The sequence below is a fragment of the Legionella cardiaca genome (assembly GCF_029026145.1).
Taxonomy (GTDB): Bacteria; Pseudomonadota; Gammaproteobacteria; order Legionellales; family Legionellaceae; genus Tatlockia; species Tatlockia cardiaca.
In genome coordinates this window covers 959,902-1,190,587 of record NZ_CP119078.1, presented here as the reverse complement: position 1 = coordinate 1,190,587, position 230,686 = coordinate 959,902, and the positions used below count along the sequence as shown (strand labels likewise).

The following is a 230,686-nucleotide window of genomic DNA, read 5'->3' as shown; positions in this document are numbered from 1 at the left end:
GTATCTCATAAACCAGTTTCACAAACATAGGTGCAGTTAGCTGTTGTCGATGATCCTCTTGAAGATAGAGGTTATCAGCCTCACATTTTTGATTATCATAAAGAGGATCACCATGCTCTAAATAATTTCTAAATCGCCGAAGATCACTATAATTTTCAAGAATCCGATAACATCTACCAGCGCCGTGGTAATCTCGAATTGTATCTAGATGTTGCAAAAATTGAGCTGCATTATATTCAATCGCATCATTTAACTCAGGATTAGAACCAAGCAGCTTAGCCAGAGACAACCCTAAATGATCACTATGGTATTTATCCCATTCCTCAACCGTCTGAAAGTTTAAATCTGATAACAAATACTTTTCTTCTGAAAGGAATTCTTTAATATTAACCAGGGCATTATAAGCTGCCATGACCCGTTTTCCAGGATTTAATAGATGGTCTCGGTCTGCTGATTTATGTAATGTTTCAGCAAACTCACGAATATGCTCCAAACCTTTTAGTTGTTTTTTGCGCTCCATTTCACGTTTTTGACGAGCTGCTTGCATTTGCTCACGTTTTTCTTTTCGTTCGCTGACAGTATTGGAAGATTTTTTAATAGCATTCTTCATAATACCCGTGAGGGTTTTATTACGGGCTCTATCTTCCTGACGCGAGGGTAGAAAAGAAAATATTTCTCCTAATTCCCTCTTATCGGGTATTTTACGTACACCGCTTAAAATACCCTGGGAAGCCTCAATTATGCTTTGAGGGGCATTTTTCGAAAGCAAAGCCTGAGTAAATTCTCTTTCATTCTCAAGTGTAGTGCGTCTCTCAACCGTCGCAAGGGCATCTTGTGCTTGTTCACTATCCTCATCTGGTTTCATTTCTGCATCAAGCTTTAGAATGCGAAGCCAAAATTGTTCTGGGTCGCCATCATAAGCCCCTAGTTTTTCTTGACGCAATACTAATAAGTTAATCAATCGAGCGCAAAATTCCTCTAAATCTTCACCTACTATTTTTTCGAATAAAGGGAGATTTGCCATTAATTGTTTAATTTGATGCATGTTATTACCTGCATCTTGATGTACTATCCCATCTCGGATAGCAATAAATGCGCGCCAATCAATACTATTATCTAATTTGCATAAAAACTGGGAAAAATTTTTTCCAGTGATTAATTCACCAATCATCTCTAAATAGTGTAGGGCAGCGTGTTGTCCCCTCTTCGTAGACAAATTAAAACGAAGTTTGTATTGTTCCGCTCGACTTGTGTAGAGTGGGTTGATAATAATATCCCCATGAGGGCGATCTTTTATCGGCTCAAATTTGCCGGTGTAATTCACTAAATTTAGCAATTTAATTAAATTATCAAGATCAGTGATATAGCTTGTTATAGCTTTAATACTCAATAGAGAGATAGGCTTGATGGCATTTGTTGTTGGATGTTGTATTTCATTGGCAACACTTTGAAAAAAATTTGCTAATGTATCCAAATCTCTATTAAGGAAATCTTTTAAAGCTTCTTCAATAATATCTTGTCTATCCGCCAATTCGCGCATGATAAATCGAATGCTTTTTATGGCAGGAAAATAGTGGGGAGAGTGGATTGTTGAAACTGAGATATCGCCCAGAGGAATTATTTTAGGCTCCTCATTTAAAGGAGGTTCTATAACCAAGCCACCTAATTGATCAAACGTCATCCATGTAAATGGAGCAGGTCCAAAATTTAAAGAATATTTACCCCGTAACTCATACGATAAATTTTGTATAGTTATACATATTTTTTCAAATAATAAACGACATTCTTCCATCTGATCAATATGAATCATAGCAAGTTCAGATGGTTTTGAATTAGAAGGTAATGCCTTAACCCTATTTTCAGCTCTTTGATATGTCTTTAGAAAATTCAGTGCCTTTATTATAAAGTTCACCCGGTCTAAATCATAATTCGTATTTAGAGTTTCTGTGGCGACTTCTTTTCTTTTAGGGAGCTTGTTTTTATCGCTAAAGAGTCTGTTTAACTCCTCATAGTCCCTGACACATTCCTTCTTATATATAAGAGCAAGTTTATTTTTGATTTTCCATAAATTTTCAGTCATGACAAAGATAGCAGTTTTCCTGCCCAAGCTTGTGGTTCTTTTGGCTCCTGCATGTTCTAGCGCCATAAATAACTCTACGTTGGCATTTTGAGCTGCGTATCCTATTGCAGTCATGTTTCCTTCACTGTGGTTAACATTAAAAGAAAGCTTATCTTGATACAGGCATATGAGCTTAACTAGTCTCAACATCGCTTTATCGCCTGCTTTACAGTGACTACAAGCAATTAATAAGGCTTTTCCGTATTGTTTTTTTTCGATTTTATTTAAAATTAAATCAACTTTTTTAAGTTGCGTTTTTTGGGCTAATAACTTAATTTCTTGAATTAATTGTTTTCTAGCACCCTCAGACATAGCTCATCCAGCGCGACAGGGAATAATTCGGACTATTTTATGCCACCATGGCTTAAAATTCAACAAATCCTTGAGCAAAAAAAATAACCTTTAATGGTATAGTCTTAAATTATGGCAAAGATTTTAAAGTGGGCTCCACCCAAATCCCAAAGCTGCAAAGAGACAGCTAAAGCAGACAAAGCACTAGTCACAGTTTATTTATACGGGTAATCGATAAAGTGGTTGAGGACAAAAATCGAATCATCTGAATAATTAATGCTATATTCCATCATGTACGCGTGCCCCACGGCCCTTTATTCGTTTCAATCCTTTTCGCGAAGACTTAGCAATATTCTAATTCAATAACTTTTAACCGGCTCTAAACAAACGTTTTTAAAGGCCAGGCTACAATTAATATAGATAGGGAATTTAGAGGTATTAAATGTCACTAGGATTTATTTCACACCCGGATTGTTTACTTCATAACATGGGAATGTTTCACCCAGAACAACCTGCCAGACTGCAAGCGATTGAAAATGCAGTCACACATTCTAATTTGGAGAGTCATTTAAAATATTATCAAGCACCTTTAGCAACGCGACAACAATTACTTCGTGTACATGACAGTGATTATGTGGATTTTATTTTCAATAGCTCTCCTGCGGAAGGTTTGATTCCTTTAGATCCAGATGTTTCGATGAATCCAGATTCGCTCACAGCGTCTTTGCGAGCAGCAGGCGCGGTAGTTTATGGGGTTGAATTAATCTTGAATAAGGAAGTAACAGCTGCATTTTGTAACGTTCGCCCTCCCGGACATCACGCAGAAAGAGATAAAGCTATGGGTTTTTGTATTTTTAATAATGTGGCCGTGGGCGTTTCCCATGCATTAGAGCAGTTTCAACTTAAACGCATTGCCATTGTTGACTTTGATGTTCATCATGGCAATGGCACTGAGAATATTTTTTGCAAAAATCAACGTGTCTTATATTGTTCAACCTTCCAACATCCATTTTATCCATTTAGCGGTGCAAATACCAAAAGCGAACATATCATTAATATCCCTCTTCCTGCAGGAACTACCGGAGACGTATTTCGCAAGCAGGTCGAAGACCGATGGTTCGAACAAATCAAGCAATTTGCTCCGGAAATGATATTTTTCTCAGCAGGTTTTGATGCTTACTATCAAGATGAATTAGCTAACTTAGAGCTAACAGCAGATGACTATTTATGGATTACCCAATGTATAAAGAAGATAGCTGATGATCAATGTCATGGGCGTATGTTGTCCGTGCTTGAGGGAGGTTATCATCTAAAAGGTTTAGGTGATTGTGTAGTCGCACATCTACACGGATTATTAGACTAAGTTAACAAGGTAGTTCCTAATTCTCAAGCATGATAACAGCTGCCCCTGTAAACCGGCTATGGCGCAAATCATCAAGAGCCTGATTGACTTGAGCTAATGAGTAAGTGTGTACTTCTGTTTTGATCGGTATTTGGGGGGCCAGGGCAAGAAATTCCTCACCATCCTTGCGAGTTAGATTGGCTACTGAGCATAAAGTTCTCTCTTCCCAAAGAATTTCATAGGGGAAACCAGGAATATCGCTCATATGAATTCCTGCACAAACAACAATACCGCCCTTTGCTGTGGCTCGTAATGCGGTAGGTACTAAATCACCAACCGGCGCAAAAATAATAGCAGCATCCAGTAAATGTGGAGCAATTTCATCTGATCCACCCGCCCAGCAGGCACCTAGTTGATAAGCAAAACGTTGGGCTTCATGATCATTGGGGCTGGTAAATGCATAAACTTTTCGCTGTTGATAACCTGCAACTTGAATCAAGATATGTGCAGCAGCACCAAAACCATAAAGACCCAGGTGCTTAGCATCCCCTGTTTTCAATAACGCTCGATAGCCAATTAAACCTGCACAAAATAAAGGGGCCGCTTGATAATCCGGGTATCCTTCTGGAATAGCGAAACAAAACTGCGCATCTGCAACACAATACTCAGCAAAACCGCCATCAATTTGATAACCAGTGAATTGTGCCTCATCACATAAATTTTCACGTCCAGTAATACAAAATTGGCAAACTCCACAACTTTTTCCAAGCCATGGAACACCTATTCGTTGTCCTATTTTAAACATTGTGACGTTGTCACCCAATTTTTCTACGCAACCAACAATTTGATGACCAGGAATGAGGGGTAGTTTGGGATGCTTTAATTCACCATCAAGGATATGAAGATCCGTTCGACAAATTCCGCATGCCTTAACTTTAATAAGTACTTCATTTTCTTTCGGTTCAGGGATGGCAACCGTTGCCGGTTTTAATAAGTGGAAAGGCTTTTCAAGGAGCATGACATCCATGATTGTTCTCCTGTAACAACATTCAATATCATACCATCATTCTAATAACTTTATTCAAGTTACTGAAATCTGATGTCATATAAATGAGTATAGTGTGTAAAAAAGACACTCTTATAAGCGAAATGTATTCTTTATTTTTGCTGCGAACCCACCCTGCTCGTTATCTTTTTCAGTGACATAATCATCAATAATTTTTTCAACAGTATTAAAGTGTGCAGGAGAAAAAAAACTATTTTTTGCTAACTCATGTGCCTTATAAGCACCAATAGCCGGACCACTTACAGCCCCTATGCAAGCACCGATGAAAGCACCAACAAAAAAGCCCATTAATTCAGCAGTTTTTAAGCCTTCAAAAGCACCATACGCTGCGCCGATAAAGACACCAGCAACAGTTCCCAAAATGGCTCCTATTGCATCAATAAAAACCATGGCAATTTTTTGTGGCAGGGTTAAAATAGAATTGTTCAATGCCGCGGCACTTGAGCGAACCGCTTGTACATGATTATTAAAATTATTCACATCTTCAGCGGATGTATACGCTTTCTTAGAGGTAACGAAATTATGAAATTCCTCAAAGGTCTCATTTAATTTAATATATTGATCATAACATTTAGATAAATGTTCAAGCTGTTTTAATGTAGATTCAGGATTGGATTTTGATTTCTTTGCTAAATTTGTCAAATAAGAATTTAGTTGATTTTTAACATTCTCTTTAGCTTCTACTAAATTGTTTTTTCCTATAAGAAGTGGCGGCGTGGGAATTGGATTTGCAATTTTTTCTCTTAGTTCAGAGAGCAACGTATTGATTCGATTTTCTGTTACACCCATAACTATAGTTCCAACAATTAACTTTCATATATTTTATTACATCGAAATTAACGTTTTATTAAACAAAATTTTTTAATGTTAATCTTTTAAATACCGATAGCACCTTAAAAAGGATACTCTTTGATGGTTGGTCAATAGCCTATATAATCCTTGTTACAGAGTTAAATTAATGGTTGAGTAAAGGATCAGCCATTGTCAGGCTAAGGATAACAATGCTTCGATCAGCTTTAATAATTATATTAATGACTTTTAACATTATTACTCAAGCAGCCCTACCTGTGGATCCAATTCAGCGCTGCCTGGATATCAGAAGGTTCGCCGACTTTACCACAAGACAGAAAATGGCCGCCAAAGAGCCTGGCGTGTTGCGTTTTAAATTTCATAAAATTCCGTCATCGGAGCTGCCTTTAGATAACCCTGTAGGCAATATGGATGAAGTTATCAAAGCATTAACTATTCAGATTGAAAACTGCAATAAAGGGCATGCAGAATTTCAGGCAGTAACCATTGCCGGTCGTCAATTCAAGCGCCAGGACTGGTGTCTTAATACCAACAAAAAAATGCTCGCTTTGGCAAAAGCTGCCCATGGTAATTTTCAAAAATATTTAGCAAGCATCAAAACCGAATTTGACTGGTATAAAAGCGATGGCTGGCCTGAAAATCATGCAGGATTTAAAAAAGGTGAGTTTCAATTTACTGCTTATTACGCGCCAGCCGCTGTTGAAGCTCGCAGCAAGCGTGGTGGGGCATTTTTATATCCTATCTATAGTAATCCTGGTGTTGTCAATGTAGCGTTGGAAACCAAAAGATTTAATTTGAAAGCACCCCTTTGCGGTGTTGATCCACTTACAAAAATGGTGCGCAGCTTTTGTATGAAAAATACCCATGGCAAATACTCTGTAGCACCAGACCGAGAAGAAATTAATCGCGGTGCTTTACATCCAAAATATGTCATTGGTTACGTTAAAGACCCAAATGATCCCGATTTTTTAATGGTTGAAGGCTCTGGCTCATTAATCCTTGATGGCCAATTATTTCGCATCAATTACGATGGTGCCAACGGCAGGCCACGCACTATGCTTGGGCGCATAGTTCAATGCGCCCAGGATCCCACTTGTGGCGGCAACCTCGATACAATTGAACGTTGTGCTAAAGATCCTAAATGTCATGATGAAGCAAAGTTACGCTGTAATGTTTCTAAAGAAATCAGACAAAGTGCAGCATCAGAAAAACTCATTCGTCAATATCTGGATCATCCTCTTAATCGCGCTAAAGCGGCCGATTTACGAAATCGTGATCAGAGCTATGTATTTTTTACAAAGGAACACGGCGGACCGTATGGTTCAGACAACATTCCTCTAACGCCCCATGTTTCCTGCGCAACAGATCACAAGGTAATTCCCATAGGCATGAATTTTATCTATAACCACAAAAATGTTACTTCATGGTGTGTAGCTCAAGACGCAGGCGGCGCCATTATGGGCGCTCATGTAGACGTCTATAAAGGTGAAGGTGATCAGGCTGGCATAGAAGCAAACGAGCTAAATCATGCAGGTTCCTTATATGTGGCACTGCCAAAACGTTAATAAGTTTGGTAACCTCATCCCAATCGTGTACGATTTCACTTTTCAGATTTAGTAATGTAGCCTGGGTTGAACAAAGTGGAACCCAGGTTACATTCTTGCAGACTGCAGAGATAGCTATTTAAGGTTGCTGATTGAGTTCTTGGGTTTCAGCATTGTTCGTTACTGAATGGGAAGGCAAAATAATTTTCCCGTTTTTAGAAAATATGATCATGTTGATTTTTTTATTCTCAAAACTCCTCACAAGTTCGAGTTTAGAATCGCTAACACTATATCTAGTGATTCCTGTATCGATTGAGAAATCCACTCCTTTACAATAGACCTCTCCATCATTTGTTAGAATAAACATTCGCGAGCGGTAACTCACGATATCAACAATATTTAGATCAATTTTTTCCATAAATGGGAACTATTGTTTTCTAGAGAAAGATTTAAATTTTGAGCCATGTCACTTTTAACACCGGTGAATTGCTCAGCATTTTTACCCCAAGTAAGCCATCCCTTTAGCGGGGAAAAATAAAAATTTACCTCATCTCCCACTATGAGTTTTGATGGTGGCGATGGTAATTTCTTGTAAAATGCCTGTAAATTTCTTGGCAGAAGAGCTCATAAATTTGTTTATTTGCTCGAGTCTATGCCCTTGAGAAGTTGATGGATTTTCCATAAGAAAATAGGCAGGAATTAGTACTATAAAAAAATTATACGCGGAGTGAAAATCTAGATTCTCTAAAGCTAATTGACAAATGATGTCGATGGGAAAAGAAAGAATATTGAGTGGAATTGCATTTTCAAAATCCTAAATTATTACTTTTTGAATATAACAATTAGGATATTTATACACTATTCCATATGAAATGGCTTAAACGTATATTTATCAACAAATTATGATTAAGTTGCTAATCTTGAATCCAGTTTAGAATTGTTGCTCGCAGAGAAAGAAGAAAATATTACTTTGCCAAGGTCTTTTTTAAAATTGCTATCTTGTTGATTCATCATGTTCTCATCAAAATTGACGTAGATATCTCCTGTTTCAGTGAGATAAAGGGCATAATGGTCTCCAGCCGCGATGGTCATGAAAATTGCATTGTCGTGAAAACTAATAGGTTCAGGTGTAAACAAAAAATTTTTTCCTTTTTTCATTTGATCTTTTTGCAAACCTATCTCGGTTCTCATCTTCCAACCGAAAGAATACACCACGCCGTTCGCATCTAAACATAATGAATAACCATTACCGTTCGCGATCATTTTTTATATCATTTAATGATTCAATTTTAGTCGGAATCGAGACTCTCTTAATTTCGCCAAGACCTAATTCCCCCACTTCACTCGTCCCACAGCTAAAAACCTCTCCTTCTGCACTAAGAAATAAGGTAGTCATACTCTTGCAGGCAATGGAAATAATCTTTTTATCTTGTAAAAAAGTAATCAGTGTTGGCTCAGAAGTTTTTATGGGATGCTGCATCCCTAATTGACCAAATCTATTCATACCAAATGCATAAATTTTTCCATCTTCAGAAATGCAAAAAGAAGAATAAATACCTGCAAAAATATTAGTGATTTTTATCTTGTCAAAAGCTGTAATTAGTTGAGGGATTTCTTGGTTTTCATAGTGTCCTAATCCTAACAGGCCCTCTTTATTCCATCCCCAACTATAGACTTGGCCATTGTCTGTTAATGCCAATATATGACGACCGCCTAAAGCAAGTTTAATAATTTTTTTACTCTCTAATCCTTTCACAAGTTGCAGTGGAGAAAGCAATTTCCTATTACTGGCATTATTCTCATTGCTTTTTGGATCTTTAGGGAAATTCATCCCCATATGATAAACCTTCCCATCTTTCGTCAAAATAAAGGTTCGCGAGCGATAACTCACGATATCAACAATGTTTAATTCGAATTTCTGCCATAATTGCGAAGTCTTATTTTCCAGAGACAGAGTTAATTTTTGCACAAAATCGCTTTTAAAACCTGTAAATTGATCAGCATTTTCACCCCAGAAAAACCACCCCTTTAGCGCAGAAAAATAAAAATTTACGCCGTCTCCTGCAATAAGTTTTTGTGGTAGTAATGTCTTATAAACCTCTGTGAATCTCTTGCAAGAAGAACTCAAAAATTGCCTTATTTGCTCTTCTCTATATCCTTTAGTTGTTAATGGATTCTCCATAGCAAAAAAGGCAGGAATAAGTGCTATAAAAAAATTAAACGCAGAGTGGGAATCGAGATTCTCTGCAGCTAAGTAGCAAACGATATCAATTGGCAGAGAAAGAATAGTACCTTTTTGAAAACTAGATTGCATTTTTTAAATTCCTAAAAACATTATTTTGCACAATTGAGCAATCCTCCGGTTTCATTAGATCAATGAATCATGGGTAAAATTACCCATATCTTTAACTTATCCGCGTAAGCTTATCTTAATATAACCAATTTATAATCAAATAATACACTCCGGGAACATACAAGAGAAAATAATGACTATCATAGCCACCAATAAAGAAATGCAAGAATCATCTTCAATTCATAAAAAACTCCAACGCATAATGGCCAGTGTTCTCTGCCCCACACTAAAGCGAGACTGGTATGCATACAAAGGTTACAAAACCTTTGACCAATATGCTCATAGTATGTTCTCGAAAGAAGCGATTAAAGGCGATTTATTAAAAAAAGGATGGGACAATATTAAAGCTGAGCGAAATTTTGTTGAGTGTATGGACGTTAGAGGTAACTCCTGTCAACTAGACAGCATTAGCCTATCTCCTATAAAAGGAGATAAATCACTTCCGGGTGCGGGTAAGCATATTTTAAATTTTCTTGGGAGCATGCAATTTTATGAAGGATTTGTTTCAAGCATGGCAAAACAACAAGTTCTATCCGGAGCAACTGTACACGCTTTCAATTATCCTGGAATGTACAGTAGTACTGGGGAAGTTTTAGAGTTTAATGATCTAGTGAACTCAGGCATTGCCATGGTAAATAAATTATTAGAAAAAGGAGTTCATCCAGACGATATTATACTCCAGGGAAATTGCCTGGGAGCTGCCGTTGCAGAAGCAGTTGCTGCACAATTTAGAGCCCAAAATATCCAATTACGTGTAATTAATAGCAATAGTTTTAAATCAATAAAATCAGTCATCGTTGAAAAATTTCATCTATCGTTAATTAAAAACCTTGTAGAGAAATTATTGAGTTACACCGGCTGGCTTATAACACCTAGTAAACTGCGCGGAGAAGAACATCATAGCCCCTACCATTTAGTATTAAGTCGTTCTGGTGATAAAACCATACCTGCCCGAAGCCAAATGGCTAGTTCAACAAAAAAACATACTACAGAGGAATCCTTTGACACTTATAATGATGATTTTCAACAAAAACTAGCGCCCCATTTGGAAATGAAATATGAAAATGATCTTCTTCCGAAAGAACAAAGAGATGCCTATGATCAACTTCAGAAAGTCCTTGGGGGTCAAATAATCAAAGATCCACATCTTGCTCCCCAGCATACCATGTATTCCGCAACAGATAATAACGTATCTTTTTATACGGTGGTTAATACCTATCTCCAAGTTTCGGAGAAATACATAGCGGCTCATAGACAAATAATTTCAGAGGGCGATATTCCCAGGGCACCTTTCATCTTAACCGCGCAAGATCAGCCAACACACTATATTGAAGAGCAAAAATTATTAAGTATTGCTAATATTCTTGAGGCGCTAAATGAGGAGTATTATGAAGAAGAACCAGAAAAAAAATTAGAGCGATTGGAAGATACGATGGGATCGTTTATTAAAAATTCTTTTAAATTATATCAGCAAATTACGGACAAACCTCTTATGGGGACTGATTCTAAAGAGTACAGCAACCTTGATCTTAAGATTGCTCGATTACAGCAATCAGCAGGAGAAAATATCATTCTCACATTATCGGCGATTCTAGAAGAAGCAGATAGCAGCCAAATAAAGCCTAACTCTTATGCTCAATTTGTAGTCGATCTTTTAATTAATCATCTAAAACCACAAGGATTGGAGGAAAAAACACATGCGAATCAAGAGGATTTCACGTTTGTAGTAGAAAAATTGAAAGAAATGGGCAATCTACTGAAAGATGATTCTGACGAAAAGAAAGAAGGTGAAGGTGATAAAGCCCTTCCTTAGTCATATTAAACAGCATGTAGTTTTGCTCAATTATGCGGAGCTAGACAACCTGGAAGGCATATAGTTAAATGTGCCCCTTGCAATCAAAACCCAAGAAATCGTTGATTAGCCGATTCTAATTCCGATGTAATGAGTATAAATTAATGAGCTACCAAGGGAATGAGATTAATGTGTATACAAAGGATTTGAGACTTACTAAAAACGAGCGATGTTGGTGTTATATTTGTGGTGCATTCCTTATTTTTTCCAGCCATTTATTTGAAAAATATGGATTTTATGATCTAACATTTTTTTTATATGACTCTAAGATATTAAAGAATGTTATTAAAAGTTGTATTTTGATACCTTTCGTAGTGAGTTTTGTTTTAATTTTTGCTGATAAATTTTTCTTTCAAAAGCGCTCTCGACCGCAGTATGTGGGAAAAATAGTTATATACTTCTCTTATCTGATAGTGGGATTAGGATATACTCGTGCTGCCCTTTCAGGAAATATTTTCTTAATTGGGTTTTTATTGTGGCCAAAAATTTCTTTACGACCAAAGCTTCTTGCATTATGGCCAGAGATTTTCGCGTTATGGCCAAAGATTTTCTTCTACTTTTTTATTTGTCTTCTATTCAATTTCTCTCTCTGGAGTAAAATTTTATTTGGTGAAATAAATGTTGATGAATTAATTTCTACAATAGCTTTTGGAACGGATGGCGTTTTAAGCGTTAGTCCAGGCTTAATCAGTTCGTTTGTTGAATATGTGTTGTTTTATTCGCTTATTATCAGCCTATTTTTTGCCTTAAGCAGTGAAGCAATTTTAATTTTCATAACCGATTATTATCAACAGCATTCTTCTTTAATACGAGCTATTAAACTATTACTTCCAAGTTTTCTTCTCGTTACTGCATTGTATTGCATCAATCAACAATGTCATTTCTATGACATTATTTCTTATCTTTCAAAACAAGATTTGGCCAAATCGGACGATCGATTTGGGAACCTTTATGTAGATCCCAAGAATATAACATTTAAATTAAATCAGAACCCCAAGAGTTTAGTTATGATTTATGTTGAAAGTCTGGAGTCAACTTATAAAAATAGAGAGTTATTCAAAAAAAATTTATTACAATCTTTAACTCACTTAAAGCACCCACACATTTCATTCTCAGAGTTTATACAGACACATGGTGCTGAATGGACAATTGCTGGTCTTGTTTCTTCTCAGTGTGGTGTTCCACTAAAAATGTTAACTGTTTTTAATGGAAATCAATTTGGTGAAAATATCAAACAATTTTTACCTGAAGCACTATGTTTAGGCGATATTTTAGCAAAGTTTGGTTACCTCAACGTTTTTTATCAGGGGGCTGCTTTAAATTTTGCTGGCAAAGGTGTTTTTTTTCAAACCCACCACTATCATGAACTTTATGGGAAAAAGGAATGGATAAATGCCGGTTATACCGGTGCTGATATGTTAGGTTGGGGTTTACCTGATGATTTATTATTTAAAGAAGCTAAACAAAAATTATCATTATTAATAGAAAAAGAGCAATTATTTAATTTAACGATTCTGACAGTAGACACGCATGGCCCCAGGGGACAAATCAATAAAACCTGTATTCAAAAAAAAGGGAATTCATTTGAAGATATAGTAAGTTGCACAGCGGATGAAATAGCTGATTTCATTAACTATATTGATAATAAGGGTTGGATGGATAAGGTAATTATTGTTGTGACAGGCGATCACATAGCAATGAAAAATCCCTTATCTGATAAATTAGAATCAGCCACGTCTCGTTATATTTTTAATATGATTTTTAGCTCTCAACCCTTAGAAAAAAACAGGGAACAACTCGTTCATGTTGATCTTTTCCCCACTATCCTAAATGCAATAGGATTTGAATGGTCAGATGAACGACTGGCCTTGGGCTATTCAGGTATAAAACCCTTAGTTACAAAAAATTTTTCATTTAATGCTCACCTGAATGATATAGATCATATCGTTTATGCAAGAAGTGATAAATATAATCAGTTGTGGCATCGTATTAATTAATCGTGAGAAACTCAACCTGGCGATAAACCAGGATGAGTATTCCCAAGAATTGCATCGAGTCTTATACGGCTTCAAAGATTGCAGCCGCACCCATACCAGTTCCTATACACATAGTCACCATACCGTATTTTCCTTTTATACGGCGTAAACCATGTAGTAATGTGGCTGTGCGAATTGCCCCTGTAGCTCCTAAAGGATGTCCTAAGGCAATAGCACCTCCTAAAGGATTAACTTTATCGCGTGGTAACTCCAATGTTTTTATAACAGCCAGCGCTTGCGCAGCAAAAGCTTCATTAAGCTCAATCCAATCCATTTGATCAAGCGTTAATCCTGCTCGTTTTAGAGCTAGAGGAACGGCATTAATTGGGCCAATTCCCATTACCTCAGGGGCAACCCCGGCAACGGCAAAGCTTCGTAAACGTCCAATGGGTTGTAAATCATATTTCTTTAGCGCTTCTTCACTTGCTAAAAGAGCAATCCCCGCACCATCACTCGTTTGTGAACTATTACCTGCTGTCACTGTTCCTCTTGCCGCAAACACCGGTTTTAGATGAGAAATCACTTCGTAAGATGTATCCGCACGTGGCCCTTCATCTTCACTGATTGTTCTTTTCTTACTGATGACTTCAGATGTGGCCAAATCAGCATGACGAACTGTAATTTCCATGGGTGTAATTTCAGCTTTAAAATCACCACGTTGTTGGGCAGCCACTGCTCGGCGGTGACTTTCTGCAGCAAACTCATCCTGCTGCTCGCGAGTAACATCCCAACGCTTGGCAACATTTTCTGCAGTAATTCCCATACCATAGGCAATAGCGACATGCTCATTGTTAAATATCGCAGGATTAGCAGTATATTTATTGCCTCCCAAAGGAACCATGGACATACTTTCTACCCCACCAGCCAATGCCAGAGACATATCACCATGAGCAATAGAGGTGGCGGCGGTGGCAATACTTTGTACGCCTGAGGAGCAAAAACGATTAATTGTCATTGCTGGCACACTTTGAGGCATGTCAGCAAGTAATGACGCAATGCGAGCTACGTTCATTCCTTGCTCAGCTTCAGGCATGGCACAACCAATCACCACATCACCGATTGCTTGCCAATCAACGGATTGATTGCGCATTTTTATTGTTCGTATCGTATGCGCCAATAAATCATCCGGCAATGTATGTCTAAAAACCCCCCTGGGTGCTTTGCCAACAGGGGTACGCAATACATCAACCACGTATACATTTGTCATCGCTAAGTCTCCTTAATTGCGCAATGGCTTGCCGGTTTCTAGTAAATGAGCAATACGAGCTTGTGACAGTGGCGTTGCTGCCAAAGTCATAAACGCTTGTTTTTCTAAGTGCAGTATCCAAGCCTCATCAACCATTTCACCTTGATTAACATCCCCGCCACACAAGACTTTTGCCAATTCATTCGCTAGAAAATAATCATGTTGGGAAATAAATCCACCTTCAAGCCAATTTACCAATCCAGCCTGTAACCGAGCATGCCCTTCACGACCTGCCACTTTAAAACGAGTTTTAAGTGGCGGTTGATAGTTCATTGCTTGCATCTCTTTTACTTTTGCAAGCGCTGCATAAAGAACCTCATTGGGATGCATAACCCAACGATCTGTTTGCCGTAAATAACCTTTTTGGCGCGCTTCAGGTGCACTACTAGCGACGAAAGCTGTAGCTATCTGTTGGAAATACGGTTGCAAGAAGGTTAATAAATCAGCATCTTGTGCCTTGCAAGCTGCACGCATTGCCATAACCTTACATCCGCCGCCAGCGGGAATTAACCCAACCCCTGCTTCAACAAGGCCGGGATAAGATTCGAAGGCAGCAACAACAGCATCACAATGCATCATGAGTTCGCAACCACCACCTAATGCTCTGCCACGTAACGCCGCAATTACCGGAACAGGTGAATATTTTAGACGCATGGCGATATGCTGAAAATGGCTGATCATCTTATCCAAAGCATCCATCTTATTTGCCTGAATCAGTGCTCCAACACCTCTTAAATCAGCGCCCGAACTAAAATTCGTGGCGTCAGCCTGATAAATAATGAGTCCCTGGCATTCTTTTTCTGCTGTATTTAGTGCTTGCTCTAAACCGTCAAGCACAGATTGACCAATGGTATTTGCTTTGCTTTTGAAATTGAGGACAGCAACATCATCCTTGAGAAGCCATAAATGAACGCCATCGTTCTCAAACAATGTTGGCGCATATAAGCTTTTTTCTTTTAAAACTCGGTCTGGGAAGAATTGACGTTGATAAACAGGCAATTGACTGCGAGAAACATATTTCCCTTGTTGTGGGGAATAAGCACCTTCATCATTATAAAAATCAGTAATTTTTTTAAGCCACTCAGGTAATTTAGCCTGACATAATGTTTCTTTCGTGTCGTTACCTTTTTCAATAATTTCCTGCATGGCAGCCAAACCTGCAGTTTGCCATGTTTCGAAAGGTCCCTGCTGCCAACCGAATCCCCAGCGAATCGCCAAATCAACATCACGGGTATTCTCAGCAATTTCCTGGAGATGGTAAGCACAATAATGGAATAAATCACGGTAACAAGCAGTTAAGAATTGAGCCTGCTTATCTGTTGATGAAACTAAATGTTGCATGCGTTGCGAGGGATCAGGCGTTTTCATAATTGCCTTTAATTCATCACTTACCTCACCCTTTGCAGGACGATAAGTACGTGAATTAACATCGTATACTTCAATTATTTTACCGTTTTTACGATAAATGCCTTGTCCTGTTTTTTGCCCTAGATGTCCTTCTTTTATTAAGCCTAATAACCATGCTGGCAGTTTAAAATTAGAATGCCAAGGATCATTAGTTAACTGCTTTTCCATGGTATTAACCACATGCTCCATTGTATCCAAACCTACAACATCCATGGTGCGAAACGTTGCTGACTTAGGTCGCCCAAGTAAGGGACCTGTTAATGCATCAACCTCGTCTAATCCTAAATTCATTGCCTCGGCATGATGGAGAGTTGCCAATAACGAAAAAACACCGATACGGTTAGCAATAAAATTGGGGGTATCTTTGGCGCGAACAACACCTTTACCAAGTCGACTTGTTAACCAGGTTTCCAGTTGATCGAGTAGTTGGGAGGTTGTAGTCTCTGCAGGAATTAATTCAGCCAAATGCATATAGCGAGGTGGATTAAAGAAATGAACACCGCAGAAGCGTTTACGAAGAGCAGTTGGCAATACGCTGCATAGCGTATTAATACTCAACCCGGAAGTGTTACTTACTAAAATTGCATGTTCGTTAACATGTGGAGCTATCTTGCGATACAGCTCTTCTTTCCAATCCAAACGTTCAGCAATCGCTTCGATAATCAAATCGCAATCATGTAAATCTTGTAAATTTTCTTGATAATTTCGTGCTTGTAGTAACGAGCCGGTTTGTGCTGTGGCAAAGGGAGCTGGTTTTAATTTTCCCATATTAGCAATCGCTTTTTCGACCAGGCCATTGCTATTTCCCTCTTTTGCGGCTAAATCAAACAATAATGTTTCAATCCCTGCATTCACACAGTGCGCTGCAATTTGCGCGCCCATAACGCCGGCACCGAGAACCGCAACTTTCTTAATGAAAAATGGTTCCTGCATGATTCCTGTCCTTCTGTTGATGTGGAGCACCATTACAGTGCACTAAAATTTTGATGAATTGTCTCACCAAGGATCACTACTGCAAAAATCTTAGCTATGAAGTCACTTTCAAGCTCCAAGCTATGAAATAAATTATTTCTTCGGTCTTAATAAAGCAATACCCTTGAAAGTTCCCTCTTCAAAGAGGGAACTTTACCGCTTAAGACCCTATAGAGATATTAAATTGTATCCCTTGTGCAAGTGGTAATGCATCGCCCCAGTTAATTGTATTGGTTTGACGACGCATATAAGCTTTCCAGGCATCTGAACCGGACTCACGACCACCACCCGTTTCTTTTTCACCACCAAAAGCACCACCAATTTCAGCACCAGAAGTGCCAATATTGATATTCGCTATCCCACAATCACTACCTACTGTACTCAAATAAAGCTCAGCATGCTTTAGATTTTGCGTGAACATGGCAGAAGACAAACCCTGTGGTACACCATTTTGCAGTGCAATTGCTTCTTCAATGGTGTTATAGGGCATTACATAAAGAATTGGAGCAAACGTTTCTTCTTGAACAATATCCCAATGATTTTCAATATCCGTCACAAGAGTAGGCTGCACAAAATAGCCCCGCTCATTAAGTGCTTCACCACCAAAGACAATCTGCCCCCCTGCAGCAGTAATACGAGATATTGCTTGTTTAAATTGTTTCACGGCATGTTCATCAATAAGAGGTCCCATTAGGTTTTTGCTATCTAAGGGATCACCTATGGTAATTTGCTCGTAAGCATGTTGTAAGTGCTTAACCACTTCTTTAAACATGGATTTATGAACGAACAACCGCCTGGTTGACGTACATCGTTGACCAGCTGTACCTACTGCACCAAAAACAATTGCGGGAATGGCCAAATTGAGATTGGCAGATTCATCAAGAATAATCGCGTTATTTCCGCCCAATTCTAAAATGGTTTTACCAAGACGTTTGGCAACATTTGCTGCTACTTGTTTGCCTACGGCGGTAGAACCGGTAAAAGAAATGAGAGGGATTCTAACATCATTGACCATTGCTTCAGCCACATCATGGGATTCAGGAATAACCAGGCCAAAAATTTCAGGACAATTATTTTTTTGTAATACTTTATTGCAAATATGATGAACAGCAATAGCACAAAGAGGTGTTTTGGCAGAAGGTTTCCACAATGTAATATTTCCGCAGATAGCCGCTATAAACGCATTCCAGGACCAAACAGCCACCGGAAAATTAAAGGCCGATATGACGCCCACAATCCCATAAGGATGCCACTGCTCATACATGCGATGTCTGGGGCGTTCTGAATGCATAGTATTGCCATAAAGCATCCTTGATTGACCTACCGCAAAATCAGCGATATCAATCATTTCTTGAACCTCACCATCCCCCTCTTGTTTTGACTTACCCATTTCCAGGGAAACCAAACTTCCTAACAAGTCTTTATGCTCACGCAATGCCTGCCCAATTTGACGGATAATTTCACCACGTTGCGGTGCTGGAACTTCACGCCATGCCAAAGCTGCCTTCTGAGCTCTTGCCATGACTTGCTCATAATCCTTCATTGAACAGGTCGCCACTTCTGCCAATTTACTGCCAGTTGCAGGATTAAAAGAAGACAGCCGGCTTGAACCTATTCCACTTTGCCATCCCTGGCCGCTAAAAGCACCAGGGTTAACCTCATTAATATTGAGATGTTTTAATAAATCCATTCGTTTCTCCTAAGCGTAATGTTTGCCAAAACGGTTAGCTAACACTGCCGCTAAATGGAAATTTTCTTGTAAAACCAGGCCATGATACTCATTGGATTGGCCTAAGACCAAATCCACCACAGCACAAACACCAGATGCAGTACTAACTTGAATAGCAGACCACTCTAAACCGCGAATTTCTTGGGGGTAAACTTTCTTGACATAACTCTTTTCAGTTAACTCACCTTGCTTTATACCTTCCACAGTCACATAAACGATAACGATATCTTGATATGTTTTGGGAATAGCTCGTTCCAGGATACGCTTCAAAGTATCACGGTCTTCATTTAATTTTAGGTCATTCATCAGCAAACGCATTTTTTCGCAATGACCAGGATAACGCATTGTCTTATAATTTAAGCTTTGAATTTTTCCTTCATAAAGTTCAGCCAAGCTTCCCAAGCCCCCGGAAGTATTGAATGCTTCGTATTCACAGCCATCAATTTGAATAGATTCAAGACCTTCTAATGGTTTTAATACAATAGGTCTGCTAGCTTCAATTCCATAGCAAGGATTACCGTATTCATTGATTACCCCATCAGTTGACCAGGTTAAAGAATAATGTAAGGCATTACTTGCTCGTTGTGGTAGTGCACCAACACGTAATTTAGCATGATGGCATTGATCAAACTCTTTCATTAAGCTATTTGCTGCGATACTAATAAATCCCGGTGCCAAACCGCATTGAGGAACAAATGCTGTTTCTGCATTTTGAGCAATGGCTTTGACAGCTTCAGTGACTGAAGTATCTTCTGTAAGATCGAAATAATGAGCCTTTGCAGCTTTAGCTGCTTCAGCGACATAAGTATTAAGGAAATAAGGAAGACTTGAAATAACAGCAACAATATTATTTTTGATAAAATAATTTTGGGTTGCTTCTTTATCTTTGACATCTAAAGCTACTGTTTTTATTTCAGGCATCGCCTGCAACAAACGAGTAACATCAGTGCCAGAAAACTCCAAATCGGCCAAATGAACTTGATAATCACCGCTCTCAGCCAACAAGCAGGCAATTAAACTCCCAATTTTTCCAGCTCCTGTGATAACAACGTTGTACATACATCCTTCTCCTTTGTAAAACGAGTCGTCATCGTACATAAAAAAACGAAGCTTGGATATAGCCCGAAATGAATTAGTGTGTGGGGAAACTTTAACAATTCTTCCTACCCACTTCCTACGTGCCGCGATATTGTCTCCATCAATCCGGAAAAAGCCTATGACGATTTCAGAAGGACGGGGGTGATGAATTATTTGTAAAAATCTTGACCTTTAACAATTAGTATTCTATCGTCGCTTTCATTTAACTAAATAATGTAGTTATATTTTTAAACAAGAAGCCTATTGAAAATCAAGAGTAATTTTAATATCTATAACTACTAACCAAATAATGGCATGAATCAATCAATATTCGCTCAGAAACAAGCGTTAATAACAGTAAAAGCAATAAGCTACAGCCACCTTTTACGTGCTTTTTTATTTGGCTTAATTTTACCTCTAAGCTTTGCTCCTTTTCATATACCTGGTGCAGCCATTCTGAGTATCGCCTTTTTTTATGCTCAGCTTATTGAGGAAAAAAATCCTCATCCTGTGCTAAACGGTCTCTTTTATGGTTTAGGCTATTTTGGTTTAGGTATTTCCTGGATTTATGTCAGTATTCATGAATATGGACATCTTAATAGCATTGTATCCGCATTAATTACCCTGCTTTTTTTACTTTATCTATCCCTATTCCCAGCACTCATGGCGGGAATCTGCAAACGATTAATTAATTCTCGTTATCCAGTATACTCTTGTTTGCTATTTAGCGCCGTTTGGATTTTATGCGAATATAGCCGTTCTACGCTATTTAGTGGGTTTCCTTGGCTGCTACTTGGTTTCGGCCAATTCGATGCACCAAGCAAATATCTTTTGCCCATTATTGGGGTTTTTGGCGTAGGATTTATAACCTGCTTCGCTGCTGCATTGTTAACCACAAGTATTCAATTTAAGGGAGTTGCTCGTTATTTGGCATTAACTGCATTCGTTTTTTTATTACTTTTTCCTTCGTTACTGAGACAGGTTGCCTGGGCGGAACCAAAAGCGGAGCCAGTTTCTGTTGGTATTATTCAGGCTAATTTATCCATGCGTGATAAATGGGATGAAAATTTATTTTGGCAATTGCTACAACGGTATCAGGATGAAACAGAGAAGTTACTAGGTACACAACTTATTGTGATGCCAGAATCAGCGATTCCTCTACCCCCAAGTTATGTTGAAGAGTTTCTTGGGCAAATGCATAAAAAAGCAAAAAAGGCAGGTAGTGCGATTCTCTTAGGCATTCCTAAACCTACAATGATTGATGAAAATTCTTATTTCAATGCTTTGATTAGTTTGGGAGCTGCCAAAGGCTCTTATTTAAAACAACATCTCGTTCCTTTTGGTGAGTATATTCCCAAAGCAGTACAAACGATTAGTGAATGGTTAGCCATCCCTGATGCTAATCTATTGCCAGGCAAAAAAAATCAAGCCTTGGTAAAAGTTCAACGTCATTCAATTGCTACTTTAATCTGTTATGAATTGGCTTATGGCGATTTGCTACGCCAACAACTTCCCAAAGGAGAATGGATAGTTTCTATTAGCGACGACGGTTGGTTTGGACATTCTTTAGCCATGTATCAACAATTACAAATGGCTCAGGTACGCTCACTTGCCACAGGCAGATATCAAGTTGTTGCAAATAATGATGGTTTATCTTCGGTTATCAATGCTCAAGGCGAGCTCGTTGCCTCTTTACCGGCATTCAACTCAGGAATTCTCAAAACAACACTGATTCCGGCAACAGGTACCACGCCTTGGGTAAGGGTTGGTGATACGCCAATACTCATTTTTTGCGCATTAATTATACTATTGTATGCCCTTTATTGTATGTTTACATCTAAACTTAAGCATTAAACCTATTGCTGCAGAGCACAAGAGGCGCTATTCTTACCAGCCTTACTGAAATATAACTAATGAACTATGGATAACAGCTATAAACCGCGAGAAGTTGAAGAACAAGCCCAGCAATATTGGCAAAAGAAACAATCCTTTAATGTTTCTGAAGACTTAAATAAGGAAAAATTTTACTGCTTATCCATGTTTCCTTATCCAAGTGGCACCTTGCATATGGGGCATGTACGAAACTACACGCTTGGAGACGTCATAGCTCGCTATCAACGTGCTTTAGGTAAAAATGTCTTACAACCAATTGGTTGGGATGCTTTTGGCTTGCCTGCTGAAAATGCAGCCATTAAACATGGGATTCATCCAGCTGAATGGACCAAAAAAAATATCGCCTCAATGAAAGAGCAATTCCTGCGCTTAGGCAATGCTTATGATTGGAAACGGGAAATTGCTACCTGCGATCCCGATTACTATCGGTGGGAACAATGGTTTTTTATACAGTTATACAACAAAGGCCTCGTTTATAAAAAAAATGCCGTTGTCAATTGGGATCCGGTAGATCAAACTGTACTTGCCAATGAACAGGTCGTTGATGGCCGTGGTTGGCGTTCAGGAGCATTAGTTGAGCGTCGAGAAATCTCACAATGGTTTATCAAAATTACCGCTTATGCTGACGAATTATTAAATGATCTCGATACACTTGATGAATGGCCCGCACAAGTTAAACAAATGCAACGAAATTGGATAGGACGTTCTGAAGGCTGTGAAATTAGCTTCAAAGTACTTAACTTTCCTAAACGCTTAAAAATATACACGACCCGTCCTGACACCTTATTGGGTGTAACATACCTAGCTGTGGCCCCTGATCATCCTATTGCGAAAGAAGTAGCACAACATAAACCGGACGTGCAGGCATTTATTGATAGTTGCCAAGGTGTTCGCATGGCTGAAGCTGACATCGCTACCATGGAAAAACGTGGTATTGCAACTGGTATGACAGCCGTTCATCCAATTACCGGAGATGAAATACCTGTCTGGATTGCAAATTTTGTATTAATGCAATATGGTTCTGGCGCTGTCATGGCTGTACCAGCCCATGATCAAAGAGATTGGGAATTTGCTCAAAAATATCAATTGCCTCTGAAGGAGGTCATCCGCCCTGCAAACGGTAATACACATGATTATGCAAAATCTGCTTTTACAGATGAGGGAGTATTAATTAATTCAGGTCAGTTTGAGGGTCTATCTTCCGCTGAGGCAACAAAAGAAATTGCCAACTATCTAGAACATCATGATGCCGGCAAAATGACAATCAATTATCGTTTGCGCGACTGGGGAGTCTCTCGTCAACGTTACTGGGGAACACCAATTCCTATGATTCTCTGTGAAGAGTGTGGAATTGTTCCAGTACCCGAGGAAGATCTTCCTGTAACTCTTCCATACGATGTTCAGTTAACTGGAAGCGGTTCACCGCTGGCTCAATGCAGTGAATTCGTGCAAACACCATGTCCAAAATGCGGACAAGATGCCAGCCGGGAAACAGATACTTTTGATACTTTCGTTGAATCTTCCTGGTATTACGCTCGCTTTGCCTGTAAAGGTCAAGATAATGCCATGCTAGATGATCGTGCAAAATATTGGACGCCTGTTGATCAATACATTGGTGGTATCGAACATGCCGTCATGCATTTATTATATGCCCGTTTTTTCCACAAACTTATGCGTGATGAGGGCTTAGTTAATTCGGATGAACCATTTAAAGCATTACTCACTCAAGGTATGGTTCTCAAAGATGGCCACAAAATGTCTAAATCTTTAGGAAACGTCGTTGATCCTAATCATTTAATTGATACTTATGGTGCTGATACTGCCAGATTATTTGTAATGTTTGCCGCCCCACCTGAACAATCATTAGAGTGGTCTGATGCCGCAGTAGAAGGCGCCCATCGATTTCTTAAAAGAGTATGGGCTTTTGCCTATCAATATAAGCAACAGTTTATTGAAATAAACGATGCCATTTTATGCGGTAATGGCAATATTGATTGGCAGCATACCTCGCCTCGCTTGAAAAAATCTCGCCTGTCAGTTCACCAAATTTTGGCACAAGCAAGTAATGATTATGAGCGCCATCAATTCAATACAGTGGTTTCAGGCTGCATGAAACTTTTTAATGAATTGTCCTCATATGAAATTGAATCTGAAGATGACAAGTATTTCTTGCATTCTGGGATAAGTATTCTTCTTCGTTTACTAGCTCCTATTACTCCACATATTTGTCACCATCTGTGGCAACAGCTGGGTTTTGAGAAAGCCATTATTGACGCGTCATGGCCTAAAATAGACAAAAGTGCACTTAAGACTGACGAATTGGATTTTGTTGTACAAGTAAATGGCAAATTAAGGGCTCAATTTACTGCGAATAGCGATACCAGTGAAGAACAGTTAATTGAATTAGCCAAACAGCATGCCAATAGCTTTCTTGAAGGAAAATCAATCAAGAAAGCCGTGGTTGTTTCTCATCGCCAGTTAATTAACTTGGTTGTGAGTTAATGAAGCGGTTTTTTCTTTGTCTCGTCATTACCTTATTAGCCAGCTGCGGCTTCCACCTGCGTGGAATAGCCGACTTGCCTGGCTGGCTTAATAATATTGCCATAGTTATTCAAGATGCTCACCACGACTTACAAAATTTGCTTAAAGACCAACTGGAAGCGTATAAGATCTCTATAACAAATCCAGCCCAGGCAAATTATTTATTAATTGTTGAAAAAGATGGCTTCCATCAAGAAATTACCAATATTAGTGCCAGTACAGCACCACGACAGTACCTTCTGATTTATGATGTGCAATTCTCTTTGACACAAGCCAAAGGTAGACCACTTATTTCTTCAAGTCATGTCTTTGTAACTCGACAAATTACTATCAATAATGACAGAATCTTAGGTTCCGATGCTGAAGAAGCCTTATTAAAAAGTGAAATGCGTGCTGATGCGGCCATGCAGATAGTTAATCGCTTAAGCCAGGCTAAAGACAGCTATGCCCCTAAAAATTTAGATAATCATGCTCATTAAATACCAGGTATTGAGCTCTTACTTAACCAGACATCCCCTGCCAGCTATTTATATTTTAACTGGCCAGGATCATTTTCTTTTGACAGAAGCCGCCAAAGCAATTAAGCACACCTGGCAAAGTAAGAACATTGATACAGAAGAAACAATTATTCATGTTAGTAACCCGTCAGATTGGGCCCTTGTCGATGAGAGGGCTAATAGTTATTCATTATTTGCTTCCAATTCATTGATTGATGTTCGTTTTGAAAAACAAACCCTGGACGCTACGGGAAAAAATTTTTTTAGTTCTTATTTGCAAAATGCAAATTCCTCTTGCTTAATTCTACTTCGTGCACCCAATTTGCCTGTTAAGCAACTACAAGCCTTCACTAACCATAATCATGCTCATGTAGTCCAGATTTTTCCTCCTGATGAGATGGCTATGCAAAGTTGGATTAAAGAACAACTGCAAAAAAATGCACGCCAATTTTCGGCAGATATTCCTGCACTTATTTATCAATATACTCAAGGTAATATGCTCGCCTGTTCTCAGGCAGTGGAGAAAATTCTATTAGTAGCTGATGACGCATCATTAACAACTGAGATGGTGAAAGAGCAACTCATTGAGCAATGTAACTTTCAATTATTTGAGCTGAGTGACGCCTGTTTGTTACAAAACGCTACTAAGGTTATCCAGCACCTTCGTCATGCTCACCATAGCGGTACTGAGCCAACCTTGATTTTATGGCTATTAGCTCAAGACATTCGCCAATTAATACAACTCATTGAACTCACCGCACAGGCAATCCCATTTTCTACGGCTTGCAGTCAATTAAAAATTTGGTCACAACGTACTAAACTCTATCAATCGGCTTTAAAACGTACGCATAAAGAGCTTTTATTGACGTTACTGCAATTTTGTAAATTGACAGATGAACGTATAAAATCAACTCAAAATAGTCAGATTTGGCCAGCATTGGAAAGCATTGCTTTATCCCTTTGCTTAGGTAAACAGGTAGGTACCTTTGCGTAATTTAATTATTTATGGCGGTACATTTGACCCCATTCATAATGGTCACATTAATACCGCAATAAATGTACAAAAAAAGTTCAACTTTGACCAATTTATTTTTTTGCCATGCAAGTTGCCTGTACTTAAAGCCCAAGCGGCAGCTTCTGCGAGCCAGCGAGTTATAATGCTCGAGCTTGCTTTAAAAGAGCTAGATAAAAAATTTGTAATAAATTTATCAGAAGTTAATCGAAACTCTCCTTCTTACATGGTTGAAACGCTAAAACAATTTCGCAATGAATTGGGGCAAGCTATATCCATCACCCTTCTAATAGGGGTAGATGCTTTTATGCAACTTCCAAAATGGTACGCTTGGGAGCAATTGTTAACGCTTACTAATCTTTTAGTCATTAATAGAGCAGGCATTGACACTACAAATTTCCCTGAAGCAGTCATCAAACTTCTTAGCAGTCATCAAACCCATGAGGCTAATGCCATTCTCAACCATAGTCACGGGCTTATCTACTGTTTTAATGCAGGTAACTTTGATATCTCATCAACAGCTATTCGGAAAAAGATTGCTACAGGTGAAGCAGTCAGCGCAGATATTCCAGAAAGTGTTCTCAAATTTATTAAATCTAATAATTTATACACCACAGACTAGCTTAAATTCTATGCTTGGAATAAGGTAAGCTGGCCTGCACTAGGTATTAAGCTTAACAGTTTGAGATATCGTCCCCCCTTCGAAACAATTTATCCCATTTTTTTTGGGGTATATTGTTTATATCTTTTTTACGTCGATGGGAACCCATCAGATTAATTCTTTACTTCCTCTGAGATAGATTCCCTAAATTCACATACGAAGTGCCCGCCTGCTCGGGAAAGACAAGTCATCCTGGTTCTCCTTACCCAGTCATTCTAATTCTCCCATACTCATGTCATTCTATTCTTCATCCCAAGCGTAGCAAGTGATCTCCTGCAAGGTGAACTGTCTAATTTGTTCATTACCATTGAACGAAAAGATTGTCTTGGAAAATGAAAGAAGATTAAATCGCTACCTTAAAATTGTACTACTGCAGGGAGATCCCTCGCTACGCTCGGGATGACGTGTAAGAATCAGAGAACATAAGAGAAAGCTCCCGATGACGCGTGAGAAAGATCGTGATGATATGAAAGAAACTCAGGTAACGTGGAAGAAAGCTCGGAATGACGTGGGAGAAAACATAGCCCTGACTGTGTTGCGACAACCGGGGCACTAACCATTAGGCATCAGATAATTCAAAATCATCAGGACTCGCCAGGAAACTTTCTTTATCTGATTGTAGCTCTGTTTGTTTCTGGGGAGGATTCTGCTCGTCATTCTGCGTTTTATCCGAATGCTGAGTTTGTGAGTTACCAGGTAATTGTAATTTCTGTTTATCCAAAAATTTAACCTGGGTGATAAACTCTGGCATTTGAGCGTAAAGCCAATTAACTACAGGATCAAATTTACTATATAGCGTAGATTTTTGGGCATACTCCTCATAAGGCAAGGAAGTCATTTTAACTACAACCATGATTAAGGCAATAATAAAAACGCCACGAACAAAACCGAATCCCATACCAAGAATTCGATCCGTTCCACTTAACCCTGAACGCTTTAAAATAAAACTGAGTAGTGCATTAACGATACCGCCAGCAATTAAAATAGCGACTAAAATCAAAATAAATGCGGTAACCGTTCTTGCCGTTTTATCTTGAATATATTTCTGCAGCCAGGGATCTAAAGTTTGTGAATAGCTAAAAGCCAGCCAAATAGCTAAAATCCAAACAGCAAGTGCAATTAGCTCTTTCACAAATCCACGTATAAGACCAGTTATTACCGATAAGGCAATAACGGCAATAATTAGCAAATCAACCCAATGCCATTGCATACTTAACTAACCCCTGTAGTGACAAGGAAGCCCTTAATTTGCATCACACTGGCAAGTTGCTGTTGGAGTAATTTAGCTTGCTCTTTCGGATGACCTTGTCCCACAATTACTTTATATACTGTGCCTTGCGCAGTATTCACCCGGTTATAGCTGGCTTTATATCCTTTAGCGCGCAATTTAGATACCAATGAATCTGCATTTTGTTGTTTAGAAAAAGTAGCTAATTGAACGGCATATCGTCCCTTTGCCATAACTTTTACTACGGGCTTTTGAGCTACCTTCACGGGAACAGGCTTGCTGACTTTAGCCACAATCTTAGGTTTTGCAGGAGTAGCAGGTTTTCTATTAGCTAATTTGGTGGTTGTCACTACTTTTGTAGCAGCAGCCACTATAGTTGGTTTTTGTTTTACTGCTTTTGCCGGCTCAATTTTTGCCTTTGCAACCATAGGCTCTATAGCCGTCTTTATATCGTTTAATTGGCTGAGGGATTCTGCTTTTGCAAGCGTTGGTTTATTTGTCTCCTCAGGGACATCTGGTATTTCAACATGAGCAACTTTTACCGTTTCAAACATCTCACTCTTTTCTGGCATTGCCACCTTAGGCAGAGTTGGTTTTGGTGGTAACTTTACAGAAACACTCACATTATCATCAATGCGTTGATTAGATTTTTTGATTATTGCAGGAGCAAAAATAGCAGCTATAGATAAAATAACAGCGAGACCTATAAGCCGATGCTTTACACGCTCATCCATCACCAATTTCATCATGTCTCCTCAGTCTTGGTGGTAATCAGATACGGAAGGCAATACTTGTCCTACCGTAACAAATGAACCATAAACTATGATTAAATCACCTGTACTAGCTACATTGCAAGCAGCGCTATAAGCAAGTAAAGGATCAGAATAACAAAATGGTACTATATCATAAATATGAAAGGCTGCGTTAAATTGTTCACTTGAAGCAGCACGCTTACCAGTTAAAAGTGCGGGATACCAATGATCAACCACCTCGATTAGCGGCGCCACTAAAGCAGGAATATCCTTATCTTTCAAAGCAGAAAATATAGCATGAATTGACCCTTGCCAATGAAGATTTTTAACAAAATTGCCCAGGTAATTTGCTGCTTGCGGATTATGAGAGACATCAAATAAAGTCGTTACTTTACCTCTAACAATTTGCAATCTTCCTGACAATTCCATGTTTTTTAAAGCATTTTTTATTATTGCAGGATTTATTGGTAGCCGTGAACCTAGACAAAGTGAAGCCATAATCGCTGCTGCAATTGAATTTGAATGCAGTACAGAGTAAGGAAATTCAATCGCAATATTTTGGAAAATAAATTTTAATACTTTGTTGCTTGAATGGTAATGATAATTCACATCGTTAACATATATTGGACATTCTAAAAATTTCGCCCTGGATATAATACTTTTTGGTGGGTTTTTATCAGCATAAATGACCGGTTTGCCAGCACGTAAAATGCCTGCTTTTTCATAACCAATTGCCTCTATATTATCCCCCAAAAACTCCTGATGATCTAAATCTATAGTCGTAATAATTGCCAAATCAGGATCAATAATATTCGTAGCATCCAGGCGACCACCAAGACCAACTTCAAGAATTAAAATATCAATAGAGTGCTGTTTGAAATACCACAAAGCCGCTAGCGTGGCCATCTCAAAATAAGTTAAATCAATTGTTTTACGCGCCTCTTCTATAACACAAAAAGCCCGTGCAAGTGCTTCATCTGTAATCTGCTGTTGATTGATTTTTATTCGTTCATTAAATGAAATCAAATGAGGAGAAGTGTAACTTGCCACCCGATAACCAGCGGCGCCATAAATTGCTTCTAGAGCTGCCACAGTGGAGCCCTTCCCATTAGTACCCGCCACTGATATTACCGTTGCATTGGGACGTAACAGGTCTAGAGATTCAGCCACTTGTTTTATACGGGTCAGGCCAAGCTGAATCTCTTGCACATGACGATTTTCAAGTAAATGCAACCACTCAGTGACGGTAAACTGTTTATATTGCTTCATCAAAAATATTTGTTAAATCACGACGGGAAAGTTTTGCAACAAGTTCTGCAAGTGTATTTCGCAAATTTTTACGTTCAATAATCATGTCAATATGGCCATGTTCCAGTAAAAACTCACTACGTTGGAACCCTTCAGGTAATGTTTGTCTTACAGTTTGCTCAATGACTCGAGGACCAGCAAAGCCAATAAGAGCATTAGGCTCCGCAATAATAATATCACCAAGACTGGCAAAACTTGCCGAAACCCCGCCCATGGTAGGATCGGTTAAAACAACAATAAAAGGTAAGCCGGTCTGTTCAAAGCGCGCCAGAGCAGCCGAAGTCTTAGCCATTTGCATTAAAGAAAACAATCCTTCTTGCATACGTGCGCCCCCACTGGCTGTAAAGCAAATATAGGCGCGTTTTTCAGCAGCTGCAGCATTCACAGCGCGCACAAATTTTTCACCGACCGTGGCACCCATCGAACCACCCATAAAATTAAACTCAAATGCACTTACTACAACAGGTTGTCGTTTTAAAGTTCCTTTGACTACGAGTAATGCTTCCTTTTCTCCCGTTGATTTTTGAGCTTGACTAATTCTGTCTTTATATTTTTTTGAATCTTTGAACTTTAAACGGTCAATAGGCTCTAAATTGCCAGCAATTTCTTCTTGACCTGCTTCATCAAGAAATTGAGCCACTCGTTCTCGGGCTGTTAAACGGTGATGATGATTGCAGTTAGGGCAAACAGAGAGATTTTTAACAAGTTCGCTACGATAAAGTACTGAACTACATCCTAAGCACTTAACCCATAATCCCTCGGGTACACCCTTTTTTTGTGAGGTTTCAGTTCTAACTTTTGAAGGTAATAATTTTTTCAGCCAACTCATAACAAGAATCCACCTAGTTTTTTAAGCACGTTAGTATAACCTGAATTTAATTTAAGCGCTTGTTTTTATCGTTCTTAATCAAAAAAGTACTGAAATTGAGACGAAATGACTTAATAATTAACAACATGATAAATATGGATTTTTATTGTTGCTTTCTCTTAAAAAACCACTGCAAATACTAAAGTTTTTCTTTCTTCTTCCGATAACAGCGATGGGTTCGGTAAATTTAATAAAAAACAGAATTTATCGAAGTTAAGGTAAATCCCATATCCAGGGATTCAAGGTCGAGGAGATTTTGATCATGGCTCAAGTGATAAATACAAACGTGATGTCGCTTAATGCTCAACGTAACTTAAACGGCTCACAAAAAACAATGCAGTTAGCTATCCAGCGCCTTTCATCTGGATTGCGTATTAACAGTGCGAAGGACGACGCAGCAGGTCTTTCTATTTCTGAACGTATGACAGCCCAAGTACGTGGTATGAACCAGGCAATACGTAACGCAAATGATGGTATTTCTTTGTCTCAAACCGCAGAAGGTGCAATGCAGGAAACAACCAATATTCTACAACGTATGCGCGAACTATCATTGCAATCAGCAAACTCAACAAATAATGCAGGTGACCGCCAAGCTATCCAGGAAGAGGTCAACCAATTAAAAAGCGAGCTTGATAGAATCGCATTGAATACTGAATTTAACGGTCAACGCGTTCTGGATGGTTCTTTCTCAAGTGCCAGCTTCCAGGTAGGAGCCAATGCCAACCAAACAATTAGCTTTGCGATTAGCAGTATTAAATCCTCTTCAATAGGAGGTATTGCTCAAGAAACAGGAACTGAAGTATCAGCAGCAGCTGCAACTGATATTACTATCGCCGTTGGCGGTGGACCTGCAACTACCATTAATTCAAGTGCTGGTTTCACAGGAAACGCTGCTCAGGATGCGACTTCCGCTTATGCTAAAGCAGCTGCCATCAACAGTGCCGGTATTGCCGGGGTTTCAGTAACAGCTACCACATCAGGAACTCAAACAGTAGGTGCTATTGGTGGTACTGCAGCTGACACTTATAACTTGTCAATTAACGGCGTAGCTGTGTTTACTAACGAAGACGTAGCTACTGCGCTAACGAATACTCAACTTCGTGATGCAATTAATGGGGTTAGTAACCAAACAGGCGTTATTGCCAGCTTAAATGGTGGGGATCTAACTCTGACAGCTAGCGATGGTCGTAATATCACTGTAACTGAGAGTGGTACCGGTTTCACCGCAGGTACCGATGGTTTAACAGTAACTGGTGGAGCATTTGACGGTGCTTTACGTGGTACTCTTTCAATCAGTGCTACAGATACACTTACAATTGGTGGTACAGTCGCTACAATTGGTTTGTCTGCTTCAATTGCCAGAGACTCTAATGGTATCGATACTATCGATGTAAGTACTGCAAGTGGAGCACAATCAGCGATTTTGCGCCTGGACTCAGCCCTAAGCTCAGTAAGCTCTAACCGAGCTGCAATGGGTGCTCTGCAAAACCGTTTTGAATCTACTATTGCTAACTTACAAAACGTATCTGAAAACCTGTCTGCTGCACGAAGCCGTATTCAAGATGCTGACTTCGCCGCTGAAACAGCCAATTTGACTAAAGGACAAATTTTACAACAAGCAGGTACTGCAATGCTTGCTCAAGCTAATAGTTTGCCTCAGTCAGTATTGTCACTGCTCGGAAGATAGGGAAATAGTTAACACCATGCAGGCTAACCTGCATGGTGTGTTATTTATTTTATGCCCAATAAGATATCGGGCGTAAAGGAGGTTGTTGTCATGAACATTGAGTTGCCCAATAAGTCCAATACAGTTTCATTTGACTCGACAAATAAAGTAAGTAATGAACCAATTGAATTTAGTAAAGAGACTACTGCCCCCAATCCTGTCATAACGGCTGATACAAAATATAATGTCGACGAGGCGACTGGAATTCTGCAGGCAATTGTCACCGATAAGCTTTCAGATGAAATAATTCGCAAAATACCAGCAGACGAATATTTACAGTTACTATCCTTGATTGATGAAATGATTAGTGGTTCTATAGATGAACGGGTGTGAAGCTCGCTATTAACATCTCGATTTAATGAATAGAACCTGAATCTTAGGGGGGGTGTACTCTAAATTTTTAAAGGATTAACGATACACCATAGGCTGTTTTAACAGGAATAAGGAAATTATCGTGGCCGTAACGTCAGTAGGATCTGGACTAGATATTAAAGCCATTGTTGAAGCACTAGTAACAGCAGATATCGCGCCCGCAAAAAAAAGGCTTGATACTCAAGAGAGCAAATTTTCGACGCAGCTTTCTGCTCTTGGTCTTATAAAAAGCAGCTTGGCAAAGTTACAAACTTCCATGACAAAACTTGCTGATATTTCGCAACTTTATTCACTTAAAAGCAGCGTTAGCGATGAAACCATACTTTCAGCCAGTGTTAATGCAAATGCCACGACTGGCTCCTATCAAATTGAAGTGCAACAGCTCGCAGCCAAACAAAACCTTGCTTCTGCAGCTTTTACAAATGCCAATACAACTGTAGGTAGCGGTAGCATTACGATTGATTTTGGAACTTATAACGCTGATAACAGTGCCTTTACTGCAAACCCAGATAAAGCATCTGTCACGATTAATATTGCCCCAGGCACAGACAGCCTCGCAGCCATTCGCGATGCAATAAACAACAGTGGTTCTGGCGTTCAAGCAAGTATTATTCAGGATAGCCAAGGAGCACGACTAACATTATTAAGTCCAGAGACAGGGAAAGCAATGGCAATGAAAATTTCTGTCGTTGATAATGATAGTAATAACAATGATGCAACAGGTTTATCTGCCCTGGCCTATGATCCAACGATTGGTAATAATTCGTTGACCCAAACAGTTGCCGCTAAGGATAGTGAAATAAAAATTAATGGTCTTTTATTAACTCAAAGTACTAACCAACTAAAAGATGCTATTCCAGGAATCACTCTTGATTTAAAAAAAGCACAATCTGGTACGCTCGTAAATTTGAAAATTGAACATAATCAAGCCAGTCTAACAACAATGGTGAATGACTTTATCAAACAATATAACGACGCAATAACCACTATCAATTCATTAACGTCCTATAATGCAACCACCAAAAAAGGTGGTGTTATGCAAAGTGATGCAGGCGTTCGTGCTTTAAAACTTAATTTAAATAAACTGATTAGTGAACCAATTGGAGATAGCAGCAATACTATCCGTACCCTTGCTGATATTGGCATAAAAACCAATGAAAAAGGGCTACTGGAAATGAATACCGAGAAATTTAATGCTGCTCTTAGTGATCACTATGATGAAATTGGTGCCCTTTTTGCAAAAACAGCAACAGCGACGGATAGCAGTGTTCGTATTAAATCAGTCGGATCAAGTGTTAAAGCTGGAAGTTATGATTTAGCATTAAGTACTTTTACGCCCGGTGTTACGCTGTCTGGCACAATTGGCGGCATTAACGCCACCTCCAGTGATGGTCTTACATTGTCAGGTACCGGTGATGTTAGGGGACTTTCTTTAGAAATTTTAGCTGGAGGAACAGGTTCTAGAGGAAAAATTACGGTAACCGATGGCTTGGCCGTAAAATTTAATGATTTATTATCAAATTACCTTGACGATAAAAAGGGTGAACTTTCAACAAGAACTGATCAACTCAATAAGCGATTAGAAAAACTTGATACAGAGCGTGAGCAACTTGAAGTTAGAGCAACGATGATTTCTAAACGCTATACAAAACAATTCACAGCGCTAGATACCTTATTGGTTAAAATGCAGGGAGCAAGCGACTTTTTAAGCCAGCAGCTTGCTAATTTGCCACAATTAAACAGGAACTAACACCATGAAACCCCCGTATCAGCAAGCACTGGAACAGTATAAATCAATCGAACTGCAAACTCGCATTGAGACAGCAAGTCCACATGAGTTAATTCACTTATTATTGCAAGGTGCTCGTTCTCATATTGCTACGGCTCAGGGAAATATTCAACGCAATCAAATTAGCGAAAAAGGCGAACACATAGGCAAAACCATCAGTATTATTGAAGGTCTCAGAATCAGTCTTGACCATGAAAATGGTGGTGAAATTGCAGCAAACCTGGATAGACTTTATGAATACATCCAAAGAATTTTATTAAAAGCGAATCTTGATAACGATATTGACCTTCTTACCCAGGCAAACACCTTGTTAGCTGAAATTCATCAGGCCTGGCAAGATATTAAAGAAACGGTGACACAAGGTAATTCCTAAAATTTGCAATTTATCCTTTATTTTAATTTTATTATTTATAACTTATTGATAATAAACCATCTAATGTGTAAGTAATCAGATTTTTCCTGGAAAATTTCTTTCAAATTCAATTATCTGATTTGGCAACAGGTATTATCACGTCTAAAATTAAAGAAGAAATGGTTAATTTTTTAACATTTTCAAATGATCGGCATCTGCTAGAGATGGGAGGTTAAAGGACTCTAAAGTGCTGATGAACAAATAAGCAAAATCAGAAAAATTTTGATCGTATAAGGATATCGTAAGGAGGCAGCCATGTTGGGATGGGCATTAACTTTCTTAATTATTGCATTGATTGCCGCTGCTTTTGGATTTGGAGGAATTGCATCAGCTGCAGCAGGTATAGCAAAAATATTATTTTTCATATTTCTGGTAATATTTGTTGTCTTGCTAATTATGGGATTAGTGGGCCGAGGTCCTCCACCCCCCGTTTAAGCTTAAGACATTTCTAGTGCAAGGCTTCTGTATTATTACGAAGCCTTGCTTCAATTTTTTAAAATCTACCCTCAACAACAAAATGTAAAGTTTTTTTACTTCATGCCGTTAAAAGGATTACCAATGAAATAAATGGGATCATCATGAAGAAAAGTATAATGATAATAATAATGATGGTTGTCCTATCCCCAGCAGCTTGGTCCTATACTCGCTACGGTGAAATGCTGTGTACTAATCCAGACTTTTTTTGCATTAAAATCAAAGCAGGACAATCCTGGAGTAATTTATTTCCTAATAATGAATCCAGGGATATTGTAAGGCGTATTAATCGTATGAATATTCGCCTTCGCCCAGGAATGGTCATCGCTGTCCCCAAAAACCTTGATCGAATAACTATATATGATGTAGCCCCCTTCCCCCGTTACATTGAATCAGACGGAGAAAAAACCATTTATGTTGATCAGGAGAAACTGGCTTGGGGAGCTTACGATGAAGACGGTGAACTGCTATGGTGGGGACCTATTTCATCCGGTGCTGATAAATGTGGGGTAACCGGAGGCTGTGCCACCCCCACAGGCTCTTATCGGATCATTCGTAAACAGGATATCGATTGCATTTCCACTGCGTTCCCTAGACGAGCTGACGGTAATAATGGTGGAGCAGAAATGCCATTTTGCATGCATTTTTTCCGTGGCTACGCCCTTCATGGCAGTCAAGAAGTACCAGGTTATCGTGCCAGTCATGGCTGCATACGCCTTTTTACCGAAGATGCACGTTGGTTAAATGAAGAATTTGTTGATATTCCCGGAGGCGGAATAGCAGGAACGAGAGTGATTATTGGCGGACTTAATGATAGTCAACAAACAAGTGCTGACAACTCCCAAGATTAACCAAAGGCTAGGCTATCACTTCTTTGTCAGTGTTGTTTCAAATGGCGTGGGCTTTTTGTAGGTATTATCTATTATGGGGCTAAGCGTAGATGGTGGAGCATTATTATTTTCTATTCTAGAAGGTTCCTTCGCTACCTCGTCGCTTGTAACTAACTTTGAGCGTCCTCCCAAATTATTAAGAATGGTGGATGGAGAAAAAACCTGACGTTTTGCAGCAATTCGGTCATATAAATCATATAAGTTAAACAGCCGCCCATCTTTTAAAGCAGGATAATCACGTAAATTTACCTTTGGTCCTCCATTTAACTCATCAAGCAAGGCTTGCGCGGCTTCTTTTTTTTCATCTTTTGAAAAACCAACATTAAGTTTATTGTGATAATCTTTCTCTGTGTCTCTCGTATTTATATAAGTTTCAAGTGCCTTGCTAAGAAACGCAAATTGAACATCGGGTTTACATTTATCTATTTCCTGTAGTAGAGGAGAATTAGCACTAATATCAGCTATTGATAGTTCAGTTCGCGGTAACAACAGGGGAATTAAAAGAGTATGCCCTGCCCTACAGGCGGTGATTAATGGGGTTTCTCCACCAGTGGTTCTAAAGTTACAATCAATATCAGGCTTCTTAAGTAATTTCTCCACTATTTCGCGATTACCCTGCAAACAAGCTATATGCAAGGGATTTGTGGCGTTATTAAGTGGAGCACAGTTTGCTCCTTTCTCTAAAAGCATATTCACTAAATTGGCATTCCCGCTCTGAATAGCGGCCATTAAGGGAGGAGGCGTTCCTTCGTTTATATCAGCACCATTTTCAAGAAATAATGCAGCCATTTTTTCATTGCCGGCTCTGCATACATGATAGAGGGCTGTGCAACCAAGGCTATCAGAAGCATTAATATTTTCGCCTAGCTCAACTAGCTTATGAAAGTAACTAACAGCCGCATCACTTTGGTTAAAAGCAAATATAGTAAAAAGAGAGTTACCTGATGCTCGAGCATCAGAACCAAAACGGGGATGCTGCGATAACTTATCAATAATATCAAAATGCCCATTTGCTGCTGCCATCACTAATGAATGACTCCCTCGCACATCTAATTTGGCAGAAGCCTTGGGATCATTTAGAAAAAAATCAACCGTATCACCTGCACCATGAAAGCAGGCTAAGTCAAAAGGACCACTACCTTTTGCATCCTTCTGATTAACATCAAGACTATCAAAATCCAATCGCCTCAAATTTGTCACATCATTATAAACGGCAGCATGATGCATGACTGTTCTACCATCAGCATCCGGGGTTAATTTATTAATAGGCGCTGTTTTCTTAAGACCCTCAAGGTTTATCGGATTGTTTCCATTAGTAAAAATAGAGGTTTTTAATACCAGTGGCTTTTTGCCAGTTAAAAAACTATGCCAGGGTGCCTCATTCCAATAACTGCTATTATTTAATTTTTTAGCCAGTTCTGTGCTATTAAAAATCCTCCCATATTCATCCATGTGGTTTGTATCCATTAATTTGAATTGATTCTTACCAACTATCTGCACACTCACAGCATGGCTATTAGCAGCAAGCATAACACTTGTATTAGATGGATTTGGTGATTGACTTAATTGCTGACTGATTTCATCTAAATGCGCCGCTAAACTTTGCACGCTATACTGATCAGAGGTATGGAATGCCTGCACCAAACCCCCACTCTCCTCCAGTCTTTGCGATTGGAAATGCGCAGATACCTCTTCTACTTTGGGTTGCTGCAACTTTTTACCGAAGAGCTGTGGGAAACGATCAGGATATTGATAAGCAGAAACTCCTTCAAAAAATGCAGGAATCTCTAGAAGTATCCTTTGCTCTGAAGTTAAATTTTTAGAATTATATTGATTCCTTTGTCCTTGGACATAAGCTCTAACTTCATCAACCTTTTCCTTAAGCTTTTCAGGGGCATTTGCAAACTTTTCAAGAAACGCCAACCTTTCGAGAAAGCTATCTAATTCACTGTGTTTCTCATCCTGGTACGACTGACTGCAAGCAGCCTGAGCCCACATGGATGAAAAACCATGACACATCCCTTTTTCGGAAATGTCTTTATAGCCCAAAGTGTGGGCGATACGCATTAATTGATAATGGTGCATCTTCTTGCTAAATCACATCTTTCTTAAAGATATAGACCAAGCAGGTATTTGTCGCCACCAAAAGCACAGATTATTCTTTATTTAACCAATTTTGCGGTAACAACCCGTAGGTTAGAAACCATTTATGTTCAAATCTTATGAATTAGCTTTTGTCACTTCTTCACATCATTACAAAGTGTAGTATCGTTATTTATATATCATCCCGGCGTTATTCATAGTGTCATTCCCGCGTAGGCGGGAATCTAATCTGTCAGCGCGGTGATCACTCTCTTTCACTGGAATAAGTCACTGGTTCGTTAAAGAAGCAAGAAATGTTTCAACTTCCTTAGGCGATAACTCCATAAAATTACCACGGGCCAAAAACCGCGGCATACTTAAATTCCCATATCGGATACGAATTAGTCGACTGACTTCAACACCTTGAGATTGCCACAGTCTCCTCACTTCACGATTACGTCCTTCAGTAAGCGTTACATGGTACCAGGAATTAGTACCTTCCCCCCCTCTAGATTCAATGTGCTTAAACTGAGCCATACCATCCTCCAACTCTACGCCCTTTAACATGGCCTTTATTGACTCCTGAGAGACTTGTCCATGAACTCGTACAGCATATTCTCGTTCCAAACCAAATTTGGGGTGCATCAACCGGTTGGCCAACTCACCATTATTAGTAAAAATTAATAAACCTGAAGTATTAATATCCAGACGTCCCACTTGAACCCAGCGTCCCTGTTTGAGATAAGGCAAGCGATCAAAGACAGTTTTGTTGTGTTTAGGATCTTGTCGGCTTGAAATTTCGCCAACTGGCTTGTGATACATCAAAATTCTTGTTTTCTCTTGCGATTTTAAGGGATTTGCAATCAAACGTCCCTTGACACTTATTTTATCATGGACGCCGGCCACATCGCCTAATTTAGCAACAGATCCGTTTAGCTGAATTAATCCTTGCTCAATCCAACGTTCCATTTCTCGCCTCGAACCAAATCCTGCCTGGCTTAACAATTTTTGTAATCGTTCTTTCATTCTTCTATACACTCTTCTTCTAATACTTGATCTAAAACTTCTATGTTAGAAGCTACTAAAGAATCACTAATTTCAAGCAGCGCTGGTAACTCATTGAGACTTTGTAGATTAAAATAGTCTAGAAAGGTTTTAGTAGTTACATAAACAGCAGGTTTTCCTGGTACATCTCGATGACCTGCAACACGGATCCATTCTCTTTCAAGTAAAGTTTTTAAAATAGGGCTACTAACAGCAACGCCCCGAATATCCTCAATATCAGCACGAGTAACTGGTTGTCTGTAAGCAATAATCGCCAAAGTTTCAAGCAATGCTCGAGAATATTTAGCTGGTTTTTCAACATACAAACGACTTACCCAGTTACTGTATTTTGCTTTTGTTTGTAAACAATAGCCACTTGCCAGCAATTTTAACTCTATTGCAGTCTCAGCATAGTCTCTTGCCAGCTCTGCCAAAGCTTCTCGAAGCTGCTCATAACTTGGTTTTTCCCATTCTTCAAAAACTGCTTGCAACTTCTCAAGTGTTAACGGTTCACTTGTGTGCATTAGTAGCGCTTCGACAATTCTTTTAAGGTCAGTTTCATTCATGATGTGCCGCCTGTAAGTGAATGAATGTGAAAGCACTAGCTTGTGTGATGATTAATAGTGACTGCCTGGCTAACTCCAAAATAGCCAATAGTGTAACAGCCAACCCCATCCGCCCTTCTTCACGTTTAAATAATTGTTCGAATGATAGGTTTTTTTCTTGATGCAAGCGCTCAAGCACAAAAGCCATGCGCTCACGAACTGATAAGGGTTCACGAGTAATTTGATGACGGCTTAAATGACTTTGACGTTTCATTAAATCACGCATAACTTCTGTTAACACGTTTAACTCCACATCTGGATGAAGGACTGGACTTTCAATTTTTTCTGATACAATTGAGAACCAAAAAACATCACGTTCACACCGCGGTAAATTATCAAGCGATACTGCTGCATTTTTCATCTGCTCGTATTCTTGTAACTTCCTTACCAAGGCAGCTCTCGGATCTTCTTCAATTTCATCTTCAGACTGCGGTGCAGGGGGCAATAAGAGTCTTGATTTTATTTCAGCAAGCATCGCTGCCATCACTAAATATTCCGCCGCCAACTCAAGGCGATGCTCTTCCATGAGGTGAATATACTGCATATATTGTTGCGTAATAAGAGCAATCGGAATGTCCAGAATATCAATATTCTGCTTTCGAATAAGGTAAAGTAATAAATCCAAGGGTCCTGAGAATGAATCGAGTAAAACCTCAAGAGCATCTGGCGGAATGAATAAATCACCAGGAACCTCAGTAAATGGCTGCCCAGCAACAATTGCTAATACAGCAGCAGGTTCTGTCGATTCTGGTAAGAGAACATTCATTAATAGTCCAAACCCATCACTTCGCGAACATCACCTAATGTTTTGTTCGCTTCTTCTCTTGCAGCCTCACTTCCTTCCGCCACAATACGTTTGACTGACCCCAAATCAGCTTCGTAATCTTTGATAGCAGCCTGAATAGGTTTTAACTCTTGTTGAATGGCATCAACAATAGGGCGTTTACAATCAATGCATCCAATGCCAGCAGTACGACAACCTGTTTGTACCCAATCTTTTACTGACTCAGAAGAATAAATCTTATGAAGTTGCCATACAGGACATTTTTCTGGCTCACCTGGATCGGTTCTTTTAACCCGAGCTGGATCTGTAGGCATCGTTAGAATTTTCTTTTCAACCTGTACTGGCTCTTCTCGCAAGCTAATGGTGTTATTGTAAGATTTCGACATCTTCTGCCCATCGACCCCAGGCATTTTCGATGTTTCGGTAAGCATAGGCTGTGGTTCAGGCAGAATTATTTTTCCAGAACCATCGAGATAACCTAATAATCGCTCTTTATCGCCAATAGAAAGATTGTGTTGGTTAGCAAGTAAAGCCTTAGCGGTATTCAACGACTCATGGCAGCCATCCTGTTGAAATTGCCGACGTAACTCACTATATAATTTTCCATTTTTCTTGCCCATTTTCTTGATAGCTTCAAGAGCTAAGGATTCAAAATTGGGCTCACGGCCATAAATAAAATTGAAACGACGAGCGATTTCTCGCGTTAACTCAATGTGAGGAACCTGGTCTTCACCAACGGGCACATAATCTGCTTTATAGAGTAAAACATCAGCACTTTGCAGGAGAGGATAGCCCAGGAATCCATAGGTTGATAAATCCTTATCATGCAATTTATCTTGCTGATCTTTATAAGTTGGCACGCGTTCCAACCATCCTAAAGGGGTAATCATAGAAAGTAAGAGATGCAACTCGGCATGCTCAGGAACCCAGGATTGAATGAAAACTTTTGATAAGCTTGGGTTAATGCCACAAGCAAGCCAATCTATCACCATATCCCATAAAATTGTCTCGATAAAACCTGGCTCGTCGTAGCGTGTTGTAAGCCCGTGCCAATCAGCAACAAAAAAATAACAATCGTATTGATGCTGCAATTTGAGCCAATTTTTAAGCACACCATGAAAATGACCTAAATGTAAACGACCACTTGCTCGCATACCTGACACTACACGCTTACTCGCACTAAATATGGCTGACATCAAAATCCTTACTTATTAAAAATTACAAATTCTCAGGCCATTATAATGGGCAACCGAGATAAACAAAATTATTACTTAAACGGTTCAGGGTCACCCTTACCTTCACGAAGAATAACTGGATACTCTCCAGTTAAATCAACGACGGTTGTCGGTTCATGACCACAATTACCCCCATCTATGATTAAATCAATTTGATTTCCCAATAAATCTCTAATGGCTTCAGGCTCACTTAAAGGTGCCGCAGCCCCAGGTAAAATTAGAGTAGTACTCATTAGTGGTGCCTCGAGGCACTCTAATAATGCCAAGGTAATATTATTTTCTGGCACCCTCAAACCTAATGTTTTTCGCTTAGGATGCAACATTAACCTTGGAACCTCATGTGTGGCCGTTAATATAAACGTGTAGGATCCAGGGGTAAATGCTTTAAGCAGACGGAAAATTGCATTAGAAACTCTGGCATAGGTTCCTAATTGAGATAAATCTCGGCAAACCAATGTCATGTTATGGTTTTTGTCCAATTGGCGCAAACGTCTAATTCGTTCCAAGGCTGATTTATTACCTAGTTTACATCCCAATGCATAGCCTGAATCGGTTGGATAGACTATTAATCCACCATCTTGAATAATAGCTGCAGCCTGGCGTAAAAGGCGTGCCTGAGGGTTGTCGGGATGAATTGCAAAAAACTGACTCATAAAAGTCCCCTGTTAAATGTTCCATTGATGCCATATTGGCATACAGTTTACCGGGAGTTGTTGCTGTCTTCCAAGAGGAATGCGAGACAATGTATCGCCATGATAATCTGAACCGGTGGATCCCAAAAGCTGAAAACGATGACAAAGACCCGTCATCTCTTGAATTTGGAGTGAATTTACTTCTCCTGAAACAACTTCAAGTCCACTACCACCTGCTTCTTTGAATGCAACAATTAATTCCTGTAACCGCGTTCTCGTCAAAGAATACTTCAAAGGATGAGCTAAAACAGCCTGGCCCTCGGCTTGAATAATCCCTAAAACCGCTTCACTAAGAGTAAGCCATGGTGTACGTACGTAAGCAGGTCGTCCTCTTCCTAAAAAACGTTTAAATGCTGCTTGAAAATCACCTGTTATTCCTTCATTAACAAATACCTTCGCAAAATGAGGTCGCCCCACTCGTTCATGACCAGCAATTTCACATGCTTTAGTATAAGCATTCTGAACTCCACAAGACTTCATTAGCTCGCCAATTTGTCTCGCTCGGACAATGCGACTTTGGTTTTGCTGCTCTATTAATGCCTGAATTTCTTCATTATCAGGATCAATATTTAATCCAAGAATGTGAATGTCATATTTTTTCCAGCTTGCACTGAACTCTATGCCATTAATAATACGAATAGAGGACTGACCTGCAGCGTGATGAAGCGGTTTAAGCCCAGCGGTAGTATCGTGATCTGTTAGGGCGAGCACTTTAATACCAGACTTAATTGCTTTATCCAATAGCTCAGCAGGAGTTAACACCCCATCGGAAAAATTACTATGGCAATGTAAATCAATCATAGGCAGGAAATAATAATGATAGTCAAATGAATTATAAAATAAACGTATTGGTTATAGTATACTCGATTAATGAGGATAATTGCATTGAATATTTCCTAATCAGATGGGACAAATTGCTATTTTTATTGATTTTTTATTTTTTTGCGCTTATCTTTGCGCCCTTTTACCTATAAGAATTCTATGAAAATTGTATTAGTTGATGATAACCCTCTTCTGCGAAAAACCATGCGAAACCTGTTAGTTAAATTGCCTTGCGAGGTAAAGGAGTTTAGCTCCGGAGAAGAAGCAATTACGTATCTAATCGATTCTAACTTTAGTTATGATTTGGTTATTTTAGATGGTAATCTAGCCTCCCCTTATTTATCTGAAAAAACCAAACCCTGTAATGGTCCTGACGTAGCTGAGGCCATATTAAAATATAACAAAGACATACCCATTGTAGTCTGGACAGATGATCCAATGATGATTACAGCATTTCAAGAGAAATTTGACGCCCACAACAAGGGTCCCATCCTTAAACTAAAGAAGCCTATTGAACCAGCAAATTTAAAAGAAGTATTAATGCCGTTCATTGAAGCTGTCGCGCAGGAAACAGAAGACCGCCCTTCTGTAAGACCACGCTCTTTCACTTCACCCGGCTTCTAGGGAAGGCATCTTGCGAAATAACAGATTTATGGACTATTCTTAAGGTATCACTAATTAATGGTTTTTATATAAGCATTGAGCAGTAAATTACGGAATGAAAAGCTGAATTATCCTCACCTCAATTCACAGCAATTGGCTAATCTATGCGGTGTTTTCCACGAGAATATCAAATTAATTGAGCTATTTTTTAATATCACAATTAAAATTGGTCAAGAGGGGATGAGCTTATATGGCGAATCGCAATCAGGCTTAATTAAAGCCAAGCAAGTTATGCAACAGCTTTACAAGCTAGCAAATAACCCTATCCAAGCAGAAACAGTTCATTCTTTTTTAGAAAATAAGGATCCACAAATTGTTATGTCGCAATCTATTAAACTAAGCCGCAAAACTATTCTTCCTCGTAATAGCAAACAAACTGATTACCTCAATAGTATTGGCAAACATGATATTACTTTTGCTGTAGGCCCAGCAGGGACAGGAAAAACCTACCTTGCCGTCTCTAAAGCGATCGAAGCATTTGAGCGCGGTGATGTCCAACGACTAGTATTTGTTAGACCAGCCGTGGAAGCCGGTGAAAAGCTAGGGTTTCTTCCTGGGGATTTAGTTGAAAAGGTACTGCCCTACCTTCGGCCAATCTATGATGCTTTATACGAAATGATCGGTTTTAAAGAAACTCAAAAACTCATCCAGAGTGATGTTATCGAGGTTTTGCCACTTGCATTTATGCGAGGTCGAACATTAAATGAAGCTTTCATTATTCTTGATGAGGCGCAAAATACCACTGTATCGCAAATGAAAATGTTTTTGACTCGGATGGGCTTTGGTTCAAAAACAGTCATTACTGGGGATATTACTCAGGTTGACCTGCCGAAAGGAATTGAATCCGGTTTATCTCATGCGGTTAAATTGTTAGGTAATATCCCTGAGATCAGTATTCATTATTTTACCAGTCGCGAAGTGGTTAGACATCCCTTAGTCTCACGCATTATTGACTCTTACGATAGTTTAAAAAAGGATCATAGAGAATGAGTTATCATATTGATTTACAATTGGCCTGTAAGGATACAATACCTGTTGATGAAAATTCACTCCTTTCCTGGGCTCAATTACCTCTTCTTGAACATATAGATTCAGCTGAGTTAACATTGCGCTTAGTTGACCAGGATGAGATTAAGCAATTAAATCATACATACAGAAAGCAAGATAAAGCGACTAATGTGCTTGCGTTCCCCAGCACTATTCCTGACGGTGTTGAACTTGAGTATCCCTTACTGGGTGATGTGATAATTTGTCCTGCAGTTTTGCATGCAGAAAGTATTGATCTTAACAAGTCACTCGAAGAACACTGGGCACATATTGTAATTCATGGGGTTTTACATTTGTTAGGCTATGATCATATTGAGGATAATGATACAAAAGTCATGCAAGCACTTGAAATAAAATTACTTGCAAAGTTAGGTTTTGCTAATCCATATCAAACAGAGGATACCCACCTTGAGTAGAGAGGATGATAACGGATCTTTATTTATGCGGTTAAGACAGTTCTTACAGGTCGAACCGCAAAACAAAGAAGAATTGATTGGTTTACTACGGGATGCTCACATTCGCTCGCTTATTGATTCAGAAACACTGAACATGATGGAAGGTGTTATTCAATTTGCTCAGATGAGGGTCAGAGACATCATGCTTCCCAAGAAGCAAATGACCTATATTCCTCAAGATTTCGAATTAAAAGACATTATCGATATTGTTACCAGCTCTGGTCATTCCCGTTTCCCAGTCACAGGCGATCATAAAGATGAAATAATTGGCATTCTACATGCAAAGGATTTATTACGTTTTCAAATAGAAAAAGCCACGGAGTTTGATTTGCATGACATAATTCGCCAGGCTACGTTTGTGCCAGAGAGTAAGCGTCTTGATTTGTTACTTAGCGAATTTCGCAATAATCGTAATCATATGGCTATTGTTGTTGATGAATATGGGGCCGTTAGTGGTTTCGTAACGATAGAAGATATTATTGAGCAAATTATTGGCGATATTGAAGATGAATTTGATATTGATGAAGAGGCTTACATCAAGGCTCACGGTGATTCTTATTATATCGTTAAGGCACATACACCCATAGAAGAATTTAATGAGCAATTAAATGCCAATTTTAGTGATGAATCTTATGACACGATTGGTGGAATAGTCATGGCAAACTTTGGACATTTACCCCAACGAGGCGAAACGATTATTATTGATCAATTCGAATTTAAAGTGATTAATGCGGATGCTCGACGAATTAAGTTACTAGGTTGTTTTGATAAGCGTCCAAGCATTTTATAATAAACAATATATTGGTAGTCAAAATTGGTAGATATGGGTGCATTTACTGCAAAACGAAACAATTCAATATCGAGGGCAATTAAGAAATGAACAATAGCATCTTGATTGTAGATGATGACACTGAGCTTACCGATCTTTTAGAGCAATACTTGGAGCCTGAAGGTTTTCAGGTTGTCTGCGTGCACGACGGTGAAAATGCTGTTAAAAAAGCTCTTAACCAGGTTTTTGACGCCATTATTTTAGACGTTATGCTACCTAAATTAAACGGCTTCGAGGTACTAAAAGCAATTCGCGAGCATCTAGAAACGCCTGTGTTAATGTTAACTGCCCGCGGTGACGACATCGATCGTATCGTGGGACTTGAAATTGGTGCAGACGACTATTTACCCAAACCTTGTAACCCTCGAGAGTTAGTGGCTCGATTGCGCGCAATTTTAAGACGAACCCAAAAAATTCCGACACAACGTCCTATCATTGAACACCAGGATATTGTTGTGGACTGCTCGAAACGCATTGCTACCCATCACGGTGAACTCATGGAGTTGACTAATGCTGAGTTTAACATTTTAGAAATGCTAATTAAGTCCCCGGGGCAAGCGTTCTCAAAAGAAGAGTTAACTGAATATGCTTTAGGAAGAAAATATACCGCGTATGATCGGAGTATTGATGTTCATATTAGCAATTTACGCAATAAATTAGGTGATAACCAGGAAGGAGAACCTTTAGTAAAAACGGTTCGCGGTTTCGGGTATATGTTTAATGCGTAGTTTGTATTGGAAAATCTTCTTATCTTTTTGGCTGGCTACCATTCTTATTATTATTACAACAGCTTGGGTCACAAGCGAAATCGCCCAAAAATCGTCTATTCCAGCTCGTGAACGCGTATTTATGGATAGTTATGCAAATGCGGCAGTGGCAACTTTTGAATCAGGCCAACATTTAGCTTTAAAAAAATGGCTAAATCAAATCGGCACCTCTAGAAAAATGACCCTCTATCTACTAAGCAGTACAGGGGAAATTATAGGCAATCAAATTCCTCCAGAAGTAGTCAAACAAATTTCCAATAACCTGGTTAATGAAGAATTGGATGATGGTCTTTTAAAATTCGGTGACATCATTGTAAGTCATGAAATACTCTCAACCTCAGGTCATGCTTATCGACTTGTTGCAGTTAGTGAAAAGCCCCTGGCTCATTTTGTAGAAATTCCCTGGGCAGGCCTTACCATTCGTTTGGCAATAGCTATTATTATTAGTGGGCTTATTTGTTATTTACTATCGGTCTACTTAACCCAACCCTTACGTTCATTAAGAATGGCCGCGAAATCAATTGCTACAGGACAATTAAGCACTCGAGTCGGTCGTGTTAAAGGTCATTATCGAGATGAAATTGCTGAGTTGAGCGGTGAATTTGATCGTATGGCTGAACAATTAGAGGCAATTATAAATTCAAAAGAGCGTTTATTGCAGGATATCTCTCATGAATTACGATCGCCGCTTGCTCGCCTCCAAATAGCCATTGAATTAGGTAGAAAAAAAGCTGGGGAATTAGCAGAAACAGAATTTGCTCGCATGGAAGTTGAATGTTTACGCTTAAATACATTAATTGGCGAAATTTTAGAGTTTGCAAGGCTGGATAAATCGTTTACTCAGCTTCATAGAACTACTGTTAATTTACCTGACTTACTTACCCAAATCATAAATGATGCGAATTTTGAGCTGAGGTCTAATCAACCCGGGGTATTTCTCCAGGAAAAACAGAATTGCGATTTGTTTTTAGACGAACGATTAATACATCGCGCCATTGAAAATATAATTCGCAATGCCTTACGCTATTCAGCCCCCAATCCTAAAGTTCACATTTCCTTGCATTTTGATGATAAACATTCGCAAATCTATATAGACATTGCAGATAACGGGCCGGGCGTTCCAGAAGAACAATTGGAAAAGATTTTTAATCCCTTTTACCGTGTTGACACATCCAGAGAAAAAAAGACGGGGGGATATGGCCTTGGCTTATCAATAGCTCAACAAGCGGTTAAATTGCACCATGGCTTTATTCATGCCATGAATCGTCAGGAAGGCGGACTACTGGTTAGAATTAGCCTTCCCTTGTCATTAAATCAACCACCACTGCCTTAAAATTTTTCAAAGCTTCTTGTTTTTTTTTCTACAAATTCATTAAGATACCAAGAATTTGAGCAGGATAACTTAGTGACTACTGCAGAAAGACTTGATCATGCTAGCAGTTTTTTCTTCTTTTTAGGCTTTGTAGTCTCACAACTACAGCATTCACCTTTTGCATTATTAGCTGCCTTAGCCAATATAGGTGCCCTTTTCTGCTATTCAATTGGCTATGGATTATGGCTATGTGCCTGTCAAATGTATCCTAACTACCCCTGTCAAACAGATCGTTGGTACGGGTTCACAGAAATTAAAAATCAACACCGCGTAGCTGCAGCGACAGGAGCAATAGCGATGCTCTGTTGTGTAGCAGGAATTTTTATTCCTCCCTTTCTTGTCGCGGCAAGTTGGCTATTTTTTATAAGTAATTTCATCTGGTCTATTGCTGAATATCACAAACAACGCGTCTCAAAAATGGATTCAAATCATTCGCCAATTCAAGAATCCTATATACAATACACAATCCTTTCTACACTGATGACCTTAGCCCCAGCTGTATCCGCTACCATTTCCTTATTTTTTCCTCCTGCAACACTATTAGCATTTGTAATTTCTTCAACTTTAGTGCTGAGTTTAGGCTCAATAGCCCTCTATTGCTGGCTTGATCATACCTTAGTCGCCAATGAGAATGACTCTAAAGAAAGTTACAAAGTTTTAGAGCAACATTTTAGTCTGACACCCACCCCTTCTGTGTCGAATACGCTTTGCGACGAAATAGCTGAGTCACCTTTGTGGAGAGCACCTACCTCATCTCCAGTTCCTGAGGAACTAAATAATGAGATAAATGCACAAACTTATTACAAGCGATAAGTGATTACTTAATATAATAAAATTGGTCCAAGCTACACACCAGGGGTTAGATATCCCAGGAAATAGGCATTTAGTAAATAATCAATAATTAAATGCCTATGTTTGCGTATACGCTTAAATCAAGCTCTATAAAAGCCTGACTCGCCCTGGAAGAACAAAAATTAAACTATATTTATAATATGAGATCATTTGGAGAAGGTGATGAAGCGGACTCTTTTTTCTGTAGCTGTGTTACTCAGTTCATTGCCCATTGTAAACTTTGCCCAACCCAATAGTGTGAGCCCCCAAAACCCAAGTATTCTTTATTATCCACATTTGCAAAAAGGCTATGAATTAAACCCATTTAATCGTCCTCCGCAAAACAACATTCTAACTGGCAATGACAAATCGACGACTCGTTTTGATCAAAGTGGCTATATGGATACCACACCCGTTGATGATACTGGTACAGAAAAAGATATTTATCACAAATTGCAACCTAATTGGATTGTACATCCTGATTATCAACAAACAAAGCCAGCTAAATATCTTCCAAATCCATAGACTTTGCTAAGTGCTCTCATGTGGATTTTTAGAGTGATTATTTAAAGCTTCATTAATCATGATGTTCTGATTTATCAATCTAGATAATAATAGCTATGACTTGTAAGCATTATGGATAATGCGTATAGTCTCCAACCAGATTAGGAGTCTCTCATGGCCGACTTAGAAAAATCGATGATAAATTATGCAAAGCAGGCATTGATTCATGCCTATGCCCCCTATTCCAACTTTCGAGTGGCATCCTGTTTGTGCAGTGAAGATGGCAGCTTGTATACTGGAGTCAATGTAGAAAACGCTTCTTATGGCTTATCAATTTGTGCGGAAACTTCCGCAATTTGCCAGATGATTGCAGCTGGAAAAAGAAAAATTAAAAGTATTGTTGTGCTCAATGGAGAAAATACCCTTTGCTCACCTTGCGGTGCTTGTCGCCAACGCATCATAGAATTTTCTACCGTTGATACACAAATTCATCTATGTAACGAACAAGGGGTAATTAAAACAATGCAAATTAATGAATTATTACCCGAAGCATTTAGACTTAAGCCTTCTCAGGATTAATAGATATGACAAAAACAAATCTTACTTCGGCACACCAAGCTGCTGAACTAATAAAACAACGCGTTCCAAACTTTAAACCAACATTAGGCATCGTCCTCGGTTCAGGATTAGGAAGTTTTGCTGAAGAATTGGAAGATGCGATATCTATCAGTTATGAGCAACTGCCAGGCTTTCCCAAGCTGACTGTGCACGGACATGGCGGCAATTTAGTCCTCGGGTACTTATCAGGAGTAGGCGTTATTTGTTTGCAAGGGCGAGCTCATACTTACGAGGGAGCTAATTACGAGGTAGTTAAAACCTATGTCCGCACGTTAAAGCTACTGGGTTGTGAGTATTTTTTTGCAACAAATGCTTCTGGATCCTTGCGAGAAGATGTAGGACCGGGCGAATTAATGCTCATTACGGATCACATCAACATGCAACCAGGAAATCCCCTGGTAGGACCTAATGATGACGAATTTGGTCCTCGTTTTATTCCATTGGATAACGCCTATGATCAAGGAATGCGGGATAAGTTATTGCAAATTGCCCACAAAGAAAATATTTCACTTAATCAGGGTGTTTATCTTTCTGTGCTAGGACCCAATTATGAAACAGCAGCCGAAATTAGAGCTTTTCGCATTATGGGGGCTGATGCTGTAGGGATGTCTACAGTTCCAGAAGTACTCGTTGCCAATCATTGCGGTATGAAAGTTGCCGTTATCGCCACAATAACAAATTATGCAACTGGACTTGCACCAACAAGTCACAGCCATGAAGCCGTTGTTTTAATGGCTTCCAAAGCAGCAGAAAAATTAAATCGTTTAGTAAAACAATTTATTGCGAGCCTTGCGTGAATCTTGAAGCAGAGTTTTTAGTTGCGCTTGGGAAGTTAAATGAAGCCGCTTGGGACACTAACCAGTTAAAATCTCAAGCCATTTCATTAATTGACTTGACTCTGCTTGATGAGACAGCTTCTCCTTTAGCGCTGCAGTCTCTTAGTCAAAGTGCGAATGAACATCATGTTGCAGCCATTTGTGTTTTACCGCAGCATATTAAGACTATTTCCTCGGCAATCTCAGCGAAACACCCTGCCCAGATCGCAACACTTAAGCCTGAAGATTCAGTGCGCATAGCCACAGTCGTGAATTTTTCTACAGGTGAACAGACCATCGATGAAGTTTTGTCAGCAATTGACTTAATTCATTCGCAGGTAGATGAAATCGACTATGTATTTCCCTATCAAAGTTATCTAAACGGAGAACAACACTATTCTCTCGCGCATTGCTTACAAGCCTATACCCGTTGTAGAGAGTACGGGATTACTTTTAAGGTTATTTTAGAGACAGGGTGTTTTCCCACCCTGGCTAGTATTTATACTTTAAGTAATGAACTTATTAGTAACGGTTGTGATTTTTTAAAAACCTCTACCGGCAAAACAAATCAGGGAGCAACACCAGCAGCGGCTTTTGCAATATTGAAGGCGATTCAACATAGTCATTCAAACTGCGGTTTAAAAGTCTCTGGAGGGATAAAACAACCCGCTCAAGCATTTACTTATATGTGTCTTGCCCAACAAACTTTAAATCGCAATTTAGATAAATCCTGGTTTCGAATTGGCGCCAGTAGTTTACTCAACGAATTGCTTATGTAAACGGCGAAGTAATTTTGCATGCCAGTCTTACTCAAAGCTGATTACCACTTAGAAGCTCAAAAAATGTTCTGATTTTAGAATAATCGTGTTATACACTTAAATAGCGCTTATTTTCGCAGCACATTAACTAAGAACCAGGTATGAAAATCGTTATTAAAGTAGGTACACAAAGTATTTTATCGAATGATGGCACGCCTTTTGAGCCAGTTATGCTGGATTTAGTTGAGCAAATTGTGACACTACAAAATGCAGGTCATCAAGTTATATTGGTTAGTTCTGGTGCGGTTGCCTCTGGTCGTAAAGTGGCAACTCACTTCCTTGGCCGCCAATATGGCAGCTCGATAGGCGAAAAACAGGTTTTAGCTTCTTTAGGTCAATATGAATTGATGCACCTCTATGCTTGCATGTTGAAAAAACATCACATTTTGGTCTCTCAATTATTGCTTACAAAGCAAGATTTTCATACACGACAACATTATTTAAATATTTCGCGGTTGCTCCGTGAAATATTAGATCACAAAAATATTGTGCCCATCATCAATGAAAATGACAGTGTTGCCATTGAAGAACTGATGTTTACTGATAACGATGAACTCGCAGGTCTTATTGCTGCTCAAATGAATGCTGAAAAACTCATTATTTTAAGCAATGTGGAAGGTGTTTATACAGGACATCCCGATGACCCAGGCTCAGAACTCATTAAGACAATTAATCCTGAGAGTGGCTGGCCGAAAGTATCTGCCACAAAAAGCCTTCATGGGAGAGGCGGCATGATTAGCAAGCTCGGCACAGCGAGAAAAATGTCAAATTTAGGAATTACTACACACATAGCAAGTATCAATTATTCTTCAGTAGTTACTCGTATTGTGAATAATGAATCACTCGGTACCACAATTTTGCCTGCCAAGAAAAAGTCAAATATAAAACGATGGATTGCTTATAGTGGTGAAAAAAAGACAGGCTCAATTACTATAAATGCTCGCCTCGTTGAAATTATAAAAGAAAATAAACGTGTTATAAGTATCCTACCGGTAGGAATTGAAAAATGTACAGGTAATTTTAAACGAGGTGATCTCATAGAAATTCTTACTATAGAGAATGAGAAAATAGGTGTTGGACTTGCCAGGTATGATGCGACTAAACTAAATGAATACTTAGGGCAATCAGCAAAGCCAGAGTTTATCCATTATGATCATTTACATATTTTTTAAGAGATTTCATGGCTGATACAATAATTAACCAGCTTAAAGCAACTAAAGACGCCAGTTATAGCTTAATGCAGCTTGAAGAAGAAAAACGTAATCAAGTATTGTTGACATTAGCCCAGCAATTACGCGCATCGATGCCTGAGTTAATTAATGAAAATAGCAAAGATTTAGCATTGATGAAAAAAGACGATCCCAAATATGATCGTCTTCTCTTATCGGAAGAGCGCATTTTTTCTATTGCTGCGGATATTGAAACTGTCGTTTCTTTGTCACATCCACGAACAACTGTTCTAGATGAAAAACAACTCTCTAATGGTTTGAAAATCAAAAAAGTTTCTGTCCCATTAGGCGTAGTAGCTATTATTTATGAATCAAGACCAAATGTCACCGTTGATGCCTTTAGCTTATGCTTTAAAACCGGCAATGCCTGTGTATTGAAAGGTGGTAAGGAAGCCTATCATAGTAACCAATTTCTAGTCTCTCTTATTCAGCAGGTTTTGCACGCCCATGGAATCAATGAAAATGTTGTTTATTTATTGCCTCCAGAACGAGCAGCAATGCATAGCCTATTAAAAGCCAATAAGTTTGTCGATGTTTGTATTCCCAGAGGTAGTCAATCATTAATAAATTTTGTACGCGAAAATGCAAGAATACCTTTTATTGAAACGGGAGCGGGTATTGTTCATGTCTATTTTGATCAAAGTGGCGATATAGAGAAAGGTCGTTTAATTATTAATAATGCTAAAACAAGACGAGTTAGTGTCTGTAATGCCTTAGATACATTAATTATTCATGAAAATCGAATAGCTGACTTACCATTACTAGTCAAATTATTAGCGGACAAAGATGTTGAAATTTTCGCCGACAAAGCAAGTTATAAGGCCCTCGAATCTACCTATCCTGAAAATCTTCTACTTAAGGCAAGCGCCAAGGATTTTGGCGAAGAGTTCCTGTCATATAAAATGTCAATAAAAACCGTTTCCTCAATAGAGGAAGCAATCAACCATATTATGAAATATAGCTCAGGTCACAGCGAGGCAATTATCGCTGAGGAGCAAACAGCAATTAATTATTTTCTAGACAATGTTGATGCGGCAGTCGTTTATGTGAATGCATCCACAGCATTTACTGATGGTGGTCAATTTGGAATGGGCGCTGAGATTGGCATTAGTACCCAAAAACTGCATGCTCGGGGGCCCATGGCTTTAGATGCTTTAACAAGTTATAAGTGGGTTATTTTTGGCGAAGGACATGTTCGCCCTTAGCTTATCTAACTCAAAAGTTAAGCGTCGAGCCTATTATTGCTAACCACATGAGTAAGCCATACCAATTGTTAGAAGTGAATGCTTTGAAACAATCGGCCGGGTTACGTTTATTGATAAGCTTTTGCTGATACAGAAAATTCACACCAGCCACGCTCCAACCCACCCAAAAAAGCGAAGACTTAAGGTTGATTGCTAAAGGAAGCCATAAGAAATGCAATAATAATTGCAGACAAGCAATAGCCAATTTGTCATATTCTGCAAAAAGAATGGCCGTTGATTTAACGCCAATACGCAAATCATCTTCACGATCAACTATTGCATATTCTGTATCATAAGCAACGACCCACATAAAATTAATACCTAGTAAAAGAAACATTGTTTTGTCTGGAAGTTGATTTGAAGCAACAAACGCCATGGGAATCCCCATAGAGAAAGCAAGGCCCAGTATAAGCTGAGGACTTTGAATAAATCGTTTGCAAAAAGGATAAAGTACTGTAATAAAAACGGCAATTAGGGCGTAATAAAAGCATGCCTTTGGAAGCTGAAGCAACACAAAAAGGGATAGTAATAATAAACCGCATAAAAGCAGTAATGCCTCAACCAGGCTCACTTCTCCTGTTGTCAATGGTCTTGTTTTTGTGCGTTGAACATGTAAATCGATATGTCGGTCTGCAATGTCATTCACAACACAGCCAGCAGCACGCATAAAAATTGTTCCTAATAAAAACAGACTTACGACTGTTAATGACGGTTTTCCTTGATTGGCCACCCAAAGAGCCCAGGCAGTTGGCCACCATAAAAGCAAAATACCAATTGGTTTATGAAATCGCATTAACCTGAAATATTTACTCCAGTTCAATTTATTGTCCTTAAGAAGTCAGGCAAAAAGATTTCGACAAGATAAAAAAATACATTTTCCTGTAATGAAAAAATAGAAAGCCTGCTCCATAAGTCTTTACTTTCTGTAAGCATCGGTAAATGAGGAAGCCAGTAATACTCTAAAGAAGAAGCATTAATTGCATATTGCAACATCAAATTTCGTTTCACCTGCGGGGTATTGAAAATAATTACCCCCAGGGATTCTTGATTTAAGCGATTAAAAAACAAAAAATTTTTTTGATAACAAGAATCTGGAATTATAGTTCTTGCATACCAACAAGGGGTACCGTGGGCTGACATAATAATTTCGCGATGCATCACCGAACTGGTTGATATGCCAAGAGCAAATTTATCCCACCAGCTTGGATTTTTCCATTGCTGATTAAGAATGGTAAGCGATGCATCCCCTACTTCATTTTTTAATTTATCAGTTAAAGAGAATTCGTGTTTAAGCCAAGGCAACAATACCTTTGGAGGAGACGAAGAGGCAGCGCCTAGCTTTATTGTTTGATTGAGCATGGTAAATAAATCGCATCACAACTCGGGAAATTATACCACCTACTGCGTAAAAGCACTAATTGACTTGAAGGACGAATTGATAAAACACATCAATGTGCAGGGAGATCCCTCGCTACGCTCGGGATGAGGTAAGAGTTATATGAAGCAGGAATATTTTTTCTAACAATGTCCACGTCATCCCGAGCGTAGCGAGGGATCTCCCAATAGTGGCACAATCTTCAAATGTAGCGATAAGTAATCAACTTTTTCCATTCCAAGACAATTCTTTAATCTATTTTTCTTATTCAAGGGGAGCCCAGATGGGTCTTATAATAATCATACACAACTTTTGTCTCTACTAGGCTGATTTATTAATGCGACCAAAACGATTAACAATTAATTTCACATGCTTTGATTCAGCGGTAAGTAAATTAAAATGGCCGCTGGTTGCTGCATGTTTTAGATTATTTGAAAATAAAAGATAGGAATTCGATTGAAAACCATTCCAACTTACTTGCAGTCCAGGCTGATGCCATTGCCATTGATGAAGCACTTGTGAGCCTGGTTGGTATTTGTGTTTTTTATTATCAACAAAAAGAATCATTCCCCGAGACCAATCACCCGCCTCAGCCAATGGTGTCAGTGCCAATCGCACATCGTACAGTAATGCCATTTTTCTTGCATAGCGAATTGCTGTGCATATTTCGTCTTCCATGATTTCTAATTGATTTTGATGCAACATGGTGAGACTTATCGGTAACGAGATAAAGAAGAGCAGGCTGAGCAATAATAAACAGCAAAGCAACTCTATCAGGGTAAAACCATCAAACATTTTCACTGAGATTTTTCCAATAAAAATTGCTTGACTGTGAGTAGATCAGCATAAGCCTTTTTTTTATCTAACGGATTACGTAGCAAATAGGCCGGATGATAACTCACTATAAAAGGCGTATTGTTATAGTGATGAACTTTTTGTCGAAGCTGATTTAAAGGCGATACTTTATTTATCAAAAACTGTCCAGCAAAACGACCAAGGGCAAGAATTAAATAAGGTTTAATTAGTTCAATTTGTCTGGTGAGATATGAGCTGCACTGAATAATTTCCTCAGGTCGCGGATCGCGGTTTTCAGGTGGTCTACATTTCAAAACATTGGCAATATAGACACCCTGCTCTGTTAATCCAACACTTAGTAGCATCTGATTCAGGAGCATTCCTGCCTTACCGACAAATGGTAGGCCCTGTTTATCCTCATAAAAGCCTGGCGCTTCTCCTATTATCATTAATTTAGCAAGCGGGTTACCACGAGCAAATACGGTTTGCGTGCGTGTTTTACATAATATACAACGTGCACAGGAAGCAACTTCTTGTGTTAATTGCAATAATTGTTTCTCGCAGGAGTAAACTTGCTCGCGCTTAAGCCAAACATCGATACCCATCGTTTGTAAATAGTAATTGTTCAACACAGATGATGACATGGAAAAACAAGAAAATTGAATAAGAATGAATTATTGCAAATTAAGTGCAGCTTGCGAAGCCCAATTAATGAATAAGATAATTGGACAACGCAAACCAGCTGAGCATCGATTAGTTATGTCGATGTTGAGAGTACAGCTCTTCCTCTGCAGCAATCTTCTGTTCTTCAGAAACTGTATCAGATAAGCTGATCAGGCAATCAAGATTATTGGCAAGATACTTCAAAGGCTTAGGAATACTATTTTGATGTTTTTTAAGTACATCACTTAAATCTTTCAAAGTAGTAGAACCTGGAGCCCATCGATTATCGGGACTATCCTTGACGTCTTGTCCTATGAGCTGATACATCATATCTTTCAACTTACCATCGGGAAGTCTATCGGCAAGTAAATCAATATGGAAACTTAATTGCTCCTGGAGAAGACCATTGACAGCCACCTTGCTCTCTAGAGAAGCTTCATTATCCGTCAACCAATCGTTTGCCACAGTAATGAACATTTGCACCGTAATATCATACAATCGGCTATAACCTTTTGAATTTCGCGTTGTATCAACATCACTAGCCAGTAACTGTTTTTGCGAATTCCAAATTGCTTTAAGAGCCTCATGATAATATGTTTCTTTAGCATCGGCAGAATGGAGTTGCACGCGTGCTAAATTGTTAAACAACGTGTTTGCCTGTCCACGACGGTCTTTGTTTACCCACCAAAAACTAGCATAACGTTTTTGTTGTTCAGCAAAATAAGTATTATGTTTCTGAACAATATCGACAGCGGATTGATCCAAGTTTGCCTTCGCATTCGGGGCTCCAAATGGATGTTTGGCAACAGCAACCAATTCGCGAGCAAAACCAATCAGTTGTTGGAAATGATGACGTAAATCCACACGCGCCTTTTTATCATCAGCCAATTTTTTAGGAACAGGCAGATCAGACAATTTTTTAGCCAGTTGCTCATATTTAGAGAAACAAAGCTCTTTAAACTTAGGATCCTTGTCTAAATCTAATAAGTCATGATGCAAATATTGCATGAGCCTTTGTCGCTTCTCTTGATTTCTAGCGAATGATGAGAAATAAGAACTATATTTTTGGCTCTTTTGCAACTCAGTTGCTTCATTAACGAGATCAAATGCTTCTTTAACTTTATCAGTTTTAATTGTACCGGCAAAGTAAGCATTAGAGATAGGATACATTGCATTTCCTAAACCAGCGTATTTAGCTTTATTGTTTGCTAGATCAAGAAATGCTTTATATTTCTCATTAACTGTAGCGTCCATGTTGCTTGACAAGTATCTGGTAAGTAAATGAGCCTCTGTGTAGACTATTTCAAAACGCCTGATTTGCTCAATTACCGCCAAGCGTTGTTGTGTAAGCTCTTTGTTATCCCATTCACTATATAATTGTTCCATCGTTTGAGAATCAAGCTCACCTGTTGCTGCAATGAGATCGACGAAATCAGTCATCTGTTCAACGCTTACCAGTGTGATCTTAGACAAGGCTTCATCAAATTTCTCTTCCGCAAATTCCTTTTTATCCTTAGATAATCGAGAAATTTTATCTGCTAAATCAAAGGTCTTTTTAAGGTCCGTTTGACTCTTCAAGACTGAGGCATCTTCTGCATAAGTTCTGGCTAAAGATTGTACGGTATCTAATGGTACATTGCCGTATTTTGCAGCCGTTTTAAAGAACTCTTTGTTACGTGCAGGTGACATTTCAGTAAACTGCTCTACTAACTGTTTATAATCACGCGGTTTCTCAGGAGTTCCATAGGTTGTCTCAGATTTGACAATACCTCTATTTTGCATAAAGTCATTCAGGACTTTGGCTGCCGCGCCAACTTCTTCTAACCTGGAGTGGCATTCTTCAAGCTGATAACGACCCGGGTTAAACTTCAACTGTTCAGTGATATAAGACAATGGAATGTACGGTGGCAACTTAAGCAAAGGTTTTATAACTTTCTTTTCAAGATCCTCGTGCTCCTTGTTATCTAATAACATTTTAAAGAAAGTATCACAGTGTTCTCCCTTGAGCGGCATTCTTTGAGAGAGGAAATACCAGACACTGCTTTCAGTCTTTCTAGGAAGCTCATCCAAGACATCAACTTCAGGCAAATAATTATTAGCTGGATTCTGGCTACTATCGAGAAGTGTTAAAGTAAATAACGGCCTAATCAACGAAGGTTTAGCTTTTAACTTGTCTGCATTTTTTGCAAGATAGTCTAGAAGTTTTGTTAAACGCTCCTCACCAAATGTAGCTGTTTCATTCTTAATGATTAAATCAATGAAATAACCTATATCTGCTTTATTAGTATGCAGCGTTAATAGCTCTGTAATCTTGGGATTTGAAGCAAACACTTTTGCCAAATCCTCAGAGTCCATAAAACTCTCGCGGAAATGCTCATTAACAGACTCAGAAAATCTCTTAACAAATGCCAAGGTCGCATCTTTCTCAGCACTATAGTGTGTTGTTACTATCTTCATAACCAACGACAACAGCGCACCGTTTTGTTCTATTTCCGCGCTACTAAGTGTGTGAGGTTCTTTTTTCTTCAACCAATTTTGATCGAAAAATTGTGCCAAGGCTTTACAGTAATTTCTGTCTTGTTCGGGATTGCTTTCTGTGGGTTTCCCTTGTCCCATAAGAAGCTTGACTACATCAGCCACAGCTTTACAGGAAACACAATAACCTGACGAATGCTTCATAACATCGGTTAATGTTCCGAATACCAGTTCACGTCGTTCTACTTGGTTTTCTGGTGACAATGTACTTACATCGCTTTGAGAACTTGATTCACGTAACTGATTATAAAATTCATCCATAAAGCTATAACCACGACCATAAATAGCGGTTATTAATTGCGGATTTTTGCCAAGATCCTTGCTGAAATAATATTCATCTGCACCCGCTAACCATTGTTGATAAAACTCAACAACTTGTTTCATATCTCTTTTCTGAGTACTTGAGTCCAGTTTTTTCCCGCTAAATGGAATCACAGCTCCCTTATGAGGCGCTTCAGAAAATAGTGACACCCCTTCCAGGTGGTCTTCAGCAAAATCAGTCTTCCCAGATAATTTTTGCGTACAAGCCTCAATTAAGTCTTTTAATGTACTAAGCTTTTTGCTAATTAGCTCAGCCTTTTCTTGCTCAGCTTTTTCTTTGCCAGAAACTTTATCTGGATGATATTTTATAAAATAAGATTTAACTTGCTTTTTCAATGCCTCAAGTCTTGATAAATCAGCTTTGACAAGTTTGCCTTCATCCAATCTTGGTTTCCAATAGGCCATTTCTTTGTCGAGAACTTTTTCAAGTGATTCTTCACCATTGGACAATGCTGTTAGAGATTCAGCTAAATCCAACAGGCAGAGACGATCCAGTCTGGGAGATAATCCACAAAGAGTTTGCCAAGCTTGATCGGCTTTCTTAAAGAAGTTTTGATAAACTTCTTCCGTGTCAGTACGCGTATCACCAGATAAACGGGCATTCCAGGCGGCTTCAATGTGTTTACGACAATCTAGCCATCCTGTTCGCAATACAGCAGGAATAGTTTGGTTACCATCCTCAATGGCTTGGTGCAAAACATCCATTACATTACCGGATAAGGTAGCAATCAGGTATTCCTTACGGCGTAAGAACTTATCATGCTCAAGCTTTATTTCATGCTGCATTTGCATAACTGAACGCGTCAATAGATAAGCTTCTTTCTTTTCGCCATCCACAGACAAGTCAAGATCATCCCACTTCGTGGAACCTCTTTCCTTATGTTTTTGCAGCTTATCTTCCAGATGCTTTCTTTGCTCTTGCTGAATTCTGACAAATCGTTCTTTGTATCTTTCTGACTTGCTGAAGCTTTCAGCTTGTTTCTGCATTTCTTTAAAATTAATGATATCCCGCACAGTTCCCAGAGCACCATTACGACCTTGGCGACCTCGTTCTTGTTTTGCCACATTTGGTGCAGCCGGGTAAGTTCGCAATACCGTTAAACCTTCTTTTGATTCAGGTTTAATATCTGTTCCTCTTCCCATACGTGAGCTAATGGTTACAGCGCCGTTTCGTCCTGCAAGAGGTACGATCTCAGCTTCTGCTTTACCACTATCATTGGTATCAACGATAAATTTAGAAAAATCGTAAGACTTTTCCTTTAATTTAGCCTGAATCTTTGCAGCAAGCTCTTTTACTGCGATATCATCTTTACAAGTGACAAGAATTGGGCGATCAGCATGTTGCAGAATTTGCTCAACGATTACATCGACCTGGTCCTGTTGGTTCTTACTAAAGGTACTAGGCAAGAATTTTGTGCCAATTTCTTCATGAGTCGGCAATTTAACAACATGTTCAATGCCGTATACATCCTTATACAGTTTAAGATCTTCTTCATTCCCTGCCGTACCCGTACAGCCTTCTAACTTGCTGTAATATTTTTTCAGTAAATAACTTGCATTTTGTGACAAAGCAATTTGTGTGTAAGGATCCACGAAGAAATCCGGCGTTTTACCTCCATTTGCTGCTTCTTTATTCAGACGTACGTGCAAAAATTGCTGAACTAAGTCACTGTATGTAGAACCATGACGAATTTGGTTAGAAATTACCACTTTCGCAAAGCGTGTGTTAATCGCAGCTCCACCACTTACGGTCTTCATGTCAGGTCGAATGCAAAAGGCTTCACCTTCTCGCAAACCGTGTGCAATGTGAGCGGCAGTCAACAATTGTTTTAACTGCTGATCACGCTTTTTAATTGCCTCTTCTCCACCCTCCAACGCTGGAATCATATATTTTTGGAAGAACGTTGAATCCTTCGGAGCGAATGCAGCCTTCTCTTGTAAATATTCACACAGCGGTTTTAAATGTTTGTTACGCCCAACAGAGACAATCCCTGTTTCCTTATCAACGAACAGCTGTCCTTCATTTCTTTGCTGCAGATAAAAATCATAAGTTGCACGATAAACCCATTCATCAAGGTTATAAACAGGGTCACTATCAGCACTATCAGAATAGTTAAACTGAGTCTGTTCATCTTTAAGGATATGATCACACTCGTCAAGCCAGGCAACACGGTTTGCAGGGTCAAGAGGAATCGCAGTCTCACCCTTCCAAATGTGAGTAGACTGGAACAAACTGAAATTACCAATTGTAGCGTAGTTTACCGCTCCGATACCCGGTCTAGCTGAAGCCGTTTGATAACGATCTGCCGGAGCATTCTCGGTAATATAAGCATGTCCTATTCCCATGCCATCGAGTACGGGTGCAAACTCCTCATGGTCACGTTTAGACAAGCTATCCTTCGCACTAAATACATCGACCACATAGCCATTTAAGGCAAGATAAGCTGAGCGCATGACCGTAATAATACTCTTACCTTGTCCTGTACGTACTTGGTGTATGAGACTCTCATCGTTGTATAGCGCGGCGTAGAGAAGATCCAGCATTTGGGTATGGTTTGCCCATTTGCCTGATTTTCGTAATAACACCTCGCGCATACAGGCCAATAAACGTGCAGAAGCAAGATGTCTCTCATGAGGTTCTGTAGCAGTTTTTATTTCGTCTAATGCTTGATATAGACGACCTTGCAAAGCGCCGGCAGGTAACGTATGTAATTGAGCAACCTGATGATAATTATTTGTATAATACAACAAATTAATAAGTTCTTTTTGCTCATTATCGCTAAGTAAACCAGCCCCTTTGCGTTTAAATCCTGACAATACCCGCATTAAGCTGGCTTTATCACTCGGATTAATACTGTAGTGACGTTTCTGAGATTTATCAGCATTTAATCCTTGTTCAACAGTCTCAAAATGATGAATCAACGCACTAGCAACTTTAAACTCATCTTTTTCCAAAAGCTTACTTAGTAAGGTGGCAGATGGAATGGGTTCTGCACCGTAATAGCTGGCCAGCTCTTTCAATTGAGTTTCATCTAACGCCTGAAGTTGTGACCACAATTTTGGTAGTTTGTTTTTTTCCTCTTCATTTTTCCAATTCACAGCCTGAGAAAGAATCATCTTAATATGGGCGCTTTTAGTGGAGTTAGAATTTAAATACGTTTCTAATTCCGAATTACTAATAGCTCCTTCAGAAAATAGATCAATCAACTTGATTTGAGTTTCTTGCCAAAGTTCTTTTTGGGTCTCATCAACACTAGCTCCAAATACTATCTCAGCTGGCTTGGTTAGCTCTTCTAGAGTTGAAAGACGAGTAAACGAAGGTAAGTCAGCAACACTACCAATTAAGTTTGTGGCAGCATTCATCCAACTGACATTAACCTTTGCATCATGCATGGCAAGCAGCTTTTGTTGCGCATCCAGCACAAAATGAAGTTTAGAAGCATCTTTTAACGCAAGTTTCACCAAAATAGGTTTGTATTGATTTGGTAATCTACTTTGGGCAACTTTCTTGATAGTTAATTCTTGGACGGGAAAAGCGCTTCTTTCTTTCAAACTATTTAAATCACGATTTAATAACGAAGAATTTGTTTCTAACGCGTTATCCAATAATTCATTCAATAAATTAACTGGATAATGTTGATTGGAATAATTATCTTCATCAAGAAAATACTCTAACCACTTGGCAAGTTGGGGTGCCGAATAGCGACTACCATCTTTCTTTGCAGCCTTGGATATTAATAAACCAAGCACTTTACCTAATTCATCATAGTGGGCTTTATTATCCAAACGAGCTAATTGATTTAGCAACTGTGTTATTTGTTGTGATTGGTCCAGACTTGCCTTAACAGCCACATAATCCCTGATAAATCGCTCGCAAAGTGCCAAGTTTTGCTCTTTAAATCGGGGTTTAAGCTGACTTTGCATATACTTGCCAGCTTCAACTGATTCTTGTTGTTCAAGTTTCCTGAACTCTGCATCTTGATAATTGATGTCACAACCATCTAAACACCATTTTGAGATAATATCTCGTCTGGTTTTTGCTGGATCTACGGAATCACTAAGAATTGCGGCAAAAGCAGATTCTAGTTCCGACTCCTTTGGCAAATTGGTCGATTTAGAAAAATCGATAGATTGTAACTGCTTACGAAAAATCTCATACTGATGATATTGTTCACTCCAATAGTGAACTTTATGAGCAGACAAAGCCTTCTGCGCGGGAGAAATCCAAGTATCGAAATCCTTACAATCATCAATTAACCAAGGGTAATCTGTTATTAGTGAACGTAAACTCAAACTCCCTTTGTGTTTAGAAAATTTCAGTAATCTAACAAATTGCTCCTCTGAGTTACTTCCTTTTCCTTCAAGAGATTGATAACACTGTAACGCACGGCCAAATGCATTAATTGCCTCTAATCCGTTGGGGACTTTTAAGGATTCAAACATCCTTGTCATACCTTGCTGTTCAATCAACCTGGCAAATGGGACGATATCCGCTACCCTCATCTTCAGTGTGCCAGCTAGCAACTCATCTTCATCAAGAATTAATTGCTCATTGAACCATTCGATAAAATCAGGGTCTAATGACTGTAATGTTTTAAAATGGTGTACTATTTCTTCCGAATTAGACTTGTCTAATTTATCAACCCCAATACCCAAACAAGCGACAAGTATTCGCAGATGTGGAGCATCTTTCTTCTGCGGATTACATGATTTAATAATTGACTGGAATTCATCAAATTGCAGCACACTAAGTTTTATGCGTTTACTTGCAAAACGTAACGCATGAAGCGCTGGCGAAATAATATCCTGCGTAGGGTCATCCCAGTTAACTCGATAGCCAGTGCTACCGTATTTCGTAGTTGTAGTGAATCTCGTTTGTTCTAAAGCTTCATCCCAGTAAGGATAACCTTCATATCGGCTTGCGTAATAGAAACCATTATGACGCCAGTCGATTTTGTCAATGTGGTCCAAAATGCGTTGTTGAACGATTTCGGCGTTTAATTGATTAGAAGCATTTTTTAATACGCGATTAAGGCGATCGAAAAATACCTTGGCATTAAAATCATTGGTTTTATCCAGGTATCTAAATAAAGCATCTTTGTTCAGGTTGAGATTTTTATCCTCAACAAAGCGTATGATTTGTTGGTATGCATACCATACATCTTTATAACGCATATGGCCTGTTGCTTCGCCATGTTTGTCCACTAATTTCCACCAGATAGCCTGATAATCTGGCTTATCCTTTAAAGTAACAATACTCAAGGAAAGGGCATCAACATCTTCTTTTTCAAGATATTCAGACCAGTTTTGTGAAGCATCTAAAAATCGTTTCTTCCAAATAGCAAAATGCTCAGGTCCAAAATTAGTAAGCACTTGATCTGCAATAAATAACCAATGGTTAGAACCGTTGCCATGTTTAGTTTGAATATCATAATGGTTAAATAATTGACCAAAAGCTTTAAGATTACTTGGGGTCAACTTTGTTGCTGAATCCTCAAACAATGCGTGCGCTAGTTCAGGTGATGCTTTCTGCGCTATAGCCCATTTTTTGACGTAATGCATGCAAGCATCGAAGTCATCAGGTGAATTAAGCGTATTATCTACATCCCAACGCTGCATAATAACTGAAGCAGTTTCTTCTGTACTGTCATGAGATTTTTGATCTAAAAATGCTTTTGCATTTACACGTCGTTGTTTGTCCTTATCCTCAATACTTAGATATTGCCACAATGTTTGCTGCTCACCTGTTTGGGAACTAATGGCCGCAAATTGACGGTAATCTCCGTGAAATTCCTTTGCTTCTCGAGGTTGATGTAATTCGACCGTAAATGGATTACGCTTAGAGGCTGGTAGTAAGTTACGCTCACGTAGAGCCTTCTTTTCTCTTGCCTCATCATAACACAAAATCAAGCCTTTATTATTTCTTGAATAAGCCAGATAAAATCCGGGAGGCATATTATCTTTAGCGATAGCCATTCTAAACTGGGAAGCTTTTTCCATCAGTTTCTGGATAGCAGCGGGTTGAATTTTTTCAATGACCTGAGGAGCATCTTTTTCACTACCAACCCACAATGAAAAGAGCTGACTTAAATCGGACTTTGTCCAACCTGAAAGTTCCTTTACCTCTGTTTGTAAGGATTCCCAATTTGCTCTACATTTTTCATCGATATTTCCACGAGTAATCAAATCTTTTTCATCTTCACGATATTGATTAATCTCTTGTTCTTGCTCCTGTTCTTGTTCTTGTTGCTGTTCTTCTTCTTGCTCAGCCTGAAATTCCTGTGCAAGTGCTTGCTGTAATTGTTGCTGAATACCAGGAGCTTGAGAACTCAATGGATAGATTTCATCAGGCCCTTCCCAAGGTTGAGCCAATTGTTCTAATTTTTCATCAATAAATACTTCAGGGTCTAAAGTACCTTCAGCGCAGTCATAAATACTTTTCGTATTGTCTGGTAATTTCGCATGATTTACTTTGCGCTGATTGTCAAGAACTTTATTTTGAACCATACGGTATAAAGATTTAAGTTCTTGGTTAGGACGGTCTTTATAAGCAGTTCTATTCCACTCAGGAATATTGACAACCACTTGTAAATTTTCAGCCGTAGCCATTTTATGCAATTCTTTAATAAAGTCGGCGTTGTCCGCAGAATTTTTAATATTATGCAAAACAACCTCGCCAATATCTTTAGGAAAAGCTTTTCGGCGAGCATCAACAGCACGAATTAGATTCAATAAAGCCTTTTTTGATTCAACAGTTAATGGTTCAGGAACAATTAGTGACAATGACTTGAATAAAGGAACACATCCTTTTTTTCTAAAATCAAAGTTGTTAATCTTGGTTGTTAAATGCTTAATATAATCATGAGGTTCATCCGTTAAACCACCGTGCAAATCAAAGGTACAATCAAGATTAGGAGCTGGTTCTTTGCTATCCATATCCCGCAGTGTATAGCCTTCAAGCACCTTAAACATCTCATCCAAACCTTTTGGTCCCATTTGTGCAATTTGAGCAAAAGCCCACTCAGTTTCAGTGGTACTTCCTCTTTTTTCATGATCACAAAAAGTTTTACGCCATTCCGTATTAAATTTATTCACGGAATTGGCAAAATCTAAATCAAAAGATTTTCCATGAAGTTTGAAAAATTCAACTATTTCTGGACCAGTAGAATCCCATAATATCCTACGTTCTCTAATCCCATTTTTAGCATTATTAAGAACATCTGGTTTAGCTGCTTCTAAGAATCGGTTTCGCGCAACACATTGCATCGGATTGGCAAATACTCTCTTCTCAAAGTGATGACTAGAGGGTTTCGCCGTTTTAAGATTAACATCGTACTCAAATAATTTATCAATCTGAGGATTACTATAAGCACGAAAAGATATACGTGAAATTGATGGATTATGATAAGAAACAGTCAAGGCATTAAATAAATACTGATCATAGTCTTCATGGACACTCAAATCTTTAAGATCAGCAGAAATTTGTATTTGCCTTTTATCAAATGCTGTCAAAATGTCACTAGCATTGACGTTACCTAAAGCAGAAAAACTCTCTAACAAACATTCGCGGTCAATGGTCGGAAAGTTTGCTTTTAATTCATACATGCTTTTCTTGGTAAAAGGCTGACGGTAACGAAATGCTTGAGTTACTGCCTTTAATTCAGAACTACTATAGTAATAACTATAGGCACCGACATTGGAAAGACACTGCTCTATCGTTTGTTGATGTAATAACGACAAAGGAACATTATTTCGATAGGCCGCCAATGGAGTTGCTTGTTGATGGGTACACCAAGGAATAACTCGCCCAAATAATACTGCATGCCACTCTGTGACATTATTAAGTTTGTCAATATTGTTTAAAGCTCGATTACTATCGTAATTAACTAACTGCGTTTTGATTTTACCTGGTACTGCAGATAATCTTTTCTCTAAATCACCTATCGCTACATCACCGCTGTCAGGAATGTAAGCAGTCCATCCCCCAGTTTGTTCTTTATTTAGAGCAATCCAACAAGGGGATTTTTCTGTCCCCATATTGATAACTAAAGTTTCAAAAAAATCCCACTCAGTAGGACTTAATAGCTTGAGCTCTTCATAGTGAAAAGGAGCGTGAGTTGTACATGCAATACCATTGACTATGCTAGCCTTCATGGCTGATGAATCATTGTTATGCAACAAACGGAGCACATCAATGCGGGTAAGAGGAGCATTAAATTTTTGAATTTCTGGCCCGGCATTTCCTGAATAATTATAAGAAGCATGCTCTCTGTATTGACTCGGATATTCTTCCCGAACGCTCTTTATGTAAAAAGACTCTACTGCAGAAAGAGGATAACCTTCGATATGCTTTTCAAGCCTGTCTTCATCAACGGGTTTCCATTCTAACTTCTTGCTTTCCATTGCTGATAAACTTAAATCATTCCATGAAGAAATTTTGCTTTTCAGCAATGTCAGCAACTGTTCCTGAATAAAATCTTCCATAAATTTATAAATTATGGATGTGCTATAAATAGTAAGTGCAGTAGAAAGATTCTTTAACCAGGGATGTCTCTGTAATAATTGATTTAAAACTGCTTCTGGTTTTAGCGCCTCAATTTCAGCAGAAATAAGCGCTTCTAATCCACCATGACCTTCCCATATTGTTTTGGTGAAGCGTTCTTCATATTCGGTCGTATATCTTTGTCTGATAGGATAATCTGGTACTCTGAAACGGTCTTCATGACGAGACTCAATAAATACACCAGGACGAATTTCCGTGGTTGGAATCTGGTAGTAATAATGGCCAGTACCATTATAGGGAGTATAAGGAGGTTTGTTCTTATCAACAACAAGGTGTCTATTCTGATTAAAAAGTTCCTCTTCGCGCTTTTTGACCTCTGTTCTGGTCTTACTGTTAATCTCATCGTACTTATGAGCCAGATACGTACTTTTAAGTGTACTTTCAATACTTCGGAGATGATCTTTTTTAATTCTATCAATCATTTCACGGGACATAGTTTAATCTCCAAAAAGTAGATATAACTGAGCAATGCCTTTAATTTATACAGTCAGTTATTTGGGTGAGCAATAATTGGAGTATAGTACGAAAAGATTAAGGTTTTATTAGCTGGAAAAAATTCTGTAAAAACTTATAAAGACACTAAAAAACAACTAACAATCAATCTTATATATAACCCTCTGATTAGATCATTTATTGATTTTTTTGCGATGAAGGAATGCGGTAATTCTTTGGTTTAATCGTCCCGGGGAGACTGCAACAGCGTAAGACAAAATCTTGTTAATAACACCTGGAATGATGAACAACTTATTCTTTTTAAGATCACGATAGGCTATTTTTGCTACCTTCTCAGCTGACATGACGCCTATAATGCCATTGGCAATGAAGCTATTGTCCATATGCGCTGCATGAAAAAAATTCGTTTGTGTAGGTCCTGGGCAAAGGATAGAAAGCCTAACACCGGTGTCTTTTAATTCATAGGCTAAAGCTTGAGAAAAAGAAACCACATAGGCTTTAGATGCGTAATAAGCAGCCATATAAGGGCCTGGCTGAAATGCTGCAGTTGAGGCAACTTGAAGAATCTTTCCTTTCCCTACTTCGACAAATTTTTTCGCAAAGTAACGAGTTAATTCCGTAAGCGTCACTATATTTAATTGTAATAATTTGTTTAAGTCCAGGGAGTCCATCGATACCAAGTCTCCCAAATAGCCTATGCCAGCATTGTTTACCAGGCAATCAATTTGATAGTCTTTAATGGATTCAATTAACTTCGATGCACTATCACTATGGCTTAAATCCATAGAGATGATATCAATATGAATAGAACAAGTGGCACGAATAGCCAGAGATAACTCCTTTAACAGCTCTTCATCTCGAGCACAGAGTATTAAATCATGGCCTTGTTTGGCGAACTCAAACGCCAAAGCATGTCCTATTCCCTTCGAAGCTCCTGTTATCAGCGTTGCCATCTTCTGTTCCTTCTAATGACGGGTTTTCTATCATTATAGTTTCTAATGGCTCCTCACCTTGTTTTAATGCAATGCATAATTCTCGCGCTTTTAGCCAATTGTTAGTGCTTAATAATTTCAAAATACGGTTGTTTTGTCTGGGTAATAAATGCCATTTGTCATAAAATTCAGGCTTTTTTAATTCCTCAAAATTTTGAGGATTTTGCAATACTACTTCAAGCACTTTCAGTTTATTCACTACCTCTTCAATTTTCTCCAAATAGGAAGTATTTAAAATTTGAATAAACATCGCTAAAAGAACATGTTGCTCGCCCTTTATCTCCCTTAAATACTTCAAACCAGCTAAAGGACGGTTCAAACTAAGAGAGTGTCTGGCTAGCTTAAATAAGTTAATGTCACCAGGTGTAGTCAGAAATGCACATGATAGTTTATGAAATATTGGATAAATCGCTTCAAACAACTGCATATTTCTAATTACCCATTGTTTCTCTAATATACTTCCTGTTTTGATAAAACTGGTATTCTCCGAAGCTTTTTTTTCTTTCTCATTGCTCTTTTCTTTCTCACAAGTTGCAAAGTGCTGATTGCGTAACTGCTTAATTTTTTGCTCTTCCACCCCTTCTTTCCTAGCTTCCAATGCTACTCGCTCAAACCAGGTGCCGTGGCCACGATAACAACAAAAACACAACAGTTCCTCAATGGAGGCAAATGTAGAATACATATGCTCTTCATTTTTTGCCGAGCCTTCATCCACGTTATATCGCACATTAATATAATTCTTTGCCGCTTTATAGCCATTATCCACCAGGGTATTTTGCGTATCTTGATCTAAATCAAACTGCGTAGAGGAAACATTACCGACAGGAATTAGCACGACTTGATTACTGTGCTGCAAAAGTTTAAGACGATCACGCTCCCAACCACTAACCGGATCTCTCACACCAGTCAATAAACCATAAATCCAATTCCAAAAAAAATTTTCTCGATAAACTCTATCGACAAATTTATCCAATAAACCTCTTTCATAACCATTATCAAATTGGAAAGCGACCATACTTAAACAATTACCATGCTCGGATTCGAGAAATGTCGACAAATCACCTCTGAATGCCTCTGTGGGAAGATTATTTAAAATGCCGCCGTCCTTGTGTTTCGCTCCTTCAACAATGGTCGGTTTAAACACGAGGGGAAAACTTGCCGATGTTTTTACAGCTTCACTAACCTCCATCCAGGGTGTTGTTGCATAGGAAAAATATCTTGTTTTTCTTCTTTCTACATTCGTTGCTGTAACAATTAACTTATCTCCCAAACTACACTCAGGGATGCGTTGCTTAAGAGAATGTAATGATTCAAATGTAATTTTTCCATGCTTAAAAACTTTGTCTGCTAAAAATCGTCGTCCTTCAGGTGTCTTATCTACCTCATAGGTTTTAATAATTTCATTAACTTTTTTAGTAATCATGTAATCCAGAGCTGCTTTCATTGCTCTTGCATCAGAAAGGCCTGAACTATCAATATCGTAATGGATTAAATTATCTTGTTTAAACCATTGAAAAAAAGTAAGAATATCGTTCGAGGAATAGCCAAGATAACATAAAACCGCCATAATGGCTCCTGCTGAACTACCTGCATGCTGACTTGGTTTAATACCAACTTCCTCAAATGCTTTTATTGCCCCTACATGGGCAAAAATTTTTGCGCCTCCTCCACAAAAAACCCTACTACTTAATTCTGGACGTTTCTCTATAACCAGAATATGACCATCCTTATCTCTTTTGAAAACCTGTACATCTCCCTCGCTAAAGAGCAAATGATATTTTTTACTGCCACTATGAATTTCTTCAAGCTCTATTTCTTGTGGCATCTCCTCAAACAAGGCCTTCATCCAATCCCATAGTCTCTCGTACCATGGTTTTGCACTAAATAATCGTTGTGTTTGGCGATATTCACGCATTGCCTGCATTCTTTGGGAATTAGAAAGCACTCCAATTGAAAAGGGATGGGGTTGACTAACCATGCTGTGGAAATCACAAGAAGAAAGATCTGTTGCTAGTAATTTATCAACCATATCATCAGTAATTAACACCCGTTTCGTGTTACGAAGAGGTTCTATCTGATTGTCATTTGTTTCATGATATTTTTCTCCTTTATCTTCAATAGCAAATTGCTTTAATCCAATTAATAAACCATGTGCATCCTGACAAACTTCTAAACCAGTTATTTGATGATTTAGCGAGGAATCATAAGAAGCTAAATGCCAATGATAAGATTTTCTACGATAAAATAAGAGATTGATTACCTTTCCCCACCAACTTAAGCCTACTTCTGCAGTATATCCCCGGTAATTATTGGTAGTTACACCGCTTAGTAATTCCTGATGAGCATCTCTGCCATGAGGGACAAGAAACCATTTTAAAAATTTATCGCGAGATTGCTCGCTTAGCCGAGTGAAATCAATGATGAGTCGCTCCTCATCTAATAAATAATCAGCTAATGAATATTTCTCATCAGGCGACAAACCATTGATGCGAAACCACCCATGATGCACTGTTAGCAAAAATTTTTTTAGCAAAAGAATATTGGGATAAAGTACTATATCTTTGCGCAACAACCCATCAAATGTGTTCTCTTGTGGCATAATAGTAGTCCTTTAGTTGCGAGTCATTCATCAAAACACGTGCATTCCTATGCGCGTGTACGAAATAATTTTTGCTAAATTATTTAACTAATTTATTACTAACATAAATCAATGGGTAAATAAATATCATTAGACATCTAGGTATTTCTGAAGTTTCTAATTGAACGTTTGTTAATATTCGATTAGCCCATTTGCGACAACTGTGTTTTTTCTGAAAATTGGGGGGGGGGGGAATGAGATAAATTTGCCAGCAAATGTCTTAGGGGAGCCTTCAAATAATTACGTGCATATCCGCGGTAGGTAGCAAAGTTTAACTGGCACTTAGCGAAGTGCTTGCACGACTGTAGTCCAAGTTCCAGTTTGCTATGGTTACGAGTGTATAGGGACCTGCTATTTATCTTATTGAGGAAATAATTTTTTCAACGACATTTACAGGACTTTGAGAACGTGTGATCGGACGCCCGACAACTAAATAGTCACTGCCAAGTTCAACTGCTTCTTGCGGTGTCATAATACGAGATTGATCATTTTTATCACTTTCTGGCAATCTAATTCCTGGTGTAACAGCAAGAAAAGGTGCGTTGCAAGCAGCCTTAATAATAGGAACTTCAAAAGCGGAACAGACAACTCCGTCAAGCTCGGCAAGCTTTGCGAGTTTCGCTAATCTTTGTACTTGCTTTTCAACAGAAGGCTCTACCCCAATTGCTGGTAAATCGTTAGCATCCATGCTTGTTAAAACTGTTACGGCAACTACTAAAGGACGGTTAATGCCATAAGCATTTACGGCTTCTCTTGCGGCTCGCATCATTGCTAAACCACCAGAGGCATGAACCGTAATCATCCAAACACCAAGTTCCGCACAGGCCCGACTAGCTTGAGCGACTGTATTTGGTATGTCATGAAATTTTAAATCGAGGAAAACTTTGAAGCCTTTCTGAATTAATCCACAAACAAAATCAATACCAAATAAAGTAAACATCTCACTGCCAATTTTTAAAGCACATTGGCTGGGATTCAGCTTCTCCACTAGTGCTAGCGCATCTTCTTGCCTACAAAAATCAAGAGCAACAATAAGCTTTAAATTCACTTATGCACCTACCAGCTCACTGGAAAGACAAGTTTCCACAGCACGAGCAACTTTCTGTTGATCCTCTAAACTCATGTAAGGATGCATTGGTAAACTAACGACATGTTTACTCGCTTTTTCTGCATAAGGGAAATCACCTAATCGATAATCCAAATAAGCCAATGCTTCTTGTTGATGCATCGCAACAGGATAATGAACTGCAGTGGGTATTCCCAGGGCTTGCATTTGTTTTTGAAATTGCTCGCGATTGGGAACTTCAATTGTATATTGTGCAAATACACTTGTATTACCAGACATTATATGAGGGGTTTTAACAATATGTGCAAGCAACTCTTCATAACGTTGTGCTACCCGTTGGCGTAATGCAATTTCATCGGGGAATAATTTCATCTTTTCAATCAGGATAGCCGCTTGAATGGTATCCATACGCCCATTAATACCAATTCTACGATGACAATATCTCGCGTTTTGCCCATGAATACGAATTTCCAGCATTCTCTCTGCCAAAATATCATCATCAGTAAAGCAGGCCCCAGAATCCCCATAACCCCCTAATGGTTTAGAGGGGAAGAAACTTGTGCAACCTATTGTTGACAATGCACAGGAGTAAGCACCGTAATAGGTTGCACCAAAACTTTGTGCAGCATCTTCGATAACTGGCAAACCATGCTTTTTTGCAATAGCATTGATGGCGTTCATGTCAGCACATTGTCCATATAAACTAACTGGCATGATCGCCTTAGTTTTAGCAGTTATTTTAGCTTCAATTTGATTTGCATCAATATTGTAAGTTAATGGATCAATGTCAACGAATACCGGTTTAGCCTGGCAAAGCGCAATTACTTCTGCCGTTGCAAAAAAACTAAATGGGCTTGTGATAACTTCGTCGCCAGGTTCCAGCTCTAATGCCAAAAGAGCCATTAACAAGGCATCTGTACCACTGGAATTCACAATAGCATGTTTGACACCTAAAAATTTTGCCAACTGTTCTTCCAATTTGGCTATTTCAGGTCCCATAATGTATTGACCATGTTCTAAAACGGCTTGAATACTACGAAGGACATCATTTTCAATTAATTTGTATTGTTTTTTAAGATCAATAAATTGCATAACTTTCTCAAATTTAGCTGAAGGATATAATTAGACTATTCGCTTAACTGCTAAAGGACTAATCCCCTTCTAAACCATGGACTGGCTTCATTCTACCCCACTGTTTACAACTTGGGCAATGCCAATGCAAATGTTTCCCTCCAAATCCACACTGACCACAGCGATAAATTGGCTTATTATCTAAAAATTTACTAGTAATATCATAGAGCATTTGTAATTTATCCCTGACTTTTCCATAAGCCGTTTCAAGGTGCCAAAAAATAAGGCGATTTAGCCCACGAATAGAAGGATGTGTACTTAACTTGTCAGAAACAAAATCAATGGCAGTGTCCATATTCTTTTGGTCACGCAAAACCTCAGCAATAACGAAAATAGTTGAAGCACGAGGATGCTCTGTCAAGGTATTTTGCAAATACTCGACGCATTCATGCATCGCATCTAATTCACGATAACAAGTTACTAGCGGTTCTATAATTTCACTTAAAAATTCGGGATCTTGCTGGGGTACACGTCTTAAAGAACGAATAGCCTGTTTATAACGGTGATTTTGTATATCAAGAGATGCTTGCATTAAACTCGCGCGAACACACATTTTGTCCACTGCTAAGGCTTGTTTAATAGCATTTTGGGCTTTTTCCATTAAATTTGCTTTTAATGCTTGATTGGCAATTTCACAATAGTAATGAGCAGCCTGGATATGCATACTCTGTCCTAAAGAGAGCTCTATTTTTTTAATAATATCCAAGGCCTTTTCCCAAGCCTTTTCTTGCTGATAGATAGCGAGCAAGCCTTGTAAACTACATGTTTCGCTGCTTCCTCCCATTTCCACTACTTCTAAAAAAATACGCTCTGCCCTATCAAATAAACCTGCGCTCATATAGTCCTGCCCAAGCGCTAACAGGGCTTCTTTACGTTCTCTAAGGCTCAATTGTGGGCGCGCAATTAAATTCTGGTGAATTCTTATTGCTCTATCAACCTCTCCTCTGCGCCTGAATAAACTTCCTAGAGCTAAATGCGTTTCAACGGTCTCGCTATCGACCTCTAAAAGCTTAATAAATACATCCACTGCTTTATCAGGTTGCTCGTTTAATAAATAATTTAAACCGACAACGTATTCGCGAGATAAACGATTATTAAAATCTGTTTCTTTGCCAGAATAATTACGGCTAGCGACCCACCAACCAGACCAAGCTGCGGCAGGCAACAATAATGGCCATAAATTAATCATTAAAGATCTCCATTATTTCGTTTGTCCAAAGCGGATAGTAATAAATCTGCTAAATTCTGAATTATCTCACTCTCATCGTCAATTCACTTTGAAACATAATTAATTTTCATTCCCTGGCAGATAAAAATTGGTTTTTATGTCAAATCCTTATCTGGCCAGCAGGAAATAGATTCCGTCTACGCGGGAATGACATAAGTAAAACGTTAACAATACGCGTCACACTCTGCACAGGAGAATCCATTCTTACAGTCATTCCTAACCTGTATAAATTACACCTAGGAGAGTGACAAAGGTAGGTTCTCTCGATCTCAAAATCAGTATTTTCCCTCAGTGATAGGATAAAAAAACCTCCATAACCATTGTCTCCCAACAAATTTCCTAAAATTAATGCTGATCTTGCAATGGAATCGATCTTAAATTCTTAATTTCCTTTTCCGTTAACTTAAATTGATTTTTAAGTTTTAAAAATTCTACCTTAAGACGCCAATAACGAGATAAAAATAAAAGAAACCCTAAAAGTAAGCCTATACCAAGCATAATTGTCATTAAAACGGAAATAGGCATCGTGATTTTTGTAATGTAAAAATTAACTTGCACTGAAGATGCGTTTAGTGCGGCAAAAGTTACCCCTAATAAAATTAGCAATAAATAAAATATCGTTATAAACAAGCGCATTGCATTATCCCTATAATGGATTCCACGATGGTGGAATAGATACGATTTGCCAGAATGCTTAATCTAAAAATGCGGTTACATTAATTAGACTGTGGAAACTCTACCCGATCTTTTTAGCGTAATACTCTATCATTCCAGTGAAATTTAAAAAAGATAAAAAAAAAGCGTAGTCACCTACGCTTTTTTAATTGAAGGAGAGTTATTGTTACTCGCCTTCTTTGCTTGCCATTTTCTCTTTAAGAAGGTCACCTAATGTCGTTGAAGCGACATCGCCACTACGTGAATACTTCTTGATTGCCTCTGCTTGATCTTGAGCATCTTTAGCTTTGACAGAAAGAGCAATAGTTCGATTTTTCTTATCAACATTGATAATTTTTGCTTCGACCTCATCACCTTCTTTGAAGAGTTGAGTAGCATCGTCGACTCTTTCTTCAGACAATTCATTAGCGCGAATAGTACCAACTACTTCTGGAGCCAAATCAATTGTTACTGTCTTGGCATCCACTGCAGAAACTGTACCTTTGACGATAGCGCCTTTGGCATGTTCTTCTACATAAGTAGTAAACGCATCACCTTCTAATTGCTTCAAGCCTAAAGAAATTCGCTCGCGTTCAGCATCAATAGCCAAAATAACAGCTTCCAGTTCTTGGCCTTTCTTGAATTGCTTAACAGCTTCTTCACCTGGTGTATTCCAAGATATGTCAGATAAGTGAACCAAACCATCAATATCACCATCTAAGCCAATGAAAATTCCAAAATCAGTGATTGAACGGATTTTTCCTTTAACTTTTTGGCCTTTGCTGTGAGTTTGTGAGAATTGATGCCAAGGATTGCCAACACATTGCTTCATACCTAAAGAAATGCGGCGACGCTCTTCATCAATTTCTAATACCATTACATCAACGACGTCACCCATTGAAACAACTTTGCTTGGGTGTACGTTTTTGTTAGTCCAATCCATTTCAGACATATGAACTAAACCTTCGACACCTTCTTCAATTTCAACGAAGCAGCCGTAATCAGTAATATTAGTAACTTTACCTTGTAATTTTTTACCGACAGGATAACGCTCAACCAGGTCAACCCAAGGATCATTACCTAATTGTTTCATACCTAATGAAACACGGTTACGCTCACTATCAAAGCTCAATACTTTCACACGAACATCTTGGCCTACAGAAAGTACTTCACTTGGATGCTTAACTCGTTTCCAGGAAATATCGGTAATATGCAACAAGCCATCAATGCCGCCTAAATCAATAAATGCACCGTAATCAGTGAGATTTTTGACGATACCATTGAGTACTTGGCCTTCATGCAATGATTCAAGAAGCGCTTGTCTGTCGGCACTGCTTTCTTCTTCAACAACAGCACGACGTGAAACAACGATATTGTTGCGCTTCAGATCCATTTTAATCACTTTAAATTCTAATTCTTTACCTTCAAGGTAGGATGGATCGCGAACAGGTCTGACATCGACCAAAGAACCAGGCAAAAATGCGCGAATTGAGCCGATTTCAACAGTGAAACCACCTTTAACTTTACCAGAAATCAAACCAGTAACTGTATCGTTGTTCTCATGGCATTTTGATAATTTACGCCATGCTTCTTGGCGTTTTGCTTTTTCTCTTGATAAGAGCGTCTCGCCGTAGCCATCTTCTACTGAATCCAAGGCTACTTCAACGGTGTCACCCAAGTGAATTTCTAATTCACCATTTTTATCCTGAAATTCTTCAACAGCAACGATACCCTCTGATTTTAAACCAGCATTCAGGGTTACATAATCATCATCAATACCGATAACTTTTGCTGTGATAATCGCACCAGGATAAAACTGTGCACCAACGATACTTTGCTCAAATAATTCTTTGAAACTTTCAGACATATTAATAAACTCTTTAGTAAAAAAATGAAAGAACGAGATCCTCTCGCCTTTCCCCCAATTCGCTACTGAAAAAACAAGTGCTCATCGACCAATTTTAATACATTATCGAACACTTGTACAATCGTTAAGCCTGTCGTATCAATAAAAGCAGCATCCTCTGCTGGCTTGAGTGGCGCATGAAGCCGAGAGGTGTCTCTTGCATCACGTTTAGCCAACTCATCTACAACTTCGGCGAGGCTAGCATCAATTCCTTTTTCTTTCAACTGTAAATAACGTCTAAATGCTCTTTCTTCTGAGGTAGCATACAAATAAATCTTTAAAACAGCATCTGGAAACACCACTGTGCCCATATCTCGACCATCCGTAACTAAACCAGGTAACATTGCAAAAGCTCGCTGACGAGCAAGCAAAGCTTCTCTGACTTCGGGCAAAACGGCAATTTTTGAGGCATCTTGTCCACATTGTTCGCTTCTTATTTCCTCAATAACGTTTTTACCTTCTAAGAGAACTTGAGGTTTTTGCTCTGGATCTGTTTCAAATCGCAAATCCAGAGAATTAGCCAACGCTGCCAGGGCACCTTCATTCTGAAAATCTATTCTTTTTTTTCTGGCAGCTAACGCAAGCACTCTATAAATAGAGCCACTATCTAATACATGCCAATGCAAATGATTCGCAAGCATATGACAAATTGTGCCTTTGCCAGTACCACTTGGACCATCTAACGTAATGACTGGTACATTCTTATCTGACTTCATTGTTAATTTCCTTGATAGCCAAATTAATTTTGTTGGCTGTTTTTACAAAAGTTGGAAACGACGTTGCAACATTTGCACAATCTTTAATGGTTATCGGGCCCTTTGCTATAGCCCCGGCTACTGCAAAAGCCATGGCAATGCGATGATCATGATAACTTTTTACTTCACCACCTTGTAATTCACCACCATTAATAAATAAGCCATCTTCAAAAGCTTGTGCTTCAATACCTAAATTTTGTAATCCCTCAACCATAACACCAATTCTATCACTCTCTTTACAACGTAATTCTCTCGCGCCATGAAGTAGCGTCTGTCCCTTTGCACAAGCCGCAGCAATAAAAATAACTGGAAATTCATCAATTGCGATGGGAACTAAATCTGAGGGGATATCAATTCCTTCAAGTGGTGCATATTTTACACAAAGATCAGCAACTAATTCCTCGCCACATAAGCGTTTATTATTCAAGCTGATGTTTGCACCCATACGAGTAAGAATTTGAATAATACCTGTTCTTGTAGGATTAATACCCACATTTCTAATCACTATTTCCGATCCAGGTATTATTGTTGCCGCTACAATAAAAAAAGCTGCCGAAGAAATGTCCCCAGGAACAATAATATCTGTACCTATACACTCACTTTCTGAGTTAATAATTATTGTGTTTTCAGCTTTTTGAATAGGATAAGAGAATGTAGTCAACATTCTTTCAGTATGGTCACGGGTAAAACCAGGCTCTATCACCCTTGTTTCTCCTTGAGCATAGAGACCTGCCAGCAATAAACATGATTTCACTTGTGCACTCGCTTCAGGCATCTCATAAGTAATACCTTGTAAGGAATGACCACCGCGAATAAATAGAGGAGGTTTACCCTCTGTCGTTCTTATTTCGGCACCCATTTGCACCAATGGACGACTGACCCTTTCCATTGGTCTTTTCTGCAGGCTTTGATCACCGTTGAGCTCGCTATCGAAGGATTGTGCAGCTAGTAATCCTGCAAGTAGTCGCATTGTCGTGCCTGAGTTTCCACAGTCAATGACCCCTTTAGGTTTTTGTAAGCCATATTTACCTACGCCATGAATAACCACGCGTTGGGCAACAGGCCCCTCTATAGCCACACCCATCGCTTGAAACGCTTTTAAGGTTGCTAAACAATCCTCCCCTTCCAGAAAGCCACTTACAGTGGTTATACCTTTCGCAATAGCGCCTAAAATAATCGCACGATGTGAGATAGATTTATCACCGGGAACTGTTATATCACCCGACAATGATTGTACAGGGCTACTCACAAAATCTAGCGGTTTCATCGATCATATTCCTTAGCAAAATCACACATAAATTCGATAAGAGCGTTTACGCCTTCTAAGGGCATCGCATTATAAATACTTGCACGTAATCCACCCACAGCACGATGACCTTTTAAAGCCAACAAATTTCGCTTGTGTGCTTGTGCTATAAATAACTCTTCAAGCGTTGCATCTTTGAGATTGAAGCAGACATTTACCAGCGATCGAGCTTCCCTGGCAACTTTACAATAATAAAAAGAAGAAGAATCAATATAACTATAAAGTTTAGCTGCTTTTTTACAGTTAACTGCGTACAGAGCATCAATGCCTCCTTGCACTTTTATCCATTGAAACATCTTTGCAGCTAAATAGCAGTTAAATGTTGGCGGTGTTGCGTAGATAGATTTTTCTGCAACGTGAATACGGTAGTCCAGCATGGTCGGTAAGGTTTTCTTGCCGATTGTGTCTAGGAATTCGTCTTTTACAATCACCACAGTCAATCCGGCATTAGCAATATTTTTTTGAGCACCAGCAAAAATTAAATCATAGTTTTGCACTTGAACAGGCTCACTTAACAAGCTGGAAGTCATGTCAGCAATTAAAGGAATACCCGGAATTTTTGGCTCTTGTGGAAAACGTATACCATTAATTGTTTCGTTGGACGTAAAATACAAATAGCTGGTATTTTCAGCAATCTGCCACTCACTTGTAGCGGGAATATTAGTAAAACCATGCTGTTCATCAGTAGCTACACAATAGGCTTTTTTTAATTTACAAGCTTCCTGATAGGCAATGGATGACCAGAGCCCCGTAATCAAATAGCCTGCCTGTTGGTGTTCACTTAAAAAATTTAGCGGGATCATGCCAAACTGCATGCGGGCGGCACTACCTAAAAACAAAATATGATAATTTGTCGGTATTTTTAAAATATCACGCAAGTCATGCTCAGCTTCCGCCATTAAATGCGTGAACTCTGGAGTTCGATGTCCAATTTCCATGATGGACATTCCTGAGTTTTGCCAATTCAAAAGCTCTTGTTGAGCTTCTCTTAGAATTGGCTCAGGCAACATAGAGGGACCTGCACCGAAGTTGTATCCCCTATTCATTATCGCCTTCATTTTCCTCATTGGAAGGAAGCGTATTATCCATACTCATTTCCTCGTTGATTTCAGACTCATCGGCATTTTCTTCACCAAGATCCTCAATACGCTGCATGCCCACTACGTGTTCACCAGCACTTACATTAATAAGTCGAACACCCTGGGTATTACGTCCAATAATGGACAACTCAGAGACTCTAAAACGAACGAGAGTACCTTTATTGGTGATAAGCATTGCTTCGTCGTTGTCTTCCACCTGGAGAGCACGAACAACTTTTCCATTTCGTTCATTGACCTGAATAGAGATAACGCCCTGACCACCTCTTCCTGAAACACGATATTCTTCGATATGCGTGCGTTTACCATAACCATTTTCAGTTGCAGTCAATATGGTGCCATGAGGTTTGGCAACAACAAGGGAAATAACAGATTGATTTTCGTGTAAACGAATACCTCGAACTCCACGAGCGGTTCTACCCATGGGGCGTACAAGATTCTCATCAAAACGAACAACTTTACCTGCATCAGTAAAGAGCATAATGTCCTTACTGCCATCAGTAATATCAACACCGACCAATCGGTCGTCCTCATCTAAATCGACTGCAATTATTCCTGAAGAACGTGGACGGCTAAATGCTTCAAGAGGAACTTTTTTTACCGTACCATGTTTGGTTGCCATGAACACAAAATATCCTTCTGTGTATTCTCGAACAGGTAACATGGCATTGATTGATTCATCAGCTGCCAGAGGCAGGATATTAACGATAGGTTTACCACGGGAAATCCGACTTGCAAGCGGTAATTGATAAGCCTTTAACCAATAAAGTTTTCCATGATTGGAAAAACATAATAAAGTGTCATGAGTGCTAGCAATTATCAAACGCTCTACAAAATCCTCATCTTTCACATTTGTTGCAGATTTGCCTTTGCCTCCACGACGCTGTGCCTGATACGCGGAGATAGGTTGATATTTAACATAGCCTTGATGAGATAAAGTAACGACGACATCTTCTTCGGTAATTAAATCTTCGATTGTTAAATCTTCTTGGGATGCGGTAATTTCAGTGCGGCGACTATCACCAAATTGAGCTTTTACTTCCAATAATTCTTCGCGAATAACCTGCATTAGGCGCTCAGGAGAAGCAAGAATATCTAATAACTCTTTAATAACTTTTAATAGCTCTTCAAATTCATTAATAATTTTATCTTGTTCTAAGGCTGTTAAACGGTGCAATCTTAATTCAAGAATGGCTTGAGCTTGATTTTCGGATAAGCGATAACCCGCATCCGTTAAACCAAAATCACTGGTTAAATTATCCGGACGAGACGCATCACTACCTGCATTTTTTAACATTGACTTAACTAACCCTGGCTCCCATAGCCGTGCTAATAAAGCATCTTTTGCTTCTTGGGGAGTCGCTGATCGCTTGATTAAATCAATCATCTCATCAATATTTGCCAAGGCAATGCCCAACCCTTCCAAAATATGGGCACGATTTCTTGCTTTCTTAAGTTCAAAAATAGTACGTCTAGTAACAACTTCACGTCGATGCTTGATAAAATGATCAAGGACTTCTTTCAGATTCAGAGTACGAGGTTGTCCGTCTACTAAAGCAACCATATTGATACCAAATACATTTTGCATTTGGGTATGGGCATAGAGATTGTTTAAAATGACTTCGGGTACTTCACCGCGCTTAAGTTCAATAACAACACGCATCCCTTGCTTGTCAGACTCGTCACGTAAACCGGAAATGCCTTCGATGCGTTTTTCACGCACTAATTCAGCAATTTTTTCAACTAAACGGGCTTTGTTAACTTGATAAGGCAACTCCGTGATAATGATTGCCTGTCGGCCTGTCTGATTTTCAGTTTCAATCTCCGTACGCGCACGAACATAGATACGACCACGACCTGTTCGATACGCCTGAATAATTCCCGCTTTACCATTAATAATGGCGGCTGTTGGAAAATCAGGACCAGGAATATAATTCATTAAATCATCTAATGATAAATCTGGAGTATCTACCAAAGCCACGCAAGCATTAAGTATTTCAGTAAGATTGTGTGGAGGAATATTGGTCGCCATCCCTACCGCAATACCTGAGGAACCATTCACTAAAAGATTAGGAATTCTTGCTGGTAAAACAACAGGGGCAAACTCAGTTTCGTCATAGTTAGGACTAAAATCAACCGTTTCCTTTTCCAGATCAGCCAGCAAAGAATGGGCAATTTTAGACATTCTGACTTCTGTGTAACGCATCGCTGCGGCAAAATCACCATCCACCGAACCAAAGTTACCCTGTCCATCAATAAGCATGTAACGCATAGAAAATGGCTGAGCCATGCGGACGATAGTATCGTAAACGGCAGTATCACCATGCGGATGATATTTACCGATTACATCCCCTACAACACGAGCTGATTTTTTATAGGGTTTATTCCAGTCATTACCTAGTTCACTCATAGCAAAAAGCACGCGTCGATGCACGGGCTTTAAACCATCTCGGACATCTGGCAATGCTCGACCAACGATTACACTCATCGCATAGTCCAAATAGGATTGCTTTAATTCGTCTTCAATATTGACTGGTATGATTTCTTTGGCTAAATAAACCATGACTAGGACGTGTCCTTATGCGTTGTTCGCAGATAATTAAGGTTAGAATAATAGCATACAGGGTGCTTTAATTGAATCAATATCACATTTTTAGGGTAAAGAAGGTATCCGCTCCAAAAAACTAACTATTAGCTTGTCGATATTTTGTTTTACATTCTTCATGAAGGTACCATTCCTGCGATTAGCAAGAACAAGACTAATAGATAGGCACTGATGACCTAAAAGCTCTCCTAAACCTAATAAAGCGGCAGTTTCCATTTCAAGATTAGTTATATTCAGGCCTGCAAAACTAAACTCACTTAATTTAGTTAAGAAATTGGGGTAACGAAGGGGTAAGCGCAGCATTCTACCTTGAGGGCCATAAAACCCGCCGCAGGTTGCGGTAATACCTACCATCCCCATGCCTTTAAAATGATCTACGAGCTTTGTATGAGCACCCGATACAAAAAAAGGACCACATTCAGTTAAATGGCTTTGCAAAGCTGTTTGTAAATTCGCTAAATCAGCGGATAACTCATAATCATAGTAGTTAATAAAAGCCTCAAATCCAATAGCATAGCGGCTAACAATAATATCTCCTGGCTCACAATCATTTTTTATACCACCCGTTGTACCAAGTCTAATAATAGTGACAGGTTTTGCTGTCTCTCGGAGAGTTCGCGTTTCCAGGTTAATATTTGCCAGAGCATCAATTTCTGTCATAACAATGTCTATATTTGGCATTCCAATACCCGTTGACAAAACACTAAGGCGCTGGGATCCAATATAGCCAGTATGTGTCACAAACTCGCGATGTGTTCGTTTAAATTCAATTTTATCGAAATGTTGGCTAACTTGTTGCACTCGCCCAGGATCACCCACAGTAATGATAAGATCTGCAATTTCTTCCTGACGTAAATCCAGGTGGTAAACAGCACCGCGCTTATTAAATGGTAGCTCCGCTGGTTTTATCATTATTATTTCCTATTAAAAAATCCAAATTTGTCTCATACTTATTCATACTGTTAAAAATGAATTTGCTAGCAGATAAATTGACTGTAAAGGGCCATTTTTATATAGTTCTGCCCACTGACGCAAGCGAGAAGGCTGTGAAGCCATAAACTTAGGAGACGCGATGACTCAAAAAGTTGCACAACTTAGCATAGACGGCCATGATCCGATTGAGCTTCCAATTTATAGCCCAACTCTTGGTAACGATGTGATTGATATTAATAAGCTGGCTGCACAAGGCTATTTTACTTTCGATCCGGGCTTTGTTGCCACAGCTTCCTGTGAGTCAAAGATTACTTATATCGACGGTGAGAATGGAATTTTACTCTACAGAGGTTATCCAATTGAACAATTGGCGGAGAAAAAAGACTTTCTGGATGTGAGTTATCTCTTACTTAATGGGGAGCTCCCAGACGAGAAAGAAAAGAAAAGTTTTGTTAGTTTAATTAATAACCACACTATGGTGCATCAACAGATGTACAATTTTTTAAATGGATTCCGTAGAGATGCGCATCCTATGGCTATTATGGTAGGTATTGTGGGTGCTTTATCCGCCTTCTATCATGATTCAATTGACTTAAACAATCAGCAGGATCGCTACATTTCTGCAATACGTTTAATTGCCAAAATGCCTACTTTAGCGGCAATGAGTTATAAATATTCTGTTGGACAACCTTACATGTACCCACAGAATAGAATGTCCTATGCCGAAAACTTTTTACATATGATGTTTGGCGTACCTTCTGAAGATATTACTCCTGACCCTGTCATTGTTAATGCGATGGATACTATCTTTACCTTACATGCCGATCATGAACAAAATGCATCAACATCAACAGTGCGACTTGCAGGCTCAACTGGTGCTAACCCTTATGCCTGTATTTCTGCTGGAATTGGAGCTCTTTGGGGACCTGCACATGGCGGAGCTAATGAAGCCTGCCTGAATATGCTAAAAGAAATTGGGGATGTAAAACATATTAATCATTACATTAAACGTGCGAAAGATAAGGATGATCCTTTCCGTTTGATGGGCTTTGGACATCGCGTTTATAAAAGCTATGACCCACGTGCAAAAGTAATGCGCAAAACTTGCTACGAGGTTCTTAATGCTGTTGGAGCTCATGATGCGCCATTATTTAAACTGGCACTCGAGCTTGAGCGTATTGCGCTTGAAGATGAATATTTCGTTGAGAAAAAACTCTATCCTAACGTTGACTTCTATTCAGGTATTACATTAAGCGCTATTGGTATTCCTACCAACATGTATACTGTTATTTTTGCTCTGGCGAGAACAGTAGGATGGATGTCTCACTGGATGGAGATGGTAGCTAGCAAATCTAAAATTGGCCGTCCACGTCAACTTTATACGGGTGAGCGTGAACGCGACGTAATGTAAAGTTACCTTGAGGATGCCATTTATCATCCTCTCAATGACCGAGTGTCTCTGCGTTGGGCTGCAAAGCCCAACCATCCTTCAGCAATTTTGCTAAAATTCTGCTTTACACTCTGCTACGGTCACTTTTTTTTAGTGTCATTCCCGCGTAAGGCGGGCATCTACTCATCTTTGAATTCTCCACTTTGTCTCGAGATAGATCCCGCCTACGCGGGAAGGATATAAATTTAACTCAAAAACGTTCCTATCAGAGTAATTGGGAAAGGGCATATAAAATATGATTGCCTTATAGCTTTTACCTAAACAATAATTATAAAACTTTACATTACACTGAGAGAATAAATGCAAAGGATTTGTTTTTTTGATAGTCATTTTCATATTATTGACCAGCGATTTCCATTGATTGCAAATAACAATTATTTACCGCCACCTTTTACAGTTTTTGATTACCATAAGCGATTAGAGAAGTTTAATATCTTGGGAGGAGTCCTCGTCTCAGGTTCTTTTCAAGGTTTCGACCAAACTTATCTATTAACTGCATTGAAAGAATTAGGGCCTACTTTTGTTGGAGTAACACAACTGCCAGCCTCTGTATCCGATACTGAAATCCTCAATCTGCAGACTGCCGGTGTTCGTGGTGTTCGTTTTAATTTAAAACGAGGTGGTTCAGAGAGTCTTGCAAATTTACAATCGTTTGCCAATCGTGTATATGAACTTGCCAATTGGCATATCGAGTTATACCTTGATTCTCGTGAGTTAACAGAACTTATTGATGTTTTACTTAAACTTCCTGCCGTTAGCATTGACCATCTTGGCTTAACAAAAGAAGGTTTACCTATGCTTCTTTTGTTAATTGAACAGGGTATTAAGGTTAAAGCGACTGGATTTGGTCGAGTTAACTTTAATGTCACACAGGTCCTGAAAGCTATTAGCGCTGCTAATCCAGATGCGTTAATGTTTGGTACAGATCTTCCTTCAACGCGTGCCCCACGACCTTTTGAAGATAATGACATATCAATTATCTTAGAGACATTCGATACTTCAATGGCTGAAAAAGTGCTCTATCTAAATGCCTTTCAATTTTATCGTATGCCAGAACTACCCGAAACACCGTAAGAACTGTATCAGGATCTACTGCGACTTAATCATCGCTAATGCTTTACTCCAACCGGCATAATCCTTTTCAATGCTATTGGCTTTACTCTCAACTTTAAATTCTTGTTCACAATCCCAAGTCTTTTGCAAAGCATCCAGCGAACTAACTAATCCACATCCCAGGGCCGCTAACATAGCAGCGCCTTGCGCTGTGGTTTCTATATCGAGAGGACGCTGTACCGTTAAGGCACACTGCAAAGCCAGAAATTGTAAAAACCATTGATTTGCAGCCATTCCACCATCGACACGCAATAAAGCAATATCTAAATTGCTGTCCTCTCGCATGCATTCCAGTATATCCCGAGTCTGATAGCAAACACATTCGAGTGCTGCACGCGCAAAATGGGCTCTATTACTTGTTCGACTTAAACCGACAATGGCGGCACCAGGTTTTGAGATCCAGTGGGGAGCTCCTAGACCCGTAAATGCTGGAATAAGATAAACCCCTTCGTTACTAGTTAAACTCTGTGCGAGTACTTCCGTTTCAGCCGCAGTAGCTATCAATTTCATTTCATCTCGCAACCATTTAACGGTAGTGCCTGCATGATAAAGACTACCTTCTATGCCATAAGCAGTTTCTTCCTTTATTCGATAAGCAATTGTTGTTAGCAGTTTATGGTTAGATATCACGGGTTTATTGCCAGTATTCATTAACAAAAATCCACCGGTACCAAACGTAGCCTTCACCATACCATCCTTAAAGCAACGCTGCCCTATGAGTGCAGCTTGTTGATCACCCGCTACGCCAGTAATTGGAATAGTTACTCCCAAATGTTCTTTTGCTATTACACCAAAATGAGCATCACTGGCACATACCTCAGGCAAAATTGCGATGGGAATATTAAACAGCGAGAGCAATTCATCATCCCATTGTTGTTCAATAATATTAAATAATAAGGTACGAGAAGCATTGGTCACATCAGTTAAATGAGCTTCGCCTTTAGTCAAGCGCCAAATTAAAAATGTATCGATAGTTCCAAATGCAAGCTGGTTTTTTGTCGCAAGGGCGCGAGCTTGAGGAATGTTGTTCAGGAACCAATGTAGTTTGCTCGCAGAAAAATAAGGGTCAGGCAAAAGCCCAGTCTTTTTTTGTAATAAATCACTATAAGATGACAATGATTGGCAAAAGTCTTCTGTCCGTCTGTCTTGCCATACAATGGCAGGCGCCAGGCATTGCCCCGTATGCTTGTCCCAAATCACAGACGTTTCTCGCTGATTGGTAATACCGCAAGTAAGAATCTTTCCCGCCTCCACTTGGCTAACAACATCCTGCATCGCTTTGAGTGTTTTACGCCAGATTTCTTCGGGATCATGTTCTACCCAGCCAGGATTAGGATAAGATTGGGTAAGAGGATACTGACTGGCAGTTATTAATTTTCCGGCAACATCATATAACATCGCCCGAGTACTACTTGTTCCTTGATCAATGGCAAGAAGATAGTTCATTGCTTTAAATCCCTCTTAAGTCACCTCAATTAATTTCAATTGAATATTTTAACTGCACTTGAAAATGATAGAATGATTAGTAAATTTGTAGTGAATAAGCTTCTCATCTTATACGCTTTTTGCGGGGACGAAAACATGGAACAGGTTTTTGATGTTGCAGTCATTGGTGGCGGAATTAATGGGTGCGGAGTTGCAGCTGATGCAGCACAACGTGGTTTGTCAGTTATTCTTTTTGAACAAGAAGATCTTGCCTCCAAAACCTCTTCCAGTAGCAGCAAATTAATCCATGGGGGAATCCGTTATCTTGAATACTACGATTTCAAATTGGTCAAAAAAGCCCTGGATGAACGGCAACGATTATTGTCATTAGCACCTCATCTTATACACCCGCTGCCTTTCGTACTACCGTATGAGCAAAATATGCGACCAGCCTGGTTATTGCGCACAGGCTTATTTCTCTATGATAACTTGAGTCGCAAGAACAAATTACCCCGAAGTAAACTTCTTCGTCGTAAACAGCACCCTACGTATTTTTCTCTTTTAAAGGAAAAATATAATAAAGGCTTTTTATTCTACGATTGTGCAACGGATGATTCCCGCCTAACCATTACCAATGCACTACAAGCTAAAACATACGGAGCATCTATTCATAACTATACGAAACTTATACAGGCCACTACGAAAGATGGAATGTGGCATCTAACCATTAAAACACTTTCTAACGAGGAACAGTTAATCAAAGCAAAAACTGTTGTTAATGCAACGGGACCTTGGGTTGAATCAATTAATAATTTATTGCAAATTCCTAACCAATATCAAATGTCCTTAGTTAAAGGCAGCCATTTAGTAGTTCATAGACTCTATGAAGGAGAACACGCCTACCTGCTGCAACATCTGGATGGACGCATTGTCTTTATCGTACCTTATCAAGGCTACACCATGATAGGAACTACAGATGTTGCCTTCAAAGGCTCCTTAGATGAGGTCAATATCTCCAATGACGAAGTTGATTATCTTTGTAACCTGGTGAATAACTATCTTCGTTGCGATATTCAACGCGAGAATATCATTAATACCTGGAGTGGTGTCAGGCCATTACTCGCTGCTGCAGGAGAGCTTAAAACCTTAAGCCGGGATTACACCTACACCTACACCGACTCACCGGCACCTGCCGTAACAATTTATGGTGGAAAAATAACAACCTATCGTCAACTCGCTTTAGAAAGCGTGAACGAACTGAGAACTGTTTTCCCTTATCTTTCAAAATCAGAAACTAGCAACACGCCACTTCCAGGCGCCAGATTGCAAGATATGTCCTATAAAGAGTATTTAGTTTTTGCACGAGAAAAATATTTTTGGTTACCTGAAGATCTCAAAGAGCGTTACCTAAGCAGCTATGGAACACACACTGAGCTTTTATTAGCTGGCTGCAAGAAGATGGCAGACTTGGGACATGATTTTGGAAATAGCCTATATCAGCTTGAAGTTGATTATTTATGCCGTGAAGAATGGGCCTTAACCTGTGAAGATATCTTATGGCGCCGCACAAAACTTGGCTTAAATTTTCCTCCCGAAAATACCCAGGCTCTTACCGAATATTTACTGCATAGGAATCACTAATCTGCTTTAAGAACTTACACATGTTATATATTAGCTCTATTTGCTATCTATTTCGCTCCATTATTGTAACTCTCGCGTCATCCCGAGCGTAGCGATGGATATAAATCTTTCCATTCAGAATTCAATTTATTAATCGCTCTTGCTTCTTTTCTAAAACAAATTCTTGTTCAATGAATGGAGACGGCTCCAATAATAACCAGAAACCAAGCACTCTCCATTGCAGGAAGATCCCTCGCTACGCTCGGGATGGCGGGAGAAGAGTTGCTATTATTTTAGCCTTTACTTTTTGTGAAGTACTTTAAATTAAAGTTCGCCTTTATCAATTTTATCTCGAATCTCACTCACATCAACATTGATTGCCTGCTGTACTAAATCTTTAAAAATTGATTCGGGCATACTGCCAGCTTCTGAATAGATGGCGATGCCTTCTTTAAAAACCATTAAATGGGGGATAGAGCGTATCTGAAAAATATCAGCTAGCTCGGTTTCTTTTTCAATATTCACCTTGGCAAATTTAACGGTTGGGTTTTGCTCTGCAACTTTCTCATAAACTCTGGCAAATTCCTTGCAGGGTGCACACCACTCTGCCCAAAAATCAATAAATACCAGAGAATTTTTTTCAATAAATTCTTCAAATTCCGCTGTTTGAAGTTCATGAAGCGGCATGAGTTTTCTCCTGGTTAATGCAGGCTAAAATCTTAGAAAAAATATTATCAACTGCGTCGACACCATCAATGCGATGGAATTGAGGTGCTTCAGGATTTTTAGTTTTAGCCCATTCCTGGTAATAGTTAATTAGCGGTTCCGTTTGTTGATGATATACAGCCAAACGTTGCTTAATGGTTTCCTCTTTGTCGTCATCACGTTGAATCAAACGCTCTCCGGTAACGTCGTCAAGAAAATCCTTTTTGGGAGGATGGGACTTAACGTGGTAAACACGACCAGAAGCCACATGCACTAATCGGCCACTAATACGACTGATTATCTCTTTATCGGGAACAGCAATTTCAATCACATGATCCAGTTTAATATGAGCATTTTTTAAAGCATCAGCTTGAGGTAGTGTTCGCGGAAACCCATCAAACAAAAAGCCATTGCGACAATCAGGTTGCTGTAGACGCTCTTTCACAAGACCAATAATAATATCATCTGACACCAATTCTCCGGCATCCATCACCTTTTTTGCACTTTTACCTAATTCAGTTCCTGCCGAGATCGCTGAGCGAAGCATATCACCTGTTGAAATTTGGGGAATTTTAAAATGGTTAACTAACTTTAGTGCCTGAGTTCCCTTTCCTGCACCTGGACCACCCAATAGCATTAAACGCATCAATAAGCTCCTACTTAAATGAACCTATCATCCTACCTTTTCAAAGGAAGAATGTCATTAGTATATAACCAACTATACGTATTAGATTATCTATTTTGATTAAAAAATATTCTATATGGTGTTATCTTGATATATGTTTTTCTTAAAATCTAAATCTTGATCTTCCAGGCAATGACCCACGGCATTGATTTAACTGCGCCTGGAATATTTGTGATCTAGCCTTTACCTTTCGAGAAACCTGAATTAACCAAGGTTTCTTTAGATAGGTTTTACGTTGATAACCACCAATCCCTTCATGGTATGCAAGATACAAACGATATGCGTCATTGCGGGGAATGCCTGCTTGTCGATTAGCCTGATTGGCATACCAGCCAACAAAGTCAACTGCATCAGCAAAGACGCCACGAGAAGCCCACATACCGCCTCCGCCTTCAGAGCGCTTATAGAGCGCCCACGTAGAACGAAGTGCTTGTGTATAGCCGTAAGCCGTCGAGGGTCTTTTCCAGGGAATAACCCACAGCAATTTAGTTCGCGCAGGTTGTGCGCTGCCATCAAATTTGGATTCTTGATGTAGAATAGCCATTTGCACTGCTACAGGCACTCGCCAACGTCGTTCAACATCAAGGGCATCTCGATACCATTTAGGATATTGATGGAAAACACCACAAATATTGTTAACATCACGAGGAGGACGAGTCGTACATGATACAAGCAATAACGAGCAAAAGATTAAAACAAATAATTTTAACTTCATTTTTTCTTATTATGTCGAATTTTTATGGACATATTAGTAGCAAAAATACCGCTAAATTTAAACATTTTTTATTAGGGAATATCCTAATTCATTTTTAAAGGAGAATTTCAATTCACAAATTGCACTAGCTATGTTAGTTTCTAGCGGGTCAACATCTTTTGCAGATTAAATGAGCACGCTTGTATTTGATATAGAAACGATTCCTGACATCGAGACCGGACGAAAATTGTATGATTTACACAATTTATCGGATGAAGACACGGTTGCAGCCCTTTATGCTCTTCGCCGAGCAAAAGTTGGTAATGAATTTCTTCCTCATTATTTACAAAAAATTGTTGCGATTTCGTTAGTTCTTAGCCAAGGAACTCAACTCACCGTTTGGTCTCTTGGAGATGAGCAATCCAGTGAACAAGATTTGATTCACCGTTTTTTCTCAGGCGTTGAGAAATATACGCCTGTTCTTGTGAGCTGGAATGGTTGTGGTTTTGATTTACCGGTGCTTCATTATCGCTCTCTTTTGCATGGCATATCTGCTCCCACGTATTGGGAAAATGGAGAAAATCAACAACATTTTCGCTGGAACAATTATTTAAATCGCTTTCATTATCGTCATCTCGATCTCATGGATGTACTTGCTTCTTATCAAAATAAAGCATTTGCCCCATTAGATGAGATCGCCTCAATGCTGGGTTTTCCTGGCAAGATGGGGATGAGTGGCGCTAAAGTTTGGGAAGAATACAATCAAGGCAACTTAAAAAAAATTCGTGATTATTGCGAAACAGACGTGTTAAATACTTATTGTGTGTACTTGCGTTTTGAATTAATGCGTGGATCATTAAATCAAGAGGAGTATACCCGAAACGTAGAAAATCTGCGCACTTACCTGCTGTCACAGCCTGAGAAAAATCATTTTCAAGAATTCTTGCAGCGCATGAATTGATAATGGATCTACCTCACTAAGCCTATTCTACCGGAACTTTTTTCTTACTCCTTCCATGAGCCAGACGACTAATTAGTACGTAGAAAACAGGGGTGAATACTAAACCAAAAAAAGTAACGCCGATCATACCACTAAACACCGCTACCCCAAGCGCTTGACGCATTTCAGATCCGGCACCCGAAGCAATTACTAGCGGATATACACCTAAAATAAAGGCAAATGACGTCATTAAAATTGGTCGAAGTCTTAATCTAGCAGCCTGAATCGCAGCCTTCCATCGATTAGCGCCTGCATTCTCTAATTGTCGTGCGAACTCAACGATTAAAATCGCGTTCTTTGAGGCTAATCCAATAAGCACAATAAAACCAAGCTGAGTCATTACGTTATTTTCCATGCCCAAAATCTTAAGTCCAATCAATGCAGAAAATAAGCACATTGGAACAATTAGAATAATAGCTATGGGTAAAACCCAGCTCTCATACTGTGCTGATAAGAGTAAAAACACAAACACGACCCCTAGAATAAAGGCAATCGTTGCCGTATTTCCTACCATTTTTTGTTGGTAAGCAAGTTCCGTCCACTCATAACCAATCCCATCGGGCAAAATTTCGTTGGCTAATTTTTCCATTGACGCTAGTGCTTCACCAGTGCTATACCCCGGTTTCACATCACCTAAGAGATCAATTGCCGGATAGAGATTATAGCGAGGCATCCTTGATGGGCCGAATGTATCTTCAAGATTAGCAACTGAACCAATAGGAACCATATCCCCTGAGTTATTACGCACCTTTAATCGCAAAATATCATCCGCCGTTAAACGGTAATCTGAATCAGCCTGAGCCATAACTCGAAATGTTCTTCCTAAATAATTAAATTCATTGATAAAAACAGAGCCGAGATACACTTCCAGGGTTTCAATCACTCTGGCAACTGGTACTCCCAAGCGTTCTGCTTTTTCTCTTTCAAAAGCCAAATGAATTCTAGGGGTACTATTTTCAAAAAAAGTAAATACAGATGTGGTTTCCGGTGCTTGATTTGCTTTGAGAGCGAGATTTGCAACCGCCTCTGAAAGTACATCGATTCCTCGTCCGCCTCGATCCTGGATCATCATCTTAAAGCCCCCGGCATTACCAATTCCACGCACTGGAGGTGGAGGAATAACGACAATCATGGCATCTTTAATACTTCCCATTTCCTGTCTTAATTTTTCCAACATATCATTGTAAGTGATCCCCATCTCCTTTCGCTTTTTAAATGAATCCATGACCGGGAAAATTGCTGCAGCATTTGATGAGTTGGTAAATGTGGCTCCCGCAAATCCTGTAAAACCAACGGCATTACTAATTCCAGGTATAGCTAATATTTTACGTAATGCCTCTCTTACCACGCTATCAGTCCTATCTAGTGATGCTCCAGGAGGTAACTGTACCGAGATAATAAAATAACCTTGATCTTGTCTTGGAATAAAACCGGTCGGTACAAATTTAAATAGAAAAACAGTGGTTGAAATTAAAATTATATAAATTACGAGCATCAATCCTGTGCGTCGTGTTAATTTAGCCACAAGCTTGCCATATCGTACTGATACGTAGTCAAAGCCCTGATTAAATTTGCTTAGAAATGATTTGACAGGATGGCGCATTGAGGCCTTAGACTCTTTTTCTATTTTATGAGGTTTTAGTAATATTGCAGCCAAAGCTGGACTTAGAGTTAATGACACAAAAACGGAAATTACTGTAGCAACGGCAATGGTCGTACCGAATTGTTGATAAAATCGTCCTGATATACCCTCCAGGAATATCGTAGGGAGAAAGACAGCCACCAGTACTAAACCAATAGCGACAAGTGCTGAACCTACTTCGGTCATTGTCTTCCTTGCCGCCTCTCGTGGATTCATACCAGCGCGAATATTACGTTCCATATTTTCAATAACAACAATCGCATCATCAACAACAATACCAATAGCCAAAACCAACCCGAAAAGCGTTAAATAATTAAGAGAAAATCCAATGGCCTGCATGACTGCAAATGTTCCAATCAAAGAAACAGGAATAGCAATGATAGGAATGATTGCCGCTCGCCAGGACTGTAAAAAAATGAGGATAACTAAAACAACCAGCAACACTGCTTCATAAATAGTATGAAAAACTGCAGTAATGGATTCAGCAATAAATTCTGTAGGATTATAAGCAATTTTATACTCAATCCCAGGAGGGAATTCTTTAGCGATCTCCTTCATTGTCTCAATAATTTCTTTTGCAGTTGCCAGTGCATTCGTCCCAGGACGTTGAAATACTGGCAAAGCTACCGCAGGGTAGCTACCCAGATAACCTTTTGTAAAATAATCCTGGGCACCTAATTCAATGCGGGCAACGTCTTTCAGGCGTACTATCCGCCCACTTTCACCTGATTTAACTATGATATTTCCAAATTCTTCAGGATTAACAAGACGGCCTCGTGTTTCAATATTGTATTCGATCCCATATTGCTGCTTTTGCGGCTGGCTATTTAAAGTTCCACTCGCAATTTGCACATTTTGAGAACGCAATGCATCAACAATATCTTCAGCTGCCAAGTCATAGGAATTAATCAGATCAGGGTCAAGCCATATACGCATTGCATATTCGCTAGCCCCAACCAGACGAACATTCCCTACTCCATCAATACGCCTAATCTTGTCGCGAATATTCAATACGGCATAATTTCCCAAAAATGTTTGATCATAGCGTCCATCCGGTGAAAAAAGGTTAATCACCAACATTAGATCAGGCGCATTTTTTACTGTTGTTATACCAATACGACGTACTTCTTCTGGCAACCTAGGTTCTGCAATGGCAACACGGTTTTGCACCAGTACCTGCGCTATATCCAAATCCGTCCCTAATTCAAAGGTAATAGTCAGGCGCATCTGCCCATCATCAGTAGATTGCGAATCCATATATAACATACCCTCGACCCCATTTACCTCCTGTTCAATGGGTGTTGCTACTGTTTCTGCCACAGTCTTGGCGTTTGCTCCAGGATAGGAGGCTGTAACTTGAATAGTTGGTGGTACGACTTGTGGATACTGTTCAATAGGCAAGTTGAAATAAGCAAGACCTCCAATAAGCACAATAATAATTGCAATCACAGTTGCAAATATGGGCCGTTCAATAAAGAAATGGGATATTTTCATTAACTACTTCCTGTTAGTTAAAGCATTACTCATGTAATTGAACATTAATTGGTTTGACTTCTTGCCCTGGAACATGAATGCGCTGAAGGCCACTAACAACGACACGTTCATCCCCTTTAAGACCGCTGCGAATAATGTAAAAACTACTATCTCGAATAGGACCTAATTGTACATAAACACGCTGCACTTTATTTTGTTTATCGACAACATAAACATATTTTCGTGTTTGCTCTGTATTAATTGCTTTGTCTGGTAATAAAAGTGCCTCGTATTCAGCACTACCCGCTATACGTGCGCGACCGAATAAGCCAGGATAAATTACTGAATCGGGGTTTGGCACCGTGGCTCGTCCCAAAATAGTTCCAGTGCCTGTATCAACGACATTATCAAAAAAATTCATATTTCCTTTATGCAAAAATTCCTTCTCATCTTGCAATTTAATGACAATTGGACTGGAGCCTTCCTGAGAATCAGGAAGCTTGCCTTGCTTAGTCAAACGAATATACTTCAGTAAATCACTTTGACTTGCTTCAAAATAAAAATAGATAGGATCAAGCGATACTATTTTGGTTAATACGGTTTCATTTTTAGTAACCAGGTTACCGACACTAACATAATAACGACTAATTCTTCCGCCAATGGGCGACTTAACCTGAGTGAATTCAAGATTTAATTTCGCGTCATTAAGTCGAGTTTCAGCTACTTGCATTTCTTGAAAGCGTTGATCAATTGTCTCAGCTGCAATAAAGCTCTCTTTCTTTAACTGAATAGCCCTTTCATATTGTTTGGTAGCCAATTCATATTCAGCTTTTGCCCTTGTTAAAGCATATTCAAACGGACGTGGATCAATAATAAATAAAATATCACCAGTTTTAACAAATTGCCCATCCTTAAATTTAATTGCATCGAGATAACCCGTAACTCGAGCACGAATATCTACTTCTTGAACAGCTTGAAATCGCCCAGTGTATTCATCCCACTCAATAATTTTCTTTTTTAGAGGATAAGCAACATCTACTTCAGCAACGGGTGGTGGCGTTTTTGGTGTTGAGGGACCACACGAAGTAAGGACATAACCAAAGAAAAAAATTATCATTATTTTGACGAGTTGCATCCCTTCTTCTCCTAAAACAATTTAAAGCCGAACTCTTTTGGTGCTTTTACAATATCCCTCTCTCTGTATTCGTCCGTCGGCATTTAATCTTGAATCTTGTATTTTACTAAATTCCAGCTTTAACCATTACCTTCTAATGGAGACGACTGATTATGAGGAATGATTTTTTTTAATAGAATAGCATCTTCTTCGCCATTCTCATCTTTATAATATCCTTTTTTAATCAAATCCTTATAGAAGCCAAATTTTTGATACAGTTTGAGTGCTGCTTTATTACTTGGTCGAACTTCTAGAATAACGGTGTCAGAATCAGAATTAGCCAATGAATTTAACACTGCTTCCAGTAATTTTTGTCCATAACCCTTACCTTGCTCGGAAACAGTGACACATAAGTTCAGAATATGACAAACGTTAAAGCTATTGCGGCAAATAATGTAACCCACGAGTTCCTTACCAGAAGCTGTCATTATTTCCAGAACACGGCAATCATAACCAACTAATATACAATCACTTAGAATATCCCTGCTCCATGGAGCTCGATGTGAAGATTTTTCGATTGTATAAACATTATCTATGTCTCTTTGCTGCATTGGGCGTATTTCAAACATTCTATGCTCCTGAGCCCAGAATCTGGTTTACAAAAAAACGGCCATCAAGAATAGTATGGCCGTTTATTTGAAAAAAGAGAGAGTTACCGAAGAAAAATCTCTATTTTGCTCATCATCACATAAGATGGCAAAAATTAGCTTACTTCTTTTTTTTAGGCATGTAGAGATCAGTAACTGTTCCTTCAAACACTTCTGCCGACAAGGCAATAGTTTCTGATAAAGTAGGGTGTGGATGAATTGTTAAAGCGATATCTTCTACATCACATCCCATTTCAATTGCCAATGCAGTCTCAGCAATCAAATCCCCTGCATTAATACCAACGACACCCGCACCAAGAATGCGATGCGTTTCTGGACAAAATAACGTTTTCGTCATTCCTTCCTCCCGTCCCATACTCAGAGCACGCCCACTGGCAGCCCAAGGGAAAACACCTTTTTCATAGGCAATCCCTTTTTCTTTTGCTTCTTTCTCAGTAAGCCCAGCCCAGGCAACTTCGGGATCGGTATAAGCAACACTTGCTATGCACTTTGGATCAAAATAGTGTTTCATCCCGGCAATCACTTCCGCTGCGACACGCCCTTCTGGAATTGCTTTATGCGCAAGCATCGGTTGTCCTACAACATCACCAATTGCAAAAATATGAGATACATTGGTACGCATTTGGTTATCAACTTTGATAAAACCACGCTCATCAACATGCACACCGGCTTTATCCGCATCAATAGTTCCACCATTTGGCTTTCTTCCAACACACACTAAAACCTGTTGGAAACATAAAGGTTTTTCAGTGGCATGTTGTCCTTCCATAGAAACATAAATACCATCTTTTTTAGCTTCTACACCCGTAACCTTAGTTTTTAGTAAAAATTTGACGCCTTTTTTAGTCATTCTCTTTTGTAGAACATTTACTAAATCAGCATCAGCACCGGGAATTAATTGGTCCATAAATTCAACAACGGTGACATCAACCCCGAGTGCAGAATAAACCGTAGCCATTTCTAAACCAATAATACCACCGCCTAATACAAGTAGACTTCCCTTAATATCAGCGAGCTCCAAAGCACCTGTGGAGCTAAAAATACGAGGATCTTCTGGAATAAATGGCAAATTAATAGATTCACTCCCTACCGCAATAATCGCATTTTCAAAATCAACAGTGGTGACACCATCTTTTCCCTGAACCGTTACTTGATGAGTCCCGGAAAATTTAGCCACGCCGGTAATTACTTCGACTTTTCGTTGTTTGGATAAAGCTTTTAATCCGCCAGTCAGTTTGCCAACAACAGAGTTTTTCCAGGCAACAAGTTTTTTATTATCAAATTTTGGCTTACCAAATGCTACACCTTGTTCAGCCATTTCATGCGCTTCGTCAACAACTTTAGCAATATGAAGCAGTGCTTTTGATGGGATACAGCCTACGTTTAGGCAAACACCGCCTAAATTATCAAAGCGTTCGATAAGAACAACTTTCTTACCCAAATCCGCAGCGCGAAATGCTGCAGTATAACCACCAGGACCACTCCCTAACACGACTACTTCTGTTTTAATTCCAGCCATCTTATGCCTCATTAATTATCATAAATCTTTACAAAACTCGTTAACTAAATTAATCACTTATCGTTCAAATCACTTTCAACTTTAGATACTGCGAAGAAACCACAATACGTGATTCTCTAAACTATCCGAAACCCTGTTACAATAAAATTCGACGAAGGTCACCCAGGGATTCAGCAATAAACCGCGTAAAACGAGCTGCCTCCGCGCCATCAATTACCCGATGATCATAAGATAATGATAACGGTAACATGAGCCGTGGCTTAAATTCGCCATTTATATAAACTGGTTTTATGCTGGAACGTGACAGTCCAAGAATAGCAACTTCAGGGCTATTTACAATCGGAGTAAATGCAGTACCACCAATACCACCTAAACTTGAAATGGTAAAACAACCACCACTCATATCGGCTGGCATCAACCCTTTATCTCGCGCTTTCGCACTTAATCGTCCCATCTCGATAGCAATATCGCTCACTGATAATTGATTGACATCACGTATTACGGGAACGACTAGCCCATTGGGTGTCTCCACAGCAATACCAATATGGCAATAATGCTTATAAATTAAATTTTCTCCACTCGCATCAAGAGAAGCATTAAATTGCGGATATACGGATAATGCTTTGCTAATGACCTTAGTAACAAAAGCAAGCATTGTTAACTTATAGCCGGTTTGCTTATCAGCCTCTGACTTTCTGAATGCTTCCAATTCAGTAATATCTGCTTCATCAAATTGAGTCACATGTGGAATCGTTACCCAAGAGCGATGAACATTAACGCCTGTTAGACGCTTAATTTTATTGAGAGGTTTAACCTCTATCTCACCAAATTTACTAAAATCAATAACCGGTGCCGTTGGAAGTGCAAAGCCTCCTGTTGCGGGTTTTTCACTCAACCTTGTTTTAACATAAAGTTGCAAATCTTCCTTTGTAATTCTTGATTTTCGACCCGTCCCTTTTACTTCTGCTAAATTGATTCCAAATTCCCTAGCCATTCGTCGTACTGCAGGACCAGCAGGAACATTTGTATTTAATGTACTCTCTGGCAGGCTATGAACAGTTGCAACTTGTCCGGCAGGTTGTTCTTTTGGTGCAGATTCTTTAGGCTCAGCTTTGTTTACTGGCGTTGGTGCCGGGCTTTCAGCACCACGTTGTTCAGCATTAAGAGTAAGAATTAACGAACCCTGGGATACCTTGTCTCCAACTTTTACTGAGATGGCTTCGACTACTCCAGCAGCTGGCGATGGAATATCCATGGTTGCCTTATCACCTTCCAAGGTAATAAGTGATTGATCTTTGGTGATAGTATCACCTGCACCCACCATAATTTCGATGACATCCACATCAGTAGCACCACCAATATCAGGCACTTGAACTTCAAGACGTTTGCTTGTTGTTGGAGGTGTCGGATTTTTAGACTCAGCAGCCGTTACTTGTGAATCCTCGGCTTTTTCAACAGAAGGTAAACTCTCTAGGGTCGATTTTTCACTTGAAGATTCTTCCGTAGTCAACGTTAAAATAACATCACCTTCAGATACTTTATCACCCACTTTGACTTGTAATGATTTGATTTTTCCTGATTGTGGTGAAGGAATTTCCATACTTGCTTTATCAGACTCTAAAGTAATTAACGGTGTATCATTACTTATTTCATCCCCTGGCTTAACCAATACTTCAATAACATCAACATCTATTGCACCACCAATATCAGGGACTTTTATTTGAATCTCATCTGCCATATTTATCCTCAGCAAACACAGGTAATCCTGCAATGCTTCATTGCAGGATGACTATTAAAGGGTAATTAATCAGTGAGTTACTGGATCAAGCTTCTCACTATCAATGCCATAACGTTTCATCGCATCAACTACCGTTGATTTAGGTAATGTACCCTGTTGAGCTAAAGCATCTAATGCAGCTATTGCAATAAATTTAGCATCAACTTCGAAGAAATGACGTAAGCGTTGACGTGTGTCACTGCGTCCATAACCATCTGTACCCAGGGTAATAAATGGTGCGGAAACAAAAGGCCTGATTTGATCGGCATATAAGCGCATATAATCTGTTGCAGCAATCACGGGCCCTTTACGATCAGCTAATTGCTTAGTTACATAACTTTGCTTGGGCTTATCTTCAGGATGCATGCGATTATGACGCTCAACAGCTAACCCGTCTCGTCTTAATTCATTAAAGCTTGTGACACTCCATATATCAGAAGTTACTCCAAAATCATCACTAAGCATTTTCGCTGCTGCAATTACTTCACGTAAAATAGTACCACATCCCATTAACTGGACATGTTTTTTACTGGGTTTTTTAGTTTCTTGCAGCAGGTACATCCCTTTAATAATTCCTTCTTCTACACCGGCCGGCATGTCTGGATGAGTATAGTTTTCATTCATAACCGTAATGTAGTAAAAAACGTTATCTTGCTTTTCATACATACGATACAAACCATGCTGAATGATTACAGCCAACTCATAGGCATAAGTAGGATCATAAGCAATGCAATTGGGTATGGTAGAAGCCATAATATGACTATGACCGTCTTGATGCTGCAATCCTTCCCCCGCCAGAGTTGTTCTACCAGCTGTACCACCTAATAAGAATCCTCGAGCCTGCATATCCCCTGCAGCCCATGCTAAATCACCAATACGTTGGAAACCAAACATGGAGTAATAAATGTAGAATGGAATCATTGCCAATTTATTAGAGCTGTATGAGGTTGCAGCAGCAATCCAGGAACAAAATGCCCCTGCTTCATTAATGCCTTCCTCAAGAATTTGCCCATCTTTTGCTTCACGGTAATACATCACTTGCTCGTGATCCACTGGCGTATATAACTGCCCTACTGGTGAATAAATTCCAATTTGACGGAATAAGCCTTCCATTCCAAAGGTACGGCATTCATCAGGAACAATTGGCACAATCCGCTTACCTAATTCTTTATCTTTAAGTAAAACGGACAACAGACGCACAAATGCCATGGTTGTAGAAATTTCACGATCGCCGGTACTCTGAGTGATTGTCGAAAAAGCCGATAACTCAGGCACTTTTAAAGGTTCAAAAGCGGTACTTCGCGCCGGTAAATATCCACCTAAAGCTTCTCTTTGCTTACGCAAATACTGGATTTCAGGGCTACTCTCGTCTGGACGATAGAATGGAATCTCTGTAATTTTGTCATCGCTAATTGGAATACTAAAACGATCCCTAAAAGCACGTAGCTGCTCGATGGTCATTTTTTTTTGCTGATGAGTAATGTTTTGACCTTCACCAGCAGCCCCCATACCATAACCTTTAATGGTTTTAGCAAGAATTACAGTTGGACTACCACGATGTTCTACAGCTTGTGCATAGGCAGCATAGACTTTTTGAGCATCATGACCACCACGATTTAAACGCCAGATTTCATCATCTGACATATTCTCTACCATTTTTTTCAATTCAGGGTATTGACCAAAAAAATGCTCACGGACATAAGCACCATCATTAGCCTTATAGGCTTGATAATCACCATCAACGCATTCTTCCATGCGCTTTTGCATAATACCTTTATCATCTCGGGCAAATAATGGATCCCATCGGCCGCCCCAAATAACTTTAATCACATTCCATCCTGCACCGCGAAATAAGCCTTCTAATTCCTGAATAATTTTGCCATTCCCTCTTACAGGACCATCAAGACGCTGTAGATTGCAGTTTACGACAAAAATCAAATTATCTAACTTTTCACGAGCAGCAATAGACAGAGCGCCTACAGACTCAGGCTCATCCATTTCACCGTCGCCAAGAAAAGCCCACACTTTACGGCCTTCTGCTTTAATTAAACCACGATTCTCTAGATATTTAAGGAAACGAGCCTGATAAATTGCTTGTAGAGGACCTAATCCCATAGACACTGTTGGAAATTGCCAAAAATCACCCATTAACCAAGGATGGGGATAAGATGATAAACCATTGACTTCAACTTCTTGTCTAAATTTGTTTAATTGATGCTCAGACAATCGTCCTTCTAAAAAGGCTCGCGCATAGATTCCTGGTGAGGAATGTCCCTGGATATAGAGTAAATCACCACCATGGTCTCCGTTGGGGCCTTTGAAGAAATAATTAAATCCCGTTTCGTATAAAGTAGATGATGAAGCGTAAGAGGCAATATGCCCTCCCAACTCAGGAGCATATTTACCCGCACGTAATACCATCGCAACAGCATTCCAACGAATTAATGCACTTATTCGCTTCCCTAATCCTTCATCAGGCGGCAACAATTTTTCTTCATGAGGTTTAATCGTATTACGATAAGGGGTATTAATTGCACTCTTTAGTTTTACCCCTTCGGCATTAGCCTTATTAATAAGCTCTTGTAGAAGAAATGCAGCACGCTGGCCTCCATCAGTGGAGAGTACTGCTTGCAAGGCATCCAGCCATTCACGTGTTTCAATTGGGTCAATATCATTACTATTTTCGTATAACATGAATGTTCCTCATTAATCTAAAGCTTTAGGGACAAACTGGTCGCAAGCTTTTATAAACCATTCCACTGCACGCCTGCATGCAAACTTGATAATCAGCATGACAATCGCAAGTAGTTTTGCGGCATTGTAGTGGATCACGGAAGGAATTCAACTGAAGTGTGAGAAAATCGTTTTTTACGCATACTTCATGTTTATAATGTTTATATGTTCTCACTGTCGTTTGTGTTGAAAATGCACAACATCCCCGACAATTGTTTCGACATGTTTGCTTACAAACTGCCGCTCTCTTTTCACACATTTGTTGACATGCCGCTACCTTAATCTTTTCCTGAGGAGGCATCCTATGTTGCGAACAAGAAATTAGAAAGGCACAACATAATATAGCACCGGCAATAAGTTTTATCATAATTAACTCGTCAATTATAGTTCTAGAACTTTTATAACCAAGACACCAAGGTAAACAATGCTAAAAAAACCAGATATACGATTAAAGCATGTTCTACCAAACTTTCAGCATAGGGTAATGGCACAGCTTCATCTTCATAAGTACGCGCAGCAAGTAATCCGCCATTGCTTAATACGGTATCATTTTTTTCAGGGGCTGAAAAAAACATTTGTGCAAAAAAGTGAATACCTCTTTGAAAGTTACCCACAAGTAAATACAGCAATACGGTGAGTCTTGCTGGAATCCAATCCAAAGCATTTGTTATTATTCGAGCAATTTCAGCAGTAGTTTCGTAATCTCTGCATAGAGAAATGAGGCGATAAAGTAGGACGCCTAAAGGTCCAGCAACGATGTACCAAAAAATAACAGCAAATAATTCACCATTAATTTTCGCAAAATAATTTCCAGTGACTGCTTCACTATCGTCTTCACCAGCCTCCCGAACAGGATAAAAGGGATTTTGCGGACCAAGGCAATAATAAAAAATAATTAAATTTAATAATAAACCGATAAAACCAAATAGTAGATGACCAAAAATATAAAGCAATAACCAAGTAACTAACACTGGAGGAATGACCACAGCTACTAAAATTAATATCTGGTAGAATAACGATGCTTCTGTTGTAAATAACTTTTGACTAATGGCAGTAAAATACGACGAAAACCAATAGAATCTGTTATGTGATACAGCATGAACAAGGTAACGTTCACTTAGTAAACAAAGGACAATAACAAATAATTTCATTTTTAATCCTTACGCATTTTATCAGATAGAGCAATCGGTGTTGGGTACTTTAACACCACCAGATAGGAAGAAACGATAAACGTTAAAATAGTTGTAGCCTGTATCAAATTTGCTGCTACCGCCGAAATAAGCTTTGTGCTTAAAGCAATACTAGCCACCAGTAAAGAAAACTCACTTGCTTGTCCCAATCGAAATCCTACTTCTCGGGCCACCGCTTTCTTCTCTCCAGCACGACTTAAAAGAATATTAAACAAGAAAGGTTTAATAATCAGCATTAAAAATGCCAAAATGCAAGCCGGAATTACCACTTGCGCTGCATAGGCAAAATTAAACGTGGCGCCAATAGAAAAGAAAAACATGACCAAGAAAAAGTCTCGTAAAGGCTTTAAACTTTCAGCGATATAAAGTGAAATAGGACTTGAAGCAAGTGCTACTCCCGCTACAAATGCGCCAATATCTTCTGATAAACCTAATCTTTCTGCCAGAAAAGACATGCCTAAGCACCAGCCAACTGACAGAAGAAAAACATACTCCTGTGTTCTATCGAAACGAGCTAATAGTTTAACAAGGACATAACGCTCTACGGCAAAAGCCAGAAGAGTTAATGCAGGCAAAGCCAAACCAACCAAAATTAAATCATTCCAGGAAAACCCGCCACCTTGCTGTGCACCGTTAATTAAAATTAATACAACAATGGCGATAACGTCTTGCATTAAAAGAATACTGATCATAACTTCACCAGTATGTTGGTGATGCAGAATAGTCGTTGGTAATAGTTTTAAACCAATGATGGTGCTTGAGAACATCATTGTGGCCCCTAAAATCCAGGATTCACCAACCCCTAACCCAAACCAGCGACCTATTAAATAAGCGATAATGGCAAGGAGGACGGAACTTACAATGGCTATCCATGTGATTTTCCGTAACATATGCACTAAGTTTTGTGGTTGAAGATGCAGGCCTAATAAAAATAGCAAAAAAACTATACCGATATCACCTACTTGTTGCACGATGCTAACATCCGAGACAAGTTTTAAACCCCATGGACCTAAAGCTGCTCCCAATAAAATATAAGCAACAAGCAGTGATTGCTTGGTATAAAGAACCAATGTTGAAAATATAGCTGCACCAGCAAAGATCAAAAATATGGTATAAAAAACTTCTCCAGTTTGCATAAGTTCAATGTCCACCTTAAAAACTAATTTATGAATTCACAAGACTTATGAAGCCCTAAAATCGTAACAAAATAAATAATAATTCCCTAGGATAACACATATTAAGTGATCCCCAATGAATTTGAAAAATTAAGGGTAATAATGAAATTCGAATTGACTGAAACAGGCAGAAATAGAATAAACTACAATCAATGTGAGAAAAAACACGTCCTATCACAAAGGAAAAAGGTCTATCTACCTAGAAGCAAATGCTTCCTTGCTTTAGGACATAATCGGTACTGTGAAACCTTCAGTTACTTTGTAGCAAATAAACTGCAAAGCATGCTGCTAACTCCAATCGTCATCCCAGCAAACAGTAAGCATTAAATTGCCATGGAGTTCCCTGAACAACGAAGACTGCTGAAAAACACATCCTCTGAACAATGCATTCTTACATAGGTGATATTCTTTGAATTTCTTCCCTTTCTTCATTAGATTCTTGATTTGATGAGAAATTCTTAACAGCATTTAAGCCAAAGATTACTTTTAAGAAGTCCAAGAGGATTTGGCCAAAATGTCTCGTATCAAACTGAGCTTGAACGGCAGAGTTACCATAACTGATATAATTAGACTCTATTGTAATGGTTGGATTTTTTGCATTTTGCGTGAAATCCACATCAACCATAGCCCCTGCTTTGATGACATAATCTTTACCCTCATCTGGCACTATTACATCGTCTTCATCAGCGACCGCTCTTAAAAGAGTTGGCACATCGTCCTTCCCATTTAAAGGAGGTGGTGGAACCGTAAATGTCTTAACCTTGTAAAATTCCTGCACTTTAAATCCATTTTCCGTAGTAATTACATCAACATGTTTTGTAACCTTGGAAGGATCAGAGGCTGGAAGAAATAAAGCCTGTCCTTTTTCATTTTTACATAAATCTGTGATGCAGGCCGATACAGGATTTAAAAGTCCTCCTTGATGAAAAGAATTAATCAAGAACGCCGCCGCTTCATTTTTATTACCTTTAAAATCCTTAAGAATAACCTCTTTGAAGTAAGTTTGAAGCTCTTCTTTATTAGTAAATTTTCGTACCAATGAAACACCATTTACGGTGGAGTGATGGGCAGAAAGGCGATTCCAATCTTCGTGGATCGCATTAGTCTGCTGATTAATCGTTGCCACATTAATCGGACTGTATTGAGAATGAAATTTATGCCATTTACTCATATTAATACCCATTTAGGATGAATTATTAATTAGAGTAAATGTTTAATATTAGAAAACTATGAGTCTATCTTCGCATTTTTTGCAGAAGGTATCTTTATTAGACAAGCAATGATGACTGCCAGAAAAGATGCAGCAATCAACAAATGCATTGCATGATGTAATACTTCAATAGGATAAACTTTAAGTCTCCCTACCTCTACACGGTGCAAACCATACAGAAATTGACCTATTCCCCATAATATACCTGCCCCCACAAGTTGGGATATTAACGTGTTAAAACTAAATGCACTGGCAGCGATATCAGCAGGCGTACTGAGCCTGGTAATAACCATGGTTAAAACAAATGAACCCACTGTAATGCCTAACAGCAAAAGACAAATCACGCTCAACCAGATTGATAAATGAATATACACCAGTAAGAACGACGTCAACGCAGCTACGGTTGATGAACAAATCATTACCAGTTTTAATCCAAATTTTTGGGCAAGAATGGAATGAATAGGGCTGCCAAATGCATAACCAATAAAGACAAATGCAGCCAGAAACTCACTAAATTTAACGCCATAATGATACTCAGCCATTAAATAAGGAGCAGCCCAAAAGCTCGCAAAGGCAATAATGGGTGTTAACATTAAGCCACCATAAACACCAGGAAGCCAAGCTCTGCGGGTTCTTATAAAGATATTAAAATCAGCGAATAATTTTTTAAATCCATATTGGGAAGTAGTAGATATTGTTTGCTTATCCAGAAGAGTAAACAGCAATAATGCTAATATTAATGAGCAATAACCTGCGTACTTCATTATTAATTGCCAGCTTTCATGACTACTGGCCAAAATGAGCGGCACCCCTCCTCCAATAGCACCAAGGACTCCCAGGGTTAATGTCAAAGCAGAAAGAATTGAAAATAAATGCCCAGGGAAATAGATTCGAATAATCGTCTGAGCACCTATTAACGAAAATGCAGCCCCAGCTCCCATTGCCAATCGAGCAATATTCAATTCAATATCATTGGTTGAATATGAAAAGAGAATACAAGCAGCCCCTGAGAGCAATGATGCAAGAGGCATCATTCTTCTTACCCCGAATCTATCAATTAGAATGCCGGAAATGGGTAAAACAACGAGATAAGAGATAAAAAAAAGAACAGCCAAATCGCTGAGTTGCAGCATGGTAAGTGAAAAATCGTGCATCAGATAACCTGATAAGCTACCTACGGAAACGCGTAAAAAATACTGATGAAAATAAGTCAGGGCTGCTAAAATCCATACCACCCATGCTCTCATCGATTTCCCCAAATTTCGATCTGCTTATTAAAGAATAACTTATTTTGAAATTATCAGGGAATCTATTGAAAAATTTTTTCCTAATAGAATAAGAATTTCAAGCCAATCTATTTAGAGCTCCGTAAATTTCAGAGAATCGTTGAGGAAGCAATACCCTGTTATCTGGCGAGTGCAGAAAGGAATTATTTGTAGGGACTAAACTAATAGCAATATTAGCAAGATTTCTTATTTCTATGTCATGCAACATATTTTTCAATGTAAAATTATCCGCTGTTGTATAAATAATCAGGGTTCTTGAAGGAACTTGTCGGCTAAGATTAAATAATTCAGCGACAGTTTCTACTGAAGATAAAAAATCAACCTGATGATCATAAGCTCTTAAAATATTTGCAATCAATAATCCGTGAACATGGGCAACTTGTTGCAATCCAAATATTGGTAAAAATCCTACCACCAAGTAGTTTTTTTTAGGTGTTTTTCTCTTAGATTGATAAAGATTTTGATAGAGTTTTATTGCTATTAAATCAAATAACTGAATTCGTTTTGCACTTATGCATGTCCTCCCTAACCATACCTCATTCTCCAGGTAATTAATTAATAGAGGATAGACATCATCAGCGAATTGTTCAGTGGGGTAAATAGAGTATAATGTATTCAATTCATTATTAAGTTCTTTCTGGTCTAAATTTTCCAGCGCGTTAGCAACTCTCTGAAAACAGGACTCTAAATTATCAATCGGAATAGCATGGCAAAGTGTACCGCTACCATCGTGTAGTAACGGTTTTATTTTAGAAACAGCATGCCCTTTACTCATTAAAAACAAAATTTGCTTAATTAAAATGACATCATCAGCACTATACAAGCGATGCCCTTTAACAGTTCTTTTTGGTTGAATTAAACCATAACGGCGTTCCCAAGCACGTAATGTAACAGGATTCACACCGGTTTCAGTAGAAATGTAGCCTATTGGAAAATAACTATTCTTGAAATCCATTTCTTATTCCTTACTAGCAATATATTCCACCATATATTGAATACATAATAGACAATTAGTAGTCAGGGTGATAATATTTTCATTTTTTGCCAATTGTATAACTCATTGAGTTGTAATAATTATAGTTCAACCAAATAACAGGAGTAAAAAAGTCGATGGATTACAGCAGCACCCAACAGGCAAACCAGAGTCATCCCTCTTTTAATACTCTACTGCCCTGGATTGTATGGGGATTAGGTTGCCTATTCTATTTTTATGAGTGCTTGCTTCAAGTATCCCCTAGCGTAATGAGCAACGAATTAATGCGCGATTTTGCCGTTACCAGTCAAACTCTTGGCATTTTATCTGGTATTTACTTCTACTCCTATGCAGCTATGCAACTACCCGGCGGTGTGTTAATGGATTATTTCGGTCCACATCGCTTACTTACTATCGCAACAGCTATTTGTGCAGTGAGTACAATTGCATTTGGTCTCACCAGCAATTTTTTCATGGCTTGTGTTGCTCGCTTGATGATAGGTTTTGGTTCAGCTTTCGCAGCCGTAGGCTCGATGAAACTTGCTGCTAACTGGTTCCCGGCACAACGTTTTGCTCTACTGACTGGAATGATGGTGACGATTGGCATGTTGGGAGCCATTGGTGGTGAAGCACCCTTAGCCTTATTGATCGATGCTTATGGCTGGCGCAAGAGTATGATTATTATGGGATCAGTAGGGATTGTATTAGCCATATTAATTTTGGTGATTGCCAAAGACTCTCCTCATAAGAAAGTACCTCGTCATCACCTTACAGACGAAGAGCCACTCATGGCTAGTTTGCTAACCATCGTAAAGAATCGTCAGCTATGGCTCGTCGCCACTTATGGTGGCTTAATGTATATGGCTACCCCCGTCTTTTGCGGTTTATGGGGTGTTCCTTTTTTAATGTTTAAAATGAACCTGGCAAAAGCAACTGCTGCAAACTATATCTCTCTTGTATTTGTTGGCTGGGCAATTGCCAGTCCATTATGGGGAATTTTTTCCAATCGTATTGGATTAAGAAAGCCACCAATGTATATCGGTTGTATCGGTGCATTGATTACAAGTTTACTTTTTATTTATGTTAATATTCAGTCCGGGTGGGTAATGCAGCTGTTGCTGTTTAGCTTCGGTATTTTTTCAGCCGGATTTCTCCCTGCTTTTGCCGTAGCAAAAGAACTGTGTAGTAAACGCTATGTAGCGACTGGCTTAAGTTTCATGAATATGATGAATATGGTTGGCATTGCCTTAGCTCAACCTATTATTGGCTTTATTCTTGATAGAATGTGGCAGGGTGAAATTGTTGATAAAGTCCGTGTTTATCCCTTAGAAGCCTATCACGTGGCATTGGCTTTATTACCCGCAGGCATGCTCATTTCTTTATTGATATTGCCTCGCGTTAAAGAAACTTATTGCCAATCTGTGCAAGATAAATAAATTAAGCTTTAAAAAGTAGATGATATTATGGCAAAAAAACTTTATATAAAAACCAATGGCTGCCAGATGAATGAGTATGATTCATCTAAAATGGCAGAAGTTCTCCTTCAGTCCCATGGTCTGGAAAAGACAGAGAATGTTGAAGAAGCTGATGTAATTCTGCTAAATACATGCTCTATCCGTGAAAAAGCGCAGGAAAAGGTATTTTCTCAATTAGGTCAATGGCGCGAATATAAACAGAAAAATCCTCACGTAGTGATTGGTGTCGGTGGGTGTGTCGCCAGCCAGGAAGGTGCTGATATTATTAAAAGAGCTCCTTTTGTTGATTTGGTTTTTGGCCCACAAACATTGCATCGCCTACCTGGTTTATTAAACGAACGTTTAAACACTAAAAAAGCAGTGGTTGATATCAGTTTTCCTGAAATAGAAAAATTCGACCACCTCCCAGCGCCTCGTGCTGAAGGTCCGGTTGCTTTTGTTTCTATTATGGAAGGATGCAGTAAATACTGTAGTTATTGCGTGGTCCCCTATACACGTGGCGAAGAAATTAGCAGGCCTTTTGATGATGTTTTGGCAGAATGCTACCAGCTTGCAGCCCAAGGCGTACGCGAAATCAATCTCTTAGGGCAAAATGTAAATGATTATCGTGGACCAATGAATAATGGCGACATTGCTGACTTAGCGCTATTAATTCATTACCTTGCCGCAATCGATGGAATAGGAAGAATTCGCTTCACAACGTCTCACCCATTGGCATTCTCTGATAATTTAATCAATGCCTATGCGGAAATTCCAGAACTTGCCAACCATTTGCATCTACCAGTGCAAAGTGGCTCTGATAAAATTCTTAGTATGATGAAACGCGGCTATACAGCGATGGAATTTAAATCAAAGATTCGCAAGTTGCGCAAAGTGCGTCCTGATATTCGCCTATCCACAGATATTATTGTAGGCTTTCCAGGTGAAACAGATGATGATTTTCAGGCCACAATGGATTTGGTTCATGAAATTGGCTTTGATACCTCTTTTAGCTTTATTTATAGTCCTCGCCCTGGCACTCCCGCTGCTAATTTAGCTGACGAAACACCAATGGAAGTCAAGAAGCAGCGATTACAAATATTACAGAATCGCCTGCTCGTACAAGCGTCCCATTATAGTCACTCCATGATAGGAAGCACGCAACGTATTCTGGTGACGGGAAATTCCAAAAAAAATCCACAGCAATTAGCTGGGCGTACGGAATGTAATCGGGTAGTAAATTTTGATGGCCCTACAACCCTGATAGGTCAATTTGTAAATGTTTCAATTAGTGAGGCATTACCTAATTCATTACGTGGCAGATTAATCGATGAGTTTGCAACTGCATGAGTGATTCTATTTCCAAGCACATTGTTATTCCGCGAGAATATCATGGGCAACGAATTGATATCGTCTTAGCCCAATTGTTCCCTGATTATTCTCGCTCGCAGTTGAGTACCTGGTTAAAACAAGGCGCCATTACCTTAAATCAACGTCATTGCAAACCTAAAGATAAAGTAGCGGATGGGGACGAAATCGACATGCAGGTGGAGTTCTCTCAATCAAATACCCTTCCCTCCCTTCCAGAAGATATCCCTTTGAATATCGTTTATGAAGATGAACATTTGCTAGTTATCAACAAACCTGCAGGCCTGGTCGTTCATCCAGGTGCTGGAAATCGCGAGCATACTCTGGTCAATGCGCTGCTGCATCATGCTTCTCAGCTTGCAAGCTTACCTCGTGCGGGTATCATTCATCGACTTGATAAAGATACAACGGGACTACTCGTTATTGCCAAATCCTTAGTCGCGCATACAAATCTTGTTAGACAAATGCAAGCGCGAGAAATACATCGTTGTTATATCACTTTAGTACAAGGCCATTTAATTTCTGGTGGTGAAATCGATACATTTTATGGTAGACACCCTAGAAACCGTCTGAAAATGGCTGTTTGTCAACAAGGTAGGCAAGCGATTACCCTTTACTCTATTCGCAAACAATATCATGATTATACCTTGCTCGATGTAGAGCTCTTAACCGGACGTACCCATCAAATTCGGGTGCACATGGCTTATATCAATCACCCAGTGGTGGGTGATCAGTTATATGGAGGGAGAATGCGTTTCCCCGCTCAACCAACGCAAGAGTTAAGAGATATTTTACAAGGATTCCAGCGGCAAGCACTGCATGCATCCAGCTTGTCATTCGTCCACCCTGTAACAGAAGAAGAAATGACGTTTGAAGCGCCTTTACCAGATGATTTTCAGCGTCTTCTCCAAACATTGGATAATCATCTTGACTAAACTTTATGCTAACTGGAAAGCACCAGCTAATATACATGGATTAACCACCTCACGTTGTGAGGGATTTAGCCAACCACCCTACGATAAAAATAATCTTGCTTTACACGTAGGCGACAGCATCGCTGACGTTTCTTTAAATCGTCAGCAACTAAGTACGGAGCTAGGGCTTTCCATGGAACCCGCCTGGTTAGAACAAATACATAGTAATCTTTGTGTCTGTGTCGATGAGGAACCTAATCGAACAGCGGATGCAGCAATCACACGAAATCCAGGACAACCTCTGGCAATTCTAACTGCCGACTGCCTCCCCATTCTACTATGTAATCAAGAAGGCAATGAGATTGCTGCAATTCATGCTGGATGGCGCGGTTTAGTGAATGGGATTGTTGAAAATACAATTAGCAAAATGCAAAGTTCTCCTTCTCAGCTCATGGCCTGGATTGGCCCTGCTATCTGTCAATCTTGTTTTGAAGTTGGCGATGAAGTTTTACAGATTTATGAAAGTCGCTACACATTCTCCCCTCAGGATTTTCGCCGCAAAGGTGAAAAATGGCATGCTAATCTACCCAAGCTTGCAGAACGTGTTTTGAATAATGCTGATGTTTTGGCTGTTTATCAATCAAATGCGTGTACATTTGAACAAAACAATAAATTCTATTCCTATCGTAGACAGCCACAAACAGGTAGAATGGCAACACTTATTTGGTTTAATGAAAAAAATTGGAACAAATGACATGACTAGTAAACTTCGTATAGCAGTATCCATCTTGCTTTTAACTTTTTTTTCTTTCGCTGCAGTAGCAGAAGAAGCAAAGCCTCTGGCAACTTGGGCACCCATTCTTAAAAATACAATGCCCGCTATTGTCAACGTTGCCGTACAAGGTTTTCTCCCAAATACAGCCCCCAGCGATGATGAGGAGGAAGCAAATCAAGAATCTCAGTCCCCGCAGCAACTGCCTGATAAACCAAGAAAATTTCAAAGTATTGGTTCAGGTGTAATTGTTGATCCACAAAATGGAATCATTATTACGAATGACCATGTTATCCGTAATGCTTCTCTCATTACAGTGACATTAAATGATGGTCGCCGTTTAAAAGCAAAACTTATTGGCGGTGACAGTGACACCGATATTGCTGTTTTAAAAATTGATGCGAAAAATTTGAAAAGTTTGCCTATTGGTAATTCCGACAACGTTGAAGTTGGTGACTTTGTTGTAGCAATTGGTAATCCCTTTGGTTTAAATAGTTTTGGTAATAGTCAAACAGCAACCTTTGGAATTATCAGCGCGACAAAACGTAGCGACCTAAACATCGAAGGTGTAGAGAATTTTATTCAAACTGACGCTGCAATTAACCCAGGAAACTCTGGTGGCGCTTTAGTTAATTCTAAAGGCGAATTAATTGGAATTAACACAGCCATTATTTCACCTTATGGCGGAAACGTAGGTATTGGTTTTGCCATCCCCATTAATATGGCAAAGGATGTCGCACAACAGCTTATTAAATTTGGTTCTATTCATCGAGGTTTAATGGGGATTTTCGTACAGCATCTAACCCCTGAATTAGCTCTGGCAATGGGTTACCCTGAAGATTTTCAAGGCGCTATTATTGCTCAGGTTAATCAAGATTCCCCCGCAGAAAAGGCTGGTTTAAAACCGGGTGATATCATTACTAAAATCAACGATACCAAGATAACGCAAGCGACCCAGGTTAAATCAACAATTGGATTATTGCGAGTAGGTACCGAAGCTAAAATAACGATCCAGCGTGATGGGAAAGAAATGACCTTAAGTGCAGTCGTTACTGACATTAAGCGCCATGAACAAAAATTGCAAGCAAGCAATCCTTTCTTGTATGGTCTGGCTCTTAAAAATTTTGAACAAGATTCTCCTTTGCATGGCCATGTAGTAGGAATTCAAGTTACTGGCGCATCTGAAAACAGTGCGGGGTGGCGAGCAGGTTTGAGACCTGGTGACATTATTATTGCTGCAAACAAACAAGCTACGCCAAGTGTACGTGCGCTGCAAACTATCGCTCAACAACAAAATAAACAATTATTAGTTCAGGTCTTACGCGGCCCAGGGGCATTGTATCTGTTGATTGTTTAGTTTACACCCTACTACCTTCTTTCCAGCTCACAAGGGAAGAAGGTAGTTCTTTCTTAGTAAGTTCTTATCCCGGAATATATCTCATAATTATTGGCCTCGGCTAACATCAGATAACTCTAATTGAGGTGTATTTGCCCTAAGAGTATGATCTTCAACACTCAAAACAATTGTCATATGAATAAGCTATTTATTGTTTTTTAAATGAGATTTGTCGACTGATAAACCAGAATATCTTTGAAACATCAATTTTTAATATTCTTATTTAGAATAAATATTAATTTTTAGTATTGACATCAAACGCCTAAAGAGACAAAATCACGACCTCTTGTGGCTATGTAGCTCAGCCGGTTAGAGCGCGGCACTCATAATGCTGAGGTCGGTGGTTCGAGTCCACCCATAGCCACCATTCAATCCAAAATTTTCTCAGTTAATCAAATTTCCTCCGTTGTAACAGCAAATCTACCTCAGGGCCAGAAATTTTTCTGGGAATGATTGTTGAGTATTCTTTGTTAAACCCGTTTTAACATAATTGATAACTCTCAAGCACGCCTGCTTTAGAGCCCTCGCTACGCTTGAGATGACATTATTAACACATATTTAGAATAATTAAACTATTTGAGATTTTCTTGCCCATAACTCAACTATTAAATTTTTCATAACTTTTAAAAACTCTATTGAATCTTTGCAAATTTGGTTATGATGATTGTATCAATTATTTTATGGTTGTTTGATGCGAAAGATTGCGGTTGGCCTATTTGTTTTATTATGTTTTATTGCTGCTCGAGCTACAGAAGTTAATATCAAAACGGTTACTGTTGATGGTAAGCCTGCATATGAACTTCATGTGGGAGATTTCGCGCATCAAAATAATGCACTGCAATTAAAATTTAAATTATCCTCTTCTCTTAAGCAGCCAATCGCAATCGAACATGCACCCAATAAAAATAATTATGTGGTTAAAATTGGCCCAATGGATGACTATTTACTCGCACAGAATCTTCAAAAAAAAATAAAAGAAGAAACAAAACCAGCCCAGATTCCCTCAAAAATAGTTCCAACTGTTAATCCTGTTCCTGCTCCTCCTGGGCCTTCAGAAAATACAGGCACAATAACCACCGAGAATGAGGAAGAAAGTAGTAATCCGCCTGCTAAAAAATTATGGAATTTGCGTAATGCGGATATTCGAGCGGTTATTGGTGAGGTTTCGAGAGTCACTGGAAAGAATTTTATTATTGATCCGCGTGTTCAAGGAAAAATATCCATCATCTCTACAACTCCCATGTCAAATAAAGAACTTTATCAGGTTTTTTTATCTGTCTTGCAAATCTCAGGCTATGCAGCGGTCCCAAGTGGAAGTGTAATAAAAATTGTTCCTAATATTGATGCCAAGACACAATCGCCTTTCATTTATGGTCAAAAAACCACACCACCACAGGGTGATGAAATGATGGTGGCAGTTGTACCAGTTCATTATGTGCCATCTGAGCAACTGGTACCTGTTTTACGACCACTGATGCCTCAATGGAGCAGCGTATCGGCTTATGCTCCCTCAAACATGTTGATTTTATCCGGACGTGCCAGCAACATTAAACAAATGTTTAGAATCATTAGACAGGTTGATAGTTCTTCTGCTAACGGTATCGATATGATCCCGTTAAGACATGCCTTAGCAATGGATGTCGCTAACACCCTTAAAGATCTAGTTAAAACTCAGCCAGGCTTGGGTAGTCATGTACAAACCATGCTCGCCGCCGACGATCGCAGTAATGCAATTTTACTAAGTGGCAGCAAAACAGATAGAATCAGATTGCGTTTGCTAATCGCCAAATTAGATCGCCAAAGCACTTACGGCACTGACAGCAATACTCAGGTTGTCTATCTTAATTATTTGCGGGCAGAAGATTTAGTTCCCATTTTAGCCGGTATTGCGCAAGCTAATTTTAGTGGTAATGTAGGCACAACTATCGGAACAATAACCAGACCTGAGTTGGATAGTACAAACCCTGCTTCAAATCTTGTTAGTAATTCTTCAAGTGGTAACCAAAGTCCTGCTACACAAACCAGCCAGACTAGTACCAATCCAGCAGCAACGCCAAATACTACTGGCACAGCAACCCAGACAGAAGGAACTACAAAACCCACAGTCCAAATCATTGCTGAACCCAATACAAATTCAATTATTCTCAATGCTCCCGTTAGTCTGATACGTACTTTAAAATCTGTTATCAGACAATTGGATATCAAACCCGCACAATTACTCATAGAAGCACTCGTTGCCGAGATTGATGAAAGTGATCTTAACAGTTTGGGAATTGAATGGGGTAGCGATCAACAAACTGGTAAACCCAGTGATTTTAGACCTGGTTTTGCCATCATTAATTCCCAAACTAGAATTGATGATTTCCAAGCCCAAATTTATGCACTTGCTCGTGATAGAAAAGCAAACATTTTATCAACCCCTTCTGTGGTTGTACTCGATAATAGACAAGCTAAAATTCTCGTCGGAAAACAAGTCTCTGTCGCTTCCACCAGTTATCCAAACAATGCAGGTGGTACGACAACAGCCAGTCCTTTTGTGACTTTCGATCGCGTGAATGTTGCACTGCATTTATATGTGCGCCCACAAATTACACAAGGCAATGGTATCCAATTACAAATTGACCAGGGCAATGACACCATTGATCCATCAAGCACATTAAATACTGACAACCCTATTTTCAAAATCTCGAGTATTGTCACTTCTATACACATAGATAGTGGTGACATTGTGGTACTTGGGGGACTAACGCAAGACAGTTTAGGTACGGATAACAACCGTGTCCCTATCGTAGGTGACTTACCAGGATTTGGTCGCCTTTTCCAACATAACATCCAAAATCGTGAAAAACGCGTCTTAATGGTATTTATACGCCCCTGCATTTTAAGAAGTCGTAGCGATGCGTTATATGTAACGAATGGTAAATATACCGACACCCGACAAGAACAATTGGAGTTTTTACGTGAGCAACCCTATAACCCTGAAAATACTGACATGTTGCTTCCATCAATGAATCAGGCTGCATTACCTATACCTTTTAGTCAATCTACGCAACAAACTGTTATACTTAAAAATCAGCCAAAGAAAGGTATATTAATGACCAAGTAGCATTAATATGGAAAATCACGAAAAAATAAGACGTCTTCCCTATACATTTGCTAAAACACAAGGGGTTATCGCTAGTCCACAAGACAACGATGTAGCCGTTGTCTATCATTTGGCAAACCCTCCTCTGACTATTCTTGCAGAAGTAAAACGTTTACTGCAATGTGAACTTAAATTAAAAGAGGTAAATGAGTCGGAATTCCAACAGCACTTAGCGCAAATCTATCAATCGCAATCGTCTATCCTTGATGCTGCAGAAGTCATGGAAGAAGATATGGATTTATCCTTACTCGCAGATCAATTACCGGTAAGTGAAGATTTATTGGATAACCAGGATGATGCCCCTATTATTCGCTTACTTAACGCATTATTTACGCAAGCCATTAAACAAAAAGCCTCTGATATTCACATTGAAACCTATGAAAATCGCGTATTGGTACGTAATCGAATCGACGGTGTCTTAAATGAAGTTTTAGAAATTCAACGAGCCATTGCTCCTTTAGTTATTTCTCGTGTCAAGGTTATGGCTAAGTTGGATATCGCTGAAAAGCGTGTCCCGCAAGACGGACGTATTGCGCTTCGCATCGGCGGACACAATATTGATGTTCGGGTTTCTACATTACCTTCTAACCATGGTGAGCGTATTGTATTGCGTATTTTAGATAAACAAGCAGCACAACTGGATTTAAGTCTTTTAGGGATGCCACAAAGCACATTAAAAGCAATGCGAACAATGATTGCTGAACCACATGGCATTATCTTGGTAACTGGCCCTACTGGTTCTGGTAAAACAACCTCCCTCTATGCAATGTTGACCGAGCTTAACCAGGTTACCCGCAATATTTTAACGATAGAAGATCCAATTGAATACGATTTGCCTGGCATAGGACAAACTCAAGTCAACACCAAAGTACAAATGACCTTTGCCAAGGGGTTAAGAGCAATTTTGCGGCAAGATCCCGATGTAGTCATGATTGGTGAAATTCGAGATTTAGAAACTGCTGAAATTGCCGTGCAAGCCAGTTTAACTGGTCACTTGGTTCTCTCAACACTCCATACCAACAGTGCATTAGGAGCCATCACTCGTTTACATGATATGGGAGTTGAATCGTTCCTACTAGCCTCAAGCATTGTCGGCTTAATTGCTCAACGGCTGGTCAGAAAACTCTGCCCGCATTGTAAGATACTCCATCATTTGCGTGAAGATGAAAAGGAATTGATGCGGATTCCGCCACAAACTGATATCTCCAAAGTTTGCGAGCCCAAAGGCTGTGAACAATGCAATTTTTCAGGTTATCGAGGACGTACCGGGATTTATGAATTAATAACTATTGATGAGAATTTACGTGGCATGATTCATCGTAATGAAAGTTTGCAAGCGATTGACAGCTACTTACGCCCTACTAATCCTACCATCCGCGAAGATGGATTTAAACGTGTGTTGATTGGCGATACATCTCTGGCAGAAATTTTACGGGTAACAAGTCAACATTAACTGTTGCGCTCGGTTAGGACGGTTGGAAATTAAGTTTACTTTCAGTAATGAGGCGAAAAATCTCAGATTTATCTAATTCTTCTCTTGCTAAAGGATCATTCAGTAACTTTTCGACAGAGCGTCCTAATATGACTAAATGCCCATCTAAAAATTCAATGTAGCTTTCTAACTGCTCTTGTGGTTCGAGATTATTATCCATTAAGAAATCACTATGATAAACAATAGCTTTGGCAATATGATGATTTTCCAACTCAAATCCAAGTCGGGTGCCAAGAATCATGACAAATGTTTTTGGTGAAACAAGGGTCAAATCAGAAAGAAAAGTAGGTTGTTTTAACAAGTACTCACCCAGTTTCGTCATAAACTCATTTTCGCTTATTTGCTCAAGCATAATTTCAACCTTTTCTTCACCATTTAGACAAGAAAACTCCACATTGGCTCGCTCGGATAACCAGGCGATAAAATCATTTGCAATTTTAGGACCAGCAGAAGTAAATTGAAAATGAGGATAACCTCTGTTTCTCAGATAAGGATTATCCCACGCAATAAGCACGCCTCTCGCTTGAGCCAATGTTTCCATTCTCAGTTTAACTACGTAACCATCAACATAATTCTCAATAACAGGAAGGGCTGATTTAACAGCAGCAACTAATTCCCGTAACGAGAGTGAAGGACCATTCTTATAATTTTCCAAAGCATTTTTAAGTTTTTGTACTGAAGGATGAATATATTTACCCTCTTTTCTCGTTTGCAGTTCAAACATGTAAGCTAAAGATTCCTCTAGTGCCTGTAATGGATCTTTCATTACATTTCCTTTATCTGCCTCCTATTTTTAAACTTAGTTCAAAAATTTGCATTTACCAAATCAAAATTATTAGAAATGTCTTTTCAAATTCGCATTATGTTTCCTCACGCGAATTATTTATGTTTTTAACTCCAAAAACATATAACTAATTATTAATTGTGTGTTCAACTACGCTATCTTCATTGTCAATTTTGTTCATTTATAAGCCTGTGGATTATGCTTGTAAACGACTTAAATGAAGAAAACTTAAAACTTGAAATTTTGAATTGATTAAAACGTATCGATGAGCTAGTGCCTGCAATTGAAAATCCACTCGTAAATACGCTTAAAGTCTGTGGCGTTACATTCTTTGAGCAACTTAATGCAGGAGAAGAACAAGAAGTTACATCAAACGATAAAATTAGCTTCTCGATTAGTGAGAGAGCTTGAATTGCGAAACTTACTGTCGTTTTACATTAAAATGTAGCAGAAGCTGGGCTCAAGCTTAAAATTCATGTAGCTTAAATAAATACCTGAGAATCTTCAGGGCCTTTACTATAGTACTTCGCACTACCGACGTTTGATAAAGGCTTTTCTTGCTTGCGAAATTAATTTTTGATAATTTTTAAAATGCTCATTGGTCACTTCCTGCGATTTTAATATCAGCGCTGAAAAACTCATTGCAAATAATATGCGTCGCAATTCCCAAATGATGTCTTGAAATTCAGTTATTTTTTGCTTTAAATCAGGACTTGTTTGTAATTCTGATCGAAGACTCTTGCCGCTATCAGCAATCAATGTAAAGCCATGATTAAATTGAGCACGTAGTTGCTCCATATAGATATAGGGTGTAGAAACCTTCATTGACGAGGTTTGTAATTCCTGCGCAGCATTTCTTATAAGGTTATAGACAATAATTTGATGTAGCAAATAAAGTTTTTGCGAATAATGAAAAGCATCAAATAAAAAATAATCTCCAATTAATACAATGGCAATTCCTATGAAAGTGCATATCCCTCGATTGGTAACCATTTCAATGGGACTTTCAAGAATCAAGTCTGTAAATGTAGTTCCAGTAAGTAAAAGGGCAAACAAAGTGATAAAAAAGACACAGATATCATAACGGCGAAAATTAAGCGAAGCCACTACCATACCCACCGCCGAACCAATAAAAATGACAGGAATTAGCCGATAATTTACTTGCAGCAAATACAATAAAGGAATCATTAAAGTAAGAGCCAATAGTGTTCCCTTAATTCGCTGAAGTGCGCGATCAACCATCAGCCCTGGTTCAAGGCCTGAGCTTATTACTAAGACAGTTAATAATATCCACCATTTGTGAGGTACGGTCAAAAGTACGTAACTCAGTAATCCTAGAGTATAGATTAAGATTAAATGGATAAAACGTGCATAGCCTAGTTGCTTTCGAAGATAGTCTATCTTTTGCATAACGTATTCCAATGACGTATAGCCGAAAGAAGGTAATCTTGAACAAGATATTGAAAATGAGTGACAGGGGTAACAATAATCTTTGACATATCAACTGGTTTTTTCTTATCTATATTGAGTCGAAAATAATGAAGATGTTCTTTAATGGAGGCCCAAAAAACTGGATTTAATTCCAGGTAATAAATATTATTTAAAGCAAACTGAATGTTCCGAACATTAGAAAATATTCTTTTAGCTAAGAGCAAATAGTTTCTGGGTAATACTGTTTGATAAGAACGAAGAATATCAACGTGGCTTACTTCTTCATTGAAAGAAGGTAGAGGTACTTTTGCCAGGATAGCTTCAATATCCGCTTCTATGCATTGAATATAATTCATCAAAGCTCGTCGCCAAATCTCAAACGTTTTATTGGGAAAAAAATTAAGACAAATAAATAAACTCAGCATGGATAAAGCTGCTGAGCTAAAAATACCTATGCTAGTTTGCAAACTAGCCATGGGCTTTATAGAAAGAGTAAGCGCTCCAGTGTTAATAATTAACATCGTAGCGTTTTTAATTTTAGGAAATTTTGCCCACATAGTGCGAAATAAAACGATAAAGAAAATAATCGCATAAACAATAAACAGTAATTTAAATGGATAAATTACATAAAATGAAATACTGGTTATAATAACCATGGAGAAAATAAATAATATACTGCGATTTTTTTCTTTTTTAGTTGATAGAAATGGCATTTCATACCAGTAAATTACAATAAGCGGCGCAACGAACATAAGAAAATTTTCTGGCCTAAAAAACCAATAGATAAAGGTTAATACCGTTGCCATAAATAGAGCTTTTTGCAGTACAACTCGCTGGATGGCATAAGGATCAACTCGATTTAACCAGTTCCTAAGAGGTGATATAAACATAAGCACTAGCACCTACTCTTAGAGGAAATCGCGGATCTGGATCCGTAACTCGAATAATAACTGGTAATCTTTGTGGTAATAAAATCCATTGATTTTCATTAGAAACATTTTGTAGTTGCGTTCTAGGATCGATCTGTTGTCTATTGGCGGACCAAAAATTTGAATCAACAATCCCGTGAAATATCTTTCGTCCTAAATATGTTCTCGGAAAAATTAGAACTCTGGAGCCTATTCTTACATCACGTAGGTCTGTTTCATTAAAATTTGCTTGAATGTAAACCTCATCTGAGGAAACAAGAGAAAATAAGGGCTCATTAATATTTACGGGAGTGCCCAAGGCCAGAAACAAATTTTGCACGACGCCCTTACTTTGCGCATAGACATCAGTTAATTGAAGATTCACTTGAGCCAGAGCAAGTTTAGCTATCAGGGATTTAATATTACTTTTTTGTGCAGCGACTTGATGTTTATCAATTTCTAATTGTTTTAAAGAAGCTTCCCATTTATCTTTTGCACTAAGCGTTTCTTGCTGTGAATTTTGTAAAGTTATCAACGACACTGATTTGATACGATACCCTTTTTGGTATTTTTCATCATCCTGAACCAACCGCTCATAAATTCGTCGTTGATGCTCACTAAGCTTTTGATGTTTTTCGTAAGTCATTTCCCACACCTTAAGCTGCGCCTTCGCCGACTCTAAATCTGCACTTAGGCGAGCAACAGTATATTGATATGGTTTTTTAAATACAGTTAGTAATTTTTGCCCTTTCGCAACCTCTTGACCATTTTTTACGTAAATATTAGTAAGATATCCTTGCACCTGTGCTGCTACGGGTTGCACATTCCTTACAACAAAAGCATTGTCAGTAAATGGAAACAAATAGGAAAATGTGTAGGCTAATAGTGTCAGGAAACCCACTAAAATAATGATATTAGAGAAGGTAAGATACCTGTTTAGAGCTTTAATTTTTTCTCTGAATAAGTGCAATCTTTCTTTATACCTTTCCCGAGATTCCTGCTTTAACATAAATAGCCTCCTGCTAGATCCTGATAGAGTAACACCAGTGATATAGCAAGCTGTAACTTTGCCTGATTCGTTGATAAGGCAAGGTTATCAAGTAATATTTTGTTCCGCAGCCATTCTTTATAAGAGATTAATCCAGTGTTTAGTAAACCTTTTTGTAACTCTAATTTATGCCGATAATCTTTTTCAGCCCGTAAAGTTTCTTGGTAATAGGCTTGATAATGATGATTAGCCGATAGGTCATTATCGATGTCTCGAAAGATGCGTCGCAGTGTTCTAACAAGATTACTGACTTGGGTATTATAAACGCCACGTGCAGCAGCTACTTTACCAAATGTATTTGGTGCAATTGTCCAGGTTAAATAAGCATCTGTCATTTCAGCAAGCTTACTTTCTGGTACATGAGTTTCCCCAAAATATTGATCAAGTTGTAACATTGGAAAAAAATTGGCAAGTGCAAGAGCTCTGCCAGCATTTGCACGTTGGACAGCAATAATAGCCATTTTAAAATCAGGTCTATTTTTTAAAACTGTAACGGGTAAACTTCCTGGTTTAAAATGATCAAAATTAAATTGATTGAAATGATTGTGAGTAACAAGAAGTCCAGGATTTTGATTGATTAAATAGCGAAGTGCATTTTGACTCACCGTAATATTGTGTTCAATCGTTTGTAACTGCGCGGCGATTAAGGCTCTTTCATATTGCATTCTGGCTAAATCAATATCATTGCTTAATCCAATTTTAACGTCCCCAGCCGTCTGATTAAGTAGTTTTGAAACGTCTTGATCCAGCTCTTGCAGTAAGCGTAACTGTTCTTTTTGAGCTATCAAGGTGAAATAGGCAGAGGCTATCTGCCCGATAATAGTTAACCGCACACCATCAATGGCTGCTTGATAATAAGCAAGGTTATAAGTTGCTTGTTTTTGCTTTTGGAACTGTTGAGCTATATTAATCGCATAATAGGGCCATACTCCATAAAATCCACCTGGATTCCCTAGTGCAGGGTTGGTTGAATATCCCCCCATGAATATTAATGAAGGAACCCAGCTTAATTTAATTTCTTTTAACAACCCCCTCGCCTCCTCTAGATTTCCGAAAGCAATACCCATATCAGGATTATTTTGCAAACCTGTAGATATTAATTGATTTAATAAAGGGTCATTGAATTGCTTCCACCAAGCAAAATAAGGAAGATTTTTAATTGATTTAAATTCTTTGTTCATGGAAGGAAATTGTTGCGGAGCCTGTAGAACAGGGACAACAGCGCTTCGGCTGCAGCTTAACAAGCCGAGAGTAATAATAATGAGGACAAACAAATCCGTTCTACGCATTAAATCATTAAATTAAATGCAATCCTAATAACTAGACACTCCTGTATTCAGTAATATTAAGATTATCAATGTTTTCAATACATTATCACTAGCTATAGAAGGTATCAATATAGCTAACCATATATAGTGCAAAATATTATTGAATAGTTATTAAAATTATGGTTATTTCGAGAGATTATTGAAGACAGAAGTTAAATTGTCTTAACTTTACAATAATTTTTTATGATGTCTATGAAAGTCCAAGGTCAGGCACGATATCCATTGTCATTTGCTGCTGGAATTTATCAACAAGCGTTGTCATCTCCTTAATAAAATGATGAGGTAAGCCGTCATCAATCAATTCAAGCTTAAATTTCAGATCTTTTATCCACGGCATTGCCATAATGAGAAAATCATTTGCATCATTATTTGCTCCCTTTAACATTGCGGCTGATGCAGCTATTACAGCTTTTGCCTCTTTTTTTAAATAATAACTTCTTGTGCCGAATAGATATTCAATAAAGTTCGGCTTACAGGACTGAGATAATTGCTGTAGTAGGTTAGCAGCTGTCTTAAAACTTTTGTCACAAACATCTAAAATCTCGTGAAAAGTTTTAACATCCTCCTTACCATTTACATACCTTGTTTCCATAATAGAGTCCAGACGTCTTTCCATAACTCGTTGGTTCATAGCCTTAACCTGTTCTTTTAATGATGAATGGTAGCTACCGAGTTGTCTTTCTTGATAAACCCGCAAACGATAATCCGAACCAAAGGGAGGATTTTTGACATTTAACCCTCCCGTTACCACGGATACCTCCATATCAGGATATCTATTAATCTTAGAACTATTTTTTGCGTCTAATTTAATCTCATCCAAAGGTCTGGTTGCATTATCTTTATCAAAAAATTCGGGTCGAGGGTCAACATGTAAAACAGAAGAAGCAACTTTAGCTTCATCTTCAGCATAAATAGAATTAGAACTTAAAATTTGATCTACCTGCTCAGCGGTAAAGGAATACTCATCTGGATTTTGTAAGCGTGCTTGCATTAATCGCTTTGAATGTAAATTCGCATGATCGAGACAAATATCAATTGTTTGGATGTATCTTGCTCCTCCTTTTGTTTCAATTTCAAGCAAACTATTATTATTAATTGGTGCGTCCCCTTCTACAGCTACATAAGAGCTAACGTTAGAAGTAAAGTGTCCTTCCAGTTGCTGTGAGAAATTAGTAGCATTGTCGTACCTTACATCGATTAAAGAAGCTTGACCTTTACTAATAGTATCAATTTTGGGTGGAATACCACCCTGAACATAGAGACTCACATTAAGAAGGGAACCTTGTTTATTAATCACTGAAAAGGAACTCAGTAATAAATGAACATTGTCATGAGTTTGCATGGCAATTTTTTCAATAATCTCAAGGAGCGTGCCGAATTCTTCTATAGTCAATGCCTCTTTTCCATACAATGAAAACTCACTGAGTGATAGACGCGTAATATGATTGTAATTTTCTTTTTTTAACTCATATTTCCCTTCTTCTGTAAGTTCGCAATAGGTTTGTTGATGATAAAGATTGGCAATTGTTGCCAAGGATTTAATATGCTCAACCAATCGAGGTAATGTAGCAATGTCAGAAGAATACTTATTCCCATGCGCTTTTGCTTCACCATAAGAATAGTTATCATTTTCTGGGTAAACGACTAACTCATGAATAGTAACTGGTTGATTTTGACGTTCTTTTTCTTTAGCAAATTTTTTGCGAAGTGATTCTCTATACGCTTTTGCGACTAAATATTCTTGGTAAAACATTTACTTAACCTAAAATATTTCTCCTACATTCAAGGTAGCACATGAACATTAACATAGCATTAAGGTAAATTATTAATCAATATTGATCTTTTCTTATCATGCTTAATGAATACATATAGAATTTGTTCCGCATAAAAAACTGAGATAAAAAGGTAACCTGCCTGGGCTGTTCGCGACAAACAGGTTACCTCATAAAAGATAGAAACAATTATTCTAGTAACCAGAATTTTGCGTGTTATCTGTATTAGTAGAATTGGTGTTTGAGTTGGAATCACTGTCTGTGCCAGTCGTTCCTGTAGGGGTGCCCACGCCTGTGTTACTCGTATCGCCAGGTGTTGTAGTACTGGTACCAATACCTGAATCAGTAGCACCAGGGGTCGTGGTGTTATTAGTACCAGGATTAGTATCAGTCGTACTTGGTTCAGTTGGTGTAGTAGAATCAGTACTTGGAGGTGTAGTATCTGTACTGGGCGGAGTCGTAGTATCTGGATTAGGAACAGAGGTATCTGCAGGAGGAGTTACAGTATCCGTACTAGGAGTTGTTGTGTCATCATTTGGTACTGGCGTTGTCGTTCCCGTTGGCATTCCAGTCGCACCGCTATTATCCAAGGTACTAGAATCTTCATCAACAGCTGTAGAGCCCGTGGCAGTACTTATATCATCGTTATTGTCATTAGTCGTACCACTGGTAAGACTTGGATTAGTGTTGGAATTATCCTGTGTACTACTGCTATCATCTGTAGAAGTTGATCCTGTTGTTGTCCCCACATCACTACTTGCAGTATGGATAGTCCCGGGGCTTTGGCTAGCATTTGAATTCACATTGGCATTAGCAAACACTGATACTCCAAATGTTGCTAGCAGGATTGAAAGGATTCTTTTCATGCGGCTCTCCTTTGCATTTATTAATAGCTGAATGCTTAATATTCTTTATGCATAATCACATTATAGAAGAGTTATTTATTTTTAGATCAAAATTTGAGCAAATATTAGTTATGAATAGTTTTGGAAACCGTGCATAAGCAGGGTAAAGCGTAAGTGCGATTCACAAAGCATGACAGGTAAGGCAAATCTATAGCGAGACTCCGCGCTCAATGCGCGAAATCTAGTCGATCTATTCCGCGCGCTTACGCCACGTTGTACCACCAGGGCCATCTTCTAAATCAATTCCCTGATTAGCAAGCTGAGTACGAATTTCATCTGCCCGTCCCCAGTCTCGTGCAGCTCTGGCTTGTAATCTTTCTTGAATTAGTTGCTCAATCGTATTTTTCTCCTGTTCATTAATTCCTGCTTGTAAAAATGAATCGGGTGAACTCTGTAACAACCCTAATATTGAGGCCAAATGTTTCAATGTGTAGGCAAGTTTTGCTGAACCCGTTTTATTAAGTTCATGACTTAACTGGAACAAAACAGACAAGGCAACAGGTGTATTAAAATCATCGTTCATTGCTTGATTAAATTGCTGAAACCAATACTCATCAATTCCATGTTCAGCGTAAGTTACATCCTTTAACGACTGATATAACCTCATTAAACCTTTGCTGGCATTCTGCAAATTTTCTTCTGAATAATTTAAAGCACTACGATAATGGCTACTTAATAGAAAATAGCGTACTGCCTCCGGATGGTATTGCTTCAGTACATCTTCAATTGTAAAAAAATTCCCCACAGATTTTGCCATTTTTTCATTATTGACCTGCAGCATGCCAACATGCAGCCAATAATTCGCAAAGGTTTTACCGCTTGCTGCCTCACTTTGGGCAATTTCATTTTCATGGTGGGGGAATTGCAAATCCAAACCGCCACCGTGAATATCAAAATGTTCACCTAATTCATGCATTGCCATTGCCGAACATTCAATATGCCATCCAGGCCTACCGTCACCCCAAGGGGAAGACCAACTTGGCTCACCAGTCTTGGCTTTTTTCCATAAAACGAAATCGAGTGGCGAGCGTTTCTCTTTGACAACCTCAATGCGTGCCCCTGCCATTAAACCGTCTAAATCTTTATGAGATAATTTTCCATATTCTTTAAAGCTTTCCACTTGATAACAAACATCCCCGTTTTCACTCACGTAGGCATAACCAGTATCCACTAAGCGATTAATTAATCGAATAATGGATTCAATATGCGCTGTTGCACGAGGTTCAATATCAGGAGGTAAAATACTCAAGGCCCTAGCATCATCATGCATGGCTTTGATATAGGTTGAAGTGAGCTCATCTATTGCAACACCTCGTTCATTAGCGCGGGCAATAATTTTGTCATCAATATCAGTGATATTTTGGACATAAGTCACTTCATAATTTTGTGAACGTAAATAGCGAACGATCACATCAAAACAAACCATTGAACGGGCATGACCAAGATGACAACGATCATAAACTGTAATGCCGCAGACATACATACCAATTTTACCTGGTTGTATTGGCTTAAATGGCTCTTTTGTTCGTGTTAAAGAATTATAAAGATTTAACATCCCACTATCCTCTCGCTTATTTTCCCCACGTATCTTTAAGACCTACTACTCGATGAAAAGTAGTCACTTTGCCATTCTCAATTTGATTTACACAATAATAACCCAGACGTTCAAACTGAAAGACTTCGTTTAGGTGCTGATTTGCTAAAGAAGGTTCACAAAGAGCCTGTTTTACTTCCAATGATTCCTTATTAAGAAACTGGAGAAAATCATCTTCCCGAGCAGGATTTGCATCGGTAAATAATCGATCATATTGAAGAATCGTTATTGGATGGGCCTCTTTACAGGATACCCAGTGAATAACGCCCTTCACTTTTCTGTCAACCGGGTTTTTCCCTAAAGTATTTTCGTCATACGTGCAACGTAATTCAGTAACGTTACCTTCTGCATCATGAATCACCTCAGTACAACGAATTACATAAGCCTGCCTTAGACGAACCTCGGAGCCTGGAGATAATCGGAAATAGTCTTTAGGAGGATTTTCCATAAAATCACTACGCTCAATATATATTTCACGGCTAAATGGCAGAATACGAGTTGGTGATTCAGGATCCTGAGGGTTAAATTTACCTACTAATTGTTCAACTTTATCCGAGGGATAATTCTCTATCACAATTTTTAAAGGATCGAGTACACAAAGAGCACGTTTTGCTGTTTTATTTAATTCATTTCGCACACACTCTTCCAGGATAGACATATCGATAACCGAATCACTTCGTGAAATTCCTATCACTTCACAAAATTGCCGGATTGCAGCAGGAGGATAACCACGTTTGCGCATACCACGCAAAGTAGGCAATCTTGGATCATCCCAACCAGACACTACCTTTTTTTCAACTAAATCCCTTAACTTGCGCTTTGAAGTTACCGTATGAGATAAATTAAGACGCGCAAATTCTGTTTGTACAGGTTTAGCAGGCACTGGTAAATTATCAATGAACCAATCATACAGCGGTCGGTGGTCCTGGAATTCAAGTGTACATAATGAATGCGTTATTTTTTCCAGTGCATCTGAAATAGGGTGAGCATAATCATACATAGGATAAATACACCATTCATCTCCCGTTCGTTGGTGGGAAGCATGCCGTATACGATACAATACGGGATCACGCATATTCACATTGCCTGATTGCATATCAATCTTGGCGCGCAAAACATGTGTACCGTCAGGGAATTCGCCTGCTTTCATTCTCTCAAACAACTGTAGATTTTCTTCAATAGAACGATTGCGATAAGGACTCTCACGACCCGGCTCAAGTAGTGTACCGCGGTGTGCACGGATTTCTTCCATACTTAAGCTATCCACATAGGCTTTATTGTTTTTTATTAAATGGATGGCAAAATCATAAAGCTCATGATAATAATCAGAGGAATGCGTAAGCGCATACCAGTTAAAACCAAGCCAACTGACATCCTCTGCAATTGCATCAACAAACTCTTGTTCTTCTTTTATAGGATTTGTATCATCAAAACGTAAATAACAACGTCCTTTAAATTCCTCAGCCAAACCAAAATTTAAGCAAATTGATTTAGCATGACCAATGTGTAAATAACCGTTGGGCTCTGGTGGAAATCTGGTTATTACTTCCTGATGCTTACCACTTGCTAATTCGTCAGTAATTAACTGCCTGATAAAATGTGCTCTTTTTTCACTACCTTCAGTCATAATCTCACTCATTCTTATCTATCATTTGCCGCATTTCGCTAATTAAAGAAGCGCCAGCAGCAAGAGCATCACCCTTGTTACTATGTGCTTCATATATCTTACTAATTAGTGCTGCACCAACAATCACCCCATCCGCAAAGGAAGCAACTTTTGCAGCCATTGCTGGTGTCTTAATACCAAACCCTACCATAAGAGGTAAATCGGTTTGAGACTTTCGTTTTTGATACTGCTCTTTTACCTGTTGCAAATCAAAATCATCAGAACCAGTTACCCCTTTTAGGGAAACATAATAGAGATAACCTCGACCATAACTATTTATCAAAGCGATACGCTCATCAGAGGTTGTGGGAGAGCATAAGTAAATGCTGTATAAATTATTAGTTTGCCATATTAAAGCGACTGACTCACTTTCTTCAGGAGGCAAATCAACCAAAATAGTGCCGTCAACTCCCACCTCATGAGCTCTTTTAGCAAAACGCTCATATCCATACTGCTCAATAGGATTGACATATCCCATTAATATAATCGGTGTTGTTTGGTCTTTTTTGCGAAATTTCTCTATGATAAGAAAAACATCATCACAATTTATTCCATGAACAAGCGCCCTTTCCATAGCCGCTTGAATAACTGGTCCTTCTGCCATGGGATCAGAAAAAGGTATACCAATTTCTAAAATATTAGCACCTGCAGCAACTAATTCATGCATTAAAGGAACTGTTATCTCTAGCTCGGGATCGCCAGCAGTGATATAGGGACTTAGCACTTTTCTACCGCTTGTCCTCAATTGTACTAATGTCTTATCAATTCGATTCATAAATTTACCTTATAAACATAAGTACTACGTCTATTTTAAAGTTAATTATGCCATCGCATTTTTCTTTGAGATTGCACAGAGAAGAAAGCGAAGACTTACAGCAACACAATTTTATAATGATAAACCATCAATATTGGCTACGGTATGAATATCTTTGTCTCCTCGCCCTGACAAATTGACAATAATTCGTTGCGAAGACGACATTTTTTTAGCTAATTTCAGCGCATAAGCCACAGCATGACTTGATTCTAACGCTGGTATAATTCCCTCTACCTGGGTCAACGTGCGAAATGCATGAAGTGCTTCATCATCATTAATAGCCACATACTCTACCCTACCACTATCTTTAAGGTAAGCATGCTCAGGACCCACGCCAGGGTAATCAAGTCCGGCTGAAACAGAGTGAGTATCTTTGATTTGGCCATATTCATCGCAGAGTAAATAAGTGCGGTTACCATGTAAAACGCCAGGCTTTCCGGCAATTAATGATGCTGCATGCTCACCAGTCTCAATTCCTTTTCCACCAGCCTCAACGCCATAAATTGCTACCGACTTATCATTTAAAAAAGGATGAAATAAACCAATTGCATTGGAACCACCACCAACACAAGCCACTAAAGCATCTGGCAACTGTCCTGTTTTTTCTAGAATTTGTGCGCGTGATTCCTTACCAATAATTGCCTGAAAATCTCTTACCATTTGTGGATAAGGATGAGGACCTGCCACTGTACCAATAATATAAAAAGTGTTATCGATATTACTGACCCAATCTCGCATTGCTTCATTCAAGGCATCTTTTAGAGTTTTTGAACCTGCCGTCACAGGAACAACTTCAGCTCCTAATAACTTCATTCTATAAACATTGATGGATTGTCTTTTGATATCTTCTGACCCCATGTAGACAACGCATTTCATACCAAATTTTGCAGCGACCGTAGCAGAAGCAACACCATGCTGACCAGCTCCCGTTTCAGCAATAATCCTGGTTTTACCCATTCTTTTAGCGAGTAATGCCTGCCCCACTGTATTATTGATTTTATGGGCACCGGTATGATTGAGATCTTCTCGTTTTAAATAAATCTGAGCGCCACCAATTTTGGCACTTAAACGCTCTGCATGATAAAGAGGAGTGGGACGCCCAACATATTCTCGTAGTTCAGAAGTTAACTCAGCTAGAAACTCAGGATCCTTTTGATACTTCTGGTAAGCATGCTGCAACTGTTGTAAAGCATTCATTAAAGTATCGGCTACAAAAATACCACCATATTGGCCAAAATGCCCGTGATTGTCTGGAAGTTCTCTTTCACTCATACTTCGCCCCATAATGCGTTAACAAACTGACTCATTTTATTATGATCCTTAATTCCAGGAGATGCTTCAACACCACTGCAAACATCCACTGCATAAACCGACCGTCCTGTAACTGCTTTTCTAATATTAGACGCACTTAAACCACCAGCTAAAATTAGTGGTTTTTTTATATTTTCTGGAATTACGGTCCAGTCAAAAACTTGTCCTGTTCCCCCATGGACAGGGGAAGGTGTATCCAGCAAAATAGCCGACGCATGCCGATGTTTTGCACACTGTTCATCAATAAAATCCCTTGAATTTGCGCGTATAGCTTTAATAAAGGGCTTATTAAACTGGGTACAAAACTCTGGCGCTTCATCACCATGGAATTGCAAGTACTGGATTGGCAATTCATGCGTGATCTGCTCAACTAATGAAGGAAGAGGATTTACCAATACTGCAACAATATCCAGAAATACAGGAGCATTTTGTACTAATATTTTCGCATCTTCAACAGAAACACAGCGCGGACTTTTAGGGTAAAAAATAAGTCCAATAGCGTCAACACCTAATGCGACTGCATGGGCGATATCCTGTTCGCGCATCATCCCACACATTTTTATTCGCACCCGCTTTTGAGTCACTTACCGCTCCCATAAAAACAAAGGACCTGGATTTGCCTGAATCACCCCAAATTCTTTTGGATACGCAACTGCCACTAAGTATAAACCATAAGGAGGCGCTGTCTCGGCACCTAAGCGCCTGTCTTTTGCCTGCAATACTTCATCAACCCAGGCAACTGGTCTTTTTCCGGAGCCAACCGCCATTAATACTCCCGCAATGTTCCTTACCATATGGTGAAGAAAAGCATTTGCCGTAATATCAATCATAACCAAATCACCTGCTCGTGTTACTCGTAAATCATGTACATTCCGCATGGGTGTATTCGATTGACACTCGACAGAACGAAAAGAGGTATAATCATTTTCTCCTAACAAGCATTTACTCGCTTCCTGCATTGCATGATGGTCCAACTGTCGATATTGCCAAGTGACACTACTACGCAAAAGCGCTGGTCGTATTGGTGAATTATAAATAATGTAACGATAACGTCGAGATAAGGCAGAGTAGCGGGCATGAAAATTATCTGGCATTTCCCGCCCCCACTTCACACAAACATCCTTAGGCAAAAAAGAGTTTGCCCCATGAATCCAGGAACGAATAGTTCGTTGTTTTTCACAATCAAAATGAATAATCTGGTTTGTAGCATGCACACCTGTATCGGTTCTACCTGCACAGACAACACTGACGTCTCCATCAGCGACCTTTGTCAAAGCATGTTCCAGGACTTGTTGAACCGTATGCAGGCCAGTTTGCGCTTGCCAGCCATGATACTGGCTACCATCGTATTCAACCCCTAAGGCAATACGCATGAGGATTTCCTGCTAAAAACGGCCAATGTATAACACCAGAATACGTTTGTCTAGGGCGTATCTTCAATTGCTTAGCTTAAGCGATAAATTAGGCGAATTTGCAGGCAGAGAAGCAATTGAAGATACGCTCTGGAGTATAGGCAACCCCGTATGTTAATCCGAGCTTCTTTTCTTGATTAAATTTATTAATCAAGATCTTATATTGAACGCAATGACTTTTTTGTGAGCGTGATTTTGTGTATTATCGCCACTTCTTTGACTAAAACAGGAAAGTGCAATGCCAAAGTTAGCTGACAATGCCTTAAGGGCAAAAAACATTACATCCTTATTACTGAATATGGGAGTTGAACTACAAAATAGCCCAATAAGTTGTAATGGTGAGTTTTTTGGTTTTAATTTGCAAAACCATACCAACATCCTAGGACTTCAAACAAAAATTCAGTCTTTATTGCAAGTAGCGCCTGCGAAGCGGATTAATTTACCTACCCTTATTACCCAGGAAATTGACGAGGCTACGTGTCCTTCACAAGCACAAATGGACACACATAAAAAATCATGCAAAGCCATCTTTGATGTTTTACAAATGCAAGGACTTGACTACTCTCTCGATAAAGAACTAGAACAAATTACAATCAATCTTCCCAATCCTTATGGCCAATTGTTTGCATGCTTGGAGTATAACTACATGCATGTTTCAGGCAATCAAGTAATATTTGATCTTAAAAAGTATTTACAAAATAAACCAGAGAATCTCTTCCTGTTTGAAGACAAAGTACCGTATTTATTTGCAAAAACAGAGGCCTTTGAGAGAAAACAAGTTTTCTATGCGCAAAAACATTCTAAGGAAGGGATTGAAGTAACGCCCTATTTCTTTATCCCCAATGCCTCTTGTCCTCCTGATTATCATTTTGTTCTGGATACCAGCACAAGTATGGAAGGCAATCGTTTAGAAACGCTTAAAGCGAGTGTCATTACATTCGCTAAGGCATTATTTCAATTTCAGCCAAATGCAGTGATAAAAATTACTACATTTAACAGTCAGATTAATTTGCTTGGAACCTACAACAAAGAACAAATTACTGCATTGGAGTCTGACGTTAATAACTTAAACGTAAATGGAAATACTTGTCTTTATAGAGTAACGTCGCAACAATTAATTCATATTCAAGAATCCAGTCGCCACAATAATATTTTATTATTCACAGATGGTCAAAATGACTCCTATGATAGTGAGTTACAGTTAGAATTGTTGAAAAAACATATTCACGCACTGCAAACTGGTTCGGCTCTAACTACTGCAAAAAATAAATTTTATATCCTCAACTATGGCTCCCAGCAACCTCAAGCTTTATATCAGGTGACTCAATTATTTGACTCTCCAATTATTGAAACTGACACACCTCATTTCATGGAAACATTGGACAAGCATGAGAAATTACAAGAATGGGCAGCATTACGAGAGTTATTTGAGTGTCGCCTGGAAGTATCCAACAACGCGAAGCAATCTAAGCGGGAACCAATTAATTATGTGCGTCCATTTGATATGTCAGGTCAATTTGCTGCTTTGGAAACGGAAAAATTTCAATACGGTGATGTGTTACAATTGGTAGTTAAAGACAGTAATGGTCATATAATACTTGATGATAAAAAAGAACTTCCTAAAAGTAGTGTCGTAGATTTGAGCTTGTTTAACTCGAATAATAGTACGGTTGTTTCAACCCCTTATACGTCAGCATTTACTCTCTAAGCAAAAAAGCCTTAACCCTTCTTAGGGTTAAGGCTTTATCCTCTTAAATTCCTCTTCTGAAAAGCGATCCTTGCTTAGAATCATTGCATTAATTAGTTGGCTATTTCATAATCCGCAACAAACTTATCGCTTCTGAAAATATGACTGCAAACATACTTGATGGCAGCTTGGTTTCTTCTAAAGTAAAACAAGAAATAAAATTAGCTGTTACTGAAATGCTCAATGAAGGTAAACGAGCCCCTGGATTAGCCGTTATACTGGTAGGCGACGATCCTGCATCGAGTATTTATGTCAACAATAAGCGAAAGGCATGTTTGGAGGTAGGATTTAATTCCTTTGCCTACAACCTCCCTAAATCAACGACAGAAAAGGAATTATTAACTCTTATTGATGATTTGAATCATTCAACTGAGGTTGATGGTATTCTTGTGCAACTTCCTTTACCAGAAAATATTGATCCAAATAAAATCATCGAATGCATTAGCCCGCAAAAAGATATTGACGGGTTCCATCCTTATAATATGGGTCGTTTGACGATACGCAACCCTCTGCTGCGACCTTGTACACCCTATGGTATTATTCATCTTCTCGATTATTATAAAATCCCTATAGAGAGTAAGCACACGGTTGTTATTGGGGCCTCCAATATTGTTGGCAGACCTATGGCGATGGAATTTTTATTGGCTGCCGCCACTGTAACCATTTGCCACCGTTTCACAGAAAATCTGGAGCAATATGTACGTCTAGCAGATATTCTCGTTGTTGCTGCAGGGAAACCAGACATTATAGATGTTGAATGGCTTCATTCAAAACAAGTTATCATTGACGTTGGAATTCATCGATTACCGAATGGTAAATTAAGAGGCGATATGGATTTTGATAAAGCTAAAAGCCGGGTTAGCTGGATAACGCCTGTGCCAGGTGGAGTCGGGCCGATGACTATCGCTATTTTGCTGCAAAATACTTTATTTGCAGCAAAACAGTTGCGTACTATTAGCTAGCGATCCAGATCATCCCAATCAAATTCGCCATCTAACTCGTCTTCTAATTCTTCTCTTAAACGTTTGCGTTCAAGCCTGTCTTCAAGCATTTTACGCACACGTTTTTTGTGATCCATGTCTTCAGCATTTTCTTCTTCGTAAGAGTAATCAGAAAAAGAACTGAACTCTTCTTCAGGTTCTCTAGGAAAGCCCATAGTTGCCTCCATTGGTCTTTAACACATTCTAAGTATAGTGCAAAACTTTTTTTGCGTATTTTTAACCACAAGAATTGCTTAAACCCTCACAACGTTTATACTTCCCTCTTTTTAATTAAATTACTCTATGCTTAGCTATCAACACGGATATCATGCCGGCAATTTTGCCGATGTCGTGAAGCATCTAACCCTTTCTCGTATCCTTACCTACATGATTACTAAGGAAAAACCGGTGTTTTATCTTGAAACACACTCCGGAAAAGGGTTCTATGATTTAAAAGACTCTCAGGCAGCAAAAACAGGCGAATACCTTCAAGGTATTCATTTGTTATGGCAGCATAAAAATCAATTACCGCCTCTGTTTTCGCCCTATTTAAACTGTATTAATAGTTTGAATAAGACAGATGACTTGCGCTTTTATCCTGGTTCGCCACTGCTTGCAATCGAACTCTTACGTTCCCAAGATCGTCTCTATTGTTGTGAATTACATCCCCGTGAATTCAGCCAGCTCGAATCCTTACCTCATGCTGGAAAGCGAGTTTTTTTTAGTCATACTAATGGAATAACAACTTTAAATGCATTGTTACCACCACCAGAGCGACGGGGTGTTATTTTTCTCGATCCGTCCTATGAAGTTAAAGATGAATACAAAGTAATTCCCAAGGCCATTAAAGCAGCTTATCAGCGATTTTCCACAGGTACTTTCTGTCTTTGGTATCCATTGGTTGATAAAAGATTACATCAACAACTTCTTAGAGGCATGGAGAATATTGAGGCTAAAAATTCATTGCGGGTTGAATTTTCATTAACTTCGATGAACCATCAGGGAATGACAGGTTGTGGTTTATGGATAATTAATCCTCCTTATGTCTTAGAAGAAGAAATGAAAATCATTCTCGAACAATTGCGCACCTTATTTAATCCTGGCGTTTCTTTTTTTACAATTGAGTGCAAATAAAGATTTGCCTATACGTTTCTCCCAATTCCGTGTCAAACCGCAAAATAGTTACCTGCCTGCGGCGGGTATGACACGGATTAGGACTCTTGATTTAGTCCTCATCAGAAATAGTTACCCACTGTCCAAGTATGAGACGATTGTATGAAATAAACTTCCAAGATCAATCAATGTCATGCCCGTGCAGGCGGTCCAACATATACAAAAAACTTAATAATGCCTTGCACATATAATATTTCCTTAAGAATCACTCCCTAGAATGATTATTTTTATTCCTAGCATTATAAAAATGAAGTTATCGAAGAAAAGTTATCTGCAAAGAAAAAACCCTCAACCTTATCGTTTAAATGTCGAGGATTATCCTCTTATTCTTCCCTACTACTTCGCAAAATATCAAATTAATAATATTTCATTTGTTGTTAACGGCTCTACAGAGTTGGGACAAGCAATGATGGCGCGCAACCAATTGGAATTGCAGGCAGAATTCGATGAATATAAGAATAAAGAGTTAGTCTATGCAATGCAGGTTATACGAGACTGGGTTCCACCCAATGTGAAGATGCCCGGTAAATATAAGTTAAATCAAAAAAATACCAGATATTCTGATTTCCAAAGATACTATCCAGAATTATATAAGGCAATTAAAGACCAGTTTTTAGATCAAAATGGGAGATTTAAAGAGTTAACGCTTGAAGAGAAACATCAATTAAACTCCATTGTTAAAAAATTAAAATGTCGTAAAAAATTAGATCAATACCAAAATGAAATAGTCGCTGATTTAGCTGAACGTAAAAGTAAAGTCTGCCTTACTAAAATCCAAGCAGTAGCAGAAATAAAGGCTATTCAAAGAACTTTAAACCCAAACGAGACGGTGGCTTATTTTTTTACAAATAACCGTCGTAAAGGTTCAGCACATTTTGAAGTTCTTCTAATTAGCCGTAATCGAGTTATTAAGCCAGTTCATTGGCATCTGCATGAAGACAATATCTTGGATGAAGTCCATCTCCCTGATATGTTTCATACTGATCTATCGCCCTTTGTCAGTTTTGAGTTCAATCAAGCCTCTTCAGAAGAACTTCATGATGATCCAATAAAACGTGTACAACCTCAAGCTGACCTGGATTCTTGCGGAATATTAGGACTTTTATATTTCAAAGAATTATTAAAAGCCAATGCTGAACAGCTCAATGAGTTCTCTTTAAACATCCCCCTCTATGTCGATGCAGATAACAGAGTAAAGAAAAATTGTTTATTTTTCCCCTCTCCTCAAGTTTTACGCTACTCACAATCAAAACTTTATAATCAGATTATTAAAGCGATGCTGGAAGGCACGCAAGACGTAGTAAGCATTCGATATAAAAATATTACTTATAAAGTAAAAACGTTAGAGTCTATTTTAAGGTATTCAATTCAAAGTTCACGAGAAAAAGCTGACGTTGAAACTGCTAAACACAATGAGGAATTGTTAGCTAATTTACCTTCTTTTAGACAGAGATGGTTAGAAGAATATAAAAATGCTGCTGCAAAACGTCAGAGGATGCAAGGGCAGCCAAACAACCTCTATTTATCTTATAAAGGACGCCGTATTGAAGAAATTCTTCATGATATTAAAACAGATAACAAAAAAAGTGAAAAGAGAGCGATTCCATCAGTAAATAAAGAGGAGGAATCTAACAAACTTCATCCAAGAAAAAAATCTAAACAGGTACATCCTTCATTGAATGAAAAAGCAATGTGCGAAGCCAATAAAACGCAGAGCTCAGGCCTGCACTCTTGCGCTACTGTAGCCAAGGAGAGCTATAATCCAATTTATGAGAGCCTGTCATCCAAACCACGTGTCGTGTTTTATAAAATGATGTCGTTTTTTAAACCTCAAGGGCAAGCTTTAGTTGCCTATAATCCACTTTATAAAAGTTTAAATGAAAAGGAAAATGACGAACCCCTTCATTGCGAGATTTCATAGACTGCTAAGCTAGTCTCAAAAATAATACAGGAGGTAATAATGAAAATTCTTCCCATATCCGCTTTTAATGACAACTACATATGGCTAGTTATTGATGAGTCGATGGAAACAGCTTTCTGCGTTGATCCCGGGGACGCTCAGCCGGTATTTGATTTTCTTAATGCCCATTCATTAACGCTTGAAGCAATTATTCTTACTCACCATCATCATGATCACATTGGAGGCGTTGCAAGTCTTCTTGGAACATTCCCGGCTATTACTGTTTATGGTCCTCAGGATTCACGTATTGCTCATATTACTTCTCCAATTAATAGTCATAGTAACCTGTCTCTGCTTTCCTGTAATTTTCAAGTTTTAGAAACCCCAGGGCATACCTCAACTCATCTGAGCCTTTATGAGCCCAATTATCAATGGTTATTTTGTGGGGATACATTATTCTCAGCAGGCTGTGGGCGTGTCTTTGATGGAACTATTGAAGAATTATATGATTCTTTGAATCGCTTAAAAGCATTGCCTGAACAAACGAAAGTGTTTTGTGCTCATGAGTATACCCGCCAAAATCTTCGCTTTGCAGCCTTAGTTGAGCCTGATAATTTGACCGTGCAAAATTATGCTGCACAGTTAAATAAGACTAATCAATGCTCCTTACCTTCAACAATAGCCTTAGAGAAAGAAATTAATCCCTTTTTACGGACTGAGGAGAAAAGTGTCAAAAATTATGCGAAAGGTAAAGGTCTCAACGATCCAGATTCCTTTTCTATTTTTAAACAATTGCGTGTTGATAAAAATAATTTTTCTTAACAGATAGAATTAATTTAAACCTTTTGGAGCATTTAAAAACCAAAAAGGGTTTATTGTGAGGAGTTTATTTAGTACACTGGCTAGCCTTTTAATTCGTAATAGGCTGTCACATTGAAGTTTAGACCAAGAATTTTTAGTTTAATCCTTTTATTGTCAAGCTCTTACGTGTTTTCAAATGTTGCACAGGCGACGCAGAACGTTTGGGACGTTTTACGAAGTCAGTTCAGCTTAAATCATGAAACGACACAACCTGAAGTACAAACTCAACTTCGTTGGCTTGTTTCTCATCCCAGTTACTTGAATAAATTAGCGCGTTCTGAACCTTACATTTATCATATTGTAACGGAGATTAGAAAAAGAAGGATGCCAGGTGAAATAGCACTGCTTCCTATGATTGAGAGTGCTTATGACCCTTTTGCTTATTCAGGTGCCGGAGCAGCTGGTTTATGGCAATTAATGCCTGGTACGGGTAATAACTTAGGCTTAAAACAAGATTGGTGGTTTGATGGCCGCCGTAGTATTCGTCCATCAACTGACGCAGCACTTAATTATTTAACCTATTTAAATAAATATTTTAATGGTAACTGGATTCTTGCTATTGCTGCTTATGATTCCGGTGAAGGTACCGTTTCACGAGCTATAAAAAATAGTCGTCAGTCAAGAAATATACGTTTCTGGTCTTTACCATTACCGGACGAAACGAGAGCTTATGTTCCTAGATTGTTAGCATTAGCTGAAATTATTAAATATCCTCAACGTTACGGCGTTACTTTACCAGATATTCCTCATGTACCTTATTTCGAAGAGGTTAACATTGGTAGTCAAATTGATTTAAATCATGCGGCAAAGCTGGCAGGTATATCTTATAAGGATCTTATTAAATTAAACCCAGGGTTTAATCGTTGGGCAACGGCTCCTTACAAGCCGTTTAAATTACTCATTCCTGCTAATAAAGTTGCAAGTTTTAATCGCAATCTTGCAAATGTTCCAGAAGAGAAACGTGTTAGCTGGAGTCGCTACCAGGTTCGACGGGGTGATGATTTAAATTCTATTGCCCGTAAAAACTTTACTACGGTAAAACTACTGCGTGAATTGAATCAGTTAAAATCTGATAAATTACGAACAGGACAGTATGTTCTTATTCCAAGTACTAAAAACGCACCGGTAGCTTCCCCACCTAAATCAACTGTGCTTGTTTCAATTAGCGATCAGCCCGCAACCACACAAAGCTATAAAGTAATTCACATTGTACAAAAGGGCGAAACTTTTCCGATGCTGGAAAAAAAATACAATGTGTCGACGGCAGAAATTCGCCAGTGGAATCAAATTAATGATCCGCAGCCTTTAAAAGTTGGGCAACAACTAACTATATGGAAGCGCACCATTAAATATGGCATTTATATTGTAAAAGCTGGCGACAATTTAAGCCGCATTGCCAAAAAGAATAATACCAAGGTAGCAACACTTACAAAATTAAATCCCAACATTAACACAAAATTGCTACACCCTGGACAAAAGTTAGTTATTGGCTAGTTAGAACAGGCATCAAAACTTGGATTAATTGCAGTTTTTGATGCCTGTCTAAAAGCAACTTATACTCTATGTAAACTCTCAAAAAGGTAAAAATATGCAAATTTATAAACACTTGCGTGAGAGTTTAAAATCGTGTGATATACTTAAGTAAGTATTAAATTTTTACAGCAGCTATGAAACTACTCTTTGATTTTTTTCCAATTTTACTTTTTTTTATTAGTTTTAAATTATTTGGAATCTATAATGCCACGGCGGTAGCAATGGCTGCATCCTTACTTCAAGTTATTTTCCATAGAATTAAACATCAACGTTACGAAAAAGTTCATTTAATAAGTTTGGGAATAATCCTGGTTTTAGGTGGTGCTACTTTATTTTTCCATAATCCCTGGTTTATAAAATGGAAACCTACAGGAATTTACTGGCTCACTTCATTAGTATTTCTGTTTTCTCCTTTTGTGAGCAATAAACCTTTAATTCAAAAAATGATGGATGGCAATATAAGCTTACCGAAAAAAATCTGGTATCGTTTAAATTATGCTTGGGCCCTGTTTTTTGTTTTAATGGGTAGTGTTAATCTGTATGTGGCGTACTATTATAGTACTGAAATTTGGGTTAACTTTAAGTTATTTGGTGGTGCTGGTTTTACGTTATTATTTGTCTTTCTACAGGCATTATATCTAACCAGACACTTGATTGAAAAAGACGTAGAACAACCCTCCGGTGAATCCCGTAGGGGCTGAACTATTAGGAGCAAGAATGCGATTGCTACTGGTTGAAGATGATGAATTACTGGGCGATGCAGTAAAAGCTGGCCTTACTCAATTTGGCTATGTAGTAGACTGGCTAAAAGATGGTGAAGCAGCCAGAGCAGCAGTAAAATCTGAATCATTTGAACTTATTATTCTTGATTTGGGATTACCTAAACTTTCAGGATTAGGTTTCCTTCAAGCCATTCGTCACGATGGAAATGCTACCCCTGTCATTATTCTTACGGCTCGTGAAACAGTCGAAGATCGTGTAAAAGGTTTGGATAGCGGTGCTGATGATTATCTAACCAAGCCCTTTGATTTAAACGAATTGAGCGCCAGAGTTCGGGCACTGGTTAGACGCTCGCAAGGTCGAGCTGATTCTGTTCTACAATATCGCAATATCACTCTGGATCCTGCGGCGCATTCTGTCTACGTTGACGATGTAATGGTCAATGTTCCGCGACGTGAATTTGCATTGTTGCAAAAATTGCTGGAAAACAGCGGCCAAGTTTTATCGCGAGAGCAATTAATGCAAAGTATCTATGGTTGGGATGAGGATGTGGATTCTAATGCCCTGGAAGTTCACATTCACAACTTACGCAAAAAACTCAATGCCAATTTTATTCGCACTATTCGTGGTGTCGGATATATGGCAGAAAAGAATGAGAGTAATTAAGTATTGTGAAATCCTCCATACGCAAGTTTTTGCTAATTAACTTATTATTAGCAATAACAATTACAACGACATTAACTGCCATAGGTAATTACTACTTAGATCAAAAAGATATTCAAGAGCATCTTGATACATTAATGGCTATTTCTGCCTTATCCTATCAAGCTTTACTAGGGGATGATCTTCATCAACGTCCCCTTGGAAAAATTCAAGATGCGCTTGAAATTATTCCTCAAAAAATTGACAACTATTATCAACGTCGTTTTTTAAATGATCTCCCTCCCAAAAGTTATTTGGATAAATTTAATTTTCAAGTATGGACAAATGGAGGTAAGCTCTTATTACATTCGCCCACTGCTCCTAAAATCCCTCTCACCTCTGAAATAGATGGTTTTAGTGACAAGATGGTGGCAAATCAAAAATGGCGTGTTTTTACTACTTATAATGAACAAGCGGGTGTACGAACCGTTTTAGCCGAACGCTATGATACTCGTAATGAACTAGGCCATCGCATTGCCCAAGATGATCTCTATATCATGTTATTAACGTTTCCTTTATCTGGATTATTAATCTGGATAATCATTGGTAGAGGTCTGGATAGTCTTGATAGAGTTGCTCAGGAAGTTGCGAACCGTGCCCCTACCCATTTGGAGCCCGTTGATTTGCAAGAAGTACCCGAAGAAATTAAGCCCGTTATTGATGAGTTAAACAAATTATTTTATCGACTTAAAGAAGGGTTTGAACGGGAGAAACGCTTTGCCGCGGATGCGGCTCATGAATTGCGTACGCCACTCGCCGCATTGAAAGCACAAGCACAAGTGGCATTAAATACAAATAATATTGATGAGAAAAACCAAGCTCTGCAAAAATTAATAGCCAGTGTTAATCGCAGTACTCATATCGTGCAGCAGTTGCTGACAATGAGTAAACTTGTCCCTGAAGCAGCAAGTATTAATGATATCGATGAAGTAAACCTTGTGAAGATAGCTCGCGAAGTCTTAGCGATGTTAGCGCCGAGTGCCGTGGAAAAACAAATTGAACTGGATTTTGAACATGATGAGCACTTACCCCGTTTTGCAGGCAATCCCACCGCGCTGGGTATTTTAATTCGCAATCTTGTGGATAATGCAATTCGCTATTGTAAAGAGAATGGCAAAGTCTCGGTACGTATTTATGCGCAAAATCAAGAGTTAATCCTGGAAGTACGCGACAATGGTCCTGGAATTCCCAGTGAACTTCAAGATCGCGTGTTTGAACGCTTCTTCCGTGTACTAGGAAATAAAAGTCCAGGTAGTGGTTTGGGATTAGCCATTGTTCGACAAATTACCGATCTTCATGGAGGTCGCGTAGAACTTGCCTCACCAACCGAAGGAACTGGACTTATTGTTCGAGCTTACTTTCCAACGAAGGCAAACTAGCGAGCCCCATTGTCTTCCAAACGTCATTACCGACTGGATAATAACTGTAGTGCCTGGCGGATCAGTTGCTCACAGGTTTTACTACCATCATCAATTTTTTTGATCACTTTTGCGGCCTCTTGCTGTTTATAACCCAAGGCTTCTAAAGCACTAATTGCTTCTTCTTGATCATTCCTACTATGCAATAATTTCTGGGTTTGCTGTTCATAAGAATTCGTAAATTGCTTAATACTATCTCTCATTTCCACTAACAAGCGTTCAGCAGTTTTTTTACCAATACCTGGCAATTTTGTTAACAACTGAGCATTTTCGTCTTCAATACATTGAATAAATTCCGTAGGGGTAATGCTTGATAGAATTGCCATTGCTACTTTAGGACCCACCCCATTTACCTTGATTAAGGCTCTAAACAAAGCGCGCTCTTGCTTATCCAAAAAGCCAAATAATAATAAAGCATCCTCACGAACGATTGTATGAATGTGTAAACCGATTGAACCAGGCTGCGTCTCGAGTTGAAAAAAAGTATGAAGCGATGTCTCAACATCATAACCAACCCCATTGACATCCAACACTAATTTACCAGGCTGATTTTTATCCATAATTTGTCCGTTTAACCAACCAATCATCGCGCGCGTCTCCTAGAATTTGTTGACTGCTGGATAAGGGATAAGTTATGACGCATATGGCTATGGCAAATTGCAATTGCCAATGCATCTGCAGCATCATTTTGCGGCGCACTATTAAGCATCAATAACTTAACCACCATATGTTTTACTTGTTCTTTTTGGGCAGCCCCATAACCAACCACTGATTGCTTAACTTCTCGAGCAGAATACTCACTAACTTTGACACGATGGGAAGCAGCAGCGACCATAGCCACACCTCGAGCGTGGCCTAACTTAAGAGCAGAACTTGGGTTTTGATGCAAAAACACCTGCTCTATAGCGACTTCATCAGGATGATAATCATCCATCAGCTGACAAATCCCATCAAAAATCTGCAAAAGTCGGTGACTTAATTCACCTTCAGAAGTTCTGATACAACCACTGTCGATGTAGCGAATTTTACGTCTTTCCTCCTGAATTATCCCGTAGCCTGTAATACGAGAGCCAGGATCAATTCCCAGAATAATGCTCATTAAGCAGTTTCAAATAGAACATCAGGAAGTTCCGCATTACTATGAACTTCCTGTACATCATCCAAATCTTCAAGCATATCAATTAATTTCATTAGTGATTCGGCAGAATCTTTATCCAGAGAAACCGTTGTTTGTGCGCGCATCGTTAAATGAGATTGTTCCACTTCATAGCCAGCTTCCTGAAGAGCAGAAAGAACAGCATGATAGTTATCCGCGGCAGTAATAACTTCCATCTGATTATCTTCAGTAACAACGTCTTCTGCACCGGCTTCAATAGCTACTTCCATTGCCCGCTCTTCAGGTTGTCCGGCGACCAGCAAAATTTCACCTTGTTTATTGAATAAATAAGATACGGAACCATCAGTGCCCAAATTTCCACCATGCTTAGTAAAAGCATGCCTTACCTCTGAAACAGTACGATTTTTATTATCGGATAAACAATCAACCAAAATAGCAACGCCACCTGGACCATAGCCTTCGTAGCGCATCTCAATCATATTAGCGCCGTCTAACCCCCCTGCACCTCGCTTAACGGCATTATCAATGGTATCTCGCTTCATATTCGCTTTAAGCGCTTTACTAACAGCATCCCGCAATCTGGGGTTTGTAGATTCATCGCCCCCTCCTGTTCTTGCTGCTACAGTAATTTCACGAATAAGTTTAGTAAAAATTTTGCCGCGTTTAGCATCTTGGGCTCCTTTACGAAAACGAATGTTAGCCCATTTACTGTGTCCTGCCATGACTATATACCTCAAGAAAAAGCGCTAACCAGTTTTGAGGATATCCACTGAGACAAAACAAAGTAGAATTTCCAAACCCCGAATTAGCCCAACTTTAATTAAATAATAAAATTATACATCGTCAACGCTATAAAAAGAACTGATGCTAAGCTCGTATCCTCTAATAAGCTCGACATTTTTTACTTTTTCAAGCTATGCTAATGGCGTTAAATTATGAAGGGAGATTGTGGTGTATTTAGCAGGATTCGGTAATTACCATCAAACTGAAGCAATACCAGGAGCATTACCTAAGGAGCAAAATTCCCCACAGCAGTGTCAATTTGGCCTTTTTGCCGAACAACTCAGTGGTAGTGCCTTTACTCGACCAAGACATAGTAATTTACATAGCTGGCTCTATCGCACACTCCCATCCGTGGTTCATGAGGATTACAAGCCTTATGAAAAAGCCTGTTTAATAACTTATGCTGAAATGCAAGCGCCAAACCCCATGCGCTGGACTCCTCAACCGCCTCTTACAGTTATAAAAGATTTCATAGACGGTTTATTTTTTTTAGCGGGTAGCAAATCAGCCAATGCCTACATTTATCAATGCAATCAATCCATGCAAAAACGCTATTTTAGTAATAGTGATGGAGAAATGTTATTTGTTCCCTATTTAGGTGAACTGACATTATTTACTGAATTTGGAAAACTTTCGCTTGCCCCAGGGAAAATTGCGGTCATCCCTAGAGGCGTGAAATTTAGAGTTGATTTAGACTCATCATTTGCCGCAGGTTATCTATGTGAAAATATGGGACAACCATTTAGTTTACCTCAATTAGGTCCAATCGGTTCTAATGGCTTAGCAAATCCTCGACATTTTGTATATCCCTATGCAGCTTTTGAAAATATTCACGATGAGGTGCAATTGCTGTGTAAGTATCAGCAAAAATTTTGGTCAGCAAAGTCCAATCACTCGCCTTTAAATGTTGTTGCCTGGCACGGTAACTATGCACCATATACCTATGATCTTGCTTTATTCAATACCATCAATACAGTAAGCTTTGATCATCCTGATCCTTCAATATTTACTGTATTAACATCGGAAAGTAATACACCCGGCGTAGCCAATCTTGACTTTGTTATTTTTCCGCCACGATGGATGGTAGCAGACCACACTTTCAGACCCCCTTATTTTCATAGCAATATCATGAGTGAATTGATGGGGTTGATTACAGGTGAATATGATGCAAAGAAAGAGGGTTTTCTTCCAGGCGGCGTTAGTATCCACAATTGCATGACAGCGCATGGACCTGACAACGATACTTATCGTAGTGTTATCAATGAAGAATTAAAACCAACTCGCTATCAAAATACCCTGGCCTTTATGTTTGAAACTAAAAAACCATGGCTAGTGAGTGAACAAGCTTTATCACATTCTACCAGAGAGAAAAATTATTCCGCATGCTGGCAACATTTGCCTTGCAATTTTGATCAATCCTAGATTAAATCCAATAATTATCAAATAAAAAAATCTTTTTAATTCAAGGAGTGAAACCAATGAGTTTAAGTCACGTCAGATCTTTCTTAATCGCTACTACTATTGGTCTTGTGCCCTTATGTGGAAATACCGCAGAAGCAACTAATAGCACTCCTCAAGAATCATTCCAGACAAATTGTGTTGATTCCTGGATGAAAAGAATGGAAGACATAAAAGATAAAATTGGTTATAGAAATTTTGGTGAAAAGTATTGTGAATGTGCTTCTCGTCACCCCTTAGACACCCAAGAAGCGGTGAATAAAACAATGCAACTGTGTATGTCACAAACACTTTTGCAAGACACCATGGATTCTCTTGAAAACGAAGTAGGCCTGGATAAAGCCACTAATGAAGACATTGATGAATATTGTATCGATAAATTTACTCTTGTTTTCCCCAAAATGGATGACAAAGATAAACAAGCATCCAGCAACTATTGTAGCTGTGCTAAACCTGAGCTAATGAAACTTGTCAAAATCTCTGACAACTTAACTGATAAACAATACAGCGACCAAATCAACGCAATTGCAGCTCAATGTTCTTCAGGCGTAAGTGAAGGCACCTCTGCTACAGCTGCCAGCTCAGACACACAGAGTACAACAAATGGCGAGGACTCTAGCGCAAATAACAATAAGAGCAGTGATTAAAGCGATGAGGAGAAAGAAGAAATAATCATCTATGTTGGACTCATTATTGTTCCTTATTAATTAGGACCTAGAGGCTCTTAATTAATAAGGGTAAATGTATTCATATCAATTTCGTAGCTGAAATCAAGAGCTAAAGCATCTTCAAGAAATTTGTACGCATTGCCCATTTAGATAGTTAATTGAGGGCGGCATGCCAGCATTAACACTAAGCAAAAAAAAGGCACTTAAAGCTATTTGGCAAAACTGTGAAAGTACAAACTTGTTGACGGTCGGACAATTATCCTAACGACATAATATTGCATTAACAATGCTATGCTAAGCTCAGGTTAGAACTCTGTAATTTTTAAAACTTAACGTTATGCCCCCAAAGAAGAAAGATCCTTCAGGATTAAAACGTTTCCACGACGCACAAGAAAAACAGTATGATGATGCCTATGCTGAAATCAAATCTGGAAGAAAAATCGGTCATTGGATTTGGTATATCCTTCCACAGCTAAAAATATTAGGTAAAAGCCCGAATTCAGCAACCTATGGCATTACTGATCTCACTGAAGCCTGTGCTTATTTGCAAGATGAGGTACTTTTTTCGCGTTATCTTAAGATGGTAAAACTGATTGCCGAAAAATTGGAACAAGGGATCCACGTTAACGTATTAATGGGATCCTATCTTGATGATAAAAAGGCTACAGATGCATTAAAACTGGCGTCAAGTTTAACCCTTTTTCAATACGCAGCGCAGCACTTGACCACCTCAACCGAAGAGCCAATAAAAAGTAATTTATTTAAACTTGATGAATACTGTTCGCGTGTTCTAAAAATTATTGAACAGCAAGGTTACCCTTATTGCAAAAAAACCTATAACAATATCTCAAAAGCCAAGGAATTTACTAAAGTTCAAATGACTGATGAGGTGTTAGAAGTAAAACAATCCACTCCTCCCATACCCCATGAAAACTTATTTGCCTCAGAGACAGCATTATCTCTTAATAAAGCGCCCTTAGTGCAAATGATCGTTGAACAATTAATCAAAAACATCGAGCAAAAAAAACATGGCCGCGCTAGTTGGTTTCAACTTAACACAGAAAATAAAGTCCGAAAATTAACAGCCATTTCTCATTGGCTCTCTAACCATGAGCTTAATGAAGCAAATGAGACTATCGTTCTCGCACTCATTCGAGATATTTGTGCAATAAAACGAAATAATCTAGGTTTATTCAAGCCTCACAGTTTACAGGAGTTTGAAGGCTTATTGGATCGACATCATTTCCAATCTCCTCCAGAACAATGCTCTTTTAGCCCTGAAAATTTAGCCAATATAAAAGAAAACACGCTTTATATTGATAAGCTTATTCAAGAAAAAATTGAGCCTCAAAAGTATTGCAATAAAGGTGATTCATCAATATAAAATAGTTAAATACAAGCTGGCAACTAAAGGGTTTTATGTCTGTAATGCTTTCAGAAAATGATAAAGAAATAATTCGATTAATTGATAGCCAAGTAAAACAATTAATCGATAAAAATGCGCCCGAACACGTGATCATTAATACTCTAATTGATTTTATTCCTGAGACAAAATGTATAATCAATTCAACGTGCATGAAGGAACTTGAAGTGTATTACCAGAAATATCAAAATTTTAATTATTTTGCACAGTTGATTACTCAAGAGATGGTTTAATTTTAAACGCAAGCAGGATATTTAATCCAATAATAATATAGTCCAGCGATTTCACGTACAATAGAATAAATATCGCGCCACTCAAAATAGTTGGCATGTGCCGTATAAAGAGGTGATATATTACATCGTAATTCTTGCTGATATAGCTGAATTCCCTTATTAAGTCTGGCAGCTAACCGTTGCGAGAGCGTGCCATCAGGATTAACTTTAGAGCCTAAAATAATTGCGACATCACTACGATGAATTTTATCAGTTTCAGGCATACCAATCTTAAGCTGATGGGTTCTTGAACAGTCATCAATGTCAACAATTACCTAATTACGCATAATAATCTCGTGAAACTAATTACATAACTGCTCCATTATAGAACAACAAGTAGTATCTTCCAGTTTAATGTTTTTAACCAAAAGACCATAGTGGAGAATAATTTGACCTAATTGTGCTCTCTAATAAAGCGACTCTCCAGGTTTCATGTAAAATTTTACCCATTATAACAAGCTCTTACTTCTCTACAGCGAAGATTAACTTGATTGATATTTTTATAAATCCTTTTTTAATTTTCTCCGAAATAACTTGCTTGCATACATAAATAAGGATAAATCTATTGGCGATTTTTATTTTGTTAAGCATTATGGAGAATGGTATGGGAAAGTTTAAAGTAAGTACTTTTGGTAAATGGGAAGAATTGCGCTTAACACTTGTAGCATCTCTTTTAAAAGACAAACAAATTACTGCAGTAATCAATGAAAGTGCAATCCATACTGCGCTACTGGATCCTGTTAATTCAGCAATGGTTGAGTCAGCCATGATCCATGTCAAAAAACGCTCCCAAGAAACCAGTCCACCGGCTATGCGTGAACTAACTATAGAAAGCTATCATTTGTCACTAACGGTCATGCTTGAACATTTAGCATCAGCTCTCAGTATTTCTGAAAATTTATTAGCACCTTATGTAGAAAAATTTATTCAGGATGCCAAAGCCTCCATACCAGACATTATCGATGACATGATGAAAATTGGAGCCGTATCTGTAAAGGCAAAAGCAGAGGGAATAGAGCAGCTGTATGGCAGTGACTTTAAAGATAAATTTAAAGAGTTAGCTAAACAATTACCCTTTGAAGATGAAGAACTTATTAACATGGCGAGACAAAAGATTGAAGATTTAATTAGAACGAAAAATTTTGGCGCCAATGAAAAGATGGTTCTTGAGCACTTTACTTATATTAATGAAATAGCGCAACAAATGTCTGCAACTGCCGATTTCAAAGAACAATTCAAGAAAGAAACCGGCAAAAGTATGACTGATTATAAACTGGAATATAAAGAAAAGATTAAAATCGTAGTAACTCCTTTTTGGAAAACTACCACTGAGGAACAATCAACTCAACCTGTTGCTGAGATAAAACTTAACCAGTAAGGTTTATTTTTATAAATTTCATAAAGGGCTACTGTACTTAAATGGCCTAATAGTCAGCGATAAATCTCTAAAAATTTTCATTTGAGAATATGAACTTAACTTGATATAGTGATTTCGCAAAAATTTTACTTATTGGAAATGAGAACGATGACACGGATGTTTATTGCAGCGTTTCTGCTGCTATTTTCTTCTTTTTTAGTGGCACAACCTGTAATTCGCGTAGTGAAAGATGTCGCTCCCTCATCAATGTCGTTAACGGGTGGCGAACGTTATATTCATGCAAAGCATTATCGTGTTGTGGCAATTGATATCAACCAACTCTACACTGAACTCGAGCATGCTCCTCATCGAGACAATTTAAATCCAGGAGTATCGCCGCTGCTCCTTGAATTACCTCATCCTGACGGCACTATGCATCAATATAAAGTGCTAGAAAACAATACAATGGAATCGCAGTTAGCTGCTAAATTTCCAGAAATTAAAACCTATGATGCTTATGGTGTGGGCAAATCAAATGAATTTGTAAAACTCGACATCACGCCACATGGATTTCATGCGATGATCATGGTTCCCGGTAAACACACTATTTTTATCGATCCCTTAGAAAGGGGTAACACGCAATATTATATGGTGTATTACCAAAAAGACTTTACTACATCCAAAAGAATAAAATGCGGTGTTTCGGGTCAAAGTCAACCATTAAAGGATTTCAGCCAATTCAAACACTTTGTTAATTTTTCTTCCTGCGAATTAAGAAAATACCGTTTGGCTATGGCAGCTACAGCCGAATACACTGCATTCCATGGTGGAACAGTTCCTTTAGCACTGGCAGCTCAAGTGACTACAGTGAATCGTGTTAATGGTATCTACGAACGAGATATTGCTATAACCCTGCAACTTATTGCTAATAACGCAATGATTATTTACACAGACCCCAATACTCAGCCCTATACACACGGCGACCCTGATGCACTTATAGAAGAAAATCAAACGAATGTTGACGCAGTAATCGGTTCAGCTAATTATGATATCGGGCATGTGGTTGATTCAGCCGGTAGCGGACTAGCCAGTCTGGGTAGTGTTTGTGATGCGGCAGAAAAGGCAAAAGGGGCCACAGGGCAACCCCGCCCTGTAGGCGATCCCTTCGATGTGGATTATGTAGCTCATGAAATAGGCCATCAATTTGGTGCGAATCATGTCCAGAATAACAATTGCAACCGAAATAATGCTACAGCAGTTGAGCCAGGAAGCGGCAGTACTATTATGGGATATGCAGGAATTTGTGCGCCTAATGTGCAAGCTCATTCTGACGCTTATTTCAATGGAATAAGTTTACAGGAAATGGGAAATTTTATTAATAATCCGGCACATACCTGCGCCGTCAAAACCCCCATTCCATCAGCACCAGTTATTACTGGAACCAATGGTTTTACCTATATTCCAGTAAGTACCCCTTTTAGTTTGACAGCTTCAGCAATAAGCCCAACAGGCAGAGTATTAACTTATACCTGGGAACAACAAAATAATGAGGTTTCTATTCAACCACCAGTGAGCTCAGCAACAGGCGGGCCTAACTTTAGAAGCTTTAGCCCAACCTCGTTACCTACACGTTTTTTACCCAATTTAACGGCACTGGCCAGCAATGGTCCATTTACTTGGGAAGTATTACCCTCCGTATCAAGGATTTTAAAATTTAGAGTTTCCGTACGTGCGAATACACCTGGAGGCTCCTGTAATGCTTTCACAGACGTTACAGTGACTACAACAAATACCGCAGGCCCTTTCTTATTAACTTATCCCACAACAAGTGGAATAAGTTGGGGAGCCGGTACGACAAAATCAGTAATTTGGGACGTAGCCAACACTAATCTAGCTCCAGTGAGTGCTCAGACGGTTGATATTCTTTTATCAACTGATGGTGGTATAACTTATCCCTATGTCCTATTACAAAACGCACCCAATGTAGGGGCTGCAACAATCACTGTTCCAAACGTCACTACGTCTTCGGCACGTATTATGGTGAGATCATCAAGAGGCACTTTCTTTACCATCTCCAAACAAAATTTTGCAATTAGTGCATTGTTATCTTTAACTCAAGCTGATCGTAATCCCATGAATCGTAGAGAAGCATTTATTATTTACTCGGGTTTGGATAAGCGATTTGTTACTCGCTATATTCTTAATGGTTTACCCAATGCGAGCTTGGATCTGGATGAAGCCAATCATCGCTTTATTGTAAGAAACATTACCTCCCCTCGTGCCATTGATGTTTCTATCACTGTCATGAGACAAGGTGGCGGTGCAAATGAAACATCCAATGTGATCACTATTCCAAGCATTTTATAAATGAGGTTAAACATGAATAAATATTCTATGCTAATAATTGGCCTGGGCTTGCTTCCCTTAACTGCCAATGCAAACTGGTATGGTGCTATTAATCTTGGGGTTAATGCAGTAAATATAGAGAAAGATTTGGCTTATCCCCTTGGCGACCCTTTTCTTACTTCTGAAAACTTCCATAGTGGATATACTAATTTTCATGGGCAATTAGCTGCAGGCTATGATTTTTTATTTACTGATAAATTTGGCCTCAATCTCGAAGGTAATGCCGATTTATTTACTGGAAAAGCAGAACATACTATTCACAATTGGTTCTTTTTGGATTCTGTACAAACAGAAGAGAAATTAGACTATGGTTTTAGTCTGTTTGCTTTACCCGAGTACCATTACCATGAAAATGTTCGCTTTTTTGTTGGACCAGGAGTCTCTCGCAGTAGATTTAAAATTAGTTCAGAAAATACAGCTGGGAATGCCGGGGTGACTGGCAATTTTCGGGAATGGTTAACTGGTTGGGGACTTAAAGCGGGTGTTGCCAACCAACTTACTCCAAACACCGAAATTCTTTTTACCTATCAATTTACGCAATATGATGATGCAACCTGGACCAATGTTGAACCACTGTCTGGAGCATCATTAAGTGGACGTTATAAACCCGAAGCTAATCTGTTTATGGTAGGTCTTAGGGTAAGTATGCCAGAGTTTCAAAAAATTCAAGAAAAATAGTTTCTTTTGAATGCCAGGTATAACGTAACCGTTCACAACCTCGTCATCCAGAGTGAAGGATCTCCAGAATGTAACACAGGCATCTTACCTAAAGGGAATGCTCTTCATTCAGGAGATCTTCGTCATAAATTCCTCAGGATGACGAGATTGTGAAAGCCTGATGAGATAATGCATTGTATTTTAATAAAATAAAAACATGAAGCAGGTAATACCTGGTTCATGTTTTTAGGCACAAACTAAAATAAATCTTCCTGCGTCAAACCAACTCTCTCAAGAAGACCTCTTAATGTTTTGAGCGCCTCAACCTGAATTTGTCTAACTCGCTCTCGAGTAAGATTAATTTCTTTACCAACATCTTCGAGGGTAGCTTTTTCAAATCCACGCAGCCCAAAACGTCTAGCAATAACTTGTTGTTGGTTCTCTGTTAATTTATCTAACAATGATTCAATATGCGTACGTAAATTTTCATCCGTCAACAATTCAGCAGGATTCATGCTGTTTTCATCAGCAATTGTATCTAACAAAGATTTATTTTCATCATAACCAATGGGTGTATCTACGGAAGCAACTTTATCATTCAAACCAAGCAATTTTTCAACATCCTCAAGAGGTTTGTCCACCATATCAGCAATCTCTTCTGCTGATGGTTCATGATCAAGTTTTTGCGTAAGTTGACGAGCCGCTCTTAGATACACATTAAGCTCTTTAACTACATGAATAGGAAGACGAATCGTTCTTGTCTGATTCATGATGGCGCGCTCTATCGTTTGCCTAATCCACCACGTGGCATAAGTCGAAAAACGAAATCCTCTATCTGGGTCAAATTTCTCAACTGATTTCATCAGCCCGAGATTTCCTTCTTCGATAAGATCAAGTAATGGCAATCCGCGATTGAGATAACGCCGTGCAATTTTAACGACCAACCGTAAATTGGATTCGATCATTTTTTTACGCGAAGCGGCATCACCTTTAAGTGCCCGCCTTGCATAGTGCACTTCCTCTTCAGCTGAAAGTAACGGCGAAAATCCAATTTCACTTAGATAGATTTGCGTAGCATCCATTATTTTTGCAGCTTGTCTGCCACGCTGAAAACTTGGAAATGCCTCCTCATCACTAAAATCAGGCTCAGTTCCAGCATCTTCTACAGTGTCAATATCGTCTTCGCTCAGCAAAGTCTCATTTTCTGGAGACTCCTCCCACTCCTCTTCTGGGATTTCATCTGCTTTTACTGATTCATCATCTGGTTGCATCATATCACCTATGTGTTTATATCCATTAAAGAAAAAACACCCTTATTAATGACCTACCTGCAACATCAGTTAGGTTGTCAACCTCTTCCTAAATAACTCAGAGGGTTAACCGGCTTACCGGCCCTTCTGATTTCAAAATGAACACCCCAAAATCGTCTATCAATAACTCCCATTTCGGCAATAATTTGTCCTGCTTTAACACTTTGTCCTTCCTTAACCAAATTATGCAGATTATTACCATATGCCGTAAGGAACTGATTGTTATGCTTAATAATAATCAAATTACCATATCCAGATAGGCCGCTCCCCGAATAAGCTACTACTCCACTGGAAGCCGCACGAATCTTTTCCCCTTTTTTACCAGCAATATCTATGCCTTTTTTGCCTTGCTGAGGGATGAATCCGGTGGCCACACGCCCGTTTACCGGCCAAACCCAGTGCTGATTGGAGTTTGCGGGAGTCCAGGTCGCCCTTAGGACATTTTTTGAGGGTTCTCTTTTAATTGTAGTTCTTTTTGCAACATAGCGTTGTTTTTGAGGTGCTACCCATCGTGAAAAATGCCTTTTCGGTGCTGAGGCTGCGCCTATTCTTAGCACTTGTCCAACTTTTAAAGCATAAGGACTTGGTAAATGGTTAAAGGCTGCTAATTCTCGATAATCCTTATCATAACGAAATGCTATAGAATAGAGAGTATCCCCACGACGAACTATATGCACATTTTGATGATTGCTTGGAGAACGCCAATTTAATTCGACAACTGGTGCAAGTGTCGTTCTGGATTCACATCCGCTCAGCAAAAAAAGAAAGACTAATACGCATAGCTTGTACATAGTGATGCTCTCAAAATTGCTAATTTTATACCTACGAACTCCAGGCTCATGCATACAAATTTTCGTGACATTCTACGATTCCAGGGGAGTCTCAGATGCCAAATCAATTTTTTCCACCCAAGCTGATAATTGATCAAAAACCTTATAATGAGTTAGATCAAGCTGTAAAGGTGTAATGGACACATAACCTTGACTGATTGCGTAAAAATCTGTTCCTGGACCCGCATCTGCCTCCAACCCAGGAGGCCCTATCCAAAAAATGGGTCGACCTCTTGGATCATACTCCTTTATGATTGGCTCAGCCCCATGTCTAGTTCCCAAGCGAGTCACTTCTATCCCTTTAATTTTATCGAGAGGTAAATCAGGAATATTAACATTGAGAATAGTCTGGGACGGCAATATATTTGCTGTTAATTTCTTCACTAAATGCCGTGCAATAGCAGCGGCAGTATCATAATACTGGATGTTATCCCCTACCATCGAAAAAGCAATGGCCGGCAAACCAAGATAACGGCCCTCTACTGCAGCGGCCACTGTGCCTGAATACAGAATATCATCGCCAAGGTTAGCTCCTTCATTAATCCCTGAAACAACGATATCAACGGTTGGCTTTAAAAATCCTGTAAGCGCTAAATGAACACAATCCGTTGGTGTTCCTTCAACACTGTAATAGCCATTATCCAATTGTCTAACTCGTAAAGGCCTTGTTAAGGTTAAAGAATTACTTGCCCCACTACGGTTTCTATCAGGAGCAACCACTATCGTTTCAGTAATATGGGACATTTCATTGGCTAAAGCACGTATCCCAGGGGCATTTACCCCATCATCATTGCTTACTAAAATTCTCATTACTTAACTCTCAGGTGACTCTAGCCACTTTACAATTGCTAAACGTTCAGCCAAATTTTGTTTAGTTTTTTCAATTAAACTTTTAAGCTCAGGTTGATTCGGGTTATTTTCTAACTCAACTTGCTGTTTTGCTAAAGTTTCCTGCAGTTGCAATATTTCTTTACCAAAGGCTTGTGGGCTCATTTGCAATTGATATGCTAGCTCATTGACACTTTCAGCCACAATAGCTAATTGTTCGCAGCTTAATCGTGATGGTTTTTGGTTGGGGCAGTTTTTTACTGCTTGCTGTAGGGCTTTAGGGTTTCTACGGTAATAATTTTCATCCTGCACAGTGCAGGCAGTCAATGTCATGGATGCAAAAATCAGGAGTAAATATTTCCCCATTAGCAATCTCGCTCTTTCAATAAAGCCTCCGATGTTAACACTTGTCAGTAACTAACGCTATGTTGGTTATAAAAACTTATGTTTTTTAACCATTTCTAACATCAGTAAGGAATATGTAATTCCAGAATTTAAACAATGTCATCCCAATAGGGTGGATTCTTTTTTCCTATTTAATGTATTTTAATTGTTCAAACCGCATTCCATTCGATTTTACGCTTAAAGTAGTAACACTCTATTGTGGTTTTGAGCAAACTCAGATTGAATAAATGAGACTGATTCGATATTGTTAGCACACCGCATTTTGTAAGAAAGAACCATGCTAGATTTTAAAGTAATTCGCGATGAGCAAACTGGGGAACTTATTATAGAAACCTCACTTTGCGGCAAACCCTTACTAACCATTCCGCAACTTAATAAAAGCACAGGATTTACCCAGGAAGAACGTCGTGCTTTTGGGCTCCTTGGGAAATTGCCTCACCGAGTTGAAACGTTAGATGAGCAGGTTAAACGAGCCTATCTACAATACTCAAGCTACAGCAATCGACTGCAACAAAATATTTATCTGAATAATCTTCATGATAAAAACCAGATTCTTTTTTATAAATTAATCAGTAAACACTTAGGTGAAATGCTTCCGACTATTTACACCCCCATTGTTGGAACTGCAGTAAAACGTTATAGCCATGAATACCGCCAGCCTCGCGGCTTGTATATTGCTCATTCAGATAAAAATCAAATTGAAGAGATTATTAATAACCGCTCTAATCCTGAAATTGATTTAATCGTTGTTACTGATGGGGAAGGTGTTTTGGGCATTGGCGATCAAGGCATCGGCGGCATGGACATTCCCGTTGCAAAACTGATGGTTTATTCGCTTTGTGGTGGTATAGATCCCACGCGAACTTTACCTGTATTTCTTGATGTAGGTACTAACAATAGCGATTTACTTAATGATCCACTGTATTTGGGTTGTCAACATCCTCGGATCAATACCGAAGAATACGATGATTTCATTCTTACTTTCGTCAATGCAATTCACAAACACTTCCCCAATGCATTCTTACATTGGGAAGATTTTGGCCGCAATAATGCCCGGCGTATTTTAGATAAATTTCAAGACAAGATGTGCACCTTCAACGATGATATTCAAGGAACAGGTGCTGTTACTTTATCAGCACTTCTAGCAGCTTGTGATGTAACAGGTGTAAGTCTTGAGGATCACCGAATCCTCGTTTTTGGGGCTGGTTCGGCTGGTACTGGAATTAGCGACCAAATTGTTGATGCAATGATTCGTCGTGGTTTGAGTAAAAAAGAGGCATATGAGCGTTTTTGGCTGATTGATCGCCAAGGTCTGCTAGTTGATTCTGATTTAGAATTAACTGAAGCGCAAAAACCTTATGCTCGCAAGCAAGCAGAAATGGAGGGCTGGACAATTCATAGCAGGCAATTCCCTTCATTAACAGACACAGTACGTCAAATTAAACCAACCATTTTGATTGGCTGCTCCGCTCAATCCGGTGCATTTTCTCAAGATATTGTTGAAACAATGAGTGCAGCTTGTGAACGACCAATTATTTTTCCACTTTCAAACCCTGATGAGAAATGTGAGGCACAACCTGCTGACATTATGACCTGGAGCCAGGGAAAAGCACTAATAGCAACAGGAACAGCTTTCCCTGCTGTTGAGTATCAAAATCGATTATTACAGATTGCTCAGTGCAATAATGCCTTGGTATTCCCAGGCATTGGATTGGGAATTTTGGCAGTACAAGCCTCAAGATTATCAAAAGGAATGATTTGGGCTGCAGCTGAAGCTTTAAGTGAATATTCGCCAAGTAAAAAAGATAGCTTTTTACCGCTACTCCCTTCCCTCGACGATGCTCAGGCTGTTGCAAAGCATATTGCCATTGCTGTAGCACAAACAGCAATTAATGAAAACCTCGCACAAATTAATCAAGATGCGGATTTAGAAAAAATTATAAAAGATATGTTTTGGGAACCACGCTATTTGCCTTTTAGAAAGATAGAACCATCCCAGTAAGCAAACTTACAAACCATTATCACCATAGACCTGGGAACATCTTTAGCTAAAGATGTTTTTCTTGAAGTCCTCTGTAACCCTAATCAGTATTGACAGGGCAAAACATACCTATTTGAATCATTCCCCGCGCAGGCGGGGATCTATCCTGCGCAGCGTTTGCCCAAAAATGGGTTCCTTCGTTATTGTTGAGCCAGAAACAGGATTAAATCTCAATTGCTTGCGATACATCGATTACTGAGCGATGTGCGTAAACCCATGCATCTATTCCAGAAGCAAGTCGCACACTAATTCGTTTGTAGTCTTCGACTTCATAACTATCTGCCAGTAATAATTCATCATGATTTAAATAGAAAACCGTACCCTCTACGCGATCATTCTCATTACCGGTGGGAACGAGAATTTGATGAATTGCTTTGCCACTAACTTCAATCACATAAGGGTCAGTGATCACCAAATCGTCTAACCTGTATCCGATTAACTGATCGCTTTGACCTTGCAATAGACGAGCAAACGTTGCCATTTGGACCTGCTCTAATTGCAGCGTTCCATAAGAAAATAATTTTTCCATCATAAAGTTCTCATTAATGAACTTGAATGAATTCGCGGCTTTATGCCGCGAAATTTTGATTAGGAAGGTTGGGTAACGTCTTGCTGTAATCCACCAACAACCCAATAATTTGTTCTGTGGAATTTACGGAAATGCCAAATTTCATCCAATTGGCTGATTGGGTCATTATTTTCCTTAATAGTTCCGGTAAAATGCACACTGGCAATGGTTGAATCAGATTGCTCTGAAACATCAAGTAATTGAGCATTAAGATTAATTACTTCAGTTTTATTAGGCTCATTACCGCGTTCATCCAGCTGCATTTTAATTTCGGCAAAAACTTCCGGTGCGGTAAACTCCTGTAAATCCTGCAGATTTTTTTGATCATAGGCTGCTTGCAAGCGAATAAACTTTATTTTGGCATCACGTAGGAATTCCTCCTCAACAAAACCAGCGGGATAAAATGAAGAACCGCCTGCATTCTGATAATTATTGTTTGCGTAGTTGTTAGGTTGCCAATTAAATGCTTGTCGCGATGCATTGGGCGATTGGAATCCTGGTTGCATTCGACGACGGAAAAAGTTAACAGCAAAGAACAATACCGCACCCACAATTAACCATGATAATAAACCACTACCGATACCATTTCCCATGAAAAGGCTAGCTAAAAGACTGCCCGCTAACAGCCCTCCTAAAACACCGCCCCAGCGATTGGTATTTGCTCGTTGTCCTATCGTATTTTGTTTAGGTTTTGCAGAATAAAGACTGCTATAGGAACGCTGAACTCCAAAACTTCGGCCACCGCCAAAACGCTTTGCTGCAGCTTCGTTAACAATCAATCCAAACGAAAGAAGTCCTATTAGTAAAGACAAAAGTAATGTACGCACGGTATTTTCCTTTTTTATAAAAGAAGTCAGCATTATAGCTGAAGAAATGGCAAGTACAGCAAAAAAACAAAAATTTAACAGAAAAATTGCATTTATTACTCGCTAACCGCCTGCCTCTTTTCTATTGGCTTTATGCTTTTATATTCCAGCTATCATTTAAAAGCATGTTTAACAATAAAAGCAAGTTGTAAGGGTAACCTCTCATCCCATTATAAAGTCTAATAATCTCACTTAATACATAAGAGTCTCTTCCAACAAATGGCGCCGATCAATGAATGAATGTCCATAAATTTAAACAATTTATCTTGAGTGGTTGCAAAAAGGTGTTCTGAAGACTACTTTCACCAAGCATACGAACTCAAGAGAGATTGTCTAATAAGAATCGGAATGCGTTAGTCTGGTAAGCCCTCGCTTTTGATATTGGCTTCTAAGCACCAGGCTGTTAATTAATACCGTAAAGGCTGCAGTTGCAGTCGGCACGATAGCAAATAATTTCCAGGGAACATGAAAATCCAGATCCAGTACGACTTTTGCCAGATAATTATTAATAATGCAGGCTGTAATAATAGCAAGTAAGCCCGCATAAAAACCAATTAGAAATGATTCGCTACTTTGAACCCATAATAGTTGTCTTTTCCCCATACCAAGAAACTTAAGCACATGTGTTTCTTGTTGCTTCACACCCGTAAACGATAGCATGGCAAGAATGACGATGACCAAACCTGCAATAAAACCAAAGAAACTCATAAAATTAATCGCTTTCGCCGTATTGGTAAATATTGTTTGAATTTTCTTTAGTATGCTCGCTATATCAATAATGGTTACATTAGGAAATTGATTCACAATTTCATTTAATTTACTTTGTTGTGCTGTCGATAAGTACATACTCGCAATATAAGTTTGTGGTAAATCATTTAAAACTCCGGGCTTGAATAAGGTAAAAAAATTGGGATTAAAACTGGTCCAATTTACAGTTCGTATACTCGTTACCACGACGGTGACAACACGATTTTCTATTCGAAAACTGAGCTTATCACCCAGAACTAATCCAAGCTTATCAACAACCCCTTTTTCCACTGAGACCCAATCTTCTTTAGTTTGAGGCACCCATTCTCCTGATATAATTTTGTTAGTTGGCGGCAAGTCACTAGTCCAGGAAAGATTAAGCTCTCGCTGTAAAACTGTAATCTGTTTTGCATTTTCACCAAAAATTCTCTGAACAGGTTGATTATTAATAGCTATTAAACGCCCTTTCACCATCGGATAAAAATTAGATACCTTAATACGATTGACTGTCAAAAATTTGTCAATTTCATTCACCTGACTGGGATCAATGTTGATAATAAAATAATTTGCTCTATTATCTGCTTGCTGCTGTTGCCAATTAGCCAATAAATCCGTTCTTAAAATATACAAACTTAGAATCGCTGTTAAAGCGAGACCAATACCAATTACTTGTAATGAACTATTGCTAAGATTGCGAGCAATATTTGCAAAACCAAATCGCCAACTGATATGAATATAATGTTTAGCTTTTGAAAGATAACTAAAAATTAGCCATAAAGAGCTTACTACTAATCCAATAAAAAATAGACAGCCTCCTAGCACACTTAATGTAAGGGGCCACGATCCCGTATAAAAATAAGCAAGAGAACCTAAAAGAAAAAAAGCCAATCCATAACCAAACCAAGTTGCAATAGTCCAAGACAGTTGCTCTTTACGGAAAATATTGGCGGCAGTAACATGGCGTAATTTCAAAATATTGACCAAGGAAAAACACAATAGAACTATTAATCCAAGAGCGATGCTCAATAGCGCAGGTTTAATCGGTAAATGCATATCAAACTGTGGTAACAAACCTCGTAACCATTGAGTAAGTAAGGGTTGCACAGCATAACCTAAACCTACACCAATTAAGCAGGCCAAAGTACCGAGTAATAAAATACTACCTAAGTAAATCTTTAAAATCTGGTACTGCGATGCACCAAAACAACGAAGAACAGCGACTTGCTGCATGTGTCGCCCGCTATAGCGCAAGCTAGCCATGCTAATAGCTACACCAGCTAAAACAAGACTCATTAACGTACCTAAATTGAGATAATTCAAAGTGCGCTGAATAACTTGGGTGATCGAAGGGTTGGAAGCCGTACTATCAGTCAGTTCTTGCTGTTCAGTTAATTTATTATTGAGGTAAGTTTTTAGCGCATTTAATTTATTTCCAGGTCCTGTTAATAACCAACGATAAGTCACATTACTACCTGTTTGAATCACTTCCGTTTTAGCGATATCTTGCCAATTCATTACGATACGAGGAGAGATGTTAAACCAATCCCCTGTTTGTCCTGGTTCTTCAACTAATATGCCTGCTACCGTCAATCGGGCAGCACCTATCATCAGTGAATCACCTACTTTAAGCGTTAACAGAGGAAAAAGACGGGGAGCCAGCCATACCGTACCCACTTTGGGTGCCGTATATGTTTTACTTCCTGAGGCATGTAATTGTTTGGCAATTCTTAAATCGCCCAATATTGGAAAAGGATCTCCAACCGCTTTTATAGCTGCAAGCTGTAATTTTTCATCATGTTCCACCATGCTTAAAAAAGATAGCGTAACCGTTTGTTTTAAGCCTAAATTTTTCGCCTTTTGAATCCAGTCATAATTAATAGGTATGCTGCTTCTAACCACTAAATCAGCTCCCAATAGTTTTGAAGCTTGATTTACAAGCTGATCATTAACTCGCCCGGCAAAAATATTTAAGGCACTAACACAAGTCATAGCAATGATTAAAGCAAGAAATAAAAGCGTTAACTCTCCACTTCGCCAATCTCGAATAAGCGACCTTATCGTCAGAGGTATCTTTAGCATAGTAATTTTCCATCATCCAGCCGCCAGTGTAGTTGGCAACGCTGAGCCAATACTTCATCATGCGTTACAATGACTAAAGTCGTTTTGTGTTGCGTATTTAAATCAAATAATAAATCAGCAACCGTATGCCCTGTTTTCTTATCAAGGTTACCGGTCGGTTCATCCGCAAACAAAATATCTGGCTCAATTGCAAACGCCCTTGCAATAGCAACGCGTTGTTGTTCACCTCCAGAAAGTTGCAGTGGATAATGATGTAGTCTATCTTTTAAACCTACTTTATCTATCCAATGATTTGCTTGAGTAAAGGCATCATCATAATGATTAATTTCAAGAGGTAACATGACATTTTCCAAAGCAGTTAAATTAGGAAGTAATTGAAAAGATTGAAAAATAAACCCTACTCGCCTTGCACGAAGTTTTGCTCGCTCATCTTCTGTTAAATGACTAATTTCTTGTTCCCCGTAAAAAACTTCTCCCGAGCTAGGTATATCTAAACCTGCCATAATATTAAGTAGAGAAGTTTTCCCAGAACCCGAAGCACCAGTAATTGCGATCGTGGCTCCTTTTTTAATGGCAAAACTGATATCCTGTAAAATAGTAAGATCGAAGGAGCCGCTTTTGACAATAAAATTAATTTTATTCAACCTGATAACATCTAGGTGATTCATGAAAGCTAACATCCTTTTTCTATTTTTATTGATTTTTATCATAGCACCTCTGCAAGCAAAAACTATTCTTATTCTTGGCGACAGTCTAAGTGCTGCCTATGGTATTGATGTGCGCGATGGGTGGGTAAATTTACTCAGAGAAAAACTAAAGACCCAAAAGTATGATTACAACATCGTTAATATCAGTACGAGTGGTGATACGACAAAAAATGGTTTATCTAAATTACCTCAGGCTCTAAAGACCTATCAACCTGAGATTGTGGTTATTCAACTGGGCGCAAATGATGGCTTAAGAGGACTACCAACAACAGCAATGAAATTAAACCTTGAACAAATGATCAAGGAGAGTCAAAAAATTAACGCTAAAGTACTTTTAATTGCCACAAAACTACCTCCCAATTATGGTCCAAGCTACCTTAAGAAATTTGGCGAAGTTTACCAGGAATTGGCAACTCAATATCATATATCCTTAATACCAATGTTCCTTGAAGGTGTAGCCGGAAAATCACAATTCATGCAAAAAGATGGTCTACATCCAAATCAACAAGCTCAGGCCAAAATACTTACTAATATCTGGCCAATCTTAGAGCCTCTCCTATACAAACTAAACGCCTCGAATATTTGAGCAAATCAAAAGTAGAGATGAATGGTAATAATGCAGTTGATCTTACCTCTTATCATTCCCGCGCAGGCGGATTCATCTCCCATAAAACGCGAATGCAGACAGGCTGCTTTGCGTCAAATTTTGAACACTTTTCTTGTCATTCTAAACTTTAAATAAGCAAAACCAACTGAACGGAATTGATTAATTTTTGCACGATTAATGCATCTCTTATTTACATTGAGAGGTTGTGAATATGAGATACTTTATATTGTTATTGGGAATTTTACCCCCTCTTTTGTTGGCAGCAAAAAAGGATAAAGAGGCGAATTATTACGGGCCTTCTCTTTGCAATTATCCTCAGTATACTTGTATTAAAGTAGCTCGGGGGCAAAACTGGAAAAAACTATTTCCCGACCCGACTCAAAGAGATTTGGTACAACGCTTAAATCGTACTTATAACCGTCTTACTCCCGGTAAACTTCTCGCTGTTCCCAAAAATTTAGCAACGATTACTTTATTTGATTTGTCACCTTTTCCTCTAAAAATTAATTCCTCCGATAACAAGCAGATTATTGTCGACCAGGAAAAATTAGCTTGGGGAGCTTATAATCCTCAAGGATATTTAGTGAAATGGGGACCTATTTCATCGGGTAGTGATAAATGCTCGGACAGCAATAATGCTTGCCTTACTTTAACTGGAATATTCGAAATATTCGGTAAAGCAAATGAAGACTGCGTTTCGAATGCTTTTCCTGCCGGGCGAGGAGGAGCAAAAATGCCTTATTGTATGTTTTTTCACAAAGGGTTTGCTTTACACGGTTCTGATGATATCCCAGGCTATCGCGCAAGTCATGGCTGTATTCGGATGTTTATACAAGATGCCAAATGGTTGAATGAACACTTCATCACCTTATTTGACCCTAAAAAGAAAATTGCAGGAACAGTAGTCATTGTCCGTCCATTAAATAAGGCGTCTTAGCGATAACTAAAATTGATGAATGTGTTGCCAGACTTGTTAGTTGAAGCAACCGCAAGTAATATAGTAAACGTTGTCCGTCAGTTATTTACGGACAGCAAGTTGTACCTTAATGTGACTCGTAGTGATTATTCTAATATTAACGAACATGCCGCAAAGCGAATTGTTGAAATATTAAAAATCAGATTGCCTATGGAGATTACATGTTTAAATTATTTAATCTTGTAAAATCTTTAGAAAGATCTGAGAATGGATGCTACAATCAGTTTTTCCAATTATAGGATAAGAGCAACTATGTCAGAGAAAATTCGCGGTAAAGTTAAATGGTTTAACGATAAGAAAGGTTTTGGATTCATTGAAAGTGATGGCAAAGATTATTTTGTTCATTTCAGTGCAATTCAAAGCAGTGGTTTTAAGACATTGACTGAAGGTGCAGCTGTCTTGTTTAAAGCAGGACAAGGACAAAAAGGTCCTCAAGCTGAAGAAGTAGAAATAGCCTAACTTATCACGTAACTACCGCATTCACAGGTTGAGTACGGTAGTTATCTATTTATATCATGCTGCTGATTATTGCTGAGTCGGTGGATTTTTTGCGTTGAAATTTACAGTAACCTGTTTTGTTGTTCCTGTATCTGGTTCCCATGGTCTTGCATATTTAAAAAGCAGGATTGTGCTTTTAGGATAAGTTTTTCCTTCCAAAAGTTGGAACGTAAATAGCGTTTTCCCTCCTGCACCTATCAATTTTGTTTGTGGCGCCACATATTTGCTAGATAGTAACTTTAGAAGAGCCTTATCATAGTTTTCTACAGTCCATTGATAACCCGTTGTGGGATTTGCAGGTAGAGTCACCACAAATTGCGTTTGGCTTGTATCAACGTTTACAGACATCGTATCAGCTGCGTGTGTTAACGCTGCAAATGCCACTAATAAACTACTCCATAATGTTTTCATCTTAATTCCAGCCAATTGGTTTATTTTAAATTATAATATATTCTTTTTTCCTATAAACAGCCTGCGCATTTTATTTACTAAAGTAAAACAAAACAATATTTTTAGACCTAATCATTAATATGATCAAAAATTATTTAAAACTAACGCCCTTGGATATCCCAAATCTTATCGGTAACGCGATGAACTTACCATCGACAGGTCGTTTGTCAGTAAGTGACGACGGCTTGGTTTATCTTGATCTTCCAGATAGCTATATTCATGAGTTATATCCCTTGCTGGCAAGCTATTCAGACACCATTATTAAACCTGAGTATTTTGGCCAAAAATCAGCTGGTGCTCATATTAGTGTGATTTACCCTGAAGAAAATACGCCAGTTGACCCTCAGGAACTTGGAAAACTACATCAATTTGAAATTTTGCAGGCGGTTGCAGCTGATTTAGGTGCAAAAAGATATTATGTTCTTACGGTGAATGCTCCAACCCTAATGGCATTGAGGAATAAACACCATTTAGGTTCGCTCCTCAATTTTAAAAATTATTGGATTAATCTGCACATTACTATTGGAATTGCTTTCCTCTAGAAAAAGGATCACTATTCAGGTGCTTTTTGTTCATCCAACAAACCTGGCAACTGTCTTTAAGTGGGTACGTCAAAACAATTGCCAGCTTTCCAACTTTGTAGTGTGTCGCTCCGTAGTCTTGCGCACTGGAGCTAGTAAACGAAGCATCATTACATTTTATATTGTGTTTCTAAATGCTTAACTATTTCGATACTCTCAGCATGTTTCTTATGAAAAAATCCAGGTGCATCATAAATTTTTGCTAAGTCTTCTTTCGTTAACTCTTGATTATTTGGCTTGCCAAATAAAACTATACCATATTTAAGCATCTCACTTTGTCGCTCTCTTTGTGCTGAATCCATATAAACATCTACTACATGCTTATCTTCTTTAATGTCCTTTATAATAACTTTGTGGTTTTTCTGTGCAGAATCCGGTTTTACGGTTGTTAGATTAACGCCAAGCTCTTTCATTTGATTTTTTATTTGACTGAAATATTCTTTTCTTTCTATAAAGTCATTTTGTGAAAAAGTGACTTTCTGAATCGTGTCATCTTGACGCCGCGAATCTTCGAGATTTTCAATAAGATGCCAGCTCATGAATGCAGAAGCTATAGGCAGAAGCGAGAAAAGTATACAAAACCCTATAGAGGACCATAAGTTAAACGTGTCTTTTTTGCTGTCCTGAACTGTAGCTTGAATAGTGAATATTAAGGACAATGGAGGGATTAGGGCTGCAAGAATGGCCAGTACTTTATATCCCACGCGAAATAATTGGTGACGACGCTCTTGATCTTGGTATGCGCTCAAATACAATTGGGCATGTTGGTCTAAATGATTAAACTCTTTTTTCAATGATTTTCCCATTACCTCACCATAATGTTCATTTTTTTTGCAATTTAATCATTCTTAATTTAACGTGTCAAGTACAATGCATACAACGCTAAGTCAGTAAACATAAGTTGAACTGTAATTCTAAAGTCGTCACTTATTATTTTATATGTAAGTATCATTCCCGCGCAGGTAGGAATCTATCCAACCTTTTAATTCTTGACGTTTGTTTTAGAGATGGATTCGCCTGCGCGGAAATGACACTGAGGGTGATACTTCAATTGAATAATTTAAATGTTTTAATATTGACTTTTTTATTCATTAAACATACTGTATAGACTTTATTAATCCAAAAGAATTTAATATAAACCAATGTGGACTGAGCAGAACAATATCATTGCTATTATTTTCCTACCTATTATCGGCTGAAAAGCCGAATCCATACTCCACATCCCATTTTTATCATCTTTTTTTATCTTACCCTAGCAATGAGGTAGTTATGTTTCAATCGAGATCTAATTTTTTGGCCTTCTTCATGTGGTTATTTCCATTGTCATTTTTTACCTTTCAATTTATTCTGCGTCTTTGGCCAGGTTTGATGATGCAGCAAATCATGGGACAATTTTCCATCGATGCCAGTCACTTCGGCATTCTTGCAGCGCTTTATTACTATGGCTACTCTGGTATGCAAATTCCTGTTGCCGTGATGCTTGAACGCTTCACACCCAGGCATATTGTTTTTGTTTTTGCTCTTTTATGTGGCTTTGCAACGTTTCTTTTTAGCTACACCAATAATTGGTATCTAGCATGTTTAGGAAGATTTCTGGTAGGCGCTGGTTCTGCAGTAGGTTTTCTTGCTGTATCAAAAGTGATTTCAGAATGGTTTCCTAAATCCCGCTATGCAGAAATGGTTGGTTTTTCATTTACGGTCGGTCTTCTAGGTGCAATTTATGGAGGGAAGCCTGTCAGTTTACTTGTGGCAAACTACAACTGGCAAATGGTCGCATCGGCTTTGGCTTCCATAGCTATCTGCCTGGGCTTAAGTGCTTATTGTTTTTTACGTTCTCCGACTACTATCCAGCAAAAAGACACTCCTTCACAAGGTTTAAAACTCTCACAGTTTAAAAAACTGTTGGGTTTACCCTCCATCTGGATGCTGGCCTTTGCTAATTTTTTAATGGTGGGATCACTGGAGGGCTTTGCTGATGTTTGGGGTGTGCCTTATTTAACAACTGCTTTTGGACTTGATAAAAGTAATGCAGCTCAGCTAGTTTCTTTTATCTTCATTGGCATGTTGGTTGGTGGTCCTCTACTGGCATTTTTTAGCAAAAAAGTTGGTAATTATAGCGTTATTAGTGTATGTGGCCTTGGAATGGCACTGGCCTTTAAATTGCTCCTTTCAAGCACGACTTATAATTGGTACGTGCTAGCGCTTATCTTTTTCTTAATAGGCGTGATGTGCTGCTACCAGGTTATTGTTTTTGCTGCGGGTGCTGACTTGGTTGAAGCACGATTATTGGGAGTTGCTGTTGCTTTTTTAAATTGCATCAACATGCTTGGTGGCTCTTTTTTTCATACGGTAATAGGACATGCTATGGATGCCAGTTGGGAGGGAGCATTTAATGCTGATGGCATTCGCTTATACACACTTGAATCGTATAAATCATCATTATTATGGATACCCTCTTGCGCGATGATGGGTGCTTGTCTTGTTGGTTTAGTTGGCTTGCATTTATATCGACTTAATCAACAAACTTTACAAAAAGCATAAATAAATCTTGGGTTTTAAACGATGAGAGAAATGCATTTTCATGTTTTCTCCTCTTTCAAAGCAGCGGCGGATTTTAATCCATTTTGCGGTAATAAATAGAGTAATAAAGGAATTTCCAAATACGCATGAAACATGGCAATAAGACTATAGAATTTTTTACTATCTTGAAAATCATATAAAAACCCCAGGCCTAGTGAACAAAATAGAAGACTTAGCGCAGTATTGATTTTAATTGGTGCGGCACAAAACCTTGGCAGCACTTTAATCACGTAATAATAATGAATAAGCTGCAAATAAACTGCGGTGGCAAAAAAAGAAATTATCAACGCATTGACCTGTGGTGAAACAAGGTAGTGAGCTAAATATAGATGTGCCTGCTGACTGGAATAAAATGACGGATCAATCGCTAATAATAAGGACAAACCAAATACCAGGATGGGATTAACCACAAATATTAGCCACGCGTTTTGTGTGGCATTTTCCGCCTTTAAAAACCCCCAGGGGGTGAGATTATGTAGAAATGCAAGGCACATAAAGAGTATGACAGGACTTACAATAACACCTATTACGAACAGTAGTAGTGTCAACAACGTGATAAAACTTAGTCTAAAATAAAGCGCAAGTACAATAAAAATAAAAATAAAAATAATTTCTATCGTCAGTAGGTATTTGATTGATAAGAAAATCGCTATAGTCTTTATTAATAATAAAAGCAGTAATAAACTCGTTACTGCAAGAATTAAAACTCGGGGAAATTTAAAAGACAAATGTTTATAAATATAGGATAACTCATAAAATATATGAGCTGCCCCAAAAAAACCTAGTGACAGCAGATAGGAGCTTAAAGGGAACATGGATGCCAATAATACCAGTATTGCCGATATACTAAGTCGCATAAATTACCTTAGCGAAAACATCAATACATTTATTACATTAGGCATTACTATTCTGGCTGAATTATTTGCTTTTTTTGTATTCATAAAAAGATTTGTCCCTAAAAATTATACAATGAGTTGGATATTATTTATTGTCGGGATAAATTTTTTAACCAATCCACTGGCACAACTATTTTACTCAAGCTTAAAACTTTCTAACTTAGCTGGTCTTTATTGGTTACTCACCGAGATTCTAGTCGTTTTAGTTGAAGCCAGTTTAATCTATGCACTCATGCGACAATCTTTGCAAAAATCTTTGCTTTATTCTTTTTTGTTAAATATTACATCCATTATAGTAGGAGCAATACTGTGCTGGTTAAGTTTATTACCTTGGTGCTATTAGCACTCTATTCTATATTGAGTTACGCCGATCTAATTATCCCAAATAAAAAAGAAGAATTTTTTGATGGTTTCTTTAGCTCAAGCGAGAAGCTTTATTTAGCTTTAATTCTTATAGGCATTATTATTCTCTTTATTGTATGGCGTAATATGCGGAAGAAGTAGAGCATCATAGAGTTATGCCCTATACCAAAATAAAAAACAACCTGTAAAAGTACAGGTATTTATAAATTGTACAAGTTGTCAATATCAAGCCACCCTGGTAAATTAGCAAACCATTTTCGTTATCATCAAGGTTCTTTTCATGCCAGAACAACATAAACACTCAATAACCAAAGTGAAAGAAAACTCATCTTTAACGAGTACGCTAAAAAAATTTAAAAATAGATTTTTTAAATCGTCAGCGCCTGACTATAGCCCACTTATAACCCAATACAGTGTAGTTAAAGGATTACTAAGCAATTTTTTGCTTGACGAAAAAAAAGAAGCACAATTTAAACTTGCCATAGAAAAATTAGATTACTTGCTTTTACTTATTGAAAAATTTTCACAAAATAAAAAGGCTAATACCTCCTCCTTCCAGGAGCTTGCAGCGCAATCTTACTATTTACGTGCCTCATGTTCATTGATGCAGGCAAGTCAATATGATACTGAGCAAATCCAGAATTGTACTGAGGGTACTGAGTATATGAACCTGGCAATACAATATGGTTTGTCTGAAGCACAACAAACTCATAGCTTTGAACGTTATGCAAAAAGACTTCAAAAAAAACATGATGAATTTTCACAAGTCCTGGAGTCTTATGAAGCTAAGCGAAGAGCACAAAAGAAAATCCCCAATAAAAAGATTTTATTAGCTAATCGCGTTCGTGAAGGTCTTTTCATAGAGAATTTGGCTAAAATTGCAGAGCATGGGTTTACCGAACTTAATATAAAAATTCATCATCGAGCAAAAAAAATGATGGAGGCTGCCTTATCTAACCATTTAGTCTTAGAAGATATATCAGCGTCTGAGTGCAAATATAGTTAACAAATCGATGTGAATGCTTATTAAAGCATTCACATTTAAGCTAAAGCAATATTACCCTCCAAATACAAACGGCAATTGCCCGCCAAAAGAACACGGTCCCCTTTTACCTCACAAAGTAACTCGCCTTGGCGCTTTAATCCCTGTAGAGCATGAATAGAACTCTTACCCAAGCGTTCACTCCAATAAGGAGCAATCACACAGTGAGCAGAGCCAGTCACAGGATCTTCAGGCACATCACATCCTGGATAGAAACAGCGTGAATAAATATCAAATTTTTTAGAGGGCGCTGATAGAATGACACCTCTATTTTGTAACTGACTAATTGCATTTAAGTCAAGTTGAGCTCTCTCCACTTCCTTTTCATCGTTAAAAATAAGAAGTAAATCAAAAGTACTTTCATAAACTTCCTGAGGAGTTACATTCATTGCGGTAAGTAACGCTTGGGAAGCTGTAATTGGTGTATAAGGAAGGCTGGGAAAATCAAGTTGTAGTTGTGAGTTCGAGCGATTAACCCGTAACTCGCCACTTAAACTTTGAAACAGTATACTGTCACCAGCATAGCCCAGTTTTTCAAAAATAACATAAGCACTTGCTAAAGTGGCATGTCCGCAAAGCGCTACTTCAGAGTTTGGTGTAAACCAGCGAATACGATAGTGTTCCCCTTCTTTAACAATAAAGGCCGTCTCTGATAAGTTATTTTCTGTGGCAATAGATTGCATTAAATTTTCATCTAACCACTCCTTTAAAGGACAAATCGCTGCGGGATTGCCGCCAAATAATTTATTAGTAAATGCATCCACTTGATACATCAATTGAGTGACCATTTTCTATACTCCAATGATAAATATAATTGCACACTATAACATAGTATGCTATATATTAGCAATTAATATAATTGAGACTAAACAATGCAAACCTCCAGTTTACTAAAAAAAGCAAATCGCTTATTGATTAAAAAAGCGAATGAATTATTAAAACCCTACGACATTACCCATGCCTATACTTCTTTTCTGTTAGAACTATTTAAAAAAGATGAGCTGACGCAAGCTGAAATGTGCAAACAAATTGGTATTGAACAGCCTACCGCCGTAAGAACTTTAGATCGTATGGAACGCGATGGTTTTATTCATCGCAAACCCTCCCCAAAAGACAGACGTGTATTTTTAATTTACCTTACACAAAAAGCGTTGGATGCTAAAAAAGAAATCGACCTTTGTGCTGAAAAACTAAATGATATTGCCCTCGCAAACTTTAGTCAGGAAGAAAAAAAACAATTTAATCAATTCATTTCCCGTGTAAATTCAAATTTAGAGCAGAAGAAATAAATTTAATACCATGTCAAAGACTGTAGCAATGTCGGGAGTTCCCTTGCTGTCCTCGAGATGATGTTATTAAGAGATCTCGGTTGCATAGGACTCAATGAGACAACGTTGAAAATTAAAATATAACGCTTAGTCTTATCCCAGCACTTATGTATAATTGATGCAGAATTGGGACAGCCAAAACTCTGCATTAAAAAAGGACTCTATTATGAAAGCAATTGGATATCAAAAATCGCTCCCTATTGAAGATCCCAACTCACTTATGGATATAGAGCTGCCGATACCCACAGCCTCTGGGCGAGATTTGTTAGTCGAAGTAAAAGCTATTGCAGTGAATCCTGTTGATTACAAAGTCAGATTAAGAGAGACACCAGAAGCAGGCCAATATCGTGTTTTGGGATGGGATGCTTCAGGCATTGTTAAAGCTGTGGGTGAACATGTCACTCTTTTTAAACCAGGCGATGAAGTTTGGTATGCTGGCGATATTACACGCCCCGGTTGTAATAGCGAATTTCATCTTGTTGATGAAAGAATTGTTGGGTTAAAACCCAAAACCTTGTCCTTTGAAAAAGCAGCCGCTCTTCCGCTTACGTCACTGACTGCCTGGGAATTACTTTTTGATCGTCTTTGTATTACTGCAAGCGAAAAATCGACCCTTTTAATTACAGGCGCCGCTGGTGGTGTAGGCTCTATTTTAGTGCAGTTGGCAAGACAACTAACCGCTTTAACTATTATTGGAACAGCCTCGCGAGAAGAATCCAAGCGCTGGATTCTTAATCAAGGTGCCCACCATGTCATTGATCATAGTAAACCGATGCAAGAACAACTAGCCAATCTAGAAATTCATGAAGTCGACTATGTTATTAGTCTTACTCATACCGATGAGCATGTAGAAGAATTGATTAAATGTTTAAGACCCCAGGCAAAATTTGCTTTAATTGACGATCCTCTTAATTTAAATCTCCGGCTTTTTAAACTGAAAAGTCTCTCTATTCATTGGGAAATGATGTACACGCGTTCAATGTTCAAAACGCCGGATATGATCAAACAGCATAATATATTGAATGAAGTTGGTCATTTGGTTGATAAAGAAATTATCAAAACAACTGCCAATGAGAATTTTGGTTCAATTAACGCCAACAATTTGCGTAAAGCCCATCATCTTCTTGAGAGTGGCCAATCACGCGGTAAAATTGTTCTTTCTGAGTTTGCCTGATAATTTAAAATTTGCCCATGGTTATTTCCCTGGGCAAATTACGAGAATTTTAGTTGAAAAGCTTAGTAAAAAACGATTCAACCGGGTTTGAGGATCCCAATGAAAATTCATTTGTGTCTTCAGCATATTGGTTCAGGTTATTAAGAAAATCGGCACTTGTTGTCTTTTTAAGTCCAAATAAGCCAAGGATATAAGTTAAAATATCTTGCCCGGTATTAATAACATCATACCTGGTTTGTTTCCCTGTAGAATCATATTGCTTATAGAAATCCTGGAAAACCTTACGTACCCCTTCCATTGATTTTTGTGCTTTTAAGTCGTTAATCAAAGCATCCAAAATAGCATACTTCGCACCATGCATATCGAGCCGTCCAAAAAAATGAGAACGTCTATCATTCTTAAGGTAATTTTTATAAGAATCCAATTTTCTGAACACTTCACTTGTAAAAAATGCTGTTACGGCGGGCGAATTTTGATCGCTCTCTTCATAAATAACAGTAGGAAGTGTCATTTCTGCATCAGGCAATAATTGCTTCGCCCCTTGCTGAAGATGACGCATATGCTCGGTAAAAAATGGTACTTTCTGGTCAATCTCTTTCTCTTTAGATTTTGGGCTTTGTGCGAGCCATTTAGCTGCTGTATTAACCGCTTGAGCATATTTTTCAAAACGCATTAGAATCGATTCGCTTGATTCTGTATTCACAAGCTCCTTTAGAGCGCTCTCAACAAAATTTTTATTTTCTTTCCAAGTGCTTTGAGGAAAAATTGCTGGAACACCAGTTCGTCCGCAAGCCATCTCTACTTCCCGACTGAATCGTTGAATCTCTGCTATCTCATAACGCATAAAAGCCCCTGTTTAGATAAAAAATTGCACATATTGTACTATATGTAAGAAAATAATCAAGCGCTAAAGTACCCACTTAGACATAGATGCTTGTATTTCTTCAAAATCTGCTATTTTTGTAGCTATCTCCTTATAAGCAAGGTGAGTATTATCGGTTCTAATCCAGCTTTTTTCTCCTTCATCTCTTTCATAACCACGATCTTTCAAAATTTTTTTTATGCTTGTAATTTTAACTTCCATGTTACATTTACTATCAAGTAATCGACTAATTGCAATAATACCTTTGGGTTTTAAAAACTCTTCTTCACTTAGCTTATTGAATTCTAAAGCATAATTATTATTTTGGAAAAAAACTAACGTTCTGCCAAATTCTCGTAACCAATTGAAACGAACTTCTTTACTCCAATCGTATTTTTTTATAATTCCTTCAATATCCTCCAACAACTGTTGCTCTGCACTCATATCTCCTCCCTGACAAATTAACAATGAATTAAACAATTGCACACCGCGCAGTTGATTTCAACTGACTTGCAGAGCTTGTCATTTTAGAGAAAGCTATCTATTAGATTAGAATGGTAAAAATATAAGAAGAGAAGATAATTAGAAAAATTTTGCAGGCAAAAAAAATCCACCCGAAGGTGGAGTAGTTAAAAGCAGGTAAATCATGTCTCCACAACTACCTTCCTCTAACCTACACTTTTATTATAGAACAATAGTATTATTTGATCAAATTTTTACCAATAATTAATTTCCGAGTCCCCAAATTCTTTCATCCTTAGCATCTACCCATCCTTAAACATCTAGCCCGTCACCTGAAAATCCGTCATCCCACGTAGCAAGCGTGAGAGTTTAGCGTACCAATATTTTTTATGACAGTTGTTGTTCCCTGCAAAATTCATACATCTACAGCACCCAATTAATAATCATTCATGCTAAAATTCTGCCTATCATCCAAATAACTAGATTAAAATGTCTCATTTTCTTTCATTGCGCTCTTATTCAAATGAGAATTGTAGTCATAGTCATGACTTTGCACAGTTAGTATTGCCGATTAAAGGTGAATTGGAAATTGAGATTGATGGGAAAATAGGTCTGGTTAATGAAACTACAGGAGCCTGTATAGGTTCAAATAGGCGGCATTGTTTCTCAAGTAATCAGGACAATTTATTTTTAGTCATTGATTCTCCCAATACAAACAGCTGGCACAATGATAGATTGCCTCTCTTTTTACATTTGAATGATGCGATACAGAAATATACTACCTTTGCCCATTGCTATTTAATGCAAAAGAATGATGTTTTTACCCAGCATTTGCTGTATCAGCTTCTAATGAATCTCCTGACTCCTGATTTACATCTTACTGATCATGTTGTAATTCTTGCAAAACAATGGATTGATAGGCACGTTGCTACCCCAGTGAATCTTACGCATTTAGCACAACACTGCCATTTAAGTAAAAGCCAGCTGCAACGCCGTTTTAAGCAAAGCACAGGCCTCAGTCTTGGGGAATATTGGCTTAAGAAAAAATTAGAATATGCTCAAGTTTTACTGTCTAATAATAAGTTATCCATAGAGGATGTTGCTTATCAGGTAGGTTATGAAAATTTATCTGCTTTTAGCCGGCGCTTTAATCAATCATTTGATCTAACTCCGTCACAATGGCGAAACATGCAGTTTTCGGCAAAAAATATGCGCTTAGCCGATAATAAGAAAGTAATCAATTCTTGATAATATGCCTTGTACTTTGTAAACAGGAGACTAGCTCGATTATGAAGCATTTGGCTAATCGCTCTCGAGGACTAATTTTTCTCACCCTCGCGCAAGTTATGGTAGGAATTAACATCGTTTCTTCTAAAATTTTGCTGACTACTATGCCGATATTTTTTTTATTAACGATGCGTTTCATTTTAGCTACCATCGCATTGCTTCCTTTGCATTGGCTAAGCCCCGCAAAAACACAACCTTTAAGTTATTACTTCTCTCAACTTCAATATCGCGATTGGTTTTTTATTTTGAGCCAAGCCTTGTCTGCCGGCATTTTATTTAATTGTTTTATGCTCTTAGGTTTACATTATACGGATGCCAATGTTGCTGGCATCATTACCAGTTCCCTGCCTGCAATCATTGCACTTCTCTCCTGGCTTATTCTTAAAGAAAAAATTGCAGGTAAACAAAGCTTGTGTGTACTTTTTGCTACTATTGGGCTTGCGGTAATTGCCTACGACAAATTACAAGGCAATCATGCAGTGCACTCATTTATAGGGGATTTTATTATTCTTTTTTCCCTTCTACCCGAGGCCGCTTATTACATATTATGTAAAGTTCATCCAAATCGTCTACCAGTCTTTATTACTGCAACACTTATGAATGGTGTTAACGCCTTATTATTATTCCCAATTGGCATCTACTCCTATTTTAACACCCCTGATCTTGATATAGCCTCATGGTGGATCTTGTTTGTTTTAGGATTAAGTTCCGGCCTTTTTTATGTATTTTGGTATATTGGTTGCCGATCAGTAGATGGCATCATGGCTTCTCTTTCCACAGCTATCATGCCTGTTGCAACTGTTCTGCTTGCATGGCTTATTTTGGGGGAGCAATTAACACTGTGGCAAGGTCTAGGGATGTCTTTAGTTTTACTATCGATAGCAATTTATGCCAAAAAATAGCTTATCAGAGTTAATTTTCTGACATGGCTTCAAGCCAATGTCTATGTCTTTTTTCATTACCTAATCCACGAAGTAAAACACTATCCGCATCTTTCCATTTAGTCTCATGGCAGGTTAGGCGTTCATAAGCAATATTAATGTCTACTTCATTAGCAAGCATGGCTCGAAGCATAGCCTTGTCGCCAAATAGATTGGCAAAAACAACTTTGCCTTGTATTAATAATTGTTTCGAACCCGGTCCCTCTGGAACAGCTGCTCTGTGCTTTTTTAGAAGATTAGAAATGTCGCGAATATGCTTTTTAAGATCGTTTTTAAATTCACTAAGTCGAATTTTATAAGTTGCATTATCCATACGATTAATCGCAGTTTCATAGGCTGCAACTACGTCATAATCTAATTCACATAACTCATATAGTGCATCTTCAAATTTCGCTTGAGTACCAACTAATGTCGCCATTTTACGACTCCAGGGAATAGGCTCCCTATGTATTAAGAATAGTTGTTTTACTGCTAGTAAACAAATGGCGACACACTTTAATTTGAACTAGCTATTAAACTTCATCAAAAATTGATGGTGATTTTTGATGAAGTTACCGGGAATATTAAGGTGTTTGAAGGGTAGAAGTAGAAATATTTAACTGATCCATCTCCTTTAAAATTTCCTTATATAAGGCATTATTTGTTTTGGAATCATGCCATTTAAGTTTTACCCCACTTTTATTAGTCACAACCTTGAAATAAGTTTTAAATGCATCCAGGCATGACTCCAATGCATCTCTGGGAATTTCACTAAAATTATCTACTCCAAATAGATTCAGAGTTATTTTAGCCAAAGCTGAACTATCCTTCACTGAGCTTTCAAACATATAACCGTTATTGACTTGACTTAGATGAAATAAAAAAGCACCCGCTAAAACTCTTTTCAAAAATCCGTTAATGTCTTCAGGGAGAATATATGAATTTGCAAATACTTGCCCCAACATATAATAGTTTTTGCTATAGCTCTCGACATTGCCGGCAAAAGTCGCAATGAATTTTATATCAGACTTTCTTATAAGATTATTGGTATTTTTTCTTAAAAAAGATAAGTACCGATTGTTATCCATCGATAAACGTTCTTCTTTATAAGATGCGTCTAGATTTTTAGCGGCTTCTATTAATTCATTTAAGGTAGGGATATTAAACGGCATTTTATTCTCCATGATTAAATGCTGCACAAGTCAACAATACTTCCTGCGGTAACTATACTTATTTTTTAATGCCGAGAGAATAGCTAAATTTAGCTAAAAAGAATACATAAGAGAATCATTGAATAGAAAAGACTCAATAGCGGATATTATCCTCTATTGAGTCTTTTTAAATTAAGGCTGTACTGTGAAATAGGCTTCGTCATAAGGATAGCAAGTCCATTGAACTTGTTTTCCACCTAATTCTACACTAATGACTTGACCATTTAAGCTAGCAAGGGTCGGTTGTGCTTCACCATAACATACCTTATCCACTCCTCCGACAGTGACATAATGATATGAGGTGGTTGCGGTATAGGTTTGCGGAACATAATAAACTTCACCACGTTGTTCCAAAACCACAGGACTACCTGAAATCACAACTTTATCAGCCAATGAGGGAAAACTAATTATAAGTAATAAGAAAGCACTAATGCTTAACAGAATATTTTTCATCGTCTTATCTCCAGTAAATTGCTTGTTATGCTCGTTCTGGTAAATAGACGTCTATGCGTCTACCCTGACAAAATACACTCCTTAAAAACAACAATCTCTCTATAAGTTTAGCAGTTAATCGCTATTTCATCATAAAATTCGACTTATCCTTTATATACTTTCATTACGTAATACAAAATTTGAGTCATTACAACAGGTCAAAATAACCAATATGATCAATTTGTAAGGTAAATATCAACTCAAATCGATATGATTTGCTATTACCATCTAATATTTTATGGATTTTCTTATTTCAGAAATAGCATGCCCGTCCCAAATATAGTCGTAATGGCCTGCCTGTACAGGTAACGTCAATGCTGGGGGTCTAAAAATTGCCAGACATTTTGCATCATCTGCCTCATTTCTCACACTTGGATAGATTAATCCCCATTCATTTTTACGTTTTATTTCACGCCCCAATTCCTGACTCTTAAAATAGGCATTAACATCAGGATCTAAATACTCTTTATATTCATTACTGCATAAATTGATTAACTGCTTAGTCACATAGGCAGTATACTCTCGCATTTGCACGATGCAGGGTGCTTCTCTAGAAGCCGCTAAAAATCGTTCACGATGAAATTTTGTTTCAGCGATTGCTGTTTTAATCGAGTCTCCAGCATAATAAATGCCGTAAGTTGTGCCATCGCTGAATCGAGAAACGCCAAAATGAGTAAATGCTGACATCAGGGGTGTAGAACCAGCCCCACCAACCCAATCCTCTTTAGCGACCAGTGAAATATGACCATATTCCGTGGTTAATCGATCATTGGTTAATCCCTCCAAATCAGCAATATACTGAAGCTCCTCTTCTGATTCAGCCCAATCAAACAGAGTAATTGGAGGGTAACGCGATGGAATAAGACGATGCGTTTTTTCTTTAAAATCACTGTAATTATACATTCCCTGCTTAATATCCTCGCCAAAAATCCAGAAATCGTCGTACTTCCGCCAATCTCATGAGACTCCCTTCCATCAAATAATTCCTTGGTGTCATACCATTAAAGGGAGGTAAAGTATTTTCTCTATTTATCCAAGACATGGCTTGATTACTGTCAACAAACAAAATTCGCAAATCTTTATAGATTCCTAATAGAAGAGAAATGCGCTCCTTTTCATCCCGCGTTAAATTACCATCGTATTTTTTAATACCTTTATAGTAAGAGGAAGAAGGCATATCACCCATTAAGATAAGTGCTTCTTCTTTCGTGAAATTAAATCGTTCAACTAAATTTTTTAGAGCTTTCCATGCAACTTCATTAGGAACTAGTACGGACACTTGGGTGGAAGTTTTCATGCAGTTCTCTTTTTGTAAAACTATATACTAATATTATTCTAATTTTAGAATTTTGTCTAATTTTAGATTAATTTTTAGGATGAAGGTAAAAGAGAAAAGTTCCGCCAATAACTGCTGCCGGCATAATAAATAAGTTAATTAAAGGAATAAAACTTAATAAACTTATCGTGCTGCCAAACCCAAGAGTCAATGACTTTTTATTGTTAATCATCTTACGCATCGTTTTAAAATCGACCAGATTATTGTCCATCGCGAAATCTTGATACTGCACACTTAGAATCCATGCATTAAATAAAAACCATAGAAATGGCAATACGGGATGCAGGGGCGGTATTAAAAATAATAAACACATCAATACCAAGCGCGGAATATAGTAAACAATAAATTGCCCTTGACGCTTAATAGTCTGCACCACGACTGCCCCAAATCCTCTTTCTGGTACTGGTTCTTTTTTTAATAATTTTTGGGCCCGCTCAGCCAATAATCCATTGAAAGGCGCGGCACATATATTTGCCAGGACAGAAAAAGTGGTCAGGAAAAAAAGAATAAATAATAAGAAAAAGAGCAGCGTAAACACACCGCTAAGAAAGCTCAACCAGGACGGAAGCTTATCAACATAGTAATGTGCCAAGGGGGATAAGAAATGATAACCCAAATAAGCAATTCCCCCATAAATGAGTAAGTTGAAAAGAATGGGTAAAATCACGAGCGATCTTAATCCCTGGGTATTTAACTTCTTAAATCCTAATAAAAAATAATACATGCCAGAAAAAAAGTCCCTCATCTGAATATTCCCTAACTCTTAAAACAATCGATCTCAAAGACCCGGGTTAACAAAGCCTCTTTGCCATTATAGGGATTTCACCTATAGTAGAATTAAGTACAAATATAGCGCATTCGTTTCATTCCTTCAGCAGGAATGCCGTAATCAGCGATAATTTCCGCCCCCATATGCCTATAAAACAGCACGGCATAAGGATTTGCTATAAACTCAAAATTTGTTACATTTTTATCGCGGGAAATAGCACAGACTTCATGCCACATTTTTCGTCCTAGTCCCCGACCAATCATCTCGGGTGTAATGAAAAAATAATCAAGTTCTGCCTGTTTAGTAAAAGACATCCCAAGCACAGCAATTATCTTTGCATTTTTCTCATAAACCAAAACAAGATGATTGTTAATATAATCCAGTGTTAATCCAAAATTCTCTAAAAAAAACTGATTATTTTCAGCACTGTAGCCTATATGCTTTCTTGATTTAGTAATTAAACTATTTAAAAAATCAAGATCAGGGGCATTAGCTGGACGACGTGTTATTAAGGTATTAACTTCAACGCGCATAATAGGTACGAATCGTCCTGGAAACGATTCAAATTGTTGAACAGTTTCTGCACCCATACACTTATAAAAATTTTCCGCGTTAGGGTCGGCTATCAACATAAACTCCTTCCAACCTTTCCGGGAAGCGTATTGAATAGCATATTGCCACATGGTTTTACCAATGCCCTGTCGAATTTTATCCGCATTGATAAAAAACAAATCCAGCTCAGGCTTGCCTTCATAATTCAATTTAAAAGCATAAAGGCCTAATAACTCCGTCTCTTCTTCCAGCAAAATGATTTCATTTTTACTAAAATAAAATTCCTTTAAGCCATATTTTTCCATAAAAAAATCCAGGAAAGACTCAGAGTAACCCCAAAAGCCTTTTGAAGTTCTAATAAAATCATTTAATTTTGTTAACTCAGAAAGAGTAGCGGAACGTTGATGCATGGTGCTCTCAGATTATTTAATTTGATTCCTTAAGCTAGCAATGATATCTCATAGCATCGCATTACTTGGCGATGCTATGAGATATAGTACTTAAGATCAAGCGTTAGGATGAAAAACACGAATACGGTGGTTATCTGGATCAAGCGCTACAAAGGTGAAGCCAAAATCCATCATCACTGGGGATTGAATAATCGTTACACCCTGCTGCAACCATGTTTCATGCAACCTGTTAACCGTATCAATATCCCCAACGGCCAATCCTATTTCTCCACCACCACCCAATGATGTCGCAGGGGGTTCTGCGTGTTGACTTGACCATAATCCCAATCTTAAACCCGGCTTTAATGTAAACATGACAAAAGTTGGAGAATTCTCTATAGGCTGCTGATTTAACAACAACATATAAAAACTAGCGCTCGCAGCAGGATTTTTAACATAAAAAATAATACTATTTGGATCAAACATTTTTTAAGCTCCATAAAATTCAATAATCAGCGTTATCCAGCCTCATCATGACGACCGGTTCAGCATGAGTTATCGTAAGGGAGCATACTGACAAATTATGTCAGCAGTATTACTGGGGTGCGACTTTCATTATTTCTCGCCATTGCTTCAATAGCTTTTGTTTGTATTGAGGGTAACGTTGATTTAAAAGCACTAATCTTTTTATCCTATCCGTTCTAAAATGGCGAAATTCCTCGCGCAATTCACACCAGGCAATCACGATACGCACGGAATCAAAAAAACCCAGTGCAAAAGGCCAAATCGTACGCTCTGTTTCGTTATCTTTAAGGTCGCAATAAGTAATAAGTATCTTGCTTTCAACACGAATTGCCTGACGAATTTGAGCGAGTTCTTCATCACTTGTCGCCACAACAGAACTTGGACCTATCAATAACGTTGTCGTATCAACCTGATAACGCAAATCACTCGGTAAAACTGCCGCAATTTTTGTCAGGGCATTGTGAGCTGCAAAAGATAATTTACTATCTGCTCGTTGCGCAACCCAGCGAAACCCCAGTACCAACGCTTCGATTTCTTCTTCTGAAAACATTAAAGGCGGTAACATAAACCCTGGACGTAATACATAGCCAACGCCAGGCTCCCCATCAATCTTAGCGCCTTGCGCCTGCAAACTGGCAATATCACGATAAAGCGTGCGCAGACTTATTCCAAGTTCTTGTGCGAGTTTTGCACCACTTACAGGATAACGATGGCGGCGTAAAATTTGAATTAACTCAAAAAGACGTTCGCTACGAGACAATTTTGGTATTCCTAAGTTGCTGACCACTCAATACTGCCATATTTTGTCATCAGTAACCGTGAAATACAAACTCAGTCTGTAAACCTTCCAGCTAATCCTATCCTTGCGTCCTTCCAAGCGTTGGAATGAGATCTCCCACTACGATGTTTTGGAAATAATTAAAGAGATTTTCTGCAACAGCTTTTCATAATGACTTCCTTGCCAATAAATTTGTTGACAAGAATCACAACGCATAAATTTTTCATAATATTGTTGCGTTAATGGTAAGAGACTTTTACTGATTTCATTCTTAGGAGCAGCGATGAGGATTCCATTACACTTCATACAGCGAGTTAAGGGTTTACATTGTAAATATAAATCAAAACGCGTTAGTATTTCTTGTACCTGATTAATTGGCTTATCGTTTCGAACCCAATAACCATGTGTAATCCTCTTATGCTTAAGTAGATTAATATCCCGGGTTAAAACAATTCGATTTTCAAATCTACTTCGCTCAGCAATCTCAACGTCTTCAATTGATTTTTCATAAGTCGTATCAAATCCTAGCAGGCGTAAATATTTTGCAAGTTTACCAAGATGTACATCAAGAATGAATCTTGTTTTCCTTAATGGTTCTGGTCGAACTCGTATAAGCGTTGTAACATCGAATGCTTCAAACATCGGGTAAATAGAAATTCTATCGCCATCTTGCACATGGTAATTAAAATCAACTGATTTGTGGTTTACCAAAATAAGTTCTACCTCAGTATGAGGCACCCCTAATGATTCAATCACATCTTTAATTGATGCTTTAGAATTGATGACATGCATAAAATCCTTTTTGCGTCGCTCCAGAGGGAGAAAATCATTTAATTCTTCGTAGAAACGCAAATACAAATGAATCATATTAACATCTCTTTCTAAGGACATTTTAGCAATATCCAGGACTTCTAGTGTGCTCCTCGCATATTTTGTCTATCTGAATCATCTTCAGATTCAAGATGAGGTTTAATGTTTTGCAGGCGATCTTTAAAACTTTTATTAAATTCCTTTACTTTTGAGTGAGAAACATCTTTAACAAAAATATTTTTTAATTCAATGAGAATATTTTTTATCCAATCTACCATAGAGAAAGATGAAAATGTTGGTCTTAATTGCTCTTCCAAAAATTCGTGCGTCACTCGTCTTCGTTGCTCAATAGGCATGTTAGAATGCTTCATCATCTTTTTAAAAGTACTTACTATTTCCATTTGTTTACCCAATGTCTTAGCTTCTTCATTAAGATCAGGGGTAAGTTCGATTACGGCATTTCTTAGCGTTTCGACATTATCAATCTGAAAATAGTTGGGAGTATATTTATTATTCCTGTCTACAAGGTCAGGCTGCATTTTCTCATAATATTCTGCAAAAATTAGTTTGTCCTGCTCGTTATATTGATAACCAGAATCTTGAATTCTAGCTCTTAATAAACAAAGCCTCTTGTGATAACCCCAATGCACATAGGTCTCTGGTAATTGCGTTCCTAATTCTTTTTTTAATCCATTTTCTAATTTTTCTACCAGAGCATAAGCTTGAATAAGATCATCATAAATGTGGAGTGTTCTATAAAACTCTGCCATTTCATCATAGTTTTCTTTTTCTCTGTGTGTCTTCACAAAAGTTAGGACATTACGCTCATGAGCAACCATAAAATCCAATTTTTCCTGGGCTAAAGGGCTTTTTTTCCTTACCTCCTCAGTGAGTTCTTCTTTCTGATGATAAAAATGTTCCTGGGTTGACATTAAGCTATAAAATTTAAATTGTCGATAAACTTGCTGAATTTCTGTTCGCTCTTCCTTGTCGAGTATGGGAATATGGGGTTTATAAGCTTCTTTTGGCGTTCTATTCTTATCAATTTCCATTAAAAATAGCTCAAGCATTTTTTCTTCAATATTATCATTAATTGTTATTCTTTCTAGAAACTTGCTTTGATACTTTTCAAGCATGGGTCTTACATCTTTATAAAAGATATCGGAATATATGTCTAAATTTTTATCAAGAATTTTTTTCAAGCTATTTTGTAAACATTCATTGAATTTTTCTTCCTTGTATTTTTCAATTTCTTTAATTCTATTTTCTCTTTCTTCATCCAATTTACTTTCTAAAAAATCGATTTTCTCGTTAATGAGTTGAATACTTTTTTCATCAGTTATTTCAGAAACCCTAATTTGATGTCGCAAAGCAGGTTCATATTCTAACAAGCTGCTAAATGCATTTTTGAACTCTTCTTTTGCAAAAGCCACATCGGACTCATTTTCAGATTCATTTTCTGGAAAACCAATTGCTTTTAATTTACTGATATAGACTTCATAAAAAATATTTCCCTTGCGATTAATGGCACATAACTCAGGTGTAAGTTGCTGATAGCATTCAATTAATATTGTTCTTACCAAAGGATCATCAAATAAATCTGCATTTGTCTTATATTCTTCTTTAAGTATTTCTAATTTTTCAAATATTCCCATTTTTCCTTTGGTCAGAAGGCTCTCCAATTTGATCAATTCTAATTTGAGAGCCGCTATATCTTTAGTAGATTGCCAATTTACCCGTGGAACAGAAATATCACTTGCAAATATGACAGGGAAAGAAGCATTATACTTACCAACTATTTTAATCAACGCCTCTTTATGTTTTGCTGTTAATTTTTCTGCAGAATTTACAGTATTTAACAATGTTCCAATTTCTAAATAGAAGGCATTCAATGCGTCTTTGTTTGTGGGGTTTCTCTTAATTAATTCCGCATGATTTTTTATGATTCTGCTTTGTATTTTTTCAAGTTTTTCGCAGAAATCTTTTTGTACAAATGTACCTCCAATTGACTCAACCGTAATAGCTGCGCCTTCTCTTTGAATGTGAGGTACTAACAACTCGTACTTTTCTTTTAAAATTTTTACTTGAAGTGGCTGGTGTACGTTTAAAGAGGCAACCCCCTCATAAATATGATTCACTGCAACAATCTTTCGCTCATTGGAGGGTGCTAATGTCCTTAATTTATCTTCATTCTCCATAATATTTTTGAGGACTATTTTTATTTCTTCTTCAGAATATTGTTCCAAGCGCTGCAGATCTGCTTCATCATACAATTTTGCCTGCTTAAGCTGTGGTGCTAATTCTCTACAGCACTGAATAACTATTTTTCTTACAAAAGAATCCTTAAACAGATCATCATTAGAAACCAACTGCCTTTGAAAAATTTTTAACTTATCAAACGGTTGTGAGTTTTCTCTAGTTAATCCCTCTTGCATACTAAGTAACCATGAACGCCAGTCATTTAGGCTGTAAGAATTGTTCCATATTACAGGTGGTTTAGGGAATTCATCTTTAAATAAAGCTGGTAAAGAGCTGGTAAGATTATTTAACAGTTCAACTAATTTATCCCGGTGAGCAGGATCGAATGTTTCATTTTGTGAAGAAAGCGCGGATAGGCGCTCAACTTCATCATAGAGAGTATCTATCGTTTCGCGAGCAGCGGAATTTTTACTAATAATTGCAGCGCGACGTCGGATAATGCGAAATTGAATTTCTTCTAATACATCCTGAAGTTCCCGGTTATTTTTGATCCCTTTAACCAATTCTATAGTGATTGTTTTTTTCTCAATATAAGGCAATAATTTTTGATATTTCTCTCTTAAAATTGCAATATCTTCGTATTTATGTAACTCTAAATCCTCAATACATTGATAAATTTGGTTAATTTCATCAAAATGATGATTTTTTCCTCCCAAAAGTTTATCTCTAAATTGACGATCGCTACTTAATTTACTTTGATGAATTAATCTCTCTTTTTCCTTAGCAATTCTTTTCTCAGTGGGAGTCGTATCTAAAGAAAAAACCAGGATATTCTGCCCCACCACTCCCGATATATTTTTGGCTAATTTATTATAAAAATCATCAAATTTATGACTGATTTTTGAGGTTAAAACGCCAGGCTTTAATCCAAGCGTCACTTCAACTTCATCAGCTTGCATAAGAATTTCGGCACCAAATTCAGTACGAATATCCTTTAACCTTTCAATAATTAAATCATGACCTTCAGCACCCGCGTTAATTAATAAAGTCTGCAGTGTTTTAATTGCATTTAAGAAATTTCCTATTTGCACTGGTTTGAAATCAACTTCAGCGATAGCTGCCACCACACTATCAATTTCATCACTCATATCTGCCAGTACCTGCAGTGACAATTCTAATTCATTTAAATTAAATTCCGCAGAAGCGGACGACTGCGCTCCGGTTTCGCCATTATTCTTCTTTTCTCGTAATCTCTGGATTTCCATTTGAAGTCCATAAAGACCTTCGACAATTTGTCTAATTACTACGGACTTTTGCGAATCCTGGACCTCCGATTTTTCTGGCTCTTTTTTTGTGGTTTTTTCTACAAAAAGAGCTTCAGTTTGTTTTGCAAAGGATTGAAGTTGGTGTGTCGCAGAAAGGAGAATAGATTGAGAGCGCGTTAATTTTTGTTTATTTAAAAGCGCGACCATCTTTTTTCCATCGTGGTTAACGATTTGTATAAGTGCATTTTCATAATCAGCAGAGCTATTTAGATTATTAATAAAGTTATTGTCTTTATAAATGGGATTTACCTGTTCCAAATAGGGTTGTAATTGCTTATAGAGATTTTTTATTCTCTCTTGAACAATTGAATCCGCATAATCTGTCTCGAAATAAAGAATATGTTGCATCTCCCCCCAAATACCAGGCGGATTAAACTTCGATTCGGTATCCAGTAATTTCCTTACCGCTAGATCCAAATCTTCAACACTTGTTATGTTACTTATAAAATCTGTTGTAAATTTTGAGTCATCAAGTTTATCAAGATAGGGTTTTAACTCATCATATAAAGCGAGTATTTCAGCTTTCACAGAAGAATCTAGCGGCGCATAGGGATCAATTTTTTTAAGTTTTTCTTCAAGTTGGTCATAAATTTTGCTCATTGTCTCCCATTCAGGGTGTACAATTTGACCTAAAATGGGATCAAGTACCTCTACCTCTTGTTTAATTGCAATTTCAGTAGCCTCCAGAATGCTTTGACATTTTCCAACAAGAGTTCCTTCTTCCATTTCTAAAGAATATTCAATGCTAGCAAGCTGCCCTAACCACTTTTCTTCAAATTCTTTTCTCAGGTCAGCATACTGTTCAGGTAACTGTTGCGCACTGATACCATTTACCAAATTAACTAATGACAATTGAAACTCTTCGAATGCTTTAGTAACTTTATCCATTCGTTCTTGTTTTTTATCAGGTTTTGCCGGTTGCGACCCTACAGCAAAATAAGAACCTAATAATGGAATTTTTTTAAGCGGCTCAATAAGCTCTAATCCCTGATTGAGAATTTCATTTAACTGCGAATTACCTTTAATCCCATTTATTGCAAGCACAGCCTGATAAATGGATGTACCAATTTCCTTTCCTAGTTTTCCCAGAGAATAAGCTTGAGATATGGCATACTTACTACCTTTATGAGAAGTAGCTTCCTCTAATTTTGCCAATCCTTGTTGTAAATAATAAAATGCATTGATTACATTCATGTACAAAGCAACTTGCCTTGGGGCAAGATGGGGGGTTGGATAAGGAAGTTTCATGCTATTTAAATGAAGCTCATACAATACTTGTTGAGAAAGATTTTCTTGTAGATTAGGAATTAATTTTTTGTGAAGATAATCCTCGAGCTTAGCTGATAACTTAAGTTCTTTGGCTATAGCTAATAATGTTTTCTTTTTAGCAGCAACAGGTTGCAACTCAATTAAAGCAGAAGACTTTTTGCTTGCCGCATTTTCCAACTTTAAATAGTCTTCCTTATCTCTTGTAGATTTAGTCTGTAAAGCAAGCAGATAATTTTTTATGGCATTTTTTGCAGCAAACACGTTGGCATTGGTTAATTTTTCCACAGACTCATCCTCTTGTATATCTCCCAATGCGTTGACTAGCTGAGTGTCAAATGCCACTAAGTCAGAATTCTCCTTACTCAAATAGAAAATGAATTTTTGAAACTTCTTGTATTCACTACGCAGTAATTCTTTCTCCTCTGTACTTAAATTGTTTAAAACAATGGGAAAAGGATTTAAGGAATCAACATTTAGTTGTTCTAATTTGTGAGTAAATGCATCAAATGCCTGCAAAGCTTGATTAACTTCATCCAATTCGTTATCAATCAAAATAATTTTTTTACGGAGCTCCTGGGCTGATTCTCCTGGTACATCTGCAAAAGTTCGCCATTTAGGCAAAGAAGTGATTTCTTTAAGTACCGTTTTATTGCCATTCTTAACGTAATTTGATTTTTCAACATGCTGCATACTATCTTCAATAAAAGCAATGCGTTGCTTTTCGGTCGCTTTTTCTCTTTGTAGAGCCTCTATAACCTTTGCTTGTCCTTCCAGAACCATGTTGAATTCATTTGTCCTGGTAAATGCAGTGCCAACTGCAGTTGTGGTGGAAACTAAATTAGAAACGCCCCCCCACAAGTAAGAAATAGTCGACAAACTTTGCTTCTCTTTTTGAAATTCTTCCTTCTCTTTTGCGTTTAAATTAAGAAAATTGACAATTTTAGTATCCAGCTCGGGATTTTGGGCAGCAAGACAGGGTTGAAATTGTTTATATAAATAAGCTAATTCCTGTCTATCCTCAACGGAAACTCTAGAAAACGAGCGACTACTATACACCGTATTTAAAGAGAATACTTTTTGAAAAAAAGCAGTAGCAGCCTGCTCGCTTTGAGATATTTCATGTAAATGTGCTCTAGAGTTATTTATTCGTTGGATCTGCAAATTTCTTCTCTGTTCCCTAAAAACATCATCCATCAAAACAGCAACTTCTTCATCCTGCTCCAAGACAGGTCCTGTATTCACTTTCTTCACCTTGCCCAGAAGTATGGCCTGGCCAGCTTTCCCATACCATTTATTCATCCCAGACTCTACAGTTTCTATTTTTTCTACGGCAAAGCCAATTTTTTCAACCACTTTAGTCATACTTTTGTAGTAATTAAGTGCTGCAGATAGCGCTGGTTCCGTCAATGTACCTGATATAAGGCCGAGGTTTTCCTCAAGAGACTCTAATTCTGCAATAACCTCTGGCAAAATTTGATGTTTGAATTGCTGCAATTTTTCAACGGATTTTAGATAGGCTGTTTTGGTTAAGGGAGACCCAGCATTAATAAAATCAGTTCCATGAACACCAATTTTTTTAATCACTTGCGCATACTTATAAGCCAGTGACAGTCCTGTTCTGGTTGTCATTTGTTCCATGTTATGAGCAATTTTTTTGGCTTTGACTTCTAATACCTGCTGATAAGCTTCTGATGTGGTTATTTTTTCACTTGGGAATAATGATTCGCTTTCAATAATACGTTGTAATTGTTTGAAATAGACCGGAATATTCAAAACCGTTTGAGCTAACTGTTCAAACCCCACTTCCTCTTTTGTCTTTTGTTCTGTTGGAAGAAGATTAATTCCCTTGGCAGTTGTTTCTACCACTCTTTCTTCTAACTTATTTGCGCTACTGGAAAATTGTTGCAATCGTTCTGTAGCAAAATCAAGTCTTGGTTTTAATCGCTCTAATTGAGGTCCAAAGATTGTCTGAATTGCAACACCACCAGTATCAATTAATTGCCATGCGTCCTGAGCCTGCATAAGAGCATGGTAAATATTTTTTGCAAGAGGAGCTTCTGCAAGATAATCTTCTGAATTGATGTCTAACTCTTCAATTTCAGTAAAAATAGTCTCCATGTTATAGAGAATATTCATCACTTTTTTAATGATAACAATTTGCTCGGGATCATCCGAATTAACGTGATAAGGAACTCCTGGTACAAAGGGCTTTAATTGCGAGGTTAGTCGCTTTGAAAATATTTCTTCATTGGTAATTGCTATCAAAAGATTAGAACGGATAGTGTTGCATTGTTCAGCCAAACCTAATTGGCAAAAACTGGAATGAAAGAACTCCGCGTTTCTTTGATAGGCATGCAGCATTCTAAACATTTAAGAATGACTCTAAAAAAATTCAATGATTATAATAATTATACATATAGGCAACTTATAAACCAACAACTGCATCAACAATTTAATTAAAAATTATCGATTAATTCCCTCACTACCAGCCAAAATACTCTTGATATATCGGAGATTTAGGAATTAGACTTTAATATCAGCGTCCCGGAGGTAACTATTTAAGGTAAGAGGATGGATGAATCAAAAGAAAATCCTAGTGAACATGAGTCGGTTAATTCGTTAGATAAGGAATTCGCCTTAGCACTCGATCTTAGCTATCAGGCAGGCGAGCTTGTACAAAAAATTCGCACGAATGGATTTCAAGTTTATAACAAAGGTCCCCATTTAGGATTAGTCACGGACGCAGACAAAGCGGCTAGTAAATTTATTGTAGAAAAATTAACGCATGCTTTTCCCGATGATATTATCATTTCTGAAGAGGAACCTCTGCCTCAAAAAAACTCTGCAGCAAAGAGAATATGGTTTATCGATCCTATTGACGGAACAAAAGATTTTGTTACAGGAAGTCGTGAATGGTCAATTATGCTCGGCCTTGCCATCAATGGTACTTCACATCTGGGAATTGTTTATCAACCCGATGCGAATGAACTTTACTATGCCATCAAAAGCAAGGGAGCATGTCACATTCGTTCTCAAAAAACCACCCCTATTAGAACCCGTTCCATTTCCGATCCTACAAAGGCAATTTTAATTCAGTCTCGTAATCACTGGAGCTCTAAAGCCCAGCAAATAGCGAAACAATTTGGTATTAATAAAACATTCCAATATGGTTCAATAGGACTCAAACTTGGAAAAATAGCTACAGGTGAAGCTGATCTTTATTTCAATTTCTCAGGACACTGTCATCTGTGGGATCTCTGTGGTCCTCAAATTATTCTTCAGGAGGCTGGAGGTAAAGTGCTTCTTTCCTCAGGAAAGCCTATTATTTACTCTCAAGGTGAGACAATCATTAAAGATAGTTTTTTAGCTGCAAATAAGGCATTAGCCGATAAAATTTATCCTGTTTTAAAACAAGGAATTTAGCATGGATATTAAGCTTTTTGCACTTGATGGCTCACTGGAATGGGGTAAAAAAATAGCCACTCATTTAAACCTTTTTGAGCTATCTTCTCATGAAGAAAAAGAATTTGAGGATGGAGAACATAATGTCCGCCCTCTTGACAATGTAAGAGGCCGAGAAGTTTTTATAGTTCAATCGTTGTTCAGTGATAATTCCCAGAGTATCAATGACAAACTTTGCCGACTCTTATTTTTTATTGGCGCACTTAAAGATGCCTCTGCCAAACAAATAACAGTTGTCGCGCCCTATTTTGCCTATGCTCGCAAAGATCGCCGGACTCAACCGAGAGATTCCTTAACGTTAAGATACGTAGCGCAATTACTTGAAACCATTGGCACAGACAGGGTTCTTACTTTAGATATTCATAACTTGGCTGCTTTCCAAAACGCTTTCCGAATTCCAACCGAACATTTGGAAGGACGCGTACTATTTGCACCTTACTTGGCAAGCATAATAAAGGATGAGGAAATAACTATTCTCTCGCCTGATGCCGGTGGTATTAAACGAGCAGAGCATTTAAGAGATACCCTCTCACGACTTCTTCATCGCGAAATTGGCAAAGCTGTGCTGGATAAAGAAAGAAACCTGGAGATTGTTAGCAGTAGTCAAGAAATCATTGGTGAAATCCAACACAAAGTTGTTGTTATTATTGATGATATTATCAGCACAGGTAACACCATTAAGCTTGCCATTGATGCACTACATAAAAAAGGGGTCAAACGAATTTTTGTTTGCTCCAGTCATGGCATTTTTGTAGGTCAAGCGAATGAAATTATTGCTAATCCGCAAATAGAAAAACTTATCATTACCAATAGCATTCCGCCATTTCGTTTGCAAAAAAAATTACTGAAAGAAAAAGTCATCGTCCTTGATGCTTCTTTTTTGTTTGCTCAGGCAATCAAACAAATTCATGAAAATGGCTCGATTGTAGATTTATTAAAATTTGCGCCTTGAACTACTGATATTTACTATGACTAAGGTTGGTTAATTGATATCTATAATTTTGAAACGAATTGATTATCTTTTATATAGAATCGTAATAATCTTTTAGCCCAGTGCTTGGCATAATCAACCCCAACACGTGGTCTTTTCAAGATGGTAATACGCGGCTCATCCTCTACTCCTGCAAGATAAAAATTATCACTTAGAAGATCATGACCATTTAATTGTTTATCGATTTGCATAGCTTTACATAGTAAACCAGGACCTTGCGTACGTCCTGTAACATTGCTAACAGGTTCTAATGCACGTAATAGTACGGCAGAACCATTACCCTCCTGCTCTGTAACAACATTCACACAATGATGAATACCATAAATAAGGTAAACATAAGCATAACCAGGTGGGCCAAACATCGTTTGAGTACGAGGTGTTAATCCTTTTGAAGAGTGAGCAGCGAGATCATGTTCACCTAAATAAGCTTCAACCTCAACAATTTTACCTATACGCTCATAACCATTAATGTGGTGAACTAGATATTTTCCTAATAGATCTTTAGCGACTGTAACAGTGTCTCTGTCATAAAATTCACGTGATAATTTTTGCATAGCGAAATCGTATTTTGAAAAAAAAAGTTTTTATAATGTCATCGTGGATAATTTTAAATCAAAAAAAAGTAAATATTCCAATAATCAAATAATAAGTGCATTTATATTTAGTAAAAATAAAGTTTTTTGTCTATTCTTGTAGAGTACATGATGATTAAGGGAATAAACAAAATGGCAAAAAAATCTAAATTAGAGCTTATAGTCGCTCTTGGAATAGTTGTGTTACCTTTACAAGGATTGGCCGCTGCAGCTACATCCTCATCTCCATCCCCAACAGAAATGACCAAAGATGATTGGTTAGGAAAGTTAAAAGCTGTTGCCCCTAGTGTCATCTGTCAAGGATTTTTTGAAGATGCTTCACTCAAAAAGCGTATGGAAGAATTAAAAATTGATAATGACAAATGTATGTCATTAATTCCGGCAAGCTTTGATAAATGTCAAACTCAATATTATTCAGGACTCCCTGCAACAATGAATAGAGAGAGTGCCTCTAAATGGGGACACACTATCGGCGAATGCATTGGAACGGATTTTGCGACTAAATATCTGGTTAGCACCCCTCAAGGAAGCACCAGTGCAAGTCCCACAAGCGACTCAAGCCAATCGAGTAACACAAGCTCCAGTTCTCAACCAACCGAAATACCTAAAGATCAATGGTTAAGTCAACTTAAGACACTAGCGCCAACCATGATCTGTCAAGGTTTCTTTGATGATGCTTCTCTTAAAAAGAAATTTGAGGAGCGCAATATTGATAATGCAAAATGCATTACTTTAATCCCACCAAGTTTTGATAAATGTCAAAATGAGTTTTATGCAAGCTTGCCATCAACCCTTAATACAGACAGCGCAAATACTTGGGGACATAAGATTGGAGAATGTATAGGTACAGACTTTGCTAAAAAATATTTAGTACCCTCAACTGCACCGACAACGACAACTACTACAACGACAACCCCCACTACGCCTGCTTCTTCGTCTACAACTGGTCAATAATCTTTTGGCAAAGGTTGATGCATAAAATCTTGCATCAACCTTTGCCAAATAATTCGAGTGATGCAGAAGAATTTTTGGATAGTTTCAGCGCATAATCTCAATTTGAAGTTTGCTATAGTAAGAATATCAATCTAATTTTTATAAGACTCATTATGTCTAGTCAGCCGCACAATCACCTGATCCACGAAAATAGCCCTTATTTACAACAGCATGCTTATAATCCAGTTGATTGGTATCCGTGGGGCGAAACAGCGATTACTAAAGCACAAAAAGAAAATAAACCTATTTTACTTTCCATTGGTTATGCCGCTTGTCATTGGTGTCATGTCATGGCTCACGAATCATTTGAGGATCAAGAAACAGCCGCTTTAATGAATCGACTGTTTATTAATATAAAAGTGGATAAAGAAGAACGTCCTGATTTAGACAAGGTTTATCAAACCTCTCACTATTATTTAAGTCAACAAAGTGGAGGTTGGCCACTTACGATTTTTCTAACACCGGATTTAACTCCTTTTTTTAGTGGAACATATTTTCCACCTGAAGAACGTTACCAAATGCCAAGCTTTAGAAAAGTCTTACAGATTATGGCTAATTTATACCAACACCAGAAAGAGGACATTCTAAAACAAGGAATTGAGTTAAAAAGAATTTTACAGCAGCAGAATAAAACTTTTGCATTGCAATTAAATGCTCAGCCCCTACAGCTTGCTTTAAGTGCCTTAGAACAAAATTATGATGAGCAATATGGCGGATTTGGTGGCGCGCCCAAATTTCCCCAAGCGAGTAAATTAGAGTATCTCTTAAGAAGCCCTTCACCTTTAGGTTTAGCCACCTTAAAACATATCGCCAATGGTGGTATTTATGATCAGTTGGCTGGCGGTTTTTTTCGTTATGCAGTAGATAGAAAATGGACTATTCCGCATTTTGAAAAAATGCTCTATGACAATGGCCAATTGTTAACCCTCTACGCTCTTGCCGCCAAACAAGAACCCTTTTTCAAGCAGGTTATCTCTGAAACTGCAAATTGGGTGATAACCACCATGCAATCCCCAGAAGGCGGTTACTACTCCAGTCTAGATGCCGACTCGGAAGGTGAGGAAGGTAAATTTTATCGATGGAGCAAAACTGAAATTCAAACCCTATTAACTCAAGATGAATACGATGTCATTTCTTTGCACTACGGTTTAAACAAAGCACCTAACTTTGATGCGCATTGGCATCTTTACGTTGCACAATCATTAGAAGCAACCAGTAAAAACTTAAAGGTTCCTCTAGCGAATGCACAAAAACTATTCACCTCTGCAAAAAATAAACTACTTGTGGCTCGTAACCAGCGCTCTCATCCTTTTCGAGATGAAAAAATTTTAACGTCCTGGAATGCATTGATGATTAAAGGAATGCTGCTGGCAGGCAATCATCTCCAAGACGAAAATTATATTAACTCCGCACAACAAGCGATTAATTTTATTCAAACAAAGCTTTGGAATAATCAACAGCTATTGGCAAGCTATAAAAACGGCAATGCTTATCTTCTAGCTTATTTAGACGACTATGCCTTTTTATTGGATGCATTGCTAACTTCATTAGAAGTTTCCTGGAACACGGAGCATTTACTATTCGCCACCGAAATTGCTGAGGCAGTTTTAACTTATTTTTCTGATGAAACATTCGGAGGATTCTTTTTTACTGCCGACAATCATGAAAAGTTGCTATATCGCCCCAAGCCAATGATGGATGATGCCACCCCTTCAGGAAACGGTATTTTAGTACGCGCCTTACTGATCTTGGGTCATTTATTGGATGACATGCGCTATATTAAAGCCGCTGAACAAACATTAAAATCCGCCTGGTCGTTATTGATTCGCTATCCGGCCGAACATTGTTCGTTATTATTAGGTTTACGTGATTTTTTAATCCCACCGGAAATTATTATTATTCGAGGAAAAAAAGAGACTGCTAAAATTTGGCAGAACTTAGCAAAAGGGATTAATAATTATACCTTTGCTATCCCAGGTAAAGCGCTAGTACTTCCCGAAGCACTCGAGGCTAAAAAAACACAAGGGGAATGTTGTGCTTATATTTGTCAGGGACATCAATGCTCGGAGGTTATTAAAGATATAGCCAGTTTAAATGCTTATCTTTCAAAGTAAAATAACTGTCTGTGGTGAGGTGCCTCACTCGTTTCAACTTGTAACCCTCGCATCCTCACGAGCGCCCCTCACGCTATCCCGAACGCCCTCGAGCCCTCGCCACCTGAAGCGCCCTCACGTCACCTCAAATGCCCTCACAATCCCAAGCGCCCCACGTCACCCCAAGCGCCCCGACGTCACCCCAAACACCCCCGTCACCCCAAACACCCCCGTCACCCCAAACACCCCGTCACCCCAAGCACCCCGTCATCCCGAGCACCCCGTCATCCCGAGCGTAGCGAGGGATCTCCATGCAATGCGGCTCCTTTGCCATTGACGACCCAAGAATTGATTAATGAATTGAATTCTTAATCTAATGATTTATTTCATTGCTACTTTAAGATTATGCCCGTGCCGGGAGATCCCTCGCTACGCTCGGGATGACGTGGGGGCGCTCGGGATAACGGAGAACAACGTTGGAATGGCGTAATGAAAAAAAAATTAAGCTGCCGGACAAGCCTTCCCTCTTGTATAATTTTCCTGATTTTCTTCTAATAATTCTTTCAATTTATTAGGCGAAGAATGCAAGCCTATTCGTCGCAATAATTGCACCGTTTGTTTCATGTCATAAACTTTAGCTTTTGATGCTTTTACTTTTATTGCGGCCGTGGGCTCATCTGTTGTTGCAGTTTGCAGAATTTCTTTCTTAGATTTTCCACCGAATTTGTCCTTGCCAGACTCATTTGATTCAGGAATTAATGACTTTCCTTTCAATAGAACTCGCTTCGCATAATAATATTCATGCAACTCCTGCAAACTAAAAATCATCTCTTGTTCATTCTTGTAGATATCAAGTGACTGATTTCTAGCGAGGAAAGGATTATGACACGCTGCTGGAGCAATGTTTTCACTACCAAACACTGTATTAAGTACGCCACTCATTATATAGGCTGCGTAACCTACCGCAGTCAAACCTGCAACCGCGAAAAGAATGGAGGGAATTAGCAAAGGCCCCATAAATAAAAAGGCTGCGGTAACTCCTATGCCCACTGCTAACAAAGAGACAGCAGTAAGGATGAAACTTGACTGAGTTAACAGCCAGTTTAAAAACTTTTCAAGGTCCGAGGAGTTTTCTCCCCTATGATTGTCAAGCAAAAACCAAAATACTTTATCAATTAGAAATCCTAACGTGATCCCTGATACAAATGCATTAATAAGCACAGCTGTTAACCCCAGGAATGGCATCACCATGCCGGGAATAACCATCGGCAATAAAGCAAACAATACAATCAAGGCACCTATTAATGCCAACTGAATTTTATGAGTGCTTACATAACGCCAGCAAGGAAGAATGAGATAACGATGAGGCACCAGGCCGCAATAATAGGCAATTCCACGAGCCAACGTATAAAGAAAAAAATTTCGTCGTCGGTGCTCTTCATTGTCTATGACTGTATCAATACCAATAAACTGCGTCTCGGCAAAACCGGCATAATTAAGAGCATGATCCACGAATTGATTAGGTCCTTGCTTGTCTGCAGGAGGAATAACATGAATGACATCCCAATCAGGCTTCCAAATACCAAATCGCGAAACAGGATCATTTCCTTGTTTTTGTATAATAACTTGAGGCTTATCATTTAATTCATTCCATTTATCGAGATGATTTCTAATAAACCAAGAATCATAAAGACCGGCAGGATTAAGTGCATCCACTCGAGATAGTTTATCTCCTTGATCAATTGCTAATAGCAACGATAGTGAACCTCCCAAACTGGTGCCACAACAATGAATTTTTTTAGTTTGTTTATTAAGCCAATTTAAAATTCTTGGACGTCCGCTACGATAAAGTGTATTACCAACTGTTTCAAAACCCTCTAAGTCAGTATTCACCTGCGTAATAAAACCCTGCCCAGCTGGATAAGTTGTTCCCATAAAGATGAGATGAGGTTCTGCTTCATCGTCGGCAATAGGCTCTAAACCATAGGCGAAAACTCTATCTTCATCATTGATAAATAATTTTTTAAAACCATTTGTAGGCGTCAACTCAATAGAAGTCACTTTGTAATCCACTAGCCGCCATTCCCCATTGATCCATTGCGGTACAGCCACGGATTCATAGGGATTAATATCACTATATGGAAGCAGGGTTAGACAGTTGCTAATATAAAGTTCTGCCTGTCTACGTTGTTCTATTGTTAAATTCTTATTTTCTCTTAATTGTTCATAGATATGATGAAAACCTTGCTGAAAAGCTAAACGCATGCCTTGCATCAGCTCTCTATCACGCTGAATAAATATGGCCTTCAGAGTTTTCGTTGAGATAATTTGCTGCCAATCATGCCGCCACCCCATCATTAAAATCCGCAGAGCATTTCTGGCAATAATGGCTGCATTTTCACTGGAATTATTAATTGCCGGTTCTTCAAACTCATAATTTTGAAAAAATTGGAGATTTAAACCACCAGCATAATATTCACCAGCTCTCATGGAAAAACACCTCTCTTTTTCTTGCTAAATCAGGATTTGTAATAAAGACATCTTCAGATGTGAGCAATATTTTACACATAAACACGCTCAATTAGAACAAATTAAAAACAAAAAGATTATTTTTTATTGGCTTTTGGGATTAAAAAAAGATAAAACCCAATTAGTTGCTGGTACATCTTCCGAGGTACCAGCTGAGGTTTAAACGATGACAGAAAAGCCAAACAAAATTCCATGCTGCACAGGAATGCTTGAGAAGTGCCAACTATCGCCTAATGAACTTTGACGAAACTTAGGATTACCCCCAAAAACTCCCTGGTATAAAAGATTTAAACTCGTAACCTCGGTCAGCGGATAACCAAAGCCGGCTTGTACCTCACCGGCCAACTCTGTTTTATTACTTATCCAGTCTGTCTCCATCTGCCATTGGCGATAAGCAATACCACCCTTAATCTGAGTAAATAATAAACTTTCGTTGATAGGCGTGGTATTAGCAGTAAGCAATAAATCCAGCATTGGTTTTACTGTCGTTTTTACTACTCCTCCCAAAATATCCAAGGTATTGACTGGAAGAGCTACGCGCATACGGTTACCATTTTGCACCCCTACTTCCAGCCCAAAAGCAGTCTGGGCAGTAGTTAATAACTCGGCTGCAACAGCCAAGCGACCCAAAGGTGTTTTACCATCATCATTATAAACATGTTGATATTGCCCATAGCCTAAACCTGCAATAATAGACCAACGATTACCTTGGGCTTCTTCAAGTGATATTGCTGGTAAGTAGGTTCCTGCCAAGGCATTAAATGATAGAACACACCCCAGCGCGATTAATCGCGTTTGACCTGTCATGCTCTCATCCTTTTGGTTAATTGCACAAATAAAATTCATACTACGAGACAATCTTCATTTTATACGGTATTTGTGAATCTTTTTCCAGAGGGGTAAGCAATTTTACTTGCTTTATAAATTTAGGCTACTCTTATCAAATATCGCCATTATGAGTTCTAACCAAACGTTTAGACGGCTTTAACTTTTCTTCCTAGCAATAGGTTGCCCATTCGCTGTGTGAGCGAAAATTATGTAATGATTTCTACAAGTAACTAGCGTACACTAAACATCATCAAAAACTTAATTAATTTCAATCCAATCTGGAGCTCAATATGAGAAGGACAAGGATAGCTATTGTATTCATCTTATTAACCCTGCTTGGTCTTTCAACCTGCCTAACTGCATGCTCTGAAACCACAACAAAGCCAGCTTCGGGAGACGATTATGGTGGAGGCGGTCCTGGAGGCTATGCTGGAACTGGCGGCATGGGAGGTAATGGTCGTTAGTCCTTTGCAATTGCTACATGTCAGCTGAGCTGGCATGTAGTCCATCAATCAATGGAAAAGATTAATATGGAATTACAAGGATCTTGTCACTGCCAATCTGTTCAGTTTAGTTGTCAAACCCATACCCCTTATCCTTACATGCGTTGCTATTGCTCAATTTGTCGTAAAACTGCAGGAGGTGGCGGCTATGCAATTAATATCATGGCGCTGGCTAAGAGTTTAAAAGTAAAAGGAGATGATTCTATTTCCATTTATCAAGCACGAATTACTTCAAATAATCATTCAGAAGTAAGCTCCGCACGGCGTCATTTTTGCAGACATTGTGGAAGTTGTTTATGGATTTCTGACCCTAATTGGCCTGAATTAATTCATCCCTTTGCCTCAATCATCGATACTCCATTACCAAAGGCACCACAAACTATTCATATGATGCTTGAATATGCAGCCAACTGGTGTGAAATTCCTCAGGGTACGAAAGAAATTCATTATAAGGAATATCCACCCTTGTCAATTGAAGAGTGGCATAAACAAAATAATTTGTGGGTTGAATGACGATAAGCTAATCAACGAAGCTAATCTTTATCTGCTTATCCATTGCCTTCGCAAGTCCAATAAGTTTTTTTAAACTTAAGTTACTATTTTCTGTATCTAAAAATCTATCAAGCTGTAAAAGCTTTATTTGCATTTTTTTTGCGAATTCGGCTTTGGTCAATTTATGTTGTTTAATATATTCCAAGGTCTGTTTTATAAGAGCTCGTTTGATAGTTAAAGCCTTCACTTCCACCATTAAATTTTCTTCTTCGAGAAAATCATCGAATGACGCACCAATATAATCATTCATTTTATAATCCCCCGCCTTTGAAAACATCATTCTTTCGCTCAAGGGCTATATCAAGTTCCTTTTGCGGGGTTTTGCGGCTTTTCTTAAAAAAGCCGTGAAGTAAAACCATGTTTTCTTTTTTTGTGGTAAAAAAAATTCTGGCACTTTTATTTTCCGTAACATTGGAACGAACTTCCCATAATCTGTTTTGCAAATATTTTACTTTTGGCATACCTACAGGCCAATAACATTCCACATCATGGATATCCGCACCAATAATTTTTTTATCAGCTTTACCTAATGATTTTAGCCAATCTCTAACTGGTGAGAAGCCATCTAACTTGCGATAAAAAACTGCTGTGAGAATTTTGGGTAAGCGCATAAGTTTATTTGAAAGACAAATAGGATTATCAGTATACAAGAAGGAAAATAAAAATATACCATTTTTTTAGCTATTCCTCAGTCCTTCATAGAAACTTGATCTTAAGTCAAAGAAAAGCGATCATTTTTCCTTTTTTGATCCTCAAGGAGTTGGTGTGCAACACGAAACAATGGAATATGATGTCGTCATTGTCGGTGCAGGTCCCGCTGGTTTGTCTGCAGCTATTAAGCTTAAACAGTTAGCTGCAAAAAATAATAAAGATCTAAGTGTTTGCATTCTTGAAAAAGGTGCTCAGGTAGGGGCTCATATTCTTTCCGGAGCAGTACTTGAACCAAAAAGTTTACAAGAATTATTACCTCAAAATTGGCAAGAAGCACCGCTTGATACTCCTGTTGCCCAGGACGCTTTCTATTTTCTTACCAGCAAACGAGCCTACCGACTCCCCACCCCCAGGCAAATGAAAAATCATGGAAATTATATTATTAGTTTAGGAGAGCTCTGCCAATTTCTTGCGACTCAAGCTGAAAATTTAGGCTGTGAAATATACCCAGGATTTGCAGCGACAGAAATTCTTTACAACACTCATGGCGAGGTCATTGGTGTTGCTACAGGCGATGTGGGAATTGATAAGGCGGGTAATAAAACGGCTAATTATCAACCTGGTATGCATTTGCATGCCAAACAAACGCTTTTTGCTGAGGGCTGCCGTGGGCAACTTAGCCAAAACTTAATGCGACGTTTTCATTTGCGAGACAATGTTCAGCCTCAAACCTATGGGATTGGAATTAAAGAGATATGGCAGGTAGCCCCTGAAAAGCATCAGCCAGGTACTGTTATTCATACGTTAGGTTGGCCTTTGGATAATACAACCTATGGTGGCTCATTTATTTATCATCTCTCTAAAAACCGTGTAGCTATTGGTTTTGTCGTTGGTTTAGATTATAAAAATCCTTGGCTAAATCCCTTTGGTGAATTACAGCGCTTTAAAACGCATCCGATGGTGCGCAACCTATTAGAAAATGGGGAACGTCTAGGTTATGGCGCTCGAGCTCTTAATGAAGGTGGGTGGCAATCCATTCCCAAGCTGTCTTTTCCTGGAGGTGTTCTTATTGGTGATGCCGCAGGTTTTCTTAATGTTCCCAAAATTAAAGGGATCCATGCTGCAATGAAATCAGGAATGCTTGCAGCAGAAGCTTGCTTTGAAACTCTAAGTCAAACGGAAGAACAATCCCCTGTCGAATTAAAAGCTTACCCTGAAAAAATGAAAGCTTCATGGCTCGCAAAAGAATTATATCAAGTTAGAAATATTCGCCCCGGATTTCGCTACGGCCTTTGGCTAGGGTTAGCAAATGCTGCCTTTGAAACTTATGTTACGTTTGGCAAATCACCGTGGACAATGAAGAATCATGAAGATCATACAACGCTAATACCTGCCGCAAAAGCTAAAAAAATTGACTATCCCAAGCCTGATGGCATCTTAACTTTTGACAGGTTATCTTCCGTTTATTTATCAAACACCTACCATGAAGAAAATCAACCCTCTCATTTGAAACTGCGCAATGCAAAACTTGCCATTGACGTTAATTATGAACAATACGCTTCACCAGAAACAAGGTATTGCCCTGCTGCAGTGTATGAAATTATTCAGGAAGAAGCAGGTCCAAGATTACAAATCAATGCCCAAAATTGCATTCACTGCAAAACTTGCGATATTAAAGATCCACGCCAAAATATTGTTTGGCAGGCACCTGAAGGAAGTGGTGGTCCTAATTATGTAGGGATGTAATTCTCTAGGGAACTATGTAGATATAACTAATCCCTGAAAACAGGGATTAGTTTAGGCTAAGCAATGGCTTATTCATCATACTCACAAGTAATTTTTGTGCAATCACGACAATTTTTTGTTGCAAAAGCAAATGCATCTGCCGCAGATTTTTTAGTTTCACTCATCTCTTTATCAGCGGCTTGATCAGCTGCTACAGAACTGCTGCTAGCATTTGTTGAACAGGTCCAGTTATTATCCAGTGAAGTTCCGACTGTTGTTGTTCCCGTTGCAGGAGCCGTCGTTGTTGTTGTCGTCGTGTCTGTTGCATAACTTACAGAAGCAAGCAAAAATAATGCGCTACTTGCAAGTAAAGTTAGAATCCCTTTCATGATTATCTCCTTATAGAGTTAGTAAAATTTTTTCTGTTACTTCATATTGCCTAAGTAAACTATCACTATCCTTTTTTTCCTCCTTTATCTTGTTTGTTTACCGTACGCCAAGCTCTTTCCTCAGCTTCATTTTTAGAAACACCTTCTTTACGATACTTTTCTTCAATATGATGTGCCTGACGCTTTTGCTTATCAGTATATTTTGATTTATCTCCCTGTGGCATGACTATCTCCTTTAGTTGTTAAAATTAGTGACATCCATTTAAAAATTGGGATGAATCATTAACGAGGCTTTACAGGAACCACACCTGGCTGAGCCGGGTTTTCAATTTGTGGTTCATCTGGAAGTATAATTTTAGAATGACTTCTCTTAGATTTGGAACGCTTATAATCTAGTCGTCTAATTTCATTATAATTTTTTTTAGTAGATTGATTGGGTTTGTCATTTTCTCGTTGATTTTCCATAAAAAAACGCCTCCGAAAATCCCCCTCTTAATACGCATCAATATATTAAGGTTCCTTATTAAGGAATAGGACAAAATTACAAGAAGAGCAATAGAAACAAATGAGATATACTCTTAACGTAATGAAAGTGAATAGGTTTTTCAAAATAAAATTTTCAATCACAACAGGCATTATGGGAGCAAAACCATAAAATTAAGAACATTTTTGCACTGATAATCAAACTTTCATTAGAATATTATTTATATAATTATTGGACACAATGAATCAAAAAAATAATATTTTTTCCTTTAAAATTAACAAATTAATCAGATAAAAAGAAAATATATTGTTTTTATTTTTTTAAGTATTTTTTTATTTACTTATGTTGTATTCTAATTTCGCTTTAGGATAACTCAAAATTAAGGGACAACATGAAAACAAAACTTCTTCTTTCACTATCTGTTGGCGCTGTTCTTTTAGCTTCTGGATGTACAAATAACAATGATTATTACAATGACGCTGTTCCTGGTACAGCAGTGGTTACCCCTGCACAGGCACAGGTTGATGCGAAAATTTTAGGCGGTTTAATAGTTCTCAATCAAAATGAAATTGCTGCAGCGACCTTGGCTCAAACTAAAGCTTCTAACCAAGCAGTTAGAAATTATGCCACTTTAATGTACAGAGCGCACAGTGCAAATTTACAAGAAACTCAAAATGTAAGCAAACGAATTGGCGTAGCGCCCGCAAATGGTAATGTTGCAATGATGCTCAAGCAAAAAGGCAAACAAGAACTAGCCACTTTAAATCGTTTAAATGGCTATAATTTTGACAAAGCTTACATTGCTGCGATGGTGAAAGATCATACCGCTGCGCTACATTTAATAAATCATAAGCTATTAACTGAAGCAACTAATCCAGCAGTTAGAAGACAATTAGAAATCTCTAGAGCCCATGTTGAGCAACATCTACGTTTAGCTCAAGATATTCAAAGACAACTACACGCCTAATTTGTCAATGAATAGAAGGGAGCATCTCCCTTCTATTCATTTTTTTTCTTAATCGCCTATTCAAAATAATTATTTGTTCAGTATATTAGTTTCGGACAAACCAGAAATGGCTACCCGCCTGCGCAGGTGACAAACTTCAGGAACACATCTTATTTAATCAAAATCCAATTTTCTCGCCCAAGGTATTTGGATTATGACACATTGCCCTGCTCGCATAGGCAGGCAGCCATCACCCAAGATAGAACCAACATCAAATCAAACTCACTGAGAATAGGGTTAATAAGATTTATTGGTAAAACAGCCTTTTCCTATTAAATTTTTCGTTGGTGTTATTCTAACTTCATAATGAAAACGATATAACTATTTTTATTTAATTAATTGTCAAAAATAATCTATACTATTTGAGTAGTTTAATTAAGGAAAAATCACATGTTTTATAGATTATTTATCAGCTATATAAGAGTAAAGCTGCTGCGAATTGTTTTAAATAAGATATTAAATAGCAAAGCTATCAAGTCAAGAAACATCAAATCGCTGAGCATTTTTACGTATGCTATTGAGTTAGCTTTCTCACTTTTAGAAGCAAAGCAAAAAGGTAAAACCTTTAAGAGAAATTGATGAGCATAATTATCGAAGATGAAGATGAATTTTTTCTTCAATATTATGCTTTTCATTTCTCATAGCTAATTCCATTTTTTGCGCTCTTTCATGAGATAATTCCACTTCGGCATCTTCAAATATCTGACTTTCTTCTTCTTTAATATGATGTCTTAATGCGGAAGCCATATGTTTAAAAAGCTGTGTCCATGCTGTGCCATCTAAACTATTATCAGCGAGCCTTTCTAGCATTTCCTCAACATCAGCATGTTCTTCTTTAGCGTGTTTAATTTCTTCTTTAGTTAAAGAAAAACGTTGCAATGTGGAATAAAAAATTTTTTCCTCTGCCTTGCTATGAATAATAATTTTTTCTTTAAGTTTATTAAATAATTGATCACGCAGTTCCTTTTGACCATAATCGAGTTTTTCGATTTTTTCTAACAAGTCTTCTACATTACGATGATCCTGTTTTAAATAGGTATAAATGCTCATTACAAACTCCTTTTAGTAAACATAAAACACTAATGTCCTATTAATAATTATAGGCAATCAGCAATTACCATCCTGCAGTACCAGTAAACTCCACTTTTTTAGTAAAACCTATAATAAAAAATAAGGGAATAATTTTTCGGATAGGAAATGGAAAAATCAAATAAATTTATTGCTGATAGTCTTTATAAATTTGCAGATATATTAGAAGCTGGGGGAGATAATCCCTATCGTGTCCGCGCCTATCGAAGAGCAGCTCGTACGCTTTTAAATCTAGATTCTAATCTAGCCAAACTTGTTGAAGATAATTTCGATATTACAACGCTCCCATGGATAGGAAAAGGCATCGCCTCGGCAATTCATTATATTTTACAAAAAAATGAAATTCCAAAAATTAATATTAAACAGAACAAGAAAAATATTAACGAATTAAAAGAAATCTATGGATTAGGGGAAAAAAGAATAGCAGCATTAAAACAATTAAATATAACAACAAAAAAAGCATTAATTGATGCAATTAGAAACGGCAAGTTATCTCAGTTTAAATGGTTTACAACTTCATTAGAAAATAAAATAAAAAACGACATTTTACACCCAAAACCAAAACAATTTATTCGCCTATACCATGCTCAACCGATTGTGGAGATTATTACCCAGAAGCTAAAAGAAATTTGCGATGCCCTTTGCGTGACTGGAAAATTTCGTCGGAAAACAGAAGTTCTGGAACAAATTGATATCCTTGTTATCGCAAAAAATCCTGAATTTGTAATTTCAAAATTCATTAATTTCAAAGAGGTAACCGATGTTTTTTCGCAAAATGAAGCTCATATATCAGTAAGGGTATGGTCGGGAATTAAATTAAACTTATCTTTTGTTCCCAAAAATACATTTGGTGCCGCTCTAATATTTGATACCGGTAACAAAAAGCATGTCGAGAGTTTAGTTTATCAAGCAGCCAACCAAAATTTCTCCCTTACTCCAAACGGGCTTTTTAAGGATGAGCAATGCATAGCAAGTAAGAATGAGGCGGAGATTTATCAAAAACTTAAGCTTTCTTATATTGAACCTGAACTACGAGAAGGAAGAAGTGAGATTGAAGCCGCGGCAAAAAATAAATTACCCCATTTAATTCAATTGAGTGATATCAAAGGGGATTTACATTCTCACACGAACGCAACAGATGGAAAAGAAACATTAGAAACCATGGTGCAAGCTGCTATTAACCGTGGATATGAGTATCTTGCAATAACTGATCATTCTAAACGTTTAGCAATAACCAATGGTCTTGATGAAAAGAGACTATTAAAACAAATAAAAGAAATTGATAAATTAAATTCTAAAATAACTAACTTTTTAATTTTAAAATCCATTGAAGTTGATATTCTTGAAGATGGAACTCTTGATTTATCAAATGACGTATTAAAAGAACTGGATATTGTTGTTTGCTCGATTCACTCTAAGTTTAGAATTCCTGAAGAAAAACAAACAGCTCGTATTTTAAAAGCCATGGATAACCCTTATTTCAACATATTTGGTCACGCCACTGGGCGGCTTATTAAATCACGCGCTCCCTATCCTATTAACTTTGAAAAAATATTAAAGGCCGCAAAAGAAAGGGGTTGCATTATTGAGTTAAATTCACAACCTTATCGTCTCGATATTAATGATATTTATTGCAAAATGACTAAAGAAATGGGTGTAAAAGTTGCTATTTCAAGCGACGCACATAGCACAAGGGAACTTAACTATATGCAATTTGGAATTTATCAGGCACGTCGAGGATGGCTTGAAAAAACCGACGTTATTAATACTCTCCATTGGAATGATTTAAAGAAAATAGTTAGACGCATTTAAACTTTTAATATTTTATTATTAATTTGTAACTCTCATTTTATACTCCTATAGTTTAAATAAGACTTCAATTTAAATAATCCTGCTTTAAACACACCTATTTATGGAAGGATAATTAAATCATGGATGTTTTTATCGACGCAGATATCTTCGTAAATTTTTACTATTTCTCAAATGAAATTAACTACTTAAATAAAATTAAACATTTAATAATGCAAAAAAAAATTAGGCTTCATTTAACCGAAAATGTAATTATTGATTTTCTCTGTAAAAGAAGAAATTTATTTTTAAAATGCAAAAATTTCAAAAATAATTGTACGGTTAGATATAAAAAATTCACTAACTTCTCACAATTTATTTCAAATCAAAAAAACTCAAACACACCGATCGCAGAAATAGATAGTATTTTATTGGAAATATTTCGAGCTTCTAATGTTATTAATTTAACAAAGAAAGATGTTTTAAAAATTTTTTCAAAACATGAAGACCATTTGACTAAGAGAGAAATATTAAACTGGCAAATGCTTTTAGAAAATATTGAATGTGATTTACATCTAATTTCACCGCATGGAGATTATTTTTATAAAAATACTTCTATCATTAAAGAGCAGCTACAAGATGAGTGGGAGAGAAATGTTTTCACCCCCTTTAAAATATTAGGATATAGAAGTATGTCCTCATTCCTAATAAAACATTTCCCTATAGAAATGGCTGGGAACAATATTGAGGAATTACAAGTTGATTTTTTACTAAAAAAACTTCCTCAAGTTAAAACTTTTTCTGAAATTCACCGGATTGTAAAAAAGCTCAATCAATTTATACTGCTTAATCCGCAACAACTAGAAGCTATTTGCGACATTTTCATTCACAATCGGTTTATCAAATGGATGCTTTCTGATCAAGATATTATTCTTTTTATAAGAAAACTTATTGAAAAATATAAGAGAATAATAGATCCCATCCAATTAAGCCAATTAAAAAATATATTACTTAATTACACAACAGGACCTTTAGCTCATATTTAATCAACTTTCATGTTTGCAAAGCGACTTTAACCCAACCTTCCGTACGAAGGTCAAAATTTTTATATGCTTCAACAATATTTTGTAAAGGTTCTTGTTGGGTTAAAATTTCACAGGGATCAATTAAACCTGCCTGCACCATTGTTAAAAGCTTTGGAATATAAGCACGATGTGGACAATTACCCATAACTATCTTTAAATTTTTATTCATTGCTTTTCCTATGGGGTAAATCATAAATGTAGGTGGATAAACACCTATAATAGAAATTGTTCCGCATTTCTTCGCTAATTCGACACCTTCTCGTAATGAATAACTTGGTGCGTTTCCTGGAATCCAATTTTGTCCATCGTTTTTAATAGCTGGCACAAGTTTAACAACTTCTTCTTGAAATTCATTTTTTCTTCTAGAGGCTTCTTCTTCGCCAGGCCCCTTATGGGGCGCATAAGCATCTATTCCTACGGCATCAATGACGACATCTGCTAAAGCACCATTTGTTAAATCTTTGATGACTGTTAAGGGACTTTCTTTGTTAAAATCAATGCACTCGGCACCTTGTTTTCGAGCCATTTCCAGTCGTGAAGGAACAGTATCAATTGCAATAATTCTTGTTACACCCAATAATTTACAGCTGGCAATGACAAATTGCCCTACGGGACCGCAGCCAAGAACAACTATCACATTACCTGTCTTTACCTGAGCTATATCCGCAGAAAAATAGGCTGTGGGAAAAATATCAGATAATAAAATCGCTTGAGAATCTGAAACATTTTCAGGGATGGTCACTAAATTATGATTAGCAAAAGGAACACGCACGTATTCAGCCTGACAACCCTGGAGTGGCCCTGTTGAACTAGGTCCGCCAAAAAAAGCAGTGCCCGCATCGGGTCCATTAGGGTTTGCTTTATTGCATTGGGAGTAAAATCCTTGATGACACATTTCGCAGTAACCACATGCAACAGTAGAAGGTACAATGACTCGATCGCCGGCTTTAAAATTTTTTACGCCCCGACCAACCTTTTCCACAATGCCTACTGCCTCGTGACCCAATATTGTATTAGGGTTCATAGGTCCCATCGTTCCTCTGATAAAGTGCAAATCCGTGCCACAAATTGCGCTGGTAACTACTTTCACAATTGCATCATAATCTTGTTGAATTTGAGGTTTATCTACCTCTTCCAGGCGGATATTTCCAATACCGCGAAATACAAGGGCTTGCATATAACCTCCTTGTTTTACAAAAAAAATCTATTCAATATATCTTAAAAACATGCATTTATTTTTAACAAATCATATTTTAAGTATAGCGGCCTGCCATTTACACACTGTCCTCATAAAACGAATTCTTTGAATTTATGCCATACTTAGAAGTAGAGCCTCATAAAAAATGAATAAAAAAGACTCGATATTTTTACTCTTTTTAAAAGGATTTATCATGAGCTTACTTGGACTAATATTGTTAATTATCATTTTATTGGCAGTCTTACCTACTTGGCCCTACAGTAGCGGATGGGGATATTATCCTAGTGGAATAGTAGGACTAATTTTAATCATTTTAATTATTATGTTACTCACAAGGGGAGGTTTATAACCTGTTCTTAGAATAGCTTTTTGTGTTGTCTAAAAGGAAATTAGCCCATGGAAGGACACTCTATATGGCAAAAAATTAGTTCTTCGGCTACCAGTTACCCATCTCTTAAAGAGAATATCGAAGTTGATGTTGCCATAATAGGCGGAGGTATTACTGGTATTACCGCAGCTATCAATCTGCTTAAAGCAGGGAAAAAAGTTGCTATTGTAGAAGCAAGTAAAGTTGGTGGTGTTACCACCAGCATGTCTACAGGTAATCTTTATCTTGAAATCCAACCTCTTTATCAAACGCTCGCTTCTAATTTTGGGATTGAAAAAGCCAAGGATATCGCCCTGTCACGGCAACTTGCCATTGATTATATCGAAACAAACGTTAATAGTTACAACATTAACTGCCAATTTAAACGTCGTCCCTGGTATGCCTATAGTTTAGAAAATGAAACATTACTCCATCAAGAGATTGAAACATTGAAGCAAATGAATATCGATATTGAAGAAATATTTAGCTTGCCCTTTGATTTTAAATTTAAAAAAGCCGCTGTTATGAACAATCAAGCACGCTTTAACCCTCTTCAATATGTTATTTCGATGGCTACTGAATTAATGAAACGAGGCTGTCTTATTTATGAAGATACCAGAGTAACTGCCATCACCGAAAATAATGTTTGCCATGTTCTTACAAATGATGGACACATTACAGCCAAACATGTTTTTATGGCCACTCATACTCCCTTTGGGATCAATACCACACAAATGTTTACAGCACCCTATCGAAGCTATGTTGTAGCGGTACATTTAAAAGAAAATGATTATCCTGAAGGTCATTTTTGGAAATTTGATAACCCCCCTTATGTGTTATGTACTCATGCAATCAGTAAGGCACAGCCTGATACGCTGATGATAGCTGGAAGGCATCATAAAACAGGCCAAGGCAATAATATGCAACAACATTTCTCTGAATTGGAAAATTTTTTACGAGAATATTTTTCAATATCCGAAATCGTCGTTAATTGGTCAGCTCAACATTATCATTCTGCCGATAAAATACCTTATATCGGCCTCGCTAATCACACCACAAAAAATATTTACATGGCCACAGGTTATTTCGCCGATGGATTAGTTTATGGTACGTTAGCAGGAATACTTGTCTCAGACATGATTTTGCAGAAATCAAATACTTTCGCTGAAATTTATAATGCCAACCGCTCTTCTCTTGGTTCTTCACTAGGTTTTGTAGCGAAAGAAAATCTTAATGTTTTAGCTCAATATGCAAAAGACTTACCTTTAAGTGCTACTAATAATTTTGAAAATTTGCAGGTTGGCGAAGGGCGAATTGTTGAAATTAACCGTGAAAAATGTGCGATTTCACGTGACAGTTCAAATCAATTGCATCTCGTATCAGCAGTATGTACACATATGAAATGTATTGTTAATTGGAATAACGCCGAACAAACCTGGGACTGCCCATGTCATGGTAGCCGCTTCGCACCTACCGGTGAAGTTCTTGAAGGACCGGCAACAAAAAATTTGGAAAAAAAGAAAATTACCTAATAGGGAGAGTTTAAAATGTTACTAGGAGCCCTGCTTTTTTTTGCGCTAGCAGCCATTTTGGGACTTTATTTATTAAGTTATATTCTAACTGAAAAAAATACCCCAAAAGGCGTGGCTATTATTCATGGCTCTATTGCTGCCTGTGGAATTATTCTACTAATAATTTATTCTTTTCTTTATCAATCGCCCTTAGCCAGTCTAATTATTTTTATTCTTGCAGCTGCAGGAGGCTTTTTAATGTTTTTCTGGGATATTATCGGAAAAAAGATTCCTAAATTTTTAGCGATAGGACATGGCTCTCTTGCCATTTTAGGTTTTGTCCTTCTTCTCTGGTTTGTCTATAATCATTATGCCATTTAAAATGAACAATCAAACTAAAGAGTGCAAATATCTTTCATGGACTGCAGTCGTTTCAGCTGCAATTATTGGAATAGGGTTAAATTTTCTTTTCAATTTATTGTCCTTAGCATTAGGAATATCAAGTTTTTCTATTGATATACAAGGAAAAACAACCTTTTCTTTGGCAGGATATTTTTGCTTTTGTATTTCGTCAATTATCTCGATGTTTTTTACAGGGTGGGTTGCTGGAAAGTTAACGCCGCCACAACCTCTCAAAAAAATGTGGGGCATACTTTATGGATTTTTGGCTTGGTCCTTACTTCTTATTTTAACTGTGGTGCTATTAACCAATTTTATTCAATTTTTAGCTTTTCATTCTAACTTTACAGCTAATTTAGTTGCTATCAAAATTACTAATAATGCTCCTATGTTAACAGAAACTGTAGCTGATATTACAAAAAATTCGCCACTAAGTATTAACATTGAAACAACGAAGAAAGTACTAACCTTAAACGCCATGCTAACATTTATTTTATTTTTCTTAGGTGCGCTGGCGAGTTGTCTAGGTGGTTTTATTGGTTATAAGACGATTAAAAACAACGAGTCCTTATAATGAGAATTCTAATTTTGGGTGCTACAGGCTTTGTCGGTTCTGCAATTGCCACCTTACTTACTCAGGCAAACTATGACATCAGCTGCGGCGCTCGCGATATTAATACTCTAAAAAATCGCTTCCCCAAAGCCAATATTATTTATTGTAATTTTGAAAAGGATACAGACATTCAAACCTGGATTCCTCGGCTTCAAGGCATTGATATTCTAATTAATTGCGTTGGTATTTTTTATCATTATAAAAAAGACATCCTATGGAAATTACACTATGAAACCCCAAAAGCATTATTTGCTGCGGCAGAACAATGTCATGTAAAAAAAATTATTCATCTTTCTGCTTTAGGCATCGAGCGCTATGATACGGACTATGCCAGAAGTAAAATCGCCGCAGAAAAACAATTAGCATTGTTGAAAATTGCGCATGTAATAATAAAGCCATCTTTTATTTATGGTGCTAATGCTCGCGGCGGGATGGCTTTAATCAGGGGGCTTGCCGCCCTACCACTCATCCCTCTTCCCGGGCATGGTAAACAACAATTCCAGCCTATTTCTATTGAGGATCTGACGCAGGCAATCAAACGCTTTGTGGACACAGATTGCAAAGATAATATAACTTTAGCTGCCGTCTCACCCGAAAAAATTACTTTAAAAAATATGATTGGAATTCTGCGGCAATGGTTAGGGCTTAAGAAAACTCTGTTTATTTATATTCCTTCTTTTTTTATCCGACTCGTTGCCTGGCTCGGTAATTTTTTTGCTTACTCCACAGTGCAAACAGCAGCAATTACCATGCTAAAGCAAGGTAACACGGCCACCGAAAAGGAGACACGTCTATTCCAAGAAAAAGTTGGTTTTAAAATTAAAGGCTTTCAGGAAGGAATAAACAATCAACCTGGAAAAATACAAGATTATTGGTATGCCCGATTATTTTTTATGCGTCCTCTACTTAGGCTCAGCCTTGCCTTCATGTGGTTATTTACTGCATTTACAAGTGCAATACTCTACCCCCCCGCATCTTCCTATTTATTATTAAAAGATGTAGGCATACCCACTTTTTGGCATCCTTTTTTTCTGTACAGCGCATCGCTACTGGATGCAGTCATAGGCATAGCATTGCTCGTTAACTATAAAGCTAAAATTATCTATATTATTCAAATAATTATTATATTTATTTACACCCTGATTATTTCTGTGAAACTTCCCTATTTTTGGTTAGATCCATTCGGACCTATTGTTAAAAATATTCCCATACTCGTTGCAATTTTAATGTTGTACATGATAGAGCCGGCGGACAATTGATTAATAAACTTTAATTATGGGATGCTTTATGGATATCTCCCTATATTCAACTGAAGAATGTGAAAAAATAGCAAAAGATGCATCGTTACGCTATGTGAACGATACACTACCCGGTATTTCACGCAAGAAAACAAAAAAGGGGTTTAATTATTACTATCCGACAGGGAAACTTATTACCGATGCTAACGAGCTACAACGAATACAAAAATTAGCAATCCCTCCCGCTTACCATGATGTCTGGATTTGTCCTTTTTCCAATGGTCATATACAAGTCACTGCGCGTGATGATAAAAACAGAAAGCAATATCGCTATCATCCTCTTTGGCAGAAAATTCGCCAACAACAAAAATTTCATATGATGGTAGCTTTTGGAAAGGCAATTCCAAAAATTCGTGAACATGTTAATGAACATTTAAGTAAACCTGCAAATCTTTCCAAAGAACAAATAATTTGTGCAATTATTTTTCTACTCGATAAATCCTGCATAAGAATTGGAAACCTTATTTATGCTAAGGAAAATAAATCGTATGGCTTAACTACGCTTCGCAAAAAACATTTATCTATCGATAAGAATAAAATCTCGCTGGAATTTGAAGGTAAAAACTCCAAAATTTGGCACATTGACTTGAAGGATAAAAAAATTATTAAGGTACTAAAAAAATGTGAAGAAATTCCCGGCTATGAAGTATTTAAATATCGTGACACCAATAACAATCTGAATATTGTGACATCACAGGAAATTAATGGCTATTTGCAAAAATTAACTAAACAACCATTTACAGCAAAAGATTTTAGAACCTGGTTTGCTTGTCGCGAAACGTTTTCTCGCTTAATAAATTTTGCCCTGAAAGAAAAACCTACTATACAACGATTAAACGAGGTTCTCCTCGAAGTGAGCGAGTTATTAGGACATACACCTAAAATTTGTCAAAAAAACTATGTACACCCGGAAATATTGAATTGGTGGCAACAAGGTAAATTATCTCAGTGGGCTAACAGAAATCAAAGTCGCATTTTTTCTTTAGATGAAGATGGACTGCTCCTTTACTGGTTACAAAAATTACCTAAAAAAATAACTATAAAGAAAGAAAAATAAAATCAATTCTAGTACTATCGAAATATGAAAACAAAAAATAAACAACAAAAATTCCTTAATTTTTTCAAAAAATTAGGCCCAGGAATTATCACAGGAGCCAGTGACGATGATCCGTCAGGGATAGCAACCTACTCACAAGCTGGAGCCCAGTTTGGATTAGCGACCTTATGGACAGCTTTAATTACTTTCCCCTTGATGATTTCAATTCAGGAAATGTGTGCAAGAATTGGTACGGTCACCTCCATTGGCTTAACAGCCAATATAAAAAAACACTATCCCACACCCATTCTCATTTTATTATTGTTATTGAGTGTACCAGCGATTATTTTAAATATCGGAGCAGATATAGCCGGTATGGGAGCTGTAGCAAATCTTGTCCTACCAGCAATCCCTGCTTACCTATTTTCAATTATTTTTACAGCCATATTAATGATAGCTATTATTTTTTTGCCCTATGACAAAATAGTAGCCGCACTCAAATATTTATGTTTATCTTTATTACTTTATTTAATTATTCCCTTTATTAAAAGACCAGATTGGTTGCAAGTTTTACAGCATACCTTCATTCCCACGGTGCAATTTAATAAAGAATATTTGCATATATTAGTTGCGATCTTAGGAACGACTATTTCGCCTTATCTTTTCTTTTGGCAAGCGACAATGGAAGCTAAAAATAAACACTTAGTAGTCAACAAAGAAGAGATCAAGACTATGCGCAAAGACGTGGTCTTTGGCATGTTTAGTTCTAACCTGGTAATGTATTTTATTATTTTAACAACAGGAACAATTCTTTTTCCTAAGGGAATTCACCAGGTTGAAACGATTGAGCAGGCAGCAAGTGCTTTGGAACCGCTTGTGGGTAAATTATCTTATTTGTTATTTGCATTAGGCGTCATCGGCACAGGCTCTCTTGCTATCCCAGTGTTGTCAGGCTCTGTTTCTTATATTCTAACAAGCTCGTTTAATTGGACTGAAGGCTTGGATAATCCGTTTTATAAAGCCAAGCATTTTTATAGCATTATCGTTATTTCACTTCTAATAGGGTTAGGAATAAATTTAATAGGAATAAATCCTATACAAGCGCTCTTATATACTGCAATTTTATACGGCATAAGTGCCCCCCTATTGATTCTAATTATTTTACATATCGCTAACAGTAAAAAAATTATGGGAAAATTTGTCAATAAAAAATGGGCAAACGTTTGGGGCTTCCTTACTTTTTTACTTATGTCAGCCGCTGCACTTTTTTTACTTTTTTTTTATTTCTTTGATTAAATATGGGTTAAGGATTAAATAGCATGAAGGATATAAAAAGAATTTTGTCTTATCTTAAAGAGCATGAATTAACTTTAACCACCGCAGAATCTTGTACTGCCGGAAGAATTATCCACTTACTGGCTAAAATTGCTGGTAGCGGGGAAGCCCTTGATGCAGGGTATGTGGTGTATTCGGTCGATGCAAAGAAAAGATTGCTGAAAGTAAAACAAGAAACTATTGACAAATTTACACTTACAAGTGAAGCCGTAGCTGAAGAAATGGTTCAAGGTGCTTTGCAAAATAGTGCTGCAAATATCGTAGTAGCTACCACAGGGATTGCGGGACCCGAATCTATGGATGGCATTCCCCAAGGAACAGTTTGTTTTGGTTGGGGATTTAAGTGTTCGGAAAATGTAGTTATTTATACTGAAACAAAAAAATTTAATGGCAACCGCATACAAGTACTGGATGAGGCAGCAAAATATGCATTAATCAAAATACCCTCTTTTCATAAAAAACTGTTAACTAACAAAAATAGAGATTGATTTAAAGAAGAAAATATACAAAAAACTCACAAAAATCTGTTCAACCTAGTTATCTTAGTTAGCAATCTGGGTACTGATATTATTTAAAATATATTGACCTAAGGAAGCCTGCTGGTTCAACCAATTACCAATCTAAAGCCAATTCACATCACAGAATATAAAGTAAATTGAAACAAAATGACATGTCAAAATCGATATCTTTTATACTTCAGATTCAAAAACTGCAGTTAATTTTATCATTGATATCTAACGATTAAGAAAAACGATAAGGGGGGTAATTATTAGACGAAAAGGTACTCTCAGTAAATTTTAATGGTTCTCTCGTAACAAATTCCCTAAAGGTCCTTAGGTAAATCAAACGCTCCTATTAAGGATCGCGGTGGTCGGAGCTTTCGCATAAATTACATGACGAGAAAGCCTGAATACCACACTTATCACTGTCTCAATCCCTGTTTAATTTAAGCCAATTAATTGATTAGAAAATCAAATCATGGTTCTTTATTAAAACAATGTGATCTATTGATTTACTTAAGAGATTAAAAATAATACAATTTAGCCCCGAATTTAACATTCTAGAATGGCTTGCATAAAAATGGGACGTATATTTGAAGAAGATAATGTCAGTGAGAATGAGAGTTTAGATCTATCCTCAGAGTCTGAAAGTTTATCGGATGATCCGATTGATGAGCCACCTGTTGAGCCGCCTTATGAAGAACCTAAAAAGAAACGAAAACCCACAAAGAAGGTATTTTTCCCTTTAAGCATCACCCTAACGAAGAAAGCAATTAAACTTCGCATTACACCAGAAAAAAATGAGGTAATTCCGTTAAATGATAAAGAGAAGGTGCAAACCTTTTTGGGAGGTAAAGTCACTTATATTTATGATAAGGAAGAAAAAGCAACGGAGTTAATTGGCCTGACTAAATCTCCTGTAGGAGGATTAGGCGCCGTATCCACTGGATTCATTGCCAAAGATGAAGAACTTGGTAAATATCAAGGGAATTCTATTTCACTTGAAGAACTCGCACACAAGGGGGTAGTTGAACGACCCTATGTCATGGAGGTCCTGGATGATGAGGGCGAGTTTATTGAGATAATTGATGCCGAATTATCAAGAAATTTTGCTGGTTTTTTGAATCAAGGCCATCCTAATGTGGTTCCGCTGCAAAAAAATGGTGAAGTGGTATTTAAAGCAATTGAAGACATCCCCCCCGGGACGCCACTTCTTTATCACTATGGTCCAAGTTATAGGTGGGAAAAAGAACCATTTTATTTAACAAAATATCACGTTGATAATGTTGATGCACTTTATGAGAGAAATAAAGAATGGTATGAACAAGATTGTTACATGCTACCAGAGAGTGTTTGTGATCTTTATTATTTACCTAAAGGGCGTTATTGGAAAATAACCTCTTTAGCGAAAGCAATTTTACAGAATGAGGTTGTAAAAAAACCTAAAGAGTGGCTCACTCAAGCAGAAATACCTTGTTTGTTGGTGACTGAATCTGAAGAGGAATTGTGTAATTTTAAAAATCAACCTTTACTGACTCCTTTACAAATTGCTGTGGCCAAAGCCGATCCTCGTAGTATTGATAAATTATTAGCATCAAAATGTGATCCGCATATACCAAGTATACTCTCACAGGTTACACCGGCCCTTGCATTATTACGTGTTTTGTTCCAATTGCAAGACAGTGATAGCGATATCCAACGATTTGAAGCGCTAAAAAGACAGGCAATCACTTTAATTGAGCTATGCACTCTTTTTATAGATGATAAAAATCATCTTAATCTTTTAGATGCTGCTATTCGTCTTGCAGATATTGCTATTTTAAAAGCGGTTCTAAATTGCATCAAAAATTTACCTTATGTTCGAGAAGTTAACTTCACGCAATATTTAATTGAAAGAAATCCAAAACTGAGTCCATTTGCAGACTTGGATTATTGTATTTTAAATGGAAAATGGGAAGTACTGGATGTTCTTCTGAATGCCTTGGAAGATAACTGTTTGGTACCGGAAAATACGTTAGAAAAGGCGATTAAAGCTAATAAAATTTTACAAAATCACATCGTTAAAAATTTAAGCGATGACGATAAAAAACAATTCATGGAAACGCTTCAAAAACACAAAAAGATATATGATTTTTGTGTCAATAAAAATTGTTTCCCCATTAAAAATATAGAGAAGAAACCAAAGAAATGGGTAGTAAAACCGAAAGAAATGGTATTGATGCCTGTAGAGGTGGCAAAGAGCACTGAGCCTCCTCCCCTTCCCGTCGAAGAACAAGAAAAAGTTTATAAGGCTTTTAGGAAATCATATACAGCAAGACACCCTGACGCTATCCTTGATATGATTCAATTTGCATGGAATGGATTTGATGGAATTTTATCAAATGTTTTTACATGGATGAAAGCCAAAAAGATTGCCTTTGATACAACTGAATTAAAGAACATCGATTCACTCTCTCCCGTTTGGAAAAAATATGTTTTATTGCGCGCAAGCTCTTATTGGGATTTGCCTCCTGGTCTGATTGACCAAAAAATTAGTATTGTTCATAACTATACTGAAAACGAACAGAATATCTTTTCTAAAATTTATTTGACTAAAGGTCATTGGTCAATTGAAGAGTTAAGCGTGCTTTTAAATTACAATCGCACAAATAAATCAAAAAGACTTGTTATTCCAACACAAAATGAATTGTTTGATGAAAAATTAGATGAAACAATTATTCAGAAAGCTTTTCAGACTGAATGGTCCGATGAAGAATTAGATGAAACACTTATTGTAGAAGAGATTCGGAGTATTTTTCAGGAAGTTTTTTTTAATTGGTATAACAATTCATCGAGTAAACCCAGGGGAAAAAGACATTGTGATTGGTCAAAAACGCATGACCATCTTAAAAATCCTTATGGTGTCTATACAATTGAAAATAACGAAAAAACCTATACTTTTTCATTGTCCAATATATTTAAGTATCTGAAAGCAAAAGATAGGAAAACTTTGGCATGGATTGTTAGCCAATTTATGAGCTCAAAATATTTACTAAGTGTTAATAAAACGAAAATTTTAATAGCCTATTTTAGAATTTTTGATTTGAAAGAAGGTATTGAACCCATTGTAATTGAGGGTGAAAGTACACACCTCATAAAACAATTTTGGTCAAACCTATTATCCTCAAGAGAAGAAACAGAATTTAAATGTAAACGATTCACTGCTTTAAAAAAAATCTGCAAATCCGGAAATAAAGACGACGTTGATGCCTACTTGGCGAAAGAGCTAAGCGACCTTAAGAGTTTTGAAAGTAAATCAGTCATTAGAGAGGTACTTTATCCTATTCAATATGGTAAAAGAGTCTGCTTTGTTTTGGATGTTTTACTGGAGCATCTCAATGACAATGCAGAGCGCCTTATTTATTGGTTATTAAGAACTGATGAATTTAATACATTGAGATTTGTTCCCGATGCTCTGTTACTGGCTTTTTTAAGAACTAATCAGGCTGAAAATTTTCATATTTTTATAAAAAGTTATTTGGATAAGGTGCGCCTGAATTATTTAGTACGTGACTATTTATGTGAACTTGATTCGGAAGCCTTTTTAAATTGCAAAAAGCTCTTTAAGCAATTTGAGTTACTCAAAATAGAGAGCCGTAGTGATACTTTTTATAAAGAATTGAATGGAATATTTACCTGGATAGAAAATACTAAAGGATTTAATTTAGATAAAGATATAACCGAGGAAGAAATAGAAGACGTTGTAGAAATAGTGGAAGTAGAAAAGGAAAGTCCGAAAAAAAAGAAAAAGCTTTCTAAAGAAGAGAAAGAGTCCTCAAAGATAGACCTGAAACCTCCTAAGCAAAAGAAAGAATCTTCAAAAGAAAATAGAAGATCTTCTAAAGAAAAGAAAAAAAACTCTCAAACTGTAGCTGAAAAGAGTACTATCAAGCCCAATGAATTTGAAGTAACAATGTCCGAAGAAAAATCGGAACAAGAAGAAGTTTTAATAGCAACACCTCAGAGACTAGAAAAATTAGAAAGAGAACGGGGGCTAACTTATTCGTATACACAACCAAGTCATCCTCCACATCGAAAGATTGAAGAAGATTCTTTAAATAAACTAGCGGTGGTTTTGACTCCTGCATTGGGTTCAAATAACTATGGTGCAATTACCACAAGACGTATTGAAAAGGGAGAGACCGTTGCACTTTATTTTGGAAAAGTACACATAAATCCCAATCTTAAAGAGGGTACCTATTGTTATCTTGTCAGTGCAGAAAATAGCATCTTTATCGACGCGACCAACGAAGGGGGCATTGGGCGTTATATCAATCATTCGAGTGCTCCTACACTCGAACCTATCCTTGATATACGAAAAGACAAAAATAAAACCGTAGTGAAATTTAAAGCTTTGCAAACAATTCAACCCTATTCAGAAGTTTTCTATGATTATACCTTTAACTATTTTTCTGAAAGGCATCAGGAAGTAAAGATTAAATTTCTACATCCCAATGATTGGGAAATTGACGGAGAAGTATTAAAAAAGGATAGCGCGTTCTATAAGGATAAGACTTATTATCAAAAGCCAATTAATTTCGAAAAAGGATTTTTAAAATTGTTCGGGCTCAGTGAAGATGCTAAGTTTTGGGCTCCAGAAATTGTTTTTTTAATGATGCAGGGAGAGGAGATTAAGCCGACAGACCTTAACCTGAAACAGGTCAATAGTATCTGTTTTTTGCTTAACGATGAAAATGAGTTCTCGCATCCTTCCAATCAACCCATGGTTACCCCATTAATGATTGCCTGTTATCTAGGCAATGAAGCCTATATTAATTTTTTAGTGAAAAATGGTGCTGATGTTAAGCGTGTCACTCGCCACACAGGGATTCCTGCGCTAGGTGCAGCCTTCGTGCATGACTATGAAAAAATTATTGCAATAAAAAAATCTTTAAAAATTAAAGATTGTGGCGATTTTGAGCGTACGCTATTTTTTCTGGCTGTTCAAGAAAGCAAAATTGAATACCTCATCGATTATTTTGAGATAAAAACGTTTCCAGATGGGGGCGATCATTTTGCCTGGATGTATCCTGAGCACAGTCATATGCCCATATTTGCCGGTGTCAATGTTGATTACAGCTTGCAACATGCTGATTTTGAGATAGCTGAATTGCTTTTGAAAAATATGATTGATTTGGATGTGTTTGAGGGCGTAGTTACTGATACTGAGGATCTCATTTTTAGAAAGGAAACCTTGCAAAAACTATCTGAAACCCCAAAATTTCAAACTCTATCTTTAGAGGAAATAATTGAGCTAAAAAACAGATTTAAAAAATTATTAGCTCCCATTGAGGATGGAAAACAACGAATAGACCGACTTGAACTATTTTTTGAAAATAGACAACAGGAATTAGAAAAAGCGCTGAAAGAAAGGCAGAGGCTAAATGCCATGCCTGAAAGTGCTCAAAAAAGAAAAAAATCTGACGTTGAAATTCGAGACCGAGAAGACGAAACGCTTAGCTCATCTTCTGACGAAAAGAAGAAAAGTGAATTAGATTGTGAAAGTACCCCTAAGGCTTCGAATGATTTAGAGGAAATTAAAGCTAAGAAAGTTAAAGGCAACTCAGAAGAGCAACGAGCTACGTCACCTAATCTTCAAAAGTCATTGGAATACATGGATGAAGAGGTGGATATTGATGGTTTGAATCCAGAAAATGACCCACCATTGGATGAAGTTGTTGAGTATAATAAAACTGACACAGAGGCCACAAAAATTTTAGTAGAGGGTCAAGAAAGTAAGGTTATTCAATCAGAGAACCCCATTGAGAAAGAGCTAGTTAATCAACCCGAAAACCAGGTTGACACGATGGACGTCGTGCCTGCTAGTATGTTTGAATCAGATTCTTTAAAATTCTCAATCGACACACTCGCAAAAGAAATACCTACGATTTCAGCCGAGGCTTTGGAGCATCAAGAAAACAATCAACTTGATGTACAAAGTGAACCAGAGTTAACACAAATTCCAGAGCAAGATCAAAAAAATAAAGAGGAAGATCTATTGGCTCAACTCAATCAACTGTGGGAAAGTAATGTTAGAGAAGATGATATCGGGTTGGGTATTGATGGCTTGGGTTTAAGAATCGCCGCTACCTCAACAATGCCGACGAATGAGCCAGGTGCAGAGATCAACTCTTCGAAACCTTCAATCTATATACCCCGTTTGTATGAAGAAATAATCCGGACTTTAACTGAAGTCTCTTCTGAGAACGGAACAAGAAATGAATTAAATGACAAGACTCCATCAACAGAAATAAACGAGATAGCCGAAAATGAAGCGCAAAAAATTGAAGGAAATCTGTCATCAGAATGGGCTGCTGAAGGAGAGTCCGGTGTTCAACCACGGGGAGAATATTCAGAAAGCACTCTCCTAATGACACACGATATTTCTGCAGAGGATGCCAATTTAGTTAATCTCCTGGATCAACTAGAAGACGAGCCTTTTTCAGTGCAAACAATTCAAATGCAAAATTTTGTAACATCCATAGGTGTTCCTACCAGCCCAGAATCTCATCAAAACCATGACAAGCTAGAGGAAGAAACGCGACCAGTAATACCATCACCAATCTTTGCGCCTTTACCTCAAATAGCTAAACCAGTGAAAGCTAAACGTTTTATAATGAAGTCGCCTTCTCAACTAGAGGAATTCATTTATAAAGTTGATTATGACACAACAAATGGTCAATTAAGTAATTTAGATAAAGCGTTACTAACGGCCATCAATTTTGTTGAAGAAACGGAACTGAGTAAACAAACCGAATCTGGTCCACCTAAAAAAGGTGGGTTTCATTTTAATGTTGGAACTCAGTTTAATTCTTATTTTGAGAAAATATTTAAAGATAAAAACGGTATTAAGATTTTTAAAAAGGGAATAGATGTTGGGTTTACGCTTACTAATGCCAATGCGTTTCGAAAAGTGTGTGAAACTCAAATTGCTTTTAGTGAAACAGTTTCAGTGATGTATAAATTGTATACCTCACTGAAACTGCGAAATTCACATGATTTTCGAGTAGCAGGAAAATTCACCACCCCTAATGAAAGCGTTAAAGATACCCTGGTACAGAAGCTTGGGCGACTGTTACCCTCTTTTAGTAGAGGGCAGGTAGAGATGTTTCGAGGCACACTCAATAAATCCTTGTATGAGATTGTTTTTCCTGAAGGACTTGATATCGAAAGTTTGCTGGAAAATCATTTATTTTTAAATAGTTATTTATCAAAGCCTACTGAGAAACCTGTAGAAACTGTTATATTCCCAGCATTGCCTTGGCTAAGTCAACTGCCGAATTTAGGGATTAACATGCACGTAATAAAATATGATGGTACTAGAATAAGCACAACCGATAAGGCTTTATTGACCTGTATCGAATGGACTCAAATGAACGTTATATTTAAAGATAGTATAGGTTTACAAAAGCAAGTCTCATTTCCTCTTAATTTTATAGAAATGCTTGAGATTGATCCCACCCTATTTAAAGAAGAAAATGGCCTATTGTATACATATAATCAGATTACTATCATAGATGTTACCAAATTTCGGAATTTTGCTGAAAAAACAGTTGTCTCTCCTTTGGTGGCAACTATAAAGTCCTTTTATCGCTCTCTTATAGAAGCATCTTTTGAAAATGGTCAATTTAAAGCTTATACCCGGAGTATACATCCCGTTATTAAAGAGCTGCTGGCTCAAAAAACA

Annotated in this window: 190 protein-coding genes, 1 tRNA gene and 1 pseudogene (2 of these 192 running past the window's edge); 87 read left to right on the top strand and 105 right to left on the bottom strand. The window is 38.1% G+C overall.

Translation table 11 applies throughout. The features are described 5' to 3' along the window. Nucleotides 1–2,431, bottom strand: partial view of a hypothetical protein gene (locus PXX05_RS05145; RefSeq protein ID WP_275089993.1) — the 5' portion only. It extends 206 nt beyond the left edge of the window; 2,431 of the gene's 2,637 nt are visible here — the first part of the coding sequence; the start codon lies at nucleotides 2,429–2,431; the stop codon falls past the left edge of the window. Nucleotides 2,432–2,852: 421 nt separating this feature from the next. On the opposite strand from PXX05_RS05145, the gene PXX05_RS05140 reads away from it, so the two are divergent. Continuing rightward, nucleotides 2,853–3,773 (top strand): histone deacetylase family protein, encoded by a 921-nt coding sequence (locus tag PXX05_RS05140; RefSeq protein ID WP_275089992.1) that lies wholly within the window; start codon nucleotides 2,853–2,855, stop codon nucleotides 3,771–3,773. Nucleotides 3,774–3,789: 16 nt separating this feature from the next. On the opposite strand, the gene PXX05_RS05135 is transcribed toward PXX05_RS05140, so the two are convergent. Both PXX05_RS05135 and PXX05_RS05130 read right to left on the bottom strand, forming a co-directional pair. Then, a complete protein-coding gene (locus PXX05_RS05135; RefSeq protein ID WP_275089991.1) occupies nucleotides 3,790–4,779 on the bottom strand; it encodes a zinc-dependent alcohol dehydrogenase family protein in 990 nt (329 codons plus the stop codon). Nucleotides 4,780–4,890: 111 nt separating this feature from the next. Further along, nucleotides 4,891–5,607 carry a hypothetical protein gene (locus tag PXX05_RS05130; protein ID WP_275089990.1) on the bottom strand — a complete coding sequence of 239 codons (717 nt, stop codon included), beginning with the start codon at nucleotides 5,605–5,607 and terminating at the stop codon, nucleotides 4,891–4,893. Between the two features lie 212 nt (nucleotides 5,608–5,819). Here PXX05_RS05130 and PXX05_RS05125 point away from each other — a divergent pair, with 212 nt between their 5' ends. Further along, a complete protein-coding gene (locus tag PXX05_RS05125) occupies nucleotides 5,820–7,193 on the top strand; it encodes an MltA domain-containing protein (protein ID WP_275089989.1) in 1,374 nt (457 codons plus the stop codon). Nucleotides 7,194–8,078: 885 nt separating this feature from the next. Here the strand turns inward: PXX05_RS05125 and PXX05_RS05120 are convergent. Beyond that, nucleotides 8,079–8,435 (bottom strand): hypothetical protein, encoded by a 357-nt coding sequence (locus tag PXX05_RS05120; RefSeq protein WP_275089988.1) that lies wholly within the window; start codon nucleotides 8,433–8,435, stop codon nucleotides 8,079–8,081. Next, nucleotides 8,419–9,486 (bottom strand): RCC1 domain-containing protein, encoded by a 1,068-nt coding sequence (locus tag PXX05_RS05115; protein ID WP_275089987.1) that lies wholly within the window; start codon nucleotides 9,484–9,486, stop codon nucleotides 8,419–8,421. Before PXX05_RS05115 ends, PXX05_RS05120 begins: the two co-directional genes overlap by 17 nt. A gap of 172 nt (nucleotides 9,487–9,658) precedes the next feature. On the opposite strand from PXX05_RS05115, the gene sdbB reads away from it, so the two are divergent. Beyond that, nucleotides 9,659–11,338: a Dot/Icm T4SS effector alpha/beta hydrolase gene (sdbB, locus tag PXX05_RS05110; protein WP_275089986.1), complete on the top strand. Its 1,680-nt coding sequence runs from the start codon at nucleotides 9,659–9,661 to the stop codon at nucleotides 11,336–11,338. 452 nt (nucleotides 11,339–11,790) lie between these two features. After that, nucleotides 11,791–13,374: a sulfatase-like hydrolase/transferase gene (locus PXX05_RS05105; RefSeq protein ID WP_275089985.1), complete on the top strand. Its 1,584-nt coding sequence runs from the start codon at nucleotides 11,791–11,793 to the stop codon at nucleotides 13,372–13,374. Nucleotides 13,375–13,435: 61 nt separating this feature from the next. On the opposite strand, the gene PXX05_RS05100 is transcribed toward PXX05_RS05105, so the two are convergent. From PXX05_RS05100 to PXX05_RS05085, 4 genes are all read right to left on the bottom strand, one after another. Continuing rightward, nucleotides 13,436–14,620, bottom strand: coding sequence for an acetyl-CoA C-acyltransferase (locus tag PXX05_RS05100; RefSeq protein ID WP_275089984.1), 1,185 nt, complete (start codon nucleotides 14,618–14,620; stop codon nucleotides 13,436–13,438). 12 nt (nucleotides 14,621–14,632) lie between these two features. After that, on the bottom strand, nucleotides 14,633–16,999 hold the full coding sequence (locus PXX05_RS05095) for a 3-hydroxyacyl-CoA dehydrogenase/enoyl-CoA hydratase family protein (RefSeq protein WP_275089983.1): 2,367 nt from the start codon (nucleotides 16,997–16,999) through the stop codon (nucleotides 14,633–14,635). 199 nt (nucleotides 17,000–17,198) lie between these two features. After that, entirely contained in the window at nucleotides 17,199–18,728 is a 1,530-nt protein-coding gene (gene amaB / locus PXX05_RS05090) for an L-piperidine-6-carboxylate dehydrogenase (protein WP_275089982.1), read from the bottom strand. A gap of 9 nt (nucleotides 18,729–18,737) precedes the next feature. Further along, nucleotides 18,738–19,826, bottom strand: a complete 1,089-nt coding sequence (locus PXX05_RS05085) for a saccharopine dehydrogenase family protein (RefSeq protein WP_275089981.1) — start codon at nucleotides 19,824–19,826, stop codon at nucleotides 18,738–18,740. Nucleotides 19,827–20,159: 333 nt separating this feature from the next. On the opposite strand from PXX05_RS05085, the gene lnt reads away from it, so the two are divergent. The 5 genes from lnt (at nucleotide 20,160) to nadD (ending at nucleotide 26,409) form a co-directional block, all read left to right on the top strand. Next, nucleotides 20,160–21,698, top strand: coding sequence for an apolipoprotein N-acyltransferase (gene lnt, locus PXX05_RS05080; protein ID WP_275089980.1), 1,539 nt, complete (start codon nucleotides 20,160–20,162; stop codon nucleotides 21,696–21,698). Between the two features lie 66 nt (nucleotides 21,699–21,764). Further along, nucleotides 21,765–24,239 (top strand): leucine--tRNA ligase, encoded by a 2,475-nt coding sequence (leuS, locus tag PXX05_RS05075; protein ID WP_275089979.1) that lies wholly within the window; start codon nucleotides 21,765–21,767, stop codon nucleotides 24,237–24,239. Further along, the gene (locus tag PXX05_RS05070) at nucleotides 24,239–24,757 is read left to right on the top strand and encodes an LPS-assembly lipoprotein LptE (protein ID WP_275089978.1); all 519 of its coding nucleotides are present in this window, start codon (nucleotides 24,239–24,241) and stop codon (nucleotides 24,755–24,757) included. Before leuS ends, PXX05_RS05070 begins: the two co-directional genes overlap by 1 nt. Beyond that, entirely contained in the window at nucleotides 24,747–25,769 is a 1,023-nt protein-coding gene (gene holA, locus PXX05_RS05065) for a DNA polymerase III subunit delta (protein ID WP_275089977.1), read from the top strand. Before PXX05_RS05070 ends, holA begins: the two co-directional genes overlap by 11 nt. Next, nucleotides 25,762–26,409 (top strand): nicotinate-nucleotide adenylyltransferase, encoded by a 648-nt coding sequence (gene nadD / locus PXX05_RS05060; protein ID WP_275089976.1) that lies wholly within the window; start codon nucleotides 25,762–25,764, stop codon nucleotides 26,407–26,409. The genes holA and nadD overlap by 8 nt, the downstream gene beginning before the upstream one ends. A gap of 751 nt (nucleotides 26,410–27,160) precedes the next feature. Here the strand turns inward: nadD and PXX05_RS05055 are convergent. From PXX05_RS05055 to accD, 4 genes and pseudogenes are all read right to left on the bottom strand, one after another. Then, nucleotides 27,161–27,658, bottom strand: a pseudogene (locus PXX05_RS05055) (CvpA family protein); the annotation flags it as partial. Between the two features lie 2 nt (nucleotides 27,659–27,660). After that, complete coding sequence (locus PXX05_RS05050; RefSeq protein ID WP_275089974.1) at nucleotides 27,661–28,425, bottom strand: SPOR domain-containing protein; 765 nt, start codon at nucleotides 28,423–28,425, stop codon at nucleotides 27,661–27,663. A 6-nt stretch (nucleotides 28,426–28,431) separates the two neighbouring features. Then, on the bottom strand, nucleotides 28,432–29,697 hold the full coding sequence (gene folC / locus PXX05_RS05045; RefSeq protein ID WP_338034428.1) for a bifunctional tetrahydrofolate synthase/dihydrofolate synthase: 1,266 nt from the start codon (nucleotides 29,695–29,697) through the stop codon (nucleotides 28,432–28,434). Further along, nucleotides 29,684–30,565 (bottom strand): acetyl-CoA carboxylase, carboxyltransferase subunit beta, encoded by an 882-nt coding sequence (accD, locus tag PXX05_RS05040; RefSeq protein ID WP_275089972.1) that lies wholly within the window; start codon nucleotides 30,563–30,565, stop codon nucleotides 29,684–29,686. Before accD ends, folC begins: the two co-directional genes overlap by 14 nt. Before the next feature lie 301 nt (nucleotides 30,566–30,866). Here accD and PXX05_RS05035 point away from each other — a divergent pair, with 301 nt between their 5' ends. The 6 genes from PXX05_RS05035 to PXX05_RS05010 all read left to right on the top strand — a co-directional run bounded on the left by PXX05_RS05035 (nucleotide 30,867) and on the right by PXX05_RS05010 (nucleotide 36,228). Beyond that, nucleotides 30,867–32,291 (top strand): flagellin N-terminal helical domain-containing protein, encoded by a 1,425-nt coding sequence (locus PXX05_RS05035; RefSeq protein ID WP_275089971.1) that lies wholly within the window; start codon nucleotides 30,867–30,869, stop codon nucleotides 32,289–32,291. Between the two features lie 90 nt (nucleotides 32,292–32,381). Further along, nucleotides 32,382–32,663 carry a flagellar protein FlaG gene (locus tag PXX05_RS05030; protein WP_275089970.1) on the top strand — a complete coding sequence of 94 codons (282 nt, stop codon included), beginning with the start codon at nucleotides 32,382–32,384 and terminating at the stop codon, nucleotides 32,661–32,663. A 121-nt stretch (nucleotides 32,664–32,784) separates the two neighbouring features. Then, the gene (gene fliD, locus PXX05_RS05025) at nucleotides 32,785–34,452 is read left to right on the top strand and encodes a flagellar filament capping protein FliD (RefSeq protein WP_275089969.1); all 1,668 of its coding nucleotides are present in this window, start codon (nucleotides 32,785–32,787) and stop codon (nucleotides 34,450–34,452) included. Nucleotides 34,453–34,456: 4 nt separating this feature from the next. Beyond that, entirely contained in the window at nucleotides 34,457–34,864 is a 408-nt protein-coding gene (gene fliS, locus PXX05_RS05020; RefSeq protein WP_275089968.1) for a flagellar export chaperone FliS, read from the top strand. 294 nt (nucleotides 34,865–35,158) lie between these two features. Then, entirely contained in the window at nucleotides 35,159–35,338 is a 180-nt protein-coding gene (locus PXX05_RS05015) for a DUF1328 domain-containing protein (RefSeq protein WP_275089967.1), read from the top strand. Between the two features lie 143 nt (nucleotides 35,339–35,481). Beyond that, complete coding sequence (locus PXX05_RS05010; RefSeq protein ID WP_275089966.1) at nucleotides 35,482–36,228, top strand: L,D-transpeptidase; 747 nt, start codon at nucleotides 35,482–35,484, stop codon at nucleotides 36,226–36,228. Nucleotides 36,229–36,243: 15 nt separating this feature from the next. Here PXX05_RS05010 and PXX05_RS05005 read toward each other — a convergent pair whose 3' ends face one another. The 7 genes from PXX05_RS05005 to PXX05_RS04975 form a co-directional block, all read right to left on the bottom strand. Next, on the bottom strand, nucleotides 36,244–38,352 hold the full coding sequence (locus PXX05_RS05005) for an ankyrin repeat domain-containing protein (protein ID WP_275089965.1): 2,109 nt from the start codon (nucleotides 38,350–38,352) through the stop codon (nucleotides 36,244–36,246). 285 nt (nucleotides 38,353–38,637) lie between these two features. Beyond that, nucleotides 38,638–39,375, bottom strand: a complete 738-nt coding sequence (gene rluB / locus PXX05_RS05000) for a 23S rRNA pseudouridine(2605) synthase RluB (protein ID WP_275089964.1) — start codon at nucleotides 39,373–39,375, stop codon at nucleotides 38,638–38,640. Beyond that, complete coding sequence (scpB, locus tag PXX05_RS04995) at nucleotides 39,372–39,959, bottom strand: SMC-Scp complex subunit ScpB (protein ID WP_275089963.1); 588 nt, start codon at nucleotides 39,957–39,959, stop codon at nucleotides 39,372–39,374. Before scpB ends, rluB begins: the two co-directional genes overlap by 4 nt. Beyond that, nucleotides 39,952–40,764 carry a segregation and condensation protein A gene (locus PXX05_RS04990; protein ID WP_275089962.1) on the bottom strand — a complete coding sequence of 271 codons (813 nt, stop codon included), beginning with the start codon at nucleotides 40,762–40,764 and terminating at the stop codon, nucleotides 39,952–39,954. The genes scpB and PXX05_RS04990 overlap by 8 nt, the downstream gene beginning before the upstream one ends. After that, nucleotides 40,764–41,978: a tryptophan--tRNA ligase gene (locus PXX05_RS04985; RefSeq protein ID WP_275089961.1), complete on the bottom strand. Its 1,215-nt coding sequence runs from the start codon at nucleotides 41,976–41,978 to the stop codon at nucleotides 40,764–40,766. The genes PXX05_RS04990 and PXX05_RS04985 overlap by 1 nt, the downstream gene beginning before the upstream one ends. Before the next feature lie 71 nt (nucleotides 41,979–42,049). After that, complete coding sequence (locus PXX05_RS04980; protein ID WP_275089960.1) at nucleotides 42,050–42,670, bottom strand: L-threonylcarbamoyladenylate synthase; 621 nt, start codon at nucleotides 42,668–42,670, stop codon at nucleotides 42,050–42,052. Nucleotides 42,671–42,682: 12 nt separating this feature from the next. After that, complete coding sequence (locus PXX05_RS04975) at nucleotides 42,683–43,510, bottom strand: PHP domain-containing protein (protein WP_275089959.1); 828 nt, start codon at nucleotides 43,508–43,510, stop codon at nucleotides 42,683–42,685. Nucleotides 43,511–43,690: 180 nt separating this feature from the next. Between PXX05_RS04975 and PXX05_RS04970 the strand changes: the two genes are divergently transcribed. The 13 genes from PXX05_RS04970 (at nucleotide 43,691) to PXX05_RS04910 (ending at nucleotide 54,684) form a co-directional block, all read left to right on the top strand. Beyond that, nucleotides 43,691–44,155 (top strand): response regulator, encoded by a 465-nt coding sequence (locus PXX05_RS04970; RefSeq protein WP_275089958.1) that lies wholly within the window; start codon nucleotides 43,691–43,693, stop codon nucleotides 44,153–44,155. 219 nt (nucleotides 44,156–44,374) lie between these two features. After that, nucleotides 44,375–45,184 carry a PhoH family protein gene (locus tag PXX05_RS04965; RefSeq protein WP_275089957.1) on the top strand — a complete coding sequence of 270 codons (810 nt, stop codon included), beginning with the start codon at nucleotides 44,375–44,377 and terminating at the stop codon, nucleotides 45,182–45,184. Then, nucleotides 45,181–45,657 (top strand): rRNA maturation RNase YbeY, encoded by a 477-nt coding sequence (gene ybeY, locus PXX05_RS04960; protein WP_275089956.1) that lies wholly within the window; start codon nucleotides 45,181–45,183, stop codon nucleotides 45,655–45,657. The genes PXX05_RS04965 and ybeY overlap by 4 nt, the downstream gene beginning before the upstream one ends. Nucleotides 45,658–45,682: 25 nt before the next feature. Continuing rightward, nucleotides 45,683–46,486, top strand: coding sequence for an HlyC/CorC family transporter (locus tag PXX05_RS04955; protein ID WP_420844632.1), 804 nt, complete (start codon nucleotides 45,683–45,685; stop codon nucleotides 46,484–46,486). 86 nt (nucleotides 46,487–46,572) lie between these two features. Next, nucleotides 46,573–47,253, top strand: coding sequence for a two-component system response regulator CpxR (gene cpxR / locus PXX05_RS04950; RefSeq protein ID WP_275089954.1), 681 nt, complete (start codon nucleotides 46,573–46,575; stop codon nucleotides 47,251–47,253). Next, on the top strand, nucleotides 47,246–48,625 hold the full coding sequence (cpxA, locus tag PXX05_RS04945; protein ID WP_275089953.1) for a two-component system sensor histidine kinase CpxA: 1,380 nt from the start codon (nucleotides 47,246–47,248) through the stop codon (nucleotides 48,623–48,625). Before cpxR ends, cpxA begins: the two co-directional genes overlap by 8 nt. Before the next feature lie 72 nt (nucleotides 48,626–48,697). Further along, entirely contained in the window at nucleotides 48,698–49,477 is a 780-nt protein-coding gene (locus tag PXX05_RS04940) for a hypothetical protein (RefSeq protein WP_275089952.1), read from the top strand. Nucleotides 49,478–49,678: 201 nt separating this feature from the next. Next, the gene (locus PXX05_RS04935) at nucleotides 49,679–50,020 is read left to right on the top strand and encodes a hypothetical protein (RefSeq protein WP_275089951.1); all 342 of its coding nucleotides are present in this window, start codon (nucleotides 49,679–49,681) and stop codon (nucleotides 50,018–50,020) included. A gap of 153 nt (nucleotides 50,021–50,173) precedes the next feature. Further along, nucleotides 50,174–50,578 (top strand): cytidine deaminase, encoded by a 405-nt coding sequence (gene cdd, locus PXX05_RS04930; RefSeq protein ID WP_275089950.1) that lies wholly within the window; start codon nucleotides 50,174–50,176, stop codon nucleotides 50,576–50,578. A gap of 5 nt (nucleotides 50,579–50,583) precedes the next feature. Then, the gene (locus PXX05_RS04925; protein WP_275089949.1) at nucleotides 50,584–51,414 is read left to right on the top strand and encodes a purine-nucleoside phosphorylase; all 831 of its coding nucleotides are present in this window, start codon (nucleotides 50,584–50,586) and stop codon (nucleotides 51,412–51,414) included. Further along, on the top strand, nucleotides 51,411–52,211 hold the full coding sequence (locus tag PXX05_RS04920) for a deoxyribose-phosphate aldolase (RefSeq protein ID WP_275089948.1): 801 nt from the start codon (nucleotides 51,411–51,413) through the stop codon (nucleotides 52,209–52,211). Before PXX05_RS04925 ends, PXX05_RS04920 begins: the two co-directional genes overlap by 4 nt. Nucleotides 52,212–52,351: 140 nt before the next feature. Then, a complete protein-coding gene (proB, locus tag PXX05_RS04915; protein ID WP_275089947.1) occupies nucleotides 52,352–53,422 on the top strand; it encodes a glutamate 5-kinase in 1,071 nt (356 codons plus the stop codon). A gap of 8 nt (nucleotides 53,423–53,430) precedes the next feature. Beyond that, nucleotides 53,431–54,684, top strand: a complete 1,254-nt coding sequence (locus PXX05_RS04910) for a glutamate-5-semialdehyde dehydrogenase (RefSeq protein ID WP_275089946.1) — start codon at nucleotides 53,431–53,433, stop codon at nucleotides 54,682–54,684. A 10-nt stretch (nucleotides 54,685–54,694) separates the two neighbouring features. On the opposite strand, the gene ubiA is transcribed toward PXX05_RS04910, so the two are convergent. From ubiA to PXX05_RS04825, 17 genes are all read right to left on the bottom strand, one after another. Continuing rightward, nucleotides 54,695–55,516 (bottom strand): 4-hydroxybenzoate octaprenyltransferase, encoded by an 822-nt coding sequence (ubiA, locus tag PXX05_RS04905; protein ID WP_275089945.1) that lies wholly within the window; start codon nucleotides 55,514–55,516, stop codon nucleotides 54,695–54,697. Between the two features lie 23 nt (nucleotides 55,517–55,539). Continuing rightward, nucleotides 55,540–56,082, bottom strand: coding sequence for a chorismate--pyruvate lyase family protein (locus tag PXX05_RS04900; protein ID WP_275089944.1), 543 nt, complete (start codon nucleotides 56,080–56,082; stop codon nucleotides 55,540–55,542). Between the two features lie 337 nt (nucleotides 56,083–56,419). Next, the gene (locus PXX05_RS04895) at nucleotides 56,420–56,893 is read right to left on the bottom strand and encodes a GspH/FimT family protein (RefSeq protein WP_275090464.1); all 474 of its coding nucleotides are present in this window, start codon (nucleotides 56,891–56,893) and stop codon (nucleotides 56,420–56,422) included. A 2-nt stretch (nucleotides 56,894–56,895) separates the two neighbouring features. Continuing rightward, a complete protein-coding gene (locus PXX05_RS04890) occupies nucleotides 56,896–57,537 on the bottom strand; it encodes a uracil-DNA glycosylase (protein ID WP_275089943.1) in 642 nt (213 codons plus the stop codon). A gap of 109 nt (nucleotides 57,538–57,646) precedes the next feature. Continuing rightward, the gene (locus PXX05_RS04885) at nucleotides 57,647–69,409 is read right to left on the bottom strand and encodes a hypothetical protein (protein ID WP_275089942.1); all 11,763 of its coding nucleotides are present in this window, start codon (nucleotides 69,407–69,409) and stop codon (nucleotides 57,647–57,649) included. A 192-nt stretch (nucleotides 69,410–69,601) separates the two neighbouring features. Next, the gene (locus PXX05_RS04880) at nucleotides 69,602–70,381 is read right to left on the bottom strand and encodes an SDR family NAD(P)-dependent oxidoreductase (protein WP_275089941.1); all 780 of its coding nucleotides are present in this window, start codon (nucleotides 70,379–70,381) and stop codon (nucleotides 69,602–69,604) included. Next, nucleotides 70,326–73,019 (bottom strand): Dot/Icm T4SS effector VpdC, encoded by a 2,694-nt coding sequence (vpdC, locus tag PXX05_RS04875; protein WP_275089940.1) that lies wholly within the window; start codon nucleotides 73,017–73,019, stop codon nucleotides 70,326–70,328. Before vpdC ends, PXX05_RS04880 begins: the two co-directional genes overlap by 56 nt. A gap of 394 nt (nucleotides 73,020–73,413) precedes the next feature. After that, nucleotides 73,414–74,106 carry an orotidine-5'-phosphate decarboxylase gene (gene pyrF / locus PXX05_RS04870; RefSeq protein WP_275089939.1) on the bottom strand — a complete coding sequence of 231 codons (693 nt, stop codon included), beginning with the start codon at nucleotides 74,104–74,106 and terminating at the stop codon, nucleotides 73,414–73,416. Next, nucleotides 74,107–75,216: a DegT/DnrJ/EryC1/StrS family aminotransferase gene (locus tag PXX05_RS04865; protein WP_275089938.1), complete on the bottom strand. Its 1,110-nt coding sequence runs from the start codon at nucleotides 75,214–75,216 to the stop codon at nucleotides 74,107–74,109. It abuts the gene before it with no gap. Between the two features lie 58 nt (nucleotides 75,217–75,274). Next, nucleotides 75,275–76,444, bottom strand: coding sequence for a lipopolysaccharide assembly protein LapB (gene lapB, locus PXX05_RS04860; protein WP_275089937.1), 1,170 nt, complete (start codon nucleotides 76,442–76,444; stop codon nucleotides 75,275–75,277). A 384-nt stretch (nucleotides 76,445–76,828) separates the two neighbouring features. Then, the gene (locus PXX05_RS04855) at nucleotides 76,829–77,119 is read right to left on the bottom strand and encodes a LapA family protein (protein WP_275089936.1); all 291 of its coding nucleotides are present in this window, start codon (nucleotides 77,117–77,119) and stop codon (nucleotides 76,829–76,831) included. A gap of 205 nt (nucleotides 77,120–77,324) precedes the next feature. Next, nucleotides 77,325–79,004, bottom strand: coding sequence for a 30S ribosomal protein S1 (gene rpsA / locus PXX05_RS04850; RefSeq protein ID WP_275089935.1), 1,680 nt, complete (start codon nucleotides 79,002–79,004; stop codon nucleotides 77,325–77,327). A 62-nt stretch (nucleotides 79,005–79,066) separates the two neighbouring features. Beyond that, complete coding sequence (cmk, locus tag PXX05_RS04845) at nucleotides 79,067–79,759, bottom strand: (d)CMP kinase (RefSeq protein WP_275089934.1); 693 nt, start codon at nucleotides 79,757–79,759, stop codon at nucleotides 79,067–79,069. After that, nucleotides 79,746–81,065, bottom strand: coding sequence for a 3-phosphoshikimate 1-carboxyvinyltransferase (gene aroA, locus PXX05_RS04840; RefSeq protein WP_275089933.1), 1,320 nt, complete (start codon nucleotides 81,063–81,065; stop codon nucleotides 79,746–79,748). The genes cmk and aroA overlap by 14 nt, the downstream gene beginning before the upstream one ends. Further along, entirely contained in the window at nucleotides 81,062–82,162 is a 1,101-nt protein-coding gene (gene serC, locus PXX05_RS04835; protein ID WP_420844631.1) for a 3-phosphoserine/phosphohydroxythreonine transaminase, read from the bottom strand. The genes aroA and serC overlap by 4 nt, the downstream gene beginning before the upstream one ends. After that, complete coding sequence (gene gyrA / locus PXX05_RS04830) at nucleotides 82,143–84,764, bottom strand: DNA gyrase subunit A (protein ID WP_275089932.1); 2,622 nt, start codon at nucleotides 84,762–84,764, stop codon at nucleotides 82,143–82,145. Before gyrA ends, serC begins: the two co-directional genes overlap by 20 nt. Nucleotides 84,765–84,854: 90 nt before the next feature. Beyond that, nucleotides 84,855–85,718 carry a nucleoside phosphorylase gene (locus tag PXX05_RS04825; RefSeq protein WP_275089931.1) on the bottom strand — a complete coding sequence of 288 codons (864 nt, stop codon included), beginning with the start codon at nucleotides 85,716–85,718 and terminating at the stop codon, nucleotides 84,855–84,857. A 160-nt stretch (nucleotides 85,719–85,878) separates the two neighbouring features. On the opposite strand from PXX05_RS04825, the gene gltA reads away from it, so the two are divergent. Together gltA and PXX05_RS04815 are read left to right on the top strand one after the other, a co-directional pair. Next, nucleotides 85,879–87,150 (top strand): citrate synthase, encoded by a 1,272-nt coding sequence (gltA, locus tag PXX05_RS04820; RefSeq protein ID WP_275089930.1) that lies wholly within the window; start codon nucleotides 85,879–85,881, stop codon nucleotides 87,148–87,150. Between the two features lie 339 nt (nucleotides 87,151–87,489). Then, a complete protein-coding gene (locus PXX05_RS04815; protein ID WP_275089929.1) occupies nucleotides 87,490–88,263 on the top strand; it encodes an amidohydrolase family protein in 774 nt (257 codons plus the stop codon). Between the two features lie 15 nt (nucleotides 88,264–88,278). On the opposite strand, the gene glpK is transcribed toward PXX05_RS04815, so the two are convergent. Beyond that, complete coding sequence (gene glpK, locus PXX05_RS04810; protein ID WP_275089928.1) at nucleotides 88,279–89,748, bottom strand: glycerol kinase GlpK; 1,470 nt, start codon at nucleotides 89,746–89,748, stop codon at nucleotides 88,279–88,281. A gap of 135 nt (nucleotides 89,749–89,883) precedes the next feature. Here glpK and glpD point away from each other — a divergent pair, with 135 nt between their 5' ends. Beyond that, nucleotides 89,884–91,368: a glycerol-3-phosphate dehydrogenase gene (gene glpD, locus PXX05_RS04805; protein ID WP_275089927.1), complete on the top strand. Its 1,485-nt coding sequence runs from the start codon at nucleotides 89,884–89,886 to the stop codon at nucleotides 91,366–91,368. A gap of 303 nt (nucleotides 91,369–91,671) precedes the next feature. Here glpD and PXX05_RS04800 read toward each other — a convergent pair whose 3' ends face one another. The 3 genes from PXX05_RS04800 to PXX05_RS04790 all read right to left on the bottom strand — a co-directional run bounded on the left by PXX05_RS04800 (nucleotide 91,672) and on the right by PXX05_RS04790 (nucleotide 93,452). Beyond that, nucleotides 91,672–92,034, bottom strand: coding sequence for a thioredoxin family protein (locus PXX05_RS04800; protein ID WP_275089926.1), 363 nt, complete (start codon nucleotides 92,032–92,034; stop codon nucleotides 91,672–91,674). Further along, nucleotides 92,021–92,698: an adenylate kinase gene (gene adk / locus PXX05_RS04795; protein ID WP_275089925.1), complete on the bottom strand. Its 678-nt coding sequence runs from the start codon at nucleotides 92,696–92,698 to the stop codon at nucleotides 92,021–92,023. The genes PXX05_RS04800 and adk overlap by 14 nt, the downstream gene beginning before the upstream one ends. Nucleotides 92,699–92,840: 142 nt before the next feature. Further along, nucleotides 92,841–93,452, bottom strand: a complete 612-nt coding sequence (locus PXX05_RS04790; RefSeq protein WP_275089924.1) for a transglycosylase SLT domain-containing protein — start codon at nucleotides 93,450–93,452, stop codon at nucleotides 92,841–92,843. Nucleotides 93,453–93,621: 169 nt separating this feature from the next. Here PXX05_RS04790 and PXX05_RS04785 point away from each other — a divergent pair, with 169 nt between their 5' ends. Beyond that, complete coding sequence (locus tag PXX05_RS04785; RefSeq protein WP_275089923.1) at nucleotides 93,622–94,392, top strand: 3'-5' exonuclease; 771 nt, start codon at nucleotides 93,622–93,624, stop codon at nucleotides 94,390–94,392. Nucleotides 94,393–94,414: 22 nt separating this feature from the next. Here the strand turns inward: PXX05_RS04785 and PXX05_RS04780 are convergent, their stop codons facing one another. The 11 genes from PXX05_RS04780 to PXX05_RS04730 form a co-directional block, all read right to left on the bottom strand. Beyond that, nucleotides 94,415–97,567 (bottom strand): efflux RND transporter permease subunit, encoded by a 3,153-nt coding sequence (locus PXX05_RS04780; RefSeq protein WP_275089922.1) that lies wholly within the window; start codon nucleotides 97,565–97,567, stop codon nucleotides 94,415–94,417. 25 nt (nucleotides 97,568–97,592) lie between these two features. Further along, nucleotides 97,593–98,681 carry an efflux RND transporter periplasmic adaptor subunit gene (locus PXX05_RS04775; protein ID WP_275089921.1) on the bottom strand — a complete coding sequence of 363 codons (1,089 nt, stop codon included), beginning with the start codon at nucleotides 98,679–98,681 and terminating at the stop codon, nucleotides 97,593–97,595. Between the two features lie 119 nt (nucleotides 98,682–98,800). Beyond that, nucleotides 98,801–99,289, bottom strand: coding sequence for a ribosomal protein S18-alanine N-acetyltransferase (gene rimI / locus PXX05_RS04770; protein ID WP_275089920.1), 489 nt, complete (start codon nucleotides 99,287–99,289; stop codon nucleotides 98,801–98,803). A 139-nt stretch (nucleotides 99,290–99,428) separates the two neighbouring features. Continuing rightward, nucleotides 99,429–100,847: a dihydrolipoyl dehydrogenase gene (gene lpdA, locus PXX05_RS04765; RefSeq protein WP_275089919.1), complete on the bottom strand. Its 1,419-nt coding sequence runs from the start codon at nucleotides 100,845–100,847 to the stop codon at nucleotides 99,429–99,431. A 136-nt stretch (nucleotides 100,848–100,983) separates the two neighbouring features. Further along, the gene (gene aceF / locus PXX05_RS04760; RefSeq protein ID WP_275089918.1) at nucleotides 100,984–102,585 is read right to left on the bottom strand and encodes a dihydrolipoyllysine-residue acetyltransferase; all 1,602 of its coding nucleotides are present in this window, start codon (nucleotides 102,583–102,585) and stop codon (nucleotides 100,984–100,986) included. Nucleotides 102,586–102,654: 69 nt separating this feature from the next. Beyond that, nucleotides 102,655–105,318, bottom strand: a complete 2,664-nt coding sequence (gene aceE / locus PXX05_RS04755) for a pyruvate dehydrogenase (acetyl-transferring), homodimeric type (RefSeq protein ID WP_275089917.1) — start codon at nucleotides 105,316–105,318, stop codon at nucleotides 102,655–102,657. Between the two features lie 437 nt (nucleotides 105,319–105,755). Further along, a complete protein-coding gene (locus PXX05_RS04750; RefSeq protein WP_275089916.1) occupies nucleotides 105,756–106,508 on the bottom strand; it encodes a CobD/CbiB family protein in 753 nt (250 codons plus the stop codon). A 2-nt stretch (nucleotides 106,509–106,510) separates the two neighbouring features. Beyond that, complete coding sequence (locus PXX05_RS04745) at nucleotides 106,511–107,683, bottom strand: cation:proton antiporter (RefSeq protein WP_275090462.1); 1,173 nt, start codon at nucleotides 107,681–107,683, stop codon at nucleotides 106,511–106,513. A 430-nt stretch (nucleotides 107,684–108,113) separates the two neighbouring features. Next, nucleotides 108,114–108,893: a hypothetical protein gene (locus PXX05_RS04740; protein WP_275089915.1), complete on the bottom strand. Its 780-nt coding sequence runs from the start codon at nucleotides 108,891–108,893 to the stop codon at nucleotides 108,114–108,116. Nucleotides 108,894–108,949: 56 nt separating this feature from the next. Beyond that, nucleotides 108,950–110,179 (bottom strand): MFS transporter, encoded by a 1,230-nt coding sequence (locus tag PXX05_RS04735; protein ID WP_275089914.1) that lies wholly within the window; start codon nucleotides 110,177–110,179, stop codon nucleotides 108,950–108,952. A gap of 97 nt (nucleotides 110,180–110,276) precedes the next feature. After that, complete coding sequence (locus PXX05_RS04730) at nucleotides 110,277–111,173, bottom strand: MerR family transcriptional regulator (RefSeq protein ID WP_275089913.1); 897 nt, start codon at nucleotides 111,171–111,173, stop codon at nucleotides 110,277–110,279. 155 nt (nucleotides 111,174–111,328) lie between these two features. On the opposite strand from PXX05_RS04730, the gene PXX05_RS04725 reads away from it, so the two are divergent. From PXX05_RS04725 to lspE, 8 genes are all read left to right on the top strand, one after another. Next, nucleotides 111,329–112,627 (top strand): MFS transporter, encoded by a 1,299-nt coding sequence (locus PXX05_RS04725; protein ID WP_275089912.1) that lies wholly within the window; start codon nucleotides 111,329–111,331, stop codon nucleotides 112,625–112,627. Between the two features lie 27 nt (nucleotides 112,628–112,654). Then, a complete protein-coding gene (miaB, locus tag PXX05_RS04720; protein ID WP_275089911.1) occupies nucleotides 112,655–113,995 on the top strand; it encodes a tRNA (N6-isopentenyl adenosine(37)-C2)-methylthiotransferase MiaB in 1,341 nt (446 codons plus the stop codon). After that, nucleotides 113,992–114,948: a 23S rRNA pseudouridine(1911/1915/1917) synthase RluD gene (gene rluD / locus PXX05_RS04715; protein ID WP_275089910.1), complete on the top strand. Its 957-nt coding sequence runs from the start codon at nucleotides 113,992–113,994 to the stop codon at nucleotides 114,946–114,948. Before miaB ends, rluD begins: the two co-directional genes overlap by 4 nt. After that, nucleotides 114,941–115,681: a peptidoglycan editing factor PgeF gene (gene pgeF, locus PXX05_RS04710; RefSeq protein WP_275089909.1), complete on the top strand. Its 741-nt coding sequence runs from the start codon at nucleotides 114,941–114,943 to the stop codon at nucleotides 115,679–115,681. Before rluD ends, pgeF begins: the two co-directional genes overlap by 8 nt. Before the next feature lies 1 nt (nucleotide 115,682). Continuing rightward, nucleotides 115,683–117,056, top strand: a complete 1,374-nt coding sequence (locus PXX05_RS04705) for a Do family serine endopeptidase (RefSeq protein ID WP_275089908.1) — start codon at nucleotides 115,683–115,685, stop codon at nucleotides 117,054–117,056. A gap of 329 nt (nucleotides 117,057–117,385) precedes the next feature. Further along, a tRNA-Met gene (locus PXX05_RS04700) sits at nucleotides 117,386–117,462 on the top strand. A 324-nt stretch (nucleotides 117,463–117,786) separates the two neighbouring features. Next, nucleotides 117,787–120,201: a GspD family T2SS secretin variant LspD gene (lspD, locus tag PXX05_RS04695; RefSeq protein WP_275089907.1), complete on the top strand. Its 2,415-nt coding sequence runs from the start codon at nucleotides 117,787–117,789 to the stop codon at nucleotides 120,199–120,201. A gap of 7 nt (nucleotides 120,202–120,208) precedes the next feature. Beyond that, on the top strand, nucleotides 120,209–121,693 hold the full coding sequence (gene lspE, locus PXX05_RS04690) for a GspE family T2SS ATPase variant LspE (RefSeq protein WP_275089906.1): 1,485 nt from the start codon (nucleotides 120,209–120,211) through the stop codon (nucleotides 121,691–121,693). Between the two features lie 13 nt (nucleotides 121,694–121,706). Here lspE and PXX05_RS04685 read toward each other — a convergent pair whose 3' ends face one another. From PXX05_RS04685 to truA, 13 genes are all read right to left on the bottom strand, one after another. Then, nucleotides 121,707–122,498, bottom strand: a complete 792-nt coding sequence (locus PXX05_RS04685; protein ID WP_275089905.1) for a hypothetical protein — start codon at nucleotides 122,496–122,498, stop codon at nucleotides 121,707–121,709. 549 nt (nucleotides 122,499–123,047) lie between these two features. Next, nucleotides 123,048–123,926: an FUSC family protein gene (locus PXX05_RS04680; protein ID WP_275089904.1), complete on the bottom strand. Its 879-nt coding sequence runs from the start codon at nucleotides 123,924–123,926 to the stop codon at nucleotides 123,048–123,050. Next, the gene (locus PXX05_RS04675) at nucleotides 123,914–124,837 is read right to left on the bottom strand and encodes a hypothetical protein (protein ID WP_275089903.1); all 924 of its coding nucleotides are present in this window, start codon (nucleotides 124,835–124,837) and stop codon (nucleotides 123,914–123,916) included. The genes PXX05_RS04680 and PXX05_RS04675 overlap by 13 nt, the downstream gene beginning before the upstream one ends. Then, complete coding sequence (locus PXX05_RS04670; RefSeq protein WP_275089902.1) at nucleotides 124,818–125,864, bottom strand: HlyD family secretion protein; 1,047 nt, start codon at nucleotides 125,862–125,864, stop codon at nucleotides 124,818–124,820. The genes PXX05_RS04675 and PXX05_RS04670 overlap by 20 nt, the downstream gene beginning before the upstream one ends. After that, the gene (locus PXX05_RS04665) at nucleotides 125,858–127,192 is read right to left on the bottom strand and encodes a TolC family protein (RefSeq protein ID WP_275089901.1); all 1,335 of its coding nucleotides are present in this window, start codon (nucleotides 127,190–127,192) and stop codon (nucleotides 125,858–125,860) included. Before PXX05_RS04665 ends, PXX05_RS04670 begins: the two co-directional genes overlap by 7 nt. 229 nt (nucleotides 127,193–127,421) lie before the next feature. Next, complete coding sequence (locus tag PXX05_RS04660; RefSeq protein ID WP_275089900.1) at nucleotides 127,422–128,984, bottom strand: hypothetical protein; 1,563 nt, start codon at nucleotides 128,982–128,984, stop codon at nucleotides 127,422–127,424. Between the two features lie 213 nt (nucleotides 128,985–129,197). Beyond that, nucleotides 129,198–129,869 carry a hypothetical protein gene (locus tag PXX05_RS04655; protein WP_275089899.1) on the bottom strand — a complete coding sequence of 224 codons (672 nt, stop codon included), beginning with the start codon at nucleotides 129,867–129,869 and terminating at the stop codon, nucleotides 129,198–129,200. A 229-nt stretch (nucleotides 129,870–130,098) separates the two neighbouring features. Continuing rightward, nucleotides 130,099–131,463 (bottom strand): cysteine--tRNA ligase, encoded by a 1,365-nt coding sequence (gene cysS / locus PXX05_RS04650; RefSeq protein WP_275089898.1) that lies wholly within the window; start codon nucleotides 131,461–131,463, stop codon nucleotides 130,099–130,101. Between the two features lie 16 nt (nucleotides 131,464–131,479). Then, nucleotides 131,480–133,129, bottom strand: coding sequence for a glutamine--tRNA ligase/YqeY domain fusion protein (locus PXX05_RS04645; protein WP_275090461.1), 1,650 nt, complete (start codon nucleotides 133,127–133,129; stop codon nucleotides 131,480–131,482). A 4-nt stretch (nucleotides 133,130–133,133) separates the two neighbouring features. Further along, nucleotides 133,134–133,943 carry a tryptophan synthase subunit alpha gene (gene trpA / locus PXX05_RS04640; RefSeq protein WP_275089897.1) on the bottom strand — a complete coding sequence of 270 codons (810 nt, stop codon included), beginning with the start codon at nucleotides 133,941–133,943 and terminating at the stop codon, nucleotides 133,134–133,136. A gap of 111 nt (nucleotides 133,944–134,054) precedes the next feature. Further along, nucleotides 134,055–135,254: a tryptophan synthase subunit beta gene (gene trpB / locus PXX05_RS04635; RefSeq protein WP_275089895.1), complete on the bottom strand. Its 1,200-nt coding sequence runs from the start codon at nucleotides 135,252–135,254 to the stop codon at nucleotides 134,055–134,057. After that, nucleotides 135,251–135,877 carry a phosphoribosylanthranilate isomerase gene (locus PXX05_RS04630; RefSeq protein ID WP_275089894.1) on the bottom strand — a complete coding sequence of 209 codons (627 nt, stop codon included), beginning with the start codon at nucleotides 135,875–135,877 and terminating at the stop codon, nucleotides 135,251–135,253. Before PXX05_RS04630 ends, trpB begins: the two co-directional genes overlap by 4 nt. After that, nucleotides 135,878–136,666, bottom strand: coding sequence for a tRNA pseudouridine(38-40) synthase TruA (truA, locus tag PXX05_RS04625; protein ID WP_275089893.1), 789 nt, complete (start codon nucleotides 136,664–136,666; stop codon nucleotides 135,878–135,880). Between the two features lie 277 nt (nucleotides 136,667–136,943). Between truA and PXX05_RS04620 the strand changes: the two genes are divergently transcribed. After that, complete coding sequence (locus tag PXX05_RS04620; protein WP_275089892.1) at nucleotides 136,944–138,413, top strand: VWA domain-containing protein; 1,470 nt, start codon at nucleotides 136,944–136,946, stop codon at nucleotides 138,411–138,413. Nucleotides 138,414–138,553: 140 nt separating this feature from the next. Continuing rightward, nucleotides 138,554–139,414 carry a bifunctional methylenetetrahydrofolate dehydrogenase/methenyltetrahydrofolate cyclohydrolase FolD gene (gene folD, locus PXX05_RS04615; protein WP_275089891.1) on the top strand — a complete coding sequence of 287 codons (861 nt, stop codon included), beginning with the start codon at nucleotides 138,554–138,556 and terminating at the stop codon, nucleotides 139,412–139,414. On the opposite strand, the gene PXX05_RS04610 is transcribed toward folD, so the two are convergent. Then, the gene (locus PXX05_RS04610) at nucleotides 139,411–139,608 is read right to left on the bottom strand and encodes a PA3496 family putative envelope integrity protein (protein WP_275089890.1); all 198 of its coding nucleotides are present in this window, start codon (nucleotides 139,606–139,608) and stop codon (nucleotides 139,411–139,413) included. The genes folD and PXX05_RS04610 overlap by 4 nt on opposite strands. Nucleotides 139,609–139,735: 127 nt before the next feature. On the opposite strand from PXX05_RS04610, the gene PXX05_RS04605 reads away from it, so the two are divergent. From PXX05_RS04605 to PXX05_RS04575, 7 genes are all read left to right on the top strand, one after another. Next, on the top strand, nucleotides 139,736–140,566 hold the full coding sequence (locus PXX05_RS04605) for a 23S rRNA (adenine(2030)-N(6))-methyltransferase RlmJ (protein ID WP_275089889.1): 831 nt from the start codon (nucleotides 139,736–139,738) through the stop codon (nucleotides 140,564–140,566). 286 nt (nucleotides 140,567–140,852) lie between these two features. Then, entirely contained in the window at nucleotides 140,853–142,526 is a 1,674-nt protein-coding gene (locus PXX05_RS04600; RefSeq protein ID WP_275089888.1) for a hypothetical protein, read from the top strand. A 39-nt stretch (nucleotides 142,527–142,565) separates the two neighbouring features. Then, entirely contained in the window at nucleotides 142,566–143,327 is a 762-nt protein-coding gene (gloB, locus tag PXX05_RS04595; protein ID WP_275089887.1) for a hydroxyacylglutathione hydrolase, read from the top strand. Nucleotides 143,328–143,492: 165 nt separating this feature from the next. After that, entirely contained in the window at nucleotides 143,493–144,860 is a 1,368-nt protein-coding gene (locus tag PXX05_RS04590; protein WP_275089886.1) for a lytic transglycosylase, read from the top strand. 173 nt (nucleotides 144,861–145,033) lie between these two features. Next, the gene (locus PXX05_RS04585; protein WP_275089885.1) at nucleotides 145,034–145,600 is read left to right on the top strand and encodes a septation protein A; all 567 of its coding nucleotides are present in this window, start codon (nucleotides 145,034–145,036) and stop codon (nucleotides 145,598–145,600) included. 16 nt (nucleotides 145,601–145,616) lie between these two features. After that, nucleotides 145,617–146,285 carry a response regulator gene (locus tag PXX05_RS04580; protein WP_275089884.1) on the top strand — a complete coding sequence of 223 codons (669 nt, stop codon included), beginning with the start codon at nucleotides 145,617–145,619 and terminating at the stop codon, nucleotides 146,283–146,285. Between the two features lie 5 nt (nucleotides 146,286–146,290). After that, the gene (locus PXX05_RS04575; RefSeq protein WP_275089883.1) at nucleotides 146,291–147,700 is read left to right on the top strand and encodes an ATP-binding protein; all 1,410 of its coding nucleotides are present in this window, start codon (nucleotides 146,291–146,293) and stop codon (nucleotides 147,698–147,700) included. Between the two features lie 26 nt (nucleotides 147,701–147,726). On the opposite strand, the gene ruvA is transcribed toward PXX05_RS04575, so the two are convergent. The 3 genes from ruvA to PXX05_RS04560 are packed head-to-tail and all read right to left on the bottom strand — an operon-like array spanning nucleotide 147,727 to nucleotide 149,578. After that, nucleotides 147,727–148,326 (bottom strand): Holliday junction branch migration protein RuvA, encoded by a 600-nt coding sequence (ruvA, locus tag PXX05_RS04570; RefSeq protein WP_275089882.1) that lies wholly within the window; start codon nucleotides 148,324–148,326, stop codon nucleotides 147,727–147,729. Then, the gene (gene ruvC, locus PXX05_RS04565) at nucleotides 148,323–148,838 is read right to left on the bottom strand and encodes a crossover junction endodeoxyribonuclease RuvC (protein ID WP_275089881.1); all 516 of its coding nucleotides are present in this window, start codon (nucleotides 148,836–148,838) and stop codon (nucleotides 148,323–148,325) included. Before ruvC ends, ruvA begins: the two co-directional genes overlap by 4 nt. Then, nucleotides 148,838–149,578, bottom strand: coding sequence for a YebC/PmpR family DNA-binding transcriptional regulator (locus tag PXX05_RS04560; protein WP_275089880.1), 741 nt, complete (start codon nucleotides 149,576–149,578; stop codon nucleotides 148,838–148,840). The genes ruvC and PXX05_RS04560 overlap by 1 nt, the downstream gene beginning before the upstream one ends. Nucleotides 149,579–149,807: 229 nt before the next feature. Between PXX05_RS04560 and hmgA the strand changes: the two genes are divergently transcribed. The 4 genes from hmgA (at nucleotide 149,808) to PXX05_RS04540 (ending at nucleotide 153,421) form a co-directional block, all read left to right on the top strand. Beyond that, nucleotides 149,808–151,061 carry a homogentisate 1,2-dioxygenase gene (gene hmgA, locus PXX05_RS04555; protein ID WP_275089879.1) on the top strand — a complete coding sequence of 418 codons (1,254 nt, stop codon included), beginning with the start codon at nucleotides 149,808–149,810 and terminating at the stop codon, nucleotides 151,059–151,061. Between the two features lie 56 nt (nucleotides 151,062–151,117). Beyond that, nucleotides 151,118–151,744, top strand: a complete 627-nt coding sequence (locus PXX05_RS04550; RefSeq protein ID WP_275089878.1) for a hypothetical protein — start codon at nucleotides 151,118–151,120, stop codon at nucleotides 151,742–151,744. A gap of 358 nt (nucleotides 151,745–152,102) precedes the next feature. Next, a complete protein-coding gene (locus PXX05_RS04545; protein ID WP_275089877.1) occupies nucleotides 152,103–153,149 on the top strand; it encodes a DUF1810 family protein in 1,047 nt (348 codons plus the stop codon). Between the two features lie 35 nt (nucleotides 153,150–153,184). Next, nucleotides 153,185–153,421: a hypothetical protein gene (locus PXX05_RS04540; protein WP_275089876.1), complete on the top strand. Its 237-nt coding sequence runs from the start codon at nucleotides 153,185–153,187 to the stop codon at nucleotides 153,419–153,421. A gap of 2 nt (nucleotides 153,422–153,423) precedes the next feature. Here the strand turns inward: PXX05_RS04540 and PXX05_RS04535 are convergent, their stop codons facing one another. Next, complete coding sequence (locus PXX05_RS04535) at nucleotides 153,424–153,684, bottom strand: hypothetical protein (RefSeq protein ID WP_275089875.1); 261 nt, start codon at nucleotides 153,682–153,684, stop codon at nucleotides 153,424–153,426. A gap of 380 nt (nucleotides 153,685–154,064) precedes the next feature. Here PXX05_RS04535 and PXX05_RS04530 point away from each other — a divergent pair, with 380 nt between their 5' ends. From PXX05_RS04530 to PXX05_RS04520, 3 genes are all read left to right on the top strand, one after another. Next, entirely contained in the window at nucleotides 154,065–154,838 is a 774-nt protein-coding gene (locus PXX05_RS04530) for a hypothetical protein (protein WP_275089874.1), read from the top strand. Nucleotides 154,839–154,985: 147 nt separating this feature from the next. Further along, nucleotides 154,986–157,184 (top strand): reprolysin-like metallopeptidase, encoded by a 2,199-nt coding sequence (locus tag PXX05_RS04525; RefSeq protein ID WP_275089873.1) that lies wholly within the window; start codon nucleotides 154,986–154,988, stop codon nucleotides 157,182–157,184. Between the two features lie 12 nt (nucleotides 157,185–157,196). Continuing rightward, nucleotides 157,197–157,901, top strand: a complete 705-nt coding sequence (locus tag PXX05_RS04520) for an outer membrane protein (protein ID WP_275089872.1) — start codon at nucleotides 157,197–157,199, stop codon at nucleotides 157,899–157,901. Nucleotides 157,902–158,137: 236 nt separating this feature from the next. Here PXX05_RS04520 and rpoS read toward each other — a convergent pair whose 3' ends face one another. The 4 genes from rpoS to PXX05_RS04500 all read right to left on the bottom strand — a co-directional run bounded on the left by rpoS (nucleotide 158,138) and on the right by PXX05_RS04500 (nucleotide 161,214). After that, complete coding sequence (rpoS, locus tag PXX05_RS04515) at nucleotides 158,138–159,151, bottom strand: RNA polymerase sigma factor RpoS (RefSeq protein WP_275090460.1); 1,014 nt, start codon at nucleotides 159,149–159,151, stop codon at nucleotides 158,138–158,140. 77 nt (nucleotides 159,152–159,228) lie between these two features. Then, the gene (locus tag PXX05_RS04510; RefSeq protein WP_275089871.1) at nucleotides 159,229–159,981 is read right to left on the bottom strand and encodes a peptidoglycan DD-metalloendopeptidase family protein; all 753 of its coding nucleotides are present in this window, start codon (nucleotides 159,979–159,981) and stop codon (nucleotides 159,229–159,231) included. Nucleotides 159,982–160,053: 72 nt separating this feature from the next. Then, nucleotides 160,054–160,830, bottom strand: coding sequence for a 5'/3'-nucleotidase SurE (gene surE, locus PXX05_RS04505; RefSeq protein ID WP_275089870.1), 777 nt, complete (start codon nucleotides 160,828–160,830; stop codon nucleotides 160,054–160,056). A gap of 3 nt (nucleotides 160,831–160,833) precedes the next feature. Next, nucleotides 160,834–161,214 carry a hypothetical protein gene (locus tag PXX05_RS04500; protein WP_275089869.1) on the bottom strand — a complete coding sequence of 127 codons (381 nt, stop codon included), beginning with the start codon at nucleotides 161,212–161,214 and terminating at the stop codon, nucleotides 160,834–160,836. Nucleotides 161,215–161,530: 316 nt separating this feature from the next. Between PXX05_RS04500 and PXX05_RS04495 the strand changes: the two genes are divergently transcribed. Next, entirely contained in the window at nucleotides 161,531–163,255 is a 1,725-nt protein-coding gene (locus tag PXX05_RS04495; protein ID WP_275089868.1) for an NAD-dependent malic enzyme, read from the top strand. 202 nt (nucleotides 163,256–163,457) lie between these two features. Here PXX05_RS04495 and PXX05_RS04490 read toward each other — a convergent pair whose 3' ends face one another. The 4 genes from PXX05_RS04490 to PXX05_RS04475 form a co-directional block, all read right to left on the bottom strand. Then, entirely contained in the window at nucleotides 163,458–163,826 is a 369-nt protein-coding gene (locus PXX05_RS04490) for a gamma-glutamylcyclotransferase family protein (RefSeq protein ID WP_275089867.1), read from the bottom strand. Between the two features lie 56 nt (nucleotides 163,827–163,882). Beyond that, complete coding sequence (locus PXX05_RS04485) at nucleotides 163,883–164,689, bottom strand: Tim44 domain-containing protein (protein WP_275089866.1); 807 nt, start codon at nucleotides 164,687–164,689, stop codon at nucleotides 163,883–163,885. Nucleotides 164,690–165,061: 372 nt separating this feature from the next. Next, a complete protein-coding gene (locus tag PXX05_RS04480; RefSeq protein ID WP_275089865.1) occupies nucleotides 165,062–167,554 on the bottom strand; it encodes an ABC transporter permease in 2,493 nt (830 codons plus the stop codon). Next, nucleotides 167,548–168,222: an ABC transporter ATP-binding protein gene (locus tag PXX05_RS04475; RefSeq protein WP_275089864.1), complete on the bottom strand. Its 675-nt coding sequence runs from the start codon at nucleotides 168,220–168,222 to the stop codon at nucleotides 167,548–167,550. The genes PXX05_RS04480 and PXX05_RS04475 overlap by 7 nt, the downstream gene beginning before the upstream one ends. Between PXX05_RS04475 and PXX05_RS04470 the strand changes: the two genes are divergently transcribed. From PXX05_RS04470 to PXX05_RS04460, 3 genes are all read left to right on the top strand, one after another. Next, the gene (locus PXX05_RS04470; protein ID WP_275089863.1) at nucleotides 168,221–168,847 is read left to right on the top strand and encodes an arylesterase; all 627 of its coding nucleotides are present in this window, start codon (nucleotides 168,221–168,223) and stop codon (nucleotides 168,845–168,847) included. The genes PXX05_RS04475 and PXX05_RS04470 overlap by 2 nt on opposite strands. A 232-nt stretch (nucleotides 168,848–169,079) precedes the next feature. After that, entirely contained in the window at nucleotides 169,080–169,805 is a 726-nt protein-coding gene (locus PXX05_RS04465; protein WP_275089862.1) for a L,D-transpeptidase, read from the top strand. A gap of 291 nt (nucleotides 169,806–170,096) precedes the next feature. Continuing rightward, nucleotides 170,097–170,303 (top strand): cold-shock protein, encoded by a 207-nt coding sequence (locus PXX05_RS04460; RefSeq protein WP_275089861.1) that lies wholly within the window; start codon nucleotides 170,097–170,099, stop codon nucleotides 170,301–170,303. Nucleotides 170,304–170,369: 66 nt separating this feature from the next. Here the strand turns inward: PXX05_RS04460 and PXX05_RS04455 are convergent, their stop codons facing one another. Next, the gene (locus tag PXX05_RS04455; protein WP_275089860.1) at nucleotides 170,370–170,753 is read right to left on the bottom strand and encodes a protease inhibitor I42 family protein; all 384 of its coding nucleotides are present in this window, start codon (nucleotides 170,751–170,753) and stop codon (nucleotides 170,370–170,372) included. Nucleotides 170,754–170,872: 119 nt separating this feature from the next. Between PXX05_RS04455 and PXX05_RS04450 the strand changes: the two genes are divergently transcribed. After that, nucleotides 170,873–171,334 (top strand): hypothetical protein, encoded by a 462-nt coding sequence (locus PXX05_RS04450; protein WP_275089859.1) that lies wholly within the window; start codon nucleotides 170,873–170,875, stop codon nucleotides 171,332–171,334. A 149-nt stretch (nucleotides 171,335–171,483) separates the two neighbouring features. Here PXX05_RS04450 and PXX05_RS04445 read toward each other — a convergent pair whose 3' ends face one another. Then, the gene (locus PXX05_RS04445; protein ID WP_275089858.1) at nucleotides 171,484–172,167 is read right to left on the bottom strand and encodes a hypothetical protein; all 684 of its coding nucleotides are present in this window, start codon (nucleotides 172,165–172,167) and stop codon (nucleotides 171,484–171,486) included. Between the two features lie 511 nt (nucleotides 172,168–172,678). Between PXX05_RS04445 and PXX05_RS04440 the strand changes: the two genes are divergently transcribed. Next, nucleotides 172,679–173,914, top strand: coding sequence for an MFS transporter (locus PXX05_RS04440; protein WP_275089857.1), 1,236 nt, complete (start codon nucleotides 172,679–172,681; stop codon nucleotides 173,912–173,914). 38 nt (nucleotides 173,915–173,952) lie between these two features. Here PXX05_RS04440 and PXX05_RS04435 read toward each other — a convergent pair whose 3' ends face one another. Further along, the gene (locus tag PXX05_RS04435; protein WP_275089856.1) at nucleotides 173,953–174,447 is read right to left on the bottom strand and encodes a hypothetical protein; all 495 of its coding nucleotides are present in this window, start codon (nucleotides 174,445–174,447) and stop codon (nucleotides 173,953–173,955) included. A 319-nt stretch (nucleotides 174,448–174,766) separates the two neighbouring features. Here PXX05_RS04435 and PXX05_RS04430 point away from each other — a divergent pair, with 319 nt between their 5' ends. Both PXX05_RS04430 and PXX05_RS04425 read left to right on the top strand, forming a co-directional pair. Then, complete coding sequence (locus tag PXX05_RS04430; protein ID WP_275089855.1) at nucleotides 174,767–175,192, top strand: hypothetical protein; 426 nt, start codon at nucleotides 174,767–174,769, stop codon at nucleotides 175,190–175,192. Nucleotides 175,193–175,492: 300 nt separating this feature from the next. Beyond that, nucleotides 175,493–176,218 carry a hypothetical protein gene (locus tag PXX05_RS04425; protein WP_275089854.1) on the top strand — a complete coding sequence of 242 codons (726 nt, stop codon included), beginning with the start codon at nucleotides 175,493–175,495 and terminating at the stop codon, nucleotides 176,216–176,218. Nucleotides 176,219–176,253: 35 nt separating this feature from the next. On the opposite strand, the gene PXX05_RS04420 is transcribed toward PXX05_RS04425, so the two are convergent. Continuing rightward, nucleotides 176,254–177,042 carry a PhzF family phenazine biosynthesis protein gene (locus PXX05_RS04420; RefSeq protein ID WP_275089853.1) on the bottom strand — a complete coding sequence of 263 codons (789 nt, stop codon included), beginning with the start codon at nucleotides 177,040–177,042 and terminating at the stop codon, nucleotides 176,254–176,256. A gap of 84 nt (nucleotides 177,043–177,126) precedes the next feature. On the opposite strand from PXX05_RS04420, the gene PXX05_RS04415 reads away from it, so the two are divergent. After that, nucleotides 177,127–177,543, top strand: coding sequence for a MarR family winged helix-turn-helix transcriptional regulator (locus PXX05_RS04415; RefSeq protein ID WP_275089852.1), 417 nt, complete (start codon nucleotides 177,127–177,129; stop codon nucleotides 177,541–177,543). Nucleotides 177,544–177,748: 205 nt separating this feature from the next. Further along, nucleotides 177,749–178,756 carry a zinc-binding alcohol dehydrogenase family protein gene (locus PXX05_RS04410; RefSeq protein ID WP_275089851.1) on the top strand — a complete coding sequence of 336 codons (1,008 nt, stop codon included), beginning with the start codon at nucleotides 177,749–177,751 and terminating at the stop codon, nucleotides 178,754–178,756. A 49-nt stretch (nucleotides 178,757–178,805) separates the two neighbouring features. On the opposite strand, the gene PXX05_RS04405 is transcribed toward PXX05_RS04410, so the two are convergent. Beyond that, nucleotides 178,806–179,600, bottom strand: a complete 795-nt coding sequence (locus tag PXX05_RS04405) for a hypothetical protein (RefSeq protein ID WP_275089850.1) — start codon at nucleotides 179,598–179,600, stop codon at nucleotides 178,806–178,808. Nucleotides 179,601–179,663: 63 nt separating this feature from the next. Further along, nucleotides 179,664–180,062, bottom strand: coding sequence for a hypothetical protein (locus tag PXX05_RS04400; RefSeq protein ID WP_275089849.1), 399 nt, complete (start codon nucleotides 180,060–180,062; stop codon nucleotides 179,664–179,666). Between the two features lie 507 nt (nucleotides 180,063–180,569). On the opposite strand from PXX05_RS04400, the gene PXX05_RS04395 reads away from it, so the two are divergent. After that, on the top strand, nucleotides 180,570–181,328 hold the full coding sequence (locus PXX05_RS04395; RefSeq protein WP_275089848.1) for a helix-turn-helix domain-containing protein: 759 nt from the start codon (nucleotides 180,570–180,572) through the stop codon (nucleotides 181,326–181,328). Between the two features lie 41 nt (nucleotides 181,329–181,369). After that, nucleotides 181,370–182,269 (top strand): DMT family transporter, encoded by a 900-nt coding sequence (locus PXX05_RS04390; protein WP_275089847.1) that lies wholly within the window; start codon nucleotides 181,370–181,372, stop codon nucleotides 182,267–182,269. A 10-nt stretch (nucleotides 182,270–182,279) separates the two neighbouring features. Here the strand turns inward: PXX05_RS04390 and PXX05_RS04385 are convergent, their stop codons facing one another. The 11 genes from PXX05_RS04385 to PXX05_RS04335 form a co-directional block, all read right to left on the bottom strand. After that, complete coding sequence (locus PXX05_RS04385; RefSeq protein WP_275089846.1) at nucleotides 182,280–182,726, bottom strand: hypothetical protein; 447 nt, start codon at nucleotides 182,724–182,726, stop codon at nucleotides 182,280–182,282. Nucleotides 182,727–182,871: 145 nt separating this feature from the next. Then, a complete protein-coding gene (locus PXX05_RS04380) occupies nucleotides 182,872–183,459 on the bottom strand; it encodes a hypothetical protein (protein ID WP_275089845.1) in 588 nt (195 codons plus the stop codon). Nucleotides 183,460–183,630: 171 nt separating this feature from the next. Continuing rightward, complete coding sequence (locus PXX05_RS04375; RefSeq protein ID WP_275089844.1) at nucleotides 183,631–183,951, bottom strand: hypothetical protein; 321 nt, start codon at nucleotides 183,949–183,951, stop codon at nucleotides 183,631–183,633. Between the two features lie 267 nt (nucleotides 183,952–184,218). Continuing rightward, nucleotides 184,219–184,893, bottom strand: a complete 675-nt coding sequence (locus tag PXX05_RS04370) for an RES family NAD+ phosphorylase (protein WP_275089843.1) — start codon at nucleotides 184,891–184,893, stop codon at nucleotides 184,219–184,221. Nucleotides 184,894–184,900: 7 nt separating this feature from the next. Next, nucleotides 184,901–185,287, bottom strand: a complete 387-nt coding sequence (locus PXX05_RS04365; RefSeq protein WP_275089842.1) for an antitoxin Xre-like helix-turn-helix domain-containing protein — start codon at nucleotides 185,285–185,287, stop codon at nucleotides 184,901–184,903. A 67-nt stretch (nucleotides 185,288–185,354) separates the two neighbouring features. Continuing rightward, a complete protein-coding gene (gene cysZ, locus PXX05_RS04360) occupies nucleotides 185,355–186,071 on the bottom strand; it encodes a sulfate transporter CysZ (protein WP_275089841.1) in 717 nt (238 codons plus the stop codon). Between the two features lie 92 nt (nucleotides 186,072–186,163). Beyond that, complete coding sequence (locus tag PXX05_RS04355; RefSeq protein WP_275089840.1) at nucleotides 186,164–187,057, bottom strand: GNAT family N-acetyltransferase; 894 nt, start codon at nucleotides 187,055–187,057, stop codon at nucleotides 186,164–186,166. 96 nt (nucleotides 187,058–187,153) lie between these two features. Further along, nucleotides 187,154–187,522: a VOC family protein gene (locus tag PXX05_RS04350; RefSeq protein WP_275089839.1), complete on the bottom strand. Its 369-nt coding sequence runs from the start codon at nucleotides 187,520–187,522 to the stop codon at nucleotides 187,154–187,156. A gap of 109 nt (nucleotides 187,523–187,631) precedes the next feature. Next, nucleotides 187,632–188,321: a helix-turn-helix transcriptional regulator gene (locus PXX05_RS04345; protein WP_275089838.1), complete on the bottom strand. Its 690-nt coding sequence runs from the start codon at nucleotides 188,319–188,321 to the stop codon at nucleotides 187,632–187,634. Nucleotides 188,322–188,459: 138 nt separating this feature from the next. Beyond that, the gene (locus PXX05_RS04340) at nucleotides 188,460–189,206 is read right to left on the bottom strand and encodes a Mut7-C RNAse domain-containing protein (protein ID WP_275089837.1); all 747 of its coding nucleotides are present in this window, start codon (nucleotides 189,204–189,206) and stop codon (nucleotides 188,460–188,462) included. Nucleotides 189,207–189,250: 44 nt separating this feature from the next. Continuing rightward, complete coding sequence (locus PXX05_RS04335; RefSeq protein WP_275089836.1) at nucleotides 189,251–196,312, bottom strand: hypothetical protein; 7,062 nt, start codon at nucleotides 196,310–196,312, stop codon at nucleotides 189,251–189,253. Between the two features lie 201 nt (nucleotides 196,313–196,513). Here PXX05_RS04335 and PXX05_RS04330 point away from each other — a divergent pair, with 201 nt between their 5' ends. Then, on the top strand, nucleotides 196,514–197,365 hold the full coding sequence (locus PXX05_RS04330; RefSeq protein ID WP_275089835.1) for a 3'(2'),5'-bisphosphate nucleotidase CysQ family protein: 852 nt from the start codon (nucleotides 196,514–196,516) through the stop codon (nucleotides 197,363–197,365). Nucleotide 197,366: 1 nt separating this feature from the next. After that, complete coding sequence (locus PXX05_RS04325) at nucleotides 197,367–198,356, top strand: ribose-phosphate diphosphokinase (RefSeq protein WP_275089834.1); 990 nt, start codon at nucleotides 197,367–197,369, stop codon at nucleotides 198,354–198,356. A gap of 41 nt (nucleotides 198,357–198,397) precedes the next feature. On the opposite strand, the gene PXX05_RS04320 is transcribed toward PXX05_RS04325, so the two are convergent. Beyond that, nucleotides 198,398–198,949: a DNA-3-methyladenine glycosylase gene (locus tag PXX05_RS04320; protein WP_275089833.1), complete on the bottom strand. Its 552-nt coding sequence runs from the start codon at nucleotides 198,947–198,949 to the stop codon at nucleotides 198,398–198,400. Nucleotides 198,950–199,120: 171 nt separating this feature from the next. Between PXX05_RS04320 and PXX05_RS04315 the strand changes: the two genes are divergently transcribed. Then, on the top strand, nucleotides 199,121–199,942 hold the full coding sequence (locus tag PXX05_RS04315; protein WP_275089832.1) for a hypothetical protein: 822 nt from the start codon (nucleotides 199,121–199,123) through the stop codon (nucleotides 199,940–199,942). A 152-nt stretch (nucleotides 199,943–200,094) separates the two neighbouring features. Continuing rightward, on the top strand, nucleotides 200,095–202,095 hold the full coding sequence (locus PXX05_RS04310; RefSeq protein ID WP_275089831.1) for a thioredoxin domain-containing protein: 2,001 nt from the start codon (nucleotides 200,095–200,097) through the stop codon (nucleotides 202,093–202,095). Between the two features lie 480 nt (nucleotides 202,096–202,575). On the opposite strand, the gene PXX05_RS04305 is transcribed toward PXX05_RS04310, so the two are convergent. Continuing rightward, nucleotides 202,576–204,564: a hypothetical protein gene (locus tag PXX05_RS04305; RefSeq protein WP_275089830.1), complete on the bottom strand. Its 1,989-nt coding sequence runs from the start codon at nucleotides 204,562–204,564 to the stop codon at nucleotides 202,576–202,578. A 198-nt stretch (nucleotides 204,565–204,762) separates the two neighbouring features. Continuing rightward, nucleotides 204,763–205,410 carry a hypothetical protein gene (locus PXX05_RS04300; protein ID WP_275089829.1) on the bottom strand — a complete coding sequence of 216 codons (648 nt, stop codon included), beginning with the start codon at nucleotides 205,408–205,410 and terminating at the stop codon, nucleotides 204,763–204,765. A 311-nt stretch (nucleotides 205,411–205,721) separates the two neighbouring features. Between PXX05_RS04300 and PXX05_RS04295 the strand changes: the two genes are divergently transcribed. Both PXX05_RS04295 and PXX05_RS04290 read left to right on the top strand, forming a co-directional pair. Beyond that, nucleotides 205,722–205,895 (top strand): hypothetical protein, encoded by a 174-nt coding sequence (locus tag PXX05_RS04295; protein WP_275089827.1) that lies wholly within the window; start codon nucleotides 205,722–205,724, stop codon nucleotides 205,893–205,895. Nucleotides 205,896–205,946: 51 nt separating this feature from the next. After that, nucleotides 205,947–206,447 carry a GFA family protein gene (locus PXX05_RS04290; protein ID WP_275089826.1) on the top strand — a complete coding sequence of 167 codons (501 nt, stop codon included), beginning with the start codon at nucleotides 205,947–205,949 and terminating at the stop codon, nucleotides 206,445–206,447. Nucleotides 206,448–206,454: 7 nt separating this feature from the next. On the opposite strand, the gene PXX05_RS04285 is transcribed toward PXX05_RS04290, so the two are convergent. After that, nucleotides 206,455–206,736, bottom strand: coding sequence for an XRE family transcriptional regulator (locus PXX05_RS04285; RefSeq protein ID WP_275089825.1), 282 nt, complete (start codon nucleotides 206,734–206,736; stop codon nucleotides 206,455–206,457). A 1-nt stretch (nucleotide 206,737) separates the two neighbouring features. Then, nucleotides 206,738–207,097, bottom strand: a complete 360-nt coding sequence (locus PXX05_RS04280; protein WP_275089824.1) for a type II toxin-antitoxin system RelE/ParE family toxin — start codon at nucleotides 207,095–207,097, stop codon at nucleotides 206,738–206,740. Nucleotides 207,098–207,251: 154 nt separating this feature from the next. On the opposite strand from PXX05_RS04280, the gene PXX05_RS04275 reads away from it, so the two are divergent. Next, nucleotides 207,252–208,883 carry an electron transfer flavoprotein-ubiquinone oxidoreductase gene (locus tag PXX05_RS04275; RefSeq protein WP_420844630.1) on the top strand — a complete coding sequence of 544 codons (1,632 nt, stop codon included), beginning with the start codon at nucleotides 207,252–207,254 and terminating at the stop codon, nucleotides 208,881–208,883. Between the two features lie 68 nt (nucleotides 208,884–208,951). On the opposite strand, the gene PXX05_RS04270 is transcribed toward PXX05_RS04275, so the two are convergent. From PXX05_RS04270 to PXX05_RS04260, 3 genes are all read right to left on the bottom strand, one after another. After that, the gene (locus tag PXX05_RS04270) at nucleotides 208,952–209,251 is read right to left on the bottom strand and encodes a hypothetical protein (protein WP_275089823.1); all 300 of its coding nucleotides are present in this window, start codon (nucleotides 209,249–209,251) and stop codon (nucleotides 208,952–208,954) included. 65 nt (nucleotides 209,252–209,316) lie between these two features. Further along, nucleotides 209,317–209,475: a hypothetical protein gene (locus PXX05_RS04265; RefSeq protein WP_275089822.1), complete on the bottom strand. Its 159-nt coding sequence runs from the start codon at nucleotides 209,473–209,475 to the stop codon at nucleotides 209,317–209,319. Nucleotides 209,476–209,533: 58 nt separating this feature from the next. Next, complete coding sequence (locus PXX05_RS04260) at nucleotides 209,534–209,716, bottom strand: hypothetical protein (RefSeq protein WP_275089821.1); 183 nt, start codon at nucleotides 209,714–209,716, stop codon at nucleotides 209,534–209,536. Nucleotides 209,717–210,126: 410 nt separating this feature from the next. Here PXX05_RS04260 and PXX05_RS04255 point away from each other — a divergent pair, with 410 nt between their 5' ends. Beyond that, complete coding sequence (locus PXX05_RS04255; RefSeq protein WP_275089820.1) at nucleotides 210,127–210,702, top strand: DUF4142 domain-containing protein; 576 nt, start codon at nucleotides 210,127–210,129, stop codon at nucleotides 210,700–210,702. Nucleotides 210,703–211,329: 627 nt separating this feature from the next. Here PXX05_RS04255 and PXX05_RS04250 read toward each other — a convergent pair. Further along, the gene (locus tag PXX05_RS04250; RefSeq protein WP_275089819.1) at nucleotides 211,330–211,791 is read right to left on the bottom strand and encodes a hemerythrin domain-containing protein; all 462 of its coding nucleotides are present in this window, start codon (nucleotides 211,789–211,791) and stop codon (nucleotides 211,330–211,332) included. Nucleotides 211,792–211,938: 147 nt separating this feature from the next. On the opposite strand from PXX05_RS04250, the gene PXX05_RS04245 reads away from it, so the two are divergent. Both PXX05_RS04245 and PXX05_RS04240 read left to right on the top strand, forming a co-directional pair. Beyond that, nucleotides 211,939–213,642, top strand: coding sequence for a DNA polymerase/3'-5' exonuclease PolX (locus PXX05_RS04245; protein WP_275089818.1), 1,704 nt, complete (start codon nucleotides 211,939–211,941; stop codon nucleotides 213,640–213,642). A 119-nt stretch (nucleotides 213,643–213,761) separates the two neighbouring features. Next, on the top strand, nucleotides 213,762–214,664 hold the full coding sequence (locus PXX05_RS04240) for a hypothetical protein (protein ID WP_275089817.1): 903 nt from the start codon (nucleotides 213,762–213,764) through the stop codon (nucleotides 214,662–214,664). A 7-nt stretch (nucleotides 214,665–214,671) separates the two neighbouring features. On the opposite strand, the gene PXX05_RS04235 is transcribed toward PXX05_RS04240, so the two are convergent. After that, nucleotides 214,672–215,880 carry an alcohol dehydrogenase catalytic domain-containing protein gene (locus PXX05_RS04235; RefSeq protein ID WP_275089816.1) on the bottom strand — a complete coding sequence of 403 codons (1,209 nt, stop codon included), beginning with the start codon at nucleotides 215,878–215,880 and terminating at the stop codon, nucleotides 214,672–214,674. Nucleotides 215,881–216,046: 166 nt separating this feature from the next. Here PXX05_RS04235 and PXX05_RS04230 point away from each other — a divergent pair, with 166 nt between their 5' ends. The 9 genes from PXX05_RS04230 to PXX05_RS04190 all read left to right on the top strand — a co-directional run. Continuing rightward, the gene (locus PXX05_RS04230) at nucleotides 216,047–216,250 is read left to right on the top strand and encodes a DUF3309 family protein (protein ID WP_338034427.1); all 204 of its coding nucleotides are present in this window, start codon (nucleotides 216,047–216,049) and stop codon (nucleotides 216,248–216,250) included. Nucleotides 216,251–216,297: 47 nt separating this feature from the next. Further along, nucleotides 216,298–217,800 (top strand): FAD-dependent oxidoreductase, encoded by a 1,503-nt coding sequence (locus tag PXX05_RS04225; RefSeq protein WP_275089814.1) that lies wholly within the window; start codon nucleotides 216,298–216,300, stop codon nucleotides 217,798–217,800. Between the two features lie 15 nt (nucleotides 217,801–217,815). After that, a complete protein-coding gene (locus tag PXX05_RS04220) occupies nucleotides 217,816–218,160 on the top strand; it encodes a hypothetical protein (RefSeq protein WP_275089813.1) in 345 nt (114 codons plus the stop codon). 1 nt (nucleotide 218,161) lies between these two features. After that, nucleotides 218,162–218,752, top strand: coding sequence for a hypothetical protein (locus tag PXX05_RS04215; protein ID WP_275089812.1), 591 nt, complete (start codon nucleotides 218,162–218,164; stop codon nucleotides 218,750–218,752). Further along, nucleotides 218,752–220,050, top strand: a complete 1,299-nt coding sequence (locus PXX05_RS04210) for an SDR family oxidoreductase (protein WP_275089811.1) — start codon at nucleotides 218,752–218,754, stop codon at nucleotides 220,048–220,050. The genes PXX05_RS04215 and PXX05_RS04210 overlap by 1 nt, the downstream gene beginning before the upstream one ends. A 28-nt stretch (nucleotides 220,051–220,078) precedes the next feature. Then, on the top strand, nucleotides 220,079–221,146 hold the full coding sequence (locus PXX05_RS04205; RefSeq protein WP_275089810.1) for a DNA topoisomerase IB: 1,068 nt from the start codon (nucleotides 220,079–220,081) through the stop codon (nucleotides 221,144–221,146). Between the two features lie 24 nt (nucleotides 221,147–221,170). Next, nucleotides 221,171–222,421, top strand: a complete 1,251-nt coding sequence (locus PXX05_RS04200) for an NRAMP family divalent metal transporter (protein WP_275089809.1) — start codon at nucleotides 221,171–221,173, stop codon at nucleotides 222,419–222,421. A gap of 23 nt (nucleotides 222,422–222,444) precedes the next feature. Then, nucleotides 222,445–222,948: a CinA family protein gene (locus PXX05_RS04195; RefSeq protein ID WP_275089808.1), complete on the top strand. Its 504-nt coding sequence runs from the start codon at nucleotides 222,445–222,447 to the stop codon at nucleotides 222,946–222,948. 577 nt (nucleotides 222,949–223,525) lie between these two features. Then, nucleotides 223,526–230,686 carry the 5' portion of an SET domain-containing protein-lysine N-methyltransferase gene (locus PXX05_RS04190; RefSeq protein WP_275089807.1) on the top strand. The gene runs 345 nt beyond the window's last position, so only the first 7,161 of its 7,506 coding nucleotides appear in the window; its start codon is at nucleotides 223,526–223,528; the stop codon falls past the right edge of the window.

What these genes read in the sequence shown, in the direction of transcription:
- PXX05_RS05140 (WP_275089992.1), top strand. Translation starts at nt 2,853, where the DNA reads ATGTCACTAGGATTTATTTCACACCCGGATTGTTTACTTCATAACATG.
- PXX05_RS05135 (WP_275089991.1), bottom strand. Translation starts at nt 4,779, where the DNA reads ATGGATGTCATGCTCCTTGAAAAGCCTTTCCACTTATTAAAACCGGCA.
- PXX05_RS05130 (WP_275089990.1), bottom strand. Translation starts at nt 5,607, where the DNA reads ATGGGTGTAACAGAAAATCGAATCAATACGTTGCTCTCTGAACTAAGA.
- PXX05_RS05125 (WP_275089989.1), top strand. Translation starts at nt 5,820, where the DNA reads ATGCTTCGATCAGCTTTAATAATTATATTAATGACTTTTAACATTATT.
- PXX05_RS05120 (WP_275089988.1), bottom strand. Translation starts at nt 8,435, where the DNA reads ATGATCGCGAACGGTAATGGTTATTCATTATGTTTAGATGCGAACGGC.
- PXX05_RS05115 (WP_275089987.1), bottom strand. Translation starts at nt 9,486, where the DNA reads ATGCAATCTAGTTTTCAAAAAGGTACTATTCTTTCTCTGCCAATTGAT.
- sdbB (WP_275089986.1), top strand. Translation starts at nt 9,659, where the DNA reads ATGACTATCATAGCCACCAATAAAGAAATGCAAGAATCATCTTCAATT.
- PXX05_RS05100 (WP_275089984.1), bottom strand. Translation starts at nt 14,620, where the DNA reads ATGACAAATGTATACGTGGTTGATGTATTGCGTACCCCTGTTGGCAAA.
- PXX05_RS05095 (WP_275089983.1), bottom strand. Translation starts at nt 16,999, where the DNA reads ATGCAGGAACCATTTTTCATTAAGAAAGTTGCGGTTCTCGGTGCCGGC.
- amaB (WP_275089982.1), bottom strand. Translation starts at nt 18,728, where the DNA reads ATGGATTTATTAAAACATCTCAATATTAATGAGGTTAACCCTGGTGCT.
- PXX05_RS05085 (WP_275089981.1), bottom strand. Translation starts at nt 19,826, where the DNA reads ATGTACAACGTTGTTATCACAGGAGCTGGAAAAATTGGGAGTTTAATT.
- lnt (WP_275089980.1), top strand. Translation starts at nt 20,160, where the DNA reads ATGAATCAATCAATATTCGCTCAGAAACAAGCGTTAATAACAGTAAAA.
- leuS (WP_275089979.1), top strand. Translation starts at nt 21,765, where the DNA reads ATGGATAACAGCTATAAACCGCGAGAAGTTGAAGAACAAGCCCAGCAA.
- PXX05_RS05070 (WP_275089978.1), top strand. Translation starts at nt 24,239, where the DNA reads ATGAAGCGGTTTTTTCTTTGTCTCGTCATTACCTTATTAGCCAGCTGC.
- holA (WP_275089977.1), top strand. Translation starts at nt 24,747, where the DNA reads ATGCTCATTAAATACCAGGTATTGAGCTCTTACTTAACCAGACATCCC.
- PXX05_RS05050 (WP_275089974.1), bottom strand. Translation starts at nt 28,425, where the DNA reads ATGATGAAATTGGTGATGGATGAGCGTGTAAAGCATCGGCTTATAGGT.
- folC (WP_338034428.1), bottom strand. Translation starts at nt 29,697, where the DNA reads ATGAAGCAATATAAACAGTTTACCGTCACTGAGTGGTTGCATTTACTT.
- accD (WP_275089972.1), bottom strand. Translation starts at nt 30,565, where the DNA reads ATGAGTTGGCTGAAAAAATTATTACCTTCAAAAGTTAGAACTGAAACC.
- PXX05_RS05035 (WP_275089971.1), top strand. Translation starts at nt 30,867, where the DNA reads ATGGCTCAAGTGATAAATACAAACGTGATGTCGCTTAATGCTCAACGT.
- PXX05_RS05030 (WP_275089970.1), top strand. Translation starts at nt 32,382, where the DNA reads ATGAACATTGAGTTGCCCAATAAGTCCAATACAGTTTCATTTGACTCG.
- fliS (WP_275089968.1), top strand. Translation starts at nt 34,457, where the DNA reads ATGAAACCCCCGTATCAGCAAGCACTGGAACAGTATAAATCAATCGAA.
- PXX05_RS05015 (WP_275089967.1), top strand. Translation starts at nt 35,159, where the DNA reads ATGTTGGGATGGGCATTAACTTTCTTAATTATTGCATTGATTGCCGCT.
- PXX05_RS05010 (WP_275089966.1), top strand. Translation starts at nt 35,482, where the DNA reads ATGAAGAAAAGTATAATGATAATAATAATGATGGTTGTCCTATCCCCA.
- PXX05_RS05005 (WP_275089965.1), bottom strand. Translation starts at nt 38,352, where the DNA reads ATGCACCATTATCAATTAATGCGTATCGCCCACACTTTGGGCTATAAA.
- rluB (WP_275089964.1), bottom strand. Translation starts at nt 39,375, where the DNA reads ATGAAAGAACGATTACAAAAATTGTTAAGCCAGGCAGGATTTGGTTCG.
- scpB (WP_275089963.1), bottom strand. Translation starts at nt 39,959, where the DNA reads ATGAATGAAACTGACCTTAAAAGAATTGTCGAAGCGCTACTAATGCAC.
- PXX05_RS04990 (WP_275089962.1), bottom strand. Translation starts at nt 40,764, where the DNA reads ATGAATGTTCTCTTACCAGAATCGACAGAACCTGCTGCTGTATTAGCA.
- PXX05_RS04985 (WP_275089961.1), bottom strand. Translation starts at nt 41,978, where the DNA reads ATGTCAGCCATATTTAGTGCGAGTAAGCGTGTAGTGTCAGGTATGCGA.
- PXX05_RS04980 (WP_275089960.1), bottom strand. Translation starts at nt 42,670, where the DNA reads ATGAGTCAGTTTTTTGCAATTCATCCCGACAACCCTCAGGCACGCCTT.
- PXX05_RS04975 (WP_275089959.1), bottom strand. Translation starts at nt 43,510, where the DNA reads ATGATTGATTTACATTGCCATAGTAATTTTTCCGATGGGGTGTTAACT.
- PXX05_RS04970 (WP_275089958.1), top strand. Translation starts at nt 43,691, where the DNA reads ATGAAAATTGTATTAGTTGATGATAACCCTCTTCTGCGAAAAACCATG.
- PXX05_RS04965 (WP_275089957.1), top strand. Translation starts at nt 44,375, where the DNA reads ATGAGCTTATATGGCGAATCGCAATCAGGCTTAATTAAAGCCAAGCAA.
- ybeY (WP_275089956.1), top strand. Translation starts at nt 45,181, where the DNA reads ATGAGTTATCATATTGATTTACAATTGGCCTGTAAGGATACAATACCT.
- PXX05_RS04955 (WP_420844632.1), top strand. Translation starts at nt 45,683, where the DNA reads ATGCGGTTAAGACAGTTCTTACAGGTCGAACCGCAAAACAAAGAAGAA.
- cpxR (WP_275089954.1), top strand. Translation starts at nt 46,573, where the DNA reads ATGAACAATAGCATCTTGATTGTAGATGATGACACTGAGCTTACCGAT.
- cpxA (WP_275089953.1), top strand. Translation starts at nt 47,246, where the DNA reads ATGCGTAGTTTGTATTGGAAAATCTTCTTATCTTTTTGGCTGGCTACC.
- PXX05_RS04935 (WP_275089951.1), top strand. Translation starts at nt 49,679, where the DNA reads ATGAAGCGGACTCTTTTTTCTGTAGCTGTGTTACTCAGTTCATTGCCC.
- cdd (WP_275089950.1), top strand. Translation starts at nt 50,174, where the DNA reads ATGGCCGACTTAGAAAAATCGATGATAAATTATGCAAAGCAGGCATTG.
- PXX05_RS04925 (WP_275089949.1), top strand. Translation starts at nt 50,584, where the DNA reads ATGACAAAAACAAATCTTACTTCGGCACACCAAGCTGCTGAACTAATA.
- proB (WP_275089947.1), top strand. Translation starts at nt 52,352, where the DNA reads ATGAAAATCGTTATTAAAGTAGGTACACAAAGTATTTTATCGAATGAT.
- PXX05_RS04910 (WP_275089946.1), top strand. Translation starts at nt 53,431, where the DNA reads ATGGCTGATACAATAATTAACCAGCTTAAAGCAACTAAAGACGCCAGT.
- ubiA (WP_275089945.1), bottom strand. Translation starts at nt 55,516, where the DNA reads ATGCGATTTCATAAACCAATTGGTATTTTGCTTTTATGGTGGCCAACT.
- PXX05_RS04900 (WP_275089944.1), bottom strand. Translation starts at nt 56,082, where the DNA reads ATGCTCAATCAAACAATAAAGCTAGGCGCTGCCTCTTCGTCTCCTCCA.
- PXX05_RS04895 (WP_275090464.1), bottom strand. Translation starts at nt 56,893, where the DNA reads ATGTTTGATGGTTTTACCCTGATAGAGTTGCTTTGCTGTTTATTATTG.
- PXX05_RS04890 (WP_275089943.1), bottom strand. Translation starts at nt 57,537, where the DNA reads ATGTCATCATCTGTGTTGAACAATTACTATTTACAAACGATGGGTATC.
- PXX05_RS04885 (WP_275089942.1), bottom strand. Translation starts at nt 69,409, where the DNA reads ATGTCCCGTGAAATGATTGATAGAATTAAAAAAGATCATCTCCGAAGT.
- PXX05_RS04880 (WP_275089941.1), bottom strand. Translation starts at nt 70,381, where the DNA reads ATGGCAACGCTGATAACAGGAGCTTCGAAGGGAATAGGACATGCTTTG.
- vpdC (WP_275089940.1), bottom strand. Translation starts at nt 73,019, where the DNA reads ATGCCACAAGAGAACACATTTGATGGGTTGTTGCGCAAAGATATAGTA.
- PXX05_RS04865 (WP_275089938.1), bottom strand. Translation starts at nt 75,216, where the DNA reads ATGCAATTTATTGATCTTAAAAAACAATACAAATTAATTGAAAATGAT.
- lapB (WP_275089937.1), bottom strand. Translation starts at nt 76,444, where the DNA reads ATGATTAATTTATGGCCATTATTGTTGCCTGCCGCAGCTTGGTCTGGT.
- PXX05_RS04855 (WP_275089936.1), bottom strand. Translation starts at nt 77,119, where the DNA reads ATGCGCTTGTTTATAACGATATTTTATTTATTGCTAATTTTATTAGGG.
- rpsA (WP_275089935.1), bottom strand. Translation starts at nt 79,004, where the DNA reads ATGTCTGAAAGTTTCAAAGAATTATTTGAGCAAAGTATCGTTGGTGCA.
- cmk (WP_275089934.1), bottom strand. Translation starts at nt 79,759, where the DNA reads ATGAAGTCAGATAAGAATGTACCAGTCATTACGTTAGATGGTCCAAGT.
- aroA (WP_275089933.1), bottom strand. Translation starts at nt 81,065, where the DNA reads ATGAAACCGCTAGATTTTGTGAGTAGCCCTGTACAATCATTGTCGGGT.
- serC (WP_420844631.1), bottom strand. Translation starts at nt 82,162, where the DNA reads ATGAAGGCGATAATGAATAGGGGATACAACTTCGGTGCAGGTCCCTCT.
- gyrA (WP_275089932.1), bottom strand. Translation starts at nt 84,764, where the DNA reads ATGGTTTATTTAGCCAAAGAAATCATACCAGTCAATATTGAAGACGAA.
- PXX05_RS04825 (WP_275089931.1), bottom strand. Translation starts at nt 85,718, where the DNA reads ATGATAAAACCAGCGGAGCTACCATTTAATAAGCGCGGTGCTGTTTAC.
- gltA (WP_275089930.1), top strand. Translation starts at nt 85,879, where the DNA reads ATGACTCAAAAAGTTGCACAACTTAGCATAGACGGCCATGATCCGATT.
- PXX05_RS04815 (WP_275089929.1), top strand. Translation starts at nt 87,490, where the DNA reads ATGCAAAGGATTTGTTTTTTTGATAGTCATTTTCATATTATTGACCAG.
- glpK (WP_275089928.1), bottom strand. Translation starts at nt 89,748, where the DNA reads ATGAACTATCTTCTTGCCATTGATCAAGGAACAAGTAGTACTCGGGCG.
- glpD (WP_275089927.1), top strand. Translation starts at nt 89,884, where the DNA reads ATGGAACAGGTTTTTGATGTTGCAGTCATTGGTGGCGGAATTAATGGG.
- PXX05_RS04800 (WP_275089926.1), bottom strand. Translation starts at nt 92,034, where the DNA reads ATGCCGCTTCATGAACTTCAAACAGCGGAATTTGAAGAATTTATTGAA.
- adk (WP_275089925.1), bottom strand. Translation starts at nt 92,698, where the DNA reads ATGCGTTTAATGCTATTGGGTGGTCCAGGTGCAGGAAAGGGAACTCAG.
- PXX05_RS04790 (WP_275089924.1), bottom strand. Translation starts at nt 93,452, where the DNA reads ATGAAGTTAAAATTATTTGTTTTAATCTTTTGCTCGTTATTGCTTGTA.
- PXX05_RS04785 (WP_275089923.1), top strand. Translation starts at nt 93,622, where the DNA reads ATGAGCACGCTTGTATTTGATATAGAAACGATTCCTGACATCGAGACC.
- PXX05_RS04780 (WP_275089922.1), bottom strand. Translation starts at nt 97,567, where the DNA reads ATGAAAATATCCCATTTCTTTATTGAACGGCCCATATTTGCAACTGTG.
- PXX05_RS04775 (WP_275089921.1), bottom strand. Translation starts at nt 98,681, where the DNA reads ATGCAACTCGTCAAAATAATGATAATTTTTTTCTTTGGTTATGTCCTT.
- rimI (WP_275089920.1), bottom strand. Translation starts at nt 99,289, where the DNA reads ATGTTTGAAATACGCCCAATGCAGCAAAGAGACATAGATAATGTTTAT.
- lpdA (WP_275089919.1), bottom strand. Translation starts at nt 100,847, where the DNA reads ATGGCTGGAATTAAAACAGAAGTAGTCGTGTTAGGGAGTGGTCCTGGT.
- aceF (WP_275089918.1), bottom strand. Translation starts at nt 102,585, where the DNA reads ATGGCAGATGAGATTCAAATAAAAGTCCCTGATATTGGTGGTGCAATA.
- aceE (WP_275089917.1), bottom strand. Translation starts at nt 105,318, where the DNA reads ATGTTATACGAAAATAGTAATGATATTGACCCAATTGAAACACGTGAA.
- PXX05_RS04750 (WP_275089916.1), bottom strand. Translation starts at nt 106,508, where the DNA reads ATGAAATTATTTGTTATTGTCCTTTGTTTACTAAGTGAACGTTACCTT.
- PXX05_RS04745 (WP_275090462.1), bottom strand. Translation starts at nt 107,683, where the DNA reads ATGCAAACTGGAGAAGTTTTTTATACCATATTTTTGATCTTTGCTGGT.
- PXX05_RS04740 (WP_275089915.1), bottom strand. Translation starts at nt 108,893, where the DNA reads ATGAGTAAATGGCATAAATTTCATTCTCAATACAGTCCGATTAATGTG.
- PXX05_RS04735 (WP_275089914.1), bottom strand. Translation starts at nt 110,179, where the DNA reads ATGAGAGCATGGGTGGTATGGATTTTAGCAGCCCTGACTTATTTTCAT.
- PXX05_RS04730 (WP_275089913.1), bottom strand. Translation starts at nt 111,173, where the DNA reads ATGGATTTCAAGAATAGTTATTTTCCAATAGGCTACATTTCTACTGAA.
- PXX05_RS04725 (WP_275089912.1), top strand. Translation starts at nt 111,329, where the DNA reads ATGGATTACAGCAGCACCCAACAGGCAAACCAGAGTCATCCCTCTTTT.
- miaB (WP_275089911.1), top strand. Translation starts at nt 112,655, where the DNA reads ATGGCAAAAAAACTTTATATAAAAACCAATGGCTGCCAGATGAATGAG.
- rluD (WP_275089910.1), top strand. Translation starts at nt 113,992, where the DNA reads ATGAGTGATTCTATTTCCAAGCACATTGTTATTCCGCGAGAATATCAT.
- PXX05_RS04705 (WP_275089908.1), top strand. Translation starts at nt 115,683, where the DNA reads ATGACTAGTAAACTTCGTATAGCAGTATCCATCTTGCTTTTAACTTTT.
- lspD (WP_275089907.1), top strand. Translation starts at nt 117,787, where the DNA reads ATGCGAAAGATTGCGGTTGGCCTATTTGTTTTATTATGTTTTATTGCT.
- lspE (WP_275089906.1), top strand. Translation starts at nt 120,209, where the DNA reads ATGGAAAATCACGAAAAAATAAGACGTCTTCCCTATACATTTGCTAAA.
- PXX05_RS04685 (WP_275089905.1), bottom strand. Translation starts at nt 122,498, where the DNA reads ATGAAAGATCCATTACAGGCACTAGAGGAATCTTTAGCTTACATGTTT.
- PXX05_RS04680 (WP_275089904.1), bottom strand. Translation starts at nt 123,926, where the DNA reads ATGCAAAAGATAGACTATCTTCGAAAGCAACTAGGCTATGCACGTTTT.
- PXX05_RS04675 (WP_275089903.1), bottom strand. Translation starts at nt 124,837, where the DNA reads ATGTTTATATCACCTCTTAGGAACTGGTTAAATCGAGTTGATCCTTAT.
- PXX05_RS04670 (WP_275089902.1), bottom strand. Translation starts at nt 125,864, where the DNA reads ATGTTAAAGCAGGAATCTCGGGAAAGGTATAAAGAAAGATTGCACTTA.
- PXX05_RS04665 (WP_275089901.1), bottom strand. Translation starts at nt 127,192, where the DNA reads ATGCGTAGAACGGATTTGTTTGTCCTCATTATTATTACTCTCGGCTTG.
- PXX05_RS04660 (WP_275089900.1), bottom strand. Translation starts at nt 128,984, where the DNA reads ATGTTTTACCAAGAATATTTAGTCGCAAAAGCGTATAGAGAATCACTT.
- PXX05_RS04655 (WP_275089899.1), bottom strand. Translation starts at nt 129,869, where the DNA reads ATGAAAAGAATCCTTTCAATCCTGCTAGCAACATTTGGAGTATCAGTG.
- cysS (WP_275089898.1), bottom strand. Translation starts at nt 131,463, where the DNA reads ATGTTAAATCTTTATAATTCTTTAACACGAACAAAAGAGCCATTTAAG.
- PXX05_RS04645 (WP_275090461.1), bottom strand. Translation starts at nt 133,129, where the DNA reads ATGACTGAAGGTAGTGAAAAAAGAGCACATTTTATCAGGCAGTTAATT.
- trpA (WP_275089897.1), bottom strand. Translation starts at nt 133,943, where the DNA reads ATGAATCGAATTGATAAGACATTAGTACAATTGAGGACAAGCGGTAGA.
- trpB (WP_275089895.1), bottom strand. Translation starts at nt 135,254, where the DNA reads ATGAGTGAAAGAGAACTTCCAGACAATCACGGGCATTTTGGCCAATAT.
- truA (WP_275089893.1), bottom strand. Translation starts at nt 136,666, where the DNA reads ATGCGTATTGCCTTAGGGGTTGAATACGATGGTAGCCAGTATCATGGC.
- PXX05_RS04620 (WP_275089892.1), top strand. Translation starts at nt 136,944, where the DNA reads ATGCCAAAGTTAGCTGACAATGCCTTAAGGGCAAAAAACATTACATCC.
- folD (WP_275089891.1), top strand. Translation starts at nt 138,554, where the DNA reads ATGACTGCAAACATACTTGATGGCAGCTTGGTTTCTTCTAAAGTAAAA.
- PXX05_RS04610 (WP_275089890.1), bottom strand. Translation starts at nt 139,608, where the DNA reads ATGGGCTTTCCTAGAGAACCTGAAGAAGAGTTCAGTTCTTTTTCTGAT.
- PXX05_RS04605 (WP_275089889.1), top strand. Translation starts at nt 139,736, where the DNA reads ATGCTTAGCTATCAACACGGATATCATGCCGGCAATTTTGCCGATGTC.
- PXX05_RS04600 (WP_275089888.1), top strand. Translation starts at nt 140,853, where the DNA reads ATGAAGTTATCGAAGAAAAGTTATCTGCAAAGAAAAAACCCTCAACCT.
- gloB (WP_275089887.1), top strand. Translation starts at nt 142,566, where the DNA reads ATGAAAATTCTTCCCATATCCGCTTTTAATGACAACTACATATGGCTA.
- PXX05_RS04585 (WP_275089885.1), top strand. Translation starts at nt 145,034, where the DNA reads ATGAAACTACTCTTTGATTTTTTTCCAATTTTACTTTTTTTTATTAGT.
- PXX05_RS04580 (WP_275089884.1), top strand. Translation starts at nt 145,617, where the DNA reads ATGCGATTGCTACTGGTTGAAGATGATGAATTACTGGGCGATGCAGTA.
- ruvA (WP_275089882.1), bottom strand. Translation starts at nt 148,326, where the DNA reads ATGATTGGTTGGTTAAACGGACAAATTATGGATAAAAATCAGCCTGGT.
- ruvC (WP_275089881.1), bottom strand. Translation starts at nt 148,838, where the DNA reads ATGAGCATTATTCTGGGAATTGATCCTGGCTCTCGTATTACAGGCTAC.
- PXX05_RS04560 (WP_275089880.1), bottom strand. Translation starts at nt 149,578, where the DNA reads ATGGCAGGACACAGTAAATGGGCTAACATTCGTTTTCGTAAAGGAGCC.
- PXX05_RS04550 (WP_275089878.1), top strand. Translation starts at nt 151,118, where the DNA reads ATGAGTTTAAGTCACGTCAGATCTTTCTTAATCGCTACTACTATTGGT.
- PXX05_RS04545 (WP_275089877.1), top strand. Translation starts at nt 152,103, where the DNA reads ATGCCCCCAAAGAAGAAAGATCCTTCAGGATTAAAACGTTTCCACGAC.
- PXX05_RS04540 (WP_275089876.1), top strand. Translation starts at nt 153,185, where the DNA reads ATGTCTGTAATGCTTTCAGAAAATGATAAAGAAATAATTCGATTAATT.
- PXX05_RS04535 (WP_275089875.1), bottom strand. Translation starts at nt 153,684, where the DNA reads ATGCCTGAAACTGATAAAATTCATCGTAGTGATGTCGCAATTATTTTA.
- PXX05_RS04530 (WP_275089874.1), top strand. Translation starts at nt 154,065, where the DNA reads ATGGGAAAGTTTAAAGTAAGTACTTTTGGTAAATGGGAAGAATTGCGC.
- PXX05_RS04525 (WP_275089873.1), top strand. Translation starts at nt 154,986, where the DNA reads ATGACACGGATGTTTATTGCAGCGTTTCTGCTGCTATTTTCTTCTTTT.
- PXX05_RS04520 (WP_275089872.1), top strand. Translation starts at nt 157,197, where the DNA reads ATGAATAAATATTCTATGCTAATAATTGGCCTGGGCTTGCTTCCCTTA.
- rpoS (WP_275090460.1), bottom strand. Translation starts at nt 159,151, where the DNA reads ATGCAACCAGATGATGAATCAGTAAAAGCAGATGAAATCCCAGAAGAG.
- PXX05_RS04510 (WP_275089871.1), bottom strand. Translation starts at nt 159,981, where the DNA reads ATGTACAAGCTATGCGTATTAGTCTTTCTTTTTTTGCTGAGCGGATGT.
- surE (WP_275089870.1), bottom strand. Translation starts at nt 160,830, where the DNA reads ATGAGAATTTTAGTAAGCAATGATGATGGGGTAAATGCCCCTGGGATA.
- PXX05_RS04500 (WP_275089869.1), bottom strand. Translation starts at nt 161,214, where the DNA reads ATGGGGAAATATTTACTCCTGATTTTTGCATCCATGACATTGACTGCC.
- PXX05_RS04495 (WP_275089868.1), top strand. Translation starts at nt 161,531, where the DNA reads ATGCTAGATTTTAAAGTAATTCGCGATGAGCAAACTGGGGAACTTATT.
- PXX05_RS04490 (WP_275089867.1), bottom strand. Translation starts at nt 163,826, where the DNA reads ATGATGGAAAAATTATTTTCTTATGGAACGCTGCAATTAGAGCAGGTC.
- PXX05_RS04480 (WP_275089865.1), bottom strand. Translation starts at nt 167,554, where the DNA reads ATGCTAAAGATACCTCTGACGATAAGGTCGCTTATTCGAGATTGGCGA.
- PXX05_RS04470 (WP_275089863.1), top strand. Translation starts at nt 168,221, where the DNA reads ATGAAAGCTAACATCCTTTTTCTATTTTTATTGATTTTTATCATAGCA.
- PXX05_RS04475 (WP_275089864.1), bottom strand. Translation starts at nt 168,222, where the DNA reads ATGAATCACCTAGATGTTATCAGGTTGAATAAAATTAATTTTATTGTC.
- PXX05_RS04465 (WP_275089862.1), top strand. Translation starts at nt 169,080, where the DNA reads ATGAGATACTTTATATTGTTATTGGGAATTTTACCCCCTCTTTTGTTG.
- PXX05_RS04460 (WP_275089861.1), top strand. Translation starts at nt 170,097, where the DNA reads ATGTCAGAGAAAATTCGCGGTAAAGTTAAATGGTTTAACGATAAGAAA.
- PXX05_RS04455 (WP_275089860.1), bottom strand. Translation starts at nt 170,753, where the DNA reads ATGAAAACATTATGGAGTAGTTTATTAGTGGCATTTGCAGCGTTAACA.
- PXX05_RS04450 (WP_275089859.1), top strand. Translation starts at nt 170,873, where the DNA reads ATGATCAAAAATTATTTAAAACTAACGCCCTTGGATATCCCAAATCTT.
- PXX05_RS04440 (WP_275089857.1), top strand. Translation starts at nt 172,679, where the DNA reads ATGTGGTTATTTCCATTGTCATTTTTTACCTTTCAATTTATTCTGCGT.
- PXX05_RS04435 (WP_275089856.1), bottom strand. Translation starts at nt 174,447, where the DNA reads ATGTGCCTTGCATTTCTACATAATCTCACCCCCTGGGGGTTTTTAAAG.
- PXX05_RS04430 (WP_275089855.1), top strand. Translation starts at nt 174,767, where the DNA reads ATGGATGCCAATAATACCAGTATTGCCGATATACTAAGTCGCATAAAT.
- PXX05_RS04425 (WP_275089854.1), top strand. Translation starts at nt 175,493, where the DNA reads ATGCCAGAACAACATAAACACTCAATAACCAAAGTGAAAGAAAACTCA.
- PXX05_RS04420 (WP_275089853.1), bottom strand. Translation starts at nt 177,042, where the DNA reads ATGGTCACTCAATTGATGTATCAAGTGGATGCATTTACTAATAAATTA.
- PXX05_RS04415 (WP_275089852.1), top strand. Translation starts at nt 177,127, where the DNA reads ATGCAAACCTCCAGTTTACTAAAAAAAGCAAATCGCTTATTGATTAAA.
- PXX05_RS04410 (WP_275089851.1), top strand. Translation starts at nt 177,749, where the DNA reads ATGAAAGCAATTGGATATCAAAAATCGCTCCCTATTGAAGATCCCAAC.
- PXX05_RS04405 (WP_275089850.1), bottom strand. Translation starts at nt 179,600, where the DNA reads ATGCGTTATGAGATAGCAGAGATTCAACGATTCAGTCGGGAAGTAGAG.
- PXX05_RS04400 (WP_275089849.1), bottom strand. Translation starts at nt 180,062, where the DNA reads ATGAGTGCAGAGCAACAGTTGTTGGAGGATATTGAAGGAATTATAAAA.
- PXX05_RS04395 (WP_275089848.1), top strand. Translation starts at nt 180,570, where the DNA reads ATGTCTCATTTTCTTTCATTGCGCTCTTATTCAAATGAGAATTGTAGT.
- PXX05_RS04390 (WP_275089847.1), top strand. Translation starts at nt 181,370, where the DNA reads ATGAAGCATTTGGCTAATCGCTCTCGAGGACTAATTTTTCTCACCCTC.
- PXX05_RS04385 (WP_275089846.1), bottom strand. Translation starts at nt 182,726, where the DNA reads ATGGCGACATTAGTTGGTACTCAAGCGAAATTTGAAGATGCACTATAT.
- PXX05_RS04380 (WP_275089845.1), bottom strand. Translation starts at nt 183,459, where the DNA reads ATGCCGTTTAATATCCCTACCTTAAATGAATTAATAGAAGCCGCTAAA.
- PXX05_RS04375 (WP_275089844.1), bottom strand. Translation starts at nt 183,951, where the DNA reads ATGAAAAATATTCTGTTAAGCATTAGTGCTTTCTTATTACTTATAATT.
- PXX05_RS04370 (WP_275089843.1), bottom strand. Translation starts at nt 184,893, where the DNA reads ATGTATAATTACAGTGATTTTAAAGAAAAAACGCATCGTCTTATTCCA.
- PXX05_RS04365 (WP_275089842.1), bottom strand. Translation starts at nt 185,287, where the DNA reads ATGAAAACTTCCACCCAAGTGTCCGTACTAGTTCCTAATGAAGTTGCA.
- cysZ (WP_275089841.1), bottom strand. Translation starts at nt 186,071, where the DNA reads ATGAGGGACTTTTTTTCTGGCATGTATTATTTTTTATTAGGATTTAAG.
- PXX05_RS04355 (WP_275089840.1), bottom strand. Translation starts at nt 187,057, where the DNA reads ATGCATCAACGTTCCGCTACTCTTTCTGAGTTAACAAAATTAAATGAT.
- PXX05_RS04350 (WP_275089839.1), bottom strand. Translation starts at nt 187,522, where the DNA reads ATGTTTGATCCAAATAGTATTATTTTTTATGTTAAAAATCCTGCTGCG.
- PXX05_RS04340 (WP_275089837.1), bottom strand. Translation starts at nt 189,206, where the DNA reads ATGATTCATTTGTATTTGCGTTTCTACGAAGAATTAAATGATTTTCTC.
- PXX05_RS04335 (WP_275089836.1), bottom strand. Translation starts at nt 196,312, where the DNA reads ATGTTTAGAATGCTGCATGCCTATCAAAGAAACGCGGAGTTCTTTCAT.
- PXX05_RS04330 (WP_275089835.1), top strand. Translation starts at nt 196,514, where the DNA reads ATGGATGAATCAAAAGAAAATCCTAGTGAACATGAGTCGGTTAATTCG.
- PXX05_RS04325 (WP_275089834.1), top strand. Translation starts at nt 197,367, where the DNA reads ATGGATATTAAGCTTTTTGCACTTGATGGCTCACTGGAATGGGGTAAA.
- PXX05_RS04320 (WP_275089833.1), bottom strand. Translation starts at nt 198,949, where the DNA reads ATGCAAAAATTATCACGTGAATTTTATGACAGAGACACTGTTACAGTC.
- PXX05_RS04315 (WP_275089832.1), top strand. Translation starts at nt 199,121, where the DNA reads ATGGCAAAAAAATCTAAATTAGAGCTTATAGTCGCTCTTGGAATAGTT.
- PXX05_RS04310 (WP_275089831.1), top strand. Translation starts at nt 200,095, where the DNA reads ATGTCTAGTCAGCCGCACAATCACCTGATCCACGAAAATAGCCCTTAT.
- PXX05_RS04305 (WP_275089830.1), bottom strand. Translation starts at nt 204,564, where the DNA reads ATGAGAGCTGGTGAATATTATGCTGGTGGTTTAAATCTCCAATTTTTT.
- PXX05_RS04300 (WP_275089829.1), bottom strand. Translation starts at nt 205,410, where the DNA reads ATGACAGGTCAAACGCGATTAATCGCGCTGGGGTGTGTTCTATCATTT.
- PXX05_RS04295 (WP_275089827.1), top strand. Translation starts at nt 205,722, where the DNA reads ATGAGAAGGACAAGGATAGCTATTGTATTCATCTTATTAACCCTGCTT.
- PXX05_RS04290 (WP_275089826.1), top strand. Translation starts at nt 205,947, where the DNA reads ATGGAAAAGATTAATATGGAATTACAAGGATCTTGTCACTGCCAATCT.
- PXX05_RS04285 (WP_275089825.1), bottom strand. Translation starts at nt 206,736, where the DNA reads ATGAATGATTATATTGGTGCGTCATTCGATGATTTTCTCGAAGAAGAA.
- PXX05_RS04280 (WP_275089824.1), bottom strand. Translation starts at nt 207,097, where the DNA reads ATGCGCTTACCCAAAATTCTCACAGCAGTTTTTTATCGCAAGTTAGAT.
- PXX05_RS04270 (WP_275089823.1), bottom strand. Translation starts at nt 209,251, where the DNA reads ATGAAAGGGATTCTAACTTTACTTGCAAGTAGCGCATTATTTTTGCTT.
- PXX05_RS04265 (WP_275089822.1), bottom strand. Translation starts at nt 209,475, where the DNA reads ATGCCACAGGGAGATAAATCAAAATATACTGATAAGCAAAAGCGTCAG.
- PXX05_RS04260 (WP_275089821.1), bottom strand. Translation starts at nt 209,716, where the DNA reads ATGGAAAATCAACGAGAAAATGACAAACCCAATCAATCTACTAAAAAA.
- PXX05_RS04255 (WP_275089820.1), top strand. Translation starts at nt 210,127, where the DNA reads ATGAAAACAAAACTTCTTCTTTCACTATCTGTTGGCGCTGTTCTTTTA.
- PXX05_RS04250 (WP_275089819.1), bottom strand. Translation starts at nt 211,791, where the DNA reads ATGAGCATTTATACCTATTTAAAACAGGATCATCGTAATGTAGAAGAC.
- PXX05_RS04245 (WP_275089818.1), top strand. Translation starts at nt 211,939, where the DNA reads ATGGAAAAATCAAATAAATTTATTGCTGATAGTCTTTATAAATTTGCA.
- PXX05_RS04240 (WP_275089817.1), top strand. Translation starts at nt 213,762, where the DNA reads ATGGATGTTTTTATCGACGCAGATATCTTCGTAAATTTTTACTATTTC.
- PXX05_RS04235 (WP_275089816.1), bottom strand. Translation starts at nt 215,880, where the DNA reads ATGCAAGCCCTTGTATTTCGCGGTATTGGAAATATCCGCCTGGAAGAG.
- PXX05_RS04230 (WP_338034427.1), top strand. Translation starts at nt 216,047, where the DNA reads ATGAATAAAAAAGACTCGATATTTTTACTCTTTTTAAAAGGATTTATC.
- PXX05_RS04225 (WP_275089814.1), top strand. Translation starts at nt 216,298, where the DNA reads ATGGAAGGACACTCTATATGGCAAAAAATTAGTTCTTCGGCTACCAGT.
- PXX05_RS04220 (WP_275089813.1), top strand. Translation starts at nt 217,816, where the DNA reads ATGTTACTAGGAGCCCTGCTTTTTTTTGCGCTAGCAGCCATTTTGGGA.
- PXX05_RS04215 (WP_275089812.1), top strand. Translation starts at nt 218,162, where the DNA reads ATGAACAATCAAACTAAAGAGTGCAAATATCTTTCATGGACTGCAGTC.
- PXX05_RS04210 (WP_275089811.1), top strand. Translation starts at nt 218,752, where the DNA reads ATGAGAATTCTAATTTTGGGTGCTACAGGCTTTGTCGGTTCTGCAATT.
- PXX05_RS04205 (WP_275089810.1), top strand. Translation starts at nt 220,079, where the DNA reads ATGGATATCTCCCTATATTCAACTGAAGAATGTGAAAAAATAGCAAAA.
- PXX05_RS04200 (WP_275089809.1), top strand. Translation starts at nt 221,171, where the DNA reads ATGAAAACAAAAAATAAACAACAAAAATTCCTTAATTTTTTCAAAAAA.
- PXX05_RS04195 (WP_275089808.1), top strand. Translation starts at nt 222,445, where the DNA reads ATGAAGGATATAAAAAGAATTTTGTCTTATCTTAAAGAGCATGAATTA.